Origin of the sequence: Idiomarina sp. HB, assembly GCF_048059115.1 — a bacterium.
In the GTDB taxonomy this organism is placed as follows: Bacteria; Pseudomonadota; Gammaproteobacteria; order Enterobacterales; family Alteromonadaceae; genus Idiomarina; species Idiomarina abyssalis.
Window position 1 is genome coordinate 173,015 of record NZ_JAYLVU010000004.1, and the last position, 164,979, is coordinate 337,993.

156 protein-coding genes, 2 tRNA genes and 1 riboswitch (1 of these 159 running past the window's edge) are annotated in these 164,979 nt (G+C 47.0%); of the genes, 90 read left to right on the plus strand and 68 right to left on the minus strand.

Going from position 1 to position 164,979, the window contains the following annotated elements; all coding sequences use genetic code 11:
* The 5 genes in view from VBY75_RS11880 to VBY75_RS11900 are tightly spaced (at most 13 nt apart) and all read left to right on the plus strand, a layout consistent with a single transcriptional unit that may run on beyond the window.
* On the plus strand, positions 1-339 hold the final stretch of the coding sequence (locus tag VBY75_RS11880; protein ID WP_416512684.1) for a DEAD/DEAH box helicase family protein. 2,460 nt of this gene lie to the left of the window's left edge; the window shows 339 of its 2,799 coding nt (coding positions 2,461-2,799); the start codon falls outside the window, past its left edge; the stop codon is at positions 337-339.
* Positions 340-352: 13 nt separating this feature from the next.
* Complete coding sequence (locus VBY75_RS11885; RefSeq protein ID WP_416512686.1) at positions 353-2,074, plus strand: type I restriction-modification system subunit M; 1,722 nt, start codon at positions 353-355, stop codon at positions 2,072-2,074.
* Entirely contained in the window at positions 2,071-3,657 is a 1,587-nt protein-coding gene (locus VBY75_RS11890) for a hypothetical protein (protein WP_416512688.1), read from the plus strand. Before VBY75_RS11885 ends, VBY75_RS11890 begins: the two co-directional genes overlap by 4 nt.
* Positions 3,654-5,477 carry a restriction system-associated AAA family ATPase gene (locus VBY75_RS11895; RefSeq protein WP_416512690.1) on the plus strand — a complete coding sequence of 608 codons (1,824 nt, stop codon included), beginning with the start codon at positions 3,654-3,656 and terminating at the stop codon, positions 5,475-5,477. The genes VBY75_RS11890 and VBY75_RS11895 overlap by 4 nt, the downstream gene beginning before the upstream one ends.
* Positions 5,477-6,616: an HNH endonuclease gene (locus VBY75_RS11900; RefSeq protein ID WP_416512692.1), complete on the plus strand. Its 1,140-nt coding sequence runs from the start codon at positions 5,477-5,479 to the stop codon at positions 6,614-6,616. The genes VBY75_RS11895 and VBY75_RS11900 overlap by 1 nt, the downstream gene beginning before the upstream one ends.
* Positions 6,617-7,353: 737 nt before the next feature.
* Here VBY75_RS11900 and VBY75_RS11905 read toward each other — a convergent pair.
* Together VBY75_RS11905 and VBY75_RS11910 are read right to left on the minus strand one after the other, a co-directional pair.
* A complete protein-coding gene (locus tag VBY75_RS11905; protein WP_199493761.1) occupies positions 7,354-7,932 on the minus strand; it encodes a 3'-5' exonuclease in 579 nt (192 codons plus the stop codon).
* 12 nt (positions 7,933-7,944) lie between these two features.
* The gene (locus VBY75_RS11910) at positions 7,945-8,520 is read right to left on the minus strand and encodes a helix-turn-helix domain-containing protein (RefSeq protein WP_199493762.1); all 576 of its coding nucleotides are present in this window, start codon (positions 8,518-8,520) and stop codon (positions 7,945-7,947) included.
* Between the two features lie 88 nt (positions 8,521-8,608).
* On the opposite strand from VBY75_RS11910, the gene VBY75_RS11915 reads away from it, so the two are divergent.
* Positions 8,609-9,247, plus strand: a complete 639-nt coding sequence (locus VBY75_RS11915; RefSeq protein ID WP_199493763.1) for a LysE/ArgO family amino acid transporter — start codon at positions 8,609-8,611, stop codon at positions 9,245-9,247.
* 127 nt (positions 9,248-9,374) lie between these two features.
* On the plus strand, positions 9,375-10,478 hold the full coding sequence (locus VBY75_RS11920; RefSeq protein ID WP_271332276.1) for a Fic family protein: 1,104 nt from the start codon (positions 9,375-9,377) through the stop codon (positions 10,476-10,478).
* Here VBY75_RS11920 and VBY75_RS11925 read toward each other — a convergent pair.
* Positions 10,475-11,503 carry a sodium:calcium antiporter gene (locus tag VBY75_RS11925; protein ID WP_416512695.1) on the minus strand — a complete coding sequence of 343 codons (1,029 nt, stop codon included), beginning with the start codon at positions 11,501-11,503 and terminating at the stop codon, positions 10,475-10,477. The two genes, VBY75_RS11920 and VBY75_RS11925, sit on opposite strands and share 4 nt — an antisense overlap.
* A gap of 129 nt (positions 11,504-11,632) precedes the next feature.
* Between VBY75_RS11925 and VBY75_RS11930 the strand changes: the two genes are divergently transcribed.
* The 3 genes from VBY75_RS11930 to VBY75_RS11940 all read left to right on the plus strand — a co-directional run bounded on the left by VBY75_RS11930 (position 11,633) and on the right by VBY75_RS11940 (position 14,390).
* Positions 11,633-11,929: a hypothetical protein gene (locus tag VBY75_RS11930; RefSeq protein ID WP_273022203.1), complete on the plus strand. Its 297-nt coding sequence runs from the start codon at positions 11,633-11,635 to the stop codon at positions 11,927-11,929.
* Between the two features lie 17 nt (positions 11,930-11,946).
* On the plus strand, positions 11,947-12,366 hold the full coding sequence (locus VBY75_RS11935) for a nuclear transport factor 2 family protein (protein WP_416512697.1): 420 nt from the start codon (positions 11,947-11,949) through the stop codon (positions 12,364-12,366).
* Positions 12,367-12,521: 155 nt separating this feature from the next.
* The gene (locus VBY75_RS11940; RefSeq protein WP_278358889.1) at positions 12,522-14,390 is read left to right on the plus strand and encodes a DUF885 domain-containing protein; all 1,869 of its coding nucleotides are present in this window, start codon (positions 12,522-12,524) and stop codon (positions 14,388-14,390) included.
* Between the two features lie 77 nt (positions 14,391-14,467).
* Here the strand turns inward: VBY75_RS11940 and VBY75_RS11945 are convergent, their stop codons facing one another.
* A complete protein-coding gene (locus VBY75_RS11945) occupies positions 14,468-15,367 on the minus strand; it encodes a diguanylate cyclase domain-containing protein (protein WP_416512700.1) in 900 nt (299 codons plus the stop codon).
* A gap of 126 nt (positions 15,368-15,493) precedes the next feature.
* Here VBY75_RS11945 and VBY75_RS11950 point away from each other — a divergent pair, with 126 nt between their 5' ends.
* Positions 15,494-16,576, plus strand: coding sequence for a GGDEF domain-containing protein (locus tag VBY75_RS11950; protein WP_416512702.1), 1,083 nt, complete (start codon positions 15,494-15,496; stop codon positions 16,574-16,576).
* Positions 16,577-16,581: 5 nt separating this feature from the next.
* On the opposite strand, the gene VBY75_RS11955 is transcribed toward VBY75_RS11950, so the two are convergent.
* Entirely contained in the window at positions 16,582-17,187 is a 606-nt protein-coding gene (locus VBY75_RS11955) for a methyltransferase family protein (protein WP_416512704.1), read from the minus strand.
* A gap of 131 nt (positions 17,188-17,318) precedes the next feature.
* Here VBY75_RS11955 and VBY75_RS11960 point away from each other — a divergent pair, with 131 nt between their 5' ends.
* Positions 17,319-17,789: a hypothetical protein gene (locus VBY75_RS11960; RefSeq protein WP_233399139.1), complete on the plus strand. Its 471-nt coding sequence runs from the start codon at positions 17,319-17,321 to the stop codon at positions 17,787-17,789.
* A 10-nt stretch (positions 17,790-17,799) separates the two neighbouring features.
* On the opposite strand, the gene VBY75_RS11965 is transcribed toward VBY75_RS11960, so the two are convergent.
* Positions 17,800-18,078: a peptidylprolyl isomerase gene (locus VBY75_RS11965; RefSeq protein ID WP_222235919.1), complete on the minus strand. Its 279-nt coding sequence runs from the start codon at positions 18,076-18,078 to the stop codon at positions 17,800-17,802.
* A gap of 26 nt (positions 18,079-18,104) precedes the next feature.
* Entirely contained in the window at positions 18,105-18,539 is a 435-nt protein-coding gene (locus tag VBY75_RS11970) for a nuclear transport factor 2 family protein (RefSeq protein ID WP_199493773.1), read from the minus strand.
* An 86-nt stretch (positions 18,540-18,625) separates the two neighbouring features.
* Between VBY75_RS11970 and VBY75_RS11975 the strand changes: the two genes are divergently transcribed.
* Positions 18,626-19,048: a secondary thiamine-phosphate synthase enzyme YjbQ gene (locus tag VBY75_RS11975; RefSeq protein WP_416512850.1), complete on the plus strand. Its 423-nt coding sequence runs from the start codon at positions 18,626-18,628 to the stop codon at positions 19,046-19,048.
* A gap of 138 nt (positions 19,049-19,186) precedes the next feature.
* Here VBY75_RS11975 and VBY75_RS11980 read toward each other — a convergent pair whose 3' ends face one another.
* Positions 19,187-20,413 carry an MFS transporter gene (locus VBY75_RS11980; protein WP_416512707.1) on the minus strand — a complete coding sequence of 409 codons (1,227 nt, stop codon included), beginning with the start codon at positions 20,411-20,413 and terminating at the stop codon, positions 19,187-19,189.
* 43 nt (positions 20,414-20,456) lie between these two features.
* Between VBY75_RS11980 and VBY75_RS11985 the strand changes: the two genes are divergently transcribed.
* Together VBY75_RS11985 and VBY75_RS11990 are read left to right on the plus strand one after the other, a co-directional pair.
* The gene (locus VBY75_RS11985) at positions 20,457-20,945 is read left to right on the plus strand and encodes a GNAT family N-acetyltransferase (RefSeq protein WP_416512709.1); all 489 of its coding nucleotides are present in this window, start codon (positions 20,457-20,459) and stop codon (positions 20,943-20,945) included.
* A 77-nt stretch (positions 20,946-21,022) separates the two neighbouring features.
* A complete protein-coding gene (locus VBY75_RS11990; RefSeq protein WP_222235915.1) occupies positions 21,023-21,919 on the plus strand; it encodes a TIGR00730 family Rossman fold protein in 897 nt (298 codons plus the stop codon).
* Here VBY75_RS11990 and VBY75_RS11995 read toward each other — a convergent pair.
* From VBY75_RS11995 to pgsB, 6 genes are all read right to left on the minus strand, one after another.
* The gene (locus tag VBY75_RS11995) at positions 21,902-23,017 is read right to left on the minus strand and encodes an ABC transporter permease (RefSeq protein ID WP_416512712.1); all 1,116 of its coding nucleotides are present in this window, start codon (positions 23,015-23,017) and stop codon (positions 21,902-21,904) included. The two genes, VBY75_RS11990 and VBY75_RS11995, sit on opposite strands and share 18 nt — an antisense overlap.
* A complete protein-coding gene (gene rbbA, locus VBY75_RS12000; protein WP_416512714.1) occupies positions 23,018-25,747 on the minus strand; it encodes a ribosome-associated ATPase/putative transporter RbbA in 2,730 nt (909 codons plus the stop codon).
* On the minus strand, positions 25,747-26,802 hold the full coding sequence (locus VBY75_RS12005) for an HlyD family secretion protein (protein WP_416512716.1): 1,056 nt from the start codon (positions 26,800-26,802) through the stop codon (positions 25,747-25,749). Before VBY75_RS12005 ends, rbbA begins: the two co-directional genes overlap by 1 nt.
* Before the next feature lie 111 nt (positions 26,803-26,913).
* Entirely contained in the window at positions 26,914-28,065 is a 1,152-nt protein-coding gene (pgsW, locus tag VBY75_RS12010) for a poly-gamma-glutamate system protein (protein WP_222235911.1), read from the minus strand.
* A 14-nt stretch (positions 28,066-28,079) separates the two neighbouring features.
* Positions 28,080-28,655 (minus strand): poly-gamma-glutamate biosynthesis protein PgsC, encoded by a 576-nt coding sequence (pgsC, locus tag VBY75_RS12015; protein ID WP_054490055.1) that lies wholly within the window; start codon positions 28,653-28,655, stop codon positions 28,080-28,082.
* The gene (pgsB, locus tag VBY75_RS12020) at positions 28,652-29,857 is read right to left on the minus strand and encodes a poly-gamma-glutamate synthase PgsB (protein ID WP_054490057.1); all 1,206 of its coding nucleotides are present in this window, start codon (positions 29,855-29,857) and stop codon (positions 28,652-28,654) included. Before pgsB ends, pgsC begins: the two co-directional genes overlap by 4 nt.
* Positions 29,858-29,961: 104 nt before the next feature.
* Between pgsB and VBY75_RS12025 the strand changes: the two genes are divergently transcribed.
* A complete protein-coding gene (locus VBY75_RS12025; RefSeq protein ID WP_054490060.1) occupies positions 29,962-30,456 on the plus strand; it encodes a DUF4199 domain-containing protein in 495 nt (164 codons plus the stop codon).
* Here the strand turns inward: VBY75_RS12025 and VBY75_RS12030 are convergent.
* Genes VBY75_RS12030 through VBY75_RS12040 form a run of 3 tightly spaced genes read right to left on the minus strand, consistent with a single transcriptional unit; the run spans position 30,453 to position 33,446 of the window.
* Positions 30,453-31,661 (minus strand): ectonucleotide pyrophosphatase/phosphodiesterase, encoded by a 1,209-nt coding sequence (locus VBY75_RS12030; protein WP_416512720.1) that lies wholly within the window; start codon positions 31,659-31,661, stop codon positions 30,453-30,455. The two genes, VBY75_RS12025 and VBY75_RS12030, sit on opposite strands and share 4 nt — an antisense overlap.
* A 21-nt stretch (positions 31,662-31,682) precedes the next feature.
* The gene (locus tag VBY75_RS12035) at positions 31,683-32,021 is read right to left on the minus strand and encodes a zinc ribbon domain-containing protein YjdM (protein WP_054490064.1); all 339 of its coding nucleotides are present in this window, start codon (positions 32,019-32,021) and stop codon (positions 31,683-31,685) included.
* Positions 32,022-32,081: 60 nt separating this feature from the next.
* Positions 32,082-33,446: an SLC13 family permease gene (locus VBY75_RS12040; RefSeq protein ID WP_054490066.1), complete on the minus strand. Its 1,365-nt coding sequence runs from the start codon at positions 33,444-33,446 to the stop codon at positions 32,082-32,084.
* 88 nt (positions 33,447-33,534) lie between these two features.
* Between VBY75_RS12040 and VBY75_RS12045 the strand changes: the two genes are divergently transcribed.
* Together VBY75_RS12045 and VBY75_RS12050 are read left to right on the plus strand one after the other, a co-directional pair.
* Entirely contained in the window at positions 33,535-34,758 is a 1,224-nt protein-coding gene (locus tag VBY75_RS12045; protein ID WP_416512723.1) for an APC family permease, read from the plus strand.
* 9 nt (positions 34,759-34,767) lie between these two features.
* Positions 34,768-35,715 carry an ATP-grasp domain-containing protein gene (locus VBY75_RS12050; RefSeq protein ID WP_416512725.1) on the plus strand — a complete coding sequence of 316 codons (948 nt, stop codon included), beginning with the start codon at positions 34,768-34,770 and terminating at the stop codon, positions 35,713-35,715.
* A gap of 59 nt (positions 35,716-35,774) precedes the next feature.
* Here VBY75_RS12050 and VBY75_RS12055 read toward each other — a convergent pair whose 3' ends face one another.
* Entirely contained in the window at positions 35,775-37,907 is a 2,133-nt protein-coding gene (locus VBY75_RS12055) for a TonB-dependent receptor family protein (RefSeq protein WP_222235907.1), read from the minus strand.
* 185 nt (positions 37,908-38,092) lie between these two features.
* Here VBY75_RS12055 and VBY75_RS12060 point away from each other — a divergent pair, with 185 nt between their 5' ends.
* The 4 genes from VBY75_RS12060 (at position 38,093) to VBY75_RS12075 (ending at position 42,652) form a co-directional block, all read left to right on the plus strand.
* Entirely contained in the window at positions 38,093-39,856 is a 1,764-nt protein-coding gene (locus VBY75_RS12060; protein WP_416512727.1) for a putative bifunctional diguanylate cyclase/phosphodiesterase, read from the plus strand.
* A gap of 19 nt (positions 39,857-39,875) precedes the next feature.
* Positions 39,876-40,817, plus strand: coding sequence for an META domain-containing protein (locus VBY75_RS12065; RefSeq protein WP_222235905.1), 942 nt, complete (start codon positions 39,876-39,878; stop codon positions 40,815-40,817).
* A gap of 15 nt (positions 40,818-40,832) precedes the next feature.
* On the plus strand, positions 40,833-41,285 hold the full coding sequence (locus VBY75_RS12070) for an RrF2 family transcriptional regulator (protein ID WP_054490078.1): 453 nt from the start codon (positions 40,833-40,835) through the stop codon (positions 41,283-41,285).
* Positions 41,286-41,377: 92 nt separating this feature from the next.
* Positions 41,378-42,652, plus strand: a complete 1,275-nt coding sequence (locus VBY75_RS12075; RefSeq protein WP_416512730.1) for an amidohydrolase family protein — start codon at positions 41,378-41,380, stop codon at positions 42,650-42,652.
* A gap of 13 nt (positions 42,653-42,665) precedes the next feature.
* On the opposite strand, the gene VBY75_RS12080 is transcribed toward VBY75_RS12075, so the two are convergent.
* Positions 42,666-43,565 carry a MaoC family dehydratase gene (locus tag VBY75_RS12080; RefSeq protein WP_234972492.1) on the minus strand — a complete coding sequence of 300 codons (900 nt, stop codon included), beginning with the start codon at positions 43,563-43,565 and terminating at the stop codon, positions 42,666-42,668.
* A 102-nt stretch (positions 43,566-43,667) separates the two neighbouring features.
* Complete coding sequence (locus tag VBY75_RS12085; RefSeq protein WP_416512733.1) at positions 43,668-45,710, minus strand: BCCT family transporter; 2,043 nt, start codon at positions 45,708-45,710, stop codon at positions 43,668-43,670.
* Positions 45,711-45,862: 152 nt separating this feature from the next.
* On the opposite strand from VBY75_RS12085, the gene VBY75_RS12090 reads away from it, so the two are divergent.
* Positions 45,863-47,029 (plus strand): PAS domain-containing protein, encoded by a 1,167-nt coding sequence (locus tag VBY75_RS12090; protein WP_416512735.1) that lies wholly within the window; start codon positions 45,863-45,865, stop codon positions 47,027-47,029.
* Positions 47,030-47,038: 9 nt separating this feature from the next.
* On the opposite strand, the gene VBY75_RS12095 is transcribed toward VBY75_RS12090, so the two are convergent.
* Positions 47,039-48,286 (minus strand): AMP-binding protein, encoded by a 1,248-nt coding sequence (locus VBY75_RS12095; RefSeq protein WP_199493785.1) that lies wholly within the window; start codon positions 48,284-48,286, stop codon positions 47,039-47,041.
* A gap of 1 nt (position 48,287) precedes the next feature.
* Entirely contained in the window at positions 48,288-48,665 is a 378-nt protein-coding gene (pyp, locus tag VBY75_RS12100; RefSeq protein WP_054490088.1) for a photoactive yellow protein, read from the minus strand.
* A 140-nt stretch (positions 48,666-48,805) separates the two neighbouring features.
* Here pyp and VBY75_RS12105 point away from each other — a divergent pair, with 140 nt between their 5' ends.
* Complete coding sequence (locus VBY75_RS12105) at positions 48,806-49,396, plus strand: TetR/AcrR family transcriptional regulator (RefSeq protein ID WP_199493786.1); 591 nt, start codon at positions 48,806-48,808, stop codon at positions 49,394-49,396.
* Here VBY75_RS12105 and VBY75_RS12110 read toward each other — a convergent pair.
* A complete protein-coding gene (locus tag VBY75_RS12110; RefSeq protein ID WP_416512738.1) occupies positions 49,380-50,567 on the minus strand; it encodes a cyanate transporter in 1,188 nt (395 codons plus the stop codon). The genes VBY75_RS12105 and VBY75_RS12110 overlap by 17 nt on opposite strands.
* A 136-nt stretch (positions 50,568-50,703) precedes the next feature.
* On the opposite strand from VBY75_RS12110, the gene gmk reads away from it, so the two are divergent.
* From gmk to VBY75_RS12130, 4 genes are all read left to right on the plus strand, one after another.
* The gene (gene gmk, locus VBY75_RS12115) at positions 50,704-51,339 is read left to right on the plus strand and encodes a guanylate kinase (RefSeq protein ID WP_416512740.1); all 636 of its coding nucleotides are present in this window, start codon (positions 50,704-50,706) and stop codon (positions 51,337-51,339) included.
* Between the two features lie 66 nt (positions 51,340-51,405).
* Positions 51,406-51,675: a DNA-directed RNA polymerase subunit omega gene (gene rpoZ, locus VBY75_RS12120; RefSeq protein ID WP_011235607.1), complete on the plus strand. Its 270-nt coding sequence runs from the start codon at positions 51,406-51,408 to the stop codon at positions 51,673-51,675.
* A 103-nt stretch (positions 51,676-51,778) separates the two neighbouring features.
* Positions 51,779-53,884, plus strand: a complete 2,106-nt coding sequence (gene spoT, locus VBY75_RS12125) for a bifunctional GTP diphosphokinase/guanosine-3',5'-bis pyrophosphate 3'-pyrophosphohydrolase (protein ID WP_199493788.1) — start codon at positions 51,779-51,781, stop codon at positions 53,882-53,884.
* 1 nt (position 53,885) lies between these two features.
* Positions 53,886-54,278, plus strand: a complete 393-nt coding sequence (locus tag VBY75_RS12130; protein WP_416512743.1) for a RidA family protein — start codon at positions 53,886-53,888, stop codon at positions 54,276-54,278.
* A gap of 1 nt (position 54,279) precedes the next feature.
* Here VBY75_RS12130 and VBY75_RS12135 read toward each other — a convergent pair whose 3' ends face one another.
* Positions 54,280-55,620, minus strand: a complete 1,341-nt coding sequence (locus VBY75_RS12135; protein ID WP_199493789.1) for a Na+/H+ antiporter NhaC family protein — start codon at positions 55,618-55,620, stop codon at positions 54,280-54,282.
* A 121-nt stretch (positions 55,621-55,741) separates the two neighbouring features.
* Between VBY75_RS12135 and VBY75_RS12140 the strand changes: the two genes are divergently transcribed.
* Positions 55,742-57,271 (plus strand): bifunctional GNAT family N-acetyltransferase/carbon-nitrogen hydrolase family protein, encoded by a 1,530-nt coding sequence (locus VBY75_RS12140; protein ID WP_222235899.1) that lies wholly within the window; start codon positions 55,742-55,744, stop codon positions 57,269-57,271.
* A 3-nt stretch (positions 57,272-57,274) separates the two neighbouring features.
* Here VBY75_RS12140 and VBY75_RS12145 read toward each other — a convergent pair whose 3' ends face one another.
* Positions 57,275-58,483, minus strand: a complete 1,209-nt coding sequence (locus VBY75_RS12145; protein WP_416512746.1) for an EAL and HDOD domain-containing protein — start codon at positions 58,481-58,483, stop codon at positions 57,275-57,277.
* 96 nt (positions 58,484-58,579) lie between these two features.
* Here VBY75_RS12145 and trmH point away from each other — a divergent pair, with 96 nt between their 5' ends.
* Genes trmH through hemB form a run of 11 tightly spaced genes read left to right on the plus strand, consistent with a single transcriptional unit; the run spans position 58,580 to position 69,321 of the window.
* Entirely contained in the window at positions 58,580-59,260 is a 681-nt protein-coding gene (gene trmH / locus VBY75_RS12150) for a tRNA (guanosine(18)-2'-O)-methyltransferase TrmH (RefSeq protein WP_199493791.1), read from the plus strand.
* Positions 59,261-59,269: 9 nt separating this feature from the next.
* Positions 59,270-61,351: an ATP-dependent DNA helicase RecG gene (recG, locus tag VBY75_RS12155; protein ID WP_222235897.1), complete on the plus strand. Its 2,082-nt coding sequence runs from the start codon at positions 59,270-59,272 to the stop codon at positions 61,349-61,351.
* 41 nt (positions 61,352-61,392) lie between these two features.
* The gene (gene ubiE / locus VBY75_RS12160; RefSeq protein WP_416512749.1) at positions 61,393-62,148 is read left to right on the plus strand and encodes a bifunctional demethylmenaquinone methyltransferase/2-methoxy-6-polyprenyl-1,4-benzoquinol methylase UbiE; all 756 of its coding nucleotides are present in this window, start codon (positions 61,393-61,395) and stop codon (positions 62,146-62,148) included.
* On the plus strand, positions 62,148-62,753 hold the full coding sequence (locus VBY75_RS12165) for a ubiquinone biosynthesis accessory factor UbiJ (RefSeq protein WP_054490112.1): 606 nt from the start codon (positions 62,148-62,150) through the stop codon (positions 62,751-62,753). The genes ubiE and VBY75_RS12165 overlap by 1 nt, the downstream gene beginning before the upstream one ends.
* A gap of 2 nt (positions 62,754-62,755) precedes the next feature.
* Positions 62,756-64,417, plus strand: coding sequence for a ubiquinone biosynthesis regulatory protein kinase UbiB (ubiB, locus tag VBY75_RS12170; protein ID WP_174507669.1), 1,662 nt, complete (start codon positions 62,756-62,758; stop codon positions 64,415-64,417).
* Between the two features lie 20 nt (positions 64,418-64,437).
* The gene (gene tatA, locus VBY75_RS12175) at positions 64,438-64,662 is read left to right on the plus strand and encodes a twin-arginine translocase TatA/TatE family subunit (protein ID WP_199493794.1); all 225 of its coding nucleotides are present in this window, start codon (positions 64,438-64,440) and stop codon (positions 64,660-64,662) included.
* Complete coding sequence (gene tatB / locus VBY75_RS12180; protein ID WP_222235895.1) at positions 64,663-65,013, plus strand: Sec-independent protein translocase protein TatB; 351 nt, start codon at positions 64,663-64,665, stop codon at positions 65,011-65,013.
* Positions 65,010-65,744: a twin-arginine translocase subunit TatC gene (tatC, locus tag VBY75_RS12185; protein ID WP_054490121.1), complete on the plus strand. Its 735-nt coding sequence runs from the start codon at positions 65,010-65,012 to the stop codon at positions 65,742-65,744. Before tatB ends, tatC begins: the two co-directional genes overlap by 4 nt.
* Positions 65,734-66,525 (plus strand): TatD family hydrolase, encoded by a 792-nt coding sequence (locus VBY75_RS12190; protein ID WP_222235894.1) that lies wholly within the window; start codon positions 65,734-65,736, stop codon positions 66,523-66,525. The genes tatC and VBY75_RS12190 overlap by 11 nt, the downstream gene beginning before the upstream one ends.
* Positions 66,518-68,296, plus strand: a complete 1,779-nt coding sequence (locus tag VBY75_RS12195; protein ID WP_222235893.1) for a sensor domain-containing diguanylate cyclase — start codon at positions 66,518-66,520, stop codon at positions 68,294-68,296. Before VBY75_RS12190 ends, VBY75_RS12195 begins: the two co-directional genes overlap by 8 nt.
* A gap of 17 nt (positions 68,297-68,313) precedes the next feature.
* Complete coding sequence (hemB, locus tag VBY75_RS12200) at positions 68,314-69,321, plus strand: porphobilinogen synthase (RefSeq protein WP_416512754.1); 1,008 nt, start codon at positions 68,314-68,316, stop codon at positions 69,319-69,321.
* On the opposite strand, the gene VBY75_RS12205 is transcribed toward hemB, so the two are convergent.
* On the minus strand, positions 69,318-70,283 hold the full coding sequence (locus VBY75_RS12205; RefSeq protein WP_244994785.1) for a Ppx/GppA family phosphatase: 966 nt from the start codon (positions 70,281-70,283) through the stop codon (positions 69,318-69,320). The genes hemB and VBY75_RS12205 overlap by 4 nt on opposite strands.
* Entirely contained in the window at positions 70,246-71,526 is a 1,281-nt protein-coding gene (gene rhlB, locus VBY75_RS12210; protein WP_222235891.1) for an ATP-dependent RNA helicase RhlB, read from the minus strand. Before rhlB ends, VBY75_RS12205 begins: the two co-directional genes overlap by 38 nt.
* Before the next feature lie 91 nt (positions 71,527-71,617).
* On the opposite strand from rhlB, the gene trxA reads away from it, so the two are divergent.
* The 9 genes from trxA to VBY75_RS12255 all read left to right on the plus strand — a co-directional run bounded on the left by trxA (position 71,618) and on the right by VBY75_RS12255 (position 80,932).
* Positions 71,618-71,944, plus strand: a complete 327-nt coding sequence (gene trxA, locus VBY75_RS12215) for a thioredoxin TrxA (protein ID WP_054490132.1) — start codon at positions 71,618-71,620, stop codon at positions 71,942-71,944.
* 249 nt (positions 71,945-72,193) lie between these two features.
* Positions 72,194-73,462 carry a transcription termination factor Rho gene (gene rho / locus VBY75_RS12220; RefSeq protein ID WP_011235587.1) on the plus strand — a complete coding sequence of 423 codons (1,269 nt, stop codon included), beginning with the start codon at positions 72,194-72,196 and terminating at the stop codon, positions 73,460-73,462.
* Positions 73,463-73,469: 7 nt separating this feature from the next.
* Entirely contained in the window at positions 73,470-74,942 is a 1,473-nt protein-coding gene (gene ubiD, locus VBY75_RS12225) for a 4-hydroxy-3-polyprenylbenzoate decarboxylase (protein WP_199493802.1), read from the plus strand.
* Positions 74,943-75,644 (plus strand): NAD(P)H-flavin reductase, encoded by a 702-nt coding sequence (gene fre, locus VBY75_RS12230; protein ID WP_222235890.1) that lies wholly within the window; start codon positions 74,943-74,945, stop codon positions 75,642-75,644.
* A gap of 50 nt (positions 75,645-75,694) precedes the next feature.
* Positions 75,695-75,793, plus strand: a riboswitch (TPP riboswitch).
* A gap of 52 nt (positions 75,794-75,845) precedes the next feature.
* Positions 75,846-77,975 carry a TonB-dependent receptor gene (locus VBY75_RS12235; RefSeq protein WP_416512758.1) on the plus strand — a complete coding sequence of 710 codons (2,130 nt, stop codon included), beginning with the start codon at positions 75,846-75,848 and terminating at the stop codon, positions 77,973-77,975.
* Between the two features lie 11 nt (positions 77,976-77,986).
* On the plus strand, positions 77,987-78,244 hold the full coding sequence (locus tag VBY75_RS12240) for a YkoF family thiamine/hydroxymethylpyrimidine-binding protein (protein ID WP_054490141.1): 258 nt from the start codon (positions 77,987-77,989) through the stop codon (positions 78,242-78,244).
* Positions 78,237-78,863: a nicotinamide riboside transporter PnuC gene (pnuC, locus tag VBY75_RS12245; RefSeq protein ID WP_416512760.1), complete on the plus strand. Its 627-nt coding sequence runs from the start codon at positions 78,237-78,239 to the stop codon at positions 78,861-78,863. Before VBY75_RS12240 ends, pnuC begins: the two co-directional genes overlap by 8 nt.
* On the plus strand, positions 78,860-79,603 hold the full coding sequence (locus VBY75_RS12250; RefSeq protein ID WP_416512762.1) for a phosphotransferase: 744 nt from the start codon (positions 78,860-78,862) through the stop codon (positions 79,601-79,603). The genes pnuC and VBY75_RS12250 overlap by 4 nt, the downstream gene beginning before the upstream one ends.
* A gap of 30 nt (positions 79,604-79,633) precedes the next feature.
* A complete protein-coding gene (locus VBY75_RS12255) occupies positions 79,634-80,932 on the plus strand; it encodes an MFS transporter (RefSeq protein ID WP_416512764.1) in 1,299 nt (432 codons plus the stop codon).
* Between the two features lie 22 nt (positions 80,933-80,954).
* Here VBY75_RS12255 and VBY75_RS12260 read toward each other — a convergent pair whose 3' ends face one another.
* Entirely contained in the window at positions 80,955-81,152 is a 198-nt protein-coding gene (locus VBY75_RS12260; protein ID WP_054490148.1) for a DUF3185 family protein, read from the minus strand.
* 179 nt (positions 81,153-81,331) lie between these two features.
* Between VBY75_RS12260 and VBY75_RS12265 the strand changes: the two genes are divergently transcribed.
* Entirely contained in the window at positions 81,332-83,788 is a 2,457-nt protein-coding gene (locus VBY75_RS12265) for a TonB-dependent receptor plug domain-containing protein (RefSeq protein WP_416512767.1), read from the plus strand.
* Positions 83,789-83,863: 75 nt separating this feature from the next.
* Here VBY75_RS12265 and VBY75_RS12270 read toward each other — a convergent pair whose 3' ends face one another.
* Together VBY75_RS12270 and VBY75_RS12275 are read right to left on the minus strand one after the other, a co-directional pair.
* On the minus strand, positions 83,864-84,340 hold the full coding sequence (locus VBY75_RS12270; RefSeq protein WP_054490152.1) for a Dps family protein: 477 nt from the start codon (positions 84,338-84,340) through the stop codon (positions 83,864-83,866).
* 145 nt (positions 84,341-84,485) lie between these two features.
* Entirely contained in the window at positions 84,486-85,409 is a 924-nt protein-coding gene (locus tag VBY75_RS12275; RefSeq protein WP_416512769.1) for a rhodanese-related sulfurtransferase, read from the minus strand.
* 119 nt (positions 85,410-85,528) lie between these two features.
* On the opposite strand from VBY75_RS12275, the gene VBY75_RS12280 reads away from it, so the two are divergent.
* Positions 85,529-86,287 (plus strand): sulfite exporter TauE/SafE family protein, encoded by a 759-nt coding sequence (locus VBY75_RS12280; protein WP_222235882.1) that lies wholly within the window; start codon positions 85,529-85,531, stop codon positions 86,285-86,287.
* Here VBY75_RS12280 and VBY75_RS12285 read toward each other — a convergent pair.
* Positions 86,204-87,250 (minus strand): CNNM domain-containing protein, encoded by a 1,047-nt coding sequence (locus VBY75_RS12285; protein ID WP_054490158.1) that lies wholly within the window; start codon positions 87,248-87,250, stop codon positions 86,204-86,206. The two genes, VBY75_RS12280 and VBY75_RS12285, sit on opposite strands and share 84 nt — an antisense overlap.
* Positions 87,251-87,265: 15 nt before the next feature.
* Complete coding sequence (locus tag VBY75_RS12290; protein WP_054490160.1) at positions 87,266-87,850, minus strand: YqaA family protein; 585 nt, start codon at positions 87,848-87,850, stop codon at positions 87,266-87,268.
* Positions 87,851-87,982: 132 nt separating this feature from the next.
* On the opposite strand from VBY75_RS12290, the gene hemH reads away from it, so the two are divergent.
* From hemH to VBY75_RS12315, 5 genes are read left to right on the plus strand one after another with little or no spacing between them, the layout of a single operon-like run.
* Entirely contained in the window at positions 87,983-89,077 is a 1,095-nt protein-coding gene (gene hemH, locus VBY75_RS12295; RefSeq protein WP_416512772.1) for a ferrochelatase, read from the plus strand.
* A 10-nt stretch (positions 89,078-89,087) separates the two neighbouring features.
* A complete protein-coding gene (locus tag VBY75_RS12300) occupies positions 89,088-89,528 on the plus strand; it encodes an OsmC family protein (protein WP_416512774.1) in 441 nt (146 codons plus the stop codon).
* 35 nt (positions 89,529-89,563) lie between these two features.
* Positions 89,564-90,034: a retropepsin-like aspartic protease family protein gene (locus tag VBY75_RS12305; protein ID WP_244994784.1), complete on the plus strand. Its 471-nt coding sequence runs from the start codon at positions 89,564-89,566 to the stop codon at positions 90,032-90,034.
* A 21-nt stretch (positions 90,035-90,055) separates the two neighbouring features.
* On the plus strand, positions 90,056-90,595 hold the full coding sequence (locus VBY75_RS12310; RefSeq protein WP_416512777.1) for a hypothetical protein: 540 nt from the start codon (positions 90,056-90,058) through the stop codon (positions 90,593-90,595).
* 26 nt (positions 90,596-90,621) lie between these two features.
* Positions 90,622-93,297: an EAL domain-containing protein gene (locus tag VBY75_RS12315; protein ID WP_416512779.1), complete on the plus strand. Its 2,676-nt coding sequence runs from the start codon at positions 90,622-90,624 to the stop codon at positions 93,295-93,297.
* Positions 93,298-93,299: 2 nt separating this feature from the next.
* Here the strand turns inward: VBY75_RS12315 and VBY75_RS12320 are convergent, their stop codons facing one another.
* Positions 93,300-93,929 carry a peroxiredoxin gene (locus VBY75_RS12320; protein WP_222235876.1) on the minus strand — a complete coding sequence of 210 codons (630 nt, stop codon included), beginning with the start codon at positions 93,927-93,929 and terminating at the stop codon, positions 93,300-93,302.
* Between the two features lie 127 nt (positions 93,930-94,056).
* Between VBY75_RS12320 and VBY75_RS12325 the strand changes: the two genes are divergently transcribed.
* From VBY75_RS12325 to gdhA, 3 genes are all read left to right on the plus strand, one after another.
* The gene (locus VBY75_RS12325) at positions 94,057-94,500 is read left to right on the plus strand and encodes a YaiI/YqxD family protein (RefSeq protein WP_054490176.1); all 444 of its coding nucleotides are present in this window, start codon (positions 94,057-94,059) and stop codon (positions 94,498-94,500) included.
* A 2-nt stretch (positions 94,501-94,502) separates the two neighbouring features.
* The gene (locus VBY75_RS12330) at positions 94,503-95,699 is read left to right on the plus strand and encodes a GGDEF domain-containing protein (protein ID WP_416512782.1); all 1,197 of its coding nucleotides are present in this window, start codon (positions 94,503-94,505) and stop codon (positions 95,697-95,699) included.
* Between the two features lie 81 nt (positions 95,700-95,780).
* Positions 95,781-97,133, plus strand: coding sequence for an NADP-specific glutamate dehydrogenase (gene gdhA, locus VBY75_RS12335; protein WP_222235874.1), 1,353 nt, complete (start codon positions 95,781-95,783; stop codon positions 97,131-97,133).
* A 2-nt stretch (positions 97,134-97,135) separates the two neighbouring features.
* On the opposite strand, the gene VBY75_RS12340 is transcribed toward gdhA, so the two are convergent.
* Positions 97,136-98,752, minus strand: a complete 1,617-nt coding sequence (locus VBY75_RS12340; RefSeq protein ID WP_416512784.1) for a serine hydrolase domain-containing protein — start codon at positions 98,750-98,752, stop codon at positions 97,136-97,138.
* 20 nt (positions 98,753-98,772) lie between these two features.
* A complete protein-coding gene (locus VBY75_RS12345) occupies positions 98,773-101,646 on the minus strand; it encodes an insulinase family protein (RefSeq protein ID WP_416512786.1) in 2,874 nt (957 codons plus the stop codon).
* Positions 101,647-101,789: 143 nt separating this feature from the next.
* Between VBY75_RS12345 and VBY75_RS12350 the strand changes: the two genes are divergently transcribed.
* Positions 101,790-102,464 carry a hypothetical protein gene (locus VBY75_RS12350; protein WP_416512788.1) on the plus strand — a complete coding sequence of 225 codons (675 nt, stop codon included), beginning with the start codon at positions 101,790-101,792 and terminating at the stop codon, positions 102,462-102,464.
* A gap of 58 nt (positions 102,465-102,522) precedes the next feature.
* Here VBY75_RS12350 and VBY75_RS12355 read toward each other — a convergent pair whose 3' ends face one another.
* Both VBY75_RS12355 and VBY75_RS12360 read right to left on the minus strand, forming a co-directional pair.
* Positions 102,523-102,819 (minus strand): YciI-like protein, encoded by a 297-nt coding sequence (locus VBY75_RS12355; RefSeq protein ID WP_416512790.1) that lies wholly within the window; start codon positions 102,817-102,819, stop codon positions 102,523-102,525.
* A 12-nt stretch (positions 102,820-102,831) separates the two neighbouring features.
* Positions 102,832-103,467 (minus strand): hypothetical protein, encoded by a 636-nt coding sequence (locus tag VBY75_RS12360; RefSeq protein ID WP_416512792.1) that lies wholly within the window; start codon positions 103,465-103,467, stop codon positions 102,832-102,834.
* A 28-nt stretch (positions 103,468-103,495) separates the two neighbouring features.
* On the opposite strand from VBY75_RS12360, the gene VBY75_RS12365 reads away from it, so the two are divergent.
* Positions 103,496-103,834, plus strand: coding sequence for a YnfA family protein (locus VBY75_RS12365; protein WP_416512794.1), 339 nt, complete (start codon positions 103,496-103,498; stop codon positions 103,832-103,834).
* A gap of 101 nt (positions 103,835-103,935) precedes the next feature.
* Here VBY75_RS12365 and gorA read toward each other — a convergent pair whose 3' ends face one another.
* Entirely contained in the window at positions 103,936-105,288 is a 1,353-nt protein-coding gene (gene gorA, locus VBY75_RS12370; RefSeq protein ID WP_416512796.1) for a glutathione-disulfide reductase, read from the minus strand.
* 138 nt (positions 105,289-105,426) lie between these two features.
* A complete protein-coding gene (locus VBY75_RS12375) occupies positions 105,427-107,727 on the minus strand; it encodes a S9 family peptidase (protein WP_416512798.1) in 2,301 nt (766 codons plus the stop codon).
* Between the two features lie 135 nt (positions 107,728-107,862).
* Here VBY75_RS12375 and prlC point away from each other — a divergent pair, with 135 nt between their 5' ends.
* Positions 107,863-109,905 carry an oligopeptidase A gene (gene prlC, locus VBY75_RS12380; protein ID WP_416512800.1) on the plus strand — a complete coding sequence of 681 codons (2,043 nt, stop codon included), beginning with the start codon at positions 107,863-107,865 and terminating at the stop codon, positions 109,903-109,905.
* Positions 109,906-109,940: 35 nt separating this feature from the next.
* On the opposite strand, the gene VBY75_RS12385 is transcribed toward prlC, so the two are convergent.
* Both VBY75_RS12385 and VBY75_RS12390 read right to left on the minus strand, forming a co-directional pair.
* On the minus strand, positions 109,941-110,162 hold the full coding sequence (locus VBY75_RS12385; protein ID WP_416512802.1) for a DUF2970 domain-containing protein: 222 nt from the start codon (positions 110,160-110,162) through the stop codon (positions 109,941-109,943).
* The gene (locus VBY75_RS12390) at positions 110,162-110,464 is read right to left on the minus strand and encodes a hypothetical protein (protein ID WP_271332314.1); all 303 of its coding nucleotides are present in this window, start codon (positions 110,462-110,464) and stop codon (positions 110,162-110,164) included. The genes VBY75_RS12385 and VBY75_RS12390 overlap by 1 nt, the downstream gene beginning before the upstream one ends.
* 135 nt (positions 110,465-110,599) lie before the next feature.
* Between VBY75_RS12390 and rpe the strand changes: the two genes are divergently transcribed.
* The 4 genes from rpe to VBY75_RS12410 all read left to right on the plus strand — a co-directional run bounded on the left by rpe (position 110,600) and on the right by VBY75_RS12410 (position 114,194).
* Entirely contained in the window at positions 110,600-111,274 is a 675-nt protein-coding gene (gene rpe / locus VBY75_RS12395; RefSeq protein ID WP_054490204.1) for a ribulose-phosphate 3-epimerase, read from the plus strand.
* A 10-nt stretch (positions 111,275-111,284) separates the two neighbouring features.
* Positions 111,285-112,292 carry a tryptophan--tRNA ligase gene (gene trpS / locus VBY75_RS12400; protein WP_054490206.1) on the plus strand — a complete coding sequence of 336 codons (1,008 nt, stop codon included), beginning with the start codon at positions 111,285-111,287 and terminating at the stop codon, positions 112,290-112,292.
* Between the two features lie 85 nt (positions 112,293-112,377).
* On the plus strand, positions 112,378-112,959 hold the full coding sequence (locus tag VBY75_RS12405) for an anthranilate synthase component II (protein ID WP_271332315.1): 582 nt from the start codon (positions 112,378-112,380) through the stop codon (positions 112,957-112,959).
* 68 nt (positions 112,960-113,027) lie between these two features.
* Complete coding sequence (locus VBY75_RS12410) at positions 113,028-114,194, plus strand: HDOD domain-containing protein (protein ID WP_273022464.1); 1,167 nt, start codon at positions 113,028-113,030, stop codon at positions 114,192-114,194.
* Between the two features lie 4 nt (positions 114,195-114,198).
* On the opposite strand, the gene VBY75_RS12415 is transcribed toward VBY75_RS12410, so the two are convergent.
* Positions 114,199-114,906 (minus strand): flagellar brake domain-containing protein, encoded by a 708-nt coding sequence (locus tag VBY75_RS12415; RefSeq protein WP_416512805.1) that lies wholly within the window; start codon positions 114,904-114,906, stop codon positions 114,199-114,201.
* Positions 114,907-115,247: 341 nt separating this feature from the next.
* On the opposite strand from VBY75_RS12415, the gene VBY75_RS12420 reads away from it, so the two are divergent.
* From VBY75_RS12420 to VBY75_RS12445, 6 genes are read left to right on the plus strand one after another with little or no spacing between them, the layout of a single operon-like run.
* Positions 115,248-116,453, plus strand: a complete 1,206-nt coding sequence (locus VBY75_RS12420) for an aspartate aminotransferase family protein (RefSeq protein WP_054490255.1) — start codon at positions 115,248-115,250, stop codon at positions 116,451-116,453.
* Between the two features lie 13 nt (positions 116,454-116,466).
* Positions 116,467-117,489 carry an arginine N-succinyltransferase gene (astA, locus tag VBY75_RS12425; protein ID WP_054490215.1) on the plus strand — a complete coding sequence of 341 codons (1,023 nt, stop codon included), beginning with the start codon at positions 116,467-116,469 and terminating at the stop codon, positions 117,487-117,489.
* A 14-nt stretch (positions 117,490-117,503) separates the two neighbouring features.
* Positions 117,504-118,973 (plus strand): succinylglutamate-semialdehyde dehydrogenase, encoded by a 1,470-nt coding sequence (gene astD / locus VBY75_RS12430; protein WP_224798534.1) that lies wholly within the window; start codon positions 117,504-117,506, stop codon positions 118,971-118,973.
* Positions 118,974-119,010: 37 nt separating this feature from the next.
* A complete protein-coding gene (locus tag VBY75_RS12435; RefSeq protein WP_233399135.1) occupies positions 119,011-119,394 on the plus strand; it encodes a DUF3802 family protein in 384 nt (127 codons plus the stop codon).
* 30 nt (positions 119,395-119,424) lie between these two features.
* Complete coding sequence (locus VBY75_RS12440) at positions 119,425-119,856, plus strand: OsmC family protein (RefSeq protein ID WP_054490219.1); 432 nt, start codon at positions 119,425-119,427, stop codon at positions 119,854-119,856.
* A 3-nt stretch (positions 119,857-119,859) separates the two neighbouring features.
* Complete coding sequence (locus tag VBY75_RS12445) at positions 119,860-120,711, plus strand: 23S rRNA (adenine(2030)-N(6))-methyltransferase RlmJ (RefSeq protein WP_273022457.1); 852 nt, start codon at positions 119,860-119,862, stop codon at positions 120,709-120,711.
* Here the strand turns inward: VBY75_RS12445 and VBY75_RS12450 are convergent, their stop codons facing one another.
* From VBY75_RS12450 to VBY75_RS12460, 3 genes are all read right to left on the minus strand, one after another.
* Positions 120,712-121,611, minus strand: coding sequence for a phosphoribulokinase (locus VBY75_RS12450; protein ID WP_054490221.1), 900 nt, complete (start codon positions 121,609-121,611; stop codon positions 120,712-120,714).
* A gap of 75 nt (positions 121,612-121,686) precedes the next feature.
* Positions 121,687-121,911 (minus strand): SlyX family protein, encoded by a 225-nt coding sequence (locus tag VBY75_RS12455; protein WP_416512809.1) that lies wholly within the window; start codon positions 121,909-121,911, stop codon positions 121,687-121,689.
* On the minus strand, positions 121,908-122,903 hold the full coding sequence (locus VBY75_RS12460) for a WD40 repeat domain-containing protein (protein ID WP_416512811.1): 996 nt from the start codon (positions 122,901-122,903) through the stop codon (positions 121,908-121,910). The genes VBY75_RS12455 and VBY75_RS12460 overlap by 4 nt, the downstream gene beginning before the upstream one ends.
* Before the next feature lie 94 nt (positions 122,904-122,997).
* Between VBY75_RS12460 and fkpA the strand changes: the two genes are divergently transcribed.
* Positions 122,998-123,744, plus strand: a complete 747-nt coding sequence (fkpA, locus tag VBY75_RS12465; RefSeq protein ID WP_054490227.1) for an FKBP-type peptidyl-prolyl cis-trans isomerase — start codon at positions 122,998-123,000, stop codon at positions 123,742-123,744.
* A gap of 61 nt (positions 123,745-123,805) precedes the next feature.
* Here the strand turns inward: fkpA and rsd are convergent, their stop codons facing one another.
* Positions 123,806-124,282: a sigma D regulator gene (gene rsd / locus VBY75_RS12470; protein WP_287816546.1), complete on the minus strand. Its 477-nt coding sequence runs from the start codon at positions 124,280-124,282 to the stop codon at positions 123,806-123,808.
* 102 nt (positions 124,283-124,384) lie between these two features.
* On the opposite strand from rsd, the gene nudC reads away from it, so the two are divergent.
* The 4 genes from nudC to VBY75_RS12490 all read left to right on the plus strand — a co-directional run bounded on the left by nudC (position 124,385) and on the right by VBY75_RS12490 (position 130,604).
* Positions 124,385-125,182: an NAD(+) diphosphatase gene (nudC, locus tag VBY75_RS12475; protein WP_287816544.1), complete on the plus strand. Its 798-nt coding sequence runs from the start codon at positions 124,385-124,387 to the stop codon at positions 125,180-125,182.
* A 78-nt stretch (positions 125,183-125,260) separates the two neighbouring features.
* Positions 125,261-126,337, plus strand: coding sequence for a uroporphyrinogen decarboxylase (gene hemE / locus VBY75_RS12480; protein WP_222235859.1), 1,077 nt, complete (start codon positions 125,261-125,263; stop codon positions 126,335-126,337).
* A gap of 109 nt (positions 126,338-126,446) precedes the next feature.
* Positions 126,447-127,502 (plus strand): efflux RND transporter periplasmic adaptor subunit, encoded by a 1,056-nt coding sequence (locus VBY75_RS12485; RefSeq protein WP_416512853.1) that lies wholly within the window; start codon positions 126,447-126,449, stop codon positions 127,500-127,502.
* 3 nt (positions 127,503-127,505) lie between these two features.
* A complete protein-coding gene (locus VBY75_RS12490; RefSeq protein ID WP_054490236.1) occupies positions 127,506-130,604 on the plus strand; it encodes an efflux RND transporter permease subunit in 3,099 nt (1,032 codons plus the stop codon).
* A 12-nt stretch (positions 130,605-130,616) separates the two neighbouring features.
* Here VBY75_RS12490 and VBY75_RS12495 read toward each other — a convergent pair whose 3' ends face one another.
* The 3 genes from VBY75_RS12495 to rsgA are packed head-to-tail and all read right to left on the minus strand — an operon-like array spanning position 130,617 to position 133,266.
* On the minus strand, positions 130,617-131,345 hold the full coding sequence (locus tag VBY75_RS12495; RefSeq protein WP_271332320.1) for a glycerophosphodiester phosphodiesterase: 729 nt from the start codon (positions 131,343-131,345) through the stop codon (positions 130,617-130,619).
* Positions 131,342-132,220, minus strand: coding sequence for an archaetidylserine decarboxylase (gene asd, locus VBY75_RS12500; RefSeq protein WP_054490240.1), 879 nt, complete (start codon positions 132,218-132,220; stop codon positions 131,342-131,344). The genes VBY75_RS12495 and asd overlap by 4 nt, the downstream gene beginning before the upstream one ends.
* Before the next feature lie 2 nt (positions 132,221-132,222).
* Complete coding sequence (rsgA, locus tag VBY75_RS12505) at positions 132,223-133,266, minus strand: small ribosomal subunit biogenesis GTPase RsgA (protein WP_222237023.1); 1,044 nt, start codon at positions 133,264-133,266, stop codon at positions 132,223-132,225.
* 68 nt (positions 133,267-133,334) lie between these two features.
* On the opposite strand from rsgA, the gene orn reads away from it, so the two are divergent.
* The 3 genes from orn (at position 133,335) to VBY75_RS12520 (ending at position 134,145) form a co-directional block, all read left to right on the plus strand.
* Entirely contained in the window at positions 133,335-133,886 is a 552-nt protein-coding gene (orn, locus tag VBY75_RS12510; RefSeq protein ID WP_199493626.1) for an oligoribonuclease, read from the plus strand.
* A 68-nt stretch (positions 133,887-133,954) separates the two neighbouring features.
* Positions 133,955-134,030, plus strand: a tRNA-Gly gene (locus VBY75_RS12515).
* 39 nt (positions 134,031-134,069) lie between these two features.
* A tRNA-Gly gene (locus VBY75_RS12520) sits at positions 134,070-134,145 on the plus strand.
* A gap of 72 nt (positions 134,146-134,217) precedes the next feature.
* Here VBY75_RS12520 and VBY75_RS12525 read toward each other — a convergent pair.
* The 3 genes from VBY75_RS12525 to VBY75_RS12535 are packed head-to-tail and all read right to left on the minus strand — an operon-like array spanning position 134,218 to position 138,171.
* Positions 134,218-135,363, minus strand: coding sequence for a dicarboxylate/amino acid:cation symporter (locus VBY75_RS12525; protein WP_416512817.1), 1,146 nt, complete (start codon positions 135,361-135,363; stop codon positions 134,218-134,220).
* Positions 135,364-135,408: 45 nt separating this feature from the next.
* Entirely contained in the window at positions 135,409-136,326 is a 918-nt protein-coding gene (locus tag VBY75_RS12530) for a histone deacetylase family protein (protein WP_416512819.1), read from the minus strand.
* Positions 136,327-136,329: 3 nt separating this feature from the next.
* On the minus strand, positions 136,330-138,171 hold the full coding sequence (locus tag VBY75_RS12535) for a GNAT family N-acetyltransferase (protein ID WP_416512821.1): 1,842 nt from the start codon (positions 138,169-138,171) through the stop codon (positions 136,330-136,332).
* Positions 138,172-138,262: 91 nt separating this feature from the next.
* Between VBY75_RS12535 and VBY75_RS12540 the strand changes: the two genes are divergently transcribed.
* Together VBY75_RS12540 and VBY75_RS12545 are read left to right on the plus strand one after the other, a co-directional pair.
* Positions 138,263-140,359 (plus strand): diguanylate cyclase domain-containing protein, encoded by a 2,097-nt coding sequence (locus VBY75_RS12540; RefSeq protein ID WP_416512823.1) that lies wholly within the window; start codon positions 138,263-138,265, stop codon positions 140,357-140,359.
* 3 nt (positions 140,360-140,362) lie between these two features.
* Positions 140,363-141,586 (plus strand): Nramp family divalent metal transporter, encoded by a 1,224-nt coding sequence (locus tag VBY75_RS12545; RefSeq protein WP_222235853.1) that lies wholly within the window; start codon positions 140,363-140,365, stop codon positions 141,584-141,586.
* Positions 141,587-141,627: 41 nt separating this feature from the next.
* On the opposite strand, the gene VBY75_RS12550 is transcribed toward VBY75_RS12545, so the two are convergent.
* Positions 141,628-142,626 carry a DUF4382 domain-containing protein gene (locus VBY75_RS12550; protein WP_222235852.1) on the minus strand — a complete coding sequence of 333 codons (999 nt, stop codon included), beginning with the start codon at positions 142,624-142,626 and terminating at the stop codon, positions 141,628-141,630.
* 198 nt (positions 142,627-142,824) lie between these two features.
* On the opposite strand from VBY75_RS12550, the gene maoP reads away from it, so the two are divergent.
* The gene (maoP, locus tag VBY75_RS12555) at positions 142,825-143,190 is read left to right on the plus strand and encodes a DUF413 domain-containing protein (protein ID WP_222235851.1); all 366 of its coding nucleotides are present in this window, start codon (positions 142,825-142,827) and stop codon (positions 143,188-143,190) included.
* Here the strand turns inward: maoP and VBY75_RS12560 are convergent.
* The 12 genes from VBY75_RS12560 to cutA form a co-directional block, all read right to left on the minus strand.
* On the minus strand, positions 143,144-144,952 hold the full coding sequence (locus tag VBY75_RS12560; RefSeq protein ID WP_416512827.1) for a GGDEF domain-containing protein: 1,809 nt from the start codon (positions 144,950-144,952) through the stop codon (positions 143,144-143,146). The genes maoP and VBY75_RS12560 overlap by 47 nt on opposite strands.
* Before the next feature lie 72 nt (positions 144,953-145,024).
* The gene (purD, locus tag VBY75_RS12565) at positions 145,025-146,308 is read right to left on the minus strand and encodes a phosphoribosylamine--glycine ligase (RefSeq protein ID WP_416512829.1); all 1,284 of its coding nucleotides are present in this window, start codon (positions 146,306-146,308) and stop codon (positions 145,025-145,027) included.
* Positions 146,309-146,325: 17 nt separating this feature from the next.
* Positions 146,326-147,153, minus strand: a complete 828-nt coding sequence (locus tag VBY75_RS12570) for a class I SAM-dependent methyltransferase (protein ID WP_278357912.1) — start codon at positions 147,151-147,153, stop codon at positions 146,326-146,328.
* Positions 147,154-147,239: 86 nt separating this feature from the next.
* Positions 147,240-148,796 (minus strand): bifunctional phosphoribosylaminoimidazolecarboxamide formyltransferase/IMP cyclohydrolase, encoded by a 1,557-nt coding sequence (purH, locus tag VBY75_RS12575; protein WP_416512832.1) that lies wholly within the window; start codon positions 148,794-148,796, stop codon positions 147,240-147,242.
* A 78-nt stretch (positions 148,797-148,874) separates the two neighbouring features.
* A complete protein-coding gene (gene fis, locus VBY75_RS12580) occupies positions 148,875-149,168 on the minus strand; it encodes a DNA-binding transcriptional regulator Fis (RefSeq protein WP_011235515.1) in 294 nt (97 codons plus the stop codon).
* Positions 149,169-149,175: 7 nt separating this feature from the next.
* Positions 149,176-150,147, minus strand: a complete 972-nt coding sequence (dusB, locus tag VBY75_RS12585; RefSeq protein ID WP_054491315.1) for a tRNA dihydrouridine synthase DusB — start codon at positions 150,145-150,147, stop codon at positions 149,176-149,178.
* 124 nt (positions 150,148-150,271) lie between these two features.
* Positions 150,272-151,153: a 50S ribosomal protein L11 methyltransferase gene (gene prmA, locus VBY75_RS12590; protein WP_054491316.1), complete on the minus strand. Its 882-nt coding sequence runs from the start codon at positions 151,151-151,153 to the stop codon at positions 150,272-150,274.
* Between the two features lie 3 nt (positions 151,154-151,156).
* Positions 151,157-152,506: an acetyl-CoA carboxylase biotin carboxylase subunit gene (gene accC, locus VBY75_RS12595; RefSeq protein WP_271332328.1), complete on the minus strand. Its 1,350-nt coding sequence runs from the start codon at positions 152,504-152,506 to the stop codon at positions 151,157-151,159.
* A gap of 20 nt (positions 152,507-152,526) precedes the next feature.
* Positions 152,527-152,985 (minus strand): acetyl-CoA carboxylase biotin carboxyl carrier protein, encoded by a 459-nt coding sequence (accB, locus tag VBY75_RS12600; protein ID WP_416512835.1) that lies wholly within the window; start codon positions 152,983-152,985, stop codon positions 152,527-152,529.
* Positions 152,986-152,999: 14 nt separating this feature from the next.
* Positions 153,000-153,458 carry a type II 3-dehydroquinate dehydratase gene (gene aroQ / locus VBY75_RS12605; protein ID WP_054491329.1) on the minus strand — a complete coding sequence of 153 codons (459 nt, stop codon included), beginning with the start codon at positions 153,456-153,458 and terminating at the stop codon, positions 153,000-153,002.
* A 144-nt stretch (positions 153,459-153,602) separates the two neighbouring features.
* Entirely contained in the window at positions 153,603-155,315 is a 1,713-nt protein-coding gene (locus tag VBY75_RS12610) for a protein-disulfide reductase DsbD (RefSeq protein ID WP_416512837.1), read from the minus strand.
* On the minus strand, positions 155,312-155,632 hold the full coding sequence (gene cutA / locus VBY75_RS12615) for a divalent-cation tolerance protein CutA (protein WP_222235844.1): 321 nt from the start codon (positions 155,630-155,632) through the stop codon (positions 155,312-155,314). The genes VBY75_RS12610 and cutA overlap by 4 nt, the downstream gene beginning before the upstream one ends.
* A 163-nt stretch (positions 155,633-155,795) precedes the next feature.
* Between cutA and VBY75_RS12620 the strand changes: the two genes are divergently transcribed.
* The 3 genes from VBY75_RS12620 to VBY75_RS12630 all read left to right on the plus strand — a co-directional run bounded on the left by VBY75_RS12620 (position 155,796) and on the right by VBY75_RS12630 (position 158,421).
* On the plus strand, positions 155,796-156,086 hold the full coding sequence (locus tag VBY75_RS12620) for a co-chaperone GroES (protein ID WP_054491321.1): 291 nt from the start codon (positions 155,796-155,798) through the stop codon (positions 156,084-156,086).
* A 57-nt stretch (positions 156,087-156,143) separates the two neighbouring features.
* The gene (gene groL / locus VBY75_RS12625) at positions 156,144-157,790 is read left to right on the plus strand and encodes a chaperonin GroEL (RefSeq protein ID WP_054491322.1); all 1,647 of its coding nucleotides are present in this window, start codon (positions 156,144-156,146) and stop codon (positions 157,788-157,790) included.
* Positions 157,791-157,914: 124 nt separating this feature from the next.
* Positions 157,915-158,421, plus strand: coding sequence for a DUF3016 domain-containing protein (locus VBY75_RS12630; RefSeq protein ID WP_416512840.1), 507 nt, complete (start codon positions 157,915-157,917; stop codon positions 158,419-158,421).
* Here the strand turns inward: VBY75_RS12630 and priC are convergent.
* Both priC and epmB read right to left on the minus strand, forming a co-directional pair.
* A complete protein-coding gene (gene priC, locus VBY75_RS12635) occupies positions 158,402-158,722 on the minus strand; it encodes a primosomal replication protein PriC (RefSeq protein ID WP_054491324.1) in 321 nt (106 codons plus the stop codon). The genes VBY75_RS12630 and priC overlap by 20 nt on opposite strands.
* Positions 158,719-159,765 (minus strand): EF-P beta-lysylation protein EpmB, encoded by a 1,047-nt coding sequence (gene epmB, locus VBY75_RS12640; protein ID WP_416512842.1) that lies wholly within the window; start codon positions 159,763-159,765, stop codon positions 158,719-158,721. The genes priC and epmB overlap by 4 nt, the downstream gene beginning before the upstream one ends.
* Positions 159,766-159,873: 108 nt before the next feature.
* Between epmB and efp the strand changes: the two genes are divergently transcribed.
* The 3 genes from efp (at position 159,874) to VBY75_RS12655 (ending at position 161,934) form a co-directional block, all read left to right on the plus strand.
* Positions 159,874-160,443: an elongation factor P gene (efp, locus tag VBY75_RS12645; protein WP_011235502.1), complete on the plus strand. Its 570-nt coding sequence runs from the start codon at positions 159,874-159,876 to the stop codon at positions 160,441-160,443.
* Between the two features lie 6 nt (positions 160,444-160,449).
* Entirely contained in the window at positions 160,450-161,427 is a 978-nt protein-coding gene (epmA, locus tag VBY75_RS12650; RefSeq protein WP_416512845.1) for an elongation factor P--(R)-beta-lysine ligase, read from the plus strand.
* A gap of 102 nt (positions 161,428-161,529) precedes the next feature.
* Positions 161,530-161,934 (plus strand): MerC domain-containing protein, encoded by a 405-nt coding sequence (locus tag VBY75_RS12655; protein ID WP_278355267.1) that lies wholly within the window; start codon positions 161,530-161,532, stop codon positions 161,932-161,934.
* Here the strand turns inward: VBY75_RS12655 and trmA are convergent.
* Positions 161,931-163,034 (minus strand): tRNA (uridine(54)-C5)-methyltransferase TrmA, encoded by a 1,104-nt coding sequence (trmA, locus tag VBY75_RS12660; RefSeq protein WP_222235838.1) that lies wholly within the window; start codon positions 163,032-163,034, stop codon positions 161,931-161,933. The two genes, VBY75_RS12655 and trmA, sit on opposite strands and share 4 nt — an antisense overlap.
* Positions 163,035-163,169: 135 nt before the next feature.
* Here trmA and VBY75_RS12665 point away from each other — a divergent pair, with 135 nt between their 5' ends.
* Positions 163,170-164,762 carry a S8 family serine peptidase gene (locus VBY75_RS12665; protein WP_222235837.1) on the plus strand — a complete coding sequence of 531 codons (1,593 nt, stop codon included), beginning with the start codon at positions 163,170-163,172 and terminating at the stop codon, positions 164,760-164,762.
* The last annotated feature ends 217 nt before the right edge of the window (positions 164,763-164,979 follow it).

Below are 164,979 nucleotides of genomic sequence, written 5' to 3' on the forward strand. Positions count from 1 at the left end.
CACATCACTGAAGATCTTCTGCGTCAAGTTTATAAAAACCGCAAAGCGCGTTTTATTCAGTTTATGCGGCACATTCTCGGAATTGAGGTGTTAAAAAACTTTCCCGATGAGGTTAGCGCCGCTTTTGAACAATTCATCCGAGCCCATACCACACTAAATAGTAGGCAGATGGAATTTTTAAATTTGCTGAAAAACTTTATTATTGAGCGTGAAAAACTAGAAAAAAAGGATTTGATCAGCGCGCCTTTTACTGTGCTTCATCCGCAAGGCATTCGCGGCGTATTTAATTCAACAGAAATAGATGAAATTCTGCAGCTGACGGAAGCGCTGGCTGCCTAACCAAGGTAAAACGATGTTACAGAACAACCCTGAACTTAAAAGTAAGATTGACCAGCTATGGAATAAGTTCTGGAGCGGCGGAATCAGCAATCCGCTTACCGCTATTGAGCAGATCACCTACCTGCTGTTTATGAAGCGCTTGGACGAGCTGGATTTGAAACGTCAGTCCGATGCCAAGTGGACAGAAGAGCACTATACATCTAAATTCGATGGTCACTGGGTTCCACCGGAATATCGAGCTCGCAGAGAAGAAAGAGATACAGATGCTGACTGGGTAAAAAAACTCGAAGATGAGAAAAAATATCAAATTAAAAAATGTACTTTGCGTTGGAGTGAATTCAGAAGCATGCAGGCAGAAGATATGCTGCAGCATGTACACGGCAAAGTATTCCCATTTTTAAAAGAGCTAAATGGTGCCGAGAGCAACTTTACCCACCATATGAAAAACGCCGTTTTTGTTATTCCTAAACCGGCTTTGTTGGTGGAGGCGGTAAAAACCATCGACGAAATTTTTGCGGTAATGGAACGCGACTCGCAGGATAACGGGCAAGCCTTTCAGGATATTCAGGGTGATGTCTATGAGTTTCTGTTGTCGGAAATTGCTACTGCCGGTAAAAATGGTCAGTTCCGCACTCCCCGCCATATAATCAAGCTGGTAGCAGATTTAGCGCAACCACAGCTTGGCCATAAAATTGCTGACCCGGCCTGTGGTTCGGGCGGTTTTTTGCTCGGAGCTTACCAATATGTCGTCACACAGCTAGCCAAAAACGAAGCTCAGAAAAACAAAACAGAGCTTAAACTTATACCCGATGAAGACGGTTTTACACGTACCTCAGTCGCGGCTGCACTTACCGACAAAGCGCAAGCGATTCTAAGCGCTTCGCTATGGGGTTACGACATCGATAGCACCATGGTGCGCCTTGGCTTAATGAACCTGATGATGCACGGTATCGATGAACCTAACATCGACTATAAAGATACATTAAGCAAAAGTTACAATCAGGAAGCTGAATACGACGTTATCATGGCCAATCCTCCTTTTACCGGCAGTATTGACAAAGGCGACATCAACGAAGACTTGAAACTGGCCACCACCAAAACAGAATTACTATTTGTTGAAAATATTTATCGGCTATTGAAGAAAGGCGGTACCGGTGCTGTAATTGTGCCACAAGGCGTGTTGTTCGGCTCCGGCAAAGCTTTTAAAGATTTGCGCAAGCTACTGGTAGACCGATGTGACTTAAAAGCGGTGATCACACTGCCCAGTGGAGTTTTTAAACCATATGCTGGAGTTAGCACCGCCATTTTGTTATTTACCAAAGTCTGGGGGCCAAAAGATAAAATAGACAAACCTGCTACCGAACACGTTTGGTTTTATGAAATGATCAGCGATGGGTATTCGCTGGATGACAGGCGCACCAAACAAGAAGGCTATGGCGATCTGCAAGATATCATCGCCAAATATCACGCGCGTGATGTACAAAAGGACACTGACCGCACAGCCAAATGCTTTATGGTGCCGTACAGTGAGATAGTGGATGAGAAAAATGACTATGATCTGTCACTAAGTCGTTATAAAGAAGATGTTTTTGAAGAAGTTCATTACGATGCACCGAGCCTGATTTTAGATCACCTGATTCAGGCCGAAGTGGGTGATGTGGATAAGGCGAAACTGGCCATTGTCAAGAGTGGCATAGTGCATGAGTTGCTGGAATTGAAGGAGATGGTTGAATGAGGGGTTATCCATTCACCCAGATTATAACTGATGTGACTTCGAAATTCCGAAAGATCAAGGCGTCTGATTACAAGTCCGAAGGACGTTTTAAGATTATCGATCAGAGCCAGAAAGATATAGCTGGTTATACAGATGACAGCTCTCTTATCAATCGAACTCATTCGCCAATTATAGTATTTGGTGATCATACTAGGGCACTCAAATATGAAAGTTCCCCCATTGCGCTAGGCGCAGATGGAGCGAAAGCATTATCAGTTAACCCTAAGATCGCCAATCCACTATATGTTTACTACTACCTTCGATCAGTAAATCTAAAAGAGGCAGGTTATAGCCGCCACTTCAAATTTCTTAAGCAGGTTGAAATTCCAATCCCAGAAAAGGATGGCGAACCTGATTTAAACGACCAAATCCGCGTTGCTCATCTACTTGGCAAGGTGGAAGGGCTGATCGCCCAGCGAAAACAACACCTGAAACAACTCGACGATCTGCTCAAAAGCGTGTTTTTGGAGATGTTTGGCGATCCTGTGCGTAATGAGAAGGGGTGGGATACAAAAACACTGCCGCAACTTGTCCAACAAGGGAAGAACTCCTTAAAGCGGGGACCGTTTGGGGGGGCTCTAAAAAAGGAACTTTTTGTTGAAACAGGTTACTTGGTTTATGAGCAAAACCATGCCCTAAACAATGATTATTCGTTCGAAAGATACTTTGTAACTGAAGAAAAGTATCAAGAGCTTATCGACTTCAAGGTAATTCCTGGCGATATTTTGATTAGTTGCTCGGGGGTATACTTGGGGAAACTATCAGTTGTTCCAGATGGTGCGAGGCCGGGAATTATTAACCAAGCTCTGTTAAAAGTTTCGCTTGATCCTAAGAAGATTAAGCATAGGTTCTTCGTTCACATCTTTGGGAGCCCACAATTCAAAAGAAAATACTTCCCTTCCAGTCGTGGTGGTGCAATACCAAACCTGCCACCAATGTCCGCAATGAAGGAAATCCCGTTCATTTGCCCACCAATGAAGTTGCAGCAAGATTTCACGGAAATTTACGAAAAGGTGCTGACGCTAAAGTCCCGCTACCAGCAAAGCCTTAACGATCTCGGATCCCTTTACGGCGCACTCAACCAAAAAGCCTTTAAAGGCGAGCTAGATTTATCGCAAGTTCCGCTACCAGAATCTGAGCAGGCTAAAAACGAAGTGACTACCGCAGTAATTGAACCTGAAGCGACTAGTAACACTCTCGCGATCCATTTACCAGAGAGCGACTTTCTGCCAGACGCGCTAACCGATAAAGTAAAACGCAAAGACCTGTTCGCTTTCTGGTTGGAAAGCTACTGCCAGCAAATTGGCAACGCGCCATTTTCTGCCAACGATTTTCTCACCGCCGCACAAACGCACATAGCCGAGCTGCATCCCGATACCGAGTTTGAACTGGATCTCTATGATTACGAGCAGATTAAACACTGGGTGTTTGAAGCGCTGAATAGTGGTCGCTTGCAACAAGCGCAGAATATCATCGGCCAAGAAGAGAACGGCGAGACGATTTTAGGCAATCGAATTGAACTTAAAGTAGGAGTTAAGCCTTGAAACTGCTGCGCCTGAAAATCACTGACCCTAATGGCTTTCGCAGCCTGCCCTGCGGTTTTGAGCACCACTTTCGCAGCGAATGGACGTTGCAGGAGGAGCTGGTCAATATCCAAGGTTTTGCCCCCTTTGTTTGTTCAGGTCCCAATGGCAGCGGTAAATCCAATTTGCTGGAGGTGTTAAGCGCGATTTTCTACCACATGGAATGCCTCTCTCTGGAAAATCGACCAGATAGTTTTGACCACGATCCAAAAGATAACCCCAAAGGTTTTCTAGGTGGCAAGGCGAATCCAGATGGATTCGAGGTTGAATACTCTATCAAATCACCTTCAGAACTAAATAGCGAAGAAAACCAAGTCCGCCTAAAAATCTGCAAGGAGATTGGAAAAGACCCTCAATGGTGGATATGGAAGCATTCTCCAGCTGAATGGGAAAAGTTGGAGGATTTCGAGAAAGACAAAAAAACAAGCTATGGCAGAAGCTTGCGCCGAAAACTTTTGCCGCAATACATAATCAGCTACTCATCTGGTGAGAATGAAATTTTAAGCCTTCCATTTTTTAAAATGCGCTTTATCCAGTTTGATGAATACTGGCAAACTCTTAAAAGGCAAGAGATCTACAGCAATCAGCCCGAAGCCAGAATGATATGTCTCGATAACAGTTTCAGTCAGGCAATTTTGCTGTGCAATTTGTTATTTCAAGACGACGACACGCTACAACCATTTCACGAAGACGTAGGCATTGAAGCACTGAAAGAATTTCGCATTATCCTGCGCCGCAGTATCTGGATAACACCTGAGCAACTCGAAAGCTTTGTCAGTAGCAATGAAAGTCCGCCACAAACACTGGAAAATATCATCACAGATCATCCGGCACTGAATGCCGGTGAAGATGAAATGGGCAACCCTCATTACCGCCTGAATCTTTTACAGCTATTGGAAGGTGATCAAAAATCGTCGCGCATGATCAACGCTCTTAAACGCTGCGCCACCTTAAGTTTTGAAGATGATAAAAACGATACGCTGATACTCGACTATTGGGTAAGCGATGCTACCAAACAGGCCTTCCGCGAGAACTTTGAAAACAACGCGCTATCGTTATTTCAAGCCTTTCAAGTGTTATTAACCCTTAACCTTTACACCGTTAGCGAGCCATCAAAAGCGGATTTGTATCAAAGCAATAGCCATTATGTGAGTGAAACTATTCCGATATTGGCATCAGATCAGCGCATTATGCGTTTTAAAAATTTTTACTTTAGAAAACAAAATACAATAAAGCCGATGCTGCTAAAAGAGCTATCAGATGGTGAGCATCAGCTATTACATAGCCTTGGCTTGTGCCTGCTATTTCGCAATACCAACAGTCTGTTTTTGCTGGACGAACCCGAAACCCACTTTAACCCCGACTGGCGCGCTAACTTTATCAGCCGCTTGCGCCGGTGTTTTCCGAAAGATGGCGACGCTAGCCGGGAAATGCTAATAACTACTCATACGCCGTTTTTAATCTCAGATAGCAAGCCGGAAAATGTATTGGTGTTCAAAAAAGAAAACGATAATGTCACTATCAAAATGCCTGATTACAATACGTTGGGTGCTTCAATCAACAAAATAACAATGAACACCTTTGGCAAACGCGAGACAATTGGCGCTTATGCTCAGGAGATTCTGGATGATCTGCGCCAACGCTTTGAAAAAGGTGATGAAAATAACGAAGAATTAATCAACGAAATTCACAAACAACTAGGTGACTCGGTTGAAAAGCTGTTGCTGATCAAAACGATACTAGAAAGTGAAGAAGAAAATAACGGGGAGGCTGAACACTAATGCTGTTCTCTTACACCTACGTACCGCATCAACTGGAGAGAATGCAGGAATTTATCGATTTTATTTTTTATGAAGTGTGGTGCAAAGCACCTATTGGGATAGAATTTACACTGGAATTATTTGATACCAAACCAGATTTAAAAGAGGTACTTTCATCATTCGGCTTTGGCACAAACGCACCAAGCCGTGGTAAGCAATTCTATAAAGAAATCAAAGCAATTTATGGTCTTTTTGAGGCGCTAAACGTTCAACAAATAAATCAGTTTAAGCAATGGTATAAAGCGAACAATGAAATAGAGAAAGTCTGTAACAATGATCCTAGCACGCAATTAGCACGCTACGCTGACATTGCTTCAAGTCATGCGGATCTTGCGGACCAACTCGGCAATTTCTTCAAAAACTTATACTCGCAATCATTACTTAAATTAGCAGATCTAAAAGCTAAGATTGGTGACATAGATGATCACTATAAAAGAGCCTTTTTAAAAGGCAATTTGACTGGTAAATGCCCTTTCTGTGGAATCGCAGATATGAAAGGAGCTGATCATCAGTTTAGAGAAGCATACGATCACTATCTCCCAAAGGCACGTTATCCATTTAACTCAATTAATTTGCGCAATCTTGCACCGGCTTGCCATGAATGCAATAGCACTTACAAACATAGCAAAGACCCTGTTCATGATCATACTGGCAGGCGACAAGCTTTTTACCCCTACGCTGATGGCGCACCGTCTATCGAAGTTAAAGTAAATTTGCAGCATGCTGACATTACTAAACTGACGAAGGAAGATATCGATCTAAAATTCGGCCCTGTCGCTATTAACGAAAGAATCGAAACATGGAAAGATGTTTATGGTATTGAAGAGCGTTACAAAGGTAAATTATGTAGTACAGATGCTATAGACTGGATAGAACAATTTAGGATATTGAATCGACGAAAGCGTTTTCCGGCAAACGACCATCTTGATAATATTGAACAGGCTGCGCCTTACGCCAATTGCAACTTTCTCAAGAAGGCATTTATGCAAGAATGTCATCGAATTGGTGTACTAACTGCTATAGAAAACTATCGAGATGATGTAACTGAAGAAGATGAAACGGCGGAAAATATTGGCTTAAACTCATACTCCATAACTTAGTTCACGTTTGTGAAATATCAGACTGTTATGGTACCACTTCTAGCTGGTCTGCTCGATGGAGAATAGCTAGCGGATAAGTTTAAGGAATTGAAGCTTGGCGGGATGACTATAACAAGAGTCAACCTCATCGGGCTTTAAATAACCTGCTACTCTTGCAGTTTGTGGCATCCATCGAGAATTAGGCAGCTCAATTCATTCTTCGAGGGTTCTAATAATGGGGGCCTGTCAAAAAACTGAAGTTTCATTGAAAACGTGGTGTTATTTTAGGGGAAAGGTCAGAGCAACAGGTTATAGCTCGCATCGAATGCATAATTGTCGATTGTTATTTAATGAAAAGCGAGGTTAGCGAGGACGCGTTACGAAAATTTGCCGTGAAAGATAGCGGTATCAGTGTATGGCTGTATTGGCGCGAGTTTTTGACTAACCATTGTGATCGATTAAGGTTGCCCGGGGTGATGTTACCAGTTACGCAACTCCAAGCTCTCAAGGAGGAAAAGTCTGGTGAGTAAGATTTCCAGCACTCTTCTTACGGAATGAACTAAGATTGGACCATTCAATATACTGCTTTTGCCCACTAACAGTCGGTGGGTAGAGTGGTGGGTAAACTTCTATGTCTTATATATCAAGAAATATAAGTCTTTGAATTTATTGATTAATACATACTTGATCGATAATAAGATCCAGAATTTGGAATAATGTGTTTTGACGTAGCCTGCGGTTCTACCGCAGGTGCGATCTTACAGCTCAGTAAACCTTAGCAATCGTGCAATATTTAACGCATCATCAATACCTCGATGATGCGTGCCTTCAAAAGACAAACCATGATATTTAAGCGCATTGGCCAAACCAGCGCTACGACTATTCACTTTTCCCTGACGCCACTGCTGCTTGATATTAATGTGTGGTAGCGAGAAAAAATCCGGCGCCAGATTATGACGTCGTTGCTCCGCGCTAATTTGGTTTTTGTCGTAATTACCCCATGAACCCCAGCCCACTAACTTATAGCTCTTTAGCCACTGGTCTATTTCAGGGACAACACTTTGGTAAACAGCAGCCGCGCCAACATCACTTTGCGTGATACTTGTCAGCTGCGTACAAAACTCACTGAGTTTGGGATGTAATTGCGGACGCACCATGAAAGAACGGTAGTCCAGTACGGTGCCATTGTCTTCCGCAACAGCACAGCCGAATTCGATAATTTCCATATCGTCGACGGTTTGCTTTCGGTCTAAACCTTCAACGTTGCCGTCCCAGCAGGTGGCTTCAAGGTCGACTATTAGATAAAGCCTGTTGGAATTCACGGTACTTGGGTTCATAGGATGAGAGCTCTACCTAGACTTTTCGTAAACCGTCATAGTGAAGTGAACCGGTTCGCTAGTGCTGTTCTGGTATGTGTGAGCAACGTCCATTTCGGCGGTCATTGAGTCACCTGCCGATAAAGTATAAGTTTCTTCATTCACCAAAACGTCTAAACAACCCTCCTCAACGTGAATGAGTTCAATGGTTCCTTTAGAGTGCGCTTCAGATACAAACTGTTCTTTGGGAAACATAGACCATCGCCATAACTCAATCATGATAGCGCCCTTTGAACCTGCAAGCAGGCGAGCAGATCCTCCATGCTCACCATTCCAGAGTGTCGGGATATCCTGAGGCCGCCGAATCGTTACTTTTGGATCGTCTGACACAGCCACGATATCTGCGACAGAAACAGCGAGTGCATTGGCTAATTTACATAGAATCCCTATGCTTGGGTTTGCACGCCCTTTCTCTATTTGCACTAGCATCCCCTTGCTAATTTCGGCACTTCTAGCCAGCTCATCAAGGGACATTCCGTATTGTTTACGAAAGGTGTAAACGCGTTTTGCTATAGCTTCATTAATAGCTGTTTTATCTTTATCGGTCATTATATTGACTGTTTGTTTCTTTATATTAAACTAGCGATGATTTCCATTATCGTTGACTTAAACGATTAGAACAACGCAGGAAGTGATAATGTTTGAGTTTGTCAGTGTATTCGTTATGGGTGCCGTAATTTCTGGTGGGTTGATTATCGCAATTGGTAGCCAGAATGCATTTCTGTTAAAAACCGGGCTAACCAATAATCATCCGTTTGCAGCGGCGACCGTTTGCTTTATCGGCGATATTCTACTTATTGGTGCGGGCGTATTTGGCGTTGGCGCGCTCTTTTCGATTGAAAGCATCTGGGGGCAAATGCTGAGCCTAGCGGGTGCTATTTTCTTAATCTGGTATGGAAGTAATGCGCTAAAAGCTGCGATAAAAGGTGAAAGTCGATTATCGATAGAAGAGAGTGAAAGCAAAAGAACATCGCTTAAAAGCGCATTATTGATGGCTTTTGCAATGACATTTTTAAACCCACACGTTTATATAGACACTGTTGTTCTGGTTGGCGGTGTTACTGCTGGCCTTGAGCAAGTCTATAGACCGTGGTTCGTTGCCGGAGCTTTATGTGCCTCGGCAACCTGGTTCTATACACTGGTATTTGTTGCAAAAAAACTTGCGAGCAAACTGAATAAACCAAGAACCTGGCGTATTATCAATGCATTAATCAGTGCGGTAATGTATCTGATTGCAAGTAGTCTTTTAGTAGATTTAGTCCCGTATTGGCTTTAGCCGATAAAAGGTACAAAAGTACCAATGTTTGCAAAATGAGCCGAATACATCTATTATTTGGCTCATTAAATGAGCCGAATAAGCTTGTTATTCAGCTCACGACGCAAGCAACTAAGGTAATCAGGAAATGACCGCGTGGCTTTGGCAACACAAAGACTGGCCGAACATGGTGTGGCAGCAACAGCAGCTGGCGCCTTTGTTGCGTGGTGTTTACGATCGTCTTGGTCAACTAAAGGGCAAATCTGCACTGGTTGAAAATAACGCTGAGTTTAGCCTGGATACGCTCCTGGCAAATATTGTTGCATCGTCGGCTATAGAGAGTGAAAAAGTCGATGTGTACGCGGTGCGCTCCTCCTTAGCTCGGCAACTTGGTATCAATGACAAATCACCGGTAAAGACTGATGGTTCGTCGGAAGGGTTAGCCAGTTTAATGCGATCTGCAGTAACAGACCTGGATGAGCCAATTAAATTAGAAAGGCTATTAAACTGGCATCGATGGTTGTTTGAGCATCATGAATCGCTTATGCAACGAGTAGAGCCCGGTGTTTTACGCGGTGGAGCGCCCATGCAAATTGTTTCTGGGCCTATTACACGGCCGACCGTTCATTTTGAAGCCCCGCCAAGAGCCAATATAGAAACAGAGCTCGAAAGCTTTGTTAATTGGTACAATGAAACGCAGCAGGACTCGCACTACGATCCCTTGTTACGCGCCGCTATTGCCCATTTGTGGTTTGTGACAATACACCCATTTGAGGATGGGAACGGGCGCATAACTCGAGCGCTTACCGACAGAGCTCTGGCTCAGGCTGACAGGCAAAGTATTCGGTTATTTGCGATGTCCGAAGCGATTCTGGCAAATCGTACGGGTTATTACGACATACTGGAATATACTCAGAAACATGGGGTTGATATAACGCCATGGCTTGTTTGGTTTTTACAAACACTTGCTGAGGCTGTTGATGCCGCTCTAATAAAAATTGACAGGGTTGTCGCTAAGGCAAAATTCTGGGCTCACCACGCGGACAAAAATATTCAACCAAATCAGCAAAAGGTGATTAACCGGTTGTTGGATGGTGATTTTTCGGACGGCATTAATGCATCGCAGTATAAGTCGGTGGCTAAAGTGAGCAAAGCAACGGCGACGCGACATTTGGCGGATATGGTTGCACAGGGGCTGCTTTATAAAACACAAGGTGGGGGGCGAAGTACGCGTTATAAGGTTTTAATCTAACGTAACAACAACCACACCCCACCAAGGTACAGCACGGTAATAAGTACGCTTTCCAAACCAATACGGCCGGGGCCTTCACGCTCACGCCGAATGAGCCCCATGATCAGAATGGCTGACATTAACAGTGTCAGGCACACCCAGAACAAGGTACCGTCGGTCATGGTGTGATAAATCGATCCGTCGCGGTAGGCAATATCCGATGCGGCGGTAAATAAGGTATCAAAGGCATTGCCACCGATAATACCGCCTACGGCCAGGGTTAATGCGCCACGGCGAACGGCTGCGACGGAAGTGACCAGTTCGGGAATTGATGTGCTAATTGCGGTTAGCATAACGCCTACTATGGTTTGGGTCAGTCCGGTCTCTGCGGCAATGACAGTTGCTGAAGGCTCCAGCATGTAACCGGCAAAACCAAGCACGACAAACAGCACAAAAAACTCACTCGTAAGCCTTACCATTGACGGCATAAGCTTTATATCATCCGGCTTGTCTTCCCGCGTCTCACGAGTTTTTGTCGGAGCCCACATAGGCGCATCGTGCGCCCGGTGGACAAGGTGAATACCGTAAATATAAACAAGAAACAGTATGGGCGTGACAGGGTGTAACCCCCAGACCGTGATATTAGGCAAAAGCGGAGTCATGAGAATAAGCGAAAGCAGAACAATAAGCAGTGCGTTTTGCATCATGTTCGGAACCGATGCTGCTGCATGCTCAAGGTTAGCGCGTCGGTAGACCATATCGGCCACCGCCAGGAAAAAGGTTTGTACCGCAATGCCACCCAGGGCATTACTCATTGCCAGTTCTGCATTACCGTTCCATGCCGCGGTAACAGACAACACGGAGCCGCCAATTGATGTTGTACCGCCCAGTAACACCGCGCCTGCTGCGGCTTCACCGATACCAGTGCGATCGGCAAGCTGATCGACAATACGTGTAATGCGGGTTCCGGCAATAGCTATAATCAGAGCGCAAACCCCAAATACCGCCAGTCCTTGAAATAACGTCCAGTTATCAGGGTTTAACAAATACCAATGCCCCTTACGACGACTGATAAAATGAGTATAGCTAGCTAAATAGGCGGGTCAAACGCCAGGCAGGGCAACATTGCTGTTATTAGGTTATCCTATGGCTAGAAAGCTATTAAAGGTGTTTGTATGCGAAAAACGGACAAAAAGCTGGAACGGGAGATAATCCGCGAGCTGACTCAGTTGTGCGAAGTGGCGAAGTTTGAACATGAAGGCTTTATTTGGCTCACGCATGAGGTGGACTATCAGCGCTTTCCGCAAAGTTTGAAGGTGACGCTTGTGTTTAACGAGAGCGTAAGCAAGGATGTATTACTTACCGAGTTTCAGGCTTTGATTCCAAAGGTGCAGTTCGCACTTGAACCTGTAATAGGTGAGCCCTTGCCGGCTGCACAAATTGAAGCGTGCCGGGAACACACACTGCAGTAACTGAATAAGGATTGATCATGCGGCATTTAGCTAATTGTTTCATGTTCTTTTGCTTTGTTCTATCGGCTCCCGGGCTGGCGGCTTCCGAGCGTTCTGAACAAGTTAAGGCATTCGTGGCCGCGTTTAATGCGCACAATGCGGAGCTAATGTCACAATACGTGACCGATGATATTCAATGGCTGTCGGTTAATGGTGACAGAATAGCGGTTGAAACTAGCGGGAAGACTGAGCTCATTGAAGCGATGGACAAATACTTTAAATCTTGCGCGTCGTGTCAAAGTGAAGTAACCGACCTAACTGTATTAGGAAACCGTGTCAGTACAGTGGAAGAAGCAAGCTGGCGGCAGAACGGAGAGCTGAGGTCGCAGAAAAGCCTGGCGATTTACGAGTTTAATAATAGCCTCATTCGTCGCGTTTATTACTTTCCTGCAGAATAAGTTATCTCGCAACAGTGCCCGAGTTATTCCGGACATTTTCACTGGGTTGTCGGCATAGACGTTTGGGCGTAGCTATTACCCCTGCCGTCGTCTCTTCATTGACATCCCGTGCTGTACACGCTATCAAGTTGATGAAACAACAGGAGAGAATACACATGTTTGAATATAAGAAAATTGCGCTGGCTGTCTCGCTGGTGCTAATGACGACCGCTTGTTCAGACGCTTCCAAAGAAGAAGCGACGGCGGCAAATGCTCAGTCTCAAACCGCAACGTCTGAAAACACTACTCAGAATGCTGAACAGACTGAATCTGAAAAAGCCAATAAGCTGTTTGAAGACATTTTTATGGAAAATGTCATGCGCAGCCCAATGTATCAGTCTTATCTTGGTATTAAAGAAGACCAGGACAAATGGGACGATATTTCTGAAGCGGCAGCAGAGGAAGAGCTGGCGTTACAGAAAGAGCATTTAGAGCAAGTGAAGGCGATTGATGAGTCAAAGCTGAATGAGCAGACTAAAATAAGCTGGATGCTGATGAAGCAGAAGCTGGAAAACGAGATTGCTGATTACAAATGGCGTCATCACAACTATCCGGTTAATCAGATGTTTGGCATGCACTCCAGTGTTGCTTCGTTGTTGATCAACCAACACGGCATTAGCGAATTGGACGATGCACAAGATTACATTGCTCGTTTAAATGGCTTGCCGGGGCTGTTTGACCAGTTGGCAGAGAACCTGGAACTGCGGGCAGAAAAAGGCATTATCGCACCGAAATTTGTTTACCCCTACGTAATTAGCGACAGCAAAAACATTATTACCGGTGCGCCGTTTGATGACGGTGAGCCTAGTGCTTTGTGGAAAGACTTCACCAGTAAAGTTGAGAAGCTTGAGCTTGAAGAGAGCCAGCGTGAAGAGCTGTTAGCGTCTGCAGAAAAAGCCATGCTAGAGTCGGTTAAGCCTGCCTATGAAGGTTTGATTACCGCGGTGGAAGGTATTGCCGAGCAAGCTACGACCAAAGACGGTGCCTGGAAATTCCCGGACGGTGAAGCGTTTTACAATAATGCGTTAAAGCGCACCACCACGACTGACTTAACCGCAGAAGAAATTCATGAAATTGGTTTAAGTGAAATGGAGCGTATTCATGAAGAAATGCGCGGCATTATGGAAGAAGTGGGATTTGAAGGAACGCTGCAAGAGTTCTTTGTCCATATGCGCAATAGCGAAGAGTTTGTTTACCCGAACACCGAAGAAGGTCGCAAGCGTTATCTGGATGAAGCAACGGCTTACATCGATAACATGCGTGGGCGTTTGGATGAGCTGTTTATCAAAAAGCCTAAAGCTGATTTGATTGTCAAAGCGGTAGAACCTTTCCGTGAGAAGTCAGCGGGTAAGGCCTTCTACCAGCAGCCATCAATGGATGGTACTCGCCCTGGTACTTACTACGCGAACCTTTATGACATGGCGGCTATGCCGACTTATCAGATGGAAGCGCTGGCTTACCATGAAGGTATTCCGGGTCACCATATGCAAATTGCAATTCAGCAAGAGCTGGAAGGTATTCCTAAGTTCCGTCGTTTTGGCCGTTACACTGCTTACAGCGAAGGCTGGGGACTGTACACCGAGAAGCTGCCGAAAGAAATTGGTTTGTACAAAGACCCATACTCCGACTTTGGTCGCTTAGCGATGGAGCTATGGCGTGCGGTTCGTTTAGTTGTTGATACAGGTATTCATGATAAGAAATGGACGCGTGAAGAAGGTATTGATTTCTACGTAACCAATACACCGAACGCAAAGTCAGACGCCGTGAAAATGGTGGAGCGTCACATTGTCATGCCAAGCCAGGCAACTGCCTATAAAATTGGCATGAACAAGATACTGGAATTACGTGAAAAAGCTAAGTCAGAGCTTGGCGATAAATTTGATATTCGTGAGTTCCATGACGTTGTGCTTGGCAGTGGCCCAGTACCGCTGAACATTCTGGAGCAATTTGTTAACGACTACATTAGTGAAACGAAAAGCTCTTAGAACTAGACTTTAAAACGGCAATAGCCGTGTCTTATTCAGCGCACCACCCTTACCAAGGTGGTGCGTTTTTATATCAACTACTCACTTAATTGATTACCGCCATTCCTTTTAGCTCGGTACATAGCCTCGTCAGCCTGACTTATCAGGGTGTCTGCGGTGTCACCGTGCTGTGGCCACAAGGCCATACCCATACTGCAGGTAACGACCTCTTCACCATGGGGCAGTCGCAACGGTGCTTGCATTGCTAGCCGGATTTTTTCTGCCACAGCACGTACCGTCGTTATACCTTCGTCTGTTGAGGGAACGGCATCAATAAGCACCACGAATTCATCGCCACCCAGTCGAGCAACAGTGTCGGTTGCGCGGACTGCCGAAGCCATGCGTTGGGCAACTTCTTTTAACAGTTGATCGCCTGTGGCGTGGCCGTACTCATCATTAATGAACTTGAACTTATCAAGATCCAGATACAGAAGACCTAAACCTGTACCGTCTCGAGTGGCACGCTTTTGGGCTGTACTGACTCTGTCGTAGAACAAAGCGCGATTAGGTAATTGGGTTAGGGGATCAGTCAGTGCCATGTGCTCAAGGCGAGCAATCAAGCTTTCGCGGTCGCGCTCCAGGCGCTTTTGTTCAGAGATATCGCGGGCAACGCCAACTCGCCTTTGATCTCGCTCTGACCAGCGAGCTGACCAAAGTATGTGTGCAACAGATCCGTCTTTACGTATATAACGGTTCTCGAAGTGAACCACTTGGTCACCTGAGTTTATTTTCTGTGCTATAGCCATGGTTGCCTGATGGTCGTCAGGGTGAATGAAGTCGAACATTGAGCGATTTATCATTTCGTCGGGTGTATAACCAAATACGCGCTGAGTGCCAGGGCTTAAATAACTAAACCGGTGCTGCTGGTCAACGACGCATATAGCATCGAGCAGAAGATCCATATACTCGGCGAGTGCTGCAAATGCAGTTTTGTTCATGAGTTTGCCCGGTTTTTCTGGAATTATAGCCATCTTAATGGAAGCTGCCAGATAAGTAACCAGTGACATAAGTTCCAATCACTGTGAAACCGCGCTAGCATAAGAAAAAAGCAGCAAAAGCGACTTATGAAATATTGGCGTAAATACCATCCGACCATTGGCACTGATGATCCCAGGTATCATCAGGTGTCACTGATCTATAGTGTTTTGCTGATTATGCTGATTTACTTCGGCTTAATTGGCTTGCTGAATATTACGCTTTTTGATGCTGCTGATATTGCCATATACGACTTTTCCGGCTTTGTTTTAGCCGCTGCTATCTACTTTTACGTTAGCCGTGGTGGTAATTTCAAAGTGGCTGGGTGGATAGTGACTCTAACCTTGGTTTTCGTCCTGTTAGCTTTTATTCATTTGGCTGAAGGACGAAATTATTCGTTGCTGTGGGTTACGATTTTACCGCCGATTGCCTTTTTCTTATTGGGGCCAACCGCCGGTACATGGGTGACGGGACTGGTATTCGCTTATTGCGGCTGGTTTTTGTATAAATTGTTGGGTCTTGGTGTTCCGGGAAATTTAAGTTTAGGTGCTCTTTTTAATTTTGTGGAAGTTGCAACCGCACAGGTTTTTCTGTTTCGTTATTATGAACGCTCACGGCGTGAGGCTTATGAGCAACTGCAAAAGACCTCAACAACAGATCCTTTAACGGGCATTTTTAACCGCCTGCACATAGATAATAGCTTAAAGAGCTTATTGGCCTCCTCGAGGCGAGACTTAAAACCTACATCGATATTGTTGCTGGATGTCGATCATTTCAAACGCATTAATGATGAATATGGCCACATTGCGGGTGATAAAGTATTGGTGGCGATTGGCAATGTAATGAAAGAGACAACCCGGGAGGGTGATTTAGTCGGTCGCTGGGGTGGTGAAGAGTTCTTGATTATTTGTCCTGATACTGATGGCGATAAGGCAGCAAATATTGCGAACCGGATTGTAGAAAGACTCAATAAGCAGCCGCTATTGGATGACATTAATGCGACCGTCAGTATTGGCATTGCAACAGCTTCGGACCGCGATAAAAAGGATACTGTTGAGACTCTTCTGCAAACTGCTGATAAAAACCTTTACAAGGCAAAAGCAGACGGGAGGAATACAGTGGTTGCCAGCTACGATGATATTGCCTTAACTTCAGCCCACAGCACAACTTAACGAACTTAAAACCAGCGCGGCACCTGGTTCTTGTATTGCCGGTATTCCTCACCGTAGAGTTCACTCAGTGCTTGTTCTTCTTTTACCGCTTGCAGGCGTATCATTGCGACGCCCATTGCCAGACAGATGAGTGTAAACAGGCTGGGCAGCGTCAAAAATAACCCAATTTGTCCCAACATAATGGCTAAAAATATAGGGTTTCGGGAGCGTGAAAAAGGCCCTTTTGTCAGCAAGGCCCGGTTTCTATCGGAGTCTATCCCTGAGCGCCAGTCTTGTCTCATGTAAGCATGGTTGTAGCTCACGAGCCCCAGAGATACCAGCATAGTGACCATGCCAATGGAAAGAACCCAGGGGCTATAAAGTGAGGCGAAAATGCCCAACCAGGGATCTATAGGGAAGAAAACGCGGGCAATACAAACAACTAAAATGGCTCCACGAAAAAGGTTAAAGACCTGCCTTATCCACCAGGTAGCACTGCCTTTTTCCCCATACTGAATGTGACTTTGTGCGGTGCGCTTTGAAAGCCCAATGGCGGTGCTTGCGTAATGAACCGCAATAAAGAGAAAGTACAGTGCTAAAAAATGACGGCTAATTAGGTCAATATCAGGCAAAAAGAGCTCCGTTCAGTTGGTATGCTTAGTCTCTTCTATTTTACGGTTCCTTAAAGATATTGAAAGAGTTGAGTGAAATCACCACTTCTGTGCTATTCATTAAGTAAGCGATTAAAACTGAGAGTAGCGTTATGCAATATACATTTTATTCTGGGCTGGCTCTAAGCGGCATGTTGTTATTGGCAGGCTGTGCATCACCTTCTTCCTCAGTACTTATTGGCGAAGCTCGCCCTGAAATTCCGGTTGAGCAGGTGAAGGTGTACTTAGAAAAGCCAGAGAGCTACGAAGAAATTGCGTTGATAGAAGCCACCAGTGATTCGTCCTGGAGTTTTGGTGAACAAGCTAAAGTAGAGGCGGTTCTGCAACGCTTGAAAAAAGAGGCGGCGAAGGTAGGCGCAAATGGGGTTTTACTTGAAAAAACGGGTGATAAAGAAGGTAACTCCGTTTATGTGGGCACCGGTGCCGGAGGCTACTCAGGGAACGTTGGGTTTGGTGTCAGTGTGGGCAAAGCGTTTGGACTGACCGATAAAACCGGAGAAGGCATCGCTATTTATGTAGAGCCTGGTAAAAAGGACGCCGACCCGGTTGAGGAGCAAGAATAAAAACGGTTTGTTAGCTGCGGGACAATGTCTTAATTAAGTGCCAGCCGAACTGAGTTTTGACCGGCCCGTGCACTTCAAGAGTGGGCTTGCCGAACACGACTTTGTCAAAAGCAGAAACCATTTGGCCGCGATTAAACTCGCCTAAATCGCCGCCTTTTTTGCCGGAGGGGCAAAGTGAGTGCTTACGTGCTAACTCTGCAAACTTAGCGCCCTGCGCAAGTTGCTCTTTTAGCGTTTCGGCTTCGTCTTTGGTTTCGACCAAAATATGTAATGCGTGTGCTCGTGCCATTCTTTGCCTCCGGTGGCTGTTTACTTTTATTCAGGGACTTCAGTTGCGTTCCAGTTGACGGCTTTCCAGCTACCGTCACGCTCAATTAAAACGCCGGTATTGTAATAGTATTTTGTTACTTTTCCTTCTTCTTCGGCGGTTAGCGTGAAATTAAATACCACGGTATCGCCAAACTGTTTTACTTCGATGTCTTCGGCCCCGTACCAAACTTTTACTTCTTCAGGGTCTTTAGCTTTGGCGTCTTTCATGCCGGACATAAGGTGCTCTTTACCAAAGCGGTTACCGCTGGAGCTGGTATAAGTGAGTTCTTCTGCCCAGAACCGGTCATGAGCTTTTGGTGAATTAATGCTGGCGCCATACAAAAATGCTTTTACGGCTTTTGTGGTGGCTTCTTCGACACTTTCTTGAGCTAAACTTGTTATGCTGAATAAAAGTGTAAAAACGATCAGTAAGTATCGCATTAGTATCATTCCTTTAAGTTATGTCGTTGTTTTCGATATGCTCTAAGCATATGGCAAGCTTTCATGTACAGCAAACGGGTTTACAAATGCTTATCAAACAAACGGAACTTCAGTTACGGGCTCGGCCGCGAGGTTTTCACCTTATTACCAGCGAGGTTGAGCAGGCCTTATCGCAGCTTGGGCAGGTTCAGGTGGGTTTATTGCATGTGTTTATTAGGCACACCTCTGCGTCTTTAACCATTAATGAAAACGCGGACCCAACGGTTAGGCAGGACTTTGAAAGCCATTTTAATGAGATGGTACCGGAAAATGCCCCCTATTATCGTCATACGTTTGAGGGGCCGGATGATATGCCGGCACATTTAAAGTCGAGCATTCTTGGCAGTAGTCTGACCGTTCCTGTGACAAATGGCCGTTTAAATATGGGAACCTGGCAGGGTATTTATCTTTGCGAGCATCGGGACTATGGCGGCGCACGCACCTTAGTTCTCACGCTTCAGGGTGAGTAGGAAGTTGGTGAGCACTAACTCTAACTGAAACGTCCGAGAACAAAAATAAGTGCCAGAGCGGCAACAACGCAAACGACAGCAATGACGCCGTACTTATAGATACGTTGGTCTTTAATTTTAGTGGCCATAATGTCTTCTCTATGCTGATAGCTTGCGCATTGCCCATAAACCAATGATTGGTCCGGGCAGCAGAAGCCAGGTAACCCATTCGTTATGTATAGACCACAAATTACTGGTTAGCCATATGGCCGGTAGTGTTAATGAAAACCCAATGGCATTCATTATGGCCAGTGCAGAACCAACATTTTCTTTGGGTGCAAAATGAGCGGCCAGCGCTGAAAATTGCGGAGAGTCAGCAATAACCGTAAGACCCCAAAACAGCAATAAAGCGAAAAGTATCCAGGCGGGAAGTTGTGTCATTAAAGGGTACAGCAAACAAATGCTGCCGGAGCTGAATAATGCCAGTCTGGCAACGGTTAGCCCCGGGAGCCGTTTGGTCAGTAAACCACCGCCAATACAGCCCAGGCTGCCAATAGCAATAATGAAAAAGGCCAGCCAGGGTACTGCGCTTAAAGGAAGGTTAAGAGCGGTTAGAGGTTGCAACACTAGCAACGGTGTTAACATCCAGAACGCGTATAACTCCCAGCAGTGACCAAAGTAACCGACAGCAACGGCTCTGAATTTGGGGCGTGTTAATGCGCGCAAGCCAGAGCGCAACGTATGAGCTGACGCGGTAGCCGGCAGATGAGGACCACTGCCAAGCCATCCTACTAAGAGGCCGCCAAGCAATGCCAGTAGCGAAGATACCAGTAGTGGGATCTGCCAGGAAAAATCCAGGGTTATTCCGCGCATGAGGTGCGGCAAAGCCGTACCCAGAGTCAGCATGGCTAGTAGCCAGGCAAGTGCGCTGCCTGCATAGCGGGGCACCCAGGATATCACCAGTTTCATTCCCATTGGGTAAATTCCGGCTAAACAAAGCCCGGTTAAAAAGCGCAGCAACCAGGCGATGCTGGCAATATCAACGGTAAGGATAAACAGTGCATTAACAGCTGCACCAACCATGCTGGAGAACAGGAAAATCTGGCTGGCCCGGTAGCGATCCGCCAGCCCGGTTAGTGCCAGTGTGAGAGTGCCGATAATAAAACCCAGCTGCACGGCCAGAGTTAGAGCGCCTAAGTCTGACTCAGTGAGTTGCTGTTCTGCCGACAAGGGAAGCCAGACACCGTTAATGCTGAACCACAAGGACGTGCCCAGTAATTGAGAGAGGATAATTAAGGGCAAGGCAAGTTTCTGGTGCAGTTTGGTATTGCTTAGCATGGCGCCGTTAGTTGCATCTTTTAGGAGGTTATTTTTTATAGGACTCACATTACCTTAGTTAGCGAACTAACGCGACGTTAGGTTTTCTTCTGTGCTAATTTACGTTGGAAACCCATTGTTAAAACAAAGAGCGATGTTAAAGAAAGCTGAATTAAACGAGTTAAAAGTAGCGTTGACCTGGCCTGAGAATGCTGCAGAGTTCCGGCTATGGTTTGGCGATAAAGTTCGGTATGGCAGCCCTGCGGACGCTATCTGGCAACAAATTAAAGGCAATGAACGCGGCACTTTTGCGTTTTATCAGAATGAAGAGCTGATTGGTTTTGCTCAGGCTTATGAAAAAGTCGAGAACGGTATTCACATAGCCTGCCTTATTGTTAACCCGAAAATGAGAGGCAAAGGGCTGGGGCGGTTATTTGTAAAAGCATTAATGGAAAATGCCTGGGAGCAGGAGCAAGTCAGGTTTATTACATTGAATGTATACCCTGAAAATACGCCGGCGCGGTCACTTTATAAAGACCTGGGGTTTCACGAGGTGGGTGAAAATAATGGTATGGTCTCTATGCAACTGGAGAGAGACTAATTCAAAAGGCTTTGCTCTGTATTTAAGATAAACTAGCCGTTATTGGTTACCATTAACCCCATGCATACGGACTTCCCATGAAAGAAAATGAGTTGCATCGACGTCGTCTAATTTCGGCGAAACAGTCTGAAGAATCTATTGCCAAAATAGAAGGGCAAGGCTCGTATAAGCTGGCATTTGCCGATCATGAATTTTTACTGCAGGACGACTTGCGCGCGGTACGCCTGCAACTGGAGTATTTAAAGCCTCAGTTAACGCTCGAAAAGCATCAGATAGACGCAACCATTGTTGTGTTTGGCAGCGCCCGTTTTTTATCGCCTGAGCAGGCGCAGCATGATGCCCGTATGGCTGAGCAAGCGTTAGCAGAAGAGCCAGATAATGACAGCTTAAAAGGTAACTTAAAGCGCGCCCAGCGGGCATTAAAAAATAGTGCTTACTATCAGCAGGCAATGGACTTTTCACGTATTGCGACTGAACACAACCTTAAGCACGATGAAGAAAACCTGATGATTGTCAGTGGTGGTGGCCCCGGCATCATGGAAGCTGCGAACCGAGGAGCGATGGAAGCCGGAGGAGAAAGTATTGGTCTGAATATTGTACTGCCTCACGAGCAACGCCCAAACCCATATATAACACCCGAATACTGCTTCCAGTTTCACTATTTTGCCATTCGAAAAATGCACTTTCTGCAACGAGCTCGTGCGTTAGTTGCTTTTCCTGGTGGCTTCGGAACGCTCGACGAGTTATTCGAAACCTTAACTTTGGTACAAACTAAAAAATCAGAACCTGTACCTATCGTTTTGGTGGGATCTGAATTTTGGCGTCGTGCAGTCGATTTCGATTTGCTGGTAGAAGAAGGCACTATTGCAGAATACGACTTAGACTTGTTCCAGATTGTGGATAGCGCGGAAGAAGCATGGCAAGCAATATGTCACTGTTATGACTTAAAAAATGGTTCACGCCATATCCGCTAACCGTTCGTGAAAGTGGCGCCAGGAAACCCAAAAGAATAAGGCGCCAATACCGCTTAGTGCAAGTAGCTGTGGCCAAACAATTTCTAACCCGGCGCCACGGAATAAGATGCTTTGACCAAATTCGGTAAAGTGAGATGTAGGAGCAAAGTACATCACAGCCTGAACTGCAGCAGGCATACTGTCAAAAGGTGTCATGCCGCCGGAGAGTATCTGCATTGGCATAATAATCAGCAAAAACAGTAATCCGAACTGGGGCATAGAGCGGGCATAGGTTCCTAAGAAAATGCCAATAGACGTGGTGGCAAAAAGGTGCAGAGCGGTACCGAATAAGAACAGTGTTAAGGAACCGCTGGTAGGTATAGCAAGCGCCTGTTTAATTATCACAGTGAGTGAGAACGCAGAGGCAACTAATACGACTAAGGCCATAGCCCAAACTTTGCTGACCATAATTTGAAAAGGGCTGACCGGCATTACCATAAGGTGCTCAATGGTGCCGTGTTCCCGTTCTTTTATCAGGGCTGCACCGGTTAAGATAATCGACAACATGGTAATTTGGTTAATCAATTCCATAATGGCGCTGAACCATCCGCTATCAAGCTCCGGGTTAAACTGTGCCCTTACGGCTATATCGACAGGTAACTGAGTGTCGGACTGCGTGAAGGAGCTGACTTCGCGATTAATAATAGATTGAATGTAACCGTTACCAGTAAAGGCTTGACTCATGCGCGTGGCGTCAACGATGAGTTGTAGCTGAGGCTGCTCACCACTTAACAAATCACGCTGCAGCCCTTCAGGAATATCGAGAATAAAGGTGTAGCGCCCTTCGTCCATAAGCTGATCTGCCTCTTGAGCAGAAACGGCTTCGGGCGGCAAAAAGTAAGGCATTAAGAAGCTGTTTATCAATTGGTTGGAAAGCTGGGAACGGTCATTGTCGATAACGGCTATTGGTGTTTTGTACAAAGTTTGTGGTGTGGCAGATGCCGCGGTATAAACAAATACGGTAAAAGCCAGCATAATAAACAGCAGTAACATAGGGTCACGCGACAAGCTAATGAGCTCTTTCACGCCTAAATGAGCAATGTTTTTAGCTGATCGCATTTATTGCTCCTGTTTTCTGACTAAGCTAATACCAATGGCAATGAAAAGAATGGCAGCGATGCTGAGCCCGACTAACATGACCTGCAACTCATTAAATGACAGGGCTTTCGAAAACACGCCTCGACTGACAATCATATAGTAAGTTGTCGGATAAATTTCGCCGATAACCTTGGCAAGTCCCTCGAGTGAAGTCACCGGCGTGATCATGCCAGAGAATTGGGATGCAGGCAGAATGGTGGCAAGTGCAGTACCAAAAAGCGCGGCAATTTGGCTATTAAGAAAGGCCGACATAATAAGTCCAAGTGCGGTTGCATACAGAACATAGAGAAAGGTCGCGAGTGAGAAAGCCAGAAAACTCCCGGTGATTTCTACGTTAAAAATAAACAACGCCTGAGCAACCAATATTAAGAAGTTTGCCATTGCGAGAACGACATAGGGTAGTTGCTTACCAATAAAAAACTCACTTTTGCGGGTTGGGGTAACATAAAAATTTGTAATAGAGCCCAGTTCTTTCTCTCTCACTACAGACAGTGACGTCAGTATGGATGGGAAAAGCATTAACAACAGTGGAATGACAGCAGGAACCATGGCTGGCAAGCTTTTAACGTCGGGGTTATAGCGATACCTCGATGCTATATCGACCATCGCTGGCTTTGTTGGCTGGCTGCTTAACTGTTGTTGCTGTTTTTGTAGCCAGTCAATATGCATACCCTGAATGTATCCTTGCGCGGTCTCTGCACGCATTGGCATTGCACCGTCAATCCAGGCCCCTATACTGACGTTTTCCCCACGCTGCATATCGCGAGCAAACCCGCTGGGTATTTCTATAGCTAAGCTGATTTCTCCAGCTTTTAAGGCATCGTCAACTTGTTCATAGCTTGTCAGGGGGGCTTTTTCATTAAAGTAACGAGAACCCGATAAGCTTAAAATATAGTCCCGGCTGGTGCTGGTCTGGTCACGGTCTAATACCGCGAAATCAATTTCATCAACGTCCATATTAATGCCGTAACCCAAAACAAACATCAGAATAACGCTACCAACTAAGGCCATCACTAAGCGCACCGGGTCGCGGATAAGCTCCAGGGTTTCGCGGTGACTGATGCTGAGCAGTCGCTTAATGCTAAAACCGTGATTGAGTTTAAGTTTTTCACTATGTTGCAGTTCTGAAGGTTCCTGCGGTGATTGTTGCGAGTGATGAGAAGCAGACGCCTCTTCTAAATAATTGACGAAGGCATCTTCCAGCGAGTCACTATTACGGCTTTTAGTAATAGCTTCGGGGGTATCGGTTATTAGAACTTTCCCGGCATGCATTAAGGATATGCGATCACAGCGCTCGGCTTCGTTCATAAAGTGCGTTGAGATAAATATGGTGACACCATGCTTACGCGATAACTTCATCAGAATTTGCCAGAAGTGATCCCGTGCAACAGGGTCAACGCCCGAAGTTGGTTCATCCAGTATTAATATTTCTGGTTGGTGGATCATTGCAACCGCTAAAGATAGCCTCTGTCGTTCTCCTACCGGAAGCTGGCTAGGTAATTGTTGGAATAGTCGTTGTAAATCGAATTGCTCAGCAACGCTTTCTATTCTTTCTTCTATGCTGTTTTTAGGAATATCGAATAACTGGGCGTGTAACTTTAAGTTTTGGTAAACCGTTAATTCTCCATACAAGGAAAAGCTTTGAGCCATGTAGCCTACACGCTTTCGGGTTTCAAGAGGGTTGTTCTCAATTGGCTGATCAAAGAGCCAGGCTTTACCAGAGCTGGCGGTAAGTAAACCGGTCAGCATCTTCATGGTGGTGGTTTTACCGCAACCATTAGAGCCTAAGAAGCCGAATATCTCGCCTTTTTGAATGCGAAAACTCGCTTTATCTACGGCGGTAAAGTCACCAAATTGCATGGTAAGATCCTGGGCTTCGATAGCGACCGATGTTTCTTTTATCGAGAGACGAGCGATATTTTCAAAGTCCTGATTGGGTTCTGCACCCAGCAATTTAATATAGGCTTTTTCAAGAGTGGATGTTGCCGTTTGCTGCAGCAACTCATTTGGAGAGCCTGCGGCTAATAACTTCCCTGCATTCATAGTAGCCAGCCAGTCAAAGCCCTCGGCCTCATCCATATAGGCAGTAGCGACTAAAACGCTCATGTCAGGGTGTTGTTGGCGAATATCAGCAATGAGTTGCCAGAATTGGCGACGGGACAAAGGATCTACGCCAGTGGTAGGTTCATCAAGAATAAGAAGCTCGGGTTCGTGAATCAAGGCACAGCAAAGCCCAAGCTTTTGCTTCATACCACCGGACAACTTGGCGCTGGGGCGATCGCGGAACTCCCATAGGCGAGTGGCTTTTAGCAAACGACTGACACGTTGCCGACGTTGTTTACCGTCAATGTCGAAAAGTTGTGCGAAAAAGCTGAGGTTCTCCTCAACCGATAAAGTCGGGTAAAGGTTTTTACCAAGTCCCTGTGGCATGTAGGCTAAACGACGATATAAATGTTTACGTTGACGCGACTGACTCAAGTCTTCATCAAGAACATGTAACTGGCCTTTTTGTAGCGCGCGTGCCCCGGAAATCAATGAGAGTAAGGTGGATTTCCCTACTCCGTCGGGACCAATCAGGCCACAGAGTTGCCCCCGTGGAATTTTAATTGATAATGCTTCAAGCGCTTGTTGTTTTCCGTAGCGGTAATTGATCTCGCTCAGTGTTACTACTGAGTCATTGTCTGTTGACATCAGTCAAGCTCCGATTGCAGCTCAATAGGCCAACTGTCCTGTCCATCAAGTTTGACATAAGCCACCCCAGGGAGCCCTGTCTTTACCCGCTCCAGGTGTTGTTCTAGTAACTTCTTATCAATACTGGCTTTGACCCGGAACATCAGTTTTTCACGTTCTTCCTGGGTTTCTACTGTTTTAGGTGTGAACTGAGCTACGTCTGAAATAAAGCTAATATTAGCCGGGATGCGGTAGTCGGGCAGTGCATCTAATACAATACGGACTTCACTACCGACTGAAATCTTTCCAATAGTCTGTGTTGGCAAGAAAAAGGTCATGTAAACATCGCTCAGATCGACCATATTAACTACTCGGGCGCCACTCCCAATCACTTCGCCTGGCCTTGATACTACGTATTGAACACGGCCGTCCCGGGGGGACAAAAGGGTACTATCATCAATTTGGATTTGGATACGTTCAATGGTTGCTTTGGCGGCTTGAGCAGCAGATTCTGCTTCCTCTCGCTGTGAGATGGCCGTGGTAATCGCCGCTTCAGTAGAAGCAATTTGAGATTTCGCCGCAGCTACCGCCGACTCAGCGCTAACAACAGCGGCTTTTGCATCATCCAGCTCCTGGGCTGACATAGAGCCTTGTTGGGATAAACTCTGTACACGTGCCAGACGCTTTTTGGCAAGGTCTAACTCAGACTCTCGTTGTTTTAATAAGGCCTGTGCGGCGTCTTTTTCAGCGCGCCGTTGATTTACCTGGCTTTTGGCGGTATTGATGGCGTTTTGAGTCTGTTTAAATACTGCTTGGGTTTGATGCAGTTCAGCTTCCAAAGTGGTGGTATCAATTTTTGCCAGTTTGTCGCCGGTGAGCACGAACTGACCTTCTTCAACCCATACATTGTCGAGGCGACCGGCAACTTTCGTGGCGACGTTAATTTCGACGGCTTCTATTCGCCCATTGCCACTGGCAATGCCTTCATAGCTAGTCGACTCTTTGTTAATACCAAGATAAACGAAAAAGGCGATGCCAATAATGACCACCGCCCAGACAATATTCCTTTTGCTCATGCTCTCATCTCACTAACAAGCGATAATAAACTACTGTTAGTTTTAGCACTAAATTAGCCAGTATGTAAGCTCGACCAGAAGAGGGAGTAACTCCCCCTTTGTTGGTAGCTATTAAACCATCGGCTTCGTGCTTTTACCGCTTTCGCCAGTTCTGCGCCACAAGCTGGTAATGCGAGCAGAGCGAACAATAAGCCAGGTCATGGCAAATAATCCAACACCTAACCCTAACGCTAACCAACGGTTATAAATAGTGGCTGAATAAACTCCGCCATTACCAACCGGAACAACTTCAGGTGGCATTAACGGAAGGCCGTGTCGTTCAGCCATGGTTTTGATACCAATGAAGTGAATGCCGGGAATGTCTTCCTGCAGGAAGTAACCCATTACGGTATCTACTGCAAAAGCTCGTGATGGCGCATCTTTTTGCAGGCCGGACTTGAACATGTCATCGATACCCGGAGGACCGACAATAGTTGCTCCTCCCCCCACGTTGACGAACGCTTTGTATTGGCGGTCGGCTGAATACTCTCGAAATATCGCAATACGATCAGCAACTGCTTCCTGGTAGTTCGCGGGCTCAATTAAGTTAATATCTGCGTTTTCAATACTGTTGCGTATTGAACGGATCCCCTCTTCAGGTATCCCAATGCCACGGTCTTCAATACCGCCGATAGACGCATAAACAGGCTTTAAAGAGAGCACACCGGCTTCTCTAAGCTCGCGCTCCATATCAAGCCACAAGAAGTTAGGAACGTTGGCACCCCATTGCGACGATGATGCGGATGCAATGATAACCGCTTCGGCTCCGATAGCTTCAATGGCTGAATAAACAGCGAGGTTTAATGCGGGGAAGGAACCCGATACGGTGACTGCAACTAAATCCCCTTCTTTCACACCGGCATCGGCCATTAATTTAACTGCAACGGCAGCCCAGTTAGGGTTCACTGTTGTTTGTTTCGATTCACGGCCACCATGGTTGGTCGTTACAATGCTATTTTCTAAACCAACGAATCCTGAGCGTTGGGGATCAAACTCAGGGTTAATTGGTGCTAATTGAGCGCGCAGTGGTTTCAGTACCTGCATGCCTTCACGCATTATCTTCGATGCGTTAACCATAGTAGCGTAGTTGTCGTCAACGATAGGATCACGCTGCTTCACGTTTTCCGCCGCCACCATCACAATAACGGATAATACGATAAGAAAAATTAATCCCCAGGTTGGTACGCCCGAAGAACGCCAATAAATCTTTGTAAAACTACTCATGATTCGTCCTCCTGTTACCAGCCGGGCATCTGAAATGCTTGGCTTGCTTCGTACATTTGTAGTGATTCCGGCATAATCACAATCAGTGCTAGCCTGACCAGCACAGCTGTTACTGCCAGCCCGCACAGGGTTTGAAGTACGCCCTGTCGGTCAAACCAAATGGCGATAAGTCCGGGAATAATGTAGCCGATAATGCTGCTTTCCATAATGGACATCATAAAGCTGGACTCAAGTGTTGCGATTTGTGCCTGGGCGTTATCTCCCCCGGCAATCATTTGTAAATCGACCCAGTTAACCAGGTTACCAAGAAATAAGTCCATTAACCCGGCAATCAAATAGCCGGTAAGAATCATGATAATGGTTTGGCGGCGGCCATAAATAATGGCAAAGCTGGCAATAATTCGGACAATCAAATAAGTGATAAGCGCGGCAATAAGCGTAATGGCCAGGCTTAAAGGATCGGTCAATTGCAGTGCGACATACCCAGGTACAACCAAACCGCCAGCGGCAAGGCCTAAAGTTTGAGTGAGTAATAAGGTAAAAAATAAGCCGACCCCAATGGCAACGGCCAGAATGTTTAATGCAATCATAGATCTTCCTCCTTGATTGCCCGGTTCTGGAAGAAGCGAGCGACTTCTTCGCCACCGCCGTGAATATTGCACATGCCAACAACTAATGCGCTGCTGCCGGACTCTTCTAAAATTGTTTCGGTTATTTCGGTCATATGGGCATTTTCCATGACTAATAATTTTTCTGGGTCGAGGCCATATTTCACCGCATTACGGACGAAAATAAAGGTGCCTGACCCCATCAGTAGGTATTTATCCGCTTCGCTCCACTTAACCGCATCTTCGGCCATTTGTTGAGAGCGGTGTGGGCGGTCCGCCCGACAATTAATTAACACGATTTTTCGACGTTCGTTGCCATGCTTTTCCAGCATGTTTTCCCAAATGCGACCAGTAGACTCTGGATCGTTGGCTGCAAAAGCGTTGACGAAAACAATTTCCCGCTTGAAGTAATTAACGTGAAGAACCTGCATGGCACCCGCTTCCGGCTCAAGGGCAACCATTCCGTCTAAGGCTTTCTCCCTGTCGACGCCCAGGTGTTCGCAGACATTAAGTGCCAACGCAACGTTCTCAGCATGTTCGGCATAGCGAAAACGTTTCATGGTTTCCTCAGTAATAGCGTTAACTTCGTCTTCTGTTACACCATGCAGCTCGCTCTTTCGGTCTTGGCAGGAGTGCTTGAAGATGTCGAGTAAGTCTCGCTCAGCGGTGAATAAATCCCCTTTCACCGGGGTGCTACCGGCAAGGGCGAGTCCTACATCGTTTTCTCCCGGCCCCATCACATCTAAATGATCGGCTCGGGCATTGGTAATAACGCCTACTGTTGAACGTACCATTCGCAGTTCGCTTAAGGACTGGTACTGTGGTTGCAGCGCCATACATTCCATAACCACAATTTCGGGCTTTAATGCGGCCATTCTTTTCAGGGTGCGCATTTGTTCGATAATATTTGCGCCGCTAATGCGGTAAATAGGGAATTCTCGCCCCTCGGGGTCAGTAATGGCCGCGGCTGAACCTGTTGTTTTTGCGCAAATACGTTTTCCGCCGCTACGCAGCCCTGCAGCAATTAAACGGGTAACGCTGGTTTTACCGCGAGTGCCATTAACATGGACTCGAACCGGAATTTTGCGAACAAGCGCCCAGTGACGAACAGCCTCAAAAACGCCGGCAATGACGAGAACAACCCATAGTGCAGCGACAATAGCGAGCATGCTGGGTATTTCCACGGGAACCCTCCTGAAGGAAATTGTTTGAAAACACGACTATAATTACAGATAGTCTGCTAATAAGGCTATTGTTTTTAGGGATCTTTACAAAAGGTTAGTACAAAATGCTTAAACAACGAAAAACAGAAATAAAGTGGGGCATTATCTTCACCATTGCAGGTTTGTTGTGGATGTTAATGGAAAGATTAGTCGGTCTGCATGACAACTATATTGCTTACCACGCAACCTATACCAACTTCTTTGCACTCATTGCTATTGCTATTTATGTACTGGCACTGAGAGAAAAACGCGAAAAGGATCTAAATGGATCGATGACTTGGAAGCAGGGGTTTGTAAGCGGTTTGATAATTGCTGTTGTGGTGGCTATTTTGACGCCAATTAGCCAGTGGATAACCCATGTCATTATTTCGCCTGATTACTTTGAAAATGTGAGCAATTTTTCAGTAACTCAAGGCGAAATGAGTGCAGAACAAGCTGAGGTTTATTTTCAGCTTAGTAGTTATATTGTTCAGTCAATGATTTTTGCTTTAGTCATTGGGGCTATTACGGCGGCAATCGTCGCGGTGTTCATGAAAACACCGCAACCTGATGCTGATTAATGAGTTTCGAGAATTGGCCGGAGCACTTCCGCCCGGCCATCAATTTCCGTGAGAGTCTCTAACCCCAGTAATTCTGCCAGCATTGGGTAAATATGAATGTTTTCAAAACGCTCAATGCTTTGTCCCTTATTAAAGGCGTTGCCGGTGGCAACAAATAACCCATCCATATCGCGAGTGCCGTAATACCCGTGAGTACCTCCATCAGAGCGTTCCTCAGCTGGTCGGGTAGCAAAGCTGTTTGGTGCGTCGGTTGCAAGCACGATAGCCGGCACACGAGGGCTATTAACAAAGTGTCGCTGTGCAAGTGCGCTTTCTGTTTCTATATAAAATGGCTGTTCCCTTGTTTGTTTTAAACGTTGACGGAGCGACTCAATGTGTTGCTCTGACGTATTTTCTTTAGCATAAATCAGCAAACGGGTTTGTGCGTTAATGACGGTAAACCGATCAGAGTCAATGTTCAGATCATCAACTTCTATCATTTTGTCGGCTAGTATCGGAGCCATGCCATGATCAGAAACCAGCACTAAATTCACGGAAGCATCCACTTCTGTCTGTAATTTGCGCCACAATTCTCCAATGAGCTCGTCTATGTGCTGAACGGCCCCTTTTACTTGTTTCGAGTCTGGTCCGAAACGATGACCCATGGTGTCAACGACGGAAAAGTAGCCGGTAACCAGCCGTGGACGAGCTTTTTCCGGTAGCTTGAGCCAGTCGATGATTTGTTCGATTCGCTGGCGGTTAGGAACCGGGTGACTGTAATGATAAAAATAACTGGGTGTCCGGCCATTTATGCGGGCATCGGATTCAGGCCAGAAGAAAGTGGCTGCTTTTACTCCCTGAAACTCGGCAAGGTTCCACAAAGGCAACGCGGTTATCCAACTGCTGTCTTCTAAGCCGTCGGCCATACTGTACTTTTGCTGGCGCTCGGTATCGTAAAAGTTATTATCGACCAAACCATGCTTGGTCGGATAACGGCCTGTAATAATAGACAGGTGATTAGGAAAGGTTTTGGACGGATAAACCGGTATTAACCCCTTGCTGCGGACGCCTTCCTGAGCAAGCTTGGCAATATTTTTCGCATCGTGCTTTTCAATATAGTCATGACGAAAGCCGTCTATTGAAATGAGCACCAGGGTTTGTTCGTTACTTTTGCCAAATGTAAATGACGAAAAAAGAACGAGGCAGACAATCAATAGGGTTTTCATAATAAGTTCCGGTATCCGGTTTCAGACCTTTTTAACAAATTCAGATTTCAGTTTCATTGCACCAATGCCGTCAATTTTGCAGTCAATGTCATGATCGCCGTCAATGAGACGAATATTTTTAACTTTGGTGCCTACTTTAACCACCGAAGATGACCCTTTAATTTTAAGATCTTTAATCACTGTGACGGTGTCGCCGTCTTCCAATGGTGTGCCGTTAGAGTCACGAAAGGATGGCGCATCGTCAGCCGCTTCAGGTTCGTTTTCGGACCATTCGTGTCCGCATTCAGGGCAAATGAGTAAAGTTCCGTCGTGGTAGGTAAAGCTGGAATTACACTCCGGGCAGGCTGGGAAATCGCTCATATCAAGTCCTTTCTAGGGGATGAAAGCGGGTGATTATAGCCTGTCACCGACTCGGGCGCACTAGACAAAAATTAGTACCACCAGTGTCGTGACAATGGCTAGCAAAATATTAAGCACCACACCCTCTCTGGCCATGGCTTTTATGGTGACCCGATTAGAAGCAAAAACAATGGAGTTTGGTGGTGTGGCTACCGGCATGCAAAACGCGCAACTGCAGGCAATAACCGCAGGTATCATGAGTAACTCAATGGGTAATTCAAGTGCTGTTGCCGTTGCTGCAAGAATGGGCATCAGTAAGGTGGCGGTTGCTGTATTAGAGGTGACTTCTGTTACGAAGGACACGGTCAGCGCTAACACAAAAATAAGTAACCATAACGGCAGCACGCCTAATGCGGTAAGTGACTGGCCAATAATTTCGCCCAAACCACTTTCCATAACGCCACGGGCTAAGCAAATACCGCCGGCAAACAGCAATAAAATGCCCCAGGGAATATCTTTTGCCAGTGGCCAGTTTAATAGCTTCTCGCGTTTAACTTTTCCGGTTGGAATAACGAACATGGCAACTACACCGGCCAGTGCAACGGTCGCGTCATTGAGGCTGCCAATGCCCAGTAAGCCGGTCCAGCCGCCAAAGGGTGCGGTACGTGTTATCCACAAAACGACGACGGTACCGAACACCATGAGCACACGCTTCTCATAGGTTGTCATTTCACTGGTGGTTGGTAACTCAAGTGGCTTTGATAATTTGACGTTGCGGGTTAACCAAAGTGCAATAACAGGTAAACCTAATAAAACCATGGGTAAACCAATGCCCAGCCAGCGGGTGAAACTGAACTCTACGCCGGTAATGTTCTGGTAGATAGACGCAAAAATCAGGTTCGGTGGTGTTCCTACTAAAGTAGCGATACCGCCAAGTGAGCCGGCGTAGGCCAGGCCTAACAGCAGAGCCCGTTGGAAGTTTTCATCGTCGCTGGCATCGGCCAATGCTAACGCGACAGGCAAAAGTGCCAGCACACCTGCCGTGTTCGATATCCACATGGACAGAAAGGCGGTCGCCGCCATAAAGGAAATAACCACTTTGCGGCCATTGTCAGCACCAATGCGTGCAACCAAAGAAAGAGCCATGCGCTTATGAACACCACTGGCTTCAACGGCTTTGGCCAACATAAAGGCGCCCATGAACAAGAGGATAATATTGTCGCCTAAAGCGCCTGCGGCTGTTTGTGTGTCGATAACCCCGAAGGCCGGAAGCAAGACGAAAGGGAGTAATGAGGTGACAGGTAAGGGGATGCACTCGGTTACCCACCACCAGGCTACCCAGACCACAGTGCTTAAAGTAAGCGCGGCAGGTAATGGCATGTTCGCCAATTGCGTCGTGAGCAATACGATAAGTGCTGTAATCGGGCCCAGTGCTAAATGTTTCATTAATAGGTTGTCACATCCATTTCATCTTTTACCCTGTAAGATAATAGAGAAGTGACTGAATCAGCAACGAAAGATTAAAGGGGATAGCATGAATCAGCAGTTGGTTCGCTCTACCTCGCTCGCGGGTGCCATTGTTTTGGGGCTTGGTTCCATTTTAGGTACCGGTGCGTTCGTGAGTGTGGGTATTGGTGCGGATATTGCCGGTGGTGCCGTTTTATGGGCAATTCTCACTGCGGCGGTGACGGCCTTATGTAATGGCTTGTCTTCCGCGCAGCTGGCTTCTGCTCATTCCGTCAGTGGAGGCACCTACGAGTATGGCTATCGGTTTCTGACTCCGGCTTATGGTGTAACGGCGGGTAGTTTGTTCGTGGTAGCAAAAAGTGCTTCAGCGGCAACCGCTGCGCTGGCGGTAGGCTGGTATGTGACCAATGCCACGGCAATACCGGACTATTTAGCGCAGTGGATAGCGGCTGCGGTATTGGTGCTGTTTACGTTATTAGTACTGGGGGGCGTTAAGCGCACAAATTGGGTTAACGCCGCCATTGTCACACTGAGCATAATTGCTCTGCTGGCCTTTATTGTTACAGGCCATCAGCAAACGGCTGTAATGCTAGAGCGGCCGTCTGTTAAGTGGTGGCAGGTACTACAAGCTTCAGCTTTACTCTTTGTTGCCTACACCGGCTACGGACGTATTGCCACCATGGGGGAAGAAGTGCAAAACCCACGTCGGGTTATTCCTCTGGCCGTTGTTTTAACTCTGGCGGTTGTGACGCTTCTGTATCTGGGAGTGGGGAATGCTCTGCTGCGTTTTCCCAGTATAGCGAACTTTCAGGCGGAGCATTTCTCTCTGGCAAGTTTGCTGCCGAGCGGACCTGTACAATGGTTAGTGACCGTTGGTGCAGTGGTTGCTATGGGCGGAGTTATTCTGAACTTAATTTTAGGGGTATCGCGGGTGATTCTGGCTATGGGCCGCCGCGCCGATTTACCCATGCGCTTTGCCAATTTAAATGACCAACAGACATCGGCACCACCGGCAACCTGGCTAACTTGTATTGTCATGCTGGTGTTGGTCGCAATTGGTGATATAAAGACCGCATGGTCGTTCAGTGCCTTCACGGTTTTAGTGTATTATGGCATTACGAATTTGGCCGCATTGAAAGTCACAAAGAGTGATCGTTTTGTGCCAAAGTGGGTATCCATAATAGGTTTGGCCAGCTGTCTTGGACTGGCTGTTTTTGTGCCGTGGCAGGTGCTGTTGTCGGGCATCATTTTTATTGTCGTAGTTCTGCTGATACATCAGCTGAGACGCTAAGAGGTATACATGCGAGATATTGTTATTCTGCACGAAAATGAAGAGTGGCTGGTGCCGCTAAGAGCAGAGTTTGAAAAGCGCGGCGTAGAAGCCAAAGAATGGTTCCTGGATACGGGAGTGATACCTTTTTCCGAGCTTCCGGAAGATGCGGTTTACTATAACCGTATGAGTGCCTCCTCGCACACAAGGGGCCATCGGTTTGCACCGGAGCTGACTCGCATGGCATTAACCTGGCTGGAAAACAGTAACCGAACCGTGGTTAATGGCTCCCGGGTGCTGGCACTGGAAGTGTGTAAGCTGTCGCAATATGCGGCGTTACAAAAAGCAGGCCTTAACGTACCTAAAACGCAGGCAGTGGTCGGAAAAGATCTGCTAACAGAAGCGGCTGAAAAGTTTGCCGAGTGGCCGCTGATTTTAAAGCCTAATCGCGGGGGTAAAGGTTTAGGCGTTATTAAGTTTGACGATGTCGCTGGCTTAAAGAGCTATATCGACAGCGATGATTATGAAGAGCCGTTAGATGGCATCTGGCTGTTACAGGAATACATTAAACCAAAGCAACCACATATCACTCGCAGCGAATTTGTCGGGCAGAAATTTATTTACGCGGTTAACGTGAACACTGAGCAAGGCTTTGAGCTATGCCCGGCCGATGTGTGCAGTGTGGATGATGCGTTTTGCCCAACCAATGAAGCACCTGCTGAGAACAATCAACCCAATAAATTCACTATTACACAGCGCTTTAATGACCATGAAATTACTTTTGCGCTGGAAGCATTCTTGAAGGCCAATGATATTGATGTGGCCGGCATTGAGTTTATTGAAGATGCAAAAGGCGAACTGTACGTTTACGATGTGAATACCAATACCAACTATAATCAAAGTGCCGAGCGTGAAGCCGGTGTTAAGAAAACGGGCATGGGTGCGTTAGCGGATTACCTGATCAGCTTAGCCCAATAAGCCAAAAAAAATGGCCCCATAAGAATGGGGCCATAACAAATCCAGGGAGGGATTGGTTTTTAGAAAGTGTATTCCACACCTAAAGAAGCTGTTTGAGGTTTGTTAGGACGCGCACCATGTGGTGAGCGAGCAACAATTTTCTGCTGATCGAACAGGTTCTCAACTTTGAAATAAACCGCCATGTTGTTGTCGACTTCATAACGGCTGACAAAGTCGGTCACAAACAGTGATTCGGTTTTGTTGAAACGGCTGTTGTCGCGGTTACAGCCAACAGAGACGCACATTTCGTCAATGTATTTACCGACCACATAGTTTACCCAGCCTTTGTTGTTATCTAGCGCAACGCGAACACTGAAGGTATTCTGCGGAATGTCATTCAGTTCATCGCCGTCCATTAAACCTGTCACCGCGTTGTCCTGACTGATTTCACCTTTGGTGTAGGTGTAAGCCAAATCAACTGGCATAAGGAACTGACCCAATTCAAAGGTATTGCTTGCCTGTAATTCCAGACCGGCTACCGTTGATTCACCCAACACATAAGAGCCTGATTCAGCGCCATTGTCACATGGGTTAGCAATTGAACACTGCTGTGTGGTGTCGCTAAAGTCGCTGTAGAAACCAATGGCTTCTGCAAAGAAAGAACCTTGATTAAAACGAACACCGGCTTCGTAGTTGTTACTGGTTTCTGGTTCCTGGAAGTCCTTCGCACCGCCGCCTAAAGGCGAAAAGCCTTTATGAGCGCCTGCCAGTACCTGCCAGTTATCGTTCACGTCATAAGTGAAGGATACGCCTGGTAACCATTCATCGCTGTCGTTTGAACGAGTACTGTCCAGTTGCTCGCGAGCCGTGTCAGCAAACTGGTAACGATAAGACTCAACGTCTTCATAACGCAGTGCAAAGTGGACGTTAAGGTCTTCGGTTGCCTGCCACTGGTCTGTCAGCCAGAAGCTGACTGCATCAGCGCCTTCCAGACGGTTGTTGCCGCCAGTAGGCATAACTTCGGCTTGGTATACAAGGCTGCCGTTAACCTGATCATAAATTTCAACCGGCTGGAAACGGTCCATTTCGTCGCTGTGGTCACGAACACCCACTTCAAGGTTATGAGTCCCTAAAGCAAACTGAGCATTAGCTTCAATGCCTTTAGATTCATAAGCTCGGTTGTTGTTTTTGTAGTTCAGACCGGCTTCATCCTGAGTGCCTTGCAAAATAGCTAATGCATCGGCGTCACCGCTGTTAGCCGCACTGACGTATGCATTACCGCCATCCAGTTTGAACCAGTTGCGAGCATAGTCGTTGTAGTAGCTTAAAATATTAAAAGTCAGATTATCCGTCGCTTCAAACGCATAGTTTAAGCTGTAGCCTTTGTGGGAGTTATCCATCTGATCAATTTCAGAAAGGCCATAACGGCGGTTTTCATCCTGAGCGAAATCGGCATCGGTCAAACCGAGATAAGTTTCGTTCGAGACTTCTTCTGAATATTGAACTTTGGCCAACAGGCTCTGGCGCTCGCCAGTCCACTGAAGTTTTGCAACATAGTCTTCAATATCAAAACCGGCGTCGCGGCTGCTGCGGTCAATTTCTTTGAAGCCGTCGCTGCTGCGTTGAACGGTTTCTAATAAAAAGCCCCATTGACCTTCAGTGCCACCAACATGAGCATGAATATCACGGCTGCTGTTTTCGCCAAACTGAGTCAGAACTTGTCCGCCAAAGTCTTCTGGAATAGGTGTTGTTACCAGGTTTAAAACGCCGCCGGTTGTCTGTGGGCCGTAACGCAGTAAAGGAGCGCCTTTTAATACTTCAACGGATGACATACGGAAGGTAGTCGGGAAGTAGTAGGCCGCCGGGTTTGAATAAGGCGCCGGAGCCATCATAACGCCGTCTTCCAGCAAAGTGACCTTACTGACACGACCAGCTGTTGCGGCACGGATGCCAATGTTAGGACGCAGGCCCTGGCCGTCTTCTTCACGGACATAAATGCCCGGAATGGTTTTCATCAGTTGGTTGATGTCGCTCGGAACTTCAATGCGCATCTGCTCTTCGTCAATAACGGCGCTTGAGCCGGCAACATTGCGGGCTTCTGTTTTACTGCCAATAATTTTAATTTGCTCGATATCTGTATCGACAGCGGTATTTGCTAAAGCCGGAGCTGCCAGAGCTGTGAGTATGGTGCTAGCTAAGATCGTTTTTTTCATAACGGACTCGATTGACCTTTTTTGAAAAGTAATTTCAGTTTCAATGAATTAAGCGGCGAGAATGATAATTAAAATAAGAATGATTCGCAATAATAGTTTTAGTGTTTTTTTGATCCAACTCATCGGTTTTTAGAAAAGTTACGTAAGGAATTAGTTAATAGAATCGAAAGATAGAAGGATATGCTTTGTCAGCGAAGGATATTGCTAATGCCAGAGTACTGATTGTTGATGATAATCACACCAACATTGAGCTTCTCATCGCATTATTAGAAGAAGCTGGGTACCAGTATATTGAAGGAATACAAACTCCCAGGCTCATTGATGAAAAAATGGCCTCATTTAAACCGGATCTTATTCTGTTAGATTACAGAATGCCGGAGTTGAATGGTGCTGAAGTACTTAAACATATGAAACAAACTTATGGCGATGATGCTCCGCCAATGGTTATGTTGACAGCTCAGGGCGATAAAGAAACGCGGCTCCGGTCACTTGAATTGGGTGCTACCGACTTTTTAACTAAGCCCTTTGATAACGAAGAAATTTTACAGCGACTGCGTAACATTTTGCAGGTCCATTATCGTTCGCAGGCGAGACGAGATGCGTCGTTATTTTACGAAGCCATTGCAAGTAAACGCTCGGCGGAGCTTGAAGAGCTCGTTCTTGAGGACATGCTAACCGGGTTACCTAACCGACGGGCAATTCTGCAGGAAGTTAATGCAATGGTGCGCTCCGATAAAGGCTGTAGCGTTGTTTTTCTGGTTATTGATGAACTTGAAGAAGTTGCTCAGTTGCATGGTTACCCTTTGGCCGAAGCTTTTACGCGTGAACTGGCGCTGTTATTACAAAGTAAAGCACCAGCCCGCAGCTTCATTGGTAGCTGGGGGCAACAGGAATATGTTGTCGTGTTTGAAGCGCAGTTAGATGCCGAACTCATGCGTAAAGGGCATAGACTGGTTGATGTTGCCAGCGGCGATCACGATTACGAAACCTTACTTATCACTATCGCTGCCCGGGCCGGAATAAGCTCTACTCTGGACAATAATATAGAGCCGGATGAACTGATACGTCAGGCTTCCCTGGCTTTACCAAAGAAAGGAACACCACCTGTCGGGCTATTTTCTGACGAGCTGCATCGTGATTTGGCTGATCGTATTAGTTTACGAAACGACTTGAGAGCAGCCTTAGAAGCCGATGATCTTCAGTTGTTTTTCCAGCCTAAGTACGACTTAGTTACCGGTAAGATAACCAGCGCAGAGGCATTACTTCGTTGGCAACACATAGAAAAGGGGTTCATATCGCCCGCGCTGTTTATCCCATTGGCGGAGCAAACCGGTGATATCAGAGCGATAGGAGACTGGGTTGCTGAACATGCGATAAAACAGCTGGCGAAATGGCGTCAACAGAACATTGTTGATGGCAGTTTTGTGTTGGCAATAAATGTGTCCCCTCAACAGATGGTAACTGGAACTTTTGCTTCGGATCTTCTGGAGTGTTGCCAACGTCACAAGGTCGAGCCCAAACAGGTACAGGTGGAAATCACGGAATCTGCGGTCATGCAGAACCTGAAGAAAGTCCAGCATGAACTGGAAGTACTGACGCGAGCGGGAGTTACCGTAGCGATGGATGATTTTGGTACGGGCTATTCATCATTGTCTTATTTGCGGAATTTACCAATTAGCGTGATTAAAATTGACCGTAGTTTTGTCATGAACTTAGTGAGCAATTCATCGGACCAACAGCTGGTAGGTACTATCGTGTTAATGGCTCACAATTTTAAATGCTCAATTGTTGCAGAAGGCATTGAAACAGTTGAGCAAGCTAAGCTTTTAGTGCAAATGGCATGTAACGAAGGTCAGGGCTTTTTATTTTCCAGGCCTATTACTCAAAATGAGTTTGAGGAGTTAGTGCAATCACCAGCACATACTATAGAATCTTATCTTAACAGTTAAAAATAACAGGATGGCAAGTATGCCCGGTATCACCGTAAAAGGAAGTCTCTCTCTTTTCGCTGCAACACTGCTGTCAGGCTGTGCGCTTGTATCGCCAGCAGAGAAGGCACCCGTTGCTTACCAATGTGGTGCGAGTGAATTGAGTGTATTGCAGCAAGAGCAAGGTTTGCTGTTAAGTTATGGATCTGAGCAAGAACTGCTGACACAAGCGGTGAGCGGTTCAGGAGCCCGTTATTCAAATGATAACGAACCTGTCACTGAGTTCTGGAGTAAGGGTAACGAAGCAGATATTACCTGGCGTGGCCAGGACATGCCGCTATGTGTGGAACAGGGGGCCTTGCCCAAACACTTTACTGCTAAAGGTAATGAACCCTTCTGGCAAGTGGCAGTAAACCCTCAGCATATGGCCTTAACAACCCCGGAAAGCGAAGCCATTATCGATTTAAAACCTGCGCAAGTGGTATCAACCCAGCCTTACGAATGGCGTATAGAGTCGACCACAGATAAACACCTGATTGTTATTGACCGGTTATGTCGCGATTCAATGAGTGGCCGTTTATATCCTTATCAGGTGGACTTACAGGAGTCTGACCGGATGTATTCTGGATGTGGCGGAGACAGCGAATGGTTGCTTCAGGGCGTCAGCTGGGAATTATCAGAGTTTGAGGGGCATGCAATTCAGTCCAAACCTGCCACCATCCAGTTTTTAGAGGACAATCAACTGGCGGGCTTTAATGGGTGCAATCGCTACTTTGGACATTACAACATGGGTGGCGAGCTTGCGCAGATCCGCTTAACAGGCAGCACGAAAATGGCCTGTAGTGATACAGCCAACGCTTTGTCGCGTGAGTTTAGCGATGTACTCGAGCGTGTTTATCAAGTGAATATTGATGATAAGGAGCGCCTGATATTGAGCACTCGTGGCGGTCGTCAACTGGTCTTTAAACAAGAACCCCGATAAAGGTAATACGCACGCATGCAATTAAAAAAGTATACAGACTACGGCTTGCGAGTGCTGATGTATCTGGCAGCGAAAGAAGACAATGAAAGAGTCACCATCGATGAGTTAAGTGGCATATTTAACGTGCCAAGAAATCATTTAAATAAGGTGGTTCATCAGCTTGGGAAAGAGGGGCTGATAGAAACTCGCCGTGGCAAAAACGGAGGTTTTTTACTGGCGGTTGACCCTGCCGATGTACGTCTTGATCAAGTGATTAGGCGACTGGAAGGCGATGAATACTGGATAGACTGCCATAAGCCCGAGTGCGCTATATTTCCTGTCTGTGAGTTGAAAAGCTTAATCAACCAAGGCAAAGAAACCTTCTACAACTTCCTGTCGAATTACACCTTAGCTTCGTTGTTGAAACATGAGTCTGAAATTAGAGAGCTCTGGGGAACCCCAATTCAGGTAACTGTCGATAAAGATTAACCTTTGGTCGCAATAGTGATCGCTGGCGTTGCAATTCGTAACGGTTCGGAGTATCACAGACCATAAAGAGTAAAATAAAATCAGGGGGAAGTATGTTGAAGAAAATAGCTATAGGTTTAACGGTAGCGTTAGCAGGACACACCGCTCAGGCTGGTGACTGGCTGCATTGCGGAAATGTGTTTGACAGTGAAAGCGGTCGTCTTGCCGGTGAGCGCTATATTGAAGTCACTGACAACAAAATTACTGCCGTTAAAGTGAATGCCCCCGGCGGTGATGCTTCGGTTACGGATTTAAGCGCACATACCTGTCTGCCTGGCTTGATTGATTTACACGTTCATCTTGATGGCCAGTCCGGGCCTGACTCTTACATAAAACAGTTTACTGAGAACCCTGCTGATCTTGCTTTGAAAGCTCAACACTATGGCATGAAAACCTTGGAAGCTGGCTTCACAACGGTAAGAAACCCGGGCGACTCCGACAACGTCACTATTGCCTTACGTAATGCGGTAAATGCTGGTGTGGTTGACGGGCCAAGAATTTATTCCGCAGGGAAATCTTTAGCAACGACCGGTGGACATGCTGACCCGACAAACGGCTGGAAAGAAGAACTGATGGGGCGTCCGACGCCTAAAGATGGTGTTATTAATAGTGCCGCAGATGCTCGCGAAGCAGTACGTCAGCACTACAAAGATGGTGCTGACTTTATCAAAATTACCGCAACCGGCGGTGTTTTGAGTATGGCCAGCAGCGGCGACAACCCTCAGTTTACTGACGAAGAGCTAAAAGGTCTGGTTGATATTGCCAATGACTACAACTTTCATGTTGCAGCACATGCCCATGGTAAAGCAGGTATGCTGCGGGCAGTGAAAGCCGGCATTACTTCGGTAGAGCATGGTACTTACATGGATGACGAAGTAATAGCGGCTATGAAAGAGCACGGAACCTATCTGGTACCCACCATTCTGGCCGGCAAGTTTGTTGCTGAAAAAGCGGAAATTGATGGTTACTTTCCGGACGTTGTCAGACCGAAAGCGCGCGAAATAGGCCCTAAAATTCAGGACACTTTTGCAAAAGCCTATAAAGCAGGGGTTAATTTCGCATTTGGTACCGATAGTGGCGTATCCGCTCACGGTGATAACGCGTTAGAATTCCAATACATGGTAGAAGCAGGTGTCCCCGAAGCTGAAGCGATTCAGTCAGCAACTTCCATAGCTGCCAAGCTGCTTAAAAATGATGATATTGGTCACATTGAAGAAGGTAAACTAGCGGATATCGTGGCTGTAAAAGGAAACCCGTTGGACGATGTTACCTTATTGCAAAATGTCAGTTTTGTGATGAAAGACGGTAAGGTTTATAAACACCAATAAGTCTTTTTAAGGGTCAGTCGAAACGGACTGACCCTTCTAGTTTTAAGGAAACATGATCGCTGCTTCTTACTTCGTATTTGGTTTTATCCTCTTCTTCTGATGCCCAGAGCTGTACCCGAGCCGGTAAAATAACGGGTCGTTTGAACGTAACGTCAATATAAGTAACGGCTTTTTGCTGGCGCTTTTCAAGTTCAGCCTGAGCTCTCGCCATCATGTACATGCCATGGATAATAGGCTTCTCAAACCCAAACCAGCGCGATACCAGAGGGTGCAGATGAATCGGGTTAAAGTCACCGGAAATTCTCGCGTAACGCCTGCCCATACCGCTGCCCAACTGCCAATGGCTGATGTTTTCCCAGCCAGCTTCCGGTTCAAATGGCTTTATCGGTGTTGCTGCTTTTTTCGAGGGAGCCTGGCTTTGGCCACTCATGACCTGATAGACACTGGAACAGGTGGCTACTTTTTCGTTGTTTTGCCAAAACTCCACCACGAACTGCGGACGCAAACGGCGTGGAGAAACATCAGGGCCACGTTTAGGGACTTTGACTTTTGAAATCAGTTGAAAAGGAGCTTGTGCAGAAATAACCTGATGTCGTTCGATTTTATTGCTGACATGAACGAGACCGGGTGCGGGCCAGGGAAAACTGTCATCCAGCATTTGAGAAAGATGTGCTCTTTGGGCTATACAGTAAAGCATAGCTAAAGGGACATCGCTGACAAAACCATTAAACGCTTGATGATAACGACTCAGGTGTTTTTCTGTAGGCGCAGGAATAGAGTAACTTTTGCATAAAGTCTCTGATTCGGCCTCAGACTCGTCACTGCGCTGCAAGGTTAGCAGTGAGCGCAACAGCATGCTTGGCATAGGTGCCAGCTTCTGAGTAGGTGTATCAACACGTTCCATAGTGACCATTAAACTCCATACTGATAATACGGCTATTCTCGCACATGTCTCGTACTATCAACAGTCCGACCACTGAAAGGCCGCTCCGTAGAGCGACCTTTTACACTCCTTTTACTTCTTTGTCTCAAGGTCGTCGTTCAAGTCCTCGTCATGTTTCTCAAGATCCCAGGGTAAGACACCTGGACTATGATGACGAAAATGAAGGTAGTTCTCAAATTGATTGATCACGTCGTTGATAATATCTGTTGTCTCATAACCATAGAGATCGTACGACTGACCACCTTGTCTAAGGAAAACCTCTGCCCGATAGTAAATTTCTCTATTTTTGTCATTAGTTAAGGCAAACTCTGGTAACAGATAGTCTCTTAAACGAATCTCATAAGCAAAATCGAGATCATCTTTTCGTTCAACACTAAGGATAATTCGGTTGTGTTCGTCATCAGCCCTGAATTCAGCAGGCCAGTCCTGGCCTTTCAGTTCGTCACGAACATTTTTAAGACTCTCTGTGGCAGGCCCGCTAATAAAGTCCAGTACCGGCTCCTTCTTCGGGAAATCTACCAGCCCGGCCAGACGTTTTTTCCAATAGTCCGGGCCTTCGTTAACACCACGGCGGTGAGAATGACGGTGACTCTGGAGACTATTGGACTGGTACCCTTCAATGACCAGAGCACGCCACATGCCCACTGCTGATATCAATATAATGACGGCAAAGGGTAAGGCGCTGGTAATAGCCGCCGTTTGCAGAGCTCCCAGACCACCTGCTACAAGCAATACAGCTGCAACAATACCTTCCGTACTGGCCCAGAAAACACGCTGCCATGTAGGCGTTTCCATCATGCCGCCAGAAGATAGGGAATCAATGACCAGTGAACCGGAATCTGACGACGTTACGAAGAAGGTAATAATTAAAAGTACGGTCAGAAAGCTCAATATGCTGGTCATTGGCAGGTTTTCGTAAAGCTTAAACAGTGCGACTGCCTGGTTGTCCTGAACTTCTGAGATTAAGGTTGTATAACCCTCGTTCATTATCATGTTGAGTGCGGTGTCGCCAAACACTGCGAACCAGAAGAAAGTAAATATCGTAGGCACCAGCATGACCCCGAAAACAAATTGGCGAATGGTGCGGCCGCGGCTTATTTTTGCAATAAACAATCCGACAAAAGGCGCCCAGGCAATGGTCCAGCCAAATATAAATAAGGTCCAGTTGCCAATCCAGTCGCTGCGTTCATAAGCTTGTAGGTTAAAGGTCCGCTCCACAATGCCACTTAAATAAGCTCCGGTGTTTTGCAGGAAAGTTTCCAGGATATGTATTGTTGGTCCTACCGCGAAAACAAACAGAAGCAAGAAGACCACCAGGGTCATGTTAAGCAGTGATAACCGTTTTATCCCTTTGTCCATACCGGCCACCACTGAAGCAATAGCGGCTAGAGTAATGAGTCCAATGGAAATAACCTGAACCATGGTGCCGACGGGGATATCCTCCCATAGATAATTGAGCCCTGCGTTAATCTGAATAACGGACAGCCCCAGAGTCGTTGCAATACCAAACATGGTGCTGAGAATGGCGAACGTATCTATGGTATGCCCAATAGGCCCATTTATTCTGTCGCCAATAAGCGGATAAAGGGTTGAGCGCATGGTAAGCGGTAACCCATGGCGAAAAGAAAAGTAAGCCAACACCAGGCCTACCAGGCCATAAATGGCCCAAATATGGAAGCCCCAATGGAAGTAGGCAATTTGCATGGCCTGCTTGGCTGAACTGACTGTTTCAGCCGCTCCTGCAGGAGGCTCTGCATAATGTAATATGGGTTCGGACACGCCGAAAAAGAGCAATGCAATGCCGTACCCAGCCGAGAACAGCATGGCAAACCAGGAGGTAAAGCTGTATTCCGGCTCGCAATGGTCGGGACCTAGTTTAATCTTGCCCCAATTGGAAACAGCCACACCAATAATGAATATAAGAAACAGTGCAACTGCCAGCATATAAAACCAACCGAAATTGTCAGTAATGCCTGCTAATGTCCAGTCGAATAGCTCCCCGGCTTTGTCAGGCGCACTCAAAGTGCCTATAACCAGCAGTGCAATAACGATTACCGCAGGGAGAAATACTGGCACTAAAATCGCAGAATGCCATTTGCTCTTTTCGGCCGACATAAAAGCTCCTGTTTTTTCTAAGATTTATTTATATATAGACTACTCAGAAAGATTTGTAATGGGTCACTTTGTATTAATTTGCTGTTTAGTTTCTGGCCACTGCGGTATTATGAGCACTGTTGTTGCAGTAGATAAAAAGTGACTTAGTCGTTATGAATACTGATAAAAGCCGCGTGAATTTAGAGCTCTTAGCAAATGCTGTTCCAGGCGCTCTTTACCAACTTGAACGTTCGCCAGACGGGGAATTAAAATTTAACTATGTGAGCCAGGGCGTGGAAGCTATTTTCGGATGTTCCGCCGAGGCATTGAGTCACGATATTAATTTGCTCAGCAACATTATCCACCCCGATGACTTACAGTCGGTACTGAAAAGTATGCACGACTCCGCCCGTTACAAATACCGCTGGATAAAAGAATACCGTGTGATTAGAAACGGTAAAGAAGCCTGGATATACGGACACGCGGTAACGATTCAACAAGATGACGGCAGCACCTTGTGGAATGGGCAAATGCTCGACATTACCGAACGAAAAATGCTGGAACTGAAAGCTGAAGAGAACCAGCGGAATTTAATGTTAGCTGAACGAGTCGGGGGACTGGGTCATTGGCAGCTGGATTTAAAAACCGGGTTGTCTAAATGGTCCGATACTATGTACGACTTACATGGTCTGAATAAAGCAAAAACCAAACCGTCTTTAGCATTGGTTATGGATAAGACCCACCCGGAAGACAGACAAGCGCTGACTGAAGCTATTGAAGCGGTTAAGCAGTCCGGTGCGCGGGACGTGGAGCATCGCATCATGTTAGCGGACGGCGAAATTCGATGGTTACGGGAATCTGGTATTTACCGGACGAATGACAATGGTCAGGAAATTATTTTTGGCACCACTCAGGATATTACCGACTACAAAGAACTTGAATTGAAGTTACGACAAACGGGGGGCAGCGATGAGAACACGGGGTTTTACAATCGGCGCCTTATGCTGCAGTCATTGCAACGCCGCTTTAGTCTATTTCAGGCGCATTCCGAATACCAATATTACGTTCTTGTTGTAAAAGTGGCTGATGATGTTGCGACGTTAAAAGCGACAAGCCATATATTGCGTAATAGCATTCGTGATTACGACATTCCGGGTAGCTTAGGGAATGGCCTTATTGTTGTGCTTATGTCGACTCTTTCTGCTGATCGTAATAATGAGTGTCTGAACTCTGTTCGGGAGCAGTTAACACAACAGAATGTAAAGCATAAAACTGCTTTGGAATGTGCCCAGGTAACGGATCTACGCTTTGACGATGTACTCGTCAGAGCGCTGCATTAATTGAGTCGCTTAAGGTTTATCGATAGCCCAGTCACAGGCCTTGCCCATGGTATTAAGCGGTAACTGCTTACCAAAGCTGATGTGCTGAGGGACTTCGGCCGCAAGTAAACGTTCACTTAGCCAGTTTTTTAGACTTTGCTCAGTCATGGCGTTTTCAGAATGCCTTTGTAAAACAATAAACGCCTTTAAGCCTGTTCCTTCGTCCGCTACGAGTGGCCTGACAGTGGCATCAGCAATATCAGGGTGCTGGCGTAGACAATCAGCAACATGGTCGGGAAATACATTGGTTCCCCGTATTGAAATAGCTTTATCAACACGCCCTTTAATCTGAAATTCACTGTCGTTTTTCCAAGCTGCGCTATCCGGTAAATCAAAGGTTAATAGCGTCTGCCTGTCAACGATACACTGAGGATTGCTGTCGTGGCTGCGCCAGCGGGGAAGCAAACGATAATTATCCTCTGGCTCGCTGCGATAACCCACACCTGCAGTTTCTGAACTACCGTAAACCTCGACAGTTCTTGCAGCACCCATAGAGTAGAGCTGGTGCAATGTGCCTGGTGGGCAGTGACCCGTTGAACTCATAAAAAGCACTCCAGGCGGTAATGGCGGGATCTCTGTAGAAAGCTGAGTCAATAACTCGGGAAAGCCAACAACGATGTCGCCGGCACGCAAGCCGCCGTTACGAACATGGCTATAGGCTTTGAACCCTCTTATAACGGGAATATCGACGAGATTAGGTAATAACACAGTAAACAGGAAGCCATAAATGTGATGGCTGGGAACTAAGGAGACGACTCTGTTAGGCGATATGTCGTATTCATTATTAAAAATACGTATAAACGCATGAGCTTCCTCAACCAAAGTGCTCCATGAGTGTTCACAAGCCTTAGGTTGTCCTGTACTGCCAGAAGTCGTTACGGTTAGATTTTGAGAGTGAACTTGTCGTGACTTAAGCACCACTTCAGCCCATTCGGACAGACTGTGGCGACGTAAGAGATAGTCCTCGACTCCGCTGTCTCCCATGTGGAAAAACTGGACAACCCGCCCGGCCAGAGCAAGCCTTTCCAGGGAGTCTACCGCAACAGCTTCGTCGCCATCGTCCTTTGTGACCTGGTTTTTCGATATCAAATAATCGTCTTCGTGCCACTGACGGCGCTTCCAGTGCTCGCTTTCAGCCGGACGCATTCTGGAGAGCTCATCGGCGATAAGATCGCCGATGACAGTTACAATGAAGTGGTGATTAAGTGAGTTTGCCACGTTATAGCCGCTTAACAAACACCCAGTAGGTATCCCCTGTCAGGGCTTTTTTCATGTGAACTTTGACCTTAGTCGGCTTCATTTCATAGTCAAAAACGTATTCGAACATGGTGTTCAAGTCGCCATTTTTTACGCCCTCATCGAAGCGGCCTTTAAACTCAGGGCTGTTGGTACAAGGAGCCACTTCTTTAAAAAAGTTTTTACCAACAACAGCACCCGGATCGCGACCTGTAATATCGCCTTCAGCGGCATTGTACTGGATGATTTTGCCACTGCCGTCGAGCTGAATCGCGCCAAACGCAATGTCGTTTAATTTGTCATCTGACATTTTCGCCAGAGTATTTTCAATATCATCGGAACCGAACTGAACAATTTCCATAGTGTTACCCTTATTTGTAATGTTCCTTCTAATAGTCGTTCCCGAAACCTTTGGATCATAATTCTTAACACTTCTTAAAGTGAAATTAGGGACAAGCAGGTCTATACTTACTTTTAGGTCAATAATTAAGGATGAAGAAAATGCCCAGAACGCCTAAATTTCACCGGGAAACAGCGCTTAACAATGCGCTCAAGCTTTTCTGGCGCAAGGGATATCATGCGACCTCGATGAAAGACATCGAAGAAGAAATGGACATGAGGCCAGGAAGTATTTACGCCGCCTTTGGTAACAAGGAAGCGCTATTTAAAGAAACTCTGGAAAAGTTCGCTGTGCTTGCAACGGAAGAGTTTGAACAGACATTGGCTCAAAGTTCGTCTATTTTGCAGGGTATCAGTTTGTACCTTCGCAATATAGCGGTAATGACATCTAATGAGTCGCCGACGAAAGCCTGCATGTTAGTGAAAACTTTGCTTGAGTTCACTCCGGAAGACAAGACGTTTAGTGAACCTGCCAAAGCTTATCTGGACGAGTTTGAGCGCGGCTTCACCGATGCTTTCAAGTTGGCGCAGCAGCGTGGAGAAATTGGTCGGGCTCAGTCTCCCGAACGTCTTGGTCGCTTGTTGCAAACGAATGTTATTGGGTTGCGCACCATGGCGGGACGAGGTTTACCTCAGCAACAGTTAGAGAGTTTGGCCGACGACATTATTGCGAGAATTATTCCCGCAAGTTAAATAAGCCTTTGTAACTCTTGGGGTTAAAGCGCCAGGTTATCAGCAAAATTAATAAGCCAACAATGATGTGTAGTTGCCAGCCTAAACTGTAGTTGCCTGAAAAATCTCTGAACCATCCGGTTAAAAGCGGCATGAGGCTGGCAAACATAAAGCCTATACCCTGCATAAAGGAAACCAGACGCCCGGCCTGCACTGGGTTATCGATATGGTCCAGTGCCATAACAATGCACAGCGGAAAAGCGCCACCTAAACCAAAACCACACAGAGCGGACCATAACCACGGAGACGCTGTCGGAAACCAGCTGAGTCCGGCAAACCCCACCATTTGGGTGATAACCGCTAGCATTAGCCAAAAGCGTCGGTCTTGTGTTCGAGATAAAGCCGGCAACAATAAAGCGCCAATAACCTGAACTAAAGAAAACAGTGCCAGTAAATTTCCGGCTTTTTGTGCTGGCCAGTCAAACTCCGCGTAAAAAGGTGCTATCCAGGCAATGAACCCTGCATAGCCTGCATTAACCAGGGCAAAGTAAATACCGAGCAGCCAGGCCCTTGGATAACGATGAGCACGCAAAAGCAGATGTCTTGGAGGGATGCTGGCTACCGGAACCCGGTTAAAAGGGAGATACCAAATGACGAGCACCAGTAAGGCCAACAGGGACCAGCTCCCCAGAGCCTGGAACCGTTCAGGTAGTAAGTTTGCGGCCCAGGGGGTGGCAACGGCGCCGAGTGCAGCACCGCCCATCAGTGCAGCAGACCAAAGACCGGTGACCATGCCTAAGCGATTCAGATACTTTTGCTTGGTCAGCTCAGGGATCACAATATGAAGCAGTGCAATACCAACCCCTCCAACCAGGGCACTACTGATTAAGCTTATATTTGTCGGTTCAAATAAGCGTACTAGCAGGCCTGCGCAAAGTACAAGCAGGCCAAGACCTATGCCCTGCTTATAACCTAATGCTGTTGTTACCCGGCCAGCGAATAACGCCATTAAACCAATCATTAAAATGGGCAGTGTGGTCAGTAGCGAAACTTCACTAAAAGACAGTTTGGTAATGGTTTGCAGTTCGTCGGCAAGAGGTCCTACCGAGGTTAGCAGCGGGCGTAGATTGAGCCCCAGCAACACCAGAACCAACAGGCCGAAAAAGAGGGGAAGTTTTGATGGTTTCGCCACTGGCGCTGATGAAGTCTGCAAATTAGTACCGCTGCTGCGTAAAAGCCATACTCTACTCAATTTTCATCGCGGTGTGAAACCGTGTTATTATTTCGCGCCAACAGTGATCGTCCGTTTCTTAAAAAGAGAACCCGTTATGACCGCGTCTCCGGTGTTAGGGAATTTGTTTATCATTGCGGCCCCCAGTGGCGCAGGCAAGTCGAGCCTGATACGGGCTTTGTTGGAAAAACACCCCGATCAATCCATGCAGGTATCTGTATCGTCTACTACGCGTGCTCCGCGCCCGGGTGAAGTGCAGGGCGTCCACTACCATTTTCTCAATACTGACGAGTTTGAACAGCGTATTGATGCGGGTGAGTTTTATGAATGGGCACGTGTGTTCGGCAATTATTATGGAACCTCTCGTAAAGTCGTCGAGTCCTTATTGGCTGAAGGCAAAGACGTTTTCCTCGATATTGACTGGCAGGGCGCGCAACAAGTTCGTGAACACCACCCTGAAGTGCGATCGGTTTTTATTGTCCCCCCAAGCTTGGATATTCTGGAAGAAAGGTTGCGATTCCGAGGTCAGGATTCCGACGAAGTTATTGCTGAGCGCATGGCAAAAGCTCAGGCAGAAATGTCGCATTATCATGAGTTTGACTACTTACTGGTAAACGATGATTTTGATATTACTCTGGCATCGCTGGAGCATATTGTCTTTGCCCAACGGCATAAAATGCCGCACCAACAAGTAAGATATTCAAAGGTATTGAAGGAATTGCTTGGATCATAGGGCTTAATTCCGTATAATTCTTAGCCTTTCGAAAAATACGACTCACGCTTTATTTGGAGTAAAACCATGGCTCGCGTAACTGTAGAAGATGCTGTAGACCGTGTTGGTAACCGTTTTGATTTAATTTTGTTAGCTTCACGCCGCGCGCGTCAGTTGGCTAATGGTAAAGAGCCATTAGTTGAAACAAAGAACGAAAAGCCAACTGTTATTGCTTTGCGTGAAATAGAGCAAGGTCTTATCGACAACGAACGTCTGGATATCGAAGATCAAGCCGCTCAAAAGCAGCAAGACGCTGAAGAACTGCGCGCCGTAGATGCGTTGCGCGGTATCGAATAAAAATTTCTATTCGCCAACGGCATCAATGCCGTTGGCAATTCTATCAAATCCCCTTATTCTGAAAGTATATTCATAAGTCCGGTGTGACCCGGGGAGTTATCTGGTGTACTTATTTGAAGGCTTAAAGGCTCAAGTTAGTGAGTATCTTCCATCTGAGCAGGTGGAGCGTATTCGTGATGCCTTTGTTGTAGCAAATGAAGCCCATAGTTCGCAAAAACGCAGCAGTGGTGAACCCTATATTACTCACCCGGTTGCCGTAGCCAGTTTGCTTGCGGATATGAAGCTGGATTGTGAAACACTCATGGCTGCCTTACTGCATGACGTGATTGAAGATACCGAAACCAGCCGGGAAGACCTGGCCGAGCGCTTTGGCGCAACGGTTGCCAGTCTGGTCGAAGGGGTTTCTAAACTGGATAAACTTCAGTTTAACTCTAAAGAAGAAGCTCAGGCGGAAAACTATCGCAAGATGATTATGGCGATGGTGCAGGATATTCGGGTTATTCTGATTAAACTGGCTGACCGCACCCATAACATGCGCACTATTCAGCACCTCCGGCCCGACAAACGCCGCCGCATTGCCCGCGAAACCTTAGAAATTTATGCGCCGTTAGCGCACCGTCTGGGTATGCACGATATTAAAAACGAGCTGGAGCAATTGGGCTTTTGGGCGTTGTATCCCTGGCGCGGGAAGTTGCTGGAATCGGAAGTTAAACGGGCACGGGGTAATCGACGCGAGTTTACTGAGCGTGTACAGAGCGAAATCAACTCCCGGCTTGAAGGCAATAATATTAAAGCGCGGGTGTCCGGCCGTGAAAAGCATCTGCACAGTATTTACCGCAAAATGCAGGCTAAAGAAGTTAAGTTTGAACAGGTTATGGATATCTATGCTTTCCGCGTCATTGTGGACAGTGTGGATACCTGCTACCGGGTTCTTGGCGCGCTGCACAATTTGTATAAACCCATTGAAACGCGGTTTAAAGATTATATTGCAATTCCTAAGTCAAATGGCTATCAGTCGCTGCATACCTCTTTAAAAGGACCACACGGGGTACCGGTAGAAATTCAGATCCGCACTGAAGAGATGGATCTTATGGCTGACCGGGGTGTCGCGGCACATTGGATGTACAAAAAATCTGATGACTCCAGTACTACCGCTCAGGTGCGTGCCCGTAAGTGGATGCAGAGCCTGTTAGAGCTGCAGCAAAGTGCCGGTAACTCTTTTGAGTTTATTGAAAGCGTCAAATCTGACCTGTTCCCCGATGAAATTTACGTATTCAGCCCGGACGGACGTATCACCGAATTACCTCAGGGCGCTACGGCAGTAGACTTTGCTTATGCGGTACACACCGATATTGGTAATACGTGCATTGGCGCCAGGGTTAATCATCGCACTTATTCATTGAGTAAGCCGTTAGAGACAGGGCAGACGGTTGAGATAAAAACAGCACCGAACTCGCGTCCTAATATTGCCTGGCTGAACTTTGTCGTAACCGGTAAAGCACGAGCGAAAATCCGTCAGTACCTGAAAAGCCAGGAAGCTGATGAAGCGCAGCAACTGGGTGAACGTTTACTTCGCTCAGCGCTTGGGCAAGTCAGTTATGATGAAATTCCGGAATCGGAATTTAACCGAGTGTTGCAGGAAACCAAAATTGATACCCGCGAGAACCTGTTAAAGCAAATTGGCCTGGGAAATATGATGTCGATAGCTATTGCGAAGCGGTTATTAGGCGATTTACAGCCAATAAAAGACGACAACGCATCGCAAAAAAGCCTCTCAATTAAAGGAGCTGAAGGTCTTCTGGTAAGCTTCGCGAAGTGCTGCCGGCCTATTCCTGGCGATGATATTATTGCCCATGTCAGCCCGGGTAAAGGTTTGGTTATCCATCGCCGTGAGTGTAAAAACGTTCGCGGACATGAAGATGATCCCGGTCGTTACTTCCCGGTTGAGTGGGATAACAAACCCGACGCCGAGTTTATTTCTGAGATTCGCATTGAAATTGTTAACAATCAGGGTGTACTGGCCAAGTTAACCTCGTCAATTGCCACCACGGGTTGTAATATTGATGGTCTGCAGACCGAAGAAATTGACGCCAACATTTATTTCATTGATGTGGCTTTAACCATAAAAAACCGTAAGCACTTAGCGGACGTGATACGTCACATTCGTAAAATGCCGGATGTTCAGCGCGTGACGCGCTTAAGGAAGTAATATGTCTAAAGTAATTATTTCAACGGATAAAGCGCCTGCTGCTATCGGCACTTATTCGCAAGCAGTCAAAATTGGCACGACCGTTTATCTTTCCGGGCAGATTCCGCTGGTTCCTGAAACTATGGAGCTTGTTAGTGAAGACTTCACAGCTCAGGCGGAGCAGGTGTTTAAAAACCTGACTGCAGTTTGTGAAGCATCCGGTGGTGAATTACAGGATATGATCAAGGTTCAGATTTACCTGACCGACCTGAGTCAGTTCGCTATTGTGAACGAAGTGATGGCAAAACATTTCAGACAGCCGTATCCGGCTCGCGCGGCTATCGGCGTAAAACAATTACCGAAAGGCGCGCAGATTGAAATTGACGGCATTATGGAACTGCCCAGCACCAACTAATTTAGGCTGACTCTGGTGTCGGCTCTCTGTCCTCCAGAGGTCGGCGCCAGATGATAATGGCAATAGCCACTGCTGCCAGAATAAAGCAATAACCCGTATGCAAACTGACTGACAATGGGGATATTTTAAAGCTAGCTCCCATTAGTAATGCTTGCGCTCCATACGGCAACGCGCCTTGTACAACACAAGCAAAAATATCTAATAAGCTGGCGCTTTGTCGTGGTGCTAAGTTACCCACTTTTGCCAAACGCTTGCTGACCTCACCGGCTAACAGAATACTGACGGTGTTGTTGGCAACACAGAAATTGGTCAGTGCGGTCAGTGCGGCAACGCCAATGGCGGAGGCTCGTTGCTTGTGTTTACTCACCTTGTTGGCAGCACTTTCGACAAAAGCGGCTAAGAAAGCCAGTCCGCCCTGCTGACGGATTAGCGCTGATAAGCCACCAATGAGTAACGACAGCAGGAAAATTTCCTGCATGCTGCCAAAGCCTTCGTAAATATCCTGACTGAAAGCAACCCATTCATAGTCGACCGTGAACATGCCAAAAGCAGCGGCTAACACAATACCAAGGCCTAATACGGCAAAAACGTTAAGCCCCATTACCGCCAGTACAATAATGGCGAAGTAAGGCAGTGACAGCCAGAGGTTAGCTTCCGGGATCTCCAGAGGCACCTGACTGGTATCGTAAGTGATCAGCCAAATAACGGTGAAAATAGCTGCTGGTATTGCAATTTTAAGGTTCGCACGGAATTTATCGCGCATGGTACAGCCCTGTGTACGAGTTGCAGCAATGGTGGTGTCAGAGATGATGGATAAGTTGTCACCAAACATCGCGCCGCTAACCAGCACTCCGGCCAGCAATGGCAGACTGATATCCGTTGCTTCACCAATACCCAGAACGACCGGGGCCAGTGCCGCCAAGGTACCCATTGATGTGCCCATAGCTGTGGATATAACGCCCGCTATGATGAATAGCCCGGGCAGCAGAAATGACGGAGGGATAATGTTTAAACCTAAAGCCACCATGGCATCTACACCGCCGGTTGCTTCTGCGACCGTGGAAAAGGCACCGGCCAATAAGTAGATTAAACACATGGTAATGATGTTGTTGTCGCCGACACCACCGACGAAGGTTTCAATACGTTCTTCAAAAGCCTGTTTGCTGAGCAGTATACCCAGCACTATTGCCGGTAAAATAGCCACCGGGCTGGGCAGTTGATAAAACGCGTACTCTACGCCTTCGCTTTGAAAATACAGCCCTGTTCCTAAGAACAAAACTAAGAATAACGCTAGAGGTAACAGCGCCTTAGCGCTAGCCGGTTGTGGCGAAGCATCTGTCATGTGTCAGCCTTTTATTTTTATTTGGACGTCCAGAAGTTTATACAGCTAATTATCCTGATGCAACCTTATTCCAATTACGTGTAGACTGTCGGTAAAGTTGTTTTAGATCAGGATAGAGATAATGAGCCCGGATGAACTGCATTTGCAAATACGAAATTTGCGCCTGGAAGATTACGAACAGTTGAAAGCGTTAATGGATGCGGTCTATAAAGATATAGGCGGCTCCTGGAGTCAGTTTACGATAGAAAAGCTGATAAAAGATTTCTCGGAAGGCCAGTTTTGTCTGGAGGACAATGGACGCATTGTCGGGGTCGCCTTGACCGTAAAAGTTGAGTACACCAAGTTCTCTAACCCCCACACCTACGACGACTTAATTGGTCACAGAGAAGCCATTCTTAATAATAAGAAAGGCGATGCGCTCTATGGCCTGGATGTTTTAATTCACCCTGAATACCGGGGTTACAGACTGGGCCGCCGTTTGTACGATGCGCGTAAAGAGCTTTGTCGACAGGCGAACCTGAGGGCTATTCTGGCAGGTGGTCGTATCGTCAATTACTATAAGTACTCTAACGAACTGACGCCAAGCCAATATTTGGATAAGGTGCAGCGCCGTGAAATTTATGATCCCATTCTGACCTTTCAGCTGGCCAACGACTTTAGCGTAAAACGCCTGCTGGGCAAGTATTTACCCGAGGACGAGAAGTCGCGCGGCTTTGCGACTTTGCTGGAATGGAATAACTTTCTGTACGAGCCATCGGATAACATTCTCACCACCCGTATTCAAAACGTACGCGTGGGGGCCGTGCAGTGGCAAATGCGCTCGGTTGAGTCGGTAGAAGAGCTGCTGAAGCAGGTGGAATACTTTGTTGATGCTTTGTCGGGTTATCAAAGTGACTTTGCTGTCTTTCCGGAGTTTTTCAACGCACCGTTAATGGGGCTGACTGACCAGAGCCAGCAAATGGACGCGATTCGTTTTCTGGCTGGGTACACCGATCTGTTTAAGCGTGAAATGTCGCAAATGGCGGTCAGTTACAACGTCAATATCATTACTGGCTCTATGCCGCTTCAGGATGGCGATACAATTTATAACGTGTCGTATTTATGCCGTCGCGATGGCTCGGTGGAAGAGCAGTATAAGTTGCATATTACGCCACACGAAAAACGCGACTGGGTTATTGAAGGCGGCAACGAAGTCAAAGTTTTTGATACCGACGCCGGACGCATTGGCATTTTGATTTGCTATGACGTCGAGTTTCCTGAGCTTGGCCGCATAATGGCCGATGAGGGACTGGAGATTCTGTTTGTGCCGTTCTGGACGGACACCCGCAATGCCTATTTGCGCGTACGCCATTGCGCTCAGGCTCGCGCGGTAGAGAACGAATGCTATGTGGTTATTTGTGGCAGTGTGGGTAACTTACCTGAAGTAGAAAGTCTGGACGTGCAATATGCGCAGTCGGCTGTATTTTCACCGTCTGACTTTGCTTTCCCGCATGACGCAATTATGTCGGAAACGACACCGAACACCGAAATGTTGATGTTTTCTGACTTAAACCTGGATGAGCTGCGTTATTTGCATCACGAAGGGTCGGTAACGAATAAAAAAGACCGTCGGACGGACATCTATGAGGTATCGCGTAAGCTTTTAGGTTAAGGTTCAAAATAGCGCTAAACGGCACCATTGGCTGGCATCGATATAAAGCTGCCCAATATCGGTGCCGTTTAATTTTTGTTTTAAAGGGTGCTTATCCAGAGCGTCCCACTCGCCGCGCTCGTAAATTTCGGTCATTTGCAGTAGATAGCCCCAGACACCTTCGCGGCTTTTCAGCCCCTTTGTGATTTCTGAAGAAAGTGGCAGTTGTTTGAGAACATCGTCCATCGGTACCCCCAGTATAATATCCAGTAACGAAAGCATACCGGCTAGAAAAGCGCTGGAGCGATGTTTTTCATTGAGAATTTCGACCGTGACTAACTCCATAAAACGCCCCCGGGTCACTGATTTAATGGTCAGCTCTTCAGGTTGCCCTGCCGAGACATTGGCTAACACCACCAAGGTAACAAAGCGGCGAATTTCGGCATCGCCTAAATAGACTAAAGCGTGCTGAATGTTTTCTATTTTCTTACGGCCGCCGTAAAGTGCGCTGTTCACCAGTTTCAGTAAACTGTATGTCAGCGACAAGTCCTGCTCGATGATCTGCCTTATGGTATTTAAGTCGAGCTCTTTTTTATGAACCTCAGATAATAATGTCAGCTTACTAATACGGTTTGGCGAGAGCGATTTTTGTTGTACGACCTGAGGTTTCTCAAAGAAAAAGCCCTGAAAATAATCGAAGCCCAATTCAAGACAACGTTCAAACTCGTCGTAAGTCTCAACCCGTTCGGCTAAAAGAGGAATTCCCTTTTCTTTGAAGAACCGAATTTTACTTTCGAGGTTTAAGCCCTGCTCCTGAATATCAACTTTCACCATGTTGATCATCGGAATAACCGGATCCCACTGCCCGTCAAAGTCGTGATCGTCTAACGCAATGCGGTAGCCTTTCGACGTAGTGCTGCTGCAGGCTTCAAGTAAAGGTGCATCAACGCCAACAGTCTCCAGCAGCTCCACCCATACCGTTCGGGCATTTAAAAAAGAAGGAAAGTCGTTTAACAAAGTGCGGGCATGGAAATTAATAAACGCCTGCTTACCCATGCACAGCGTCTGAATATCACCCAGTAAGTGCTGCTCCAGAAGCAATTTGGAGGTTGCCTCATTTGGGTCAATATTAGGAAAACTGTTGGAGTTGCTGTCGCGGAAAAGCAGCTCATAACCATAGACTTTTTGGTCTCTGGTGAGTATCGGTTGCCGGGCAATATAGGAGTACGACATTATTATTCTTGTCTTCCTTGATGAAGCATAGGGTTAGTTCTGACCGATTCTCTCGGGTATACTGCTTATATCTAGTCCTATTTTTATAAAAAAGCAATGAGTCCTGAACGATATCAACGAATTAACCAGATGCTGGACAAACGCCAGCCAGACCTGACCGTTGTCATGGAGAACGTGCATAAAAACCATAATTTATCTGCGGTGGTTCGCTCGGCAGATGCGATAGGCGTCCATGAAATGCACGCGATATGGCTGACCAAAAAGGCGAGGTTGTCCGGCGGGACTGCTTTAGGAAGCCAGAACTGGGTAAAAATTCACAACCATAAAACCATTGGTGAAGCGCTGGAGGCAACTCAGGGACAAGGTATGCAGGTGGTGGTGACTCACTTGTCAGAACACTCTGTAGACTTCCGTGAGGTCGATTACACCAAGCCGACCGCTATTTTACTGGGTCAGGAAAAATATGGCGTAACCGATGAAGCGCTGGATATTGCTGATCATCATGTGATGATTCCTATGGTGGGCATGGTACAGTCACTGAATGTTTCTGTAGCTGGCGCTGTGATGTTGTATGAAGCGCAACGCCAGCGTGAACTGGCTGGTTTGTACGATAAAACGCACGTGAGTGCCGAAGAACGACACCGAGTGCTGTTTGAAGGCGGTCATCCGATTTATGCCAAGGCATGCAAGCGTAAGAATATGCCTTATCCGGAGTTGGATGAAAATGGACAAATTGTCGCGGACGAAGCCTGGTGGCTGGCGATGCGTGCAAGATAAGGAGCAAAGGTGGCGGTAAAAGGACTGCAGCACATTCCACTGACGGTACTTAAAGGTGTGGGCGAAAAGGTTGCGGTTAAGCTGCGCAAGCTGGGCTTAGCCTCTGTCAGCGATGCACTGTTGCACCTGCCGCTGCGATACGAAGACCGTACCCAAGTGACCGACGTTGCAAATTTGCGTGCTGGTGTGGCAACCAATGTTTTGGTCACGGTGCGGCATGCCGATATTAAGTACGGCCGTAAGCGCATGCTGATTTGTCAGGCCAGCGATGAAACCGGCAGTATCAGTCTGCGTTTTTTTCAGTTCAGTGCTGCTCAGTTAAAACAATTTGCTCAAGGCACGCATTTATTAGCCTTTGGTGAAGTGCGCCGCGGCATGACCGGCTGGGAGATGATCCACCCGGAATACCGCGTTGTTAAAGCCGGTGAGCCATTGAATATGCAGGAAACTCTGACACCAGTCTACCCAATGACAGAAGGTGTAACTCAAGGGCTATTGCGTAAGATCATTGAGCAGGCACTGACGTATCTTCAGCCTGGTTCTTTGCCCGAGCTTCTGCCGGAAAAATTAAGGCCCCATCAACTTTCTCTCGAACAAGCGATTTTAACTCTGCACCGGCCGCCGGTAGATGTTCCTTTGCATCAGTTGGAGCAAGGCGAGCATCCGGCGCAGCAGCGACTGGCGTCGGAAGAACTTATTGCGCATCAATTAAGTTTGCTGCAGTTACGCCAGTCCCGACAGGCTCAGGCGGGCTTTACCATAAAAGGCAATGGTGCGTTACAAGAGGCATTTTTAAAGCAGTTGCCGTTTTCACCCACTGGCGCGCAGGCAAGAGTGGTGAAAGAAATTACCAGCGATATGGCCCGAGGCCAACCAATGATGCGTCTCGTGCAGGGCGATGTTGGCTCGGGCAAAACTCTGGTTGCGGCGCTCAGTGCCCTGGCCGCGATTGAAGCCGGATACCAGGTGGCTTTAATGGCACCAACCGAGCTTTTATCTGAGCAGCACGCTATTACCTTTAGTCAGTGGTTAATGCCGCTGGGCATTAATGTCGCCTGGTTGAGCGGCAAATCAAAAGGTAAGTCCCGTCAGGAGTTACTGGCACAGTTAAAACAAGGTGAGATCCAGTTACTGGTTGGAACCCATGCGCTGTTTCAGGCGGATGTTGAATATCAGCACCTGGCATTGGTTATTATTGACGAGCAGCACCGTTTTGGTGTGCATCAACGGTTACAATTACGCGAAAAAGGCGTTCAGGCCGGTGTGCATCCTCATCAATTGATTATGACCGCAACACCCATCCCGCGCACTTTAGCTATGACAGCGTATGCGGATTTAGCCACATCAGTTATTGATGAATTGCCGCCCGGACGCACACCGGTCACGACGGTTGCCATTCCGGATACCCGGCGGGAACAAATTGTGGAGCGTGTGCGGGAGGTCTGTGCCACTGAAGGCCGTCAGGCGTATTGGGTGTGTACGCTTATTGAAGAGTCCGATGTACTTGAATGTCAGGCCGCAGAAGACACCGCCAATGACTTGCAGGAGCAGCTGCCAGGTTTAAGTATTGGCCTGGTGCATGGCAGGCTTAAGCACGAGCAGAAAGAACAGGTGATGCAGGCGTTTAAAGCGGGTGACATTGACCTATTGGTCGCAACGACAGTCATAGAGGTTGGGGTGGATGTTCCTAATGCGTCGCTGATGATCATTGAGAACCCGGAGCGGCTGGGCCTGGCTCAGTTGCACCAGTTGCGCGGACGAGTTGGTCGTGGCTCGGTAGCCAGTCACTGCGTGCTGCTGTATCACAGTCCGTTGTCACAAACGGCGCAGCAGCGACTGGGCGTTTTACGGGAAAGTAACGACGGTTTCGTGATTGCACAGCGAGACTTAGAAATTCGCGGACCGGGTGAATTGCTGGGGCACCGGCAGACCGGTCTGGCCGAATTGAAAGTGGCTGATTTAGAGCGCGATGAAGCGTTAATACCAGAAGCCCAAAATATTGCTCAGCACGTATTAGAGCACTACCCACAAAGCGCTGAAGCGTTAATTGAGCGCTGGTTACCGCGTCGTGACCACTATGCTCAGGTGTGATCATCAAGTACACTAGTACAAAATCAGTTCGGGATAGTTAAATGAACGATAAAAACGAAGAATCCATTGACTTTGGGTACCAAAAAGTTGCCCGCAGTCAGAAGAAAAGCCTGGTCGCTGATGTCTTTCAATCGGTAGCGGCAAAATACGATGTCATGAACGACTTAATGTCGTTTGGCATTCACCGTTTATGGAAACGTTACACCATTGACTGCAGTGGTGTTCGCCGCGGTATGAAAGTGTTGGATATTGCCGGTGGAACCGGCGACTTAACCGCGCAGTTTTCACGCCGTGTCGGGGCTGAGGGCGAAGTTGTACTGGCCGATATTAACGACGCTATGCTGAAAGTAGGCCGTGACAAATTGCGCGATAGCGGCGTTATTGGCAATGTACGTTATGTGCAGGCTGACGCGGAAGAACTTCCGTTTGATGACAATACCTTTGACGTTATTACCATAGCTTTTGGCTTGCGCAATGTCACCGACAAAGACAAAGCTCTGCGCTCTATGCTGCGGGTACTCAAACCTGGCGGACGTGTATTAATTCTTGAGTTCTCTAAACCGGTATCGGCTACGTTGAACCAGGTGTACGACTTCTATTCGTTCAACATTTTACCCAAAATGGGACAGGCTGTTGCTAACGATTCTGACAGCTACCAGTATTTGGCGGAATCTATCCGCATGCATCCGGACCAGGAAACACTGAAGTCGATGATGAGCACTGCCGGGTACGAAAAAGTCGATTACCAGAATATGACTGGCGGCGTGGTTGCACTGCACCGAGGGTATAAATTCTGATGACGTTATTACCGCTTATTCCAACTTTGTTGGTTGAAAAGGTAGCGAATAATCTGTTGCACCGTGACCCGGAGTCGGTGGAGCGTTTGCAGCGTCTGGACGGAAAGCGTCTGCGCTTTCATCTGAAAGAGCTGCCTTTTGAAATTACCGTGAGTGTGGACACCCACGGTGTGCAGCTCAGTACGTCGGATGAGAGCGATGTAGACTGCCGGATAGCAACAGAAATGGGTGTACTGCCCGAGCTGCAGGATACAGCCAACCTGACGCGACTGATCAAAGCGGATTTACTGGATATTGACGGTGACCCTATGCTGGCGCAACAGGTGGTGAGCTTGTTTAAGTCGTTAAACGTCGACTGGGAAGCGGAACTGGCGAAGACCATAGGCGACGTGCCTGCACACTGGTTGGGCAAGCTTTGGCGTCGCAGCCGCGAGCAGGTAAAAACACAATGGCAACAGCAGCAGCGCTGGGTCCATGGTGTGCTAACTGAAGAGAAAAAACTATTACCGGTAAGAGCTGAATTTGACCAGTTTAAAACCGATTTACAACAGCTGCGGGCTCAAATTGAGCGCCTTGAACGTCAGTGTCGTGAGAAGAAGGGTTAATGATGCGGACGCGTCGCTTTTATAAAATTACCAAAACACTACTGAGCTATGGGTTAGATGATCTTATCCCCGCACGCTGGTTGCCCTGGACCATTCGTCTAGGACGTCATGCGTTGTTTTGGTTACCCAATAAGCACAAAGACAAGCCTGCGGGTGTGCGGTTAAGGCTGGCGCTTGAAGAGCTTGGTCCGGTGTGGGTTAAGTTTGGTCAAATGCTATCTACCCGCCGCGATCTATTACCGCCTGATATTGCGATTGAACTGGCACGTCTGCAGGACAAAGTCCCTCCTTTCGATGGTCATGCAGCGCAGCGTATTATCGAAAAGTCCTTAGGTTTACAGAGTATTAGTGACTGCTTTGCTGATTTTGACACAACCCCTTTGGCGTCGGCATCAATTGCTCAGGTGCATACCGGTAAACTGAAGAAAAGAGACGGCGAGTTAACGGATATTGTTATAAAGGTTATTCGTCCGGATATCCGCGAGACTATTAATGCCGATTTGGAGCTGATGGAAACTCTGGCATCGGTGGCTGCAAACCATTTACCGGATGGGCGGCGCTTAAAGCCGAAAGAGGTGGTTAAAGAATATCGGAAAACCTTGCTCGATGAGCTGGACTTAATGCGCGAAGCAGGTAATGCAATACAGTTAAAGCGCAACTTTGAAAACTCAGACATGCTTTATATTCCGGTGGTTTACAGTGACTACAGTCGCCATAACGTGATGGTTATGGAGCGCATTGACGGTATTCCGGTAAGCGACATTGCGACCCTGCAAGCTCGTGGTGTCGATATGAAAAAGCTCGCTGAACGGGGCGTTGAAGTCTTTTTCACCCAGGTATTCCGCGACAGCTTTTTTCATGCGGACATGCACCCGGGTAATATTTTTGTGGCGAAAGATGACCCCAGAAACCCGCGTTATATCGGTATTGATTTCGGTATTGTCGGAACCCTTAACCGCGACGATAAACGCTATTTAGCCGAAAACTTTCTGGCCTTTTTTAACCGTGATTATCGCAAAGTTGCGGAGCTTCATGTTGACTCAGGCTGGGTACCCAAGCACACCAATATTGAAGAGTTTGAGTCTGCCATAAGAACGGTTTGTGAGCCTATTTTTGAGAAGCCACTGGCGGAAATATCCTTCGGACACGTGCTGATCAACTTATTTAATACGGCGCGACGTTTTGAGATGGAAGTGCAGCCGCAGCTGGTTTTACTGCAAAAAACCTTATTGTACATTGAAGGTTTGGGTCGCCAGCTATACCCGGAACTGGACTTATGGAAAACCGCTAAACCATTCCTCGAGCGTTGGATGAATGAGCAACTGGGCTGGCGTGCTATTGTCCGTTCGGTGAAAGAGAACGCGCCGTACTGGGCTGAGAAATTGCCTGAAATGCCAATGATGCTGTATGAAAACTTACGCCAGCAACACAATATTGATGAACGAGAACGGCAGCTGCGCAGGCAACAGCTTTTAACTCAGAAGCAGGCTTCAACCTCCCTGTTCTGGACGGTATTAACCGGCAGCGGTTTAATTTGTACGACATTACTTTGGAACCAGTCCGAGTTATCTGAGGTTACTATTGGTTCCGGAGTCGTCACTGTTATTCTGGGAATTATGGCCTGGCGCACCCGGCCTAAAACGACAAATAGTGAACTTATTTAACGTAAACGATAGGAAATAAAATGGGTATATCACCTTGGCAGCTCCTCATACTGTTAGTCATTGTTGTCTTGCTGTTCGGCACCAAGCGTCTTCGCAATCTGGGTTCCGACCTGGGAAATGCGGTAAAGGGCTTTAAAAAGTCCATGGGCGATGAAGCGGATGACAAAGATAAAGACGATGACTCGCTGCAACACAAAGAAGAGCATGACGACAAGTCAGATTCGGATAAAACCGGGAAGTCGTAGATGTTCGATATTGGTTTTTGGGAGTTATTGCTTATAGCGATAGTCGGCTTGCTGGTGCTCGGTCCCGAGCGCCTGCCGTCAGCTATTCGCGGCTTTCAGAGAACCTTATCTGGTATCAGGCAATACTCCCAAAAAGTGCAAAGTGAGCTCGATAATGAGCTGCGCATAAAAGAATTGCACGAGCATTTGAAACAAGCTGAAAGTCAGGATTTGGAAAATTTAAGCCCGGAGCTGCAGCGCTCACTGGTTGAGCTAAGGAACGCGGCAGCCGATGTTCAGCGACCTTATTCAAAAGCCAGGCCGGAAACTGACAACAAGCCAAAAACGGACACGGATAAAGGTGCGGAATGAGTGACTCGCCTTTATTAGACCACTTACTTGAACTGAGAAACCGGTTACTGCGCTCTATACTGGTAATTTTGTTGGTGTTTGCTTCACTGGCTTACTTTGCCAATGACATTTACCACTTTGTTGCACAACCTTTGCTCAGTAATATGCCGCTCGGCACGCAAATGATAGCCACAGACGTCGCCGCCCCTTTTTTCACGCCCTTTAAATTAACTCTGGTGGTAGCCCTTGCGCTGGCGGTTCCTTATTTATTATGGCAAGTGTGGGGGTTTATTGCGCCGGGCTTGTATGGACGCGAGAAGCGCTTAGTGATTCCGCTTTTGGCCACCAGCACGTTACTTTTCTATGCCGGCATTGCTTTTGCTTACTTTGTGGTTTTACCTGTTGCTATGGCGTTTTTTACCGGCGCAGCACCGGAGGGTGTCACAGTAGCCACAGACATATCCCGTTACCTCGACTTTGTTTTAGCTATCTTCGTCGCGTTTGGTATTGCGTTTGAAACGCCAGTTGCCATTATGCTGCTTATTTGGACGGGAACCTGCAGTCGGGAGTCGTTGGCGAAAAAACGGCCTTATATTATTGTTGGTGCCTTCGCTATCGGAATGTTGTTAACACCTCCGGATGTTATTTCTCAAACTTTGCTGGCAATACCCATGTGGATGTTGTTCGAGTTGGGCTTACAAGTCAGTCGTTGGTATACGCCGGGTAAAAAGGAAGAGGACGATGTGGTTTGATGCGGGCGTAAACCTAACCAATAAGCGACTGCTGAAAGACCTGGATGGCGTCATGCTGAGGGCTCAGCAAGCAGAGGTGCGGAAGCAACTGATCATATCAACCTCTATTGATGAGGCTGAACAGGCCATTAAATTGTGTCAGCAGTTTCCTGAGCAATTGGTGATGACTGTAGGTATTCACCCTCATGATGCCGGTGAAGCGCCTGCGGATTACAAACAGAAGTTAAAAGAGTTAGCCCAGCACCCTGGCGTGGTTGCTATAGGAGAGTGCGGACTCGATTTTAATCGCAACTATTCTCCCAGACCCGAGCAGGAAGCTGTATTTGTTGCGCAAATTGAACTGGCTAATGAGCTCAACCTGCCGCTTTATTTACATGAACGTGACGCCATTGACCGACAAATTGAGCTGCTTAACCAATACTGTGCTGATAACACCTTATGTTTAACGCATTGCTTTACAGGCGGTGCCGATGAACTTAAACGCTATGCTGAGCGCGATCACTGGTTTGGTATTACCGGTTGGCTGTGTGATGACCGGCGTAATCAGGAGTTGGTAGCGGCGCTGCCGAATTTGCCACTCGACAGATTGGTTTTAGAAACGGATGCGCCGTTTTTATTGCCCAGAGGTATTAAACCGCGTCCTAAAATGAACGAGCCTGCATTGTTACCTGTTATCGGTGAAACGCTGGCAAAGCATCTGCAGATATCAACGCAAAAGTTAGCAGAGTTAACCTACGCAAACACTGAGCGTTTTTTTGGGCCGGGAGAACAAAGTGACTAAAGCATTCTCGCTGAATGTGTTGAAGTGGTTAGTGACAGCTTTCGTTCTGCTGGTGGTAATGATGCCCGCAGCTCAGGCGCAACTGTTACCGACAAGCCAGTCGGAACTTTCCATTGAATATACTCACAGCGAGCAAAAACTCGACCTGGAAACAGTCCGAAACCTGTCAGCCAGCCAATGGTCAAAACTGGAGAGTGATCGGGCATCCTTTGGTTATACCAGTGACGAATATTGGTTTCGTTTTCAACTTGAAAATAAACCCTACGATCGCATTCTGCACATTGCCTACCCGTTACTCGACGAGCTGACCATTTATATCATTCAGCCTGAAGGGGTCAGAACTTACCAGATGGGTGACACGGTGCCGTTCGGTGAGAGGCCGATACCCACTTCAGAGTTTGCTGTCCCATTACCTGAAAATACCAACGGTGAGATTTACATAAAAACCAATACTCAAAGCTCTATGCGTCTGCCTATTGCAGTGCGAACTGAAATTGGTTTCTTTGAAACGCAAATGAACCGACGGATAGCTGAAGGTGTTTACTTTGGTGTTTTGCTTTGTATGGCGGTATATAACTTGTTTGGTTTTATCGCTTCACGGGAACCGGAGTTTGGCGTTTACTCACTTTATACCTTATTTTTTGCCGGCCTTATGTTGTCGCTGGAGGGGCTGGGTTTCCATTACCTTTGGCCTAACTCCCTGTATTTGCAAGATAAAGGGATTCCCATATTCGGGAGTTTAACCTTTTTAACGGCTGCCTTATTTGCTTATCAGCTGCTTGAACTTAAGCGTTATCGGTACACATGGGGCCGGGGGCTGATGGTTATGGCGTTTCTGTCAGCTATCAGTCTGTTAATTGCAATTTTTGCCAGTTATCGAATCAGTATCCACGTGCTGCTGAGTCTGGCAGTGCCGGGATGTCTATTCCTGTTACTTGTCGGCGCCTACATGTGGCGTAAAGGCTTTGTCTACGCCCGTATTTTCACGCTGGCCTGGTGCAGTTTGTTGGTCTCGGTTGTTGCTAACTCGCTGGGATACCTTGGCGTTATTGACAGCATGTTCATTCAACGCCATGCCATTATGATAGGCTCCGGTATTGAGATCCTGCTGCTGTCCTGGGTTCTGGCTGTACGTTATAGCGAACAACGCAAAGAGCGGCTGCTGGCCGAGAAACGCTATAACCGTGAGCTTGCAGAAAGCGTTGATGAACGTACATTTGAGCTGCAAGTCGCTTTAAGAGAATTGCAGGATGTAAATACCGAGCTGGAGCAAAAGAACACTGAAGACCCATTAACGGGGCTTTATAATCGCCGTTACTTTCAACAGCATCTTGATAGAGAACTAAGACGAACGTTACGCCGTGAGTTGCCACTGGCGTTATTAATGATTGACGTTGATCACTTTAAGCCCGTTAATGACACCCACGGGCATTTGGCAGGTGACCAAATCTTGCAGCAGCTGGCAAGTTTAATGCAGAAACATGCAAAGCGTGCTGCTGATATTGTGTGCCGTTATGGCGGAGAAGAGTTTGCCATCATTCTTCCTGAAACCGACTTACAGGAAGCTGAGATTTTTGCAAAACAATTGCTTGAGCAAGTTCGTGAAACTGAGTTTGAAACCAATGCCGGCTTGCTTAAAATTACCTTGAGTGTTGGCGTTATCTCCACCAGTGCACGTATTTTTGATAACGTTGATGAACTCTTTAAAGCCGCAGATGACGCATTGTACGCCGCGAAACATGACGGCCGCGACCGAGTTGCGGTGCAGTAACTAATTAGGAGTCAAAGATGATAAACCAGGGTGCTTTTCCGGGCAGACGACTGCGACGCTTACGCCGCCATGACTTTAGCCGGCGGCTTGTGGCGGAAAATCAGTTAAGCGTTGATGATCTCATTTATCCGATGTTTGTACTGGAAGGTGACAGTCAGCGCGAACAAGTCAGCTCCATGCCTGGTGTTGAACGCGTCAGTATCGACTTACTGCTTCAGGAATGTGCAGAGCTGGTCGGCCTGGGTGTTCCTATGGTCGCATTATTCCCCGTTACGCCGGCATCGGCAAAGTCGGAAATGGCAGAGGCTGCTTATGACGATAACGGATTAGCCCAGCGTGCAGTTAAAGCGATAAAAGCGCAGTTTCCTGAACTGGGTGTTATGACCGATGTTGCTCTGGATCCGTTCACGACTCATGGCCAGGACGGCATTATCGATGACAGCGGCTATGTACAGAACGATATTACTACCGATATTCTCGTTAAGCAGGCCTTGTCTCATGCGCGCGCCGGCGCTGACGTTTTGGCGCCGTCGGATATGATGGACGGCCGCATTGGTGCTATTCGAAGCGCGCTGGAATCTGAAGGTTTTATTAATACACAAATTATGGCGTACTCGGCTAAATATGCCAGTGCGTTCTACGGTCCGTTCCGCGATGCTGTCGGCTCTGCAGGTAACCTGAAGGGTGGCAATAAAAAGACCTATCAGATGGACCCTGCAAACTCAGATGAAGCCCTACAGGAAATAGCATTGGATATTCAGGAAGGCGCTGACATGGTTATGGTAAAACCGGGTATGCCTTATTTGGATATCGTGCGCCGGGTTAAAGACAACTTTGGGGTACCAACTTTCGCTTACCAGGTGAGCGGCGAATACGCCATGCTACAGGCTGCCATTACTAACGGTTGGTTAGGTCAGGATGTTATTGAAGAGAGTCTGTTAAGCTTTAAGCGTGCAGGCGCCGACGGCATTCTCACTTATTTTGCAAAAACGGTTGCCCAACACTTAGCTGAGAAGAAACGTTAAGCTGTGATTTCATTGGCAAGCTGTGCGAGTAGCCCCTCGCGCAGTGCGCCTGTAGTAACCTCAAATTTATCGACATTGAGTGTTTTTAGCACGGCAAACAGTATGGTGATTCCACCAACTAGAACAGCACGACGGTCATCCCTTAAGCCGGCAAAATTAAGGCGTTCCACTTGTCCCTGTTCAATACATCGCTGAATCAGTTGACCTAACCAATCCCGGCTTAGTACCTGCAGGCCTTCTGCTGTCGCAATTTCACTGATTGCACGAAAAGTACCTGACGCTCCCAATACTCTTAACCAGCCATGCTTTTGGTAGTCATCAACATAGGGAGCAAGTAACTGCTCGGCGGTTTTTGACGCTTGCTCAATGCTTTCGCTGTCAATGTGCCCCTGTTTAAAGAAGCGGTTTTGAAAAACCACACAGCCCATATCGAGACTGTTGAGAATATTGGCCCGGGAGCCGTTGCCTGCAATAACTTCCGTGCTGGCGCCGCCAATATCAATAACCAGGACCTTGTCTTTGCATTGAGAAGCACTGCAAACGCCGGAATAGATCAATTCGGCTTCGCGTTCACCGGTAATGATTTCAATGGGAGAGCCCAGCACAGCTTCAAATTTCGCAAGAAGTTGTGCTTGATTACTGGCTTTACGCAAAGCAGCAGTCGCCACTGCTTTAACGGCATGTGGCTGAAAACGTTCTAGCTCTTTCGCAAACAAATTCAGGCATTGTGCACCGCGTGAAATAGCCGGGTCGTCTATGCTGTCATTCTCATCGAGTCCGTCAGCTAAACGAACCTTTTGCTTATGGCGAGCCAAAATGCGGGGTTTAGGGAAGAACCCGGTCATGGAAACTTCTGCCATCAACAAATGAAAACTGTTGGATCCCATGTCGATGGCAGCGAGTTTGCGCTTTTTTGCAGGCATATTACGACGCGTTGCGCGGTGGTCCTGAGCGACGACCACGAGGCTTACCTTTGCTTCCGCCGCCAGAGTTGTGGCGACGGCGACGCTGTACAGGACGAGGGCGTCTTAAGTCTGACAGTAAAGCGTCAGGGTCGTATTTGGTTACCGGAATTGTATGACCAATATAGTCTTCAATAGCCGGTAAGTTGTAGACGTACTCTTCGCACGCCAGGCTGATAGCTGCACCACTGGCACCGGCACGTCCGGTACGGCCTATACGGTGTACATAGTCTTCGCAGTCGTCAGGCAGGTCGAAGTTATACACATGCGTCACTTCGGGAATATGCAGACCACGTGCCGCAACATCGGTTGCGACTAAAAAGTCGAGTTTACCTTCGGCAAAGTCTTCCAGAATGCGTAAGCGTTTTTTCTGCGGGACATCGCCGGTGAGCAGACCTGCGCGGTGTTCATTCGCAACCAGCCAGCCGTGTACTTTCTCACAACCATGCTTGGTATTTGCGAAAACGATAGCTTTATCCGGCCAGTCTTCTTCAATAAGCGTGAGTAATAACGGGAATTTTTCCGGCTTCGAGGGGTAGAACAACTCTTCGGTTACCCGTGTCGCGGTTTTCTGTGACGGTTCGACCTCAAGCTTCGTTGGTGCGTTCATGTGCTCGTAGGCGAGTTCTTGCACGCGATAAGACAATGTTGCTGAAAACAGCAGGTTTAAGCGCTTGGCCGGTTCCGGCATTTTCTGCAACAAATAACGAATGTCATCGATAAAGCCAAGGTCAAACATGCGATCAGCTTCATCCAGAACCACAACCTCAATGTCATTGAGACTGAACAGACCTTGCTTATAAAAATCAATAAGTCGGCCTGTGGTACCAACCAGTATGTCGGGTTGTGAAGCTAGCTGCTCTTTTTGGCCTTCGTAACCTTCGCCGCCATAGATAACGCCCATTTTTAATCCACAGTGCTCAATAAGAGCATCGGCGTCGTGCGCTATCTGAATAGCCAGTTCGCGAGTAGGAGCCATAATGAGTGCGCGCGGCCCCGATTCTGTTTTTTCGGACGATTCGTTCTGCATTAAGCGGTTGAAAGTAGCCAGCAGAAATGCCAAGGTCTTTCCTGTACCTGTCTGGGCTTGGCCGGCAACATCACGCTCAGAGAGAGCAACAGGCAGACTTAACGCCTGAATTGGAGTACAATACTCGAATCCGGCACTGGATATTGCTTGCTGGATTTTGGGGTGAAGCGCCAAATCAGCAAAGCGAGTTTCTGTAAGATGTGTTTTAGTCATAAGTTATAAGCATATCAGTTTGCGCTTGTATTCAAAAACAGAAATAATACTATTCTAATATTTCCACGCGAAGAAAGTAGCGGAGAGTACCATGAGTGACGCAATAGTTCAGCTAAGTGATGACAGTTTTGATGCTGATGTCATTAATTCCGATAAACCCGTATTAGTCGACTTTTGGGCTGAGTGGTGTGGACCATGTAAAATGGTAGCGCCTATTCTTGATGACATTGCCAGCGAATACGCTGACAAATTGGTTATCGGCAAGCTGAATGTCGACCATAATGAACAAACACCACCTAAGTACAACATTCGTGGCATTCCAACGTTATTGTTGTTTAAAGGCGGTGAAGTTGTTGGAACCAAAGTGGGCGCATTATCACGTGCTCAGTTAACCGAGTTCCTTGAGCAGCATATTTAATGATTGTCAAAAAGCGGCGCGTTATGCGCCGTTTTTGTTGAGAAAACTGGACGGATTGCTTTTTTGGTGATAACTTCTGCTCATTAACTGTTCATACGGGTTCACCAACTCCACCGGTTAACCTGTTTTAAAATGAAACTTCTGTTTCTGGTTTCGCACTTCGCGAATTCCGAAAGTTCCAATTGTTTTACTTTCTAGAGTCAAATTAAAAAAGGCTTTGTGTTCAATCGATAACTCGAAAACCCTCCTATGAATCTAACAGAACTTAAAGACAAACCCGTAAACGAGCTAGTTCAGCTCGCGGACTCAATGGGCCTTGAGAATATGGCCCGCTTGCGCAAGCAAGACATCATTTTCGCTATTTTAAAAGCGCATGCTAAAAGTGGTGAAGACATTCACGGTGGCGGTGTGCTGGAAATTCTGCAGGATGGTTTCGGCTTCTTGCGTTCAGCCGACTCCTCTTACCTGGCTGGTCCGGACGATATTTACGTCTCCCCAAGCCAGATTCGTCGCTTTAACCTGCGTACGGGTGACACTATCGGCGGGAAAATTCGCCCACCGAAAGACAGTGAACGTTATTTTGCCCTGCTGAAAATTCGCGAAGTTAACTTCGACAAGCCTGAAAACTCCCGCAATAAAATCTTATTTGAAAACTTAACACCGCTGCATGCGGAAGAGCGTTTTCACTTAGAGCGTGGTAACGGCAGTAAAGAAGATATCACGGCACGGGTACTGGACTTATCTGCCCCTATCGGGAAAGGTCAGCGCGGGCTTATTGTCGCGCCACCAAAAGCGGGTAAAACCTTACTATTGCAGAATATTGCGACTTCTATTGCGGCGAATCACCCGGATGCTGAACTGATCGTTCTGTTGATTGATGAGCGTCCGGAAGAAGTTACCGAAATGCATCGCCTGGTGCATGGTGAAGTGGTTGCCTCAACCTTTGATGAACCTGCCAGCCGTCACGTTCAGGTAGCTGAAATGGTTATCGAAAAAGCGAAACGCCTGGTTGAGCACAAAAAAGACGTGGTGATTCTGCTGGATTCAATTACTCGTTTAGCCCGTGCTTATAACACCGTTATTCCAAGTTCCGGTAAAGTGTTAACCGGTGGTGTGGACGCTAACGCATTGCATAAGCCGAAGCGTTTCTTCGGCGCTGCTCGTAATGTTGAAGAAGGTGGTAGCTTAACCATTATTGCAACGGCCCTAATTGATACTGGTTCGAAGATGGACGAAGTCATCTACGAAGAGTTTAAAGGTACCGGTAACATGGAGCTGCACCTGAATCGTAAGCTGGCTGAACGTCGTGTGTTCCCTGCCATTGATTTCAATCGTTCAGGTACACGTCGTGAAGAGTTGTTAACGACTCCGGACGAGCTGCAGAAAATGTGGATCCTGCGCAAAATCATGCATCCAATGGGCGAAGTTGAAGCCATGGAGTTCTTGATTGACCGTCTGCAGATGACCAAAACCAATGACGAATTCTTCGAATCGATGAAACGTCAACGCAACAGCTAAGCGGCGTATGAAATATCAAGATTTGCGCGATTTCATCGCGCTCCTGGAGGAGCGCGGTGAACTTAAACGCATCCAACAAGAAATCGATCCCTACCTAGAAATTACCGAAATATCAGACCGCACCTTAAAAGCCGAAGGCCCTGCCTTATTGTTTGAAAACGTGAAAGGCCACGATATGCCGGTATTAGCTAACCTGTTTGGTACGCCAGAGCGGGTGGCTTTAGGTATGGGGCAGGAATCGGTGACCGCTTTACGGGATGTCGGTAAGTTACTGGCGTTTTTAAAAGAGCCGGAGCCACCTAAAGGCTTTCGTGACGCACTGAATTTACTGCCTAAGTACAAAAAAGTGCTGAGTATGTCGCCGAAAAGCATTAAAAAGGCGCCGTGTCAGCAAGTGGTCATGAGTGGCGATGACGTTGACTTAACTAAGTTGCCGATTCAGCATTGTTGGCCGGGTGATGTAGCGCCGTTAGTGACCTGGGGTCTTACGGTAACTCGAGGGCCACATAAAGAGCGCCAGAACTTAGGCATTTATCGCCAGCAACTTTTGGGGCCGAATAAGCTTATTATGCGCTGGTTGTCGCATCGCGGCGGCGCGTTGGATTTCCAGGAGTGGTGTCAGCAGCATCCGGGTGAAAAATTCCCTGTGTCGGTAGCCTTAGGTGCTGATCCTGCGACCATTTTAGGTGCAGTAACACCGGTGCCGGACAGCTTGTCTGAATATGCTTTTGCCGGGCTGCTGCGCGACAGCAAAACCGAAGTGACGCAATGCATCAGTAATGAACTACAAGTACCGGCGCATGCAGAAATCATTCTTGAAGGTTACATCGAGCCGGGCGAAATGGCGCCGGAAGGGCCTTATGGCGACCATACCGGGTATTACAACGAAGTGGATGAGTTCCCGGTATTCACCGTGACTCATGTGACTCATCGTAAAGACCCAATTTATCACAGCACTTATACCGGACGTCCGCCGGACGAACCTGCGGTGCTGGGCGTTGCTTTAAATGAAGTTTTTATTCCGTTGCTGCAAAAACAGTTTCCTGAAATTGTCGATTTTTATTTGCCACCGGAAGGCTGTTCGTACCGTTTAGCAGTAGTCACTATGAAGAAGCAGTACCCGGGCCACGCCAAGCGCGTGATGATGGGGGTCTGGTCGTTCCTTCGTCAGTTTATGTACACCAAGTTTGTGATTGTGTGCGACGACGATGTGAATGCGCGAGACTGGAAAGATGTGATTTGGGCCATGACGACCCGAATGGATCCGGCACGCGACACTACCTTGGTTGAAAACACGCCAATTGATTACCTCGACTTTGCCTCTCCGGTGTCTGGTCTTGGATCAAAAATGGGTATGGATGCAACCAATAAGTGGCAAGGCGAAACCGACCGCGAATGGGGCGAGCCTATTGTCATGAGTGATGATGTTAAGCAACGTGTCGACCAGCTTTGGGACGAATTGAACATTATGGAGTCGTGAATGAGTCAACAAATGACCTGTAAAGCCGATATTTCGCGCCAGTTAGCGGACGCTGTTTGGGAAGTGCGTTTGCAACTGCCGCAACCGGTTAAATTTAAAGCAGGCCAATATCTGATGGTAGTCATGGGTGAAAGAGACAAACGGCCTTTTAGCATTGCTTCATGTCCTTCAGATAAAAGTGAGTGGTTACTTCATGTTGGTGCTACGCCGGATAACAGCTACGCAATGGAAGTTTTGGATAAAGTGCGCGCCGACGGGGAACTAGAGATTGATGCACCGGATGGTAGTGCCTTTTATCGTCAGGAAAGTACCCAGCCTGCGGTTTTAATTGCCGGTGGTACAGGGTTTTCTTATGCTTACTCTATTTTGCAGCAGCATTTACGCTTGTCACCAGAGCGCTCACTAAGCCTTTATTGGGGAGCAAAAAGCCTAAGCGACCTGTATTTGCATGACGAATTGGAACGTTTAGCAGGCCAGTACGAACATTTCGATTATCATCCGGTGGTCGAAGACGCGGATAACGACTGGTCTTATTCAATTGGCTTAGTACATCATGCGGTTATGGCGAGACAGAAAAACTTGCCGGACTGTGAGGTCTATATGGCTGGACGTTTTGAGATGGTGCGCGTTATCCGCGACGACTTTGTGGCTAAAGGCGTGCCGTTAGAGAATCTTTACGGCGATGCCCTGTCCTTCATTTAATTGTACTGAAAGTAAATTTGTTTAACGAATAAGCTGCGTTATACTGACGCCGCTTTACCAAGGGGTGCCGGCAACGGCTGAGATGCATTAGCGAACCCTTAAAACCTGATCCGGTTAATACTGGCGTAGGGATGGTAGAAAACCCGTCTAATACAGCCTTACCGGATCGTTTCTGACTCTGTTGTTTTGAGGAAATGATCCATGAAAATAATCCATTCATACCTGGCAGCCAGCATAACTACTGCGCTATTCACGTCACCTGTATTTGCTGATGTTGCAGAAGACACTCAAGATACGCAAGACATAGAAATTATTGAAGTGAGTGGTGACTTTCACCGCCGTACCTTAAATGAAACCACCAGCAGTGTTTCTATTATCGATAAAGACGCCATGCAGCAGCGTCACTCTCAGCATTTACAGGACACCCTGAATAGCTTTGCCAACGTAAACTTCTCAGGTGGTACCTCCACGGCTCGTTTCATTCAAATTCGTGGTATTGGCGAGCGTTCTCAGTTTGTTGATCCGGTGACACCGTCTGTCGGCTTATTGATTGATGGCATTGATTACAGCGGACTAGGCAGTGCCGCATCGCTTTTCGATATTAATCAGGTCGAAGTTTTCCGTGGTCCGCAAAGTGGTCGCTTTGGAGTGAATGCGATGGCCGGCTTATTGTTGCTTGATAGCACGGCACCGAGCAGCGATTTCAACGGTGAATTTCAGTTATCGGCGGGAAATTATTCTGAAGCCATGGGTGGTTTAGCCATGGGCGGTAGCCTGGGAGTATTGGGTAACGCGCGTTTCTCAGTCAGTCAGTTCCAGCAAGACGGCTATATGGAAAATACTTACCTGGATAGGGATGACACTGAACAGCGCGATGAGTTAAGTGCCCGCTTACTGCTCGATACTGAGCTTAGCAAAGACTGGTTACTGCAGACGGTTCTGCATTATAACGATGTCGATAATGGTTACGACGCTTTCAGTCTGGATAACACGCGCGAGACTCTGTCTGATGAGCCGGGTTTTGACCGTTTAGAAAGTCAGGCGCTGCGTTTGCAGTTGAGTTACCTGGGCTTTGATAACAGCCGACTGGAAATGTCCGTTAACCAGCTAGATGCCGACACGGGTTATGCCTACGATGAAGACTGGACTTACGAAGGTATCGCTCCGGGCTGGGAATATTCTTCTTTTGACGCGTACTTCCGTGAACGTGACGACAAAACAGCCGAAGTTCGCTGGCTTTCAGATGATCCTGAAGCTCTTTTGGGCATTGACAGTGAATGGGTCCTGGGCCTGTATTACTACGATAAGTCGGTACAGTTAACCCGCGATTACTTTAATTGGGATTTAGGCGTGCCGGCCATTTTTGAAAGCGATTATGACAGCAAGCACGGTGCGTTGTACGGCGAGTTGACCCAACATTGGACTGACCGTGTTAGCACCATTACCGGTTTGCGGGTTGAGCGTTATAACAATGACTATCTGGACAGTCGGGGCGTCACGGCAGAACCAGAAGACACTATGGTTGGCGGGAATTTCAGTCTGCGCTACCAAGCTTCCGATGAGAGTTACCTGTACGCAACAGTAGCTCGAGGTTATAAAGCCGGAGGTGTTAATGGGGAAGCCCTGGGTAAAGCTGAAGATCAGGGACTGGAAGAATTAGAAAACTATCTATTAGAGCGAGCAACTTTCGCGCCCGAAATTCTCTGGAGTACTGAGTTAGGTGTTAAAGGTAGTAGCCCCGATGGCCGTTTAACTTCACGGGTTAGCGCGTTTTACCACTGGCGCGACGATGTTCAGCTAAAAGGTTGGGTGAATCGCGATCAGTCTTTTGTCGGTTATATCGAAAATGCAGCGGAAGGCACGGGCTATGGCCTGGAAGCAGAAATTCGAAATCAGTTTACTGACTGGCTGGCTGTTTTCGCTTCCGCCAGTTGGTTAAAAACCGAAATTGACGGTTTTGTAACGGAAGACGGTATGGACATGACGGGCCGTGAACAGGCGCAAGCACCTAACTACCAGTTTAATATTGGCCTTGAGGGCTGGGTCGGCGAGAACTTCCAGTGGGTGATTCAGGCCGACGGCAAAGATGAATTCTATTTCTCCGATTCGCATAACCAAAAAGCCGATAGCATGGCAGTATTGCACCTTGCGTTGAACTATCATTACCAAGACTGGCGTATCAGTTTCTGGGGTCGTAATTTAACAGATGAAGACTATGAAGTTCGTGGCTTCTATTTTGGTAATGACCCACGTAAAGAGTACATCCCCGAAACTTACGTGCAGTATGGTGAACCCCGCCGCTTTGGGGTTACTGTCAGTAAGTCGTTTTAAAGGAGGGTAACATGCAAGTTTCAGTGGAAATGTCGTTGTATCCTTTAGCTGACAACTATCTGGATACCATAAAAGACTTTATTGAGCGCTTAAACCAGCATTCAGAGTTAACGGTTCTGACCAATACGATGAGCACCCAAGTCTTTGGTGAGATGCAGGACGTTATGCGTATTTTAGGTGAAGAAATGGAACTGCTTTTTCAAAATGTGCCTTCGAATGTTCTGGTTTGTAAGTTTATTAATAAGGATTTAAGGCCGGAGAATGCTTGAGTCTTCGCTCGAGTTCTGGCTTGAACAGCTAATGGTCAGTTCCCCCTGGGAGCTGACCGCTTTAGTTCTGGCGCTTGGCTATCTCGTACTGGCCGCGCATCAACGACAATGGTGTTGGGCTGCTGCCGCGGTCAGCTGTACTATTTACGCCGTATTGTTTTGGCAGGGCCGGTTGTATATGGAGTCTTTGCTGCAGACTATATACATTGCTTTGGCCGGATATGGCTGGTGGCAATGGCAACGTCAGCAAAGCGCCGCAAAAGAGAGCCCTGACGGTGCAAAGTATCCGCTGCGATGGCACCTTATACAATGGGCCTGGTTAGTTCCCCTGGCCGCTTTAATTGCTTATTTGTTGTCGGTCTACACAGACGCGGACGCTGTGTGGTTAGACACTTATACAACCGTATTCAGTTTGCTGGCTACCTGGCTGGTAACCAAGAAGGCGTATGAAACCTGGTGGTACTGGCTGGTCATAGACAGTGTTTATGTTTATTTGTACGCCAGCAAAGGCTTTGTTGCTACTGCTTTGCTTTTTGTTGTTTACCTTATTCTGGTTGTTTACGCCATGTGGCGCTGGCGCCATGACACCCATTTAAATTCCGTAGGCGAAGTTGGGTGATAGATAAGCCAGAAGAAATACAGCTTTTAGCGTCCGGGCAGTCCAATCAGGCCTTACGCTTAATAACGGACACTGACGACTACGTATTGAAACGTTGGCGGAATGAAGAAGTATTTGCGGTTGATAGAGAGCGGGAAGTATCGCTTCAGCAGCAGCTGGCCAGGCTCTCTTTAGCGCCGGAAGTATTGGATTACCACACTGGGCAAGGTTGGCTATTACAACCTTATTACAAAGCCCCTTCGCTAGAGCAGGTCACTTTATCTCCGTTAATTAAAGCCACAGTGCTGGCTGAGACACTGGCCAAAATTCACTCCGTGCGCGTTGATGTTCCACCCTGGTCAATGGCGGAGCGGATTGAGCATTACTTGCAGCAACTGCAAGCTTTTGACGCACCCTCTGTAACTGTTATGCGACAGCAGCTAAAACCCATTGCCTCAGTTCTTGATGACTGGCTCAGTTTTCCTGTGTTGTGTCATAACGACTTATCGATGAACCACATATTGATGACCGACCCAATGAGAGTCATCGACTGGGAATATGCGGGCATAGGGAATCCGCTGTTTGATATTGCCAGTACCATAAAAATTAATCAGTTAAATAGCGAAATGGTTGAGCGTTTAATTTCTGATTATGAAAAACGAACTCACTACCAGGTTGATCGGCAACGTTTGTCACAATGGTGTGAGTTTGTGGAATGGCTGAACAAAGTGTGGCAGCATTTGTTCCGACATACCTCTTAATGTGAACACATTGCCATGACGGAAAAAAAATTGACCGAACGCGTGTACGGCTATTTAGCGGAAGACGAAGATGCCCGTGTATGTAAGGACATTCCTGAATCAGCCTGTAATGAGCAGCCTCGTTCGTTTGTTTTAATGTTGCTATCGTTAATGTTAACAAAGTTGGGCGATAGCCTCGTCAGCGCCCGTCTGGTACTGCCGTGGATGCTGAGTTCGCTCGGAGCCCCTGCTATATTCATTAGTGCGCTGGTACCACTACGCGAATCATTAGCTCTATTACCTCAGCTTTTTGTTGCTCAAAAGCTTCGTGAACAACCAGTACGCAAATGGTTCTGGGTTGCCGGTAGTATCGGTCAGGCGCTGTCCCTGTTGGCCATGTTGTTTGCAGTAGCGACCTTAGATGGCGATATGCTGGGCTGGTCGGTCGTTATATTGTTGGCGCTGTTCAGTTTGTCGCGAGGCATTTGTTCGGTGGCCAACAAAGATGTGACGGGAAAAACGGTGTCTAAAACCCGCAGAGGGCGCATGTCGGGTGTCGCGGCTTCGGCTGCCGGGCTGCTGACCTTACTCACCGCACTCGTTATCATTTTTGCTCCGGAGATGGATGGTCAGCGGCCTCTGTTTGTTGCTCTTCTAGGGGCGGGAGTCGCGTTATGGGTGGTTGCTGCACTGCTTTATGCAGGGATCCCTGAAGTTGCAGGGGCAACAGAAGGCGGCGGCAATGCGTTGACCGAAGCAGTAAAATCAATGTCGCTGCTTTGGCAGAATCGTCAGTTTGGTCATTTTGTAGTATCACGTGCGTTATTGGTAGCGGCTGCTTTCGCCATTCCTTACATTGTGGTTTTAATACAGCGAGAAGGCGAAGCCGAGTTAACAAGCTTAGGCAGCTTAATGCTGGCCAGTGGGCTTGCTGGTTTACTGGCAGGGCGTTTTTGGGGGCGTTGGTCTGACTCAGCCAGTCATCATGTTATGGCTGCCGCTTCCGTTATGTCGACCCTGGTTATGGGGATAGCTTTAGCCCTTTATTATTGGGCTCCTGATGCGTTAGGTATGCAATGGGTGGCAGCTGCTTTGCTGTTCAGTTCAGCGGTGGCTCACCATGGTGCCAGGGTTGGGCGAAAAACTTACTTGGTGGATATGGCAACTCAGGATAATAGAGCGCAATTGACCGCCGTATCTAACACAGTAATGGGTGTTGTGCTTTTAGCGGGTTTATTGTTGGGCTGGGTTGATGCTGCTTACGGCGTAGCTGCGGTACTGTGGGTGCTGGCTGCTATAGGCGTTATTGCAACCTTTAGTGCATTGCGATTGCCAGACGTATCAGGTTGATACGCCTGGCTAACCGAATCCGTTATTTTCCGCGAATTACCGCGTAGAGGCCAACAATCACAGCGGCAACCCCACCAATTAAATACCAAATGGTGTTGTCAGTTGGCTCATTTGTCGCCATTTCAGACATTTCAGAAGCCAGAGACTGAGAAGCTTCATAAGAAAAATACAGTAAAATAGCACCAACAACTAATAGAACAATACCTACGATACGAGTCATAAAGTCTTCCTTTTGTTGTGTTAACAACTTATCAATATAAAGCAGTGAGCAAGATCTTCAAGTTTCCTTACGAAATTTTGATCTATGTCATCTGATATATTCCCAAACCAGAAAAATGTCGGTAATTGTTAAAGGGCTGATCGCATTTAAAACGAAAATAACAAAAGTAAGGCGGAACTATGAGCAGAGCATCTTTCAAGCTGGGTTATTTAGCCCTTTCACTGTCTGCCGCGTTAGCAATTCCGAATACCGGTTTTGCACAGCAGGCAGACGTTAATGCAGAGTCAGACGAATCGATGGAGCGTATTGTTACTCTGGGTTCTCGAGTGAACGGCCGTACAGCAACTGAGTCGGCATCGCCTATCGATATTATTTCTGCTGAGCAACTGGTGAATACCGGTGCAACGGAATTAGGTAAAGCTCTGCAAATGAGTGCACCGTCTTTTAACTTCTCCAGTACCACTATCTCTGATGGCTCCGATATTATTCGTCCGGCTACTTTGCGGGGACTTAACCCTGACCAGGTATTGGTGCTGGTTAACGGTAAGCGTCGCCACCAACAAGCTCTTGTGAACGTACAGGAAACGATTGGTAAAGGCTCTGCTGGTTACGATATTAACGCGATTCCTATTACAGCGGTTGCGCGTGTTGAAATTCTTCGTGATGGAGCCGCCGCTCAGTACGGTTCTGATGCGATAGCTGGTGTCATTAACATTACGCTGAAAAGTTCTGACGGCGGAAGTATTTCAGCGGAAGTTGGACAAACTTATGAAGGCGATGGCGAAGTTAATACCGTTGGTATCAACTTTGGTAAAGAGTTTGATAAAGGCTTTTTCAACGGAACGTTAGAATACCGTGACCGTGGTATGACAAATCGCGCGGCACCAGCTGAAGCCTCATTGATTGGTGACTGGTCGTCGCCCAGTGGCGACCCTGTGGTTCGCCTGCATATTGGTGACGCAGACTCTGAAAACTTATACGCCTGGTTTAACTCCGGCTTTAACTTGAACTCCAGCACAGAACTCTATGCCTTCGGTGGCGTTTCAACTCGCGATGGTGGATCTTCGGGCTTTTTCCGTGGTAGAGGACACCCCAGAACAATCGAAGCCATTTATCCGGACGGCTTCTTACCAAAACTAGAAACCGAGGCGGATGACCAGTCTCTGGCGGTTGGTATTCGAGGTGATCTGCCGAATGCCTGGTTATGGGACGCGAGCGTTGTCTACGGTAAAAATGAATTCGGCTTTAATTCATCGAACTCAGCGAATGTCAGTTGGTACTATGAACCTCACCCAGATGGCGGCATTTACGGTGAAACCCCTACGTCAGCCTTTGACGGTGAGTTAGTGTTTGAGCAAACTACGTTCAACTTAGACTTTAACGGAACCGTTGATATAGACAATGAACTGCTTTATTTAGCTTTCGGCCTGGAAATGCGCCAGGATGGTTATGAGATAAATCCGGGTGACCCTGTTTCCTGGGCTTATGGCCGGACCAATGATCCCAGTGTGGAAATCGTAACGCCATCGGGAGCTGGTGCAGAGGCTGGTATACAAGGCTTCCCGGGCTTTAGCCCAAGCCAGGCTGTGGATGCAACTCGTGACAGCTATGGTGCTTATGTCGATGCAGAATATTATGTGACTCCTGACTTTTTGTTAGCCGGTGCGTTGCGTTACGAAGACTACGACATAGCGGGTGACAACATCTCAGGTAAGCTTTCTGCTCGTTATGACATCGATAGCGACTTCTCTGTTCGAGGAACGGTAGCGACAGGCTTCCGTGCGCCGGGTGTGCAGCAAATTTATTACAGTCAGGTATCGACAAATATTGTTAATGGGACCTTGGTGGAAACAGGAACCATAGCTAATGATGATGAAGTGGCGCGTCAGTTTGGTATTAACGCACTCGAGGAAGAAACTTCTGAGAGTATTAGTTTAGGTTTAATTAAGCGCTTCGACAGTGGCTTTGATCTAACAATGGATTTCTACCAAATTAATATCGATGATCGGATTGTTTTGTCGGAATCTTTAACAGCCAGTGTCGGTGCGGAGTTTGGCCAGGTCCTGGAGGATAATAACCTGGGTGCGGCGCAGTTTTTTACCAACTCTGTTGATACTAAAACAACAGGTTTAGATGTTATCGCGTCTTATCCTACTGAGTTGTTTGACGGTAACCTGAACTTGACCGCGGCCATGAGTTTTATGAACACCGATGTTGAGCAGGTGAATTCGGTTTCGTCGTTAATTCCCGGCGAACAAATCTTTAACGATACCCAAGTGTTGCGCCTTGAAGAAGGACAGCCCAGTGAAAAAGCAACATTAAGTGGTGACTGGACTCGAGATGCCTGGAACGTCAATTTAGCCTTAAATTACTTCGGTGCTGTTGAAGGCCAGGCTTTCACAGGTGTTCGTCATGAGTGGGGTGGCAAGTGGTTAACCGACCTTTCTGTTGGTTACGACTTTACCAGTAACCTGAACGTACGAGTTGGTGCCAATAACTTATTTGATACTTACCCGGATGAGTGGGGCAGTGCAGGCTCGCCATTCTCTGATGCCGGCTTTAAATACGGTTGGGAAACCTTCCCGTTTGGTATCAATGGTGGTTATTACTATGCACGTCTGAACTACACGTTCTAGGTGTTGTATGGCCTACCAATAGAAACGAAAACGCCCCTTTCAAAGGGGCGTTTTTTATTTGGCCAGGCTGACAGTTTAGTTTCCTAAGTAAGAGGTCAGCATCCACGCTGTTTTTTCTTGCTCTTTAATGTAGTCACTCATTAGTGCATTAGTACCTTCATCACCAGCTTCGTCAGAAATTTCAAGAATTTCACGTTGCAGGCGAATTGTAGTCTGATAGCTGTCCAGAATATTAGCTACACAGGCGCGGCCTTCGTGAACGTCTTTTACTTCTTCTATTTCACTGTTCTTGATATAGGTCGAGTAAGCATGCTGAGGGCGTTGACCCAGAGTCAGAATACGTTCTGCAATTTCATCAATTTTCAGCAGTAGGTCGTCGTAGGTTTCTTCAAACTTAGCGTGCAATTCGAAGAAACGTTCGCCTTTAATGTTCCAATGGAAGCCGCGAACATTCATGTAAAAAACCTGGTAGTTTGAGAGCAACTCATTCAACTTGTCGCCAAGCTTCTCTGCTTTTTTCTGGTCTAAACCAATAACGCTTAACTGTTTCATAAACCCTCCTTTGTCATCGTTATGCCTTAACAATAGTTGAATCATAGAGTTAAAGAAAGCGATGAAAACCGATAAAGCCGACAGTTAAAATCGATAACTGTCAGCTATAGCTTACATAAAGGTTACGGAGTTGCAGTGAGGCAGATCAACTGAGGCTTTCGACTTTACCGTCACGAATGTGTTTTTCGCCGCGGGCTTTCGCCAGTTGAATTTGACGTTCGCGTTCTGCAAAACGTTCTTTCTGTTCGGCTGTGGTTTTATCAAAGCAGTGCGGGCAGCTGACGCCCTTCTGGTAGTGCTCAGACTGCATTTCTTCTTTGGTTATTGGCATACGGCAGGCGTAACATTGGTCGTATTCACCGGGTTCCAGGCCATGCTTAACAGTAACCCGTTGGTCGAAGACAAAGCATTCGCCATTCCAGCTGCTTTTCTCTTCGGGCATCATTTCCAAATACTTAAGAATGCCGCCCTTTAAGTGGTAGACCTCGTCAAAGCCTTGTTCTTTAAGATAAGCGGTCGACTTTTCACAGCGGATGCCGCCAGTACAGAACATGGCGACCTTTTTGTGTTTTTCCGGATTCAGGTGCTCTTTAACGTACTCAGGGAACTCACGGAAGGTATCGGTTTTGGGGTTAACAGCACCTTCGAACGTACCTACGGCATATTCGTATTCATTACGGGTATCAATAACCAGAACTTCCGGGTCGGCAATTAAGTCATTCCATTTGTCGGGGTCAACGTAAGTGCCAACAGAGCTTTTGGGATCAACCCAGTCAACGCCTAAAGTTACAATTTCTTTTTTAAGCTTAACCTTGGTGCGGTAAAAAGCCTGGCCGTCGCTGGGGGACTCTTTGTGTTCAATATCCACAAAACGTTCGTCCGAACGCAAGTACTCGAGCACGTTATCAATACCCTCGCGAGTACCACAGATAGTGCCATTAATACCCTCGCGGGCTAATAAAAGAGTGCCTTTTACATCGTTTGCAATAAGCGTTTGATACAGCGGTTCACGCAGCTCTTTATAGTCATTGAGCTCAACAAACTTGTACAATGCCGCACAAATATACATATCATGTTACCTTTTTCAGCGGTCCGGAACGTAAATCCGGAGCCCTATTTAAAATCGCGCGGATTATACCGTTTTGATCCTGATCAGCGCAAATCAGGTTTCCTGGGAGCAGTAAAGCCATGGTAAGCGACGCTTTGTTTTTTGGTTTAGTTCTTTTGTCGGCCGCAACCTCACTACTGACAGCTGTAGCTGGTGCAGGTGGTGGTGCAGTATTGATAGGTATGATGGCATTGGTCTTGCCGGGGGGCGCGGTGATACCGGTACACGGACTGGTGCAAATGGGTTCTAATGTGGGCCGTACCGGGTTGTCATGGAAGCACATTCACTGGCCTACCGTTGCCTGGTTTGTCCCTTTTGGTCTGCTGGGAACCTTTATTGGTAGTCTACTATTGGTTCAGCTTCCCACGCATTTTTTGCAAATTACCATCGCGTTATTTTTAATCTGGCTGACCTGGGGGCCTAAGTTGCCGCAAAGCTTCCGCGGCCGGGCAGGCTTAGTTGGCGGAGGTTTGGTAACCGGTTTTATTTCGCTATTTGTCGGGGCGTCAGGGCCGCTGGTAGCGGCCTTTGTAAAAGCTCGTTTTAGTGAAAGGTTGCAAACGGTCGCGACATTTTCTGCTGTAATGACCATGCAGCATGCCCCTAAAGCGTTAGTTTTTGGCATGGCAGGCTTTGTCTTTCAGGATTGGCTGCCGTTGGTGTTGGCAATGATTGCCGCCGGCTTTGTTGGTACCTGGGTTGGTCTGCATTGGTTGAAAAAAATCACCAACCAACGCTTTGACCAATTGTTTCGGTTAATCATTACCTTGCTGGCTCTTCGCCTGCTTTGGGTCGCGCTTGAGCCTTTTGTCCCAGCGTTGGCGAGCATAGCGGCGTAAGCTGGCAATGTTATCGGTTTCATCCATTATGGGCGTGCCCAGTATGGTTTCGATAATATCTTCCAGAGTAATGAGCCCGAGCCAACTGCCGTGTTCGTCGTAAACCAAAGCAAGATGCTGGCGCTCTTTGATGAGATGACTCATTAGCGCTTCCACGCTCACAGTTTCTGTTACTATTTCCACGGGGCGGACAATGTCACTTAATGCGTCTGACTCGTCAGCATCTAAAACATCACTTCGGAAAATGATGCCCTGAGGTTCCTCTTCGCTGTCAATAACCGGGTAGCGTGAAAAAGGTAACTTGCGGATCTTCTCGCTGACTTCCAGCATACTTAAACTCGGGTTAATCGACTCGCAGACTGTGCGAGGTGTCATTACTTGACGCACGCGAATTTCATGTAAATCAAGAATGTTTAAGATTACCCGGCGCTCGTCATCGTCTAAAGCTTTTTCTTCGTGACCAATAGTTGCCATGGCTTTAATTTCCGAGCGAACATCAATGTCCGCTTCACCGCTGCCAATACGTTTTGTAATTTGATCAGAGAGCCAGATAAAAGGCTTAAGTGATAAAATCATAAAGTTAAGTATGGGAGGAAGCGAAGGTGCAATGGGTCGCCAGAACTTGGCCCCGATAGTCTTAGGGATAATTTCAGATAACACCAAAATAAGCAGCGTCATAACGGCTGAAGCGACACCCAGGTAGCCATCACCAAAAACCACTCCGACTTGAGCGCCAACACCGGCTGCTCCGGCTGTATGTGCTATCGTATTGAGTGTTAGTATAGCCGCGAGAGGTTTATCAATAGAGTCTTTTAGCTTGCGTAATTGCTGATGGGTTTTAGGCCTGCTCTCTTTTAATTGTGCAACATAACTGGGCGTAACCGATAAAAGAGCCGCTTCTAAAACCGAACAAACGAACGAAACACCCACCGCAATGATGGCAAAAACAATAAGTAAAAACATTAGTACCCTAAATGCTTACAGAAATTGCGTCAGTAATAACATAGTTCCTGCCAGAATCAGAATTGACCAGCCGACAGGACCTGCGTACTTACCCCATAAGCGCTCAGTATAAGGCCCTAACCACAAAACGATAAGCGCTAATACATAATATCTTAAAGCGCGCGCTGCACCTGCGGCGAATAAAAACAGAGAAAGTGGGTAGTCGCCAGCTCCGGCAGCCAGCATGGCAACCTGGAAGGGGACCGGAGTCACACCAACTAAGAAAATAGCGACAAAGCCGTCTTCTTTTAGTGTTTCCTGAAACTCCTGATAATAGTCCTGAATGGACAAGTAGCTGATAAACCATTCGCCCGCAGTGTCGAACAGCGCAAAGCCAATGTAGTAACCGCCAACGGCACCTGCCATAAAGCCAGCTAAAGCAACCGAGGCTACTAGCCAGATGCGTTTGCGCTCAAGCACCATGTAAGGCACGAGTACTAACTCTAAAGCAATGGGGAGTAAGGTTGCTTCCATAGCAGAAAGAAAAAAGAGAAGTACCAGAGCATGGGGGGAACTGGCAAGTTTCTGATACCATTGCTGCGTCTTTGTGTTTTCTGTCATTGGCGCGTCAATTTATTAATTTCGATAGTATTTATCGGTTTAGTGTAGCGTTATTTCTTTGCAAATAGGGATCGAAGCCGTTAAAACTTACGTAAACTTTGCATTAAGCGTATTGTTAAAAGGTAACTGAAAATGAAATATCGAGGAAGCCCTGCATTTTCTCATGGACAGGCAGATAAAATAGGGGTGCTGGTGACTAACTTGGGCACTCCTGAAGCTCCAACGAAGGGCGCGCTCAAGCCCTATTTAAAAGAGTTCCTGTCTGACCCAAGGGTGGTTGAGGTTCCTCGCCTGCTTTGGTACTTCATATTAAACGGCGTGATCCTTCGATTTCGTCCGAAACGTTCAGCCGAGGCTTATGAAACTGTTTGGACAGAACGCGGCTCGCCGTTGCTTTTTCATACTCAGGATCAAGCCGCTGCTATTGAGAAAAAACTGAAGGAAACCTGGGGCGACAATATTGTCGTCGACTTTGCCATGCGCTATGGGAATCCGGCGTTGGGTGATGTGGTCGAGAATATGATGCAAAAAGGGGTACGGAAATTACTGGTTCTGCCGCTATACCCGCAATATTCAGCATCTACCACAGCCTCAACTTTTGATGCTCTGGCAAAAGATTTCACCAAACGCCGCTGGTTACCTGAACTGCGTTTTATTACTCATTACCATGACTTCCCGCCGTTTATTGAAGCGGCAGCAAAACGCATTGAGAGGCACTGGGAGCAGCATGGGCGCACTGATAAGTTACTATTTTCTTACCATGGTATTCCGTTACGCTACTTGAAAAATGGCGACCCTTACCACTGTGAGTGCTACAAAACCTCACGTTTACTGGCTGAACGTCTGGGACTTGGTGAGGAAGAATACCTGACAACATTCCAGTCGCGTTTTGGTCGCGAGGAGTGGCTACAACCGTATACTGATATGACCATGAAAGCGCTTCCCGGAAAAGGCATTAAGTCTGTTCAGGTATTTTGTCCGGGCTTTTCTTCAGACTGTTTAGAGACGGTTGAAGAAATTGGCGAGGAGAACCGAGAATACTTTATGGAAAGCGGTGGTGAACGGTACGAGTATATCTCAGCCCTAAATGCCGAAAGTGATCATATTATTGCGCTGACACAGCTTATTGAGAATAATTTGCAGGGTTGGTCAGTGGAAGAGGTTTCTGGGCTGCGACAGCAAAGAACTGATGAAGTTAAGAAGCAAGGCTTGCCCTACGATAACTGAGGAGAGAAGCATGGAAAAAGAATTTTCTGTTTCAATGGAACTGGTTGATAATTATAAGTTTCTTGTCGACTTTGGTAGTTATGGTGAGCTTGTTTCAGATGAGCCAGAGCCGCTAGGAGAAGGTCAGGGTCCAAATCCCTCTCGTATTTTGGCTGCGTCAGTGGCTAACTGTCTTGCCGCTAGCTTAATGTTTGCTTTGCGTAAGTTTAAAGACGAACCGGGTAAAGTAAGTGCCAAAGTGAAAGGGCATCTTGACAGAGTTGATGGTCGTTGGCGTATTGCCAGTATGGACGTCGATATAAAATTGGGAAATGCCTCGGCAACGCTGAGTCATCTTGAAAGAGCTTTGGAGCAGTTTGAGGACTTTTGTGTGGTCACTCAGAGTGTCCGTAACGGTATTGATGTCAATGTCAAAGTTGAAGACAGTGACGGAAAATTAGTAAAAGGATAAAAGTGGCTCGAACGAATTCATTCGGTAAGCCTTTCATGTTTATTGCATGGGGGCTTGCTATTGCTATGCTGGTTTGGTTTTTTGAAGACAAACTTCAGCAACAGTTTAATCCTAACTCTCAGGTTCAAAGTCATGTAGACAATGGGCAGGTCACAGTCGTGCTGGAACAAAACCGTATGGGCCATTACGTAGCCCGGGGAAAGGTTAACGGGCAGTCGGTGACATTTTTATTAGATACCGGAGCTACCCTGGTCGCTATTCCCGAAGGTTTAGCGCAAAAGCTCGGACTTCGTAAGGGACGTCAGGGAATGTCCCAAACCGCCAATGGACGTGTTATAACATACCGTACAGAAATTGATCGTTTGCAGCTGGGTGATATTCAGTTGAGCAATGTTGCTGCTTCAATTACACCCGGGATGGACGGCGATGTCATACTTTTGGGCATGAGTGCATTGAAAGAATTTGAGTTAATGCAGAAAGGCGATACTCTTACTTTACGTTATTAAAAATTAGAGCAGGACGGATGTATGTATAGAAAACTACTAGGCGCAACGTTATTCATTATTGCCGGTACGGCCGGAGCGCAACAGGAAACAATGAAGGAATGCGCGGCGATTGAAGACTCACTGGAGCGCTTGGTGTGCTATGACAACTTAGCCAAGCGTCAGCAAGGTGAACCTCAGGACGAAAAAGCTAAAGGTAGAGCTAAAGCGGAAGAGATGAAAGCCCGAGGACAAAGCAAGGCCGAAGAGATGAAAGCTAAGGCTAAGCAACGGAGCAAGCGGAGCGACAATGCCGCAGAGCAGAACTTTGGTATGGAGCACAAAGGTAGTCAAAATAATACGATTGAAAGGTTGGAAGTAGAAGTTGCCAGCAAAAAGCAAGACCCTTACAAGAAATGGCAAATTGAGCTGACTAATGGTCAGGTTTGGAAGCAAATCGATAGCCGGGGTTACTTTTCCTGGGACGATGATGATACCTATTACATTGAGCGCGGTGCGTTGAACTCCTTTTTCTTCGGGCGAGAAGATTCAAATCGTCGACTAAGAGTGCAGCGAATTAAATAAGCCAGGAACAATTATGCAGCGGACTAATGCAAGATAACTTACTCAGTTACAGTCAAATAGCGACAGGAGTCGTGCTGCTCCTGATTACTGCGACAGTTTTTGTCAGCGTGGTCCGTAAAAGAGCGGATAAGAAGTACCAGGGATTAAATCAGTTAATTCAGGCTCATTATAATACGTTTAATGCCCTGGCCCAGCAGCGGGATATTGAGGGCCGCTTGCTGGGTATTTGTCACCTAATTGAATCTCAAATTGATGGCGCCATGTGTTCTATCATGGTGGCAAATAAAGACAACAAAACTTTATCAACGGCTGCTTCAGCTTCATTACCCCGCTCCTTTTCTAATGAATTAAATGGATTAAAAATTGCTGATGGTTCAGGCGGCTGCGGTACCGCAGCCGCCATCGGTGAACCCGTTCTGGCTGCCGATATGAGGAACGATGAGCGTTTTGAGGCGTTCATGCCGTTAATTAATCAGTACGGCTTAGCTGCTTGTTGGTCTCACCCCATTTTTGGGGCTGCAGAGGGTGAAGTTATAGGAACTTTCGCTATCTACTTTGCCCAGCCGAGAGTGCCAACCGGGGGTGAGCTGGAACTGATTGTACGTAACCGCGACTTAGTTGCCTTAATCCTCGAGCAAGAAGAGCAACGAAAAGCGCAGGTTCGTTTAGAGCAACATCAACGCTCCTTATTTACATACAACCCCGATTCAGTTTTTACATTGGATTTAAACGGAAACTTCACCAGCGTTAATCGTGCAGTTTGCGAGCTTTTACTTCTTAGTGAGGAAGAGTTGCTGGGGCAACATTACGAGCTGGCGGTTCCGGAAACCGAGCGGGAAAGAACGCTAACGTACTTTGAAACAGCAAAAAAAGGCACCCCTCAATCTTACGAAATTAAAGTTGCGGACAGAATGGGGCAACTGCATGACTTATCAATAACCAATATCCCAATTATTATTGATGGCGAAGTTACCGGGGTGCATGGTGTCGCTAAAGAGGTTACTGAGCATCGGGCGAATGAGGCAAAACTTAAAGTTTTTCGAAGTAGCGTGCATGCCAGTGTTAATGGCGTCGTTATTAGCGAAGCCAATAAAAAAGGTTTCCCGGTTCTTTATGTGAACCCCGCTTTTGAGAAAATGAGCGGTTACTCTCTTACCGAAATGAAAGGGATAAGTTGCAACATACTGCAAGGCCCAGACACGGATCCAAAGGCGATTAATGAGATTCGAAAAGCTTTGCAGGAAAAACGAGAAATAAAAAGTGTTATTCGGAACTACCGCAAAGATGGAAGCATGTTTTGGAATGAGCTCTTAATAGCACCGGTTAAGGCCCCGGATAACAAAGTAACGCATTTTATTGGGTTACAAAGCGATATTACGGAACGAGTCCAAAGAGAGGATGCTTTAGCTTTTTATGCCTCACATGACAGTTTAACGCAGTTAGCCAACCGAAGTGCCATGGAAGAGCGACTACAACAGTTAGTATCCAATGACACGAACCAAGCCGTTTTTGTGCTGTTTATTGATTTGGATGGGTTTAAACCGATAAATGACAGTTTAGGGCACTACCTTGGTGACGAGGTGTTAATTGAAACTGCGCAGCGTCTGCAGCAGGTAATCCGTGAACCTAACCTGATTTGCCGCTTTGGCGGAGATGAATTTGTTGCTGTTATCCAAAGCATGGGGTCAGCAGAGCAGATTAATGTTTTATGTACCGAAGTATTAGCTATTTTCGACGAACCATTTCGTATCGATGAGATTGAAGTTTCCTTGTCGGCAGCCATTGGCGTTGCCGCAAACGATATTCAATATAAGCATCCCATGGAACTGACTCAGCGCGCCGATGTAGCAATGTATGAAGCGAAGAAGCGCGGCGGTAATGCAGTTTGCTGGTACTCCGAAAAGCTTGATGAGGGGCTGGGCTACAAGGTTGCTCTGCGGACACAAATTCAGGAAGCGCTGGCCAAGAAGCAATTTGAGCTGTTTTATCAACCCATCATGACCAGTACAGGGCAAATTTCAGGGGCTGAAGCGTTGATTCGCTGGCACCACCCAGCCAAAGGCTACGTTTCTCCAGCGGACTTTATTCCTATTGCTGAGCGTACAGGTCAGATTATCCAAATTAGTGAATGGGTTCTTAGACAGGCCTGCCAAGACTTAAGTGAGCTGAAACGTTACGGTATTAACACTGTTTCTGTGAATTTTTCGCCCATTCAGTTTTATCGTGACGACTTTATTAGTAAAACCAAGTTTGTGCTCGAAGAATTTAATATAAAGCCGGGTGAAATTACCGTTGAAATAACAGAGAATGTGCTGGTTAACGACACTCAGCGTATCGCTGAACTTTTACAACACCTGCGCGAGTTAGGTCTTGATGTTGCAATTGACGATTTTGGAAGCGGGTTTGCCAGTTTGCGATACCTGAATGTCCTGCCCGTAAATAAACTGAAGATTGACCGCAGCTTTATTGAGAACATTGACCATAACAGACATAACGCTGCAATAACGGGTGGCATCTTAAATATGGTCGAGCACCTCGGTATACAAACGGTTGCTGAGGGTGTCGAAACTGAAAACGAATACCGCTACCTGGTCGAACACGGGTGTCCATTAATGCAGGGCTTTTTATTCTGTAAACCGAAGCCGCTGGGCGAACTACTCGTGTGGGCAGAACGCCAGCAGTCTCTCGAAAACGAAAGTTAAAGCTATTTGATATCGGTCAGACGTAAGTATGGGCGCAGCGTTTTCCAACCTTGCGGAAACTTCTGTTTTGCGTCTTCATCGCTTACTGTCGGGCGAATGATAACTGAGTCGCCAGGAACCCAGTCCGCCGGACAGGCAACTTCTTCGCGATCGGTCGTTTGCAGCGCATCAATAACACGTAAAATTTCATTAAAGTTACGACCTACCGTCATGGGATAAGTCATGATAAGCCGAACCTTCTGGTTGGGGTCGATGATGAAAACTGAACGTACAGTAGCGGTTGCGCTCTCGTTTGGGTGGATCATGTCGTAGAGTTCAGCAACTTTACGATCTTTATCCGCTACAATAGGAAACTCTAAGACGGTGCTTTGAGTGTCGTTTACATCCTCAATCCAGCCTTTGTGCGCATCCACAGTGTCAGTTGATAACCCCAGCGGTTTGACATTGCGCTTTTCAAACTCAGGGGCCAGTTGTGCTGTTCTTCCCATTTCGGTGGTGCAAACAGGGGTGTAGTCAGCCGGGTGACTGAAGAAGAACACCCAGGAGCCCTTTGCCCAGTCATGAAATTTTATCGAACCCTGAGTGGTATCAATGGTAAAGTCTGGTGCAGTATCGCCAATACGTAATGTCATAAAGTTACTCCTGGAGTCATTGTTGATAACCTTTATTGGTAACAACTAAATAGTAGCTTAGTAAACGCATTACAAGGTAATAGGCTTAGAACCATTTACTCTAATATAGACTCATGGATTATTAGTAATGACTTTATTTATTGATGCCGATGCCTGCCCACTGGCTATAAGAGAGATTCTGTTTCGAGCGGCGCAGCGTAAGCAGCTACACCTTTATTTAATCGCAAACCAGCGTATTCAGACACCAAAATCGAAGTTTATCCATATGGTTCAGGTAGGCAGTGGTTTTGATGTGGCTGATCATGAAATTGTCCGTCGCTGTGAAGCCGGCGACCTGGTGATAACCAGCGACATTCCTCTGGCGGCAGAAGTTATCGAGAAAGGTGCAAAAGCTCTGAGCTCCCGAGGCGAACTATTTACGCCGGACAATATTCGTCAGCGTCTCAATATACGCGACTTTATGGACACCATGCGAAGCAGCGGCATTCAGTCGGGAGGCCCTCCGCCTCTAACCAACGTTGATCGCAAAAATTTTGCTGACCATTTAGATCGGTTACTTGCGGGGAGTTGAATTTGGGATTTATTGCAGCATTACCGGCAATTCTCTGGGCCTTGGTTGCCTGGCTTTATCCTGAATGGTTGACGCAAATTCAGCTGCCGGTGCCGGGTGCCGTTTCTGCGGGCCTGGGTATTGTGTTTTTACTGGCCGCCTTTTTCCGGCAATGGCACTGGTTTTATTGGTGCGCCTGGGTTGGAGGTAGTTATGCAACGATTCAACTGGGGTTGCAGCAACCACTGGCGCAAAAAGAAGTATCACAACTGTATCAGGCGTTTCCTGTTTGGTTATCGGTCAGTGCCCTGTTATTAGCCTTTATAAAACAGCCAACCTTACTGACGCTAAAGGGTGTTCTTCTATTTATTGTTGTGGGAATTTTACCCTTAGCTTTGCTTTTGGGGCCGGTTGCTAACTCAGTTGCAACCCTGAGCCCAGTTGAACTGCTGACTCTGCCTGACTGGGAAGACACTGGACTTGCTGTTGGTTTGCTTCTTTGGATTGTTGCAATGGGAGGAAGTTGGGCAACTTTCCTATTGTATAAAGGCTCATCGTCCTTTGCCTGGAGCCAGTGGGCTTCATGGCTGGCACTGATGGTTTTTCTGCTGGTTGTTGACCATCGGGATGCGTCAACCTGGGCCTCGGTCGCGGCGGTAATTGGCCTATTATCGGCATTGGCCGATCAGATGTTGAAGTTGGCTTACATTGACGAGTTGACTGGATTACCGCAACGCAGAGCACTGGTCAGTCAATTGCAGCATTTACGCAGGCGCAGTGCGGTGTGCATGCTCGATGTCGATTACTTTAAGAAGTTTAATGATCGTTACGGGCATGAGGTGGGTGATCAGGTATTAAGGTTGCTTGGCAGTATTTTGAGAGAACATCGGGGTTTTAAAGCGTACCGTTATGGTGGCGAAGAGTTCACTCTGGTTTTTTCTCACAGCGACCCGGACAAATTGAAAAGTACATTAGAAAGTGTGCGCAGCAAAGTGGCGAATTATCCGCTTAAATTAAGGGAGCCCTCGCGACCTGACAGTAAACGCAAAGGCAAGGACGCTCGCGGAAAAAAAGATGCTGCAAAAACCGTAAAAATAACGATCAGTTTAGGAGCGACTTTAAAAGAGCCCGGGGATACACCCGATAGCATATTAAAACGCGCTGATGAGAACCTGTACTCTGCTAAAAAGTCGGGACGTAACCGGGTTGTCTTAAAATAGTGGCGATCTAAACTCACTGGTATACGTTACTAGTAGGTGCAAACTGTAAATCATGCTCTGTACACAATAACAGGTAGGTCAATGAGCTACATAAAAGAAACCATTGAAAAATTAAAACAAACGAGCCCCGCTCAAGTTGAATTCTATCAGGCGGTAGAAGATGTGCTGGAGTCGATAGAGCCACTTCTGGAAGAGCGGCCTAAATATCGTGAGCATTCTATTATTGAACGCTTGGTTGAACCTGAACGGCAGATTATGTTTCGGGTTCCCTGGATGGATGACGACGGTAATATTCAGGTGAATAAAGGCTATCGAATTGAGTTTAACTCGGCGCTAGGCCCCTACAAAGGTGGTTTACGTTTTCACCCAAGCGTCAATGCCGGCATTATTAAATTCCTTGGGTTTGAGCAAATTTTTAAGAATGCATTAACCGGGCTACCCATTGGTGGCGGTAAAGGTGGTGCCAACTTTAACCCGAAAGGAAAGTCCGATGCTGAAATTATGCGGTTCTGCCAGTCTTTCATGAGCGAGCTTTACCGTCATATTGGACCCAATACGGATGTGCCTGCCGGGGATATTGGCGTGGGGTCGCGCGAAATTGGTTACTTATTTGGTCAGTATAAGCGTTTGGCAAACCGCTTTGACGGCGTGCTTACAGGTAAAAGTCTGCTGTGGGGCGGGTCTCATGTCCGTAAAGAAGCCACCGGGTACGGTGCAGTTTATTTTGCGCAGTGCATGATGGATGACAAAGGTGACTCGCTGGAAGGCAAGCGCTGTTTAATTTCCGGCTCTGGCAACGTTGCTATATACGCTATGGAGAAGCTGTATGACTTAGGAGCCAAGCCCGTAAGCTGCAGTGATTCCAGCGGTACGATTTATCATGAGCAAGGTATTGATCTTGACCTGGTTAAGCGCATTAAAGAAGAGCAAAAAGGGCGGTTGGAAGAGTATCTTGAAACTCATAATAACGCGGAATATACGCCCCGGGACGATTACCCTAAAGACGGTCATACGGTTTGGCGTTATAAAGCCGACTTAGCTTTCCCTTGTGCAACTCAGAACGAGCTGACCGAAAAAGACGCTCAGTCACTTTTGGAGAATGGCTGTAAATGTATTGTAGAAGGCGCGAACATGCCTTCAACACAGGCCGCCGTTGATCTCTTTATTGAAAGTGGTGCCGCATACGGCCCCGGGAAAGCTGCTAATGCCGGCGGTGTTGCAACAAGTCAGTTAGAAATGGTGCAAAATGCCAGTATGCTGCGCTGGGACTTTGAAGAAGTGGACGAAAAGCTCAAAGACATTATGCGGAATATCTATCAGGACGCAAAACGCACTGCAGAAGATTTCGGGCACCCGTCCAACTTGGTTCTTGGCGCAAACATTGCGGGTTTCCGTAAAGTTGCCGACGCCATGATAGAGCAAGGTGTGGTCTGAACTTATTGGCCTCCTGCATTCTGGGTCAGTCGTTTAATGGCTTCATCATTTACCGGTATCGATTGTGCGTTTAGCATAACGACAGCCCTTGAGCCATCGAGGTAAAAGCCAACAAAACTGCTGAACCCGGCTGTTTGTCCGTTGTGCCAGGCGTAGGCTTTACCGTTTTCGTCTTCGCTAATAAGCCAGGCTAAAGCCTGCTGGCAGCAGCCTTCAATGTTTTTTTGTGGGGCAAGTAACTGCTCGACAGTGGTATCGCCTTCTGCACTTTTTCGCATGATTGCTCTGGTGTAGTTGGCCATATCATTCAGTGTAGAAACGACAGCTCCGGCGCCGGCCAGAGATTGAAAGTGCCAGTGAGGTACTACGTCGCCCAAGACATTATGTCCTTTTGACAGGGAGCCTGAAGTATTTTCTTTACGGGTTGCCACATAAGTATCCGGCATACTGAAAGGTTCAAACACAACGTCATTTAACAGCTCAGGAAAAGCTTTTTCTGCACTCTTAGCGAGTGACTCTGCCAGTAAGCCATACCCGAAGTTGGAATATTCGTAATTGTTGGCACCGGGCTCTACCTCAGCCAAGGCACTTTCCAATTCTGACTGACCATAATGAGCGTAAGGGTCTGTCTGGTCGGCCTTACTTAATAAATTTTCAGGAAGTCGGGGCAGCCCGCTGTGGTGTGTGGCAAGCTGTCCCAGAGTCACTGTATCGGGTGCTTGCGGCCAAAACTCGTTGACCGGGGTATCAAGGGTTGTAGACTCATTAACTACTGCATGGGCCAGCAAATAAGCCACCATGGTTTTTGTGACCGAGCCAATTTCGTATTGTGTATTATGGTCATGCTCGCCATAAAACTGGGTTTTGATTTCATCTTGGTCAATGATGGCAACCGCTGCACCATGCTCGCCCAACTCGGGTGTCGGTGTGCTGGCCTGTTTCTCATCCGAACCGGCTTTTTTGAAGGTGAGAGGAAATTCCTGCCCCTGTTTGAAAGTTCCTTCGTAGCCTTTTGTTGTCTTTTTCCCGTTAAAGCTCGCCTGAATCATCGGCGACTTAAAGCTGAGTGTGTTGTTATCAATATGAACGTCAGTCAAAGGTATACTAAAGCTTTGCTGAGCCGGACTGTCTAAAGTCGCAATATACCCGTCGTGCACAACGGCAATATTCACTTGTAAGGGTAAACTCGAGTTTTCACTGACGGGCAAATCACCTTTGTAGGTTGCTTCGTAGGTAAGGCGGGCTTTGTCTTCCTGAGTTAGCTTATGCATGGTAATACTGCGCTCTTTACCTTGTGTGAATGTGCCCTCTAACTGACCATCATTCAGAGCACCCTGATAACTGGCCCCGAGGCTTGTATCGGTGAACTCTATCTTATTACCCTTAACTGAAAACTTCGTGGGTTGGTGGTCAAACATGCCCTGGTTCGGGCTATCGAGAGTTAGCTGGCCGTTATCGACATTAATACCAAGCGTAATGCTAACACCTTCTTGAAGGACAAGCTCTCCGCGCCATACGCCTTCCAGTTCCTCCTGATACTCTTTAGCTTGTAAAGCATGGTGGCAGAAAGCTGCCACCATAATAGTTGAGTAAATAAACCACTTAATAAAGGTCTTCATTTTATTGCCTCATTGGTTAATTACTGCTTTTTCATCTCCTGCTGGAATTCCGCCAGATCAGAAATTACCGTTTGATTCGGTAAATCTGCGTATGGTTCATCAGCAAATTTAGTGCCTCGTAGTTGTACCGAAATACGAGCAGCATCCGGGTTTAACAGAGTTTCCTGATAGAAGGCTTTTGCGTTTTCCAATGTGACACCCTCAACAGCCTTAATCAGTTGCTCTTTGCTATCAAACTCAAAGCGTTGCAGTCTCAAATCGGCCAGAAGCGGAGACACCTCCTCGTTAAGGTTCTTTGGTGTTTCGTTCAAGGTAATGAGCGTGCTTTGCTTAAGTTGATTGAACTCTTCCTCAGTCATACCCTGCAGGTCTTCCCAGTATTCTTTCTTGAAGCTGTCAAAGCGTTCCTGCATATCGGCAACATTTTTCACCGGAGTTTGGATGTATAACCCAAAGCCGGCGTACTGGTCTAAGCTTGGAGCAAAGGCGCCAACTGCGTAGGCTAACTGTTCTTCTGTACGCAGCGTATCGAAAGCAACGGTACGGAAGTGACTTTGTAATACCGTACCGGCAGCTAACGACTCAAAACCGGGCTGTGGATGGATGTGTGCATCAACCAGTGCAACATCAGCGACCTCTAAGTCACGGCGCAGCACAATAGATTGCTCTGGTTGAGGTTCCCAGAACTGAGCCTGCTCAAAGTCTGTTACTTCACGATTCTTCGGTAAGCTGTCCTTAATGCGTTTAACCGACTCATTAAGCCCTGCTTTATCGTAGTTACCAAAAGCGAAAATGCGAATAGCATTATTACTCAGCATGGTATTCATGTAGTTCGATAAGTCTTCTGCACTTACAGAACCTGCTGTTTCAACTAACTCTTCCTGATTAAACCCACCTTCGCGGATCAACTGCCCGTAAGCATCGAAGCTTTGGTAAATAGGGAATTGCTGCCCCTTGTTGTTAAGCTCTCTAATATAGCGATCAACTGCTTGCTCAAAAGCTTGCTGTTCAACTGTAAAACTCAGGTTGTTAATTGCCCTTTCCAGCAGTTGAGGCTGCTTATCGGTGAAACCTGACACCGTCAGCGTGAGGCCGGTGCTGTCGCTTAGGCTGATGTTCATTCCGGCAATATTTGCTTCGGTATCAAGCGCGCTAATATTCATATTGTATAAGTCGCGCCACAAAGCGGTTAAAACATTCGCTTTTGCACTTTCAAGCGGGGCCGCGTTATTGATTTGAATGTTGAATACACCCCGAGGTTGATCGCTGTATAGTTGACTTGGGTACTGCCAAACCTGAATACCATCGTCTTCAATAACCACCTGAGGTTTGTCAAAAGCATCGTTCTGTTTAATGGCAAAGTTTTCGGGTAAAAGTGTATTTACCTTAGGCAGATTAATCGCCATTTGGGGCTCCTGGTCCCAGCTTGCGATTTCTTCTTGCGGTATATCCACAACTTTGTACTTACCTTCGTAAAAGTCGAGCTGACTGTCGTGCGGTTCATCCTGGCTGATGTACCAAACACGCAAATGCTCCGGAGTTAGCTGAGACAAAACAGAGCGTATGGCCTCAGGGTCAAACTCCTGATACTCGTAAGGAGCACTGATAGCGTATTCAGCCGGGAAATTTTGCATGGCTTCAGCCAGGTTAGAAACGTAACTGAATTCGTCACCTTTTTCTAAGAAACGGAAGCGATTGCTCAGGCTGGTTTTAATTTCGTTAAAGTACTTCTCATCAACGCCTTCAGCACGAACTTTATCAATGTACTTCATAATGAGAGCAACAATTTCTTCACGCTGCTTCATACCGGCATTGGTTAGCTCAACGTCAATTGCCAGAACGCCGTAGTTGCCGTAGAAAGTAGGCTGTGCCGATGCGTTTAAATTGGCAATTAGACCGGCATCTTTCAATTGTTGTGCTGGGGTGCCCGGCATTTCAGAGCCAAGCAAATAGCTGACATAGCGGTTTGGTTTAACCGCGAACTGGTCTTGGTTGTCGTTAATAATGAACTCAAGTTTCAGCTGTTTAACATCTTCATTCGGCACATAATGAATGCGTTTTTTCCCGACATCGTCGAAGTTAATTTGAGCAGTAACCTCAGGCTCTTCAATACCGTCATCTTCAATGCTGGCAAAATGCTTGCGGGCCAGCTCTTCCATTTCTTCTAACGAACGGTTGCTTATCATGGCAACTTTCATGATATTGGAAGAATAAAAACGGTTATAAAAATCCACAGTTTCCTGATGAAGCTCGCTGCCTTCTTTGTCGCTTAAGCTGTCCAGATTACCGATAAGGAAGCGGTTAGACGGGTGTTTGCCCAAAAGCAGTCGGCCCAGTTTGAACTGACCAAAAAAGTCCATCTCGCGGCGCATAGACCACTCGGCATTAACTGCATTACGTTCTTTGTCGACATACTCTGGATACAACTTAGGAGCTTTGAAAAAGTCCGAGAAGCGATCCAGGCCCTCATTGTAGGCATCGTTATTGACTTTAAACATGTAGTTGGTGATATCCAGCCAGGTGTAAGCATTCTGACTACCACCGTTATTACTCATAAATTCGCTGTAGCCATTAGTGTCCGGGTATTTCTCGGTGCCCAGGAACAGCATATGCTCCAGATAGTGCGCCATGCCCTGTTGTGTTTCAGGGTCCTGCAGTAAGCCGACACCAACACTTAACGATGCGGCAGACTTATCCGTATTAGGATCAGACACCAACATAATTTCAATATTGTTATCCAGAGTTAATACACGATACTCACGCTGATCGTTGGGGCTTTTAATAACTTCCCCGGCAATAGCACTTTGCTGTGTGCTGGTTTCGGTCGCTGGTTGACTGCAGCCTGCGGATAATAAGGCGGAGCTAATAGCGCTCGCAAGTAGTAACTTTTTCATAGAATGGATTCCTTTGATAATTATAGAACCATAATAGCGAGGATTGCCGGGGTTATTAAAGTGCGACTGTTAACTATTTGTTGACTAATTTGTAACAGATTGTGAGAGTAGTTTTACTACTAAAACGACAAGGATGTTTGAAATTGAAACGGTTGATATCGTCACTGGCTTTGCTGATCATAACTGGATGCTCCTCTCCAACTGTTTTTTTAACAACCGAGAGACTACCAGAGAAGAATAAACAAGAGCTGGTAAGCGCATTATCTGAAAATGGGTTTACCGTAAAAACAACGTCTGGTGTTCGAGTTCCTAAAGAATTTCCGGATGTGGTTGTTGCCACCAACCCCGCGAACGAAAATCTCGAATTTTTCGATAAGCTTGAGCGTGTTATTCGCCAGCAAAGTTACTCTCCAATCACTTATCAAAAATTTTATCAGCAGAAGCATTACTACAAAGGGCGTAATGTCGGGCTTTATATAAGAGGAGATGCTGAAGAGCTAACGCTTCCTCCAGTGCTTCGTGGCAGTGAGAAACATTGCAATGATCAGCGCATGATTCTTGAGTTTAAAGCTGAGGCCGCGGTAAACCTGGATATAGAACAGGATGACATTACCTCCTATGCGGGAAGTTATCAGTCGGTATTGCCTGATACTGTATACGCCAACTTTGAGCATATGAAAGAGCCTGTGATATTTATCTTTTCACAGGTTGAGGTGAAAACTTATGCCGGTATGAAAACAGCAGATAAACTGGTGGTGACGAAAAGTGAAAACGACCTACTGCCGGCAGGTTGTGAGTTTATGATCATCCATTATTAATCACTGAGTTTCGGCAGAGTTTAATTATCCTGTTGAGATGGGACGGCTTAGCCGCTCTTTATGTAACCGGATTAGAAGCGTGCTCACCAACAACCGTATTCCAGGGTGAAATTCTGTACTGAGTCACTAACCCATTGATGACATAAGGATCTGCTTCTGCAAAGGCTTCGACTATCTTAGGGTCGTTAACATTAAATAACAGCTGAGCACTTTCAACCTGTTCTCCAACGGCACCGCCAAGTATAAGCTCGCCTCGTTCTACCGCTTGCCAGGCCAGAGAGAGGTGAGCATCTCGGTATAACGCTCTTTTTTCCATGTAATCGTCAGAGATTTGATACTGTAGTAAATAATGCATAAAGCTTCTCATTTAAGGTTGTGTTTCTTTCGTGCATCCGCCGTAAGCCTCTGAATATGGTTGACCGAAACAGAGGATAAATTTATCTACAATAGCTAAATTGGGTGGCCAGTCTACTTGTATAGGGTTCCCGTTGGCATCTTTCGGGTTAAAACCTTCTGGCTTGGGGACAGACGCCAGTTCTTCTCTAAGCGCTCTGAGTTGTTTCATATCCGATTTTAAGAAGGCGATGGTCGCATGAACATAATGATTCCAGCCTGAACTGTCTTTATCAGCTGGCTTTGTCGCTTGTTGCATTAGACGAATAGCTTGTTGATATTGCCCTACTTCAGCCCGAAGCTGCCCTTCGTGCCAGACGAAGGTTCTCATCGCTCCCGTAGAAATTTCATTTTTTGTGTAATAGGTGTGAATGAGATCAGCGGCTGTCTCTAGGCATTCACCATTTTTAACTAATGAGGGCCAGCCTTCTTCATAGTTTTGATCAAACGCTTTGGGGCTTAGTTCTAGCATTTTTTCTTTGTCATAACTGCACTTGGGTTCTATTGTTACGGCGTTAGCGATGCTCAAAGAGGACAGCGTAAGGGCTAAGAAGCAACTGAAGAGTAAAGTGTTGTATGTCATCATTTCTTTTATAGTAGAACGCATCATCGTATTTCCCTATTTGAAGGCGCTGAATATGTCGGCTTTGTTACTCGCTAAAACATTTGGACTGTTTTTTATAACCGCTATTGCTGAAATTATAGGTTGCTACTTACCTTACCTATGGTTGAAAAAAGATGGAAGTGCCTGGTTATTGATTCCGGCGGCTATTAGTCTGGCATTATTTGCCTGGCTGTTGACTCTGCATCCGGCGGAAAGTGGACGAGTTTATGCGGCTTATGGTGGCGTGTATGTGGTTACTGCGCTTCTCTGGTTAAAAGCCGTGGAAGGGGCATCGCTGTCTATGTACGATGCCGTGGGGGCTGCTTTTACCCTAACCGGAATGGCGATTATTGCTGCCGGATGGAATCACTAGGAAAAAGAGTACATTTATCTAAAGGCCCTACTGAAGGGGCTAAGCCTCCTGAATATTCAGAAGGCTTGATGCAGTCCTTTTTGAAATGAGTTTGAAGCTGATTACTTCAATGTAACAAACTCTTCGGCACTGGTCGGATGCAGCGCAACCGTAGAGTCTAAATCCGCTTTGGTAGCGCCCATTTTCAGGGCAACGGCGAAGCCTTGTAAGATCTCATCCATGCCTTCGCCAATACCGTGAATACCAACTACTTTTTCTTCTTTGCCGTGGCAAACCAGCTTAAAGTAGCTGAGCGCACGGTGTGGTGTGACGGCATTGTACATAGCCGCAAAAGATGACTTATAAACGCTAATATTCTCTTCACCGAATTTCAGCTTCGCGTCTTCTTCGCTCAGGCCAACAGTACCAATGGTTGGATGGCTGAATACAACGGTTGGAATGTTTTCAAAGTCCATATGCGCGTTCGGCATGTTGTTAAACAAGCGTTCTGCGAGCAATCGTCCGGCTTTGATAGCAACCGGTGTGAGTGCGGCCGCGCCGGTATTATCACCAACAGCGTAAATGCCTTGTACGTTGGTATTCTGGAACTTATCGACATTAATGTAGCCATCGTTATCCAGTTCAACACCGGTGCATTCCAGGTTGATGTTGTCCGTGGACGGCACGCGGCCTATGGCCCATACCAGACAGTCCACGCCGTCCATGGTTTTACCGCCTTCAAAGTGCAGCGTTAAGGTACCATCGTCTTGCTTAACCACTTCACGAACCGTGGTTTCTGTATGAAGTTCAGGGCCGTCCTGCTTCATGCGTTCCAGTAAACCGTCGGTAATGTCTTTGTCGAAGGTGCGCAGCGGTCGGTCTCGACGTACCAGCAAATGCGTGTCTGTGCCCAGTGCATGGAAGACGCCGGCAATTTCAACGGCAATATAGCCAGCACCAACAACAGCTGCTTTCTTAGGCTGTTCGGTTAATGCAAAAAAGCCGTCAGAGTCGATACCATGCTCTGCGCCCGGAATTTCAGGGATCATTGGGCGTCCACCGGTGGCAATCGTAATATGGTCAGCCGTAATTTGTTCGCCGTTGACTTCAACGGTTTTGTGGTCGACAAACTTGGCGAAGCCTTCAATAAATTCAACGCCGTTGCTTTGGAAACCACGGTGATAACCGCCATGAATGCGCTCTATGTAGGCTTCGCGATTATGAACGATGGTTGCCCAGTCAAAACCTTTTTGTTCAAGGTCAAAGCCATAGGACGGCGAATACTTGATAGCTTCTGCAATATGAGCGCCATACCACATGACTTTCTTAGGTACACAACCCACGTTTACGCAGGTACCGCCAACAAATTTTGCTTCAATAACGGCGGCCTTTGCACCACGAATGGCGGCACGGTTGGCTGAGGCAATACCGCCACTGCCGGCACCTATCGCCAGATAGTCATAATGTCTGCTCATACTGCTTAACTCCTGTGCTTAATTCAAAAACTGCGCATATCTTGAATAAAAACCCCGTATCTTGCAAATAAAGACACGGGGTTGTCATGCTTCTAATACCGATAGTGGCAATCGAAAGATCAGTTTACAGCACTGTTCTTAACGACCACCTGCCGGTAAGTTTTCTTTGACGAACTCGGTCATCATGGTGCGCAGGTGCAAAGTGGTGCCTTCACCCTCGTAAATACCATGCGAGCGGTTCGGGTAAGCAAAAAATTCAAATTGCTTACCGTGTTTAATCAGTTCGTTAACTAAGCGCTCACTGCCCTGGAAGTGGACGTTGTCGTCGCCTGTACCATGCACTAACAATAAGTCACCTTCCAGATTCTCAGCATGAGTAATCGCTGAGGTCTCTTTGTAGCGCTCTGCTGATTCCGGCAATAACCCGGAGTAACGCTCCTGATAAATGGTGTCGTACAAGGTTAAGTCGGGTACTGGTGCCAGCGCCATACCCATGTTGTAGGCGTCCGGATAACGGAAAAGCGCATTCAGGGTTTGTGAACCACCGCCGCTGTGTCCCCAAATACCAACACGACTTTCATCAATAAAGTCCCAGCGTTCCAGCATTTGTTGCAGCGCGTCGTACTGGTCGCGTACGGTGACAACGCCCAGGTTTTTGTAGATAGAACGGCGCCAGTCAAAGCCGCGTGGTGACTTAGTGCCCCGGTTATCAATGGAGGCAACAATATAGCCCTGTTGTGTCAGCATGGTGTGCCACAAATACAACGAGCCACCCCATTTATTGGCCACAGTCTGCCCCCAGGGTTCGCCGTAAACGTAGAGCAAAATAGGATATTCTTTGCTCGGGTCAAAGTCGGTTGGCTTCATGATGTAGCCATCCAGTTCAAGGCCGTCGCGCGCCTCAACACGGAAAAACTCAACCGGTTGTTTCTCGACGTTTTCAACCGCTTTTTGGGCGTCAGTGTTATCGACGACCGTACGAATAACCTTATGGTCTGGCAAAGAAATCATCTTGGTTACAGGCACCTGATTCACAGAGTGAAAGGTGTGCTCTGCGTATTTGGCGTCTTGCGAAATACTGTAGCTGTGAGTACCTTCCATATCTGGCGTCAGACGTTCTAAGCGACCACTGCCGTCTAGGCTGGCGCGGAACAAATAACGCTCTAACGGTGTTTCAGGTGACGCAATAAAGTAGACCCAACCGTTATCTTCGTTGACACGCAGCACTTCAACAACGTCCCAGTTACCGCGGGTAACGGCGGTGGTTCTGCCCGAGTCGCGTTGCACACGGTAAATATGGCGGTAACCACTGCGCTCGCTTAGCCAGGTAAATTCGCGACCATCATTTAAAAAGTGAATGTCGTCTACATACTCGGCCCACGAGTCGGTGCTTTCGCGTAACAGCTCCTGACTACGACCGGTTTCAATATCGCTGATAAAGGCGCGGTTAATGTGTTGTTTGCGAGTCAGTTGCTGAATTAACAGCTGCTCGCTGTTCCCGGCCCAGTTCATACGCACCAGGTAATGTTGACGCGGATCACCTGGAATATCCATCCACTGAGTTTTACCGCCGCTGGCTGGCATAACGCCAATGCGCATGGCAGCGTTGGTTTCACCCACTTTCGGGTAAGGAAATTCTTTAAGCGTAGGGTACAGCTCGTCGGTGTTATTAATCATGGTGAATACCGGCGTACCCTCTGTGTCCAGCTGCCAATAAGCAATGTGCTTGCCATTGGGGCTCCAGCGGAAACCGTCACGCAGGAAGAATTCCTCTTCATTCACCCAGTCAAAGGTGCCGTTTACAATGGTTTCGTTACCGTCACTGGTCAGGGCATTAATTGTAAAGCTGCGAAGGTCCTGCACGTAAATGTTGTTCTGCATCACATAGGCGACTTTGGTGCCCTGCGGGTTAAACTTGGCAAACTGAAGGGTCGACTCGGGAGCATTACCGCCGAGCTTTCGCAGTTCGTTGTTGCTGCGGTCTAGTACCCAGTAATCGCCTAAAGTGTGAGTACGCCATGAGCGTTTGGTATTGGTGAAAATTAATACTTTGTCGCCATCGTCGGACCAGACGTAGTCAGCAATATGCAGTGCTTTATCTCTACCCTGTGGCGTAAGCTGCTCGGCGCTGACTAACACGGTGCGTTCGTTAGTCTCCGGATGATAGCGCACAATATCGCGACCATCGGCTGAATCAGATTGTTCCAGGGTGGTGTAACCTGAGCCGTCTTCCAGCCAACGCGTAGGGGCGGGACGATCAATGCTAAAGATGTCGCTGGCAAAGATCTTTTCAGGTGTTAGCTGGCTAGTGCCGGTAACTTCAGCCGGTTTAGATTCATCGTCTGGTTGTGTACTACCCAGGTTACTACAGGCACTTAAGGTGATAATGGCCGTAACTCCGGCCACTAAGCGCAAAGAGCGAAAAGAGGTGTCAGACATGACATTTACCTTTATTCTGATTTATTAACGATTTGATAATACCGTAAAAAACGCAGGAAACCACATAAGCGTGGTTGAAGACTAGCCTAAAGCCCCAATATCTACTGTAAGCATTTTGAAAAAATTGAGGTAACAATGAGCCGTAATCCGTTATTAGAACAGAACCAGCTTCCTGACTTTGAGCAAATTAAACCTGAGCACATTCAGCCTGCTTTGAAAGAGTGCATAGAGCATGCCCGGCAGACAATTGATGACGTGCTTGCGAGAGGAGATTTCAGCTGGAACGGCTTAATTGAGCCTTTAACCGACGCTGATGAAAAGTTAGAGCACGTGTGGGCGCCGGTGTCGCATTTAAACTCGGTTGTCAGCACGCCTGAGTTGCGTGAAGCCCATGACAGCTGCCTGCCGTTGTTGTCTGACTATGCAACTTATGTTGGTCAGCACAAAGGCTTGTTTGATGCCTACGAAACGCTGCGTAACAGTGATGAATTTGCCGAACTGACCGAAGCTCAGCAGAAGCTCATTAACGATACCTTGCGTGACTTTCGTTTGTCGGGTGTCGATTTACCCGCGGACAAAAAGAAACGCTACGCTGAAATTTCTTCTCGCCTATCTGACTTGTCGTCGACGTTCAGCAACAACTTGCTGGATGCGACTCACGCCTGGACTTGCTTAATTACGGACGAAAGTCGCTTAGCCGGACTGCCTGACAGCATTAAAGAAGCGGCGAAAGAAACAGCGGCCGATCAGGAAAAAGAAGGCTGGTTATTTACCCTGGATATCCCCAGTTACCTGCCAGTGATGCTGTATGCCGAAGACCGGGAGCTTCGCAAGGACATGTATCAGGCATTTGTAACCCGAGCGTCAGAAACCGGGCCTAACGGTGGTAAGTTTGATAACTCGGCAGTGATGGATGAGACCCTGGCTTTGCGCCATGAAACGGCTAAGTTGCTTGGCTTTAATGACTACGCCGAAATGTCGCTAGCAACAAAAATGGCAGAGTCACCAGAGCAGGTATTGGGCTTTGTGAAAGACTTAGCTGACAAGTCGATGTCGCAGGCAAAAGAAGAATACGCTGAGGTGGAAGCCTTTGCAAAAGAGCAGGGCGTTGAGAAAATGGAAGCCTGGGACGTGCCGTATTTCAGTGAGCAACTGAAGCAACAACGCTACTCCATTTCAGATGAGTTACTGCGCCCGTACTTCCCGGAACAACAAGTGTTAAATGGTCTGTTTGAAGTGGTTAAGCGCTTGTTCGGCATGACGGTGAGTGAGCAGAAAGACGTGAAAACCTGGCATGAGAATGTGCGCTTTTTCCGCATTCATGACGCCGATGGTCACTTGCGTGGCAGCTTTTATTTAGACTTGTATGCCCGCCAGGGTAAACGCGGCGGCGCCTGGATGGCGGACTTTGTTGGGCGTCGGGTTCATGCCGACGGTGAGCTACAAAACCCGGTGGCGTTTTTAACCTGTAACTTCAGTAAACCAGTGGGTGGTAAGCCTGCGCTCTTTACTCACGACGAAGTACTGACGTTATTCCACGAGTTTGGCCATGGTCTACACCATATGCTGACACAGGTCGATACGGCAGGGCTTTCTGGTATTAACGGTGTTGAATGGGATGCCGTAGAGCTGCCAAGTCAGTTTTTAGAGAACTGGTGTTGGGAGCCGGAGGCACTGGCGCTTATTTCTGGTCATTATGAAACCGGCGAACCATTACCACAGGAACTGCTGGATAAAATGCTGGCGGCACGTAACTACCAGTCGGCTATGCAAATGATGCGTCAGTTAGAGTTTTCGCTGTTTGATATGCGTATTCACCACGAGTTTGATGAAAGCAAAGGCGCACGTATTAGCGAAATTTTGAGTGAAGTTCGGGAGCAAACCTCTGTACGTATTCCGCCAGAGTACAACCGGTTCCAGCACAGCTTTGGTCATATCTTTGCCGGAGGTTATGCTGCGGGGTATTACAGCTACAAATGGGCTGAAGTACTGTCGTCAGACGCGTTCGCACGTTTTGAAGAGGAAGGTATTTTCAGTGCCGCAACCGGGCGTGACTTCCTGCAAGTTATTCTGGAGCGCGGCGGCAGTCGTAAAGCTGCTGACTTATTTCAGGAATTTCGTGGTCGCGAACCCAGCGTCGAGCCGTTGCTAAGACATAGCGGCATTAAAGCTGCGTAAATGAAGTGTCATGCCGTAGCCTGGTGTTATTTACGTCAGGCTACGTTCGCCATCACAATATTAACGAGACCAACTAAACCAAGTACAAACAAAATGGTAAGAATAACGCCAATGATTATGTAGGCTTTGGGGCTTCCGTGCTGGAAGTCGCGTTGGCGGTTTTTTTCAGTTTGCACACCCAGAAACGCAGCCAGGACACTTACAACCATACTGACAATGCCGAGCTTAGGTGCTTTGCTATCGGAGGAATCGGACATTAATCGGTGTATTCGTTTTGGTAACGTTTTTTGCTGCTATCGCTTGAGCTTGAGATTAACTCAACCAAATCGAAAAAGTGGAACTGTACCGAACGACTGTCACCGGTTAACCAACTAAACCAGGTAACTTGCTCTGCTGCTAATTGGCACTGAGTTGAATTACTGTTTTGTTCGGATTCAGTCATAAGTTGTTGGCATTTTTGGGTAGCATTTTTTTGGGCCATAAGAGACGACGGGCTCACCAAAGCAAATGCGGTAAACGCAGCTAATGCCAGTGAAGTAATCATTGTGAGTAGTCGCATAAAGCCTCTCCAAAATCTAGATTGACCAATTTATCAGCGATTTTGTAAAAATTCTAGTCATCGATGCGAATTTTTTTGTCCGGGGTTAACTGCTACAATAACGCTCTTTTTTAATCAAGGTCGGGAAAACGAACGATGAAACCACTAATTGCGCCATCTATACTGTCGGCAGACTTCGCCCGTTTAGGTGAAGAGGTAGATGCGGTATTAAGTGCAGGTGCCGATGTTGTACATTTTGACGTTATGGATAATCACTATGTCCCTAACCTCACTATCGGGCCTATGGTTTGTAAAGCGCTGAGAGACTACGGTATCAAAGCGCCCATCGACGTACATTTGATGGTGAAGCCTGTTGATCGGATTATTCCTGACTTTGCAGAAGCCGGTGCTTCCATTATTACTTTCCACCCAGAAGCTTCCGATCACGTTGATAGGACTTTGCAGCTCATCCATGAAAGTGGTTGTCAGGCTGGGTTGGTTCTAAACCCTGCGACGCCGCTGCACTACCTTGATCATGTAATGGATAAAGTCGATGTGATTTTGCTGATGTCAGTAAATCCGGGCTTTGGAGGGCAGTCATTTATTCCTTCAACTCTGGATAAGTTGAGAGCTGTGCGTAAACGTATAGAAGAGAGCGGTCGTGATATCCGTCTGGAAGTCGACGGTGGAGTTAAGGTTTCAAATATTGGTGAAATTGCGGAAGCTGGCGCGGATATGTTCGTTGCGGGTTCAGCTATTTTTAATACGGATGATTACGCCAGTGTCATCCAGACAATGCGCGATGAAATCGCTGCGGTAACAGGTTCGTAGAGGAATAAGAATGTCTAAACCAATTGTATTAAGTGGTTGTCAGCCGTCAGGGCAGTTGTCTATTGGTAATTACATTGGCGCACTACGTCAGTGGGTGAATATGCAGGATACTCACGACTGCAAGTTCATGCTGGTTGATCAGCACGCAATTACCGTGCGTCAGGAACCTGAAAAACTGCAGCAGGCAACACTGGATGGTCTGGCTTTGTATTTAGCCTGCGGTCTGGACCCGGAGAAAAGTACCGTCTTCATCCAGTCGCATGTTCCTGAACATACTCAGCTGGCCTGGGTTCTCAATTGCTACACACAAATGGGTGAGCTCAACCGCATGACGCAGTTTAAAGATAAGTCTCAGCGTCACGCTAATAATATTAATGCTGGATTGTTTACCTACCCGGCACTAATGGCGGCAGACATTCTGTTGTATCAGGCAAACGAAGTGCCGGTTGGTGATGACCAGAAGCAGCACCTGGAAATGACACGCAATGTGGCCGAGCGCTTTAATAATCTGTACGGCAATATTTTCACCATTCCAGAACCAATGATTCCAAAAGTGGGTGCGCGAGTCATGTCACTGCAGGAGCCGACTAAGAAAATGTCTAAGTCGGACGACAATCCAAATAACTTTGTTGGCTTACTGGAAGAGCCGAAGAAAATTCTGAAGAAAATAAAGAAAGCCGTTACCGACTCCGATGAACAGGCACGCATTTACTTTAATCCTGAGGAGAAGCCTGGCGTTTCAAATTTGCTCAGCATTATGTCCGCAGCTACCGGTAAATCAATTGACGAACTGGTTCCGGAATATGAAGACAAAATGTACGGACATTTAAAAGTCGATGTAGCGGAATCAGTGGTTGCTATGCTTGAGCCTATTCAGCAGCGATATCACGAAATGCGTAATGATCAGGCGTTCTTGCAGCAAGTTATGAAGCAAGGTGCTGATAAAGCACGTGAAGCCTCAGCAAAAACTTTGTCAGATGTTTATAAAGCGGTAGGTTTTGTACCTTACCCTGGGTAATTGTCATTATGGTGAGTGAGTCTCCGGAACAGCGCGAAACAAGGGGATTGTCAGGCAGCGATGAAACTTTGGCAAACTCTATAGCATGATCGTACTAATTGATAACTTCGACTCATTTACTCACAACCTGGCTCGCTATTTCCGTGAATTGGGGGAAGATGTTGTTGTTTTTCGTAACAATGAAATAACAGTTCCGGGCATTGAAGAACTCTCTCCGAAAGCTCTTGTGATATCTCCCGGACCTTGCACACCCAACGAGTCCGGCGTGTCTTTGGCCGCTATTCAACACTTTGGAAAGAAGCTTCCGATACTGGGCGTTTGCCTTGGGCACCAGGCATTAGCTCAGGTATTTGGTGCCAAAGTTGTTCGCGCCGAAAAAGTGATGCATGGAAAAACATCGGTTATTCGACACAACGGTAACGGACTGTTTCAGCAGTTAGACAACCCTCTTGAAGTGACACGCTACCATTCGTTGGTAGTTTGCCCGGCCAGTTTGCCAACAGATTTCTTAATTGATGCCGATACAGAGAGCGAACGGGGAAAGTTGGAAATTATGGCTATTAGGCATAGGGACTTACCTTTATTCGGCGTACAGTTCCACCCAGAGTCGGTAATGACAGCTCAGGGTCATAATTTGTTAGCGAATTTTTTACGTTATATACGATAATCAGTAAGTAGCATTTGTGAAGTTTATTCAACATAATGCTGCCGCAGTTCAGTTAATATAGAGGTAATATGTTCCACTTTTTTGCGGGTACCACGGAAGGCGGCAGTAATGACCCGGCCCTGCGTTTAGAAAAACGTTTTATCAACTATTTGATAAGTTTTCCGTTTGCGCGCAAAGCTCGTTCAAAGGCTGACGGTACCGACGAGGAAGACAAAGAGCAGTTACGTAAACTGCTGGAAGTGGAGCGTCTGAACTATGAAGAACGTGACCGTAAGGCCCAGGCGCGGCAACGTTATGCTGACCGTATTTCTGACGAACTGCATGAAGAGATCTACCACCGCGCATTGAAAACGATAGATGACGGCGATTACATTCGCGAACGTCTGATACCGCTTCCTGAGAAACTGCCAGAGCTACTGGATACCTTAAGTCTGAAAGCCGCTTCTATGCGCCGCATTGAGTCAGTGGTGCAGGGTATGGACTGGTTTCACACAGGGTTGCTTCGAACGGTCAATCAACCTCCTTTTATCGATCGCAACAAGCAGGTAAAAATTGATAATTTACGTGTTGCCATGAGTTTTGTGGGCACCGAAAACTTGCGACTGTTAGCGCCCGCATACATCATGCAAAACTGGCTGCCTCCGGCTGCACAACCTTTCATGTTGTTCCGTCGTAAAATTTGGGAACACTCTTTGGGGACGGCTATTGCAGCGCATAACATTGCGGTAGAGCGTAAGCTGCGGGATCCGGTACTTGCTTATACTATTGGCATGTTCCATGAGCTTGGGAAGATAGCGTTAACCAAACTGTATCTTCGCTTATTCGACGACGTGCAACGTGAATTTGCGATGCAAAGCGTGAACGATAAATCACCTGAGCGGCATAATACGATTGTAAAACTGACTCCGGATGAGCGCTTTTTACGCGACTTAATGTTGGAGAAGGACAAAGACGTCAGTTACCTAGTGGCTGAAGGCTGGGGTTTGAAACGCGTTCCTGTTAGTAAACACCTGTTAGCTTTCACTCAAAGTAAAGCCGAAGAGAATGAATCTGATTACGCGCAAGCTCTGGCGCAGGCAAACGCCTATTGTGAATTCAGAATGTTAAGAGAAGTGGACTTAGCCAGCCTGGAAGAAGGTAAACACCTGTTGAATAAGTACTCGATAACAGCAGACACCATTGCACGCTTAAATAATGTGAGTTTAAAGCGACCGCCTATTGTTGTGCCGGAGTAAAGCGTTAACACTCAAACTCTGTGTCTATCAACAGATGGTCGAATACATTATTAATATGGGCTTCATTGTCGGTGAAGCGGACTCCAACACTGATCATCCCTCGCTCTTTGCGTTGGTTCATAATTTGGCCTGAAAGGCTCAGTGCTTCTTTATGCGCGCCAGAACCAATGCCCACCTTAATATTCATATGAGTAACATTACCGGCTTCATTGGGCGTGGCTTTAAAAACGATCCTGCATCCGGCGGAAGAGATATCGACAATGACGCCACTGGCGAGCTTTTTCTTAGTGCTTGCTTGGCTATTGTCCGCAGTGACATCAACCGGAATGTGGGTGCGTACTCGCTTTTGCGCTCTTAACGCCCTGTTCTCAACTTGCTCAGGGTATTCTAAGTACAACAACCTGAACGGGAAGTTAGTTACCGCTCTAATTTTCGTTTTAAACGCAATACACTCGCCAGTCTCTCCCTCTAAAACCAATCGGACAATAACCGGGTTACCCTCAAATAAAACATCTGAGTAGCTCCCTTCGGTACGGGGGTTGGGCTGTTTTAATAAAAGGTATTTGCCGGTGTCAAAACCGACCAGCTGGAGCTTTGTGCGTACTTTCGCTGCGGACGCAAACTCTACATCAATCATATCGCCTGGACGTAAGTAAGCCAGCTTTAGCTGTGGTTGAGAAGGGGATTCCAGAGTTGGGGTCTGATTGTCCATAGTATTCTCTGTCGCCGAGCATTCATTCAATAAACTTCAGGCTAAGGTAAGTACTAATAAAAAGCAATGCAATTTTTCGTAGGTAAATGTTACAAGGTGTTTAACAAGTTATCTTGAGAAAAAATTATGACTAAAGATTCATTCTTTCTGCATGCATTAGCATAACTATTCGTATCTGATGCAAGAAAAGCGTAAAGCCCCGTTTTAAGCGATTTATAACGGAATTATCACAGACAAAGTGAACAAATTTTGGCATAATAGCGGGCTACTTTGAGAAATGAATTTGTTGACACCTTTGTTAACTCGCTAAGGCGATAAGGACGAGAGTAATGGCAGACAATATGACAGTAAACCGTGAAATGTTTAATGACGTAATGGTTCCCAACTATAACCCTGCATCAATGATCCCGGTAAAGGGCAAAGGCGCCCGGGTATGGGACCAGGACGGTCGTGAATACGTTGATTTTGCAGGCGGTATTGCTGTGAACTGTCTTGGTCATTGCCACCCGGCGATGGTGTCAGCTCTGCAGGAACAGAGCCAGAAGCTTTGGCATTTAAGTAATGTGTTTACGAACGAGCCGGCAATTCGTCTGGCGAAAAAGCTGACCGAGGCAACTTTTGCTGATCGTGTTTACTACGCTAACTCAGGCGCTGAAGCCAACGAAGCGGCATTAAAACTGGCGCGTCGCTGGGCGATTGAAAAGCACGGCGAACATAAACAAAAAATTATTGCTTTCACTAAAGGCTTCCACGGGCGTACTTTCTTTACGGTAACCGTTGGTGGTCAACCTGCATACTCTGATGGTTTTGGACCGAAACCTGGCGGTGTTGATCATGTTGATTACAACAATATTGATGCGCTAAAGGCGCTGATTTCTGATGACACTTGTGCTGTCATGATGGAACCGCTGCAAGGTGAAGGTGGCGTGGTTAGCCCTGACGTGGAGTTTGTGAAAGCGGTACGTGAACTTTGTGACCAGAACAACGCGTTGCTCATTTTTGATGAAGTGCAAACGGGTTTTGGCCGTACCGGTAGCCTTTATGCTTATGAGCAGTTGGGTGTTACACCGGACATTTTGACGTCAGCGAAAGCATTGGGCGGCGGTTTCCCTATTGGCGCTATGCTAACAACAACTGAAATTGCAGAGCATCTTAAACCAGGTACACACGGCAGTACTTACGGCGGAAACCCGCTGGCTTGTGCTGTGTCAGAAGCGGTGTTCGATATTGTTAATACCAAAGAAACTCTGGATGGCGTTAAGCAACGCGAGCAGTGGTTTAAAGAGCAGCTGGCGGCAATTAACGAAAAATATAACGTGTTTAGCGAAATTCGTGGCCAGGGTCTATTGCTTGGTGCGGCAATGAATAAAGAATACGAAGGACGCGCACGCGACTTCCTATTAGCGGGCCAGGAGCATGGCGTAATGGTTTTAATTGCCGGCGCTAATGTCGTGCGCTTTACCCCGTCACTGGTCATTTCTGAAGAAGACGTAAAAGAAGGCCTGCAGCGCTTTGAAAAAGCCGTTGCTCAGGTTGTCGGTCAATAACTGAGGCTGTTTTATGTTGCTAATCAGACCCATTAAGCCGTCAGATTACGAAGCGTTATATCAGTGCGCGATTGAGTCCGGCCATGGTTTTACTTCCTTACCGGTAGACCAGTCGCTGCTGGAGCGTCGTATTAATGCGGCGCAAAAAGCTTTTGCTAAAGACACCGTTGAAACACCCGGTGATGAAAGCTACCTGTTTGTTATGGAAGATACCGAAACTGGTACTATTGCAGGTGTTAGTGGTATCGAAGCTGCGGTGGGTTTGAATGAAGCCTTCTGGCATTACCGCTTGGGTAAAGTTGTGCATCATTCAGAGAAGCTCAATATCTATAATGCGCTGGAAACTCTTACTCTGTGTAATGACTACACCGGTGTTTCCGAGCTATGCACGTTGTTTTTGCGAGAACCTTACCGACACAACATGAACGGACGTACATTGTCACGCTTCCGCATGTTGTTTTTGGCGCAATTTAAGCAACGCTTCAGTGACTGGGTAATAGCCGAAATGCGTGGCGTCTCAGATGAAAATGGAGACTCGCCATTTTGGAACTGGTTGGAAGAGAACTTTTTCTCAATGGACTTTCCAAAAGCCGACTACTTAAGCGGAATTGGCGATAAAGTCTTTATTTCTGAACTGATGCCTCGCTTCCCTATTTATACCAACTTGTTGAGTAAAGAAGCGCAAGCGGTGGTCGGAAAGGTGCACGACAATACGCGCCCGGCTCTGAAACTGTTGGAATCGGAAGGTTTCCGTTTCAGAGGTTTTGTGGACATTTTTGACGCCGGACCAACGGTTGAAGCGGAAGTTTGTAATCTCAACAGTGTGCGTAACAGCCGTTTAGTGCCGGTAGCAGTGCGCGACTCGGTAGCAGAAGGTGAGGGTGTTCCTCATATTGTGTGTAATACGCAGTTGAAGAACTTCCGCGCGACAAAGCTTTCTTTGCCAGAAGGCGCAGAAGAACTCATATTGACGACAGAACAAGCACAGGCAATGCATTTAGAAAGCGGCGATGAAGCCCGCATTGTTGCACTCTAAGCAGGAGTATTTGTATGACGAACAGTATTCAATTTATCGATGGTTGTTGGGAAGCAGGCGAAGGTCAGCTGTTTAAATCAATTGATCCGGCCCGTAATGAAGCTATCTGGAGCGGTGAATCCGCCAGTGAAGCTCAGGTAGAAAAAGCGGTAATGGCTGCTCGCAAAGCCTTTCCTGACTGGGCGGGCCGCAGCGTCGAAGAGCGCTTAGCCATCTGCAAAAAGTTTTCAGCGTTACTTGAAGAAAATAAAGAGCACTTGGCGCAGGTCATGGCAAAAGAAACCGGCAAACCTGTGTGGGAAACCCGTACCGAAGTGGGCGCTATGATGGGCAAAGTCGCGATTTCTGAGCGTGCTTACCATGAGCGCACGGGTACCGTGGAAAACGAAATGCCGGGGGCTAAAGCTTTTATTCGTCATAAACCACACGGTGTGGTTGCCGTCTACGGTCCTTATAACTTTCCGGGACACTTGCCAAACGGGCACATTGTACCAGCACTAATTGCCGGTAATACGGTAGTGTTTAAGCCAAGTGAACTCACACCAATGGTTGCTCAGGAAACCATTAAGTTATGGGAAAAAGCAGGCATTCCAGCCGGCGTTTTAAACCTGGTTCAGGGCGAAGTTGAAACCGGTAAAGCATTATCGGCACACCCTCAAATTGATGGCTTGTACTTCACCGGCTCATCAAACACAGGGCACTTGTTGCACAAACAATTTGGCGGTCGTCCAGACAAAATTCTTGCGTTGGAAATGGGCGGTAATAACCCCTTGCTGGTTACTAACGTTGCTGACATTGATGCGGCGGTTCATAACATCGTACAGTCGGCTTTTATTACTTCAGGTCAGCGTTGCACATGTGCACGCCGCTTGTTCATTGAAGACTCAGAACAGGGTCGGGCAGTGCTTGAGCGTTTAATTGAAGTGACTGAAAACATTTTGGTCGATGACTACGAAGCAGATCCTCAGCCGTTTATGGGCGCAATGATTTCTGCTAAAGCTGCGGGCGAAATGGTCGATGCACAAAATGAGTTGCTGCATAAAGGCGCTAAGTCATTAGTGCGCATGAAGCAGGCTGACTCAAAGAAAGGTTTTGTAACCCCGGGCATTGTCGATGTTACCGGCGTTGAAAACCTGCCGGATGAAGAGCATTTTGGTCCGTTACTAAAAGTGTATCGCTTTAAAGATATTGATGAAGCCATCAAAGAAGCGAACAACACACGTTACGGCCTATCTGCCGGTGTGCTTTGTGACGATGAACAAACGTATCGTTACTTTTTCAAACATATTCGCGCAGGTATTGTGAATTGGAATAAGCCGATTACTGGTGCCAGCAGTGCCGCACCTTTCGGCGGCATTGGAGCAAGTGGTAACCATCGTGCCAGTGCTTACTATGCGGCCGACTACTGTGCGTATCCGGTTGCGTCAGTGGAAGCTGACAGCATGAGTTTACCTGAGAATTTAGCGCCAGGGCTTAAATTTTAATCACAATCTGTGCTAGTTTATCGGCTGGGCAACGTGAATGGTTGCCTGGCCGCGTGACAAAGAGAAGCAGATGATAGTTGAAACAGACGGATATATTGAGCTCATCCAGTACCTGACAGGTCAGTTACCGGTCTTTACTGAGCAGGGTAATAGCGCAAAAACAGCCGATTACACCTTACGTGACTTAATGGAAGAGCGCTTATCAGAAAGCATGATGGCGGTTTTTGAGCAAAACGAGCTTGATCAGGAAGTGCGTCTGGATATTGTCCGTGAAACCGACGCTATTGTTTACGATTTAGAAGAAGTGTTATCTAAAGTTCTGGATACACACCCAACCCCTCAGCAGGAAGCTTTCATTAATGAGTTTGTCGGCCTGGTGAAAAACCTTTTTGATGAACGCCTGCAAAGTTACCGGCTATAGTTTTTAAGCACTCCAGTAAGGATTCTCCTAATGTCAGCAAATAATATGAGCGCGAAGGTTGCCTGGGTTGATGATATGACCTTTGTGGCTACATCAGGTAGTGGCCATCAGGTGGTCATGGACGGTGACAGCCCGGGGAATGCGCCAAGCCCAATGGAAATGGTGCTGATGTCCGCAGGAAGTTGCGCATCGGTTGATGTTGTCAGCATCCTTAAAAAAGCCAAACAAAACCTACATCGCTGTTACTGCGAGTTATCCGGTAAGCGGGCGGAGTCAGTTCCTAAAGTCTTTACCGAAATTCATTTGGAATTTGTTGTGGTGGGTGAAGACATTAACGAAAAGCATGTTGAGCGTGCAGTAAAACTTTCAGCCGACAAGTACTGTTCTGTTGCTAAAATGCTGGAAGCTTCCGTTAAAATGACACACAGCTATCGCATTGAATCTCCTCAGAAAGACGACTGACCTTTGAATTACCGACACATTTTTCACGCGGGCAACTTTGCGGATGTTTTTAAACATTTGCTGCAGGCCCGTGCACTTGAGTACTTTCAGCAGAAGAACAAGCCATATTTTGTACTGGATACCCATGGTGGTATTGGCTATTACGATTTACAAGGTGACGAAGCCGTTAGAACAGCCGAAGCCGAACAAGGTATTGTGCGCTTTGCTGAGCAAGCGACAGATGAGCCCTTAGCAAAACAGTATTTACGAATTGTCAGTGGTCTTAACCCAGGCAGTGAGAGTTTGCGTTATTACCCGGGGTCGCCCGTGTTAACCTCAGAGTTTCTGCGCGAGGGGGACCGGCTGGTTGTTTGTGAATTGCACAAAGAAGATGCAGAAACGCTTAAACAGACTCCTTTAGGGAAACATAAACAGGTGCAGGTACTGGCGCCGGTGAATGGGTATGAAGCGGTTCGTTCACAATTGCCCCCAATTGAAAAGCGGGGCCTGGTTCTGATTGATCCCCCGTTTGAAAATACAAGCGAATTCGATGACGTGGTTGATGCTCTTAAACAGGGTTTGAAGCGCTGGAAAAGCGGCAGTTTCGCGGTTTGGTACCCAATAAAAGACGAGTTGAAAACAGCGGCTTTTCACCGTGATGTTGCGGCTCTTCCGGGTATTCCTAAAACCATGATAATGGAGCTCAACATACGAACAAACGATGAACGTAAAGGTCTCCATGGCTGTGGCTTTCTTTGGGTGAATCCGCCTTATGGTGTCGTTCAGGACAGTGAGCAATTACTGCCTTTGTTATGCAAAACATTAGCGCAGGACAAAGGTGCGAATTTTCACAGCCGCTGGCTGGTTGGTGAGTAGTTACTTACTTGATATCCAGTCAACCTGACGTCGTACCTGGTTTTTCCTTTCCATAATTTGTTCAATAAGCGGCGTTAAAATTAATTCCATAGCTAACGCCATTTTGCCGCCGGGCACAACCAGGGTGTTGGTCCTCGACATAAACGAGCCATCAATCATTTGCAGATAATACGGGAAGTCGACGTTTTTAATACCACGAAAACGTATGACAACAAAGCTCTCATCCAGCGATGGTATGTCTTTTGCGCTAAACGGGTTTGAGGTATCGACAGTGGGAACCCGCTGAAAGTTAATATGAGTTCTCGAGAATTGCGGCACAATATGGTGAATGTAATCTTCCATACCACGCACGATACTGGTCGTTACCGCTTCACGTGAGTGACCGCGCTCAGATGTGTCACGAATCAGTTTCTGGATCCATTCCAGGTTAACGATGGGTACCATACCTATCAGCAGGTCGACATACTGCGCAACATCGTAACCATTACCACAGACACCGCCATGTAAGCCTTCGTAGAATAAGGCATCGGTGCTCTCTGGAAGCTCTTCCCATGGGGTGAACGTGCCGGGCATCTGGTTATAAGGCACGGCATCGTCAAAGCTGTGTAAGTAACGACGAACTTTACCGTTACCAGTTTGCGAGTATGAACGAAATAAAGACTCCAGACGGTCGAAGTCGTTGGCTTCAGCTCCAAAGTAACTGATATGCCGCCCTTGCTCTTGCGCTTTGCGAATGGCCAAATCCATTTCGGGGCGAGAATAGCGATGAAAACTGTCGCCTTCCACAAAGGCGGCGCTGACATCTAACGAGCGAAAGATGTGGCGTACCGCCTGACCTGTTGTGGTAGTTCCTGCTCCTGATGAACCGGTAACGGCAATTATCGGGTGCTTCGATGACATAACATTCTCGCAAACTAAATAAGAACAGTTGTTATACTGACCTGTTTTACCAAGGTCAAGGTAAACTCGATGACTTTAATAGTGAGGTGGCGGTGGTTCAGCGGCCGGATCGGAGTCAGTTGACTGATTCTCCTGCATTTGTTTCAAGCGTTTGCCCAGCCACCGAATCTGCTTTTGCATTTCAGTCATTTGTTGAGTTTGTTCGGTAACCAGCTTATTTAATGAGTTAATGGTGTCTTCCTGAAAGGTGAGCTGCATTTCCAGGTTATTCAACTGCGCTTCAATTTTTTCTATTGTCATTCTTTACTACCTGTTAAATCAATATTCCACCACTCGGCGAGGCCGGCAGAACTTTCACTAATAACCATTTGTTCTTCTTCATCGAAGACGACAGATAACACAGAAGCGTTGCTTGGGCGGCCACCGTCGCGTAAATCTACCCGCCAATGTGAGAGTTGTTTCCCTGTCGCTGTGTCCCAAATTGCAATTTGACGTGATGGTGACCCGGTAAGGAGATAGTCACCGGATGCGCTAAAGCGAGCGGCGCTAAAAATTTTATGACGCTCCATGAATTTAAGCTTGGAAACGGGTTTTCCATCAGGGAGAGAGCGGATAACGGCGTTATCGGTAGCGTCTGCAATAAATGCGAAACGTCCATCGGGGTGCAGAGCAACCTGCGTGGTGCGTCCGTCTAGTGGCCAGCGGTGGACAATTTGTCCGCTACGGGTATCCCATAGTATGGCCGAGTGGTCATTAGAACCGCTGAGCACATAAAAACCGTTGGGAGAAATATCCAGCGCATTAATGGTTTCGGTATGACCATAAAATTCAATGCGCCGACCTGAAGCGGGGTTAAAGGCAACCTGTGTGCCATCACGCTTGCCCAGCACCACTGTTCCGCCCTTTTTACTGACGACAAGCTTTTGTATACCCCCGGAACCTATTTTCCAGAACCCTAAGTTTTCGCCGCTCTCAATGTCCCACATGGAGAACTCTTTACGAGAAGCAGCGACGGCAACTGCGCCATCTGCGCTGATATCAACATCGATAATTTGCGAAACTTCACTTTCATTATGTTGCCACTGATACTTTGCGTTGGTGGCGTAACGTGGCCAAAGCAGTAACCCGGTCTCATCTGTAGAGACCAGACTGAAACTGCCATCATCAGCTATATCGGCGGCGTAGGTACCATTTTCCGCGTGAATTGCTTTATTGACCTTCTCTGGTGATGGTTGGCAACCTGCCATGGCAATGAGCAGCATGAGTGCGCTGCACAGCTTGAGAAAAGGCATAGGCAAGTTCCTTATGGTTGTGTAGTATGGGTCTGTTACATAACACTATTATGGCATAGTCCGAAAGGATGCAAGACGATAATTGGAGAAAACGATGAAACAACTGATGAAGCCGTTAGCTATCTCAGCCATCGCGCTGGCGCTGACTGCTTGTTCACAAGAGAAATTTCCTGCTAATGACACTGAATTAGTTGATGAGAAAGATAAGCAGGCGTATGCCTTAGGCTCGTCTGTTGGTGGCTTTATCGCGCGTAACCTGGAGCGTCAGGAAGAAGCGGATTATATGCTTGAGCGTGATGTTGTTATTGCCGGCTTTGTCGATGCGATAAAAGGTGATCCTCAACTGACTGATGAAGAAGCAGAAGAAATTCTAAATGCGATGCGTCAGGAAGTCATGGAACAGCGCCAAAACGTTTTAGGTAAAAAGTCAGAAGAAGAAGGTAAGGCTTACTTAGCTGAAAACGCGAAGAAAGAAGGTGTGCAAACGACTGACTCAGGTCTTCAGTACGAAGTGCTGGAAGAAGGTGATGGAGTCAGCCCTTCAGAAACCGACATGGTTGAAGTTCACTATGAAGGTACGCTGGTAAATGGCGAGGTTTTTGACAGTTCTTATGAGCGTGGCGAGCCAACATCATTTCCATTGAACCGCGTTATTCCTGGCTGGACAGAAGGTTTGCAGCTGATGAAAGAAGGCGGTAAATATCGCTTCGTGATTCCGGCTGAACTGGCTTACGGTGAGCGCGAAGTGGGTGGTGGCCAGATACCACCAAATTCAACGCTAATTTTTACTGTTGAATTGCTGAATGTTCAAAAAGACGAACTGGATACAGAACAAGAGTAAGAACGGCTTAGTTGATAAAAGCGCCGGTAGATTTGCCGGCGCTTTTTTGTTGGTAACTGTGCTAGGCGGGTATTAGATTATGTTCGTCTAAATGGTTGAGGAGTTTATCTTCAAATTCCATTCTTAATTCAAGCGCTTCGCCTAATGCGGATAAATCTCTATCGAAGGTTTCACAGTGGTCCGTAGAACTGATGTCCCCGTATTTATCGTTAAAGTCTAAGGCAATCTCGGTCGTGTCAGAAATTAAAGGAAATAGGTCATCTGCTAAGTCATCAACAGAGTTTCCCTGCGAGCTGGCCTCACGCACAATTTGATCATAAATTTCAAAATGACCGCTTGATACATAGTCGACCAACTGACCGCAGAAGTTCCGGATATCGGCAACATCAGGTAAGCCTTGACGGATGCTTTCGTACGGAGGGAGCGCGGCAAGCTTAAAGTAATTAACTAATAAGTCCTGGCGTTCAGACAACCAGATATCGATACTTTTATGAGCGCCGCCCCAGCGCTTTTTTGCCTGCTCATTACGGCTTAACATGATACTCTCCGTTTATAGTTTCAGTACCTAATGTAAATTCAGAAGCATTAGAACTCAACTGATTTTACAGAAAACTCAGCGGATTCGATACGCGGAATTATTATGGCCACTTTGTATTCAAAACCTGCAGATGATGAACCCGCATGGTGGTTCGTCGTCAGCTCCGATCACCTTTTTTTAGATGCTGCCGGCGAAGTGCCATTCGGTTGTTTACGGGAATTAAGTTTTCCGGATTTAGATGAATACCGGGTTGTCGAGATAGGTGAGCTGCGTGAGCGCAGTTGCTACCTGGTAATGGCAGATTACATGGATGAGCAATTTACAGGAGGTGCGTTTACCCCCTTGCGACAGCTTCTTGCCGTTGAAGACATGGAAAAGTTTGCAATGGCCGGCAGGGCACGCCAGTTCAGTGACTTCCTCAATACACACCGGTTCTGCGGTCGCTGTGGTGCGCGGATGCAGGCTATCGAATGGGAATTGGCAATGCACTGCAACCAATGCCAGCATCGCTGTTACCCCAGAGTGTCGCCGTGCATTATTGTTGCTATTCGCAAAGGCGATAACATTTTATTGGCTCAGGGTAAGCGACATAAAGCCGGACTGCACTCCATTCTCGCTGGCTTTGTTGAGGCGGGTGAGAGTCTGGAGCAGGCATTAGAGCGAGAAGTTTATGAGGAAGCAGGAATTCGCGTTAAGAACATTCAATACCATTTGAGTCAGCCCTGGTCTTTCCCTCATTCATTGATGATGGGGTTTACCGCCGAGTGGGCAGAAGGTGAGCTGCATATTGACCCACACGAACTGATTACCGGCGACTGGTTCGCTTTTGATAATCTGCCCATGATCCCCCCCGAGGGAACCATAGCAAGAACCTTGATTGATCTCTCTCAAAAGAGGTAAGCACAAGTTTTCATGGAGCCAATGCCTGCGGACTGATAAAATACCGGGCATTGATGTTGATTAAAAATTGGATTCGCTATGACCGCTCCGGCGCTTAAAAATGATCGTTACCTTCGTGCATTGGCAAAACAACCCGTTGATCGCACTCCCGTTTGGATGATGCGTCAGGCTGGACGCTATTTACCTGAGTATAAAGAAGTGCGCGCGCAGGCCGGCGACTTTATGTCACTATGCCGCAATACTGAACTCGCTTGCGAAGTAACCATGCAGCCGTTGCGCCGGTTCGACCTGGATGCAGCCATACTCTTCAGTGATATTCTGACCATTCCTGACGCCATGGGTCTGGGCTTATATTTTGAAACAGGTGAGGGGCCGAAGTTTAAAGACCCGGTACGCAGTATGGCAGCTATTAAGAACCTGGCCGTGCCCGATATGGAAGACGAGCTGGGTTACGTTATGGATGCCGTGCGTGCTATCCGTCATGAACTGAATGGCAGTGTGCCGCTTATTGGTTTCTCTGGAAGCCCATGGACACTGGCGACCTATATGGTTGAAGGTGGCAGCACCAAAAACTTTTCTAAAGTGAAGCAGCTAATGTTTGCTGACCCTGAAGCCATGCATACCTTGCTGAATGTATTGGCTGAATCAGTGACTCAGTACCTAAACGCGCAAATTGCTGCAGGCGCACAGTCGGTCATGATATTCGATACCTGGGGTGGTGTGCTTTCGCCGCGCGACTATAAAGCATTCTCTCTGGCTTATATGGAAAAAATTGTGGCTGGCCTTACACGGGAAGCCGACGGACGCAAAGTGCCTGTTACTTTATTTACTAAAAATGGCGGGCAATGGCTGGAAGCTATGGCGGCGACTGGTGCGGATGCGCTGGGTGTGGATTGGACAACCGATTTAGGTGATGCCAGAGGACGTGTCGGCGGACAAGTTGCTCTACAGGGTAATATGGATCCCAGCGTGCTTTATGCTAAGCCAGAGCGTATTGAAGAAGAAGTACAAACCATATTACAAAGCTATGGTTCAGGTACCGGCCATGTTTTCAACTTAGGCCATGGCATCCATCCTGAGGTTGACCCGGAACACGCGGCTGCTTTTATTAACGCCATTCATAAATACAGTCCAGCGTTTCATTCAAACGACTGAATTTGCGATTAAACCGCTATAATCCTCGTTAAGTGCACCGCCTTTTGGGCGGTGTTTTGCGTACAATGGTCTATGTTAAAGGCGTTGTATTATGAACTTAGAGGTAAACATGGCAAAACGTTCCTGGATAAACCCTATCACTATTGTTGTCGTTATTTTAATTGCGGCAGCCGTGTATCTGTTTGGGTTCCCTCCTGAAGAAAAGGTTGAAGAGGGCAAGGAACAGACTGTCCCGGTCAAGATTCAGACCGCTGAAATAAGTGAGTTCCGCGATACTATCGACGCACTTGGTACTGCCATGGCCAATGAAACGGTTCGTATTACTGCGCAAACTCAGGATGTTGTTGAAAAAATCTATTTTGAAAGCGGCGACTTAGTTGAGCAGGGACAACTGCTTGCTGAGTTGAATGCTCGCAAAGAAGTTGCCCGTGTGCAGCAGCTTAAATTTAGTTTAGATGAAGCCAAACGTCAGCTTGAACGAGTCAGTGAACTGCGCCGTGGTAATGCCGCATCGCAACAACAGTTCGACGAGCAGCAAGTACGTGTTAATGGTCTGCAGGCTGACTTAGAAGTGGCTGAAGCGACATTACGCGAAATGAAAATTCATGCACCTTTTTCAGGCCGTGTCGGTATTCGTGAAATTAGTGCAGGTTCCTTAGTCAGCCCCGGCGATGTGTTTACAACGCTGGATGACATTAAACCTATTAAAGTCGACTTTAGTGTTCCCGAACGCTACTTCGCCAGTATTGCCGTTGATCAGGAAGTGATTACCCGCAGTCGGGCTTACCCCGGAGAGCAGTTTGTCGGACGTATTTCCAGTATTGACTCGCGCGTTGATCCTGTGACTCGTTCCGTGAAAGTGCGCGCTAAAATTGATAATGATGATGAGCGCCTGCGTCCGGGAATGTTACTCCAGATAACGCTATTGAGGAGCATTGACGAAGCTTTATTGCTTCCTGAAAAGGCTTTAATTCCAATTCAAAACAGACAATATGTGTACGTGTTAACTCCGGATAACCGGGCGCGCCAAAAAGAAGTGACCATTGGCCGTCGTAAGCCGGGAATCGTAGAAATTACTGACGGCCTTAAGCCGGGAGAAAAAGTCATTATAGAAGGTATTGTGCGCCTTCGTGACGGTGTACCTGTTTCTGTGCAGGGAGGTTAAGTTATGTTGTTGTCTGACCTTTCTGTAAAACGTCCGGTTTTTGCAACCGTACTGAATATTCTGCTGGTGGTTTTCGGTATTGTCGCTTTTACCATGCTGCCATTGCGTGAGTATCCGGATATTGATCGCCCCATAGTCTCTATTGATACAGACTACCCCGGTGCCTCTGCCGAAGTTGTAGAAACGCAGGTAACGCAATTAGTTGAAGACCGCATTAGCGGCATAGAAGGCATTAAAAACATTAGCTCGAGCAGCCGCAACGGCCGCTCCAGTATCAGTATTGAATTTAATCTGACTCGCGACATTGATGCCGCTTCTAACGACGTTCGTGAGCGTGTGTCGCGTGTACTCGATAATCTTCCCGAAGAAGCCGACCCACCCGAAGTTTCAAAAGCCTCAAGCGATGAAAGCACCATTGTCTGGTATAACCTTCGCAGCGAGAGCATGTCGATTCTTGAACTGACTGATTATGCGGAGCGATACATTGTAGACCGTTTGTCAGTTGCTGACGGTGTCGCGCGGGTGGTCATTGGTGGTGATCGTCGCTATGCCATGCGCGTCTGGCTGGATCGTGATGCCATGGCCGCACGACAGGTAACGGTAACCGACATAGTCAGCCGCTTGCGTGAAGAAAACGTTGAGCTTCCGGCGGGGGAAGTTGAGTCAACTGATAGAGAATTTTCGGTTCGTATGGCGCGGGCTTATTTGTCGCCGGAAGACTTTAAAAACCTGGTGATACGACAAGGCGACGATGGCTATTTAGTGCGTCTGGGCGAGGTTGCCCGGGTAGAACTGGGTGCTGAGGATGACAAAACCGACTTCCGGGGTAACGGGGTTAACATGGTCGGTGTGGGTGTCATTAAGCAGTCAAAAGGCAACACTCTGGACGTGGTGAAGAACGTGCACCGGGAGATGAGAAAAATTCAGGAAACGTTGCCTGAAACCATGTACCTGGCGCCCAGTTACGACTCTTCGATATTTATTCAGGGCTCCGTTGATGAAGTTTACAACACGCTGGCTGTGGCGATGGCACTGGTTATTGTCGTTATTTACCTGTTCCTGGGGAACATAAGAGCCACCATAGTACCGGCGTTGACGGTACCTGTTGCCATTATTGCTTCCTACATAGTTTTGTTTGCACTGGGCTTTTCCATCAACTTACTCACCCTGCTGGCGCTGGTCTTAGCCATCGGTCTGGTCGTTGATGACTCTATTGTGGTGTTAGAAAACATCTATCGCCGCATAGAAGAAGGCGAGCCGCCTATTCTGGCTGCTTACCGGGGAGCCCGTGAGGTTGGTTTTGCTGTCATAGCAACCACACTGGTATTGATTTCTGTGTTTGTGCCTCTGGCCTTCTTAGAAGGTAATATTGGTAAGCTCTTTACCGAGTTTGCTATAGCCATAGCGGCCGCTGTGGCCTTTTCCAGTATCGCAGCATTAACTCTGACGCCGATGCTGAGCTCGAAGGTATTAAGCAAGAAAGAGCGAACCAGTAAATTCGGCAGAGCTTTTGATGCGACCTTTAACTGGCTTGAAAGAGGGTATCGCAATGTGCTCGAAAAGAGCGTAAAGCGTCCGCTTATGGCTGTCGTGTTGGTTGTTATGTCCGGCGTTGTTGCCTTTGGCTTGTTCAGCTTTATTCCTCAAGAGTTTGCGCCACCGGAAGACCGCGGTACGTTCTATATTCAGGTACGCAGTGCCGAGGGGGCCAGCTTTGAGTCGAGCTCCCGACATATGGACGAAATAGAGCAAATTCTTCTGCCTTATATCGATGAAGGAAAAATTGATCGGCTAATTGTTCGGGCTCCGGGCTGGGGTGGTAGTGCAGGTATTGCTATTGTCGGTGCCGTGCCTTTCGACGAGCGAGAATGGTCAAGTTTTGATTTAATGGAAGAGATGCGATCGCAGTTGGATTCTGTTGTGGGCGTTCAGGCTTTTGCGTTTATGCGCAGCGGCATTAGCGGAGGCGGTGGCCGGCCGGTACAGTTTGTGCTGCAAGGTAATACCTATGAGCGACTGGCTGAGTTTCGTGACATTGTGATTGAAGAGGCATCGACCAATCCTGGGTTGCAGAACCTCGACAGTGACTATAAGGAAACGCTGCCGCAGCTACTGATTCAGGTTGATGAAGCCAGTGCAGCAGATTTGGGTGTTTCCGTACAGGATATTGGTATTACGCTCCAGTCGGTACTGGGTCAAAGGCGAGTAACCACTTACCTTGACCGTGGCGAGGAATATGACGTCATGCTGGAAGGTGAAAAAGCCGATTATCGCAGCCCAAGTGCCATAGATAACATTTACGTTCGTTCACGCAAAAGTGACGAACTGATTCCGTTGTCAAACCTGGTGACGATTACTGAGCAAGCCACGTCAGCCCGGCTGAATCGTTATAACCGTATGCGCAGTGTTACCATTGAAGCGAACCTCGCGGAAGGCTACTCGCTGGGTGAAGCTTTGAGTTATCTGGAAGGAGTTGTGCAAGAGAAGCTTCCGGAAGATGTTTCTATTGACTATAAAGGTGAGTCGCAACTTTATAAGGAAAGCGGCAACTCAATCATCTTTGTTTTCGGTCTTGCATTGGTGATCACCTTCCTGGTTCTGGCGGCACAGTTCGAAAGCTTTATTCACCCGCTGGTGATTATGCTGGCCGTGCCTATGGCTATAGTGGGTGCCTTATTGGCATTGTACATAACGGGTATGAGTATCAATATCTACAGTCAGATTGGTATTGTGATGCTAATAGGCCTGGCTGCTAAAAACGGCATTCTTATTGTTGAGTTTGCGAACCAGTTGCGCGACTCCGGTATGGAGTTCAAAGAAGCCGTGCTTAAAGCCGCTCAACAGCGCTTACGGCCCATCGTAATGACAGCGTTTACAACCTTAATGAGTGCAATGCCGCTAATTCTTGGGTCAGGGCCCGGAGCAGAAAGTCGTATGGTCATTGGTACGGTGATTTTTGCTGGTGTTGCCGTATCCGCCTTTTTAACGCTATTTGTTATTCCGGCCCTGTATATAGCACTGGCTAGAAACACCAGTTCACCAATGGCTATCACTCGTAAGCTGGAATCGTTGCAGGAAGAGTACCCGGACCACCATAGCTGATGGTCCGTCAGGCTAATAATGCAGAATAGGTTCGTTGCCGGCGGTGGTTAGACCGGCAACGACATTTTGAGCGTAGTTGGGGTGGTTGGTAAAAATGCCATCCACACCCATTGCGTGCAGTTCTTCAATATCGTGTTGGCCGTCTACTGTGTAGACATAAACTTGTAAGCCCCTGCGATGACCATCCTCAACCAGTTCAGGTGTCACAAAATCTACCGCAAAATGGGCTGAAAACGCCTGTAGCTCCTCTGCGAACTGACAATAGCTCAATGGGCAACTGGCACTCAAAGCGCCAATTTTAATCTCAGGGCGACGCTTTTTAAGCCGCTGCAACCAGTGGTGATTAAAAGACGAAACTAAGAGTTGTTCAGGTTTGAAATTGGTGTTCTTTAGGGCGTAATCAATATCAAGCAGAAGCTCTTTGGTGGGCATATCACCTTTAAGCTCAATATTTACGTGACAATGTCCGTTAATATGAGCTAATGCTTCGCGCAAGGTGGGTATAGACTGCTGACCAAACACTTTCAGATGCTTTATCTGCTCAGCGGTTAAGTCTTTTAGCCGGCCGGGTGTGGCAGTCAGGCGTTCTAAATACCGGTCGTGGAACACAAAACGTTCACCGTCTATGGCATAAACGTCCAGTTCAATACCATGCACGCCGCTGTCCATGGCTCGCGAGAAAGCGGCAAGCGTATTCTCCGGGGCCTCATAACTGGCCCCTCGGTGCGCCCATAAAATCAATCGTTGCTCTCTTTTATCTCTGCCATAGTTTCTCCCATACGCGTGGTGGAAAGTGGCTTAAGATCGTCATCAAATTCAATCGAGTTTTCGGCAAAGGTTAGCACCACGGTTGAACCGAGTTTGAAATGACCCATTTCTTCACCTTTTTTGAGGTGTATAGCTGAGTGGCCTGACGTTGGATACGACCAGCTTTGAATACGGCCACCGGTAGGCGGTGTGACGGTGCCGGACCAAACCGTACCGATACTGGCGACGATAGTTGCGCCAACCAATACCATGGACATGGGGCCAACTTCGGTATCAAAAATAGCTACAACGCGCTCGTTACGAGCGAACAGGTTCGGTACATTAGCCGCGGTTAACGGATTTACTGAATATAAATCACCCGGCACATAAATCATCTTTTTCAGGACACCATCGCAAGGCATATGAATGCGGTGGTAATCTTTCGGTGCCAGATAAATAGTCGCAAATTTACCGTTTACAAAAGGCTTGGCGTCTTCTTCGTTGCCACCGAGCAATTCCTGTAATGAATAGTCATGCCCTTTAGCCTGAAAAATGCGTCCGCCATCAATGTCGCCTAACTGGCTGACTGCACCGTCGACCGGGTGTGCTAATTCGTTGTCGTCTGCTTCCAGCGGTCGAAGCTCTGGTTTTAGCCTGCGTGTGAAGAATTCATTAAAGGTTTTATAAGCCTTGGGTGACTCGTGAATGGCCTCACTCATGTCAATTTTATACTGCCGAATAAACCAGCGGATAAAAACCTGTGTGAACCATCCGGCACGTGCAGCGGCAAACTTTCCCATTAACCTGGAAATTAAATGCTTCGGCATCACATGCTGGAAGAAAATTTTGACTTTATCGGTCTTTGACACAGTTACTTACCTCTAATTGCCCGACTGGGCTTTTGTGTTTTCATCGTCTCTATAATGCGATGATAATTAGAAAGGCGCCATTCATGCAATTGATTGTTACCGACAGCCTCTTGTAGTGCGCAGCCCGGATCATCGCCATGTTTACAATCGCGGAATTTGCAGCCGCCTAGGTAGTCGCGGAAATCGACATAGCACCGGGCTACTCTCTCAGGTTCCAGGTGCCATAACGAAAACTCTCGGATACCGGGTGAGTCAATAAGGGCTCCGCCTTCCTTTAAGTCATACCAGGTTGCAACCGTCGTTGTGTGCTGTCCTAATCCAGAGTTATCTGACACTAAATTTGTGTCGGCGTTCACGTCGGGTAAAAGCTGGTTTACCAGCGACGACTTACCCACGCCGGACTGACCGACAACAATCGAAATATGGTCTTTCAGCATCTCTTGCAAAGCATCCAACCCGCTTTGAGTTGCACTGCTGACGTGAAGCACTTTGTAGCCGATGCTTTCATAGTCTTTCAGCCTTTGCTCAATATATTGACGTTCGGTCTCGTCAATTTCGGGCAGCAAATCAGCCTTATTCAGCACAATAACGGGCTCTATGCCAATGTCCTCACAGGCGACTAAGTAGCGATCGATAATTTGCGATGAGAAGCTGGGGAGTACGCTGGAAATAACGAAGATTTGATCAATGTTAGCGGCAACAGGCTTTAATCCGTCGTAGTAATCAGGACGGGAAAGCAGGCTATGCCTTTCCTGAACGGCAACAACTACACCCTGCATACCTTGTTGTTCGGCACTTGCTCTGGACCAGAGAACGCTGTCGCCACATACCAGGCTATCGACAACCCGGCGTATATGGCAGCGGTAGGTATTGCCTTCGGCATCGCGAATATCGGCGTGCTGACCGAAGCGGCTGATAACACGGCCTGCTTCCGGTGCATTGAGTTGGTTATCCGTCCACTCAATATCGGTGTTTTTCAGCCGTTTTTTTTGGTTGGCTGAAACCCGCCGTTGCTGGCCTTTGTTCAGACGTCTGCGTTTTACCAAGCCTGTAACCTGTTGTCGTGCTGGAAATGACGCTATCATACAACAAATTGCATTAAGAGAGCAGGGTAATGACAGAAGACGACAAGAAACAACGCCTAATTTGGATTGACCTCGAAATGACCGGGCTGGTGCCGGAAGAGCATCACATTATTGAAGTAGCAACCATTGTTACTGATGCACAGCTGAACACCTTAGCGGAAGGGCCTGTCATTGCTATTCATCAACCTCAAAAATACCTGGACAGAATGGACGACTGGAATGTCAAAACGCATACAGGGTCAGGCCTGGTTGAGCGAATAAAGCAAAGCCAGTATGACGAAAAGACAGCAGCAGCAGAAACCATTGAGTTTTTAAAACAATACGTTGATGCCGGGGTTTCTCCTATGTGCGGTAACAGTATTTGTCAGGACCGTCGTTTTTTAGCGAAGCACATGCCTGAACTCGAAGCCTTTTTCCACTACCGCAACCTGGATGTCAGTACGTTAAAAGAGTTGGCAAAACGCTGGCAACCGGAGGTTGTTAATAGCTTCAAAAAGTCGGGTGCGCATGAAGCTTTGGCTGATATTCGCGAGTCTATTGCGGAATTGCAGCATTACCGAGAGCATTTTTTCAGCAAATAAGCTAATTGCGGCGCAAAAACTATTGACCTTATCGGTGGTATCAGTAGAATACACGCCGCACTGACGAAGCGGGAATAGCTCAGCTGGTAGAGCACAACCTTGCCAAGGTTGGGGTCGCGAGTTCGAATCTCGTTTCCCGCTCCAACGTCAGACTTTCCAGAATACTGTAAAAAGTACCAATACGCGGGAATAGCTCAGCTGGTAGAGCACAACCTTGCCAAGGTTGGGGTCGCGAGTTCGAATCTCGTTTCCCGCTCCAAGTTTTAATCGCTAGTACGCTTAAACTTCGTTTAATACGTACCAGCGACTCAATGTCTGCAATATTCGTTCGCTAACTCTTCTTCGAGCTGTCCACAAACATAGCAATAGCACCATCACCAGTAATGTTACAGGCGGTACCGAAGCTGTCCTGTGCCATGTACAAGGCTATCATTAAGGCGACGGCGGTTTCGCCGAAACTCAGCATGGAACCTAACAGGCCAACCGCCGACATAACCGCACCGCCCGGAACGCCCGGTGCAGCTAACATGACAATACCCAGCATTAAAATAAACGGTAGCATGGTAAAGAACCCGGGAATGGCGAGGGAATTATGCAGAACCATAACCGCAACAGCACAGCTGACAATGGTAATGGTGGAGCCGGCTAAGTGAACGGTGGCGCAAAGTGGCACGGTAAAGTTGGCAACGTCGTTATCGACTTTGTTTTTACGCACGCTTTGTAGGGTGACCGGAATAGTGGCTGCGCTGGACATAGTACCTAGTGCCGTAAAATACGCAGGCAGCATGTTTTTGATTAAAAACAGCGGAGAACGACCGGTTTTTATACCCGCCATAATGTACATAGAGGTAATGTAAACCCAGTGCAGGGCGACAGCGAGTATCAGAATAACACCAAAGGTTTTCAGCGTGTTAAACACCGTGCCTGCAACGGCCATTTCCGCAAAAATGCCGGCAATATACAGCGGCAGTAAAGGAATAATGACTTTAACCAACAGCAGCTCAATAATGTCACGGCCTTGATCCGACAGTTTCTTCAGGTTTTCAGCCTTGGTACTGGCAATACCCAGCCCGAAAATAAAGGCTAAAACCAGTGCTGACATCACCTCCATTAGCGGTGGAACCGACAGCTCAATAAAGGGTTCGATAGTGGCTTTGGCTTCTGTCGAAACACTCTGAGCGTCGGTTGTCAGCCAGGGAACGACAATGCTGGCAGCGAAAAATGCAACAATACCTGCAATAACGGTAGAGGCATAAGCAATGCCTAAGGTCTTACCCAACATTTTTCCGGAGTTGCTCGGCAGGCTGGCAATACCGCTGGTAATGAAGAACAAAATAAGTAATGGGATAGTGAAGAACAGCAGCTGACCGAACAGTGTTTTGAAAGTCAGCAGAAGTTGGCTGACCCATTCTGGCATGTATAACCCAATAAGAATACCGGCGACAATACCCGCCACAAGCTTAAGAACTAATCCCATAATATTCGACTCTTTTTTATGAATGTTTTAAGAATAGAGGTGCGCTTAGAGTAAGCCTTTTAAATGCGCAACAACACTGCGGCCTAACGCGCTGAGATTATACCCGCCTTCAAGCGTAGATACGATACGGCCGTCACAGTGTTTGTCGGCAATTTCTTTCAGCTTAACGCTTATCCAGTGGTAGTCTTCTTCTTTCAGTAGAAACTGTGACATGTCGTCTTCTGCGTGACCATCGAAGCCGGCAGAAATAAGCACCAGTTGGGGTTGGAAGTCGTCGAGGGCATGAAACCATTTTTCTGAAACGGCTTGTTGCCATTGTTCGCCTTTGCAACCAGCTGGTAGCGGCACGTTATGTACATTGCCGGCGCTGTTGTCTTCGCCGGTAAATGGGTAGAAGGCCTGCTGGAATGACGAGCAAAACAAGATACGGTCATCACCCTGAACAATGTCTTCGGTTCCATTGCCGTGGTGTACGTCAAAGTCGACAATGGCAACGCGCTCAAGTCCGTGTTTTTCAATAGCGTGGTACGCCGCAACGGCAATGTTGTTGAATAAACAAAAGCCCATGGCTTTTGAGCGCGAAGCGTGGTGGCCTGGTGGGCGAACGGCACAAAAAGCCTGTTTGTTGAGGGTGGTCATAACATCGTCAACCGCATTAACCGCTGCTCCGGCTGCTTTCAAGGCAGCGGTTAAGCTACCTGGTGTCACTAAGGTGTCCGGATCTATCCATTCATGGTCGTACTCAGGAATTTCCGCACGAATAAAGTCGATATGTGCTTGGGAATGCGCCACTTGAATAGCTTCCCAGGGCGCTTCTGTTGCTTCTTTTCGTATAAGCACAAAGTCGAGGCCGGAGCGAATGAGTTGGTCATTAATGGCTTCAATACGGGCCGGGCACTCGGGGTGCTGCTCGTTGGGTATGTGTTTGAGGCAGTCATCATGACTGAATACGACTATCGACATAATTTACTCACTGCCTTGTTTAAGATCGAGTTTGAGCAAGACTTCACCCGGCTCTTCACTGGGCAAGCGTTTGAAGCCGCCCCGTTCAAACACACTTAACATGGGTTTATTCGCGGCTAATACGTAGGCTTGCATACTGTTCAGGCCACGCTCGCGTGCTATGCGAATCATTTCATCTAAGAGCTTGCCCGCCATGCCGCGGCCCTGGTATTTCTCGCGGGTCACAAAAGCGACCTCGCAACTATTTTGCGACTCGATGTAGTAGTAACGCCCAACCGCCTGAATCTGAACCGCAGAGCCTTTTTGATGCACAATACACAAGGCAAGATCTTTCGACTGGTCAACACTGACCAAGGTGCAGGATTTTTCCCGGGTCATGGTTGTGGGTACGGCGTTGTAGCGCAGTTGTAGAGTTTCTTTCGTATGAGAATAAAAGAACTCCTGCAGCCGACGTTCATCCGACGGATAAAGCGGTCTTAAATCAAAAGATTCGTTATTAATTTTGAGCTTTTTAAAGCCAATATCGCCTAACTCCGGCACATCAACTGGTGTTTGTTGCTGATAGTGGGGAACCCAATAATGTTTACGAACTTCCTGCAACAGGTGGCTACGGAATTTAGGGTGAGCAACGCGAATTAGCTCCATAGCCCGCTCGCGAATACTTTTTCCCCGCAATGAAGCGACGCCAAATTCGGTGACGACATAGTGTACGTGCCCGCGCGTTGTTACTACACCTGCGCCTTCCCGAATGAATGGGACAATGCGTGACACCTTACCGTCTTGTGTTGTTGAAGGTAGAGCGATAACGGGTTTACCGCCTTTACTTAAAGACGCTCCACGACTGAAGTCCACTTGCCCACCAATACCGCTGTAAAACTGGTGGCCAATAGAGTCCGATACGATTTGTCCGGTTAAATCCACCTCAATGGCGCTGTTAATTGCTATTAATTTGTCATTACGGGCAACGTTTGCTGGTGAATTTACATATTCACTGGGATAAAAACCGACATGTGGGTTGTGGTCAACAAAGTCATAAAGGGCTTTTGACCCCATGCAGAAGCTGGTCACAATTTTATTCGGGTGGAAGGTTTTTTTGCGGTTATTAATGACTCCTTTGAGCATTAAATGCATGACGTCGTCAGTAATAAGCTCGCTGTGAATGCCCAAGTCCTTATGGTTACTTAAGTAACGCAGTGCCGCAGCGCAAATAGTACCGACACCAATTTGAAGCGTAGAGCCATTATCAACCAGCAGCGCAATGTATTGGCCTATCCGCTCAATGATTTTACTGTCTTCAAGGCTGGGTGGTGGCAGTTCGGGCAGAGGTGCTGCATGTTCCCAAAAGTAATTAATTTGATTCGTGTGCAGAAAAGACTGTCCGTAAGTGACCGGCATATTAGGGTTCACCTGGGCAATAACGGTCTTGGCAGATTTAGCAGCGGCGGCGACCACGTCGACTGAAACCCCCATTGAATGGTAGCCGTACTTGTCTGCAGGACTGACCATAATTAAAGCGGCATCTAATGGCAGAATGCCGTTATTAAACAGGTTGGGAATATCGGAAATAAAGCTGGGGGTATAATCCGCACGGCCTTCATTCACCGCGGTTCTTACGGTATCGCCACCAATAAAAAAGGTATTGACCTTAAACAACTGCTGGTACTGCGGACCGGCCCACTTATTGTCGGACAGCGTCATTAACTGCACAATTTCAATATCATGCAGATTTTTTGCGTTTTCTATCAGGTCATCGATAAGCGCGGTTGGCACCGCAGCGTGAGAGCCAATAAAGATTCTTTGCCCTGACTTAAGTATCTTCGACCAGTCTAACTTTGTCGTTGTCATACTGCTGTTTTACCTCAGTGATTAGCTTTGTGCAATCATTCAAATTGAGATAAACTTGGTCGTTAATTAATCATTGAACGGACTCGCTCCCATGAAAAATAAAAACAAGAAATGGGTCAACTATTGCTTAGCCGCTTCAGCGTTTTTTCTGCTGGTAAGTTTTGGGTCCGTCTCAGCTCAGCCTTCGACAGAAAATATTAACGGTGTTCCGGTCGATATGGCCATGGAGGAGCAGCTGGATGATTACCTTAACTCTCTGGGTGAAGAGGAAGACTCGAGAGCTATTTTGTTTAATGTGCTGGAAGATATTTCGCCGAAAACGCCCGTAGCTACCCGGGCCAGAGCTAAAAGCTATGAAGTGTCCTGGTATTACTACGAGGGTGAAACCGAGTTAGCTTTCGAAAAACTGGATGAACTGCTGGCTCTTGCTGAAAACAGTGAAATTTCTGATGTAAAAGCTGAAGCTCAGGCGACGCGAGTTGAAATACTTCAAATGGAAGGTAAGTACGGCGAAGCGTTTTTGCTGCTCAACGATGTTGAGATTCCCCTTTCTAACTCTCGTATGCCAAGGGTTCGTTATTACGGTCACAACCTTATTTCGAGAATCTATGCTGACTGGAACCGTTACGATGATGCTTTGCGTCACTTGCTGCTGGCTCAGGGTGCCGTCAACGAAACGAACAATGAAAGAACGCCCATCCGTCAACAATATCTGGACTACTCAATCGCAATTATTCAGTCTGAGTTGAAAAATTGGGAAGGGTCGTTAAAAACAATTAATAAAGCAATTCAAAGCGCTAAGCAGAACGAGCTGGAATACGACTTGCCAGATTTTTACCTGCACAAATCTTATATTGAAGCGGAAATGGACGAACGAGAAGCTTCTCTTGTTTCGTTAAGAAAAGCTTACCAAGCGGCAGTTAAAGATGAACGAGAGTATTTACTACCCGTTATTTTAAATAATTACGGTGACCACTACATGTCTGAAAAAAAGTGGGAAGAAGCCCGAAGTCATTTACGAGAAGCTTTGGAGTTGGCCGAAGAAGTCGAAGATATCTGGATGGCACAGACCATCCATTTCAATTTAGGCTTCATTGATGTGCATCAGGGCAACACGGAAGCCGGCCTTGAAGAAATGCGCGAAGCGGTTGAGTTTTATCGTGAGGAAGACATAAAAACGGAAGTTGAAGGGTTACTTGGCGAGCTTGCTGAAGCCTATGAGCTTGCCGGGCAACATCAAAAACAGGCCGAGACTCTAAAACAGCAGATGGAGTTGATGGAAGAGCTCTATCAAAGTGATCAACAGCAGAACCTGGCTAATTTACAGCAGCTTTATGAAAGCAAAGATAAAGAGCAGCAGATTGAGTTGCTGGAGCGCCAAAACGAACTTAAACAGCAGTTACTGGAGATTAACGAACAGAGAAACCTAATTTGGTTGTTATTGGGGATTGTTGCTGTATTCGCTGCTTTATTTGTTTTTCTAATGTACCGCAAAGCCCGACGCGCCAACTTAAGATTAAAAGAAGCTAATAACTTGTTGGCTGATCAGTCACGTAGAGACCCTCTTACTGGCTTGTGGAACCGCCGTGCTCTTCAGGAAGAAATGGAAGCGCGTAAACAGCATGGTGAGAGACGCGAAGCGGCGGCCCATTCCGATGGCCTTATTCTGCTTGATATCGACTTTTTTAAACGCATTAATGACAAATATGGGCACGCGGCCGGTGATAAAGTATTGATTGAAATCAGTCAACGCTTACAAAAAGAGTGTCGTGCAAGCGATAAACTGATCCGTTGGGGCGGTGAGGAATTTCTCTTTCTTGTTCGTAACGTAAGCAGTGCAGACCTGGAAGAAATGAGCGAAAGAATTTTGAAAGCGATAGCGAAAGAGCCGATTGCTTACGAAGGACAGGAAATTTTTGTGACAACTACTATAGGCTTTATTCGCCTGCCGTTTGCCGACATACCGGAACATGAAATGGATTGGGAGAAGGTCCTTCAGGTTGCCGATATGGCACTGTATACAGGTAAAGCTCATGGCCGTAATAGAGCCTGTGGCGTCACCGATTTATATGTTGAGTACGGCACGGCTCGCTCTGTGCTTGAGTCGGACTTATCCGAGGCACTGAATAAAAACTGGATTTCAATGGTGACTATTGAAGGCCCTCAATCCGCGAGAAAGTCTGTTTAGGTTATGTTGAAACTCTCTCAGTTCGGGCCTGGTGCGCTAGTAGCCGCGGCATTTATTGGGCCGGGAACCGTTGTTACAGCGTCGCTGGCCGGAGCAAACTTTGGTTACGCATTGCTGTGGGCTTTACTGTTCTCTATTGTGGCCTGCGTTATTCTTCAGGAAATGTCGGCCCGCATTGGTTTGGTGACACAAGCCGGGCTTGGCGAAAACATCCGTAATAACCTCACCTCTGGCTGGCTTCGTTGGTTGGCATTAATTCTCATTTTTAGCGCTATTGCTATTGGCAATAGTGTTTATCAGGGCGGAAACCTTTCCGGAGCCAGTTTAGGTGCTGGTGAGCTACTTGGGCCGGTACCAATACTGGATGCTTGGCTGAGCAATGCCTGGGCGCTTGTCATTGGTATTATTGCACTACTGATACTCTGGTCGGGTAACGCCAGGGTAATCGAGAAGGCCCTGATTGGAATGGTTCTGCTAATGAGCGTGGCCTTTATCGGCACCTTTTTATTAACAGCTCCAGACTGGAGTGCTGTATTTAAAGGTACCTTTGGGTTTTCATTGCCTACCGGAGCGACGCTCACTGTCGTTGCGCTAATTGGTACCACGGTAGTTCCGTATAATATTTTCCTGCATGCCTCCAGTGTGTCTAAAAAATGGCAATCTCCGAATGACCTTTCAGCTGCCCGTCGGGACCTTTTTCTTTCAATACCTTTTGGTGGTCTTATTTCTATGGCTATTGTTGCCACTGCAGCTTCGGCCTTCTTTGGCCAGCAAGTGACAATTGAAAGTGCAGGAGATTTAGCCGGATCGCTGCGTCCACTTTTTGGCGACGGGGCTACTTACTTAATGGCAATCGGGTTATTCGCTGCGGGCATTTCATCGGCGACAACGGCGCCTTTAGCCAGTGCTTATGCATTATGCGGCATTATGGGTTGGTCGGTTAATTTACGAAGCAGGGCTTTCAGAACGGTTTGGCTATCGATTTTGCTAATAGGTATTGTTATTTCAAGCGTTGGCATAAAGCCGGTAACGGTTATTTGGTTTGCTCAGGTTGCGAATGGGATTTTACTGCCAGTTATTGTCGGATTTCTGTGGTGGCTTTGTCAGAGTTCGATGTTAGGCAATTACCGTAACTCCGCTTTGCAAAATATGCTGGCTGCAGTCATCTTTTTAATTTCGGTGTTGCTCAGTGGCAGAAGTCTGGGGTCAGCATTTGGTTTTTGGTAAGAGGAAGGCTACGTCCCTGTAGCCAAAACTATCGAATGCCTTTATTCCTCAGCTGCACCAACAAACTCTAATTCCTGTGGCTCGCTAGATTCTTCAATAGTGACGTTCTCGGTTAAGAAAAAGTTCACGTCATCATCGGCTTCCGGATCGTCCCCACCATTACAGGTAAGCGCAGCTGTGTAGTCTCCTGCCGCAACAAAACCTATAGAGAAGTCGTAGGTGTCTACCCCGTCAAAATAAACCGCTGTGCTGGCATAAGGTTCGTTTTCTTCCGAACCGCCGTTATCAGCTAAGGTTGTTTCATCAAGGTCACTGCCTTCGTAGAGATAAACATAAGCTACCGGTTCTTCTGTGTTTTCCGGTGCTACGGTACAGGTTTCGTTAAATAGCAACGCACCTTCAGCAACAGTACCTTTCAGGTGACCAACAGCAGAGTTATCAACCAGACGAACGCCGCGCGGCTTAAGGATGTAGTGATCCTGGCCGACTGGGTTAGTCATGGCGTGGCGCAAATCAAACTCAACGGTAAAGTTAAGGTTTCCGCCTGCATCGGCAACAAAACCGTCTAACTTCAACTCGTTTGAAGGGACTTGTACGGCAACTTTTTCAGCTTCACCATCATCGTTGGTGTCTGTCATGATGTAAGAACCTTCAGCCATGACCAGTCTTAGCTGTCCGTACTGACCCGCATCAATTTCTGCGTTTTCAAGAAAAACCATCGAGTCATTGCCCGTAAACTCCAGCAAGTCGATGCCAATGGTATTTGCAATGGGTTGGCCATCTTCGTCGGTACAAAGGTCATTCTCTTCAGGGGCCTCAATATCCTCGCCGACGGTGAAAGTGCGGGGCTCGTCGCCATTACCGGTAAGTTCAACTGCGTTAAAGCAGGCAACAACAGACTCAGCGTTGTCGACCGGGGCGTCACTAATGCCGAGGGAAAATTGTGCGGTATCGGTGTTATTGTCATCACTGTCAGAGCCCCCGCATGCGACTAGCCCTAACGTGGCGGTGGCTAGTGCCGTCAACATTAATTTATTCATAGTGCCCTTCCTTTTTATTTACGAAATAAAATGACATAACTTATTACACAGGGCTAATTTATAGGTGCTACAACCCTTTGTTAAAAGGTATTTTACAAAAATTTTCGTTGACAAAAGTTCGATATCGCTCTATATCGTCTTTGTCGTATACAACGACAGACTTTTTGTTCGGTTTTAGTCTGTAGGAAGGGCTTACACATGACCAAGATGACCCGTGAAGTATTGTTAAAGAAACCGTTTAACGATTTCCGCAACTACCCTTATGGCTTTTCTCGCTCAGGCGATTTCTCTATTCGTGAAAGCGATGCTTTGACCCATTACGGCTGCCTCATTACGGCAATGCTGGCGGGAGAGTTTGAACCTGTTTTACAAGAAGATATTGAGTTGCTGGCTGCGTGTCGGGGGGAACAAGCCCCTGTAACGGATGTAGAAAAGGTCTGGGCAAAATATCAGGCACGTATTCATCGGCCAAAAGTCGCCAGTATGTACGGGCGTGGTAAATTTGCTGATGACTCATTTAGCTCAGCGTCTGATACTGAAGATGATCTGATTGTTGAAGATTAACCTGGCGTAAACGTCTGGGTTTTTGACGGTGGCACATGTAGCAGTGGCTGCCGTCAGATTGTTTTGCTTCTTTTTTTGCTTCGCTGGCTAATAGTGCGACATCGTGATGTGATAAACACTCCGAGGGATCTGGCTGAACCACACCAATAGCAAGACTTAGTAATGGGTAGAAGGCCGGTTTACCGTTACGGGATAATGCTTTTATTCCCCCTAACTGAATGTGCTCCTGATGATAAAATCGGGTAATGTCTTGCTCAAAGTCTTTGATAATTTTATGACATAACTCTTCGGTTTGTTTTTTATCGGTGTCTTTGAAAATAGCGACAAAGTCGTCTCCGCCAATGTGACCAATAAAATGACCATGCCTGAATAAATTTTTTTGTAGTATCTGTGCTAACCATTTAATAATCTGATCGCCTTGTTCGTAACCGTAAATATCGTTAAAAGGCTTAAAATGGTTCAAGTCAAAGTAGGCCACTTGAAACGAACAGTCTCGGAAAAGCTGGTCTTCTATAACTTGGTTGATAGCTACGTTCCCCGGAAGTTGAGTTAAAGGGTTAGCATGGCGTGCGTTGGTAACTTTTAAATCGGTTATTCTGCGTAATAAATTTTTAATGGATGCTACACCGTAGTAAACATCTCTCTTAGTAACAATAATGTGCTGATAAATATCGACTTCATCATTATCGGTAATTAACTGACTCACTTCCTCCAGCGATGTTTGCCAGTCAACGGAAAGAGGGCGATCATCCATAATGTAAGAAACCGGTTTGTTGGCATAAAGAGCATGACCGTAGGAGCCAGAGAAGAATTCCATAACCTTTTCTCTTCGTATAATTCCGACGACCTTTTTCTCATAAATAACGGGCAAGGAGGATAACGTCTTATCTTGTGTGAAGGTGTCGAGCACTTGTGAAGAGCGAGTTTCCGCTGATACGCCATGAATGGTATCGACCACACTGGCGATAGTTGTTTGGTAGTTTAGTGCAACAGAATGATTAGGAACGACCAGTGAAGAAGAGACCTCCAGTACCGGATAAAGCTGCGGCTTTCCGAGCAAGAATCCCTGACAATAATTAACACCCATAGACTGTAATTGCTCAAGTTCATCTGTGGTTTCGATGCCCTCTGCGATCACTTTCGTGCGTAAACTTGTGGCCAGCGATAGAATACTTTGCACAAATTCTCGTTTTACCGAAGATGTTTCAAGAGACTGAATAAAATAGCGATCGATTTTGACATAGTCAGGATGTAATTCCGACCAGAGCTTGAGCCCGGAGTAACCCGCACCTAAATCGTCAATAGCAATCATAAAGCCAAGTTTCTGATAGTGAATAATGGCGTGTTTCAGATTTTCGGTATCTTCAATTGGGTAGCGTTCTGAAATTTCAATGACAATTTGTTCTGGTGATATGCCAAATTGCTGGGACAAACGCAGTGTCGATCCATGCGGGTGAGAGTCATCCTGCAGAACATTGGGATTCACATTAAGAAAAAGTTTACCCTGCATAGAGTTTTTCTGAAATGCTTCCATGGCAGCAGAGCGACATGCTAGTTCCAGTTCTGATAATAGTCTTACTTTGCTGGCGAGAGAGAATAAGTTATCCGGGGATTCGAGAGAGTGTCCTTTAGGGCCGCGAATAAGCGCTTCATGGCCAATAACAACTCCGCGGACAGTGTCTATAACGGGTTGAAATAGAGGGTAAAGTTGCTTCCCCTGAATAAGGGTTAATAGCTCTTTTTTTAAATCACACCCAGGCATGAAACCTCCCATCACAACAGAGACAAAAGCTTAGTAAGCTTTTATGACAATGTAATGACAGGAGGTGGGTATTTAGCTTTCGCGTTTTATCGCACGGTGCGCGATATCGGTGCGATAATAAGCATCATTCCAGTTAATTTTATCAACCAGCTGGTAGGCAAGTTGTTGAGCCTCAGTAACGGTTTTACCCAGGGCTGTACAACAGAGAACCCGGCCACCACTTGTGACCACATTGCCGTCATCCATTTTAGTTCCCGCGTGGAATACCTTCTGGTTTTCAGAAGCTTGTTCAGGAAGGCCGTGAATGACATCTCCTTTGTTGTAACTTTCAGGATACCCTCCGGCAGCCATAACCACACCAACTGCAGCGCGCTCATCAAAGTCGATAGGCGCCTGATTAAGTTTGCCTTCAATTGCCTGCTGGCAAAGCTCAACCAAATCCGACTTTAAACGCATCATAATGGGCTGAGTTTCAGGGTCCCCAAAGCGACAGTTATACTCCAGAACTTTGGCTGTGCCGTCTTCAGCAATCATTAAACCGGCATAGAGGAACCCTTTGTATGGCGCTCCTTCTGCTGCCATTCCATCGACTGTAGGTTTAATAACGTGCTGCATAACCCATTTATGGATGCTTGGTGACACCACCGGCGCCGGCGAATAAGCGCCCATCCCCCCTGTGTTAGGTCCTTTATCGCCGTTATCTCGTGCTTTATGATCCTGGCTTGACGCGAAAGGTACTGCGTGTTCGCCGTCCACCATCACAATAAAAGAGGCTTCTTCACCGCGTAAAAATTCTTCTATAACGACGCGGTGCCCGGCATCGCCGAAACGGTTACCGGCCAGCATGTCGTCGATAGCGGCATCCGCCTGCTCCTGACTTTCAGCTATAATAACGCCCTTGCCAGCGGCAAGGCCGTCTGCCTTTATTACAATAGGAACGCCTTTTTCAGCGACATAGGCTTTGGCTGCCTCAACCTCTGTAAAGTTTTGGTAGTCGGCGGTGGGTATATTGTGGCGCTGCAGAAAGTCTTTGCTAAACGCTTTAGAGCCTTCTAGCTGTGCTGCTTTACCTGTGGGGCCGAATGCGGCGAGTCCGGCTTCACTAAAGCGATCAACAATGCCCGCAACTAAAGGTGCTTCCGGACCAACAATGGTCAGTTCAACACCTTCGCTTTTGGCAAAGTTAAGCAAACCTTCAATGTCTTCGGCGCTGATGGCCACATTTGTCAGGTTTGGCTCACGCTCTGTACCTGCGTTACCCGGGGCAACATATACGCACTCCACTTGCTGTGATTGTGCTGCTTTCCACGCCAGAGCGTGTTCACGGCCTCCGCCGCCAACGACCAATACTTTCATAAGGTTAGTTCTGTCCTCTAGTCTGTAACGGGTTTGCGAAACTTCAAGGTGAAGCGATCGCTTTCACCAATGGCTTCGTATTTTTCTCTGTTTTCTTCACCGAGAGTCAGGGTTGGAGGTAAAGTCCAGACACCTTTAGGGTGATCAGCTGTATCTTCTGGGTTTGCGTTGATTTCGGCACTAGCTACAAACTCGAAACCGGCTTGTTCAGCTAAATCTATTACCCAGCTTTCTTTTACATAGCCAGAGTCTTTAAAAGCTTCAGCATCTTTTGACTCGGGCAGGCGATGGTCAACGATACCCAGCATACCATTAGGTTTCAGCGTTTGATGAAACTGACGGAATGCCTGAATGACACCTTCTTCGCCTTCTTGCATATACCAGTTGTGAAGGTTGCGGAACGTCAGCACACGATCGGCACTACGAGCCGGTGCCAGTTCAGTGTCTTTACCCGGTGCAAACTCAGTTAAAACAACATTACCGTAGAGCGGGTTGGTGGTTAACTTTTCTTTGAAATTTTCAAGTGAGCGTTGGTAGTAGTCGCTACCTGAATCTTCCGGGAAGTGTGCCGCGTAAAGCTGTCCTTCATCCGCCAGATAAGGGGCTAATATTTCAGTATACCAACCACCACCTGGCCAAATTTCCACTACTGTCATACTCGGCTCTAGCTCAAAAAACTCTAAAGTTTCTTTTGGGTTACGGAATTCATCACGAGCAGCGTATTTGTCGGTGCGGGATTCATGGTCGACTGCCGCTTGCAAAGAATCCGCCTCGGGGGCTGGAGAGCAGGCACTAAGGGCACTTGCTAATACTATGACAGAAGCGGATGTTATTAATTTTCTCATGCTATCACCTGTAGGGTTGGGAACTTGTCTATTAGACTAGCCCCCAAACGTTACGGACGCAATGCTATGCCCACGGGTTAAGTTGCCTAGTGGCGGAAATGTCTCATGCCGGTGAATACCATCGCGATACCGTGTTCATTAGCAGCAGCGATGATCTCTTCGTCACGGATCGAGCCCCCCGGCTGAATGATAGCACTGATACCGGCTTCGGCGGCGGCATCAATACCATCTCTGAACGGGAAGAAAGCATCAGAAGCCATAACGGAACCAGGCACACTAAGATTTTCGTCGGCCGCTTTTATACCGGCAATTTTAGCGCTGTAAACGCGGCTCATTTGGCCGGCGCCTACGCCTACTGTCATGCCGTCTTTGGCATAAACAATGGCATTAGACTTAACAAACTTGGCAACTTTCCAGCAGAATAATAAGTCGGTCATCTGTGCTTCTGTTGGTTGCTTTTCAGTGACCACTTTTAATTCGTCTGCGTTAAAGTCCTGATTGTCGGTATCTTGTACTAATAAACCGCCACTAACTCGCTTGTAATCTAGCTGGGTGTTGGTTTCTTCCCAATTGCCGCACTCTAACAAACGAACGTTCTTTTTACCGGCAACCGCAGTTCTGGCTTTGTCGCTGACACAAGGCGCGATAATAACCTCAACAAACTGGCGCTCGACAATAGCTGTTGCCGTTGTTTCATCCAGCTCACGGTTGAAAGCAATAATGCCACCGAAGGCGGAAGTTGGATCGGTCTTAAAAGCACGATCATAAGCATCGGTAATGGACTCACCAATTGCGACACCGCAAGGGTTTGCATGCTTAACAATAACGCAGGCCGGCTCAGCAAAGCTTTTTACGCATTCAAGCGCCGCGTCTGTATCGGCAATATTGTTAAAGGACAACGCTTTGCCCTGAATTTGCGTGGCGCTGGAAACGGTACCGGCTGGAGCATTACGTTCGGTATAAAATGCAGCCGACTGATGTGAGTTTTCGCCGTAACGTAAGTCCTGCTTTTTCGATACCTGCAGGTTTAATGTACGTGCAAAGTCATTTTCACTCAGTTGCTTACCAAGGTAATTTGCAATCATGCCATCGTACTGGGCGGTGTGTTCGAATGCAGCGACCGCTAAGTCAAAGCGAGTGCTGTGGCTGACTCCGTCCTGTTCTTCTAGTTCAGCAAGCACGCGTTGGTAGTCATTGGCATTGACAACAATGGTCACGTCTTTGTGATTTTTGGCTGCAGCGCGAACCATAGTCGGGCCGCCAATATCGATATTTTCTATCGCGTCCTCTAACGTGCAACCTTCTTTGGCTACCGTTTCAGCAAAGGGATACAGGTTAACCACAACCATATCGATAGGCGCAATATTCTGTTCTTGCATGACTGTCTGATCGATATCGCGGCGACCTAAAATGCCTCCGTGAACTTTCGGATGCAAAGTTTTTACGCGCCCGCCCATAATCTCTTCCTGGCCGGTATGCTCAGAAACGTCAATAACGGTTATGCCTGAATCGCGAAGTAGCTTAGCGGTGCCACCTGTAGAGAGAATTTCAATGCCTTTTTTGGCCAGAGATTGAGCGAATTCAACAATACCGGTTTTATCAGAAACACTGATTAAAGCGCGTTGGATTGGACGGGTTTCCATTGTTTTGCCTTTCTATAACTCAGTTAAATTACGGGGAGGTCAATAAAAAAAGGGCGCCAAAAGGCGCCCAAAAAATTTTTAATTCATGCCGTATTTTTTCAGCTTCTTGCGTAAAGTGCCGCGGTTAATACCTAACATAGTTGCGGCGCGGGTTTGATTACCCCGGGTATAAGTCATGACTTCTTCTAGTAGCGGCGCCTCCACCTCGGATAACACCAGCTCGTACAATTCTTCAGGGTCCTGACCGTCCAGCTGGCGCAGAAAGCTATTCAACGCTTGCTTCACGGAGTCACGCAACGGCTTTGGCTGTGCGTTATTACCGATAGTGGTCAGGGGAGATACGTTTTCACGACTAGGGTTTTGATCAAACATAATACGCTTATCTCTTCTCTACAGTGACAAAATAATCTTCAAGTGCCTTAAGTTGCGCTTCGGCATCCTCAAGACGATTAAATGTTTGCCTGAATTCATCATTGCTGGCTTTTTCTTTTAAATACCAACCAACGTGTTTCCTGGCGATTCTGACACCCTGGTAACTGCCGTAAAATTCGTGCAATTTACCAACGTGATGAATGACGGTTTCAGCCACTTCAGTTAGCGACGGCGGTTGAAGTTCCTTGCCTGTCTGAAGAAAGTAAGCAATTTCTCTAAACAGCCAGGGATTACCCTGCGCGCCACGACCAATCATAATGGCATCTGCCCCGGTATACTCAAGAACTTGTTTTGCCTGTAACGGTGTACGAATATCGCCGTTAGCAACAACGGGAATCGAAACGGCGTTTTTAATTGCTTTTATCGTGTCGTATTCTGCACTACCTTTATACATGCAGGCGCGAGTACGACCGTGAATAGCAAGTGACTGAATACCACAGCGTTCTGCTAACTGCGCTATATCAATACCGTTTTTATGTTCAGGATCCCAGCCGGTTCTTGTCTTTAGCGTTACCGGAACGTCGACAGCGTTAACGACCGCTGTCAGTATCTCTTCAACTAACTCAGGGTGCTGCATAAGCGCCGAGCCAGCCATTTTTTTATTCACCTTTTTCGCCGGGCAGCCCATATTTATATCGATAATCTGCGCGCCCATACTGACATTAACCCGCGCAGCTTCAGCCATTAACTCTGGTTCAGAGCCCGCTATTTGCACGGCACGAATGCCAAGCTCTCCCGAATGATCCATGCGTTGCCTGGATTTATCGGTCTGCCATACCTTGGGGTTACTGGACAGCATCTCTGATACTGTAAGCCCAGCCCCCGTGCTGTAACAAAGCTGACGGAACGGCTGGTCAGTAACTCCAGCCATGGGAGCTAATATGACCTGATTGTCGAGTTGATATGGGCCAATCCGCATCGGTTAAAAACTACGCAGCGAAAGGGTGAGGAATTTTAGGGAATTTGCGCAATAAAGAAAAGGCTATTTATTACGCAATTTGGGTCTTTTTTTCATTTTTTACTATTGACAAAGCGGACGCTTGTTAACCAACCCGAGTACCGCTAAGCATTGCCCAGTCGCCGTCTATAGTCGGAGTGTCGAACTGTATCTGAGGTTGATAAGCTTCAATAACCCCTTCTATTTGTCGCTCCAATATTCCGGATAAGACTAATTGTCCCCCTGGCGCAACGAAGCCAATTATCGTATCGGCAAGTTCACGTAACGGGCCGGCAAGAACATTGGCCAGAACCAAATCAACTTGAGTATTAGGCTGCTGAGTTGGCAGGTAAAGACTGAATTTATCACCGACCTTGTTACGTTCGGCGTTGTCTTTTGTCGCAATCAGGGCTTGCTGGTCAATATCAATACCAGCGACATGTTTGGCGTCAAATAGTAACGCGGCAATGCCGAGAATTCCTGATCCGCAACCAAAGTCGACAACGGTTTTACCCGTGGGGGGATTGGCATCTATCCAACGTAAACACATCGCGGTTGTTGGGTGAGTACCCGTACCAAAAGCCATGCCGGGATCGAGCAAAATATTAACGGCATCCGGCTGCGGTACTTCCCGCCAGCTAGGACAAATCCACAAACTTTCGCCAAAACGAATAGGGTGGAAGTTATCCATCCATTCGCGTTCCCAGTCCTTGTCTTCCAGTGGGTCGACTTTGTATTGCAAGTTGCTGTCGAAAACGTTGGACTGCTTCAGGTTGGCAATAATAGCTTTTATATCAGCTTCGGCGTCAAACAAGCCCGTCGCTAAGGTGTGTTCCCACAATATAACGTCGCCGGGGCGTGGCTCAAAAATGGGGGTATCAGCGCCGTCGCGGTATGTAACCGCCTGAGCGCCGTTAGCCATGAGCATGTCCCCCACCTGGGGAGCATGCTCTTCACTGCAAGAAAGCGTCAGTTGTATCCAGGGCATTAATTAATGCCCGCCCAAACCGAGCTTTTTCTCAAGGTAGTGAATATTAGTACCACCGTGCTGGAAGTTTTCGTCTGCCATAATTGATTTTTGCAGAGGAATGTTCGTTTTAATGTTCTCGATGATCAGTTCACTCAAAGCATTACGCATACGTGCTATAGCAATATCGCGGTTCTCGCCGTAAGTAATCAGTTTACCTATCATTGAGTCATAGTTAGGCGGTACTTTGTAATCCGCGTAAACGTGTGAGTCCCAACGAACACCAAAGCCGCCCGGAGAATGGAAACGAGTGATGGTACCGGGAGATGGTGTAAAAGTATCCGGATCTTCGGCGTTAATACGGCACTCAACCGCATGACCGCGAATAACGACATCTTCCTGACTAATTGATAGTTGGCGGCCTGCCGCTATGCGCAACTGCTCTTTAATTAAGTCGATACCTGTGACCATTTCAGTAACCGGATGCTCAACCTGAATACGCGTGTTCATTTCAATGAAGTAGAACTCGCCGTTTTCATACAGAAACTCAAAGGTACCAGCACCGCGGTAACCCAGCTCTACACAAGCTTTCGCACAACGCTCACCAATGAACTTGCGCATTTCCGGAGTAATACCGGGAGCTGGCGCTTCTTCAACGACTTTCTGGTGACGACGTTGCATAGAGCAGTCACGTTCACCTAAATGAATGGCGTTACCTTGACCGTCGGCCAGAACCTGAATTTCAACATGGCGAGGGTTCTCAAGGAATTTCTCCATATAAACAACAGGGTTGCCGAACGCTGCACGAGCTTCGTTCTGAGTCATACTAATAGAGCTAAGCAGTTCGCTTTCTTTTCGTACAACTCGCATACCGCGACCACCGCCGCCGCCTGCTGCTTTAATAATAATTGGGTAGCCGATGCGCTTGGCAAGCTTCATATTACGCTCGTCATCATCGTCCAACGGGCCGTCGGAGCCTGGTACGCAGGGAACGCCGGTTTTCTTCATGGCTTTAATGGCTGACACTTTATCACCCATAAGGCGAATGAGATCAGGTGTTGGGCCAACAAAGATGAACCCGGACTGCTCCACCTGCTCGGCAAAGTCAGCGTTTTCAGCAAGAAAACCATAGCCCGGATGGATGGCCGCAGCATCGGTAATTTCAGCGGCGCTGATAATACGTGGGATATTCAGGTAGCTTTCGTTTGCTGGCGCTTTACCAATACAAATCGCTTCGTCAGCAAGTAAAACGTGCTTTAAATTTCTATCAACCGTCGAGTGAACTGCCACTGTTTTAATGCCGAGCTCTTTACAGGCTCGCAGTATGCGCAGTGCAATTTCGCCACGGTTGGCAATGACCACTTTATCTAACATGACAAATTCCTGCGGTTACTTTATTCAATGACAAACAGAGGTTGATCAAATTCAACTGGCTCTTCGTTGTCTACTAAAATTTGCTTAACGACACCGGACTTGTCAGCTTCAATTTGGTTCATCATTTTCATGGCTTCAATAATGCACAGTGTTTCGCCAGCATTAACACGAGAGCCTACAGTGACAAATGGCTTGGCATCAGGCGATGGTGCTTCATAGAAAGTTCCAACCATAGGCGAACGAACAACATGACCGTTAATTTCTTCGCTGGCTGGCTCCGCTGAAGCTGCTGGCTGGCTTGCCGGTGCCGCTGGGGCTTGCTGAGGCGCCTGTTGAGGCTGTGGCGCATACTGCATTGGCGCAGGTTGCGCACTGTAACGGTTAATCCGAACGGATTCTTCACCTTCGGTTATTTCCAGTTCAGCAACGCCAGATTCTTCAACGAGCTCAATCAGTTTCTTAATTTTTCGGATATCCATGCTAACGTCTACCTTTAGTTATCTGTGTTATTCAATATGTTTAAAGCTGCTTGTAATGCGTATTCGTAGCCACGGGCGCCAAGCCCGCAGATAACGCCGTCAGCCACATCGGCTAAATACGAGTGGTGGCGGAAGCTCTCCCGGCGATAAATATTAGAAAGGTGTACTTCGATAAAAGGGATTTGCACAGCGAGCAGAGCATCACGCAGCGCAATGCTGGTGTGAGCGTATGCTGCTGGATTGATCACGATATAATCGACAGAGTCTTTGGCGGCTTGTTGGATCCAGTCAATCAATTGATGTTCAGCATTTGACTGTCTGAAATCGAGCGAAGCGGAGTGCTTTTGGGCAATAGCGTCTAACGACTGGGCGATGTCATCCAGACTTTGACTACCATAAACCTCTGGCTCACGTTGTCCCAGTAAGTTTAGGTTAGGGCCATTTAGCACCAATATTTTAAAACGTTCTGCCATTGTGCCGCCATCTGCTGTGAAGTTACGGTAACTATTAAAATTGACCATAACTTTCAGTTTGGGTTCCTATAACAACAGTATTATAGGGAAAAAAAGCAAGATTGCAGCACTTTACTGGTCTTATCAGCGCATTTAGGCACAAGTTTACTCGGAAACTATCTTTTCCAGATGCTTTTCAAAATCTTCAGCGTTCATATAACCGGTAACTCGATACTCAGCTCGCTCCTTGCCTTCAGGGTCAAAGAACAGAATTGTGGGTAACCCCAATACCTGGTAGAGGCTTAGAATTTCAACGTCTTGCGCGTTATTGCGAGTAACGTCGGCCTGAATCAGTGTAAATTGCTCAAATTGTGCCTGAACGCCGGTATCCGAAAAGGTATATTGCTCAAACTCTTTGCAGGCAACACACCAGTCCGCGTAAAGGTCCAGCATAACCCAGCCGTCGCTATTTTCGACTTGTTGCTGTATTTCGTTAATGCTACTTACCTGGGTGAACAAGCCATGACTTTGCTGCTCTAACTGTGCTTTATTGACTTGCCAATAGCTTCCCGCGGTAGCCATAGCAGCCAATAAAATAATTGCAGTGACTTTGGTTGCAGTCCTCATTGACTGGCTGATTGCTACTGCCAGTGATACTGCCGCTAGAATGAAATAGAAAATCCACAACCACATACTGATGCTGGTGGGGAGTAATCGTTCTACTAAAAATAGACTGACCGCTAAGAGTAACCAGCCGAAAAACTGTTTCACCACCACCATCCATGCTCCGGCTTTTGGCAGAAGCTTCCCGCCGCTCAACCCGAACAATATTAATGGAACACCCATACCCAGGCTTAAGGCATAGAGAATTGCTGCACCGTTAATAATGTCGCCGGATTGCGCGATAAAAAGCAACGCGCCTGAGAGCGGAGCTGTGGTGCAAGGCGATGCAACCAGGCCTGAAATAGCTCCAATAACAAAGACACCAACAACATTGCCGCCGCTCTGCTGACCACTTAGGTTTTGTAGTTTTGACTGCCAACTAATGGGCAGTTGCAGGGTATAGGCACCGAGCATACTGAGTGCAAAGAGTGCAAAGAGTGCCGCAAGAACAAGAAGTACAACGGGGTGCTGAAAATAAGCCTGATACTGCATACCTGCTGAGGCGACGACCAAACCTAATAAAGAATAGGTAATGGCCATGCCCTGTACATAGATAAAAGACAGCCAAAGCGTGTTTTTCCAGGTGCGTTCACGGTTGCCCAAAACCACTCCGGATAAGATGGGGTACATGGGAAAGACGCAGGGAGTAAAAGCTAAACCAATACCCAGGGCAAAAAATAACAGTAAAGTGATAATCAAGTGTTGGTCTTCTATCCCGAAAAGACTGTTACCAGCGTTCTCTGCTGGTGCTGAAATGTCGCTGTTACCACCATTTGTAGGTAGTTTTATCTGCTTTTCTGTTGGTGGATAACAAAGTCCTGCATCGGCACACCCCTGGTAAAGTATGGTAATGCTGTCACCGGAAAAAGATGGATCCAGCGTAAAAGACCATTCAACGTAGTTACGGTAAACAACCGACTCGCCAAAAAACTCGTCCGTATGAGACTCTCCTTCCGGAAGTTCGGGGGCTTGAGCAGCAGCATTTGAGGGCACAACCTTGAACCGGTGTTGATACAGGTAGTATTCCGGGGCGATGACCCAACTGACAGTGATCTCGTCGCCGTCAATTTCGCTATCAAAATCAAAAGCCTGATCGACGGGTAAAAACTCATTCTGTTGCTGAAAAGGGTTAGATTGAACACCATGAGCAACGGGCGCAACCAAGGTTAGCGCTACGGTAAAAAGTATCAGGCATGAGATGAGCCGTTTTATCATTTGACTGAATCCTGTATCCACGTCAGGTAATCGGGTAATCCGTCTTCTATGTTAATGCTGATTAACTCCGGGGAATCGTATGGGTGATTCGCACTGACAAAGTCTTTTATGTCACCGAAGCGTTCATCGGTTGATTTTATCAGCATAAGCCACTCTTCATCTTCATGTACTTGCCCTTGCCAGGAGTAAATCGATGTCATATTAGGCACTATATTGACGCAGGCGACGAGCTTTTTCTCAACTAAGTTGCGGGCAAGTTGTTTCGCAGAAGAGTAACTGTCTGTGGTGCATAAAATCAATTTGGGTTGCTGAGTCATAGAACCTCCATATAGCGCCAGTGAGTCTGGCAAATTACCATAAAATTTTTTGCGCTTCCCCCTTGATAACAAAAATTCCTCCCCCATTTAATGAGCACGATGATTTTTACACGCCCTTAGGGGTACTAACCACTAACAACAATAGGTTGAGGAGTTATCAACAATGAAACTTCGTCCTTTACACGATCGAGTCATTATCAAACGCATTGAAGTCGAAGCGAAATCGGCTGGCGGCATTGTTCTGACTGGTTCTGCGGCAGAAAAATCTACGCGCGGTGAAGTCGTAGCGGTAGGCAAAGGCCGTATTCTGGATAACGGTGAAGTGCGTGCGCTTGACGTAAAAGCCGGTGATAAAGTGCTGTTCAGCGAAGGCTACGGTGTAAAAACCGAGAAAATCGATGGTGAAGAGTATTTGATCATGAGCGAAAGCGACATTCTGGCAATTGAAGAATAAGACGCCTGAGTCGCTTATTAGCACAACCGAATAAACGTATTTAAGAGGAAAGCAAAAATGGCAGCTAAAGAAGTCAAGTTTGGTAATACAGCACGTCAAAAAATGCTGAAAGGCGTAAATGTTCTTGCTGACTCAGTAAAAGTTACTTTGGGTCCAAAAGGCCGTAACGTTGTATTAGATAAATCGTTTGGCGCACCAGTTATCACTAAAGACGGTGTTTCTGTTGCGAAAGAAATCGAGCTGGAAGACAAGTTCGAAAACATGGGCGCTCAGATGGTTAAAGAAGTGGCGTCTAAAGCAAACGACGAAGCGGGTGACGGTACAACAACCGCAACCGTTCTGGCTCAGGCAATTGTAAATGAAGGTTTGAAGTCAGTAGCCGCGGGTATGAACCCAATGGATCTTAAGCGCGGTATCGACAAAGCCGTTATTGCCGCAGTTGAAGAGTTGAAGAAAATTTCTCAGCCTTGTGCCGATAGCAAAGCTATTGCTCAGGTAGCGACTATTTCTGCTAACGCGGATCACACTATTGGCGAAATCATTGCTCAGGCAATGGATAAAGTAGGCCAAGAAGGTGTTATTACAGTTGAAGAAGGTCAGGCACTGACTGACGAGCTGGATGTTGTTGAAGGTATGCAGTTCGACCGTGGTTACTTGTCTCCTTACTTCATTAACAATCAGGAAAGCGGTTCGGTTGAATTAGACAACCCGTTCATTCTTCTGATTGATAAGAAAATTTCTAATATCCGCGAATTACTGCCGGTATTAGAAGGTGTTTCTAAAGCCGGTAAACCTCTGCTTATTATTGCGGAAGACGTTGAAGGCGAAGCGCTGGCAACTCTGGTTGTGAACAACATGCGTGGCATTGTTAAAGTTGCAGCGGTTAAAGCACCAGGCTTTGGTGACCGTCGTAAAGCGATGCTGCAGGACATTGCTGTTCTGACTGGCGGTACTGTGGTTTCTGAAGAAATTGGCATGGAGCTGGAGAAAACTCAGCTGGAAGACTTAGGTACCGCGAAGCGCGTTGTCATTACTAAAGACAACACGACGGTTGTTGATGGTAACGGTGATGATGGCGCTATTGACGGCCGCGTTAACCAAATTAAACAGCAGATGGAAGACACAACGTCTGACTACGACCGCGAAAAACTGCAAGAGCGTCTGGCTAAATTAGCTGGCGGTGTTGCGGTGATTAAAGTCGGCGCTGCTACTGAAATGGAAATGAAAGAGAAGAAAGCGCGCGTTGAAGATGCGTTGCATGCAACTCGTGCGGCCGTTGAAGAAGGCGTAGTGCCCGGTGGTGGTGTTGCCTTGATTCGCGCAGCCAGTAAATTAGGTGACCTACGCGGTGACAACGAAGATCAGAACGTAGGTATTCGTCTGGCATTACGTGCAATGGAAGCGCCTCTGCGTCAAATTGCTATGAATGCTGGTGCTGAAGGTTCTGTTGTTGCTAACAGTGTTCGCGGTGGCGAAGGTAACTACGGTTACAACGCTGGTAACGACACTTATGGCGATATGCTGGAAATGGGTATTTTGGATCCAACCAAAGTTACTCGTTCAGCACTGCAGTTCGCAGCTTCGGTTGGCGCGCTGATGATCACCACTGAAGCGATGATTGCTGACATTCCACAAGATGACAACGCAGGCGGTATGCCTGGCGGCGACATGGGTGGAATGGGCGGTATGGGCGGCATGATGTAGTGCGCTCAAAGCTCGTTTAAAGAAGGGAGCCACTGCGGCTCCCTTTTTTTATGGAATTTTTTTGTAAAATAGTACTCTAACCGAATGGTAGTGTCCTTGGCGAAAGTATGGGAGGAAAATTAGCATGCGTGTTCAAGGTATATTAGGAACCGTTTTATTAACTTTTAGTTTTTCGGCGTTAGCTGGAACGGCTGAGGTTTCGTGGAAAGATGTTGATAGTTACACTGATATTCGACCTGCGGATGGCCTGAAAGATCGTTATCAGCAAAAGGTAATGGACAATTTGACTGAACACTTTCAAAGTTTGGCCGAAAAACTGCCTGAAGAGCAAAAGCTAGAAATTACAGTAACAGATGTTGACCTAACCGGTCGTCTTGAGCCCACGTTTGGACGCTCAAGTTCCAATTTCGTCCGTATTGTTCGGGAAATAGACTTCCCCAGAATGGAATTCGATTATCGCTTGGTTGGTAGTGCTGGAGAAGTTTTGAAGGAAGGCCAGGCAAATGTGAAAAACATGAGTTTTAACTACGATGGCCTGGCGTCAAGAGTACGTCGAAATGATCTGTACTTCGAAGAAGAAATGCTAACAGAGTGGTTTGAAGAAACGTTACTTAACCAGCCTGACGAATAGCTTTAAGGCGAGCAAGAGTTTCAGTCATCAACTGTAATTGTTGTACCAGTAACTGCAGCTGTTGTTCGTTGTCTTTGTCTTGTTGCCACTTTTCAAAGTTAGCAGCAATTTCGTTTAGGTATGGCTGAAAACGGTTGCCTTTGCTTTCAAATACAGTTTGTTCTGCGAATACACCCTGGAATTTGGCTTTGCCTTGTTGACGTAAATCGTCAAGGTATTGGTCGGCATCAATAACTTGGCGATACAGTTGTTGAAGGTGTTCTTGTAATTTAACTTCTACACTTTCCAGGTTGTCGCTCATAATTTATCCTTTGTTGATTCATTTGTGCCATCCGGCATGATAGCTGTTTTACTAAGCTCCCCCGCCTGCTCGCGTACAAGGCGGGGAACCAAAAAACCCGGTAACTCGCATGTCATTTTTTGCCACAACACCTGGGCTTTATCATCGCTGACTGCGAAATGACTGGCGCCTTCTACCTTATCCAGTTGATGTAAGTAATAGGGTAAAACACTGGCATCAAATAACTTCTCACTGAGCTGAGTAAGAGCTTCGATATTGTCATTCACACCATTTAGTAAAACGCTTTGGTTTAATAAGTGTATACCGGCGTGGTGCCATTCTTTTAAAGTGCGAGTTAAGGTTTCTGAAATTTCGTTAGCGTGGTTCACATGCAAAACCAAAACGCTTTTAAACCGACTTTGACTCAGCAAATCTTTCAGCTCATTTGTCAAGCGAGAGGGTATCACAACTGGCAATCGACTATGAATGCGTAAGCGGGTAAGTTGTGGCAAAAGCTCAAATTCTTTAATGAGATCTTTAAGCCGTTTGTCATTTGCCATTAATGGGTCGCCGCCACTTAGAATGACTTCGTTGATTTCCGGGTTGTCTTTAATGTAATTCAGTGTGTCTGATAACTGCCGTTTACTGAAGGTTAGCTCGTCGTATGGAAAATGACGGCGGAAGCAGTAACGGCAGTTTACGGCGCAGCCCCCCTGCAATATCAGTAGCACGCGACTTTTATATTTGTGCAACAGCCCCTCTACCGGTCCTTTCTGCTCCTGCAATGGGTCTGTGCTGTAACCCGGTGCTGAGTCAAACTCATTGCGCAACGGGAGTACTTGTCGTAGCAAAGGATCGTTGCTGTCACCCGCTTTCATTTGTGCAACAAAAGGCTTGGGGACTCGCATGGAAAACAGCTCTCTTGCTTTGATATCACCCAAGAATAATGAAGGCTCTAAATCAAGTGCACGGAGCAAATCGTCGGGCCGGGTGTAGGCTTGTTTCAGTTCGAACTGCCAGTCAGGACGGTTGTTTAGAGAAATGGGATATACTGACTCGGACACTTCGCCTCCGTGGCTGCTGCAAATAGCGTATATTTTACCTGAAAAAAGTCGCTATTTGTTTTATTATTGCGCGCAAATCATCAGGTATTTACAGAGGAAAGTCTCGTTATGGCGAACTACAGCACTAGTGAATTCAAAGGCGGTTTAAAAATCATGCAGGATGGTGAGCCTTGCTCCATCGTTGAAAACGAAATGGTTAAACCGGGTAAAGGTCAGGCCTTTAACCGTGTAAAAATCCGTAAGTTGATTAGTGGTAAGGTGGTCGAAAAGACGTTTAAATCTGGAGAGTCCGTTGAGGGCGCCGATGTTATTGAGCTTGAGTTATCGTACTTATATAACGATGGTGAGTTCTGGCACTTCATGAATAACGAAACCTTTGAACAGGTGCCTGCCGATGAAAAGGCGGTAGGTGAAGCGGAAAAATGGCTTGTTGAGCAAGATGTTTGTACCTTGACGTTATGGGAAGGTAAACCTATTAACGTTCAGCCACCAAATTTTGTTGAGCTAGAGATTACCGAAACCGACCCGGGCTTGAAAGGTGATACGGCTGGTACTGGTGGTAAGCCTGCGACTTTAAGCACAGGTGCCGTTGTTCGCGTGCCTTTATTTGTGCAAATTGGCGAAGTGATTAAAGTTGATACCCGTTCAGGTGAATACGTTTCCCGGGTGCAGAAGTAACCTAAGATGACGATGAACTGGCGGCCGACAGCGGATTGGTCAGTGCTTGTTAAACGCGCTGAGTTAATGCGACAAGTCCGCCAGTTTTTTTATGAACGACAGATAACTGAAGTCGATACGCACCTCTTATCGCAGTTCGGTGTCACAGACTGTCACCTGAATAATCTCACAACCGAGCTCAAACACCCATTACCTTCAGGAAAGAAAAAGCTCTACCTTCAGACATCACCGGAATACGCAATGAAGCGAATTCTTGCTGCTTATGGGCAAGATATTTTTCAGTTAAGCCATGTGGTTCGTGATGATGAAATAGGCCGTTTTCACAACCCTGAGTTTACCTTACTTGAGTGGTATCGGGTTGGTTACGATGATGTTCAGCTTATAACCGAGGTTTCTGAGCTGCTAACGTCACTATGTGGCGCACCGGAAACTAAAGTGGTCACTTACCAACAAGCTTTTATTGAATATCTGGGCGTGGATCCATTGAGTAGTGCAGGTGTGGATACAATACGGCGACACCTGGTTGAGCGTCCGTCTTTGTCGGAGTGGATGTCAAAGGAAACAGACGAAGACACCATTCTACAAGTGGCTTTTTCCGAGCTTATTGAAAGCCAGTTTCCTGATAATAGACCAATTTGTGTAACCGAGTTTCCACAGTCACAGGCCGCTTTGGCCAGAATCGACAGCAATGATGCACGTGTCGCACGCCGGTTCGAGTTTTATTACCGTGGGGTGGAGTTGGCTAATGGTTATTACGAGCTCTCAGATGCCGCTGAACAACGTGTTCGCTTCAAACAAGATAATGAGTGGCGGGAAAAGCATGGACGAGAGACTCAGCCCGAGGATACTCGTTTACTCGCTGCTTTAGAATCCGGTTTACCTGCCTGTGCGGGGATTGCTATGGGATTTGACCGACTTTTGATGATTATATGTGGAGCAAAAGAAATAAGCGAAGTCCTGCCTTTTTCTATTGATACAGCTTAAGTTTTTGCTGCTTAGAAACAATTTTTCATGATCTCCCTTGGTTATTCTTTCCGTATGTTATAATATAACAACTAAGCATTTGCGAAGAAGGTATTGCCAAGTATGTCAGCAGGAACATCCAAAAACTTGGATAAAGCAGGAATCTGGATCACCACCTTGTGTGCGATTCACTGCCTGCTGCTGCCTGTTATTCTGCCGCTATTAGCTATGGCGGGGTTGGCCTTTATCGGTGAAGACGCGTTAGAAAATACTATTTTAGGGCTAAGTGTTGTTGTGGGGCTCTGGTCGTTGATTAGTGGCGCACGTAAGCATGGCAAATGGCACCTTTTATCATTATTACTTTTAGGTGCCGTTATTTACTCTCAACGGGATATTCTGGGGCACTGGGGCGAACCTATTATTATTCTCTTCGGCGCCGGGCTGATTATATACGCTCATGTATCCAATCTACGCTTAAACCGTAAGCTCAATTTTTCTGCCCTTGCTGAAGAGCCTGCTCAAAACTAGTTGTGCTTTTCTAAAACCACGCCTGTTTCAATGTGATCGGTATAAGGGAATTGATCAAACATTGCTGCCGCTGTGACCTTATGAGTAGCCGATATCGCCTTAATATTGTCTATTAGCGTACTTGGGTTGCAGGAAATATAAATGATCCGCTGGTACTGAGAAACCAGTTTCAAGGTGTCTTTATCTAACCCGGCTCTGGGCGGATCGACCAATACCGTTTTGCAGTCAAAACTGTGAATATCTGCGTCAGCCGCTCGCTTTGATTCAAGCTCACCACTTAAAGCCGCACTAAACTCTTCAGCTGACATGCGTACAACAGTAACATTCTCGATGCCGTTTAACTGCGCCCCTTCACGGGCTGCAGCAACCGAGCCTTTGCTAATTTCGGTTGCCAGTACCGAATTGAACTGACCGGCCAATGGCAGAGTGAAATTTCCATTACCACAATAAAGCTCTAGTAAATCATGATTATTTTGGCCCGCCTGCTCACTGACCCATTCAATCATTTTCTCGTTAATACCCGAGTTTGGTTGAGTAAAGCTATTTTCGGTCTGAATTGACTGGTAGGTTTGCCCATTAACTTGAACATTCTCGATAACTGATTCAGAACCAAAAACAACTTTTTGTTTACGAGCCCGGCCAATTAGATGAACAACATCAGCAAAGGATTGAAGATAGCCATGTAACTCTTTTGCTTCAGCCTGCCACTCTTCTTCTAAGGGGCGGTGATAGAGAAGTGATACGATGGCCTGGTTGGACTTTGTCGTTAGAAAATCGACCTGAAACAACTTATGCCTCAATAAGGGTTTGTCGATAACGTGGTCTATGACCCCCTGCATCAGGCTATTTATAAGCTTGCTTCCCGGAGCAAAGTCATCTTTACGTATTTTTTCCCGAGTTTCAGGGTTAAACATAATGTAGTAAAGATCATCACCTTCGTGCCATACCCTGAACTCAGCCCTCATACGGTAATTGACAGGCTCTGATGGAAAAACGCGAAAGTCTTCAATACCAACTTCACTAAAGCTTTGGCGAATCTTATTAGATTTTTCAATAAGCTGTGCTTCGTAATTTAAAGTCTCGATAGACCGATACGTCATTTATCATACCTGTGTAAAATTTGGTTACAATTTGTTACAAATTGTGGCAACTTAATTTTGCCGACGAAAGAATAACTATTCTCTCACGTTGTGTTGGCCCTGAAAATTCAAAACATAAAAAACACAGGGTTAATTATGAAACTGTTATCAAAAAAATCTCTCGTATTTTTAGCTTGTTCTTCAGTCCTAGCGGCATCTGCTCAGGCTGCTAATGATAAAGAGCGAGTGATTGTTGCCTTTAAACCAGGTAACAAAGCTGCAATTGAGTCTGCAGTGGCAAAAGCTGGCGGGCAGAAGAACGTTGATTTGTCACGCTATAACGCGATGTCAATCACGGTTCCTGCGAACGCGCTGAAAGGGCTCAAGAATAATCCTAATGTTGAATACGTAGAAGCCGATGAAAAAAGACATTTAATGGCATCGGAGTATGAACCCAACCAACCCTACGGGATTTCTCAGGTCCAAGCTGATCTCGTTTCGGATGCTGCTGCAGGTAATACAAAAGTTTGTATTATCGACTCGGGCTACGATTTAGGGCACCCGGACTTACAAAGTGCCGGTGTTGATGGTAGCTATGACTCGGGAACAGGCAACTGGTACACCGACGAAAACAGTCATGGTACTCACGTAGCCGGCACAATAGCTGCGCTTGCAAATGGTACGGGTGTTGTTGGCGTATTGCCAAATGGCAATATTAACCTCCATATTGTAAAAGTGTTTAATGCCGATGGTTGGGGATACTCCTCTTCACTGATAGCAGCAGCTGACGAATGTGCGGCGGCTGGTGCAAATGTTATCAATATGAGCCTGGGCGGCGACCGTGGCAGCAAAACCGAAGAAAGAGCTTTTGGTGACCTGGACTCACAAGGCATTCTGAGTGTTGCTGCTGCGGGCAACGCTGGTAATACTCGTCATTCTTATCCTGCGTCGTATGATGCGGTTGTCTCAGTTGCTGCAGTTGACGAAGCGAAGCAAGTTGCTTCTTTTTCTCAGCAAACCAATCAGGTTGAACTGTCGGGCCCTGGTGTTGCGGTTTTATCGTCAGTACCTCGCGGAATGGGTGAACGTTCCGAGGTTACGGTCTCCAATACTGCATACGATAATTTAGCGATGGATGGCTCTGCTAAAGGCAGTGCATCCGGTGCATTAGCGGATTGCGGCATTGGCGACCAGGCTTGTGCTGACGCAGTTGGCGATATTTGCTTAATTGAACGTGGTTCAATTAGCTTTGCGGAAAAGGTTCAAGCTTGTGAAGCCGGCGGTGGTGTTGGCGCTATCATATACAATAATGAGCCTGGTGTCGTTTCTGGCACGTTAGGCGAAACCGTAACATCAATTCCTTCTGTTGGAATTAGTGATGTCGATGGTGCTTCACTAATGAACCAGTTGGGAGCTTCTGCAACAGTATCTGTAGAAGACAGTGACTGGGCTTTCTTTGACGGGACGTCAATGGCGACCCCTCATGTTGTTGGTGTAGCTGCGTTAGTCTGGAGTCACTATTCAGAATGCTCCAACGGCGATATCCGCTCTGCATTGGCATCAACCGCTGAAGATTTAGGTACTGCTGGTCGTGATGATGCCTATGGTTATGGGTTAGTCCAAGCTAAGGCAGCTTACGATTACTTGGCAACTAATGGATGTGGCGGATCGGATGGCGGTACCGACGATGGAGGAGATACTTCTGGCCCAGGTAACGGTAATGGGAAAGGTAATGGTAAGAACAAGTAGTAATACATACCTTTAGTAATAAGCAAGAAAGCCTCCATATACTGGGGGCTTTTTTGCTTTTAGGTTATAAAAAATGTTGGTTCAAATAACATCTGAGCAAACTTTACGCAGTCAGCAAAAAAACAGTTATAAAGGCATAAAAAGCGCTTGACGGGGCGAGTTAAATCTCTAAAATGCGCTCCACGTTCGAGGCAGGCAACGAAGCCGCCGAAAACCT

Bases quoted from the DNA above. Each gene is read 5' to 3' on its own strand.
- VBY75_RS11885 (WP_416512686.1), top strand. From the start codon at position 353: ATGTTACAGAACAACCCTGAACTTAAAAGTAAGATTGACCAGCTATGG.
- VBY75_RS11890 (WP_416512688.1), top strand. From the start codon at position 2,071: ATGAGGGGTTATCCATTCACCCAGATTATAACTGATGTGACTTCGAAA.
- VBY75_RS11900 (WP_416512692.1), top strand. From the start codon at position 5,477: ATGCTGTTCTCTTACACCTACGTACCGCATCAACTGGAGAGAATGCAG.
- VBY75_RS11905 (WP_199493761.1), bottom strand. From the start codon at position 7,932: ATGAACCCAAGTACCGTGAATTCCAACAGGCTTTATCTAATAGTCGAC.
- VBY75_RS11910 (WP_199493762.1), bottom strand. From the start codon at position 8,520: ATGACCGATAAAGATAAAACAGCTATTAATGAAGCTATAGCAAAACGC.
- VBY75_RS11915 (WP_199493763.1), top strand. From the start codon at position 8,609: ATGTTTGAGTTTGTCAGTGTATTCGTTATGGGTGCCGTAATTTCTGGT.
- VBY75_RS11920 (WP_271332276.1), top strand. From the start codon at position 9,375: ATGACCGCGTGGCTTTGGCAACACAAAGACTGGCCGAACATGGTGTGG.
- VBY75_RS11930 (WP_273022203.1), top strand. From the start codon at position 11,633: ATGCGAAAAACGGACAAAAAGCTGGAACGGGAGATAATCCGCGAGCTG.
- VBY75_RS11935 (WP_416512697.1), top strand. From the start codon at position 11,947: ATGCGGCATTTAGCTAATTGTTTCATGTTCTTTTGCTTTGTTCTATCG.
- VBY75_RS11940 (WP_278358889.1), top strand. From the start codon at position 12,522: ATGTTTGAATATAAGAAAATTGCGCTGGCTGTCTCGCTGGTGCTAATG.
- VBY75_RS11945 (WP_416512700.1), bottom strand. From the start codon at position 15,367: ATGAACAAAACTGCATTTGCAGCACTCGCCGAGTATATGGATCTTCTG.
- VBY75_RS11950 (WP_416512702.1), top strand. From the start codon at position 15,494: ATGAAATATTGGCGTAAATACCATCCGACCATTGGCACTGATGATCCC.
- VBY75_RS11960 (WP_233399139.1), top strand. From the start codon at position 17,319: ATGCAATATACATTTTATTCTGGGCTGGCTCTAAGCGGCATGTTGTTA.
- VBY75_RS11965 (WP_222235919.1), bottom strand. From the start codon at position 18,078: ATGGCACGAGCACACGCATTACATATTTTGGTCGAAACCAAAGACGAA.
- VBY75_RS11970 (WP_199493773.1), bottom strand. From the start codon at position 18,539: ATGCGATACTTACTGATCGTTTTTACACTTTTATTCAGCATAACAAGT.
- VBY75_RS11975 (WP_416512850.1), top strand. From the start codon at position 18,626: ATGCTTATCAAACAAACGGAACTTCAGTTACGGGCTCGGCCGCGAGGT.
- VBY75_RS11990 (WP_222235915.1), top strand. From the start codon at position 21,023: ATGAAAGAAAATGAGTTGCATCGACGTCGTCTAATTTCGGCGAAACAG.
- VBY75_RS11995 (WP_416512712.1), bottom strand. From the start codon at position 23,017: ATGCGATCAGCTAAAAACATTGCTCATTTAGGCGTGAAAGAGCTCATT.
- rbbA (WP_416512714.1), bottom strand. From the start codon at position 25,747: ATGTCAACAGACAATGACTCAGTAGTAACACTGAGCGAGATCAATTAC.
- VBY75_RS12005 (WP_416512716.1), bottom strand. From the start codon at position 26,802: ATGAGCAAAAGGAATATTGTCTGGGCGGTGGTCATTATTGGCATCGCC.
- pgsW (WP_222235911.1), bottom strand. From the start codon at position 28,065: ATGAGTAGTTTTACAAAGATTTATTGGCGTTCTTCGGGCGTACCAACC.
- pgsC (WP_054490055.1), bottom strand. From the start codon at position 28,655: ATGATTGCATTAAACATTCTGGCCGTTGCCATTGGGGTCGGCTTATTT.
- VBY75_RS12025 (WP_054490060.1), top strand. From the start codon at position 29,962: ATGCTTAAACAACGAAAAACAGAAATAAAGTGGGGCATTATCTTCACC.
- VBY75_RS12030 (WP_416512720.1), bottom strand. From the start codon at position 31,661: ATGAAAACCCTATTGATTGTCTGCCTCGTTCTTTTTTCGTCATTTACA.
- VBY75_RS12035 (WP_054490064.1), bottom strand. From the start codon at position 32,021: ATGAGCGATTTCCCAGCCTGCCCGGAGTGTAATTCCAGCTTTACCTAC.
- VBY75_RS12040 (WP_054490066.1), bottom strand. From the start codon at position 33,446: ATGAAACATTTAGCACTGGGCCCGATTACAGCACTTATCGTATTGCTC.
- VBY75_RS12045 (WP_416512723.1), top strand. From the start codon at position 33,535: ATGAATCAGCAGTTGGTTCGCTCTACCTCGCTCGCGGGTGCCATTGTT.
- VBY75_RS12050 (WP_416512725.1), top strand. From the start codon at position 34,768: ATGCGAGATATTGTTATTCTGCACGAAAATGAAGAGTGGCTGGTGCCG.
- VBY75_RS12055 (WP_222235907.1), bottom strand. From the start codon at position 37,907: ATGAAAAAAACGATCTTAGCTAGCACCATACTCACAGCTCTGGCAGCT.
- VBY75_RS12065 (WP_222235905.1), top strand. From the start codon at position 39,876: ATGCCCGGTATCACCGTAAAAGGAAGTCTCTCTCTTTTCGCTGCAACA.
- VBY75_RS12070 (WP_054490078.1), top strand. From the start codon at position 40,833: ATGCAATTAAAAAAGTATACAGACTACGGCTTGCGAGTGCTGATGTAT.
- VBY75_RS12075 (WP_416512730.1), top strand. From the start codon at position 41,378: ATGTTGAAGAAAATAGCTATAGGTTTAACGGTAGCGTTAGCAGGACAC.
- VBY75_RS12080 (WP_234972492.1), bottom strand. From the start codon at position 43,565: ATGGTCACTATGGAACGTGTTGATACACCTACTCAGAAGCTGGCACCT.
- VBY75_RS12085 (WP_416512733.1), bottom strand. From the start codon at position 45,710: ATGTCGGCCGAAAAGAGCAAATGGCATTCTGCGATTTTAGTGCCAGTA.
- VBY75_RS12090 (WP_416512735.1), top strand. From the start codon at position 45,863: ATGAATACTGATAAAAGCCGCGTGAATTTAGAGCTCTTAGCAAATGCT.
- pyp (WP_054490088.1), bottom strand. From the start codon at position 48,665: ATGGAAATTGTTCAGTTCGGTTCCGATGATATTGAAAATACTCTGGCG.
- VBY75_RS12105 (WP_199493786.1), top strand. From the start codon at position 48,806: ATGCCCAGAACGCCTAAATTTCACCGGGAAACAGCGCTTAACAATGCG.
- gmk (WP_416512740.1), top strand. From the start codon at position 50,704: ATGACCGCGTCTCCGGTGTTAGGGAATTTGTTTATCATTGCGGCCCCC.
- rpoZ (WP_011235607.1), top strand. From the start codon at position 51,406: ATGGCTCGCGTAACTGTAGAAGATGCTGTAGACCGTGTTGGTAACCGT.
- VBY75_RS12130 (WP_416512743.1), top strand. From the start codon at position 53,886: ATGTCTAAAGTAATTATTTCAACGGATAAAGCGCCTGCTGCTATCGGC.
- VBY75_RS12135 (WP_199493789.1), bottom strand. From the start codon at position 55,620: ATGACAGATGCTTCGCCACAACCGGCTAGCGCTAAGGCGCTGTTACCT.
- VBY75_RS12140 (WP_222235899.1), top strand. From the start codon at position 55,742: ATGAGCCCGGATGAACTGCATTTGCAAATACGAAATTTGCGCCTGGAA.
- VBY75_RS12145 (WP_416512746.1), bottom strand. From the start codon at position 58,483: ATGTCGTACTCCTATATTGCCCGGCAACCGATACTCACCAGAGACCAA.
- trmH (WP_199493791.1), top strand. From the start codon at position 58,580: ATGAGTCCTGAACGATATCAACGAATTAACCAGATGCTGGACAAACGC.
- ubiE (WP_416512749.1), top strand. From the start codon at position 61,393: ATGAACGATAAAAACGAAGAATCCATTGACTTTGGGTACCAAAAAGTT.
- VBY75_RS12165 (WP_054490112.1), top strand. From the start codon at position 62,148: ATGACGTTATTACCGCTTATTCCAACTTTGTTGGTTGAAAAGGTAGCG.
- ubiB (WP_174507669.1), top strand. From the start codon at position 62,756: ATGCGGACGCGTCGCTTTTATAAAATTACCAAAACACTACTGAGCTAT.
- tatA (WP_199493794.1), top strand. From the start codon at position 64,438: ATGGGTATATCACCTTGGCAGCTCCTCATACTGTTAGTCATTGTTGTC.
- tatB (WP_222235895.1), top strand. From the start codon at position 64,663: ATGTTCGATATTGGTTTTTGGGAGTTATTGCTTATAGCGATAGTCGGC.
- tatC (WP_054490121.1), top strand. From the start codon at position 65,010: ATGAGTGACTCGCCTTTATTAGACCACTTACTTGAACTGAGAAACCGG.
- VBY75_RS12190 (WP_222235894.1), top strand. From the start codon at position 65,734: ATGTGGTTTGATGCGGGCGTAAACCTAACCAATAAGCGACTGCTGAAA.
- hemB (WP_416512754.1), top strand. From the start codon at position 68,314: ATGATAAACCAGGGTGCTTTTCCGGGCAGACGACTGCGACGCTTACGC.
- rhlB (WP_222235891.1), bottom strand. From the start codon at position 71,526: ATGACTAAAACACATCTTACAGAAACTCGCTTTGCTGATTTGGCGCTT.
- trxA (WP_054490132.1), top strand. From the start codon at position 71,618: ATGAGTGACGCAATAGTTCAGCTAAGTGATGACAGTTTTGATGCTGAT.
- rho (WP_011235587.1), top strand. From the start codon at position 72,194: ATGAATCTAACAGAACTTAAAGACAAACCCGTAAACGAGCTAGTTCAG.
- ubiD (WP_199493802.1), top strand. From the start codon at position 73,470: ATGAAATATCAAGATTTGCGCGATTTCATCGCGCTCCTGGAGGAGCGC.
- fre (WP_222235890.1), top strand. From the start codon at position 74,943: ATGAGTCAACAAATGACCTGTAAAGCCGATATTTCGCGCCAGTTAGCG.
- VBY75_RS12235 (WP_416512758.1), top strand. From the start codon at position 75,846: ATGAAAATAATCCATTCATACCTGGCAGCCAGCATAACTACTGCGCTA.
- VBY75_RS12240 (WP_054490141.1), top strand. From the start codon at position 77,987: ATGCAAGTTTCAGTGGAAATGTCGTTGTATCCTTTAGCTGACAACTAT.
- pnuC (WP_416512760.1), top strand. From the start codon at position 78,237: ATGCTTGAGTCTTCGCTCGAGTTCTGGCTTGAACAGCTAATGGTCAGT.
- VBY75_RS12260 (WP_054490148.1), bottom strand. From the start codon at position 81,152: ATGACTCGTATCGTAGGTATTGTTCTATTAGTTGTTGGTGCTATTTTA.
- VBY75_RS12265 (WP_416512767.1), top strand. From the start codon at position 81,332: ATGAGCAGAGCATCTTTCAAGCTGGGTTATTTAGCCCTTTCACTGTCT.
- VBY75_RS12270 (WP_054490152.1), bottom strand. From the start codon at position 84,340: ATGAAACAGTTAAGCGTTATTGGTTTAGACCAGAAAAAAGCAGAGAAG.
- VBY75_RS12275 (WP_416512769.1), bottom strand. From the start codon at position 85,409: ATGTATATTTGTGCGGCATTGTACAAGTTTGTTGAGCTCAATGACTAT.
- VBY75_RS12280 (WP_222235882.1), top strand. From the start codon at position 85,529: ATGGTAAGCGACGCTTTGTTTTTTGGTTTAGTTCTTTTGTCGGCCGCA.
- VBY75_RS12285 (WP_054490158.1), bottom strand. From the start codon at position 87,250: ATGTTTTTACTTATTGTTTTTGCCATCATTGCGGTGGGTGTTTCGTTC.
- VBY75_RS12290 (WP_054490160.1), bottom strand. From the start codon at position 87,850: ATGACAGAAAACACAAAGACGCAGCAATGGTATCAGAAACTTGCCAGT.
- hemH (WP_416512772.1), top strand. From the start codon at position 87,983: ATGAAATATCGAGGAAGCCCTGCATTTTCTCATGGACAGGCAGATAAA.
- VBY75_RS12300 (WP_416512774.1), top strand. From the start codon at position 89,088: ATGGAAAAAGAATTTTCTGTTTCAATGGAACTGGTTGATAATTATAAG.
- VBY75_RS12305 (WP_244994784.1), top strand. From the start codon at position 89,564: ATGTTTATTGCATGGGGGCTTGCTATTGCTATGCTGGTTTGGTTTTTT.
- VBY75_RS12310 (WP_416512777.1), top strand. From the start codon at position 90,056: ATGTATAGAAAACTACTAGGCGCAACGTTATTCATTATTGCCGGTACG.
- VBY75_RS12315 (WP_416512779.1), top strand. From the start codon at position 90,622: ATGCAAGATAACTTACTCAGTTACAGTCAAATAGCGACAGGAGTCGTG.
- VBY75_RS12320 (WP_222235876.1), bottom strand. From the start codon at position 93,929: ATGACATTACGTATTGGCGATACTGCACCAGACTTTACCATTGATACC.
- VBY75_RS12325 (WP_054490176.1), top strand. From the start codon at position 94,057: ATGACTTTATTTATTGATGCCGATGCCTGCCCACTGGCTATAAGAGAG.
- gdhA (WP_222235874.1), top strand. From the start codon at position 95,781: ATGAGCTACATAAAAGAAACCATTGAAAAATTAAAACAAACGAGCCCC.
- VBY75_RS12340 (WP_416512784.1), bottom strand. From the start codon at position 98,752: ATGAAGACCTTTATTAAGTGGTTTATTTACTCAACTATTATGGTGGCA.
- VBY75_RS12345 (WP_416512786.1), bottom strand. From the start codon at position 101,646: ATGAAAAAGTTACTACTTGCGAGCGCTATTAGCTCCGCCTTATTATCC.
- VBY75_RS12355 (WP_416512790.1), bottom strand. From the start codon at position 102,819: ATGCATTATTTACTACAGTATCAAATCTCTGACGATTACATGGAAAAA.
- VBY75_RS12360 (WP_416512792.1), bottom strand. From the start codon at position 103,467: ATGATGCGTTCTACTATAAAAGAAATGATGACATACAACACTTTACTC.
- VBY75_RS12365 (WP_416512794.1), top strand. From the start codon at position 103,496: ATGTCGGCTTTGTTACTCGCTAAAACATTTGGACTGTTTTTTATAACC.
- gorA (WP_416512796.1), bottom strand. From the start codon at position 105,288: ATGAGCAGACATTATGACTATCTGGCGATAGGTGCCGGCAGTGGCGGT.
- VBY75_RS12375 (WP_416512798.1), bottom strand. From the start codon at position 107,727: ATGTCTGACACCTCTTTTCGCTCTTTGCGCTTAGTGGCCGGAGTTACG.
- prlC (WP_416512800.1), top strand. From the start codon at position 107,863: ATGAGCCGTAATCCGTTATTAGAACAGAACCAGCTTCCTGACTTTGAG.
- VBY75_RS12385 (WP_416512802.1), bottom strand. From the start codon at position 110,162: ATGTCCGATTCCTCCGATAGCAAAGCACCTAAGCTCGGCATTGTCAGT.
- VBY75_RS12390 (WP_271332314.1), bottom strand. From the start codon at position 110,464: ATGCGACTACTCACAATGATTACTTCACTGGCATTAGCTGCGTTTACC.
- rpe (WP_054490204.1), top strand. From the start codon at position 110,600: ATGAAACCACTAATTGCGCCATCTATACTGTCGGCAGACTTCGCCCGT.
- trpS (WP_054490206.1), top strand. From the start codon at position 111,285: ATGTCTAAACCAATTGTATTAAGTGGTTGTCAGCCGTCAGGGCAGTTG.
- VBY75_RS12405 (WP_271332315.1), top strand. From the start codon at position 112,378: ATGATCGTACTAATTGATAACTTCGACTCATTTACTCACAACCTGGCT.
- VBY75_RS12410 (WP_273022464.1), top strand. From the start codon at position 113,028: ATGTTCCACTTTTTTGCGGGTACCACGGAAGGCGGCAGTAATGACCCG.
- VBY75_RS12415 (WP_416512805.1), bottom strand. From the start codon at position 114,906: ATGGACAATCAGACCCCAACTCTGGAATCCCCTTCTCAACCACAGCTA.
- VBY75_RS12420 (WP_054490255.1), top strand. From the start codon at position 115,248: ATGACAGTAAACCGTGAAATGTTTAATGACGTAATGGTTCCCAACTAT.
- astA (WP_054490215.1), top strand. From the start codon at position 116,467: ATGTTGCTAATCAGACCCATTAAGCCGTCAGATTACGAAGCGTTATAT.
- astD (WP_224798534.1), top strand. From the start codon at position 117,504: ATGACGAACAGTATTCAATTTATCGATGGTTGTTGGGAAGCAGGCGAA.
- VBY75_RS12435 (WP_233399135.1), top strand. From the start codon at position 119,011: ATGGTTGCCTGGCCGCGTGACAAAGAGAAGCAGATGATAGTTGAAACA.
- VBY75_RS12440 (WP_054490219.1), top strand. From the start codon at position 119,425: ATGTCAGCAAATAATATGAGCGCGAAGGTTGCCTGGGTTGATGATATG.
- VBY75_RS12450 (WP_054490221.1), bottom strand. From the start codon at position 121,611: ATGTCATCGAAGCACCCGATAATTGCCGTTACCGGTTCATCAGGAGCA.
- VBY75_RS12455 (WP_416512809.1), bottom strand. From the start codon at position 121,911: ATGACAATAGAAAAAATTGAAGCGCAGTTGAATAACCTGGAAATGCAG.
- VBY75_RS12460 (WP_416512811.1), bottom strand. From the start codon at position 122,903: ATGCCTTTTCTCAAGCTGTGCAGCGCACTCATGCTGCTCATTGCCATG.
- fkpA (WP_054490227.1), top strand. From the start codon at position 122,998: ATGAAACAACTGATGAAGCCGTTAGCTATCTCAGCCATCGCGCTGGCG.
- rsd (WP_287816546.1), bottom strand. From the start codon at position 124,282: ATGTTAAGCCGTAATGAGCAGGCAAAAAAGCGCTGGGGCGGCGCTCAT.
- nudC (WP_287816544.1), top strand. From the start codon at position 124,385: ATGGCCACTTTGTATTCAAAACCTGCAGATGATGAACCCGCATGGTGG.
- hemE (WP_222235859.1), top strand. From the start codon at position 125,261: ATGACCGCTCCGGCGCTTAAAAATGATCGTTACCTTCGTGCATTGGCA.
- VBY75_RS12485 (WP_416512853.1), top strand. From the start codon at position 126,447: ATGGCAAAACGTTCCTGGATAAACCCTATCACTATTGTTGTCGTTATT.
- VBY75_RS12490 (WP_054490236.1), top strand. From the start codon at position 127,506: ATGTTGTTGTCTGACCTTTCTGTAAAACGTCCGGTTTTTGCAACCGTA.
- orn (WP_199493626.1), top strand. From the start codon at position 133,335: ATGACAGAAGACGACAAGAAACAACGCCTAATTTGGATTGACCTCGAA.
- VBY75_RS12525 (WP_416512817.1), bottom strand. From the start codon at position 135,363: ATGGGATTAGTTCTTAAGCTTGTGGCGGGTATTGTCGCCGGTATTCTT.
- VBY75_RS12530 (WP_416512819.1), bottom strand. From the start codon at position 136,326: ATGTCGATAGTCGTATTCAGTCATGATGACTGCCTCAAACACATACCC.
- VBY75_RS12535 (WP_416512821.1), bottom strand. From the start codon at position 138,171: ATGACAACGACAAAGTTAGACTGGTCGAAGATACTTAAGTCAGGGCAA.
- VBY75_RS12540 (WP_416512823.1), top strand. From the start codon at position 138,263: ATGAAAAATAAAAACAAGAAATGGGTCAACTATTGCTTAGCCGCTTCA.
- VBY75_RS12545 (WP_222235853.1), top strand. From the start codon at position 140,363: ATGTTGAAACTCTCTCAGTTCGGGCCTGGTGCGCTAGTAGCCGCGGCA.
- VBY75_RS12550 (WP_222235852.1), bottom strand. From the start codon at position 142,626: ATGAATAAATTAATGTTGACGGCACTAGCCACCGCCACGTTAGGGCTA.
- maoP (WP_222235851.1), top strand. From the start codon at position 142,825: ATGACCAAGATGACCCGTGAAGTATTGTTAAAGAAACCGTTTAACGAT.
- VBY75_RS12560 (WP_416512827.1), bottom strand. From the start codon at position 144,952: ATGCCTGGGTGTGATTTAAAAAAAGAGCTATTAACCCTTATTCAGGGG.
- purD (WP_416512829.1), bottom strand. From the start codon at position 146,308: ATGAAAGTATTGGTCGTTGGCGGCGGAGGCCGTGAACACGCTCTGGCG.
- VBY75_RS12570 (WP_278357912.1), bottom strand. From the start codon at position 147,153: ATGAGAAAATTAATAACATCCGCTTCTGTCATAGTATTAGCAAGTGCC.
- purH (WP_416512832.1), bottom strand. From the start codon at position 148,796: ATGGAAACCCGTCCAATCCAACGCGCTTTAATCAGTGTTTCTGATAAA.
- fis (WP_011235515.1), bottom strand. From the start codon at position 149,168: ATGTTTGATCAAAACCCTAGTCGTGAAAACGTATCTCCCCTGACCACT.
- dusB (WP_054491315.1), bottom strand. From the start codon at position 150,147: ATGCGGATTGGCCCATATCAACTCGACAATCAGGTCATATTAGCTCCC.
- prmA (WP_054491316.1), bottom strand. From the start codon at position 151,153: ATGCCCTGGATACAACTGACGCTTTCTTGCAGTGAAGAGCATGCTCCC.
- accC (WP_271332328.1), bottom strand. From the start codon at position 152,506: ATGTTAGATAAAGTGGTCATTGCCAACCGTGGCGAAATTGCACTGCGC.
- accB (WP_416512835.1), bottom strand. From the start codon at position 152,985: ATGGATATCCGAAAAATTAAGAAACTGATTGAGCTCGTTGAAGAATCT.
- aroQ (WP_054491329.1), bottom strand. From the start codon at position 153,458: ATGGCAGAACGTTTTAAAATATTGGTGCTAAATGGCCCTAACCTAAAC.
- VBY75_RS12610 (WP_416512837.1), bottom strand. From the start codon at position 155,315: ATGATAAAACGGCTCATCTCATGCCTGATACTTTTTACCGTAGCGCTA.
- cutA (WP_222235844.1), bottom strand. From the start codon at position 155,632: ATGACTCAGCAACCCAAATTGATTTTATGCACCACAGACAGTTACTCT.
- VBY75_RS12620 (WP_054491321.1), top strand. From the start codon at position 155,796: ATGAAACTTCGTCCTTTACACGATCGAGTCATTATCAAACGCATTGAA.
- groL (WP_054491322.1), top strand. From the start codon at position 156,144: ATGGCAGCTAAAGAAGTCAAGTTTGGTAATACAGCACGTCAAAAAATG.
- VBY75_RS12630 (WP_416512840.1), top strand. From the start codon at position 157,915: ATGCGTGTTCAAGGTATATTAGGAACCGTTTTATTAACTTTTAGTTTT.
- priC (WP_054491324.1), bottom strand. From the start codon at position 158,722: ATGAGCGACAACCTGGAAAGTGTAGAAGTTAAATTACAAGAACACCTT.
- efp (WP_011235502.1), top strand. From the start codon at position 159,874: ATGGCGAACTACAGCACTAGTGAATTCAAAGGCGGTTTAAAAATCATG.
- epmA (WP_416512845.1), top strand. From the start codon at position 160,450: ATGACGATGAACTGGCGGCCGACAGCGGATTGGTCAGTGCTTGTTAAA.
- VBY75_RS12655 (WP_278355267.1), top strand. From the start codon at position 161,530: ATGTCAGCAGGAACATCCAAAAACTTGGATAAAGCAGGAATCTGGATC.
- trmA (WP_222235838.1), bottom strand. From the start codon at position 163,034: ATGACGTATCGGTCTATCGAGACTTTAAATTACGAAGCACAGCTTATT.
- VBY75_RS12665 (WP_222235837.1), top strand. From the start codon at position 163,170: ATGAAACTGTTATCAAAAAAATCTCTCGTATTTTTAGCTTGTTCTTCA.